The sequence below is a fragment of the Streptomyces sp. NPDC088553 genome, assembly GCF_044752965.1.
In the GTDB taxonomy this organism is placed as follows: domain Bacteria; phylum Actinomycetota; class Actinomycetes; order Streptomycetales; family Streptomycetaceae; genus Streptomyces.
The window spans coordinates 226,121-452,345 of sequence record NZ_JBIVMG010000002.1; the positions used below are offsets into that span (position 1 = coordinate 226,121).

Below are 226,225 nucleotides of genomic sequence, written 5' to 3' on the forward strand. Positions count from 1 at the left end.
TAGCTGGTGTGCTCCTCCCAGACCTGCTCGATCAGGTCCTCGCCACTGACCACCGCGCCCTCGGCCCGCAGCAGGGCCTCCAGGACGGCGAACTCCTTCCGCGAGAGCTGCAGATGGCGGCCGTCCCGGCTGGCCTGGCGGCGGGCGGTGTCCAGGGCGATCCCGGCCCGCTCCAGTACGGGCGGCAGGGCGGGCCGGGCACGCCGGCCGAGCGCCAGGACACGGGCGAGCAGCTCGTCGTAGGCGAAGGGCTTGGCCAGGTAGTCGTCGGCGCCGAGGCCGAGGCCCTCGACCCGGTCCCGGACCGTGCCCGCCGCCGTCAGCATCAGCACCCGGGTCATCAGCCGCTGTTCGACCACGCGGCGGCAGACGTCGTCGCCGTGCATCCCGGGCAGGTCCCGGTCCAGGACGAGCACGTCGTACTCCCCCAGCTGCAGTTTCCGCAGTGCTTCGAGGCCGTCGGCCGCGATGTCCACGGCGAGCGCGTCACGGCGCAGCCCCTCGGCGATCATCTCGGCGAGAAACGCCTCGTCCTCCACCACCAGTACGCGCATGCCTCCTGTGTATCCGAAGGCGACCTTTCGCCGGTGTAAACAAAACCGCTGAGGGAAACGAAACACCCCTTCGCGGCACGCTCCACGCCATGACGATTCGACGGATCATCCGGGCCGCCGCCGCCACCTCGCTGGCCGCCGCCCTCACCCTGCTCGCCACCGCCTGCTCGGGATCGGACTCGGACTCGGCCGGCTCAGGGAGCGGGAAGGACGGCGGGAGTGTGAGCGACGAGGGGGAGAAGGCCGACCAGGCCTTCGAGCACCGCAAGTGCCTGCGCGAGCAGGGTCTCGACGTGCCCGAGCCGAAGCCGGGCGAGCAGGGCGTCGGGCTCACCATCGGCGGTGACGGCATGTCGAAGGAGAAGATGGAGAAGGCGTTCAAGGCCTGCCAGGACAAGGCCGGCGGCGCCGGTTTCGGCAAGGAGCCGACGCAGGCCGACAAGGACAAGGCGCTCGCATACGCGAAGTGCATGCGGCAGAACGGCTTCAACATGCCCGACCCCAAGTTCGACGGCGGCGCCCAGGCGGCCATGCCGATACCGCAGGGCGCGGAGAAGCAGAAGTTCGACAAGGCCGCCAAGGCGTGCGAGAGCGTGGCCCGATGAGCGGCCGCGAGCGGCCGCTGGCCCGGCGCCGGCTGGTGCTCGCCCTCGCGGCGATCGTCGCCGTCGCGGGCGGGGGCGCGGCGGTCACCGCCGTGTCCGCGCCCGACAAGGCGACGGACGGGTCCGGTGGCGCCGCCGACGCGAAGGGTCTCCCGGCCGCGACCGCGCCCGTCACCCGGGGCGATCTCAGCAACAGTTCCCAGCAGGACGGCACCCTCGGCCATCTCGGCGAGCGGAAGATCAACGCGGGGCCCGCCGGGGTCCTGACCTGGATCGCGGCGGCCGGCACGGTCGTCGAGCGGGACGAGCGGCTGTACGAGGTCGAGGGCGGCCCGGTTCGTCTCATGTACGGCGCCGAGCCCATGTACCGGACGCTCAAGACCGGCGACAAGGGCAAGGACGTGCGCCAACTGGAGGAGAACCTCGCCGCCCTCGGGTACGTCGGATTCGACGTCGACGAGGAGTACACGGCGAAGACGGCCGCCGCCGTGAAGCGGTGGCAGAAGTCCCACGACCTGAAGCAGACCGGCACCATCGGCCCGGACCAGATCGCCTTCGCGGGCAGTGCGGTACGGGTGAAGGAGGCGGGCGCCGCGCCCGGCGACCGGATCGGTCCGGGCGCGCCGGTGCTCACCGTGACCGGCTCCGAGCGGGTCGTGCAGTTCAAGATCCCCGTGTCGGAGGCGGAGTCGGCGAAGACCGGGACACGGGTGACGGTCCGGCTGCCGGACGGTACGGAGCTGCCGGGGAAGGTGTCGGCCGTCGGGAAGACCGCGTCGGCGGGCGACGACCCGCAGGACCGGACGCCGAAGATCCCCGTCACGGTCTCCTTCGACCAGCCGGAGAAGGTCAAGGGCATCGACCAGTCCCCGGTGACCGTCGACCTCACCGGCGAGACGCGCCGGGACGTCCTGACCGTGCCCGTGAACGCGCTGCTCGCCCTGCCCGGTGGCGGCTTCGGCGTCCAGGTCGTCGAGAACGGAACGGTCCGGGACCTGGAGGTCGAGCTCGGCATGTTCGGGCAGGGCAGGGTCGAGGTCAGCGGTGAGGGGCTGCGCGAGGGCATGAAGGTCGGGGTGCCGTCCGCATGACGACGACCTCGGACATGAGCACGAGCCCACCCCCGGCGCCCGGTGGGACGCCGACGCCGGTCGTACGCCTCCGCGGAGTCACCAAGGAGTACGCGGGCGCCGTCCGTGCCCTCGACGGCGTCGATCTCACCATCGGGGAAGGGGAGCTGCTCGGCATCGTCGGGCCGTCCGGCTCCGGCAAGTCGACGCTGCTGCACATCGTCGGCACCCTGGACCGGCCGACCGCCGGCACCGTGGAGATCGCCGGGCACGACATCGCCTCCCTGTCGGACCGCAGGCTGTCGGCGCTGCGCGCCCGCCGCATCGGCTTCGTCTTCCAGGCCTTCCATCTGGTGCCGGGCGTGGGCGCGCTGGAGAACGTGGCCGAGGGGCTGCTGTACTCCGGGCTTCCCCGCGCGCGGCGGCGCACGATGGCCGCCGAGGCGCTGGCCCGGGTGGGCCTCGCCGACCGGATGAGGCACCGGCCGCACGAGCTGTCGGGCGGGCAGAAGCAGCGTGTCGCCATCGCGCGCGCGGTGGTCGGCGAACCGGCCCTGCTGCTCGCCGACGAACCGACGGGCGCGCTGGACTCGGCGTCCGGGGAGGCGGTGATGACGCTCCTGCACGAACTCAACGCGGAGGGCGCGACGATCGCGGTGATCACGCACGACACGGAGATCGCGGGGAGGCTGCCCCGGCAGGTGCGCATACGGGACGGGCGGGTGGTGGAGGACACGTCGCTCGCCTCCGGCGGGGCGGAGGTGTCCGACGCACCCGGTCCGTCGGACACGTCCGGTGGCGGAAAGGTCGCGGCCTGATGTCCCGTACGAGGAAACTCACGGCCGCTCGGCTCGGTCCGCGGGACGTCCTGCACGTCGGCTCGGCCGGACTGCGGAGCCGACCCGTACGCGTGGTGCTCTCGGCCCTCGGCATCGCCATCGGGATCGCCACGATGATCGCGGTCGTCGGCATCTCCGCCTCCAGCCAGGCCCAGTTGCTGCGCCGGCTCGACGCGCTCGGTACGAACATGCTCGTCGCCAAGCCGGGCGAGGGGATGTTCAGCGGGCAGGAGGTCAAGCTGCCGAAGGACGCGGTGGGGATGGTCGGCCGGATCGCGGGAGTGGAGGAGGCAGCCGGGACCGGTGACCTCACGAGCTCGGTGCGCCGTTCCGAGAAGATCCCGGAGGCCGAGACCGGCGGGATCGCGGTGAAGGCGGCGACGGAGGGACTCCTCGACGTCCTCAGGGGCGGGCTCGCGTCCGGCACCTGGCTGAACGCCGCCACGGGCCGCTACCCGTCCGTGGTCCTCGGCCACGTCGCCGCCGAGCGGCTCGGGATCACCGAGCCGGGCCGGCAGGTCTGGATCGACGACCGGTACTTCACGGTCATCGGCATCCTCGACCCGCTGCCGCTCGCGCCCGAGATCGAGCGGTCGGCGCTGGTCGGCTGGGCGGGCGCGGAGCGGCTGCTGGGCTTCGACGGGCATCCGACGACGGTGTACGAGCGGTCCACCGACGCGTCCGTGGAGGACGTGCGGCGGTTGCTCGCGCCGACGATCGATCCGCAGAACCCGCAGAACGTGTCGGTCGGCGATCCGTCATCGGCGCTCAAGGCCAAGGCGGCGACGGAGGGGGCGTTCTCCACGCTGCTCCTGGGGCTCGGCGGGATCGCGCTCCTGGTCGGCGGGGTCGGCGTCGCCAACACGATGATCATCTCGGTCCTCGAACGACGCCACGAGATCGGCCTCCGCCGGTCCCTGGGCGCGACGAGGGGTCAGATCAGGATCCAGTTCGTCACGGAGTCCCTGATGCTGTCCGGCCTCGGCGGCCTGGCGGGCGTGGCGCTCGGCGGGGCGGCGACGGGGGTGTACGCGTCGACGGGCGGGCTGCCGTGGGTCGTACCGCTGTGGGCGGTGGGCGGCGGCTTCGCGGCGACGCTCGCGATCGGCACGGTGGCGGGGCTGTACCCGGCGGTCAGGGCGTCACGCCTGTCGCCGACGCTGGCCCTGGCGACGGCGTAGGAACGCCGAGGCGCCGATACGCAGTCCCCTCCGCACCGCCCCCGGCCGCCCGGCTCACCGCCGGGCGGCCGGGGGCGTCGGAACCGCCGGGCGGCCGGGGGCGTCGGAACCGCCGGGCGGCCGCGGCTTCGGAGCGGACGGGGGCAGCGGCGGCGGAACGGGACGAGCGCAAGCGGCGCCAGAACGGACGGTCGGCCGCGGTGTCGGAACGGACGGGCATCGCCTAGCCTGCCCCGCATGCCCGATGACACCCCTCGCGCCCCGCGTGACGACCGACCCGAGGAATCCCGGCGCGTGCGCCTGAGCCGGACGTTCGACGAGGACGCGGAGTTGTACGACCGGGCCAGGCCGGGGTACCCGCCGGATCTGTACGACGACCTCGCGGAGCTCGGCGGCGCCGGCCCCGGCAGCCGCGTACTGGAGATCGGCTGCGGGACCGGCCAGGCCACCGCGCCGCTGGCAGAGCGAGGCTTCCGCATCACTGCCGTCGAAGCGGGACCGGGCATGGCCGCGGTCGCCCGCCGCAACCTGGCCGGGGCCACGGGGGTGGAGGTCGTCACGGCGGACTTCGAGAGCTGGCCGCTGCCGGAGGACCCGTTCGACGTGGTCCTCGCGGCGACCGCCTTCCACTGGATCGACCCGGCGGTGAGGATGACGAAGGCCGCCGAGGCGCTGCGTCCCGGCGGTGCGCTCGCCGTGGTGCGGACCCAGCACGTGAGCGGTGGCACCGAGGAGTTCTTCGTCGAGGTCCAACGCTGCTACGAGCGCTTCGATCCGGACACGACACCGGGATCGCGGCCTCCGGAAGCCGCCGGCGTCGACGGCTCGGACCACGCCCGGGAAGTCGCGCGGAGCGGCGCGTTCGGTCCCCCGGTCTTCCGTCGCTATGAGCGGGACCTCACGTACACCACGGCGGAGTACCTGGAGCTGCTCCAGACGTACTCCGGCCACCGTGCTCTTCCGGACGCTGCCAGGAACGGGCTGCTCGGATGCGTGGGAGGCCTGATCGACGGGTCGTACGACGGCCGGGTGACCAAGCGGTATCTCATCGAGCTGGCGGTCGCGCACCGGCGCTGACGCCGGTCGGCGCACCGCGCGACGAAAACGCGGTGCCGCGGGCGTCGGCCCGCTGTGATACTCGTCCGATGATCAACGTGCCTGCCGCCGCCCTCGACTCGTTGAACGGGCTCGCCTTCGGTGACGCCTTCGGTGACCGGTGGTTCGGCATCCTCCGCCGGGAGGGCCCGGCGGCCCTGGAGGCGCGGACGCCACCCCCGGAGCCACTGTGGCGGTGGAGTGACGACACCGCCCAGGCCCTCGTGCTCGTCCGGGAGCTCGCCGACGGGGGCGGCGTCGTCGACCAGGACCGTCTCGCTCGGGGCCTCGCGGCGGCCTACGCCGATGACACCCACCGTGGGTACGGCGCCTCGATGCATGACGTGCTCCGCCGGATCGGAGCGGGCGAGCCGTGGCGGGAGGTGGTCGCCGGCCAGTTCGGCGGCCAGGGCTCCTGGGGCAACGGCGCCGCCATGCGCGTCGCCCCGCTCGGTGCGTGGCACGCCGCCGATCTCGACGTCGTCGCCGAGCAGGCGGCCCGCCAGAGCACGGTCTCGCACCACCATCCGGAGGCGGTCGCCGGGGCGGTGGCGGTCGCGGTCGCCGCCGCGCTGGCGACGCGCGGCCGGGGCGGACCCGCGCCGGCGCGGCCGGAGTTCCTCCGGGCCGTCGCCGCGCGCCTCCCGGACAGCGACGTCCGCTCGGGTGTGCGCGTCGCGGCCCGGTTGCCGGAGCGCACCTCGGTCCGGCACGCCGCGGAGGTCCTGGGTTCCGGCTACCGGATGTCCGGGCCCGACACCGTTCCGTACGCGCTGTGGTGTGCGGCGGGGCATCTCGACGACCTGCACGAGGGTCTGTGGTTCACGGTCGCCGGGCGCGGCGACATCGACACGACCTGCGCCATCGCGGGCGGGGTGATCGCCGCGCGGACGGGAGTCGCCGCCCTCCCGGCGGCCTGGCACGCGGCCCGTGAACCGCTGCCGCCGATCCTCCCGTGACCACGCGTCCTGATCTGCCGGTGCCGCGTGAGGTGAAGCGCAGGAGGCAGGCGTAGGGGGTCCTTCGGGCCGCGTCAGCGCGCCGTCCCGAATGTCGCGTCGAGTACCAGGTCCAGCAGCCGGGCCGGCTGGTCGGTGTCCGGACTGTGGGCCGTCGACAGGGCGATCCCGGCGACGAGTTGGACCAGGTCCGCCGCCGCGAGGTCCGCGCGGGCGGTGCCCCGGGCCTGGGCCCCGGCCAGTACCGCTGCCGCCGCGTCCAGGATGAGGCGGTGGCAGTCCATGCCCAGCACTTCGGGTTCCTCCACCATCAGGGCACTGCCCATGCCCTGGTTCAGGCGGGCGTGGGCCAGTAGCGCGCGCAGCCACTGCGCCAGGGCCTCGTCGGGCGGTTCCACGGCGCTCAGGACGTCCGCCTGCTCGACGAGCTTCTCGATCCGGTCCCTGAGGACCGCGGCAAGGAGGGCCTGGCGGTTCGGGAAGTGGCGGTAGAGAGTCCCCGGGCCGACGCCCGCGCGTTGGGCGATCTGGTTGAGGGAGGCTCCCGGGCCCGCCTCGGCGAACACCTCCTGCGCCGTGGCGACGAGCCGCTCCCGGTTCAGACGTGCGTCGGTGCGCCGCGGCGGTGGGGCGGAGTTGCTGCCGCCCTGACTCGTCGACATCGTCCTGCCTCTCGATCATCCCCCGTAGCCAAACGGAGACCTTCTCCGTATCGTAGCGCCCGCCAAACGGAGAGCCTCTCCGTTTCGTCTTTCCGAGGAGCATCGATGACAGACGTCGCACGGTCCGCGTTCGGCCGGGTCGGGATCTGGACCATGGCCTACGAGGGACACCCCGCCGGACGGGTACGCGAATCGGCCGCGGAACTGGAGGAGTTGGGGTACGGGGCGATCTGGCACGGCGAGGCGTTCGGCCGCGACACGGTCGGCCAGGCGTGGCTGCTGCTCGCGGCGACCCGCCGGATCACCGTCGCGTCGGGCATCGCCAACATCGCCTACCGGGAGCCGATCTCCCTCGCCGCCGCGGAGCGCACGCTCGGCGAGGCGTTTCCGGGGCGGTACCTGCTCGGCCTGGGCGGGCACCGGGTCGACGAGACCGTTCACCACGTCGACGGGTTCCCCGTACCGACCCGGGGCAAGGCGGTGACCACGATGCGCTCCTACCTGGACGCCCTGGACGCGGCACCCGCCCACGGTCCGGTGCCGGACCCGGCGCCGCGCCGCGTCCTGGCCGCCCTCGGCCCGAGGATGCTGGAGCTCGCCGCCGCACGCACATGGGGTGCGCACCCGTACTTCGTGCCGGTGGAGCACACGGTGCAGGCCCGGCGGATCATGGGACCCGAGGCGTTTCTCGGGGTCGAGCAGGCCGTCGTCCTGGACACGGACGTCGACCGGGCGCGGGAGGTGGCCACGGCCCATGTCGCCATGTACACCGCCGGCGCCCCGCATCAGGCGGCCAGCATGCGCCGGCTCGGCTTCGGCGACGAGGACCTCGTCGGGGGGCCGAGCCGCCGCCTGGTGGACGCGATCGTCGCGTACGGCGACATGGACGCCGTCGTGCGACGCGTACGACAGCACCTCGACGCCGGGGCCGACCACGTCTGTCTGCAGGTGCTGACGGCCGATCCGGCCGCGCTGCCGGAGCGCGAGTGGCGCGAGCTCGCCGCCGCACTGCTGCCCGGACCGCGCCGTGACCCCGCCCCGCCGGCGGGCCCGCGGGTGTGACGATTCCCTGGACGCGCATCATCGCCGACCGGCAGTACACCACGCGCGCGGGCGGTCGTGGTGCACGCCCTCGAGAACGACGACGGCCTCACCTTCGAGCCGGCGTCTCCGCTCTTCCTGGCCGCGGCCGACCGGCTGCGGTTCCAGGACGGCGCGCTCGTCGTCCTGCGGGACGGCAGGGCACGACACGCCCTCGTCGGCCTTCCACGACCCGGTCTTCCGCGAGCCCACGCCCGAGGAGACGCGGACGGTCACGCGCCGGGCGGGCCGCCGCAGGTACTCGTGGCCTTCGAGGCGGAGGCCCACGGCGTGGAGCCGGCCTCCGGCCCGATCGCCGCGGGGGCACGGGACATCGCCGAGGGCACGGTCCCGCGGTACTGACGCGAGGGCGCGGCCCGAGGCCGACGCTCGACTCCCTGCGGGCGACGGTCCGGGCGCCGTGCCGAACGACCGCGCGTCCCGGGGAGTCCCACCTCGTCCGCACCCGGTTCTGCACCGGGTGCGCGGTCGTCACTCGACCGTGCCCCACCATGTCCCGCCCCGTGCGGCATCCGCCGCCGGGTCGCCGGGCGCGCCGTCGCCGAGGGCGAGACGGGAGACGACGCGGTAGCGGTCGCCCCGGTAGAGGGAGCGGACGTACTCGACGGGCCTGGCGTTCGTGTCGGAGGTGATCCGGTCGAAGAGGAGGGCCGGCGACAGGACCGGTACGTCGAGCAGGGCCGCTTCCTCCTCGCTCAGTACGGTCGGCTCGATCGACTGGACGGCGTGGGCCGGCCGGATGCCGCGCCGCTCCCGCAGATGGGCGTAGAATCCGCCCTCCATGTCGGCCGCGGTGAGGCCGGGGACAAGGTCGGCCGGGACGTGGAGGTGTTCCAGGGCGATCGGGGCGCCGTCGACGTGCCGGAGGCGCGTCACGTGGACGAGTTCCGCCGCAGGGGAGATCGCCAGCCTGCGGCCGATGCGGGCGCCGGCCCGTACGGTGCGGAGTGCGAGCACCGTGCTCGTCCAGTCGCCCCGGCTCCGGGGCGCGCCCGCCGCCCGGTGTTCGGCGACCAGTTCCTGGGTGATCTTGTCCGGTGCGACGAACATGCCGCGGCCGTGTTCCCGTACCAGCAGGCCGGTGGCGACGAGTTCGTCGACCGCCGCCCGCAGGGTGGGCCGGGAGACGCCGAGGGTGGCGCAGAGGGTGCGCTCGGAGGGGATGGCATCGCCGGGACGACGGCTCTCGATCACGGACAGCAGATGCCCCCGTACGCGCTCCCGCTTCAGCTCCATGCCGTCCACTCCCCCGTGCGCCGTTCCGCTGCGGGTCAGTATGCATCCCCCTCCGTCGAGGAGGTCACGAGGCCGTCGCGGGTGAAGTCGAGGCGGGAGACGATGCGGTAGCGGTCGCCCCGGTAGACCGAGTGGACGTACTCGACGGGGCGGCCCGCGGTGTCGAGGGTGAGGCGTTCGATCAGCAGGGCGGGCGAGAGGACGGGGACGTCGAGGAGGGCGGCCTCGTCCTCGCTGACGACGGTCGGTTCGATCGACTGGGTGGCCTCCTGGACGTGGACCCGGTGGTGTTCCCGCAGGTGGTCGTAGAGGTCGCCCGCTTCGAGCTCCTCCGGGGTGAGCGCGGCGCCCACCAGGTCGGCCGGGATGTGCAGGTGCTCGATGGCCATGGGTGAGCCGTCGACCAGGCGGAGGCGGGCGACGTAGAGCAGTTCGGCGGCGGGCGAGAGGCGGAGTCTGCGGCCGATGCGGGCGCCGGCCCGTACCGTGGCGGACTCCAGGACGGTGCTGGACCAGCTGCCCGACGCGCGGGGCACGGTGAAGGCCGCGTCGTCCGGGGCGAGCCGCTGGGTGATCTTGGCGGGGGCGACGAACATGCCGCGGCCGTGCTCCCTCACCAGCGCGCCGGTCGCGACGAGTTCGTCGACGGCCGCCCGCAGGGTGGGCCGGGAGACGCCGAGGGTGGCGCAGAGGGTGCGCTCGGAGGGGATCGGGTCGCCGGGGCCGCCCGCCTCGATCAGGCCCAGCAGGTGTTCCCGTACCCGCTCCCTCTTCAGCACCCCGCTGGAGGAGCCGTCGTTCATGCCACCCACCCTCACCCTGACTGGTCAACTGGTAAGTCCGATACTAACCGCAGTGGTTGAGCAGAGGCCCGGTGAACAACCCATGTTTTTCAAGGGATTGACGGCTCCGCTCGGTCGTGCCACCTTCTGGTCACACACCTGACCACTTGACCAATTGGTCAACCATTCATCGAGGTGCCCGTGAAGACTCGTCCCCTCGCCGGCTCCGTCGCCCTCGCGGCGGCCGTCGCCCTCACCGCCACGGCCTGTGGCGGCTCGGGCGACCCGAAGGCCTCCGGCGGACCGGAGAAGGTCACCGTATGGATCATGAAGGACAGCGTCACCGACGCCTTCCTCGACCGCTTCCGCACCGGCTTCGAGGCGGAGCACGGGGACATCGACCTGGACATCCAGATCCAGGAGTGGGACGGCATCGGCGAGAAGGTCACGGCCGCCCTCGCCAGCAAGGACGCCCCGGACGTCATCGAGGTCGGCAACACCCAGATCGCGCAGTACGCGGCGAGCGGCGGCGTCCGCGACCTCAGCGACAGGACGACGGAGCTGAACGGCGCCGACTGGCTGCCGGGGCTCGCCGAGCCGGGGAAGGTAGACGGCAAGCAGTACGGCATCCCCTGGTACGCGGCCAACCGGGTCGTGATCTACCACAAGGACCTGTTCGCCCGCGCGGGCGTCACCACGCCCCCGAAGACACAGGCCGAGTGGCTCGCCGTCACCGCGAAGCTCAACCGCGGCAAGACCCAGGGCATCTACCTGCCCGGCCAGAACTGGTACACCCTGTCAGGCTTCATCTGGGAGGAGGGCGGCGACCTCGCGGTCAAGGACGGGTCCGCGTGGAAGGGCGCACTCGACACCGCCCAGGCGCGCGCCGGCATGGACTTCTACCGGCGGCTCCAGGCCCTCGGCAAGGGCCCCAAGGACTCCGACGAGGCCAAGCCCCCGCAGGCCGAGGTCTTCGCCAAGGGCGAGGTCGCCCAGATCATCGCCGTACCCGGCGGCGCGAAGATCGTCGAGGAGATCAACCCCGCGCTCAAGGGCAAGCTCGGCTTCTTCCCGATCCCCGGCAAGTCCGCGGGGAAGCCCGGCGCGGTCTTCACCGGAGGCTCCGACCTCATCGTGCCGGAGGCGTCGACCCACCCCGAGGCCGCGTACCAGGTGGTGAAGGCGCTCGCCGGCGAGAAGTGGCAGACGGACATGGCCAGGACGATGAGTTACGTGCCCAACCGCACCTCGCTCGCGCGGGTGATCCAGGACGACGAGGGCACAGCCGCCATGGCCGCCGGCGCGGCCCAGGGCCGGGCGACACCGAACTCCCCGCAGTGGGCGGCCGTCGAGGCCACCAACCCGATCAAGCAGTACATGACCGCCGTGCTCACCGGTACCGATCCCGCGCGGGCGGCCGCGAACGCCTCGCAGAGCATCACCAAGACCCTCGGCTCGTGAGCGGCCCCACGGTACAGCTCCCCGGCCGGTCGGACCGAGCGCCCTTCTGGCCCTACCTCCTGGTCGCCCCCACCGTCCTCGGCGGTCTGCTCCTCCTCGGATATCCCTTCGTCCGCAATCTGCTGATCTCCTTCCAGGAGTACGGCCTGGGCGAACTCATCCGCGGCGACGCAGCGTTCGTGGGGCTCCGCAACTACCGGACCGTGCTCGCCGACCCCGAGTTCTGGGAGGTCGTCCGGCGCACCTTCTGGTGGACCCTGGTCAACGTCGTCCTGATCATGGTGATCGGCACGCTGGTCGCCCTGATGATGCAGCGCCTCGGCCGGCGGATGCGGATCCTGGTGACGACGGGTCTGGTCCTCGCCTGGGCCAGCCCGGTCATCGCCACCACGACCGTGTTCCAGTGGCTCTTCGCCTCCCGGCTCGGGGTCGTCAACTGGGTGCTCGTGCGGATCGGGTTCGAGTCCTTCGAGGGGTACTCGTGGCTGGCGGACGGCCCCGCCGCGTTCACCGTCCTGGTCCTGCTGGTCGTCTGGCAGTCGGTGCCCTTCGCCGCGATCACGCTGCACTCGGCGCTGCTGACCGTCCCCGCCGAGCTGTACGAGTCGGCCCGGCTCGACGGGGCGGGGGGCGGCCGGATCTTCCGCTCGATCACGCTTCCCCTGCTGCGCCCGATCTTCGGTCTCGTCCTCTGTCTTGAGGTCATCTGGGTCTTCCGCTGCTTCGCGCAGATCTGGGCGGTGACCAAGGGCGGGCCGGGCGAGGCGACGACCACCCTGCCCGTGTACGCCTACCGGGTGGCCCAGTCGCTGCACCGCTACGACCTCGGGGCGGCCGTGTCCACGCTCACCGTGCTCCTCCTCGTGGCCGTGCTGATCGCCTACTTCCGCCAGATGCTCCGACAGGAGGCCGACCGGTGACACCGCGCGTCCTGCGCCGACTCCCCCTGAACACCGCGGCGGCGCTCGTCTTCGTCCTGGCCGTCTTCCCGGTGTACTGGATGGTCCTCACGGCCTTCCGGCCGACCCGTGACATCCAGTCCGAGACACCGGAGTTCCTGCCCGTCTCCGTCACCCTGGAGCACTTCCGGAACGCCGTGGCCGCCGACGGGTTCTGGATCTTCTGGCGCAACAGCCTGCTCGTGACCGCCGGTTGCGTCGTGCTCGCCCTCGTGGTGGCGCTGGCCGCGGCGTTCGCCGTCGCCCGGATGAACTGGCGTGGCCGGCGGGGCTTCATCCTCATGGTCTTCATCGCCCAAGTGGCTCCCTGGGAAGCACTGTTGATCCCGATGTACGTGATCGCCCGGGACGCCGACCTGCTCGACCGGCTCGCGACCCTCAGCCTCATCTACTTCATGGTCACCCTGCCCTTCACCATCGTGACCCTCCGCTCCTTCCTGGCGGCGGTCCCGGCCGAGCTGGAGGAGGCCGCTCAGGTCGACGGGTGCACCCGCGCCGCCGCGTTCCGCCGGGTGACGCTCCCGCTGCTGGCCCCCGGACTGCTCGCGACCTCGCTCTTCGGGTTCATCACCGCCTGGAACGAGTTCGCCTTCGCCAACATGCTCATCATCAAGAACCAGGACGACCGGACTCTGCCCGTCTGGCTGTCGTCCTTCTCCAATGTCTTCGGCACCGACTGGGGCGCCACCATGGCCGCCTCCACCCTCTTCGCCCTGCCCGTCCTCGTCCTCTTCCTGGTCCTGCAGGGCCGGGTCGCCGCCGGAATGACCGGCGGAGCCGTGAAGGGATAACGCACCGCGATGCCCCAGCCCCGACTCGTCCCCGAACCCACCCACCTCCAGCTCCTGCCCGGCACGTTCACCTTCACCGACTCGACCGCGCTCAAGGTCTCCCCGGGCGCCGAGGGCGCGGCCGCACTGCTGCGCACCCTGCTCGGCCCGGCCACCGGCCTGCCGCTGCCCGCGCGTCCGGACGGCTCGGTCGTCCTGGCGCTCGACCGCGCCCTCACCGGCCTCGGCGAGGAGGGGTACGGCCTCACCATCGGCGCCGAAGGGGTGCTGCTGCGGGCCGCCCGCCCGCAGGGTCTCCTCGCCGGGGTCCAGACCCTCCGCCAGCTGCTGCCCGTCGATGCGCTCCGCGCCGAGCCCGTGGCCGGCGTCGCGTGGTCCGTGACCTGCGCGCAGATCACCGACACCCCCCGCTTCCCCTGGCGCGGCTCCATGCTCGACGTCGCCCGCCGCTTCCGGCCCGTCTCCTATCTCCGGCGGTACGTGGACCTCCTCGCGCTCCACAAGCTCAACGTCCTCCACCTCCATCTCACCGACGACCAGGGCTGGCGCATGCCGGTCGCCGCGCTCCCCCGGCTCACCGAGGTCGGCGGAGTGCCGCACGGCGGTGCCTACACCCGTACCGAACTCACCGGCCTGGTGGCCTACGCGGCGGAGCGCGGCGTCACCGTCGTGCCCGAGATCGAGATGCCCGGGCATGTCCGGGCCGCGCTCGCCGCCTACCCCGAGCTCGGCAACCATCCGGGCCGTACCTATGACGTCTGGGACCGGTGGGGCGTGTGCGACACGATCCTCGGCGTCCACGACGGAGCGCTCGACTTCTGCCGCACCGTCCTGGACGAGGTGATGGACGTCTTCCCCTCCTCGTACGTGCACATCGGCGGCGAGGAGTGCCCCACGACCGAATGGCACGACTCGCCCGCCGCGCGCCGGAGGGCGGCAGAGGAGGGGCTGCCGGGACCCGCGGCCCTGCACGGCTGGTTCATGGAACGGATCGGCCGGCACCTCCTCGACGCGGGGCGGCTGCCGCTGAGCTGGACCGAGAACGGCGCCGACCTCCCGCCGTACTTCACGGTCATGCCCTGGCGCGACGCCGACCACGGTCGTACGGCCGTCCGCCGCGGGCACCGCGTCGTCATGGCGCCCCACCGCACCACCTACCTCGACTACCCCCAGTCGGCCAGCCCGGCCGAGCCGCCGGGCCAGGCCGGCGAGGTCGTCGATCTGCGTACCGTGCACGGCAACGAGCCCGCGCCTGCGGACTGGAGCCCGGAGGAGGCGGCCCGGGTCCTCGGCTCCCAGGTGCAGTTGTGGACCGAGTACGTGCCCACCACCGCCCACGCCGAGTACCTCACGTTCCCGCGGCTCTGCGCGCTCGCCGAGGTCGTCTGGACCGGCCGCCACGACTGGCCGGGCTTCCAGGAGCGCCTCCGCCACCACCGGACACGGCTCGACGCCCTCGGGGTGCCGCGCCGCCTGCCCCCCGCGCCCACGCCCCTCCTCACCCCCGCCCCATGACCCCGTCCATGGACCGGAAGCCCCCCGAAGCACCCCGCGCAAGCGCCCACCCAAGGAGAGGAATCACCATGAACGACCCCACCAGGAACAGGAACCTGCGGATCCGTGCCGCGCTCGCCGTCGCCGCGGTGACCGGGCTCGGTGCCACCGCCCTCACCGCCCTGCCCGCGGCGGCCGCCGGTGAGGCGGTCACCGTCCAGTACCGGCAGAGCTCGACCGGCGGCGACCAGGTCGAACCCTGGCTCAAGGTGGTCAACACCGGCTCGTCGAGCGTTCCGCTGAGCCAGGTCAAGGTGCGCTACTACTTCAAGGCCGACGCGGGAGCCTCGTACACCTACGCCTGCTCCTGGGCGGTGAAGGGCTGCGCGAACCTCACCGGCACCTTCGGCACGCTCGCCAACCCCACCGCGACCGCCGACCGCTACCTGGAGGTCGGCTTCACCGCCGGCGCCGGTTCCCTCGCCCCCGGTGCGGACACCGGCGACATGCAGCTGCGCTTCCACCGGTCCAACTGGCAGTCGCTGAACCAGAGCGACGACTACTCCTTCGGGCCCGCCCAGACGACGTACGCCAACTGGTCCAAGGTCACGGCCACCGTGGGCGGCGTGCCGGTCTGGGGCACCGCCCCGGCGGGCAACGAACCCACACCGACGCCCACCGACCCGACCACTCCCCCGACCACCCCGCCGCCCAACGGGGCCGCGCTCTTCGACGACTTCGACTACACCGGACACACCGACCCGGCGATCGGCGCCCACGGCTGGAGCGTCCGCTCCAACTCCGGCGGCCCCGGGGTGCCGGGCGCCACCTGGGCACCCGAGAACGTCACCTTCGCCAAGGAGGGCACGAACTCGATCATGAACCTGCGGAGTTCGACCGCCGGGACCGGTGAGTCCACCCGCCACACCGAGGTCCTCACGCGGGCCTCGAAGTTCAGGAACGGCACGTACGCGGCGCGGGTGCGCTTCTCCGACGCGCCGGTGTCGGGTCCTGACGGCGACCGCGTCGTGCAGACCTTCTTCACGATCAACGACCTCAAGGCGCCGATGGCCGACGACTACGCCGAGTACGACTTCGAGTACCTGCCCAACGGCGGCTGGGGCGAGCCCGCCAACATCCTCTACACCACGTCGTGGGAGACCTACCGGCCCGACCCCTGGGAGGCCGTCAACCAGCACTCCGAGTCCCGCACGAGTTACGCCGGCTGGCACGACCTCGTGCTGACCATCGACGACAACGCGATCGTCTACTACATCGACGGCCAGGAGTTCGGCCGGCACGACGCCCGGTACCTTCCCGAGCGCCCGATGTCGATCAACTTCAACCAGTGGCTGATCGACCTCGCCGGCCAGACCTCGACGACACCGCGCTCCTACGACCAGAAGGTCGACTACGTCCTGCACGTCAAGGACCAGGTCCTGACCCCGGCGCAGGTGGCCGCGAAGGTCGGTGCCTACCGCACGGCGGGCACGACCTTCCAGGACACGGTGCCGGCCACGTAGCAGACCGTCCCGGTGGGCCGCCGTCCCTCGGGACGGCGGCCCACCGGCAGCGGTCAGGAGGTGCGGCAGGTCGGGTCGTCGACGGCGCTCACGGTGTACGGGGGCCGGCCCGGCGGCTCGTCCAGCTGGCTGTTCACCACGTACAGGCGGCAGCCGTGCCGCGCGAGGGTGGTCGGCAGGTCGAAGGGCTCACCGCCGAGGGACGCGTTCGTCAGGCGGTGGGTCACCGTTCCCGTACGCAGATCCTCGTCGAGGCGGGCGATGTACACGCCGTGCGGGGCACCGTAGTTGAGCACGGCGTAGAGCGTCCGGCCGCGCAGCACCATTCCGTCGGGCCCGAAGGACTCCTCGCCGAGGGAGAGGCGGGTGACGGTCCGGTCGGCGGTGTCGACGCGCCAGACCGCCTCGGTGCCGTTGGAGGCGACCAGGAGGGTGGTGCCCGACTCGTTCGCCACGATGCCGTTCAACAGCCAGTACTGGGCGGGGAACTGCGGGAACGCCTCGCGGATGTCGAGCCATGGTTCGAGGGGGCCGACAGTGCCGCCCCGTATGTCCGCCCGGTAGACGACGGGGTTGGCCCAGTCGGTCACGTACACCGCGTCCTTCGTCACCGTCAGGTCGTTGAGGTCGGGCGCGCCGAGCGGTCCGCCGGCGGCCGTACGGGTGGCGAGCAGGCGTCCGTGCCGGTCGTGGACGGTCAGGGTCGCCCCGCCGACCGAGAGGACACGGCCGCGCCGGTCGATGTGGACGCCCAGGGTGCTGGTGCGGCCCTCCAGTCCCCGCGCCGGGAAGGGCCTCAGGTCCGGGCGGCCGATGTGGCCGCGGTACAGCGCGCCCGTGCCGTCCGAGGACACGTACAGGGTGCCGTCCGGGGTGACCGCGATCCCCTCGGGGAGCACGCCGGGGGCCCGGGAGACGACATAGGTGTCGGGCAGGTCCCGGGCGACGGCGGGACCGGGCGCGCCGGCGAGGGCGGTGAGCAGGAGTGTGGCGACGAGGCAGGCGGTACGGGTGGGGGCGCGGCGCATGGGTGGGACCTCCGGGGGTGGTGGTTCGGCGGGGGCTCGACGAGGTGGGTCGGCGAGGCGCGTCGACGAGTTGGGGTGACGAGGCGGGTGGACGAGGCGGGTGGACGAGGTGGACACGGGGAGCGTGCTCCGTCGTCCTCCGCGACGCATCGCCTTTCACGTCTGGGCGAAAGGGTCCGCCGTCACCTCCGCCGCACGGCCACCGCCGCCTCCGGTGAACGGGACCGCCGTGACCTCTGGGTGAACGGGGCCGCGGGGCCGATAATCGGTCGGCATGATCCGCCTTCACTTCACGGCCGCCGATCTGCGCCGGATCACGCTCGCTCCGGCGGCGAACGCGCTGTCGGAGACCGTTCTCAGCCTCCGTCTGGGCCTGTCTCCGGGCCCGCGCCGCGGCACGCGGGTGCGGCCCGCGGCCCGGCAGTGGCACGCGTCCCTGCCGGGAGGCGCGAACCTCGGGGCGGGTGTGCTCGCCGAGCTGCTCACCGAGGACGGATTCGTCCCCGACTTCCTGCTGCAACCGTCGGCGCACGACTTCACCGAGGCCCTGGAGTCGGTCGCCTCGACGCCGCCGGAACGACTGGCGCTCGATCTCGGCATACCGGAGGTCTCCGGCTGGAACGGCGGCCTCGGCCGCCCCGGCCGGTGGGCCCAGGACCTGGCCCAGGGCGTACCGGCCGCCTCCGCAGCCCTGGTCGACGACACCCGCGACTACTTCCGTACGGCGATCGAGCCGCTCTGGCCACGGATCCGCAGCGACGCCCTGACCGATCGGGCGCTCCGGGCGGAGATGCTGCTGCGCGGGGGTGTCGACGCCCTCCTCACCACGCTGGGCACGACCTGGAACTGGCAGCCGCCGACGTTGCACCTGCCCTCCGCCTCGACGTACGACATCCCGTTGTGCGGGCGCGGCCTGCTCCTCGTTCCGTCGTGGTTCGCGACCGGACCGATGGTGATGTACCGCCCGGAGGCGGCGACCGTGCTCGTCCATCCCCTGTACGACGACGGTGCCGGCGCGGGCCGGGCGGAGGGGTCCGGTGACCGGCCGCCGGAGGCGCTGGCGGCGCTGCTCGGGCGCAATCGGGCGCGGGTGCTCGCGCTGCTGCGGTCCCCCGCCACCACGACGGCGCTCGCCGAGCGCGCGGCCCTCTCGCTCGCGGCCGCCAGCCAGCACGCGGGGGTCCTGCGCGGAGCGGGTCTGATCACCACCGTGCGGACGGGCACGTCGGTGCTCCACAGCCTCACCCCGCTCGGCGCCTCCTTGCTGGCCGGGGTCTGAGCGACGGCGTCGGGCGCGGCCTTGGGGCCCGGGGTCATCGCGGTGACCACCATGGACCGATCGGCGCAGGGCGGACGGTCGCCGCATGCCGGACGGAGCGTCCCGGTGGATCCTGGGGGTATGGGTGGCATGCCCGGGGTGCGGCTGTGGAAGGCCCGGCTCCCGCCCGCCTACGCGGCGGCCGTACGGCGGTCGGTGCGCGTCACGCTCGCCGCCGCCGCCGGTTTCTACCTCTTCCTGTACGGCTTCGACTCGCCCGTCGCCGCCACCTACGCGCTCTTCGCCGCGGTCGCGATGGCGGGTCTGTCGCACATCCCCGGCACCGGGCGGCAGCGTGCGGCGACCCTGCTGCCCGTGGTGCCCGCCTGCTGGGCCCTCATCACGATCGGCACCTACCTGTCCGTACGGACGTGGAGTGCGGTCCTCGGCATGCTGGTCGTCGGATTCGTCCTGGCCTTCATGGCCGTGGGCGGGCCCCGGCCGGCCGGCGCGGCTCCGGGGTTGCAGCTGATGTACATCCTGCCGTCCTTTCCGCCCTACGTCCCCGAGACCCTCGGCGAACGGCTGGTCGGAGCGACCGTCGGCCTGGCGCTGCTGATCCTCGCGGAGGCGTTCCTGCTGCCCGATCGCGTGCCGGGCGTCCCGTACCGCGAGCTGGCCGCCCGGGCGGCCGACCAGGCGGGGCGCTGCGCGGACGCCCTGGCCTGCGCCCCGTACACGCTCGGCGAGACGGCGCTGCGGGCCGCCCGGGAGCTGAGCGGCGGCCTGCGGTCCTCGCGGGTGCCGGAGGCGGAACGGCCCGCCGGCCCGGGTGTCAGGGCCCGGGCCCTGGCGCACACCGGTCTGGCCACCCGCACCCTCCTCGGGCGGCTGACGTCGCTTCCGCCGCCGCCCGGCGGCGCGCCGGAGGCCCGGACGTGGCCCGAGGTGCTGCGCGCGGTGCGGGACGCGTGCCTGGAGACCGCGTCCCTGCTGCGCGGCCGGGACACCTCCGGAGCCGCCCGCTCCCGGCTCCAGGAGGCCCGCCGCGCCCTGGCCGAGGGCGCCGAGCCGGATGCCACGCCCGCCGCGCTGCGCCGCCACGCGGCGGTCCTGGAGGTGGCCGACGCCGCGCTGGCGGTGTCCATCGCGGCGGAGATCGCCATGCGGGGCAGGGCCGCCCCGGCGGCGGCACCGGGGCGCTTCTGGTACGCGCGGATGCGGGCTCCCCAGCTGTGGTGGCGGCGGCTCTCCGGACATGCGGGGCAGCGGTCGGTGTTCTTCCAGAACGCGGTGCGCATCGCGCTGGCGCTCGCGGCGGCACGGACCATCGCCGGCCTCGACACGCTGCCGCACGGATTCTGGATGCTCCTCGCCACGCTCACCCTGACCCGTACGACGGCGCGGGAGACGAGGAGCACGGTGCGGGTGGCGCTCACCGGAACCCTCGTGGGCGCGGTCGTCGTGGCCGCGCTGCTCGCCCTGGTCGGGACGGACACGACGGTGTACGCCGCCGCACTGCCTCCGCTGATGCTGGTCGCCTTCACCCTGGGTCCGGTGAAGGGGGTGGGGTGGGCCCAGGCGATGTTCACGATGGTCGTCGCCCTGGTCTTCGCCCAGCTGGCCCCCGCGACCTGGCAGCTCGCCGAGTTCCGGCTGCTCGACGTGGTCGCGGGCAGCGCGGTCGGCGCCGTGTTCGGGCTGCTCGCCTGGCCCAAGGGGGCCCACGACGAGCTGCGACGGTCGGTGGCGACGATGCTCCGGAGCGCCGCGGAGACCGTGGTGGCCACGACCTCTCAGCTCGCCGCCGGCGGGGCACGTGCCCCCGTGACCACCTCGCCGGGCCACCGGTCGCTGCAGCACGCTCTGATCATGGCGGAATCGGCGTACGCGCAGTACCGGAGCGAACCGAAGGCACTGGACACGCCGAACGACACACAGGACTGGCAGGCCGCCCTGCTGTCCGGCCACCACACCCTGTGGGGTGCGGACCGGCTGCTCGTTCCGCCCGAGCCGGCCGACGTCCCGCCCCTGCCCCACGAGCCGGCCGAGGCGGTCACCCGGATCGGCGACCGGGTGGCCGCGGGGATGCTGCTGGTCTCCGCCCGTCTGGACCCCGTCGGCGACACGCCGGGCACGGCGGTCGCGGCCGGCGCACGGGACTTCGCCGACTTCGCCGCCGAGCCGCCGGGTGCTCCCCGGCCGTACTACGCGGCCGTGGAGTGGCTGGATGCGCTGATGACGGACGTGGAGCGGATCGCGGGCCACCACAAGTGAGCTGTGCCACATGAGAATTGGCTGTTCAGGGCCCGGGCACGGGGTTCTGCAGGGCGACAGCGATGCGTTAGCACCGCGGCAGCGGGACGTGAGCGGCGCACGGGAACCTGGAGGGACCACCGTGGCCGGCACGCCGGCCACGGTGCAGCACCGCAGCAGACCAGTCATCAGCAGACCACGGGGACCTCACCACGCACCGCGCACGAGCGGTCGAGGCGAGTGAGAAAGTGCAGGTAACGGAAGTGCTCACCAAGCGGGTGACGGTGACCGTCCACGCGTCCGATCCACTGAGCCGGGCCGGGCTCATCAGCCATTTAAGGCATCAGCCGACCGTCGACGTCGTCCCTGACCAGGACGAGGTGTGCCGGGACTCCCCGGCGGTCGCGGTGATGCTCGCCGAGCGGATCGACGATCCCACCACGGCCGAACTGCGGCGCCTGTTGCGCGGCAGGGACCAGCGTGTCGTGCTCGTCGCGCGCGAGCTGCGCGAGCCCGATCTGCTGGCCGTCGTCGAGTACGGGGTGCGGGCCATCATCTGGCGTCATCAGGCCACCGAGCAACGGCTGTTGAGCGCCGTGCACAGCGCGGCGCGCGGCGAGGGCGAGCTCCCGCCGGACCTCGTCAGCCGACTGCTGAACCAGGTGGGGCGCCTGCAGCGGGCGACGACGGCGGGCGCGGCCACCGGAGGGGCGGCGCCGCTCTTCGGTATGGCACCGCGCGAGGTGGACGTCCTGAGGCTGCTCGCCGAGGGGCTCGACACCCGGCAGATCAGCGAGAAGCTCGCCTATTCCGAGCGCACCGTCAAGAACATCCTGCACGCGTTGATGACGCGTCTGCAGCTCACCAACCGGGCGCATGCCGTCGCGTACGCGCTCCGCGAAGGCTACATCTGATGCTCCATGAGATCGACGAGGCGCTGCGCCGGCTGCTGACGCCCGCCGTCGAGGGCGATGTCGCCTTCGACGCGCCGACCCGTGACTGGGCGGCCCGCCGCAACGCCCCGACCCTGAACGCCTATCTGTACGACATCCGGGAGGACGTGGCCCGGCGCGAGCGCGGTGCCTACGCCGAGTGGGACGCCCAGGGCGTCGTCACGCGCAAGCGCCGACCGCCGCGCTGGTTCCGGCTGTCGTACCTGGTGACCGCCTGGACCTCCCGGCCCGAGGACGAGCACCGGCTGCTGTCGGGGGCGATGGCGCTGCTGCTCCCGCACGAGGTGCTGCCCGACGAGGCGGTGCCCGAGTCGGTGCGCTCGATCACCACCCAGCTGCCGATCTCCGTCGCGGTGCCGCCCGCAGAGTCGCGCTCGCTCGCCGACATCTGGTCGGCGCTCGGCGGTGAGCTGAAGCCCTCGCTCGACGTCGTGATCACCACGCCGTTCCCGGTCACGCCGGTGTACGAGGTGGCTCCGCCGGTCACCGAGGGGGAGATCGTCGTCCGTGGTGTCGCGGGCGTGCCTGCCGCGTCGAGGCCCCGGATGATACGGCGCCAGGGGGCGACACGGGCGACCCATCAGGCCCGGGCGACCGAGGAGGCCGAGGAGGGCGTGGCGACGTTCGAGGCCTCGGAGGCCCTGGAAGCCCTGGAGGACGGCAGTCGCGGCTGCGGCTCGCAGGACGGGGCCGGCGCATGAGCGACCCCCGGGCCGTCCTCGGTTCCCCGCTGCTCGGGCATCTCGCCGTCCTGCGTACACGGGTCGGCGCACTCGTCGACGTCCGCAGTGCCGGCGACCCCACGGCCGGTGATCCCCTGCGCGGGCTCTACCTGTCCGCGGACGCCGCACGCCGGGTCGCCGCGGGGCCGGTCGGCCACGAGGCACATGAGACGCACGAAGTGCATGAGACCCGCGATGGTCACGAGACACACGAGGGTCGCGAGGTTCACGGGGCTCGCGACGTCGCCCTCCCGATGCCGGACCTCGGCGGGAACGATCGCCTCGGCGCGCTCGCACGGGCCTTCGGTCTGTCCCCGCTCGACGCGCACATCCTGCTCGTGGCGCTCGCGCCCGATGTGGACCGGGGCTTCGAGGTGCTGTACGGGTACCTCAACGACGATGTCGGGCGGCGTCGCGCCACGATGGCGCTCGCCCTCGACCTCGCGGGCACCGGCCCCTTCGACCCCGCCGCACGTGACCGTTTCCATCCGGGCGCGCCGCTGCGCTCCGGCGGCCTGCTCGACGTCGAGGACGAGGACCGGCCGCTGCCGGGCCGCGCCCTGCGCGTACCGGAGCGGGTGGTGGCACACCTGCTGGGCGACGACACCCGGATGGACGCCCAGCTGTCGGGGGTCGGCGTGGAGGTGCTGACGCCGACCGCCGCCGGTGCGGAGTCGGAGGGGGCGGCCACACCGCTCGGCGCACGGATCGCCGCCGCCGGACCGGTCACCGTACATCTGCGGGAGCGCGTGCCGGGGGCCGCCACGGACGCGGTCGTGGCGGCCCTGCTCGCGGCCGGGCGGCCCGTCCTGCGGTACCGGCCGGAGAGCGTCGACGCGGCGGTGGCACGGGCGGTGCTGCGGGAGGCCCGGCTGCGCGGCGCCGCCGTGGTCGTCGAGCCGCTGCCGCGGCAGCCCGGGCCGCTGGTGCGTGCGCTCGCCTCGTCCGGTACGACGGTGGTCCTCGCCGGCTCCGACGCGCCCGACCCCGGTTGGGCGCCGGACGCGGAGCTCCTCGCCCTCGACGCGCCGGGCGGCACGCTCGGCACCACCGACCTGTGGCAGCGTGAACTCGGTTCGCTGGACGCTGACTTCGACCTGGTCGGGGCCACGGGGGCGTACCGTCTCAGCGGCGATCAGATCCGCCGTGCGGCCCGTACGGCGCGGGCGATCGCCGCCTTCGAGGGCACCGCTCCGACGCCGGCGCATGTGCAGCACAGTGCCCGGCTGGTCTCCGCACCGCTGCTCGACAGCCATGCCCGGCGGATCCGGCCGGCGGTCGGTTTCGCCGATCTCGTCCTGCCCGAGGAGCCGTTGGGCCTGCTGCACGAGCTGACCGCGCGGGCCCGTCACAGGGACCGGGTGCTCGGCGAGTGGCGGCTGCGCACGGGTGGCGGACGCGGTCGTGGTGTGGTGGCGCTGTTCGCCGGGGAGTCGGGCACCGGGAAGACGCTCGGCGCCGAGGTGGTGGCGGGCGAACTGGGCCTGGACCTCTATGTGGTGGACCTCTCCTCGGTGGTCGACAAGTACGTCGGCGAGACCGAGAAGAACCTGGAGCGGATCTTCGTCGAGGTGGACCGCACGGACTGCGTGCTGCTCTTCGACGAGGCGGACGCGGTGTTCGGCAAGCGGTCGGAGGTGAAGAGCTCGCACGACCGGTACGCCAACCTGGAGAGCGCGTACCTGCTGCAGCGCCTTGAGGCGTTCGACGGGATCGCGGTGCTCACCACCAACCTCCGGGCCAACATCGACGAGGCGTTCACGCGCCGGCTCGATGTGGTCGTGGACTTTCCGTTCCCCGACCCCGAGCAGCGCGTCTCGCTCTGGCACTCCTGCCTGGCGGGCTCCCCGAAGGCGGCGGACGTGGCCGAGGAGATCGCACGCTGCGCCGAGGAGTTCGAGCTGGCGGGCGGCGCGATCCGGTCGGCCGCGGTGACGGCCGGATACCTGGCCGCGGCCCGTGGCTCGGCGGTGACCGGCGAGGACGTACGGGCGGGGGCGCGGCGCGAGTACCGCAAGGCGGGGCGGCTGGTCCCTGAAGGTCGGGCGCCCTGGGCGCCGTGACGACGCCGGAGCGCGGGAGCGACGACGGAGAGGGGGCCACCCGGCGCGGGTGGCCCCCTCTCCTGTGCCGTCGAGCTCCTGGAGCTCGGCTCGGCTACATGACGCTGCCGCCGACCATCTTGCGGATCGTGTTCCAGTCGACCGTCCCGTTGACGGGCAGACCGACGGCCGCCTGGTACTGGCGTATGTGGTCGGCGACGCTGCTGTTGTACCGGGTGGTCGTCTGCTTCTCCGAGCGCAGGTAGTCGATGCCGGCCTGGGCGTACCAGCGCGCCTTTTCGAGGTCCTTGGTGTCGGACTGACGGTTGTAGGCCCACCAGAACGCCGCCATCAGCTGGGTGGTCTGCATGGTGTCGGCACCGTTCTTCACCGAGTCGGGCGTGATGCGCTGGGCCCACAGGGAGGTGAGGGTCGCCCGACCGAGCTCCCCCTCCCTGTCCGTCTCGAAGATGGCGGCGGAGTTCTTGCCGTTCGTGACCCCGTCGTTCACGACGGCGTGCTGATAGCACGCGAGGGAGGCGCGGGTCCGGGCGTCGATCACGCCGGGGGTCCAACCCGGCTTGAGCGTGCAGGCGTTGCTCGTGCCCAAACTCGCGAGGCGCTCCTGGGCGAATTCGACGACGAGGTCCTTCGGGTAGCCCTGGCGCCACGGCGGCAGGGTGAGCTGCTGCGCCGGCGGCGGCTTCTGGCCCCCGCCACCGTCACCGGGGTCCTGGCCGCCCTCGGTCGGGTCGGCACCGCCGCCCCCACCACCGTCGCCACCGCCGGGTGCGCCGCCCTCGTTCGCCCCGCCGCCGCCCGCGTCGTCACCCGTCCCGTCGCCGCCGCCCGGCGATCCCCCGTCCGTGAGGGGCGGCAGGGGGCCGGGCGGCTTCTCGCCGGGGGTGGGTCCCCCGCTCCCGTCGGACGGGAGCGGCGCGTCGGGGAGCGCGTCGCCGGTGCCCTGCGGTGCGGGCCGGGGCGCGTTGGTCGCCCGGAGGTCCTTTGCCGCGCTGACGACCTTCGGGGAGAAGTTGAACCAGAGCACGACGAACGCGATCACGGCCGTCAGCAGGAGTCCGCCCGCCACGACGAGCCAGTTCCCGAAGACGGGGCGCTGATCGAAGGTGGCGTCGAGGTCGAGGGCGGTGTCGTCGCCGGCCCGTCGGACGGCCACGGTGAAGCGGTGCGACTCCTCGGCTCCGGTCCATCGCACGGCCTGCGGCCGCACCACGAGTTCGCCGAAGGCGGCGCGGCCGGGGGCGATCTGCACGGCGTTCGGGCGTACGTCGAAGGTGAGCCGGTTCGCCTCGTCTCGCGCCACGAGGGACGCGGTGAGCGGGGTGTTGCCGAGGTTGTCCACGGCGATACGGGCCCGTCCGCGGAAGCGGCCGAGCAGGGTGGGCGGCAGCAGTTCGGCGCGCGTCTCGGTGAAGGGCGTGATGGTCAGCCGGCCCTCCACGACGTCGCGGGCACCGGAGTTCTCCCGGGGGTCGACACGGATGCCGTAGGCCAGGGGCCCGGCCTCCACGTCCGAGGAGCGGGGCGGGGCGAAAGAGATCTCGGCGGTCCCCTCGCTGCCCGGGTAGAGCCGGAGCACGTCCGGCTCTATCCGGGACCAGCCCGAGGGTTTGCCGACGAGCGAGAGGCGGTATTCCTCGACGGTGTCGCCGGTGTTCCGCACCCGCAGCCGGGCGCCGGCCCGTGCTCCGGGCTCGACGGTCACCTCGGCCGGGTCCAGAGAGGTCCACATGGTCATGGGCGAACGTTAAGGGCGCGGGTGGGGTGTCCGGCTGCCCGAAAGTCCCTGCTCGGGGGCAGCGTGACGTGCCCCGGCAGCCCGTCGGCCGCGACGGCGCCGCCGCGGCGGCCGGGGCCGGGGCCCGGGCGTACGAACCGGGGGCCGGACGTCGGGTGCCCGATGTCCGCGAGGGCAATCGGCCCTGCCCTCGTGAGCGCCCCTTCTCCCCTGCTCGGGGCGGCGCGGCTCGGCGAGAGTCGGAGGCGTACGACCGCTGTCCACGGCCGAGGGGAGGGCGAGGCGGGATGAGGTCGACGCACCGCAGCACGCCGGACGCGGGCAACCGCACGCCCCACGCTGTGACACCGCAGAGTCACCGCATTCCGCAGAACCACGCTCTCCGAGGAGAACACGCACCATGCCCACGTACCTGTCCCCCGGCGTCTACGTCGAGGAAGTCGCCAGCGGCTCCCGTCCCATCGAGGGCCTCGGAACCTCCGTCGCCGCGTTCGTCGGGCTCGCGCCCGCCGGGCCGCTCAACGAGCCCGTGCTCGTCACCAACTGGTCCCAGTACGTAGCGTCGTTCGGTGACTTCACGGACGGGTACTACCTCGCCCACTCCGTGTACGGGTTCTTCAACAACGGCGGCACCGCCGCGTACGTCGTGCGCGTCGGCGGTGGCGACGCGCAGGGTGCCACCCGCGCCGTCGGATCGGCCGCCGCGTCGGCCGCCGCCGCGCCGCGGCTCGTCGCCGGTGAGGCCGTCGCGCTCGGCGCCTTCAAGGTCGCCGCGATCACGGCCGGCTCCGAGGCCGGCGGGGCGCTCACCGTCGAGGTGCAGGACGTCGAGGGCGAGGCCGAGCGCTTCAAGCTGGTCGTCAAGGACGGTGAGAAGGTCGTCGAGAGCTTCGACGCCTCCGCCAAGAAGAGCGCCCGCAACTATGTGGTCGCGCAGGTCAAGCAGCGTTCCAAGACGATCGTCCTGGAGGAGGCCGTGGCCGGCGGGCAGCTCGCCAGGCCCGACGCGCAGTCCGTGACCCTCGCCCCGCCCGCGCGGACACCGGCTCAGGTCGACGCGGGCGCCGACGTCGCCGCCGCCCTGGAGTCCGGGCAGTTCATCGGCGACTCCGCCGACCGCACCGGCTTCGGCGGCCTGGAGGCGTACGACGAGATCAACATGGTCGCCGTGCCCGATCTGATGGCCGCCTACCAGCAGGGGCTCATCGACCTGGAGCAGGTCAAGGCCGTCCAGATCGGTCTCATCGCGCACTGCGAGCTGATGGGCGACCGGATGGCGATCCTCGACCCGCCGCCGTCGCTGAACGCCCGCGACATCCGCAAGTGGCGCCAGGAGATCGCCGGTTACGACTCCCCGTACGCGGCCCTCTACTACCCGTGGATCAAGGCCTTCGACCCGGCGAGCGGCCAGACCCGGGTGGTGCCGCCGTCGGGTCACATGGCCGGCGTGTGGGCGCGCAACGACGCCGAGCGCGGTGTGCACAAGGCCCCCGCCAACGAGATCGTGCGCGGCGCGGTCGACCTGGAGCTGCAGATCACGCGCGGCGAGCAGGACCTGCTCAACCCGATCGGCGTGAACTGCATCCGCGCCTTCCCGGGCCGCGGCATCCGGGTGTGGGGCGCGCGGACGCTGGCCTCCGACCCGGCGTGGCGCTACCTGAACGTCCGCCGCTACTTCAACTACCTCGAGGAGTCGATCCTCGTCGGGACACAGTGGGTCGTCTTCGAGCCCAACGACCCGTCGCTGTGGGCCCGTATCCGCCGCAACATCTCGGCCTTCCTCGTCAACGAGTGGCGCCAGGGCGCACTGTTCGGCCAGCGCGCCGAGGACGCCTTCTACGTGAAGTGCGACGCGGAGACCAACCCGCCGGAGTCGGTCGACCTCGGCCGTGTGGTCTGCGAGATCGGCATCGCGCCGGTGAAGCCGGCCGAGTTCGTGGTCTTCCGGCTCGCGCAGATCCAGGGCGGCGGGGGCGAGCTGGAGGAGTAGTCCTCCCCTCCTCGCGCCCCGTACCCCTCGTCTCCCCCCTTCCGGCCCGGTCCGTGCGCCTGCCGCGCCCGGATCCGCCCCTCGAACAGGAGTGAACCCCCATGTCCCTCGACACCGGTGACGCCCTCACCACCCACAATTTCGGCCTGCAGATCGACGGCGTCATGGTCGAGACCCTGCAGGAGATCAGCGGCCTCTCGATGGAGCAGGACGTCATCGAGTTCCAGCAGGTCTCCGCGGACGGCAAGCCGATCATCAAGAAGCTCCCCGGCGTGAAGAAGGCCGGCGAGTGCACGGTGACCCGTGGTGCGACCCAGTCCGCCGCGTTCACCGAATGGATCACGTCGTCGATCGCCGGCGACATGGGCGCGGCCCGCAAGGACGCGTCCATCATCTTCCTGGACTACCAGCTCACCGAGGTCAAGCGGTACAACCTGCGCAACGCCTGGTGCACCAAGGTGGAGCTGAGCGCGACGAAGGCCGGCGACGCGGCGGCCCTCACCGAGCAGGTCACCATCACCTTCGAAGAGCTGACGCTCGGCTGATGCGACGCGAGGGATCGGCGGACACCCGGCAGGGCCGCCCACAGGAGCCGCTCCGCACGGAGTTCGAGTTCGAGCTGCCGCGCGGATTCGTCGACGAGGCGGGCACCGTGCACCGCAACGGGGCGATGCGGCTGGCCACGGCCCGGGACGAGCTGCTCCCGCTGCGCGACATCCGGGTCCGCGAGAACCCGGCGTACCTGTCCGTGGTGCTGCTCGGCCGGGTCATCACCCGGCTCGGCACGCTCCCGTCGGTCCACGACGGGACGGTGGAGAACATGTTCGCCTCCGACCTGGCGTTCCTCCAGGACTTCTACCGGCAGATCAACGCGGAGGGCCACACCCGGGCCGCCGTGGCCTGCCCGCACTGCGAGGAGTCCTTCGAGGTCGAGCTGGCCGGGAGCCGCCTGGGGGAATCGTGACGTACGCGGCCGACCGGATCGAGGAGGAGACCGCGTACCTCGCCTTCCACTTCCACTGGGGCATGGACGACATCCTCGATCTGGAACACACGGACCGGCGGAGGTACGTGGCCCAGGTGGCGTCGCTGGTGGAGCGGTCGCAGGCGTAACGGCAGGACAGGGAAGGGAGGGTGGAGGGGACTGTGGGGATGTTCGAGAAGTGGCGGACGGCGCGGACGCGGAACGCGCGGGGCGCGGAGTCCGGTGGAGGCGGGGAGAGCGCGGCGTCCGTCGCGCCGGAGTCCGCGTCCGGGGACGCGTGGCGGGCGTTGCCGCCCGTGCAGCGGGTACTGGCGGCTGGTCCGAGGACCGTCGCGGAGTACGGCTTCTCCGCATCACTCGCGACCCACTGGAACCCCTCCTTCCAGAGCGACCTCGGCCACGGGGCGGTGCCGGACGCACCGGGCGGCGTCATGCTCGACGCGGTGCGGGCGGTCCCCGTGCCCGTGGAGCGCGAGCCGGTGGGGCGCTCCGAGGGGGCGGAGCTGCCGGGGCTGCGGTTGCCGGTGGCGGGAGCGGTGGGATCGGTGGATTCGGGACAGGGGACGGCTTCGGCCGTGCAGCGTGTGCCCGCGACGCCGCCGGTCGGTCGATCTGCGCCGGCGCCTCGTCCCGTACGGGGGGAGGCCGCGGCCGCTCCGATACGGGGTGGCGGCGCGGCGCGCGAGGCCGGGAACGCGGGCGCGGGCTCGGGTGCGCCCACCTCGGCGTCTCCCGCCGTCCAGCGTGCCGGTCTCGCCGCCGGGGCGACGGATGACCGGGTTGCCCCGGCGCCCGCGCCCACGGCCGCTGCGGCCGGTTCCACGCGATCCTCGTCCGAGAGTTCCGCGCGCCCAAGCCCCGTACGACCGACGCCCGTTCGGCGGTCGCCCCTGGTCTCCGCCCGGCCCGTGCAGCCGCCGCGGCAACTGGCTCCGGCCGGTACCGCGCGCCCCGTGGCCACGGCCGGGCCGGGCACGGCGCCGGTCCAACGGGCGGCGGCCCCTGCCCGTACGCCGGAGAACGGGGCGCGTCCCACGGCTGCGCCCGACACCGCCGCACCGGAGCCCTCGGCCACCGGTCGGCCCCAGAACGTCCCGGGTCCCGCTTCCCCCGGCGGGCCCGGGACTCCCGGCCTCGCGCCCGGCACTCCGGTGCAGCGCCGCCCGCCCGTACGCCGCTCGCGGCGCGCACCGGGCGCCGACTGGAACACGACGGCGTCGACGCCGCCGGTGGCTCCGCCGGCCCCCGCCGCCCGACCGGCTCCGGCGGTGCCGGCTGTCCCGGCACCTCAGGCGGTCCCGTCACCTCAGGCGAGCCCTTCGGTACGGCAGGCGTCGGCACCGGCACCCGCCGGCCCCACGCCTCCGGTGCAGAAGGCCAGTTCCGCCCCGTCCACCAGGCCTGTGGCGCAGGGACCCAAGGACGGGCCCACCGCACCGACGCGCCCGGCGGCTCCGGTCACCCCGGTGGCCCGATCCGTCGCGCGCTCCTCCTCCCCCGCGGCCGCCGCGATGCCGCCGACCCCGGCGTCCCCGGCGTCCCCGCCGACCCCGCCGACCCCGCCGACCCCGGCGACCCCGGCGAGTCCCGCACCTCCGGTGGCCCGAACAGTCGCCAGGTCCGCCTCCCCCGCAGGCCGCCCCGTGACTCCGTCGACCCCGGTGGCCCGGACACCCGTCACGTCCGCCCCCGCGCCCGGCGCGGCACCCGCACCCGGCTCGACCTCTCCTGCGCGCCCGTCGACTCCGGCACCCCTCCCCGCGCCCACGGCTCAAGCCGCGCCCGTACGTCCCCCCTCCCCGCGGTCTCAGGCAAGCCCGCCAGCTCCGGAGCCCCTGGTCGCACGGACCCCCGCCCCCACCCCCGTGACGCCGGCCACCCCGCCGACTCCCCCGGCCCGGCCCGGACTCGGCGCTCCCGTGCAGCGCGCCACCGCCGACGCGCCGCCCTCGCGTGCGAACGCCGCGCCGCGGAGGTCTCCGATCGGCGCGCCGATCCCGCGCGCGTCCGCGACACCGTCGACGTCCGCTCCGGCCGAGGCGCCCTCGCCCACCCCCAGCGTCCCCGCCCCGCCCACGCGGGCGGCCACCCCCGTCCCGACGTCGGCCGAGACCGCGCCCGTACAACAGTCGACCGCACACCAGCACCAGCACCAGCACCAGCACCAGGCGTCGGTCGCCCCCACGACATCCGTCGTGCCCGCACCCACCGTGCCGTCGGCCGCCGCCCTGCCTCACCCCGCCGCACCGGCCCCATCGACTCCTCCCCCGGTCCAGCGCGCGACGGCGGCGCCGCGGCCTCAGACCCCCGCCGGCTCCCCCGTTCCCGTGCGGCCGCCCGTCGTCACCGTCACCGACCTCCCCCGCGCCACCGCGCCCACGGTGCAGCGGCGGGCCGTCCGTCCGCTCGCCACAGCCCGGCCGCTCACCCCGAGCCTGCCGAACGCCGCGCGTACCCCCTCCAGTACCCCGGCTCCCCCCTCCGTGCCCGGCCCCCGGCAGCCCGCACCGTTGCCCGTCCCCGCGACGCCTCCCGCCGTTCCCCTCTTCACGCCGACCGCCGCCGCCCCCGCCCCCGCGCCGACCGTTCAGCGCGCTCCCGCCGCTCCGCCGCACAGCGGCACGCTCGCGCCCCAGGGCTCCCCCCGTCCCGTCGTCCCCCTCGCCCGACCGTCCGCCGCGCGGCCGGTCGCCCGGCCGGTGGTCCAGCGCCAGATCGCCGCCACGCCGGCCCCGGCGACGACGCCCGCCCCCGCGCCGGCCATCCCCGTGGTCACCCCCACCCCGCTCCAGCGGACCGCGACCGCCCCGGCTCCCGCCCCCGTCGCGCACGCTCCGCGCGCCGCCACCACGGTCACCCGGACCGCCCCGACCACGCCCTCGCCCACCGTGCAGCGCACCGCAACCCAGGGCCCCGCCGACCCCGAATCACCCGCCCACCTCGATGAGTTGGCGCGTCGTCTCGTCACTCCCCTCTCGCGGCTCCTCCGCGCCGAGCTCCGCGCCGACCGCGAGCGTGTCGGTCGCCTCCGCGACCACGGCCGCTGACCGAGACCCCGCCCTCCCACCAGCCCACCCACCACCCGACCGCGTCGATCCGAGAGACCCGCCACCATGCCCCAGCAGCCGGACCCCGCATCCACCGTCTTCTTCAAGCTCACCATCGACGGCGAGGACCTCGGCGTGTTCAACAGCTGTGACGGTCTCTCCTCCGAGGTCGAGGTGGAGCAGCGCCGGGAGGGAGGCAACAACGGCTTCGTCTGGCAGCTGCCCACCCGTGTCACGTTCTCCACGATCCGGCTCACCCGCCCCCTCACCCCCGAGACCGCGAACGTCGCCGCCTGGATCTCGTCGCTCGCCACCGGGATCACCCGACCGACCGCGCAGATCGCGGCACTGCGCGCCGACGGGTCGATCGTGGCGCAGTGGGGCCTGGTGGAGGTGCTGCCGGTGCGCTGGACGGGTCCGACGCTCGACCCGGCCAGTCCGGCCGTGGCGACGGAGACCCTGGAGATCGCGCACCACGGGTTCACCGACGCGGGAGGCGCCTGAGATGGCCCCGTTCTTCGGCGGGCTGACGGCCAGCGGCCTCTCCCGCGCCGCGCTCGCCATCCACCAGCCGCCGACCGATCTGTCGAGCTCGTACGGCGGGAAGCTCGGCGAGGTGAAGTTCGAGTTCAACCCGGATCAGCTCCAACTGAGCCGCTCCGCCCACTGGTTCACCGAGCAGGCCGTCGCGTACGACCGGGGTGCGCCGCCCAAGTTCACCGGCAGCGAGCCGGCCCAGCTCCAGCTGGAGGTCTTCCTGGACCGCTCGGGCGACCCGTCGTCGAACGACGTGCAGCAGCAGGTGGAGCTGCTGCTCTCCTGCTGCGAGGTGACCCAGCAGAGCATCGCCGCGAAGGCGCCGTCGCCGCCGTGGGTGCGGTTCTCCTGGGGGTCGTTCTCGACGGTGCAGTTCGTCGCGTACGTGACCTCCGTGTCGGCGACGTACACGCTCTTCAGCCCCAGCGGGATTCCGATCCGCGCGACGTGCTCGCTCTCCCTCACCGAGATCTCCAGCGCGACCAAGAAGCAGAACCCGACGTCCGGCGCGCTCTCGGCGCGCCGGGTGCACCGCACGGTCGCCGGTGACTCCCTCGCCTCCCTCGCCTGGCGCGAGTACGGCGACGCGACCCGCTGGCGGGTCATCGCGGAGGCGAACCGCATCGACGACCCGATGCGGCTGCGCCCCGGCACCGAACTGCTGCTCCCGTCCACCACCGAAACGCCGGAGACCGAGGGCGCCTCATGAGCGAGAAGACCTTCACCACCGTCCTCCACGTGCAGCTCGACGGCACGCCGCTGCCGGACCCGCTCGCGGTCCGCCTCACCGAGGGCTGGGTGGACGCGAGCGTCAACGTGCCATCCGCGTTCCAGCTGACGTTCAGCGACAAGGACGGCACCCTCACCACGAAGTTCCCGTTCCTCAAGGTCGGCGCGATGGCCGTGCTGTCCCCGTTCACCGACGGCAGGCTCGGCGAGCCCATGCTCACCGGCGAGGTCACGGCCGTCGAGGTGGACGCGGCGCCCGGTCACGGCCGGTACCTGATCGTGCGCGGTTACGATCCCGGCCACCGTCTGCTGCGCAGCCGGCGCGTCGAGGGCTATCCGAACATGACGGCGTCCGACATCGTCCGGAAGCTCGCCGGGCTCAACCGGATCCCGCTGGGCAAGGTCGACGCGACGCCGACGGTGTACGAGCTGGCCACCCAGCCCAACATCACCGACTGGGACTTCCTCTCCCGGCTCGCGCGCGAGAACGACGTCCGGCTCTCGCTCGACCCGGCGGGCCGGCTCGTCTTCGCCGCGCTGCCCCCGGCCTCCTCGGCCCCGGCCGACACCACGCCGGCGGCGGCCAGCCCGTACGTCCTGGACTTCGGGAGCAACACGCTGCAGAGCCGGGTGTCGGTGACCGCCGCCGGGCAGGTCGGGAAGGTCGACGTGCGGGGCTGGGATCCCCGTACCAAGCAGGCGCTGTCCTCGCCGACGCCCGCCGTCGCGAGCAAGGAGATCGTCTCGGACATCACTCCCGCGCAGCTGTCCGCGCCGTTCGGTCCTGCCGAACTGGCCGCGACGGACACGCCGTTCACCACGCAGTCGGAGGTGACGCAGGCGGCGACGGCGCTCGCCGACGACGTCACCGGGTCGTTCGCGGAGCTCGAGGTCGCCGTCACCGGAAATCCGGCGCTGAAGCCGGGGCAGCCGGTGGCCGTGAAGGGCGCCGGCTTCCCCTTCGAGGGGCGGTACACGGCGACCGGGGTCCGTCATGTCTTCGCGTCGGGACGGCAGTTCGCCACCTGGCTGACCGTGTCCGGGCGGCAGTTCCGTTCGCTGTACGGGACGGCTTCCGGCGGTGGCGAGGCGGCCCCGCCGATGCCGGGTGTCGCGGTCGCGCTGGTCACGAACACCAAGGACCCGCTCTCGCTCGGCCGGGTGAGACTGCGTTTCCCGTGGCTGTCGGCGACGTACGAGAGCGGCTGGTGCCGGGTCGCCCAGCTCGGCGGGCGCGGGGGCGGCGGTCTGATGCTCCCCGAGGTGGACGACGAGGTGCTGTGCGCCTTCGACCGGGGTTCCCTCGAACACCCGTACGTCCTGGCCGGGTTGTACAACGGAGTCGACAAGCACACTCCCGCGACCGACCGGGTGCCGCCCGTCGATCCGACCAGCGGGCGCGTCCAGTGGCGCGCCCTGACCTCCCGTACCGGTCACACCGTGGAGCTGCGCGAGGAGGGCGGCCGGACGCGCGCCTCGCACGGCATCCGGCTGCGCACCGCGAAGGGCGGGCTGAGCGTCGAGCTGAACGAGGCCCGCACCACCCTGACGATCGACAGCGACGGCACGGTCACCATTTCGGGGGCCCGGGGGGTCACGGTCGAGTCGGGGGCCGATCTGACGCTCTCGGCGACGGGGCGGATCACGCTGAACGCGGGGCTCGGCGTGAACATCAAGGCCGGGACGAAGTTCAAGGTGTCGGCGCTGACCCAGGCCGTCGTCAACGCGCCGCTCTTCACCACCTTGAGTCCCCCGATGCTCAACCCCGCTTCGGCGATCGCGCCGTTCTGATGACCGGCCCCGCCACCAGGGCCTGTCCCATGGAATCCAGAGGAGGACCTTCCCTTGAGTGAGCACTTCGTCGGCGCGGGCTGGGCCTTCCCGCTGCGGACCGGCCCGAGCGGCTCCATCGCGCTCGTCCGGCGCGACCGGGAGATCGAGGAGTCCATGCGGCTGGTCCTCGCCACCGCGCCGGGCGAGCGGCCGATGCGGCCCGAATTCGGCTGCGCGGTGCACGAGTTGGTGTTCGCCCCGGTGAACGACTCGACGATGGGCCGGGTCCGGTACGAGGTGATGTCCTCGCTCGACCGCTGGGAGCCGCGCATCGACGTGGAGGAGGTCACGGTCTCCCCCGCCCCCGGGGAGCCGACCACCCTCTTCATCGACATCCGCTACCGGGTGCGCGGCGCCAACAACCCGCGCAACCTCGTCTTCCCCTTCTACGTCATCCCCTCCGAGGACTGAAAGAGCCACCATGGCCCTGCCCGCACCCCATCTCGACGACCGCCGCTTCCAGCAGTTCGTCGACGACGCCAAGCGCTACATCCAGCAGGCGTGCCCCGAGTGGACCGACCACAACGTCTCGGACCCGGGCGTCACCCTGGTCGAGGCGGTCGCGCACATGGCGGACCAGCTCGTCTACCGCCTCAACCGGGTCCCGGAGAAGAACCATCTGGCCTTCCTCGACCTGCTCGGGGTGACGCTGTTCCCGCCCGCGGCCGCCCGCGCCGACATCACCTTCCGGCTCTCGGCGCCGCAGCCGGAGCCGGTGGTGCTGCCCACGGGCACGGAGGTGTCCACCGGGCGTACGGAGACCGAGGAGGCGGTCGTCTTCGCGACGGCCGCCGATCTGACCGTCGTGCCCTGCTCGTTGACGCACGTCCTGCGCCAGGAGGCGGGCGGCGCGCCCGAGGACCGCTCGCAGGACCTCCTCGGCGGTGACGACGTGCCCGCCTTCTCCCCCCTGCCGCGCGTCGGTGACCTGCTGCTTCTCGGCCTCTCGGCGGCGGTGCCGGACTGTGTGCTCGTCCTCGACCTGGACAGCCGGGTGGACGGCGTCGGGGTGGATCCGCGCCGGCCGCCGCTGGTATGGGAGGCCTGGACCGGGGCCGAGGGCTGGGTCACGTGCGAGGTCGACGAGGACAGCACGGGCGGACTCAACCGCCCGGGCGAGGTGGTGCTGCACATGCCGTCCGGGCACGCGGTGTCGCGCCTCGGTGGGCACGAGGCGGGCTGGGTGCGCTGTCGGGTCGTCGAGGCCGCCGCGGGTCTGCCGTCGTACAGCGAGTCACCGACGGTCCGGGCGGCGGAGGCGTTCACCATCGGCGGGACCGTTCGCGCGGCGCACGCCGAGGCGGTGCGGAACGAGCAGCTCGGCGAGTCCGAGGGCGTCCCGGCGCAGCGGCTGCGGCTGGCGCACGCGCCGGTCGTCGACCGGCCTCCGCTGCTGCTCCAGGTCGCCGAGCGGGCCGACGGCGGCGTCGACGAGGAGGACCCCGAGGCCGGCTGGCAGGAGTGGACCGTCGTCCGCGACTTCGCCTCCTCGCGCCCCGGTGACCGGCACGTCACCCTCGACGCGACCACCGGCGAGATCGCCTTCGGGCCGTGCGTGCGCCAACCGGACGGCACGCTGCGGCAGTTCGGTGCCGTTCCGCCGAAGGGGGCGGCGATCCGGGCGGTCCGGTACGGCACCGGCGGCGGCCGGGCGGGGAACGTGGCCCGCTCCACGATCACCGTGCTGCGCAGCTCCATCCCGTACATCGCGCGCGTGGAGAACCGCGAGGCGGCGCGCGGCGGGGTGGACGGGGAGACCGTCGAGGAGGCCAAGTCCCGCGCGCCGATCAGCCTCCGCGCGCAGGAACGGGCCGTCACCGCCCGGGACTACGAGGAGCTGGCGCGCCGTGCGGCGCCCGAGGCGGCGCGGATCTCGTGCCTGGCGGCGGACGCCGCCGAGGCGGGCGACAACGCGGTCCGGGTCCTGGTCGTGCCACAGGCCGTGCCGGACCGGGGCGGCCGGCTGCGGTTCGAGCAGCTCGTGCCGGGCGAGGAGCTGCTGTCCCGGGTGACGGGCTTCCTCGACGAGCGGCGGCCCCTGGGCACGCGGCTGGCCGTCGGGCCGCCGTTCTACCAGGGCGTGACGGTGGTGGCGACGCTGCACTCGTTCCGGGCTGCCGAGGCGGAGCGCGTACGGGCCGAGGCGCTCGACGCGCTGTACGCGTACCTGGACCCGCTGACGGGTGGGGCACACGGCGAGGGATGGCCGTTCGGGCGTCCGCTGCGGGCCGGTGAGGTCTTCGCGGCGCTCCAGCGGGTGCCGGGCGTGGAGCTGGTGGACGAGGTCCTGCTGCATCCGGCCGATCCGCTGACCGGCCGCAGGGGTGACACGACGGACCGGATCGAGCTGGCGCCGTCCGCGCTGCTCTTCCCGTTCGACCATCGTGTCCGTGTGATCGAGGCGCGGTGAGCGGGTCCGCGCGGGGTACGGTTCCGGGCCTGGCGACCCCGTACCCGCTGGGTGCGGCGCTGCCCGCCGTGTACGCGGAGGACGACTTCGGGCAGCGTTTCGTGTCCGGCCTGGACGTCGTCCTCGCTCCGCTCTTCAACGTCCTCGACTCCCTGGAGGCGTACTTCTCGCCGGCGCTCGCCCCCGCCGACTTCGTGGACTACCTCGCGACCTGGGTCGGCGCGGAGCTGGACGGCGACGAGCCGCTGCCACTACGCCGGCACGCGGTCGCCTCCGCCGTGGCGCTGCACCGGGTGCGCGGCACCCGGCAGGGGCTCGCGGCGGCGGTCCGGCTCGCGTTCGGCGTGCCGCCGGAGATCACCGAGAGCGGGGGTGCGAGCTGGTCGTCCGCGCCGCTCGGGCCGTTCCCGGGGGCGCCCGTCGCCGGACTGCACGTGGTGCTCCGGGTCGCCGACCCGTCCGCCGTGGATCCCCACCGGCTGCGCGCGGTCGTGGCCGCGGCCCGTCCCGCGCACCTGCCGTTCACGGTATCGGTGACGAACTCCCCGCCGTCCTCGGCGACCTCTTCCCGTACATCCGAAGGAGCTTGACCCTGATGAGTGACGCGTCCCAGTCCCGCCCCTGCCCGGACTGCGCGAGCCCGGTGCGTGCGGCGGACCAGTCGTTCTGTGACAGCTGCGGGGCGTTCCTGCGCTGGGACAGCCCGGCCGGCGCGGCGAGCGCGGAAGGCTCGTCCTCGGCCGCGCCGTCCGCGTCGGCCGCCGCGTCCGCCCCGTCCGTCGCGCCCGCTTCGGAGTCCGGAGCGACGGTCCGGGAGCAGCCGGAGGCCACACCGTCGGACGACGCGCCGCGAGCCGCCGCGGAGGCTTCGGCCGGCTCCCCCGCCGACGTGGCGGACAGCCGGTCCTCCGTCGGTCCGGAGGAGGTGACCGCCCCGCTGCCCGCCGTGGCCCCCGCCCCGGAGGCACCCGCACCCCCATCCGAGCGGGCCTCCGATCCCGCGCCCGTCCCCGGAGCGGAGGCGGGTCCGGCGTCCGACGGGCCGTCGGACACGCTCGTACGGTCCCTCCTCGTCCCGGTCCCCGGGAACCGTCCCGTGGAACCGGCCGTCGCCGCGCCCGTGCTCCCCGCGCGTCCGGAGGCCGCCCGGCCGACGGTCCGGGCCGCCGAGGCGCCCGCCTCCGTGCAGGGCGGCACGCCGTGCCCTGCCTGCTCGCTCGCCAACACCCCGGGCCGTCACTTCTGCCGCTTCTGCGCGACCCCGATGGTTCCCGAGCAGCTCTCGACGGCCGACGGCCCGTACGCGGGCCGGCGTCCCGGGCTCACCCGCGACCGGAGCCGCTGGATCGTCCGCGCCCTGATCGCGGCAGGGGTGGTCACCGTGGTGGTCGGCGGCATCGTCGGAGGTCCGCCGGCCGTCCGCGCCGTCCAGGACCACTTCGCCAAGCGGGTTCCGGTCCACCCGGTGGCCTGGGCGGCCTCCCACTCCGCGCCGCGGCAGCAGGCGAAGCTGGCGGGCGACGGGTACTCCAACACCTGGTGGGGCACGGGGTACGCGGGCGACTCGGCGGGCCAGTACATGGAGGCCCGGTTCGCCGAGCCGACCGATCTGCTGAGCGTGCTCATCACCCCCGGCAGCTCGAAGAACACCACGCAGGCCGACGGCCAGGCGACCCCGCGCACCTTCGACCTCGTGGTCAAGGACTCCTCCGGCGAGACGCACGTCTCGCAGCACCGCATCGACGACGGCGGCACCCAGCGGGTCGACGTGCGGGTACGGGACGCGCTGACGGTGCAGCTGGTGCTGCGCACGGCGTGGCGGGCCGACCCCACGAAGCAGGTGGCCGTCGCGGAGCTGGAGTTCTTCGGCAGGTCCGTGTCCTGATCCCGTACGAGCGAGAATGGCCGGAAATCGGGCCGGGCCCCCTTCTCAGGAACGGCACGGGGAAGAACGATGATCCCCGGGGTACCTGACTGAAGGAGGGGGCCGTGCGCAGCTACACCGGTGTGCTCATCGGCAATCTGATCCTCGCCGCGTTCGCCGGTCTGGCCGGACCGGTGTTCCTCGTCGTGGCGTACGTCGCCCGGGTCGAGGGCGCCGCATGGTTCTGGGTGGCCGGGGCGGCGGGCGTCGGGGCCGTGGGTACGGCTGCCATCCCCTTCGCGGCCGTCCGGAGCGCCCGGCAGGAGTTTCCCCGGATCACCCGGCGGGACCGTGCGGGGGACACGCGCCCCGCGTACGGGGACGACACCTCGGTGGTGTGGGCGCCTCGCTCCCCCGGGGGCCTGGCGGGCGCGCGCCTGGTACGGGCGGACGTCCGCGAAGCCTCGTTGGTGCGGTACAGCCCCGAAGGAGGTGCCCGGTTCACGACGTACGGGGGTGATCACGACCCGGCGGAGTTCAAGGCGACGGTCGGGCTGAGGCTCTGGGTCCACGACGGGGAGGACACCGGTCGGGGTCCGGCCGGCCAAGGTCCGGGGGGCCGCGAGGTCACCGAGGAGGTCCAGGTGCCGTCCCTCTGTCTCTCGGCGATCACGGCGGGGCGGCTGGCCGTGCTCGTCGATCCCCCGGACGCGCCGACGCAGGGGAAGGTCACGGTCCTCTGGCCGCGCAGCCTCCTCCTCGCGGGGACGAGGACCTGCCGGGTGATCGACCTCGACGGGCGCGTGACCGACGTGACCCGCTGCGCCGATCGGCAGCTGGAGCAGATGCGGATCTCGCGGTCGGTCGGCGGAGTCGTGATGGACGGGGACCTCATCGACCTCCGGCGGCTCGACGCGGCGACCGCGGCCCGGTACACGGCCGCGGCCCGCGATGGCACCGAGCAGCGGGCGCCGGTGACCGAACCCGGCGAGGAGTTCCGTCGTCTTGCGGAGTTCCTCCCGGGCGATGAGGCCTCATTCGGCTCCGTCCCCCGCCGCTGGTCGCGCCGCGGTGGGCACCTGGTGCTCGCCCGGTTCCTGTCGCTGCGCGGCCGGACCACGTTCCAGGACCACGGTCCGGTCCTGGACACGCTGCTCCGGGTCCGTCCGGCGGACGGCTCTCCCGCGTACGACGTGGTCCGGCGCCTCACGGTCCCGATGAACTATCTGGCGGTCCTGCACCACACGAGGGACGTCGTCCTCCGGGTCAGCCCGAACGGCAGGTCCCTGGTGGTCGACTGGGCCCGCACCAATCTTCTCGCCGGAGTCACGACGGCACAGGTCGTCGCACCGGACGGGCTCGGCATCCCGCTGCCGCGACGCTCCGAGGCCCTCTGGCCCCTGATGAACCTGCTCGTCGCCCACGGCGTCTCGAACCCGACGCCGGTCCTCGACCTCCGCGAGCCCCGGATGCACGCCGTGTCGGACGCGGTGATGGAGATGATCCGGGGTGCGGAAGTGAGGGTGGACGAGGCGGAGGAGGTACTCCATGACCGCCTCGGGTAGCGACCACCGCCGGGTGCGGCCGGTCGAGTTCCTCGACGTTCGTCGGATCAGCTTCGTCGAGCACCCGCCGCCCGCTCTGACACCGTGGGAGCAGGGCGAGGTGGACCGGCTGTGGGCGGGCACGAAGGCCCGGAGCCCCACCACGTTCGACGGGCCGCTGGTCGTGAGTCTGGGGATCGATCTCCCCGCGCCCGGTGTGCTGGTGGCGCGCTGGGCGCGGCTCTCGTACCGGTACCGGGCCCTGCGGGTCCTGCGGACCGCCGGTGACGTGCCGGGGTCGGTGTTCGTCACGGTGCTGCTGCCCACCGAGCGGGGGCTCGTCGTCGGCCGCGGGGCTCCCACCACGGCCGCGCCCGGCCGCTGGACGCTCCCGGGCGGCTCGGTCGATCCGCCCGCCGACGGTCGACCGCTCGACGGGGAGGCCCTGCGGCGGGACGCCGCGCGCGAGCTCGCCGAGGAGCTCGGGGTCCGGATCGCCGACGAGGAGTTGCGGTTGTTCGCGGTCACCCGGGGACGCCGGTTCGGCAGCCTCGGCTTCCACTTCCTCGCCCCGCCCGTGACCCGTGCTCTGGTGCTCCGTCGTCATGCCGCGCTCGTCGCCGCGGAGACCGGGCACGGCGCCGGACCCGAGCTGGACGAGGTCGCCTTCGTATCCTCGCCCGCCGAGGCGGAGCGTCTCGGCCCGGGCGCGGACCATCTGCCCCAGGTCCTCGGCCGGTACGGCGACGAGGTCTGAACCCGCGCCCGGCGGCGATGCCACCGGCGTGCCCGGTGCCGGTCCCGGCACCGGGCACGTTCAGGTGCCGTACGGGAAGCGTCAGGTCCGCAGCCACACCGCCGTGTCCGCGGGCAGTCGGCCGTCGGTGTCCAGGGGGCCGCTCGCCAGGAGCAGCTCCTCGTGCGGCGGGAGTCCGGCCGGGGTCGCGGAGAGGTTGACCAGGCAGAGCAGGCCCTCGCCGCGGGCGAAGGCGAGGACGTCCTCCGGCGCGGGCAGCCAGGTCAGGGGGCCGTCGCCGAAGCCGTCGACCGTGCCGCGCAGCCTCAGTGCCTCGCGGTACAGCGCCAGCATCGACTCCCCGTCCGTCTGCTGCCGGTCCACCGCGTAGTCGTCCCAGTCCCGGGGCTGGGGAAGCCACGGTTCGGTGCCGGCGGCGGAGCCGAAGCCGTACCAGGGCGCTCCGGCGGTCCACGGCAGCGGTACGCGGCAGCCGTCGCGGCCGGGGTCGGTGCCGCCGGAGCGGGCGTGCATGGGGTCCTCGATCCGGTCCAGGGGAACCTCCGCCTCGGGCAGCCCCAGCTCCTCGCCCTGGTACACGTACACCGATCCCGGGAGGGCCAGGGTCAACAGGGCCGCCGCCCGGGCCCGTCGGGTGCCGAGGGCGAGGTCTGTGGGCGTGCCGAAGGTCTTCGTGGCGAAGTCGAAGCCGGTGTCGGTTCGCCCGTAGCGGGTGACCGTGCGGGTGACGTCGTGGTTGCAGAGGACCCAGGTGGCGGGGGCGCCGACGGGGGCGTGTTCGGCGAGGGTGTCGTCGATGGTGCGGCGCAGCCGGTCCGCCTCCCAGGGGCAGGAGAGGAAGTTGAAGTTGAACGCGGTGTGGAGTTCGTCGGGGCGGAGGTAGCGGGCGAAGCGTTCGGAGTCGGGGAGCCAGACCTCGCCGACGAAGACGGCGCCGTACTCGTCGGCTATCGCGCGCCACGACCGGTAGATGTCGTGGAGTTCGTCCTGGTCGATGTACGGGTGGGGGTCGACGCCCTCGACGAAGTCGGCGAGGGCCGGGTCCTTGGCGAGCAGTGCGGCGGAGTCGATGCGTACGCCGGCGACTCCTCGTTCGAACCAGAAGCGGAGGACGTCCTCGTGTTCGCGGCGGACGGCCGGGTGGGCCCAGTTGAGGTCGGGCTGTTCGGGGGTGAAGAGGTGGAGGTACCACTCGCCGTCCTCGACCCGGGTCCAGGTCGGTCCGGAGAACTGGGAGGGCCAGGTGTTGGGCGGGATGTCGCCGTTCTCGCCGTGGCCCGGCCGGAAGTGGAAGAGCTCGCGCTCCGGGCTGCCGGGGCCGGCCGCGAGGGCGGCGCGGAACCAGGCGTGCTGGTCGGAGACGTGGTTGGGGACGATGTCGACGATCACCCGGATGCCGAGTTCGCGGGCCTCGGCGATGAGTTTCTCGGCCTCGGCGAGGGTGCCGAAGGCGGGGTCGATGGTGCGGTAGTCGGCGACGTCGTAGCCGCCGTCGACCAGGGGCGAGAGGTACCAGGGCGTGAACCAGACGGCGTCGACGCCGAGTTCGGCGAGGTAGGGCAGTCTCGCCCGGACGCCCGCGAGGTCCCCGGTGCCGTCGCCGTCGCCGTCGGCGAAACTGCGCGGATACACCTGGTAGATGACGGCGTCGCGCCACCAGTCGTCGGTGCGATGCGAGTGAGGGGCTGCCACGTGACGGTCCTTTCGGGCAGGTCGGGGTTCTTCGCCGCCGGCCCGGTTGCTGCGGGGCATGGATGGCGGGCCGGCGACGAAGGCATGGGGTGGTGCGGAGGCCGCGGGGCGCGGACGGCCGGGCCGGAGGGGTGGCGCCGGTGGTCTCGGTGGCGCCGGTGGCCTCCGTGACGCGGAGGGCCGGTCAGCCCTTGAGGCCGCCCGCCGTGAGGCCGCTCATGATGTTGCGCTGGAAGACCAGGAAGATGAGGAGGGTCGGCACGGACGCGATGGTGAGCGCGGCGATCAGGACGTTGACCGGGACGCCGTTGGAGAGGGAGTAGATGCCGACGTTGAGGGTCTGGCCGGCCGGGTCGGGCAGGGTGAGCATCGGCCAGAGGAAGTCCTTCCAGACCCCCACGACGGCGAAGATCGAGACGACGCCGAGGATCGGCCGTGAGATGGGCAGCACGATCGACCACAGGATCCGCGTCGGGGACGCTCCGTCGATGGAGGCGGCGTCCAGGAGTTCCTTGGGGATCGAGTCGAAGAAGCGCTTGAGCAGGAAGATGTTGAACGCGTTGGTCACCGAGGGCAGCCAGATCACCCAGGGCGAGTTGAGCAGGTTGCGCTCGAAGATCGGCAGGTCCAGGACGGTCAGGTACTGGGGGACCACGAGGACGGTCGCCGGAATCATCAGCGTCGCGAGCATCATGCCGAGCACGGCCTTGCCGAAGACCGGCCGGAGCTTGGAGAGGGAGTAGGCGGCGGCCACGTCGAGGACGAGCTGGAAGGCCAGCGCGCCCAACGCGTAGTAGAGGGTGTTGAAGAGCAGCGTCGAGAGGTCCATGACCTCCCAGGCACGTGAGTAGTTCTCCGGCGCGAAGGTCTCCGGCACCAGGGTCGGCGGTGTCTGGATGACCTCCTGGGTGTCCTTGAAGCCGCTGGACACCATCCAGTAGAGGGGGCCGAGGAAGGCCAGGGTGAAGCCGCCGACGACGACGGCGAAGACCACCCAGTAGAGGGCCTTGCCCCGGGGGCGGGCGAGCTGCGCCGGCGAGATGAGTGTGCGTGTGGACATGCTGGTCTCCCCGGTCCTACTCGTCCTCGGCGCGGCTGAGCTTCACGTACGCCGCCGAGAATCCGGCGAGGAGTACGAGGAGGAGCAGGCCGAGCGCCGCCGCGGCACCGTAGTTGTTGAAGTTGAAGGCGTATTGGTAGATGAGGTAGACGACGGTGGTGGTCGATCCCTCGGGGCCGGCGCCGCCGGTGAGCAGGAACGGTTCGACGAAGACCTGCATGGTGGCGATGACCTGCATGAGCAGCATCAGGGAGAGGATCAGGCGCGTCTGCGGGATGGTGACGTGCCAGATCTTGCGGAACAGCCCGGCGCCGTCGAGCTCGGCCGCCTCGTACAGCTCGCCGGGGATGCTCTGGAGCGCGGCGAGGTAGATCAGGGCCGCGCCGCCCATGTTCATCCAGGTGGAGGCGATGACCACGGAGAGCATGGAGAGGTCGGGGTCCTGGAGCCATTGCTGCTCGGGGAGGTGGAGGAAGCGGAGGAGCTCGTTGAGGAGGCCGTAGCCGGGGTCGTACAGGTACTTGAAGAGGAGCACCGAGGCGACCGGCGGGAGCATCACGGGCAGGTAGACGAGCAGTCGCAGATAGCCCTGGCCGTGGTGGAACTCGTTGATGACGAGGGCGACGACGAAGGGGACCGCGAAGCCGAAGACGAGCGCGAGCACGGTGAACAGGAGCGTGTTGCGCCAGGCCTGCCAGAAGGCGGGGTCGTTGACGACGGTGACGAGGTTGTCGAAGCCGACCCAGGTCGACTGTCCGCTCTCCGTCTTCTGGAAGGCCAGGAGGAACTCCCTGACCATCGGGTACCAGGAGAAGAAGGCGAAGCAGAGCACGGCGCCGATGAGGAAGCCGTGGGCGGTGAGGTTGCGCCGCAGGCTCTTCGCGAAGCGGGCACGGCCACCGGGGGGTACGGGTCCCGCCGCGGCCGGCGGGGAGTGGCGGGCGCTGCCCGTCGTGCTCGGGGTCAGGCTGGGGGCCGACATCGTCGCTCCTTGGTACTGGTCTGCCGGGATGGTCCTGGGAGGGGTGGAGGGCCCGCGGGGGCGGGCGGTCGGTCCGCCCCCGTCGGTGCCCGTCACTGGGTGGCGAGGACCTGGTTGACCTGTGCCTCGGCGGTGGCGAGGAGCTTGTCGATGTCGGCGTCCTTGTTGGTGAGGAGGCCGGACATCACGTTGTCGAGGACCTTGTAGACCTCCTGTGCCTTCGGCGGCTCGGCCTTGCCGGCGACGGGGTTGTCCATGAAGGACTTGAAGTTCTGGACCGGCATGGTGGCGTGGGTGACGCGTGCGGCGTCGTCCTTGGTCTTGGAGTCGTTCAGCCAGAAGTTGGGCTGCGGGACGCCGACGGGGAGGGCGTCCTGCTTGGTGCGTGCCCAGTCGAACTGGCCCTTGCCCACGGTGAGGTTCTTGAAGTTGAGCCAGGCGACGGCGGCCTTGATCTTGTCGCCGGAGATGCCTTGCTTGATCATGTAGTTGTTGCCGCCGGCCAGGGTGTTCTTCTCACCGGGGATGGGGCCCATGCCGAAGTTCTCGTACTTGGCGCCGAGTTGCTGGACCATGTACGCGATGTCGTCGGGGGCGGCGAGGAACATGCCGAGCTTGTCGGTGGCTATCTGCTTCTGGAGGTCGCCCCACTGGAGCAGCTGGGTCTTGCCCATGCTGTCGTCCTCCCAGCGCATGGCGTGGAGGTTCTTCGCGACCTGCTTGCCGAGCTCGTTGTTGAAGGCGGCCTTCTTTCCGCTCGCGTCGACGACCTCGCCGCCGATGCTGTACATCTGGGCGGTGAAGTGCCAGCCGCCGGTGTTGCCGGCGCTGTACTCGCCGAAGCCGGCGATGCCGTTGCCGAGTCCGGCGATCTTCTTGGCGGCGGCGCGGACCTCTTCCCAGGTGCGCGGCGGGGCGTCGGGGTCCAGGCCCGCCTGGGTGAAGAGCTTGCGGTTGACGAGCAGGCCCATCGTGTAGTTGCTGGTGGGCAGGCCGTACAGCTTGCCGTCCTGCTTGAGGGAGCCGAGGACGTTCGGGTCGATGTCCTTGAGGAGCGGGACGCTCTTGTCGTTGACGTACGCGGTGATGTCCGCGGCGCCGTTCTCGGAGAGCACCTGCGGCAGGTCGGTGAAGTAGGTGTAGAACACGTCCGGCTGGGACTTGGCCTTGAGCATCGCGGTGAACCGCGGCGGCTCCAGACACTGGCCGGGGGTGGAGCGGCCCTCGATGGTGACGTTGGGGTACGTCTTGTTGAACTCGGCGACGTCCTCCTTCCACTCCTTGAGCTCGGCCGCCTTCGCCGCGGGGGGCATGCAGTCGATCGTGAGCGTGACCTTGGTCTTCGGGTCCAGCGGGGCGGTGGGGTCGGAGGACCCACCGCCCTCGGAACCGCCGCTGCCGTTGTTGTTGCTGCTGCTCGTGCCGCAGGCGGCGAGCGCGGTCAGCGTGAGCGCGGAGACGAGGGTGACCGCGCTGGCGCGGCGCGTACGGCGGAACCGGGCACTTCTCATGGGTGGTCCCCTTCGGGCCTGAACGTGGAGGTCGCCCCACCGCCTGTGCGTTGTGGGGCGCCGCACACTCAACCACCATCAACAAGTGAACGCAAGATATCGCGCTGATTTCGTAATTGCCTGACAGTCAGGGCCTGATGAGCACGGCGACCCCCCAGGAAACCGACAGTTCGGGGGCGGGACACCGGGGCCGGTGGACCGGCCCCGGTGGCACGGGCGACAGAACGCACGCAAGACCGATACAAGTGGCTGCAAGCCACCTGCACCGGTCTCGCGAGGGGAGCGGCGGGGTGTACCGCCGGCCGGACTACGGGTTGACGTTGATCTTGAAGGTGGAGGTGGTGTTACGGATGTCCACCGCGTTGCCGCTCAGCCGCAGCCCGTTGAAGGTCACCTCCCCCACGGCGGGCCCCTGCCCCGACTCGGGCAGCTCGTTGGCCCACAGGCCGAACCCGGACTTGGCGTCGAAGGCGTCACCGCTCTTGCGCGCGCCCGTGATCGAGACGTCCGTGAACACGGTGTCCTTGATGGGGAACTGTGGCTGACCGCCCACGTAGTTCGTCTGGAACATCACCCCGCTGTACGTGGGGTCGACGATGTCCACATGGTTCACCCTGATGCCCTGGAAGACCTTGGAGGCGGAGAACACCCAGATGCCGGGGAAGGTCTGGGAGCCCCAGAAGTGGCCGCCCGCCCGGACGATGGAGATGTTCTCGAAGGTCGTGGGGTCGGTCCCGAAGCCGTTCATCGGATAGCCGAAGTCCAGGGACGAGATGGTGATGCCCGCGTAGACGAGCGTGTCGGCGATGTGGATGTTGCGGAAGGTGTTGTTGTAGCCGCCGTAGACGGCCACGCCCGCCGCTCGCCAGGTCAGGGTGGTGGTGAGGTTCTCGTACACGTTGTTCTTCATGTCGGCGCCGCCGGCGTCGATCGCGGAGAACAGGGCGAAGCTGTCGTCACCGGTCGCCCGCGCGTCGTTGTTGACGACGTGGTTGTCCGTCGAGCCGTTGGTCATGTTGATGCCGTCGGCGAACAGGTTGCGGATCCGCGAGTTCTTGATGGTGATCCGGTCGGTGTTGGCGCCCCAGTAGAGGCACACCATGTGCTCGTTCCAGATGTCGTCGATGACGATGTCGGTGACGTTCGCGAAGTCGAAGACCTTGCCCGGCCCGTCGATGCGCGAGGTGTAGTTGCCGAAATAGGCGAAGCCCTTGAACAGCGAGCCCTTGGCCGCCGCCTCGGCGCGGAAGCCGACGTCGGTGTTGTCCTGGGCCGACGGCGCGTGGAAGGTCGTGAACCACGGTCCGGCGCCGACCACCTTGACCGGCTTCCCGTACACCTGGAACTTGCTCGCCGTCTGGTAGTCGCCCGGCGGCAGGTAGACACCCACGAGGGTGCCGGTGGTGTCCATCCGGACCTTGTCCAGGGCGTTCTGCACGTCCTGGTGCCCGAATCCGGCCGGCACGGTGTACGTGGCCGGGTCCGGGTTCCCGACCGGGGCGACCTGCTCCAGGTTCACGAAGTCGATCGCGTACGTGGAGGTGTTCGCGGCGTCCTTCTGGAGCCGGATCCTGCTGCCCGCCGGGACGGTCTCGCCGAGGAGGAGGTGCGCCTCGTCGTAGATGTGGCGCGGTGCGCCCGAACCCGGGGAGTTGCCGGGTCCGGCCTCGGCGCCGTACAGCCAGGCGTACTTCGACGTCAGCGGGAGCGACTTCTTGAACGCCCCGTCGACGTACACGTTGATGGTGGAGTCGATGCCGCCGCCGCCCGGGGAGTCCGGGATCGAGAAGCGGGTCACCAGGGTGTTGGTCGAGCGCCGGGTGGTGAACTCGACGTACTCCCCCGTCGCGTCCAGGCTGACGGCCTTGCGGCCGGAGGCCTCGCCCGCGATGTCGCCGATGGTGCGGTTCGGCCCGGCGACGGTGGCTCCGCCGCCGACGGCGCCGTCCTCCGCCTCGTACATGTCGTACGGCATGTCGGCGCCGCGTCCGACGAAGAGGGGCTGGGTGGAGGTGTTGTTGGCGCGCTTGACCGGGAGTTCGTCGGCGTCGTCGGCGACGACCGTCTTCACGGTGTAGGAGCCGTCGGCCGCCGTCCACGGGCCGAGGTTCACCTCGGCGCCCGCACCGGCCGCGAGGGCTCCGTTGTGGGTGCCCGTCAGGGTCTTGACGGTGGCGCCCGTCGAGTCCGTCAGGGTGAGGGTCACGCCGTGGGCGCCGGCGGCGCTCGCCGCGATGCCCTGGTTCCTCAGGGCCACCTTGAAGGTGACCGTGTCGCCGGCCGTCGGGCTGGACGGCGACGTCGTCACCGAGGCGGCGACGAGGTCGGAGCTGGACACCGGCGCGACCACCAGGGCGGTGGGGCGGGTGTAGGTGTTGTTGGACTCGTTCTGCTCGATGACGGCGTTCGCCTCGTCGGCGACGGCGCTGAGCTGGTAACTGCCGGCGTCGCGGGCGCCGATGGAGGCGCTGACCGTGGTCTGGGCCCCGGCCGCCAGGGCTCCGACCTGTGCGGTGGCGACCTTGGTGCCGCCGAGGCGCAGCGCGACGGTGCCGGCCGGTGCGGCGGCCGGGCCGCTGTTGCGGACCGTGGCGCTGACGGTGATCGGGTCCGACTCGACGGGCGAGGCGGGTGTGGTGGTGAGGCCGGTGACCTCCAGGTCGGGGTTGGGCGCGGGGACGCCGATGACCTGGAACTCGGCGAGCTGGCCCGCCGCGGAGCCGGTGTTGGCGGTGAACCTCAGCTGGACGTCGGCGACGCGGGCGGAGACGGGGAGGGTGACGGTGTTGCCGCTCGCCGGGTCGAAGGTGTAGCTCTTCGCGGCGGCGACGCCGCTGAAGCCGGTGGCGCTCTGTTCGCGGCCGAGGACCTCGATGGTCTGGCTGCGGGTCGACCAGGCCGCGTCCGGGTTGAGCTTGAGGACGAGGCTGTTGACGTCGGCGTTGGAGCCGAGCTTGACGGTCAGGGTGTTCGGGTAGCTGCCGCCCGCGCCTTCCCAGTAGGTGCTGACGTTGTTGTCGTTGGCGTTGGCCGCGACGAAGGTGTGCACGACGGAGGAGGCGTTGATCTCCTTGCCGACGGCGAGGTTGGAGCCGCCGCTGCCGGTGCCGGTGCGGGTGACGGCGTTGCTGTCGGTCGACTGGTTGCCCGCCGCGTCCTTCGCGCGGACGCGGTAGGTGACGGTCGCGGAGGCCGGCCGGGTGTCGGTGTAGGTGGTGACGTTCCCGGCGACGCTGCCCCGGAGGACGTTGTCGGCGTAGACGTCGTAGCCGGTGACGCCGGTGTTGTCCGAGGAGGCGTTCCAGGTCAGCTTGATCTGGCCGGCGGTGGGCTCGGTGAACGCGAGGTTCGCGGGCGCCGTCGGGGCCTGGGTGTCTCCGGTGTCGCCGGTGCGGGTGACGGCGTTGCTGTCGGCGGACTGGTTGCCCGCCGCGTCCTTGGCGCGGACGCGGTAGGTGACCGTCTGGTTCGCCGGCCGGGTGTCGGTGAAGGTGGTGACGTTCCCGGCGACGCCGGCCAGCAGGGTGCCGTTGGCGTAGATGTCGTAGCCGGTGACGCCGGTGTCGTCGGTGGCGGCGTTCCAGGTGAGCCGGATCTGCTCGGTGGCCGGCTGGGTGAGGGCGAGGTGCGCGGGCGCGGACGGTGCCTGGGTGTCGCCCGAGGTCGGCCCGTAGATCTCCAGCTCGGAGAGCTGGGCGGCGGGCTGGACGGTGTTCGCCGTGACGAGGACCCGCACGTACCGCGTGGTGGTGGCGTCGAAGGTGATCGTCGCGGCCCGTCCCCCGGCGGCGTCGAAGGTGTACGCCTGGGAGGCGGTCAGATCGGTGAAGGCGGTGCCGTTCGCACTGCCCTGGATCTTCAGGGTCTGGCTGCGTGCGCCCCAGCCGTCGGGCAGCCGGAGGACGACCCGGTCGACGCGGACGGACGAGCCGAGGTCGGCCTGGATCCACTGCGGGAGGGCGTTGTTGGCGCTCTCCCAGTAGGTGGCCCGGTTGCCGTCGTTGGCGTTGCCCGCCGTGTACACCTCGGTGTGGCTGCTCGCGGTGAGGGTGCGGCCGGCCGCCAGGTCGGCCGAGGAGCCTTCGGCCGCGTGGACCTCCAGTTCGGAGAGCTGCGCGGCCTGCCAGCCGGTGTTGGCGGTGATGTCGACCCGTACGAACCGGGCCTGGGTGGCCGGGAAGGAGACCGTCACGGTGTTGGCCACGCCCGGGGCGAAGGTGTAGGAGGCGGAGTTCTTGAGGGTGGCGAAGCTCGTGCCGTCGGCGCTGCCCTGGACGGACAGCGTCTGGTTGCGGCTCTCCCAGCCGGCGGGCAGCTTCAGGACCACCTCGTCCACGCGGGTGGTGGCGCCGAGGTCGACCTGGACCCACTGGGGCAGGGTGCTGCCGGCGCTCTGCCAGTACGTTCCCTGGTTGCCGTCGGTGATGTTCGCGGCGCCGTACTCGGCGTGGGATCCGGACGCCGCGGCGGCGTCGCCCAGGGCGATGTTGGGGCCGCCCGCCGCCCGAGCGGACATGAGGGGTCCTCCCAGGGCCAGGAGGCTGGTCGCGATCACGGCGCTCAGGCCCCGTGATCTCCAGTGGTGGAAACTCATCCGTCCTCGCTCTCGATTCGTGGGCACGGGGTCAGCCGGTCCGGTTGACGACGAACTGGGATCCGGGCTCGACGAGGACGTCGCCCTCGGCCGAGTTGGTGATGGTGACGCCGGTCAGCGTCGCGCTGCCGCGGGCGCCGCTCATCGCGAGGATCCCGGAGCCGTTGACCGAGTTGTCGATGCGGACGTTGGTGATCTTCACGTCCGGCATCTCGCCGCCACCCGTCTTGAACTGGATGCCGTCGTAGGTCGAGTCGAGGATCTCGGTGTCCCGGATGGTGACGCCGGGGATGGGCTGGCCCTGGGCGAAGAGGGTGATGGCGCCGAACTCCTGGTCCTCGTTCCAGAACGCGCCGCCGGTGCGGTGCAGGGCGTTGTTGGAGATGAGGGTCTGGCCGGAGAAGGGCAGCGGGTCGTGGTCGGTCGCGAGCATGATCCCGGGGTAGTTCATGGTGTCCGAGACGATGTTGTTCTCGATGGTGTTGCCGTAACCGCCGTAGACCGCGATGCCGTTGGCGCGCCAGGGCAGCTGGATGGTGTTGTTGCGGAAGTGGTTGTCATGGCCGACGTCGACCGCGGTGTCCTTGACGTACTTGCTGGCCCAGACGGCCAGGGCGTCGTCGCCGGTGTTGCGGAAGGACGAGTTGAAGACGGTCGAGTTGCGGGTGCCGTTGGCGAAGTTGATGCCGTCGGCGTAGGTGTTGCGGATCCGCATGCCGGTGAACTCAAGACCGTCTCCGGGGCCCCACAGTTCGGGGATGTTGGAGTAGTCGCGGCCGGCCCAGACGCCGACGTTGGCGTGCTCGATCCAGACGTTGCTGATCTTGGTGTCCTTGCCGAAGCGCCCGTTGAGGCCGACGCCGCCCTCGGCGTTGCCGTCACCGCCGCGGATCGCTCCGGAGCCGAAGATGGCGATGTCGGAGATCTGGGTGTTGTGGTCGATGTCGAAGCCGAAGTTGCCCTCGTGCGGGTGGTTGATGCCGCCGGCCTCGTGCGGCGGGGTGAGGGTGTAGAGCTGGGAGTGCCACATGCCCGCGCCGCGGATGGTGACGTCGCGGATGCCGACCTGGTTGAACTGACCGCGGTTGAGCGGGTCGTCGGTGAGGATCTTCTGCTCCTGGCGCCACTGGCCGGCCGGGATCCAGACGCAGGGGATCTGGCCGTTCTGGTCGGCGGTCACCGCGCGCTGGAGGGCGTCGGTGTCGTCGATGCCGTCGTTGGGGACGGCGCCGTACTCGGTGATGGAGACGCAGTTCGCCGGCTTGGCGGCCGGGGGCGCGACCTGCTCCAGGTCGATCAGGTCGATGATGTAGAAGGACGCCGAGTCCCCGGCGTCGCGCTGGAGGCGGAACTTCGTGCCCACCGGGTACGACTGGGCGAGCAGGGCGTGGGACTCGTCGAAGAGGCGCCGGGCGTCGCCGCCGGGACGGTTGGTGAGTCCCTCGGGGTCGTCGGTGCTGCCGTAGAGCCAGCTGTGCTTGGACGACAGGGTCAGCTTGCGGACGAAGACGCCGTCGGCGTAGAGGCTGATCGTGGCGTCGGCGCCGCCGCCCGCGGCGGCGTCGGGCACGGAGTTGCGGACGACGAGGGAGTTGGCCGGATTGGTGGAGGTGAACTCGACGAACTCACCGGTGGTGGTGAGCCGGACCGACTTGCGGCCGGAGGACTCGGTGGCGAAGTTGGTGTGCCCGAAGGTCCGCTTCTGGTCGGCGGTCAGCAGGGTGCCCTGGTAGCGGGCGTTCTCCGCCTCGTACTCGGTGTACGGAACGGCGGCGCCACGGCCCACGACGAGGGAGCGCGAGAAGACGTTGTTGGTCTCGTCGGTCTCGGTGAGGGTGCCCGTGGCGTCGGCGGTCGCGGTGAGCGTGGCACCGCCGGTGGTGGCGGTCCAGCTGCCGGAGATCGGCACGTTGACCGTCTGGCCCGCGGCGATGGTGCCCGTGGTGCCGTTGAGGGTGGTGGTGCCCGCGGTCAGCCGGGTGACCGTGCCGGCGGCGGTGGTGGTGCCGCGGTTCTGGACAGCGACGGTGAAGGTGACGGCGGAGCCTACGGCGGGGCTGGTCGGGTTGGTCGTGATCGCGGTGACCCGCAGGTCGGGGCCGGGGCTCTGGCCGACGACCAGCTTCGTGACGGCGGTCCGGCTGTTGTTGCCGTTGTCCTGCTCGGGGACGGTGTCGGTCGGGTCGACCACCGCCGAGACGGTGTACGAGCCCATGGGCCGCTTGCCCACGGTGACCGGGACGGTCGCCGATGCGCCGGCGGCGAGCGCGCCGACCGGGGCGGAACCGGCAACGGCACCTTCGACACTGACCTCGACCGTCGTGGCGGCCGCCGCCGCGGTGCCGGCGTTGCGCACGGTGGCGTGGACGGTCACGGCGTCCGTCTCGGAGGGGGTGGACGGAGACCAGGTCAGATCGGTGACGGTGAGGTCGGGGCCGGGCGCCGCCGCGCCCACGACCTGGAACTCCGCGACCTGGGCGCCGGGGGCGCCGGTGTTGGAGAAGAAGCTCAGCCGCAGGTCGGCGTAGCGGCCGGTGACCGGGATGGTGACGGTGTTCTGCCCGGTGGAGGGGCTGAACGCGTAGTCGGCGCGTGCCTTGAGCGAGGTGAAGCCGGAGGCGGCCTGGGCCCGCCCGAGGACCTGGATGGCCTGGGTGCGCGGGCCCCAGACCTGAGCCGGGTTGAGCTTGACGACCACGGCCGTGACATCGGCGTCGGCGCCGAGCCTCACCGTCAGGTCGGCCGGGAATCCGGCGGACTCCCAGTAGGTGGTGGTGCTGTCGTCGTTGGCGTTGGCCGCGACGTAGGTCTGGGTCGTGGAGCTCGCCTCGATGGGCTTGTTGCGCGCGAGGTTGGTGCCGGTGGGCGGCGGGTCGACCGGGCCGGCGCTCTCTCCGTAGACCTCGACCTCGGAGAGCTGGGCCGCGTTCCAGCCGGTGTTGGCCGTCACCTGGACGCGGATGTACCGGGTGGTCGTGGAGGTGATGCCGACGGTGACGGCGTTCGATGCGGCGGGGTCGAACGCCCGTGACTGGGGCGCGGCGAGGGTGGTGAAGGTGCCGCCGTCGGTGCTGCCGAGCACGGCGACGGTCTGGGAGCGGGCCTCCCAGGTGGTGGGGAGCTTCAGGACGACGCTGTCGACGCGGGTTCCGGCGCCGAGGTCGACCTGCACCCACTGCGGGAACGATCCCGCGGGGCCTTCCCAGTAGGACTGCTGGCCGCCGTCGGTGACGTTTCCGGCCGGGTAGGCGCCGTGGGCGCCCGATGCCGTGGTCGTTCTGCCGAGGGCGAGGTTGGTCGCGGCCGCCGCGTGGGCGGTGACCGGCAGGAGTCCGACGGCGATCAGTCCGGCTATCAGGACACCGATCGTCAGCCGCCAGCTCAGGATTTTGCCTCTCATATGGGCCTCTCCGTCTGCTGGGCCACCGGCTCAGAACCGGCACAGGGCCTCTCGCCAGGAACCCAGCGGAACTCTGACAATGAATGACGGCGAGATACAGACTTATTGAGCATTTTCGTTAATCTTTTGCGCCGCCGGGGTGTCAGGTTTCTAGCAGGTCACCGCTTTGTCAACAGCCGTGACAGAAACGGCGGTTGGGCCACCGCATCCGCGCAGGTCAACGAAGAACGGCTCCGGCGCCGGGGAGGCGAAGGCCTCCCCGGCGCCGGAGCCGGAGAACGGTGAGCGGAGGGGTCAGACGGCCGGCGGCGGCGCCGTCGAGCCGCGCACCACGAGTTCGGGCTCGAAGAGGAGCTCGCCGGGGTCCGTCTGCGTGCCCTGGATCTGGGCGCAGAGCAGCTCGACGGCGGCGCGCCCCATGGCCTCGATGGGCTGGCGCACGGTGGAGAGCGGCGGCTCGGTGCAGTTCATGAAGGCGGAGTCGTCGAAGCCGACGACGGAGACCTGTGAGGGGACCGAGAGGCCGCGGCGGCGGGCGGCCCTGATGGCGCCGAGGGCGAGCGGGTCGCTGGCGCACACGATGCCGGTGACGCCCCGCTCCAGGAGGCGGGTGGCGGCGGCCTGCCCGCCTTCGAGCGAGAAGATCGACCGTACGACGTACTCGTCGGGCAGCTCTCCGCCGGCCGCCTCGGCCACGGCCCGGGCCGCTTCGAGCTTGCGGCGCGAGGGGACGTGGTCGCTGGGGCCGAGGACGAGGCCGATCCTCTCGTGCCCGAGGGAGGCCAGGTGGCGCCAGGCCTGCTCGACGGCGACGGCGTCGTCGCAGGAGACGCAGGGGAAGTTGAGCCCCTTGATGGAGGCGTTGATCAGGACCACCGGGATGTTGCGCTCGGCGAGCTGGTGGTAGTGGTCGTGCGGGGCGTCGGCCTGCGCGAACAGGCCTCCGGCGAAGACGACTCCGGACACCTGCTGCTGGAGCAGGAGGTCGACGTAGTCCGCCTCGGAGACGCCGCCCTTGGTCTGGGTGCACAGGACCGGGGTCAGCCCCTGCTGCGCGAGCGCGCCGCCGATCACCTCCGCGAACGCGGGGAAGATGGGGTTCTGCAGCTCCGGCAGCACGAGGCCGACCAGGCGCGCGCGCTCGCCCCGCAGCTGGGTGGGCCGCTCGTATCCGAGCACGTCGAGCGCGGTGAGGACGGACTGCCGTGTCGCCTCGGAGACACCGGGCTTTCCGTTGAGGACACGGCTGACCGTCGCCTCGCTGACTCCCACCTTCTTGGCCACTTGAGCAAGTCGTCGCGTCATGAACGCAAGAGTATCGCAAACTTCGCAAGCGAGTTGCGTCATTGCCAAGCCCTTGCAGGGAGCGAACGCAACCCAAGTGAGCGGACAACGCTTGAAGGGTTGACGGGCAGAAGGGCGCCTCATAACTTCAGGCCTTGATAAAAGGCTTGCTGCTGTTGCCCGTTGGGCGCGAGACGGCGAAAGGGTTGTCAGGTGCATAACACACGTATGCGTGTACGCACGTTCCTCCGGCGGGGAGTGGACAGACGAGAGCGACGAGCGGCCGCCGGGCTCCGCACCCGTCGGCTCCGGCCGCTCGCCGCGCTGACCGCCGGCGCCCTCGTCGCCGGCGGCCTGATCCTCACCGGGCCCGGCACCGCCCAGGCCGCGGGCGAGCGGGTCGACGTCTGGCTCACCACGACCTCCGACTCCGGCGGCCGTACCGTCACGCGCGGTCTCGCCCCGCAGACACCCCTCGCGTTCGGCCCGGCCGGCGGCTCCGCGAACCACACGATCACCGTCGACGAGAACACCACGTACCAGCAGTTCGAGGGCGGGGGCGCGTCGATCACCGACACCACCGCCCATCTGCTGCGCGGTGGCGCCGTCAGCGCAGCCACCCGTGACGACGTGATGCGCAAGCTGTTCTCGCCGACCGAGGGCATCGGTCTGTCCTTCGTCCGCAACCCCATCGGCGCCTCGGACCTCTCACGGCCCGGGAACGTCTCCCTCGACGACACCTGCTGCGACCTCAACGACTTCGGCTCCAACGGCTACGACACCAACGTCCGGCTGCTGACCGCGCAGGCCAAGCAGCTCAACCCGGCCCTCCGGGTCAAGGGCGTGCCGTGGAGCGCGCCGGGCTGGATGAAGGACAACGGCCGGATGGACCAGATGGGCTGGCTGAAGGCGGAGTACTACCCGCTGTACGCCCAGTACCTGGTGAAGTACGTGCAGAGCTACCAGGCCGCCGGGGTGAAGGTCGACTACCTCTCCGTGCAGAACGAGCCGAACTGCTGTCAGGCCGGCAACCCGACCGCCATGAACTACCCGGGCATGAGCTGGAACCCGGCCGGCCTCGTCGAGTTCACCAAGAACCACGTCTACCCCGCCTTCCGGGCCGCGGGCATCACCACCAAGGTCCTCGTCCACGACTGGAACTACGGCGACTACGCCGGCTTCGGCGCCGGGATCCTGAACGACGCGGGCGTGCGCAACGACCCGCTGTTCGGCGGCATCGCCTGGCACGGCTATTTCGGCGACCCGGCCGTGGGCACCCAGGTCCACAACCAGTTCCCCTCGGTGAAGCAGTTCAGCACCGAGCACTCGGGCGGCACCTGGATCGGGAACCAGCACAACGAGGACATGAGCGACATCGTCAACTACGCCCGCAACTGGAGCGGCAGCCTGGTCAAGTGGAGCCTGGGGCTCAACCAGAACATGGGCCCGCACAACGGCGGCTGCGGCACCTGCACCGGTCTCATCACCGTGCAGGAGGGTGGCGCCCGGGCCGGACAGGTCGACTACACGGTCGAGTACTACACGACGGGCCACCTGACCAAGTTCGTGAAGCCCGGCGCGTACCGCATCGACTCCACCGCGAACAGCACGGTCCAGAACGTGGCCTGGCGCAACTCCGACGGCTCCAAGGCACTGATCGCCCACAACGGCGGCACCTCCGCCCAGTCCGTCCGGGTCGACTGGGGCAACCAGTCCTTCACGTACACGCTGCCCGCCCGCACCACCGCGACCTTCACCTGGTCGGGGACGACCGGCGGCGGGACCGGCACCGGCACGCTGACCGGTCTGGCCGGCAAGTGTCTGGACGTGGCCGGCGGCGCCACCGCCGACGGCACCCCCGTCCAGCTGTACGGCTGCAACGGCACCGAGGCGCAGCGCTGGACGCTCGCCGCCGACGGCAGCGTCCGGGCCCTCGGCAAATGCCTCGACGTCACCGGCGGTTCGACGGCCGACGGCGCCCAGGTCCAGTTGTACAACTGCAACGGCACCGCGGCGCAGCGCTGGACGTACAACGCCACCACGCACGACGTGGTCAACACCGGCGCGAACAAGTGCCTCGACATCACCGGCAACTCCTCCGCCGACGGGACCCGGGCGCAGATCTGGACCTGCACCGGCGGGGCCAACCAGAAGTGGACCCACAACGCGGCCTGATCCGCCGTCTCCCGCTCCCTCCGTCCTCCTCCCCCGCACAGGGGCCCCAGACAGGCCCTTCAAGGAGCCCGCATGCCACCCGCACGTCCCCGCAGAACGGTGAGCGCGGCCGTCGTCGCCGCGACGGCCGTCCTCACCGGTCTGCTCACCGGCGGCCTGCCGAGTGCCGCCGCCCAGGAACCCGCACCCCGGGCCGTCGACCGGTTCGAGGGTGAGGTCCCCTTCGCGTCACCGCCCGCCGAGGGCCTGTTCACCTGGGGCAACGCCACCGAGTCGCACCCGAGGCTCGAACTGAGGGAGCGCGCCGACGCCCCCGAGGGCGGCAAGGTCCTCGAAGGCCGCTACGACATCAGCGGCTGGGGCGGCTTCACCCACGACTTCGCCTTCGATCAGCCGGCGCACGACTGGACGGCGTACAAGGGCATCCGGTTCTGGTGGTACGGCCAGAACACGGCGCCGCTGCCGCCCGGCTCGGGCAAGCGGATCGCCCTGGAGATCAAGGACGGCGGCGCGAACGGCGAGGCGTCCGAGCTCTGGACGACCTCCTTCACCGACGACTGGGAGGGCTGGCACCTCGTCGAGGTCCCGTTCTCGGAGTTCCAGTACCGGACCGACTACCAGCCCGTCGGCGGCATCGACCAGGTCCTCGGCCTCGACCGGATGTGGGGGTACGCGGTCACGCTCCCGACCGGCGGGCCGGGGGCGTTCGCCCTGGACGGCGTCGAGCTGTACGGCACGGCCGAGCCCGCCCTGACCACCAAGGTGGTCACGAAGTCCGTCGTGCACCCCGTCGACGAGGGCGGCACCGCCCGGGTCGACGTCTCGGTGGCCACCACCGGCTCCGGGCCGATCGGTGAGCCCGTCACCGTGACCTACGCGACGGAGGATGGCGGCACCGGGCCGGGAGGGGCCGAGCCGGGGAAGGACTACCGGCCGATCACGGGCAGTGTCGTGTTCCCCGCGGGGACGCCCTCCGGTACGACCCGCTCGATCACCGTGCAGACCCTGAAGGACGGTTCGGCCGAGTCCGCCGAGACGATTCCGCTGCGGCTCACGGTCGACGGCGCCAAGGCACCCGCCGAGACCCCGCTGGTCGTGGTGAACGCCCACGGCCTGCCGTACCTCGACGCCAGGCTGCCGGTACGCAAGCGGGTCGCCGATCTGCTCTCCCGGATGTCCCTGGCGGAGAAGGCCGGCCAGATGACGCAGGCCGAGCGCAACGCGCTGCGGGCCCAGGGCGACATCGCCGGATACGCGCTCGGGTCCCTGCTCTCCGGCGGCGGCTCGGTCCCCACCCCCAACACGCCCGCGGCCTGGGCGGCGATGGTCGACGCGTACCAGCTGCGCGCGCAGGCGACGCGCTTCCAGATCCCGCTGATCTACGGCGTGGACGCGGTGCACGGGCACAACAACGTCATCGGCGCCACGATCATGCCGCACAACATCGGCATCGGCGCCGGCCGTGACCCGGAGCTCGCCGCGCGGACCGGCGCCGTCACGGCCAAGGAGGTGCGGGCGACCGGCGTTCCCTGGGACTTCGCCCCGTGCCTCTGCGTGACCCGCGACGAGCGCTGGGGCCGTTCCTACGAGGCCTTCGGCGAGGACCCGGCGCTGGTCACCGCGATGGAGACCGTCATCAACGGCATGCAGGGCGCGCGGAACGGCAAGGACCTCGACCGCAACGACAAGGTCCTCACCAGCGCCAAGCACTTCGTCGGCGACGGCGGCACCGCCTTCGGCTCCTCGACCACCGGTTCGTACACGATCGACCAGGGCGTCACCAAGGCCAGCCGGGCGGAGCTGGAGGCCGTGCACCTGGCCCCGTTCGCGGAGGCGGTGAAGCGCGGCACGGGCACGGTCATGCCCTCGTACTCCTCGCTCGACATCCTCGGGGACGAGCAGGGTCCGGTGAAGATGCACGCCAACGCCGAGATGATCAACGGCGTCCTCAAGGACCGCATGGGCTTCGAGGGCTTCGTCATCAGCGACTGGCAGGCCATCGACCAGATCCCCGGCGACTACCCCAGCGATGTCCGCACCTCGGTCAACGCCGGTCTCGACATGATCATGGTGCCGACGAACTACCAGGAGTTCACCCGGACCCTCACCACCGAGGTCGAGTCCGGCCGGATCCCCACCGCCCGGATCGACGACGCGGTGGCCCGCGTCCTGACCCAGAAGTTCCGCCTCGGTCTCTTCGAGAAGCCGTACGCGGACACCACGAACCTGCCGTCGATCGGCTCGGCCGAACACCGCGCGGTGGCGCGGGAGGCCGTGGCGAAGTCGCAGGTCCTCCTGAAGAACGAGGGCTCCGTCCTGCCGCTGAAGCCCGCCCAGAAGGTGTACGTGGCCGGGTCGAACGCCGACGACCTCGGCAACCAGGCCGGTGGCTGGACCATCAGCTGGCAGGGCTCGTCAGGCCGCACCACGACCGGTACGACGATCCTCGAAGGGCTGCGGAAGGCCGCGCCGGAGGCCGCGATCGGCTGGTCGAAGGACGCGTCCGCGCCGACCGACGGCTACGACGTCGGTGTGGTGGTGGTCGGCGAGACCCCGTACGCGGAGGGGTTCGGCGACGTGGGCAACGGCAACGACCTCGAACTGACGGCCGCCGACAAGGCCGCGGTCGACAAGGTCTGCGCGGCGATGCCGTGCGCGGTCCTGGTCGTGTCGGGACGGCCGCAGCTCATCGGCGACCGGCTGCCGGGCATCGACGCCCTGGTCGCGTCCTGGCTGCCGGGCACGGAGGGCGACGGAGTCGCCGACGTCCTCTACGGCAAGCGGCCGTTCACCGGGCAGCTCCCGGTGACCTGGCCGAAGTCGGAGGCCCAACTGCCGCTCAACGTGGGTGACAGCGGCTACGACCCGCAGTACCCGTACGGCTGGGGACTGACCACCCTCACCCCGGCACCGTCCGGCGGGGAGCCCGCGCTGCGGGCGCTCCGGGTCGCCGCCAAGGCGCTCCAGGCGGTCGGCCGGGGCGACTCCGCCGAGGGGCGGAAGCTCGTCGCGGTGGCGCGGCAGATCGTCCAGAAGAGGATCGGGCAGCACATCACCGAGGCCACGGCCGAGCCGTTCGCCGACGCGGACCATCTGCTGCTCACGGGTGATCTCGCGGGCGCGGTCGGCAAGCTGACGGAGGCGTACCGGGCCGCGGGCTGACGGAGAGCGCAGGAGCGGGCCCGGCCCCCGGGGGGAGACACGCCCCCCGGGGGCCGGGCTTGTCGTGATCACCTTCCCGAGCTATCTTGCATTGCATGGTTCCTGGTAACGCAATGAACGAGGCGGGCGACAGGGTCCCCAGCCAGCTCCGCAAGGGGGTGCTGGAGTACTGCGTCCTCGCGCTGCTCAGGGACGAGCCGAAGTACGGCGTCGAGCTCGTCGCCGAGCTCTCCGCGGTCAGCGTCATGACCACCAGCCAGGGCACGATCTACCCCCTGCTGTCGCGACTGCGCCGCGAAGGGCTCGTCGACACCGAGCTGCGCGACTCCCCCAGCGGACCGCCGCGCCGCTACTACACGCTCACGGGCGTCGGCCGGGCCTCCCTCGCCGAGTTCGCCCAGGCGTGGCCGCTGTTCAGGGACGCCGTCGATCACTTCCTCACCGACCCACAGGGGGATTCCGCATGAACGCCACCGACCAGCACCCGCTCGTCGCCGCCTACCTCGACGCCGTCGCACGCGAGACGGCCGAGCTGCCCGCCGAGCGCCGGGCCGAGCTCCTCGCGGACCTCCGCGAGCACATCGAGGTCAGCGGCGCGGAGGGCGACGACCAGGTCCGCGCCGTCCTCGCCGGTCTCGGCGAGCCCCGTACCGTCGCCGCCTCCGCCCTCGCCGAGGAGTCCCCCGCCGAACCGGCGGCCGCGGCCAGGCCCGGCCGCACCAAGCTGACCGCCATCCTGCTCGGCGTCTCCGGAGTGCTGCTCCTGCTCAACCCGTACGCCGGGGTGATCGCCCTGATCGTCGCCCTGGTGCTGTTGTGGGGCGCGCCCCAGTGGGAGAACCGTCAGAAGCTCATCGGAACCGCCACCGGCGCGGCCGTGCCCGTCGTGGTCCTCCTGGGCGCGTTGCTCGGCGACGCCTCCCGGATCGGGCCGATGGAGATCCTGCTGATCCTCGTGTTCTCCCTGGGCGTCCCCACGCTGGGCGCCATCCTGCTGATGCGGGCCGTGCGCCGCTGACGCCGGGAGCGAAAGCGGCTCCGGGACGGACCCTCACCGAAGGGCCCGCCCGGAGCCGGTCGTCCGTGCGGAGCCGGTCGTCAGGCGGCGGGCCCGGGAATCTGCAGGGCCTTCGCGTTACGGTCCCAGCCGGACCACAGGTCGCTGTCGACGCAGTAGCCGCACCCCGGGCCGAAGAACATCCCGCGCGCGTTCTCGTCGCCGAGCAGCCAGTAGCGCAGCCAGGCGGTCGTCGGGGCGCGGAAGTCACCGCCGTCACCGATGGAGCTGAGGTGCCCGGCGCCGCGGACCTCCCCGTACACGGCCGGGGCGTGGTCCGTGTCCCGGTACAGGGCCTTCACCAGGGTCGGCCACACCGTCAGGTCGCGCTGGCCTGCGAGATAGAAGACGGGCTCGTCCATGAGGTCCGGGTCGGTCAGCGGACCCGGCTGGATCGGGATGGCGGTGTCGACCCGCGGGTCGACGGCCGCGTTGACGGCGGCGGCGCCGCCCTGCGAGTGACCCGCCGAGGCGATGTGGTCGAGGTCCACCTTGCCGTGGAACGCGCTGGAGCTGTCGGCGTTCCGGTGCTCCAGGACGTCGATCCCCGCGCGCATGCTGAGCGCGAAGTTGGACGTGGGGGTGTTGGCGGCGGCGACGATGAAGCCCTGGCTCGCCCAGTGGCGCAACAGCGAGCTGTAGACGCCGGGCACGGCGCCCGTACCGTTGCCCCAGATGACGACCGGGTGGCGCTCGCCCGACCGCCCCATGTTCCGGGGGTAGTAGAAGGTGTGCACCGCCTCGATGTCGACGGCCACCTCGTACGGCCCCGTCCGGCCCCAGTCGGTTCCGACGGACGGAATGGTGCCCGCGGTCCCCGCGTCGGCGGCCGCGCCGGCCGTGCCCGGCGCGGTGCACACGGCCATCACGGCGGCGAGCAGAAGACCGCCGAACACGCGACTCTTTCTCCCTGGCATGTGAACTCCTTTACGGATCCGGCACGTTGCGCGTCCTCGCAAGCGTGACCAGGCCATGATCGAGCTCACCGGGGCGGGTGTCTGTCCGCAGGAGCCCAGACCTCGCGCCGCCCCCTTGGGCATCTGCCCAGAACGCACGCCGCCCCCGCCGAATCCGTGGTTCGGCGAGGGCGAGGTGCGGTGGCGGTGCCAGGTGGTGGCGTCCGGGTCAGCGGGCCAGCAGCTGGAGCGTGTCGATCACGCGGTTCGAGAAGCCCCACTCGTTGTCGTACCAGGCGACGACCTTGATGTGGCGGCCCTCGACGCGGGTGAGCTCCGAGTCGAAGATCGACGAGGCCGGGTTGCCGGTGATGTCGGAGGAGACAAGCGCGTCCTCCGAGTACTCCAGGACACCGGCGAGCGGACCGGCCGCGGCGGCGCGGTACGCCTCGAGGACGTCCTCACGGGTCACGTCGCGGGCGACGGTCGTGTTGAGCTCGACGATCGAGCCGACCGGGACCGGAACGCGGATCGAGTCGCCCGACAGCTTGCCGTCCAGGTTCGGCAGCACGTGGCCGATCGCCTTGGCGGCACCCGTCGAGGTCGGAACGATGTTGACGCCGGCGGCGCGGGCACGACGCGGGTCGCGGTGCGGGCCGTCCTGCAGGTTCTGCTCCTGCGTGTAGGCGTGAACCGTCGTCATGAAGCCGTGCTCGATGCCGGCCAGGTCGTCGAGGACCTTCGCGAGCGGCGCGAGCGCGTTCGTGGTGCACGAGGCGTTCGAGACGATCGTGTGCAGCTCGGCGTCGTACGCGTCGGTGTTCACGCCGTACGCGAGGGTGACGTCGGCACCGTCGGCGGGCGCGCTGACGAGGACGCGCTTGGCACCGGCGTCGATGTGGGCGCGGGCGGCCTTGGCGTTGGTGAACCGGCCGGTCGCCTCGAGGACGATCTCGACGCCGAGCTCGGCCCAGGGAAGCTGCGCCGGCTCGCGCTCGGCGAGGACCTTGATGCGGCGGCCGTCGACGACGAGGGTGTCGCCGTCGACGCTCACGGGACGGCCGAGGCGGCCCGAGGTCGAGTCGAAGGCGAGCAGTCGCGCGAGGGCCTTCGGCTCCGTCAGGTCGTTGACGGCCACGACCTCGAGGTCGGTGTCGCGCTCGAGCAGTGCGCGGAGCACGTTGCGTCCGATGCGGCCGAATCCGTTGATGGCGATGCGAGTCATGAATGGTGTCCCTTCAACTTCTGCGTCGCCACCAGGTTCGCTCGCCGGGAACGGTCCTGACAGAGGCGAGATCGCCACGGTCCGCAAGGATCGCGCCAAGACCATCACGAGGAGCTACTCGCCCTTGGTGAAGGTGCGCCGGTAGTCGCTCGGCGTGGTGCCGAGGATGCGCTGGAAGTGCAGGCGCAGATTCGCCCCGGTGCCGAGGCCGACGTCGGCGGCGATCTGCTCGACGCTCCGCTCCGAGCGCTCCAGGAGTTCCCGCGCGAGGTCGACGCGGGCGCGCATCACCCACTGCATGGGCGTGTACCCGGTGTCCTCGACGAAGCGCCGGGAGAAGGTGCGCGCCGAGACCGCCGCGTGGTGGGCGAGGACGTCGAGGGTGAGCGGCTCGCCGAGCCGGTGCAGGGCCCATTCACGGGTGGCGGCGAACCGTTCGCCGAGCGGTTCCGGCAGGCTGCGCGGCACGTACTGGGCCTGGCCGCCGCTGCGGTAGGGGGCGGCGACCAGGCGGCGGGCGGCGTGGTTCGCGGCGGCCACGCCGAGGTCGCCGCGCAGGATGTGCAGGCACAGGTCGATGCCGGAGGCCGCGCCGGCGGAGGTGAGCACGCTTCCCTCGTCGACGAAGAGGACGTTCTCGTCGACGTGGACCAGCGGGCGTTTCGCGGCCAGGGCCTGGGTGTAGTGCCAGTGGGTGGTGGCCCGTTTGCCGTCGAGCAGTCCGGTCGCGGCGAGCGCGAAGGCGCCCGTGGAGATGGCGGCGAGGCGGGCGCCCCGGTCGTGGGCCGCGATCAGCGCGTCGACCACACCGCGCGGCGGGTCCTCGCGGTCGGGGAAGCGGTAGCCGGGGACGAAGACGATGTCGGCCCAGGCGAGCGCGTCGAGGCCGTGGGCGACGGCGTACGAGAGGCCGTCGCCCCCGGCGACCAGACCGGGTTCCGCGCCGCACACCCTCACCTCGTACGGCATGCTCGCGCGGGTCGTGAAGACCTGCGCGGGGATGCCGACGTCGAGCGGCTTCGCCCCTTCGAGTACGAGGACGGCGACGCGATGGAGGCGGGGAATGGGCGGCACGGGTACAGCCTAGGCGGGCGGCCGACGGCGCCGGCCGATGGCTCCGCAGGTCAGCGCGTCACCGGCCTGACGGAGTCAGCGGGGCACTGCCCGGGCGAGGTCAGTGGGTCAGCGCTTCGCCGACCTGACGGAGTCAGCCGTTCAGCGCGTCACCGTCCACTTCTGGTTCGCGCCGCCGCCGCACGACCAGATCTGCAGCCTGGTGCCGTTGGCGGAGCTGTTGCCGGTGGCGTCCAGGCACTTGCCGGATCCGAGGTTGACGATGTCCCGGGCGGCGTTGGCGGTCCACTGCTGGGCGCCGCTGCCGTTGCAGTCCCACAGCTGGACGGGGGTGCCGTCGGCCGTACCGGCGGAGGTCACGTCGAGGCACTTGCCCAGCGCCCGGATCGTGCCGTCGGCCCCCACGGTCCACTGCTGGGCCCCGGTGCCGTTGCAGTCGTAGAGCTGCACGGGGGTGCCGTTGGCGCTGTTCGCTCCGGCCACGTCGACACACTTGCCGCCGATGCCGGTGATCGGTCCCCCGGTGGCCGGGCTGTCGGCGGTGGTGACGCGGACGTGGTCGACGACGAGCTGCTGCGGGAAGGTGGTCGAGCCGTCCGGGTCGCCGGGCCAGTAGCCGCCGACCGCGAGGTTGAGGATGAGGAAGAACGGCTTGTCGAAGACCCAGGCACGGCCGCCGAGGTCGGCGGGCGTACGGGTCTGGTAGACCGTCCCGTCGACCGACCAGGTGATCCGGCCGGGTGACCAGTCGACGGCGAAGGTGTGGAAGGCGTCGGCGAAGGCCTGGCCGCCGGGCAGGGTGTAGCCGGCGCCGATGCCGCCGGAGCCGGAGTAGCCGGGGCCGTGCAGGGTGCCGTGCACGGTGGACGGCTCGAAACCGACGTTCTCCATGATGTCGATCTCGCCGGAGGCGGGCCAGCCGACCTGGCCGAGGTCGTTGCCGAGCATCCAGAACGCGGGCCACATGCCCTGACCGCGCGGCACCTTCATCCGGGCCTCGACGTGGCCGTACTGCGCGGTGAACTTCCCCGCGGTGTTGAGCCGTGCCGAGGTGTACTCGCACCGGCCGTACCAGCACTGGTAGTTGCCGGGGTTCTCCTTGCGGGCCGTGATCACGAGGTGGCCCTGGCCGTCGAGGGCGGCGTTGCGGTTGCCGGCCGTGTAGTACTGCCGCTCGTGGTTGTTGACGTTGTCGCCGGTCTCGATCTGCCACCGCGAGCCGTCCACGGGGAGCCCCGCGGCGCCGTCGAAGGTGTCGGAGAAGGTGACGGCGGCGGCCTCGGCCGCCGGCTGGAGGGCGGCGTTCCGGAGGGCTGCGGTCGCTTCGGCGGGGCCGGTGGGCTGGGTGAGACCGGTGGGACCGAGCGCCGCGGTGGCCAGGGCCAGGGCGATCGCTGTCACGGCGGTGAACAGCGGCCGCCGTGCTGAGCGGGCGGAGGGCATGACTCTCACTTCCGTCGGGTGTGGGGGAACGGCAAGCTCTTGCCATGCTCATGACACGGCAAGAGCCTTGGGCGCCTCCATGATTTAAGAAGTGAAGTAAGGGGGCGTCAAGAGGTGCGGACTCCCCCGCGCGCACCGTTCAGTTGGGGTTGCCGGCGTGGGTGAGAGTCTCCCAGGCGACGAAGAGGTTGTCGGTGCCCGCCGGACGCCTGGACTCGGTGAGGTTCTGGGTGTTCGTCATCCCGTACCCCATGCGGTGATGGAGCGCGTTGAAGCCCACCTCGGTGACCGGCCCCAGGTGGTCCTTGAGCGTGCCGCCGCAGAGCCAGCTCGGGACCGCCGCGCCGAGCTCGTACTTGGCCTGGAGACCGAGCGCGTGCCGCAGCCGGTCGGCGACCTCGGGGTAGAGGTCCTGGCCCTGGATGCGGCTCGTCTCGGCGATGTGCGAGATGGCGGACAGGCCGTAGCCGGTGTGGGTGAGGTCGCGGCAGGTCTCCTGGGTGAGGCCGTCGACGAAGGTCGTCTGCCCCTGCCAGTACCGGACGATCTCGTCGCGCGTGTCGAGGCCGCTGCCCGGCGCCGCCTTCGGCAGGGCACCGTCGCTCGCGAGGTAGATGTACGCGGGGACGCGGCCGCGGAACTTGGTCACGGCCTTGTCGTACGCGGCGCGGTCCTCCAGGAAGACGGCGATGCCGAGGGCCGCCTCGGTCATGCTGAGCTCCCAGTTGCCGTTGGAGTGGGAGCCGTTGGCGACCTCGGGGAGGTAGACGTTGCGCAGCATGGTCTTGAACCGGTCGACGCGGGCCTGGGGCCAGCCGGTGTAGGTGTAGCGGATGATCTCGGCGGCCCGCGGCCAGGAGGATCCGGCCCAGCCGGTCTGCAGGGGCGCGTTGGAGTTGGTGTGGTCGGTGATCACCCCGGACCAGGCGTCCATGATCTCGATGGCCTTCTGGGCGTACCGGCTGTCCCGCGTGACGTACCAGGCGAGGGAGAGCGTGTACGCGGCGATGGCGTCCTCGCGCTCGTCGGTGCAGCCGTTGTTCGGGTTCGAGTACGAGCCGCACTCGACGACGGAGCGGGGCTTCGGGACCCGGGACAGCGAGGCGTACCTGCTCGCCATCATCTGGTCGTAGGCACTCTTCCAGGGCTGCGCCCCGGCGTTGACCCGTTCGCGGGTGAAGTCGAGTTGGCCGCGCGAGACCAGGACGCCGGGGTGCGTGAACGTGGTGGGGGCGGCTTCGGCGCGGCCTCCCCCGGGTCCCGCGACGAGGGTGGCGAGGAGTGCGGCGGCCAGCAGGGGGACGGTGAGCAGCACCTTCCTTCCCTTGCGCTTCGCATGGGAAGCATCGCGCCATTTGACCATGGGGTTGCTCCTTCTTCAGATATGTGAACGCTCGATGACTGTCGAGGGTGGAACCTAAAGGTCTGAACCAAAGGCGTCAAGGTGGCGTGATGGGTGCCCGGTGCACACTTTCATCGGGTCAGGCGGCCGATGAAGGTGGCCCGCGAAGCCCCTTCTGTTCACATCCATGAACTATCGATGATCGGTCAACCCGGGCCCGACCTGACGGACGCGTCCGGCGGGCGGTCCACCACGCCGTACGATTCCCCTCGTTGTCACTTACATCGTCCGAAGGAGATCTCCCATGGCCCAGGTCACGCTGAAGGGCAGCCCTGTACAGGTCAACGGCACCCTGCCGACCCCGGGAAGCCAGGCTCCTGACTTCACGCTCGTCGCCGAGGGCCTGGCGGACAAGTCGCTGAAGGACTACGCCGGTCAGCGCAAGGTTCTCAACATCTTCCCGAGCGTCGACACGCCGACCTGCGCGTCCTCGGTCCGCGCGTTCAACGAGAAGGCCGGCGCGCTGGAGAACACGGTGGTGCTCTGCATCTCCGCCGACCTCCCCTTCGCGCAGGCCCGCTTCTGCGGCGCCGAGGGCCTGGAGAACGTCAAGAGCCTCTCGACGCTCCGCGGCCGCGAGTTCCACACCAACTACGGCGTGGAGATCGCGGACGGCCCGCTGGCCGGCCTGACCGCCCGCGCGGTCGTCGTCCTCGACGAGAACGACACCGTCCTGCACGCGCAGCTCGTCGGCGAGATCGCCGAGGAGCCCAGCTACGAGGACGCGCTCGCCGCGCTCAAGTAGGACGCCGCGGCCTCACGGCGACGCACGAGAGCCCCTCCACCGCCACGGTGGAGGGGCTCCTCGCGTTCTGCGGTCAGGCGCAGGCGGGGCAGAGCCCGCGGTACGTCACGTCGGCCTTCGAGACCGTGAAGCCGAACCGCTCCGCGGGCGGGAGGACCGCCAGCGGGTCCCCCGTCGGGTGGACGTCGCGGATGGTGCCGCAGTTCGAGCAGACCAGGTGCTGGTGCGCGTGGTGCGCGTTCGGGTCGTACCGCTTCGCCCGGCCGTCCGTGGAGAGCTCCACGACCTCACCGAGGGCCACCAGCTCACCCAGGGTGTTGTAGACGGTCGCCCGCGCGATCTCCGGAAGGCGTGCCACGGCGCGCGCGTGCACCTCGTCGGCCGTGAGGTGGACGTGCTCGCCGGCCAGGACCTCCGCGACGACACGCCGCTGGGACGTCATGCGCCAGCCACGCGCACGCAGGCGCTCCAGCAGGTCACTCATTCGGCTCACCCCTTCGGATCATTGGCGTGGTTCTTGACTTGGACTCTGTCCATCGTAGGATCGGTTCCGGCAATAGCCAAGGCACGCCACGGCTCCGGTCGGGCACACGACACCCCACGGGTGCCCGCCCCGGCTGAGCACCACGATCCGCCCCGTCCGGAAGGATTTGCATGTCCGAGAACCACGACGCAATCGTCACCGACCCCGCCTCCGAGGGCACGGGTGGTTGCCCGGTCGCGCACGGCCGTGCCGCGCACCCGACCCAGGGTGGCGGCAACCGCCAGTGGTGGCCGGAGCGGCTCAACCTGAAGATCCTCGCCACGAACCCCGTCGTGGGGAACCCTCTCGGTGCGGATTTCGACTACGCCGAGGCCTTCAACGCCCTCGACCTCGCGGCCGTCAAGCGGGACATCGCCGAGGTGCTCACCACCTCGCAGGACTGGTGGCCGGCCGACTTCGGCAACTACGGCCCGCTCATGATCCGCATGGCCTGGCACAGCGCGGGCACGTACCGCATCAGCGACGGCCGCGGTGGCGCCGGCGCCGGTCAGCAGCGCTTCGCGCCGCTGAACAGCTGGCCGGACAACGGCAACCTGGACAAGGCCCGCCGTCTGCTGTGGCCGGTGAAGAAGAAGTACGGCCAGAACATCTCCTGGGCCGACCTCATGATCCTCACCGGCAACGTCGCCCTCGAGACCATGGGCTTCAAGACCTTCGGCTTCGCCGGCGGCCGCGCCGACGTCTGGGAGGCCGACGAGGACGTCTACTGGGGCCCCGAGACCACCTGGCTCGGCGACGAGCGCTACACCGGTGACCGCGAGCTGGAGAACCCGCTCGGCGCGGTCCAGATGGGCCTCATCTACGTCAACCCCGAGGGCCCCAACGGCAACCCGGACCCGGTCGCCGCCGCCCGCGACATCCGTGAGACGTTCCGCCGCATGGCGATGAACGACGAGGAGACCGTCGCCCTCATCGCCGGTGGCCACACCTTCGGCAAGACCCACGGCGCCGGCCCCGCGGACAACGTCGGCGACGACCCCGAGGCCGCGCCGCTGGAGGCGCAGGGCTTCGGCTGGGCGAACTCGTACGGCACCGGCAAGGGCGCCGACGCGATCACCAGTGGTCTGGAGGTCACCTGGACCACCACGCCCGCGCAGTGGAGCAACGACTTCTTCAAGCACCTCTTCGAGTACGAGTACGAGCTCACCCAGAGCCCGGCCGGTGCGCACCAGTGGGTGGCGAAGGACGCCGAGGCGATCATCCCCGACGCCCACGACGCGTCGAAGAAGCACCTCCCGACCATGCTCACCACCGACCTCTCGCTGCGCTTCGACCCGGCATACGAGCAGATCTCGCGCCGCTTCTACGAGAACCCGGAGCAGTTCGCGGACGCCTTCGCCCGCGCCTGGTACAAGCTGACGCACCGTGACATGGGTCCGGCCGTCCGCTACCTCGGCCCGGAGGTCCCCTCCGAGGTCCTCCTGTGGCAGGACCCGCTGCCGGCGCACGAGGGCGAGACGCTCGACGCCGCGGACATCGCCTCCCTCAAGGAGCAGATCCTCGGTTCCGGCCTCACGGTCTCCCAGCTGGTCTCCGCCGCCTGGGCCGCGGCCTCCTCCTTCCGCGGCAGTGACAAGCGGGGCGGCGCCAACGGCGGCCGCATCCGCCTGGAGCCGCAGCGCAACTGGGAGGTCAACAACCCGGACGAACTCGCCCAGGTGCTGCGCGCGCTCGAGGGCGTCAAGGCCTCCTTCGACGCCGCGGGCGCCAAGAAGGTCTCGATCGCCGACCTGGTCGTGCTCGCGGGCTCCGCGGCCGTCGAGAAGGCGGCCAAGGACGGCGGCTTCGACATCGAGGTGCCGTTCACCCCGGGCCGCGTGGACGCCGCGCAGGACCAGACGGACGTGGAGTCCTTCGCCGCCCTTGAGCCGCAGGCCGACGGCTTCCGCAACTACCTCGGCAAGGGCAACCGCCTTCCGGCCGAGTACCTGCTGGTCGACCGCGCGAACCTGCTGACCCTGAGCGCGCCGGAGCTGACGGTCCTCGTCGGCGGCCTCCGCGTCCTGGGCGCGAACCACCAGGGCTCCGCGCACGGTGTCCTCACCACGACCCCGGGCTCCCTGACGAACGACTTCTTCGTCAACCTGCTCGACATGGGGACGACCTGGACGGCGACGTCCGAGGACGCGACCACGTACGAGGGCCGCGACTCCGTCACCGGCGAGGTCAAGTGGACGGGCACCCGCGCCGACCTGGTCTTCGGCTCGAACTCCGAGCTGCGCGCGCTGGCCGAGGTCTACGCGAGCGACGACGCGAAGGAGAAGTTCGTCAGCGACTTCGTCGCCGCGTGGACCAAGGTCATGGACCTGGACCGGTTCGACCTCGTCTGATCGCCGGCCGGTAACGGCGGTGAACGGCTGAACCCGGTGTGATCCCCAGGGGCCCGGCCGGTCGACTCCCTCGACCGGCCGGGCCCCTGCGCGTCCCTGGCGTCATCCTCTCCAGAGGACGCGCGCCGTACGGGCGAGCACGCGGGGCGCGGTGAGCGCCTTCGGGTGGCGGCGCATGTGGACGACGTCCATGTACGCCTGGTTCACCTCCGTGTCCCTGACGGACGCGGTCGTGATGCGGTCCCCGGCCCAGCGCAGGAGGCGGTAGCCGCGGGGGTACGGGCCGGTGACGTGCGGCTGGGCCAGGTCGGCGGTCGTGGAGAGCTGCCAGGCGGCGTCGACGACCACGCCGGCGCGGCGGAAGTAGTCCCGGGCGGGGGTGTGCGGGGAGGCACCGGACCGCAGATGGACGGCGAGGGACGAGGCCTGCAGGGCGGCGAGGGTGAGCCCTTGGCCGTAGACGGGGTTCACGGTCGCCATGGCGTCCCCGATGGCGACGAGCCCGCCGGGGAACCGGGTGAGGTCGGTGAAGCGGTGCCGCCTGCTCTCCCGGAAGTGGAAGGGTTCGACGTCCCCGAGCATCTCGCACCGCTCGGCCACCTCGCGCACCGGAGCGACGCACCGCTTCATCCGGGCGAGGAACTCCGCCCGGTCGCGCCCGGGGCGGTGCTCGGCATAGCCCGCGAGGACCACGGACCAGGCGCCGTCCTCGACGGCGGCCAGGGCGCCGGGTTCGCAGAGGGTCGGCAGGTACGCGCTGGCGGGGCCCGGTGTGGCGTGGGCGATCACCGTGTCCGGGAGTTCGTTCCCGCGGGCGAAGCGCGCCGTGGCGTAGCCGAGGTCGACCCGCATCCGGTCCACCGGTGGGGCGTCCCAGCCCAGTTCCGTGAGCCAATGGCCGAGTCGGCTGGAGCGTCCCATGGCGTCCACGACGAGGTCGGCCGAAAGCTCGTACGTGGAGGCCGGGCCGCCGTTCGCGGTCCGGGCCGTCTCCAGGCGTACGCCGACGACGCGGCTTCCTCTGAGGAGCAGCCCCTTCGCGGTGGCGTGCTCCCGGGTGACGTCGGAGAGGGCCGCGACGCGGCGCCGTACGTGTGCCTCGACGAAGGGCCGGGTCGCACCGAGCATCCGGCTGTCGGCGACGGGGGCCTTCTTCGCTCCGTCGACGTAGAACTGGACGGCGTCGCCCTCGCCGAGGCGGGCGCCGCCGCGCAGCATCTCCGTGGTGATGCCGGGGAAGAGGCGCTCGATATGGGTGTGGCCCATGGCGAGCAGGGCGTGGAGCTGTCGCCGGTGCGGGGCCCCGTGACCGGCGCCGTCCCCGTCCAGGAGGTCGGGTTCGACGACCACGACCTGCTCGGCGAAGTCGCTCAGGACCCGGGCCGCGAGCAGCCCGGCGAAGCTTCCTCCCAGGACGACGGCACGCTTCATGTTCTCCCCCTCGAAGATCACTGCAACGGCCGGGACACTACCGTGCCGGTCCGCCGGGCCGTCGGGACGTGCGCGGACGTGAGGGTTCCACAACCCGTGACCCGTGTCAGGAACCGTTCTCGGACGTTGGCACTCATGATCCATGGGTACGGGGCCGGGCCTCGCGGTCGGGTGCTCCCGTGCCCTGCGGCGCACGTCCGCCGTGCCCCGTACTGAACGATTCGGAAGAAGTAGAGGAATCACCGTGCCCCTGTCGTCGCATCGACGCCTGGCCGTGAGTGCCACCCTGATCGCCGCGCTCGCCGCGGGCGTCGCCCCCGCCACGAGCGCGTTCGCCGCTCCCGGCGCGCCCGTCGTGCCCGCCGCCGCCACGACTCCCGCGGTCCCCGCGCCCGACATGGACGGCGTGGTCGCCGCCCTGAACTCGGCCATGGCCAACGGGGCCCCGGGCGCGATGGCCCGGTTCGTCGGTCCCGACGGGGTCCGCAGCCGGACCGTCGGCGTCCAGGACCGCGTCTCGGGCGCGCCCATGGACGTCCACTCACGGTTCCGGATCGGCAGCGTCAGCAAGACGTTCTCCACCGTCGTCCTGCTCCAGCTGGTGGAGGAGGGCAAGCTCCAGCTCGACACGTCGGTCAACACCTACCTGCCCGGTCTGCTGCCCGACGACCGCATCACGGTCCGTCATCTGCTGACCCACCGCAGCGGACTCGCCGACTACACGAACGCGATGTTCGAGCACACGGTGCCGGGCTTCGAGGCCGTGCGGAACCGGGTGTTCAGCTACCAGGAACTCGTCGACCTCTCGCTGAGCGAGCCACGGACCACGCAGCCCGGCGTCTCGTACCAGTACTCGAACGCCAACTTCGTGGTGGTCGGCATGCTGATCGAGACGCTCACGGGCCGGCCCGTGGCCGACGCGTACGAGCGCCGCATCTTCAAGCCGCTGAAGCTCAGCAAGACCTCGTACGTGCACCCCGACACCCGGATCAAGGGCGCCCACGTGCGCGGCTATCTGCACCCGGACGAGGAGGGCGGCGCGCTGGTGGACTCCACGGAGCAGACGGTCTCCTGGGCGCAGTCCGCCGGGGCCGTCATCTCCAGCCCCGCCGACCTGAACACCTTCACCAGCGCGCTCATGCGCGGCCGTCTGCTGTCCCCGGCGATGCTGGAGGCCATGACGACGGTCACGCCCACCGACGCCACCAACACCCGGTTCTACGGGCTCGGTCTGCGCCGCTACAACCTGTCGTGCGGTACGCAGGTGTACGGGCACACGGGCACGGTGCAGGGCTTCTACACGTACACCTTCTCGACCCGCGACGGACGCCGCAGCCTCTCGGCGATGGCGAACACCTCGAACCACGGTGCCGCCAACACGGCGCTCGGCGGGACGCTGGAGGCGGCGTTCTGCGGCAAGAAGCCGGCGCCCGCCCCGTCCTCGCGTGCCGCCGCCTCGCCCACGGCCCGTGACCTCACGTCACTGCCGGCGGAGCGGGACCTGCCCGAGCGCCACTGAGGCGGCCGTGACCGGGGCCGTCAGGCCTCGTACTCGGTGAGGTCGATCGCGTAGACCCGCAGGGGAACGTCGAACTCCGGATGGGTCGTCTCGCGCTCCTCGGTCATGCCGAGCTTGCCGATGACGTTCTCGGAGGCCTGGTTGCTGATGTGGGTGATGGCGACGACCCGGTCGAGCCCGCGGTCCTGGAGTGCGAACTCCAGGACCGCGTGGGCGGCCTCGGAGGCGTATCCCTGGCCCCAGAACTGCCTGCCCAGACGCCAGCCGATCTCCACGTCCGGCATCACCTCCGGGAGGAACTCCGGCAGGGACAGGCCGGCGAAGCCGATCAGCTCGCCCGAGGCGATGAGCTCGACGGCGAAGATCCCGAAGCCCTCCTCGTCCCATTCCTCCTCGTACCGCTCGATGTCCTCGGCGGTCCGCTCCAGGTCCCGGACCGACCCGTCCCCGATCCAGCGCATCACCTCGGGATCGGTGTTGATCTCGGCCAGCGGGACAAGGTCGTCGTCGCTCCAGCGCCGGAGGATGAGACGGGGGGTACGAATTTCGGTCATGCCCCCATCCTGACGCACGGAACGCGCACCCCACGCCACCGGCCCACCCGGTCGCTCAGGGCCGGGGGTGCTTCGGGGCGGGGGCGGTGGATGTCCCGGGCTACGAGGCTTCCGCGGTGGGGGTGAGGTCGGTGGGGTCCGTGTTGGCGCCGCAGAGGACGACGCAGACCTTCTCGCCCGGGGCCGGGCGGTAGCCGTACGTCGTGTCGTCCTGCCGGCCGGGGGCCGTGAGCGCGGCCAGGGCTGTGGCGGCCGCGTGTTCGACGGCGAGGCGGCGGTCGTCCCACAGCGCCCGGCGCGCACGGATGATCTCGGTGTCCGGGACGAGGACGGTACGGACTCCGTCGTGCCGGGCGGCCGTCAGGGCGGTGGCGGAGGCTCGGCGGGCGCCGAGCGAGTCGGCGGCGACGGAGTCGACGGTCACGTCGACGGGGTGTCCGGCCCGGAGCGCGGCGTCGAGGGCGCGGCAGTTCTCGGGCTCGACGGCGACGGTGCGGATGCCGTGCTGCCGGGCCGCGGTGGCGACGCCGGAGAAGAGGCCGCCCCCGCCGACCGCGACGACGACCGTGTCGAGGTCCGGGATCCGGTCGTGGATCTCGTCGAGCAGGGTGCCGGCCCCGGCGGCGATCAGCGGGTGGTCGTACGCGTGGGAGGCGAGCGCCCCGGTCTCGGCCACGAACGCCTCGCAGGCCGCGAGCGCTTCGGCGTACTCCGTGCCGACGAGCCGGACGTCGGCGCCATAGCCGGCGAGCCTGTCGGCCTTCACCTTCGGGGCGGTGGTCGGCAGGAAGACGGTGGCCCGAACGCCCTGCCGCAGCGCGGCCCAGGCGCAGGCGAGCCCGGCGTTGCCACCGGAGGCGATCGTGACTCCGGCGGTGGGAAGGGTGCCGTCCTCCCGGTGGGCGAGCAGGAAGTTCTGTGCTCCGCGTGCCTTGAAGGAGCCGGTGTGCTGCAGGTGTTCAAGGGCGAAGTGGAGCGTGTACGGCTCGGCACCGGGCTCCGCCTCGGCCACCGTGACGGGGCGGACCTGTCCGGCGATCCGATCGGCGGCGGTCTTGATGTCGGCGTACGTGAGGGGGGAGTGCACGGGGGCTCCTGGTGCGGGTGGGAGGACCGAGAGGCTGTCTTGTCGTCGATCCTCTCAGGAGTCCGGACCCCCGTCGGTGGGGCCGGGGCAGGCATGGCACCGCCCCGGAGGCGCCGGCTGCCTCCGGGGCGGTGTCCTGTCAGGGACTACGGGACGATCTTCAGGAGCCGGTTCGGGGAGCCGCTGCCCGGGCTGGTCACCTTGCCGGTCGTGGCGCCGTTGACGAGGGCGGTGGACACCTGGGCCGGGGTCGCGGAGGGGTGCCCGGCGAGGTAGATCGCGGCGGCGCCGGCGACGTGCGGGGTGGCCATCGAGGTGCCCGAGATCGTGCTGGTGGCGGTGTCGCTCGTGTTCCACCCGGCGGTGATCGACACCCCGGGGGCGAAGAGGTCCAGGACCGAACCGTAGTTGGACCAGCTGGCCTTGGCGTCGGTGTTGCTCGTGGCGCCGACCGTGATCGCCGCGGGGACCCGGGCGGGCGACGAGGACGAGGCGTTGACGCCGGAGTTGCCGGCGGCGACCGCGTAGGTGACGCCGTCGGCGATGGAGTTCTTCACCGCGTTGTCGAGGGCCGTGGACGCGCCGCCGCCCAGGGAGAGGTTGGCGACGGCCGGGGCACCGGCGGTGTGGTGGGCGGTGACCCAGTCGATGCCCGCGATGACGCCGGCCGTGGTGCCGGAGCCGTTGTTGTCGAGGACGCGGACGGCCACGATCTTCGCCGACTTGGCCACGCCGTAGGTGGTTCCGGCGATCGTCGTGGCGACATGGGTGCCGTGGCCGTTGCCGTCCTGGGCGACGGTGTCGCCGTCGACGGCGTCGTACCCGTTCACCGCGCGCCCGGCGAGCTCGGAGTGGCTGATCCGGACACCGGTGTCGATCACGTACGCCGTGACGCCGCCGCCGGCGGAGTCGGGGTAGGTGTACGTGCCGGACAGCGGCAGGTTCGCCTGGTCGATGCGGTCCAGGCCCCAGGGGGCGTTGGTCTGCGTCGCGTCGGCGCGGACGATCTGGTTCTGCTCGACGGAGGCGACGGCCGGGTCGGCGGCGAGCCGGCGGGCCTCCGTCGCGTCGAGGGTCGCGGTGTAGCCGTTGACGGCCGAGCCGAAGGTCTTGCGGACGGTGCCGCCGTAGCCGGAGATCAGGCTACGGCCCTTGGCGGAGGCGGCCTTGAAGCCCGCGCCCTGCTTGAGGGTGACGATGTAGCTGCCGGGTATCGCGTCGGCCGAACCCGCCGCGAGGACGGTGCCCTCCGCGGGGGCGGCGTGGGCCGGGACGGCGGCGAAGGTGCCGAGCAGGGCGGCGACGGTCGCGGCGGAGGCCGTCACGGCCAGGCGGGTCCGGGTGTTCTGCGGGAGTGCCATTACGAGGGATTCCTCCTCATGGGCGTCGCGCCCGGTGGGGTGGGACTGCGCGACTGTGGGGGGCGCACGTGGGGCCACGTGCACGGTCGGGACCGATGTGTCCGGTCCCGGCGTGATCAGCAGCCTGGCCGCTCTACGGGCGTAGCTCAAGGAAGTTGGAGCCTTGTCATGCATCTGCCATACGCCTGCAATCGAACCCCCGCCGAACCCCTCTGAAGTGGCCTGATCAGGCTCTTCCGTGGCCGGGACGCGAGGTCGGGGCCTCCGTCAGGACGCGACCGAGGACCGTGGCGCATCCGTCCGGGTTGTCCAGCATCAGGTTGTGCCCCGCCCCGGGGATCTCGATCACCGGGACCCCGAACCCGGCGGCCTTCTCCGCGTCGGGGTCCGGCAGGCTCAACTCCCCCACCAGATAGGTCCGGGGAATCCCGAGCCCGGCGAGGAGGTCACCCGGGGCGGGCGTGCTGCCCTCGACCAGGGCGACCGCGCTGCGGTGCACGGCCCGCGGGTCGGCGAGGCGCAGCCGGGCCGCGTAGTCGGCGCGGTCGGCGCCCGCCACCATCCGGGCGAACCCCTCCGCCACGAACGCGTCCTCGTCCTGGGCGGCCACCGGAGAACTGAACGCTCCCCCGCCCCCGTACAGGTTCGGCTCCGCCACCACGAGTCTCGCCACGAGCTCCGGGCGCGCGGCCGCCAGATGGATCGTCACCGCACCGCCCATGGAGTGCCCGACGAGGTGCACGCCCGTGAGCCCGAGGTGGTCGAGGAGCGCGGCGACCGCCTCCGCCTGGGACTCCATGCGGTAGTCGAAGTCCGCCGGCCGGTCGCTCAGCCCGTACCCGAGCAGATCCACGAGCAGCGCCCGGCCGCCGCCGAGCGCGGGGTGGGCCGCGATGTGGGCGAAGTCCGAGGCCGAGGTGCACCCGAGGCCGTGGACGAACACGCGCACGGGCCCTTCCCCCGCGCCGGGCAGGTCGATCCATCGGATGTACGCCCGCTGCCTCGCCAGGAACAATTCCCGCATGCCGTGTGCTCTCCCCTGTGTCGCGCCTGTCCGTCACGTCGGGAGCCAGCCTAGGATCCGGCACTGACAACGCCGGTACGGGCGGGCGGCGACGCCGGACCGAACGAAAGGGATGCCATGCCACTCGAAGGTGAATACGAGCCCAGCCCGACGACGTGGGTGCGCGATCAGGTCGAGCTGTACGAGTCGTCCGGCGGCACCAAGGGCACCACCCTGCGGGGCATGCCGGTCATCCTGGTCACGAACCGCGGTGTGAAGAGCGGGAAGCTCCGCAAGACCCCGCTCATGCGGGTCGAGCACGAGGGGGCGTACGCGCTCGTCGCGTCGAACGGCGGTGCCGTCAAGCACCCCGTCTGGTACCACAATCTCGTCGCCTCGCCCCTCGTCGAGGTGCGCGACGGCACCCAGGCGTGGGACATGGAGGCCCGTCTGGTCACCGGCGAGGAGCGCGCGGCCTGGTGGGAGCGGGCGGTCGCGGCCTTCCCCAACTACGCCGACTACCAGCTGAAGGCCGAGCGGGAGATTCCCGTCTTCGTGGTCGAGCGGGTCGGCTAGGGCCCGTCAGGAGAGGCGTTCCGGGCGGCACGTGCGACCGCCCGGGGCGCGTCCGTCGCCCGGGGCGCCCCTGCCGCCTCGGGCTACACCGTGATCCCGGGCGCACCCTCCGCCCCAGGCGCGTCCGCCGCCTCGGGCTCCTCCCGTGACGCTCGCGAACGTGACCTCGTCAGCCCCACCCCCACCAGCACGACCACCATCCCCGCCACCACCCGTACCGTCAGCGGTTCGCCGAGGACCAGCGCGCCCAGGGTCACGGACACCACCGGAAGCAGATAGCCGACCGTGGCGGCGGCGGTCGGGCCCTCCTCCGCGATCATCCGGTAGTTCAGGTGGAAGGTGAGCCCGGTGGCGAAGACACCGAGGACGACGACCGCCAGGACGCCCGCCCAGGTCACGGTCGCCGTTCCGCCTGCCGCGAGCGCGGGCGTGCTCAGGCCGGTCGCGGTGAGGAGTTGCGCGGCGGAGAGCGCCAGCGGCGCGGTGCCCCGGCCGGTGAGGTGACGGGCCATGTAGGCGAAGGCCACGGCATAGCTCGCGGAGGCGCCGAGGAGAGCGAGGGCGCCCCAGCTCATCAGGCCGGAGCCGTGGCTCCAGGGCGCGAAGATCAGCAGCACTCCGGCGAAGCCGAGGGCGAGCCCGGTCAGCCGGGTGGCGCGCAGCGGGCGTTCGGTCCCCAGGGCCAGGCCGATGAGGAGGGACCAGAGCGGGGTCGTCGCGTTCAGCACGCCCGCCACTCCGCTGTCCACGGTCTGCTCTCCGACCGAGAAGAGCAGGAACGGCAGCGCGTTGCAGAAGAAGGCGGCGACGACGAGCCGCCCCCATGTGGCCCGGTCCCGCGGGAGCCGCTGCCCGGCGCCGTACGCGAGCGCGAGGAGCACCGCCGCGCCGAGCACGCACCGGACGAAGGTGATCCACCCCGGGGTGAGGCCCTCGTTGAGAGAGATCTTGATCCAGAGGAAGCCCGAGCCCCAGAGCAGGGCCAGCACGCCCATGCGTATCGCCGATGTCATGCCCTCACCGTCCCGCGCTCGATCCGACAGGACAAGCGATGAATCATGTATCCAGCGTTAAGCTGTGCTACATGCTGGATGTGAGACGCATGCAGGTGCTCCGAGCCGTCGTCACCAGCGGCTCCGTCACCGCCGCCGCCGCGAACCTCGGCTACACCCCGTCCGCCGTGAGTCAGCAGATCGGTGTCCTGGAGAAGGAGGCGGGCATCGCCCTGCTCGAACGGTTCGGCCGGGGCGTGCGACCGACCGCCGCCGGGCGGCTGCTCACCGAGCACGCCGCGGTCATCGGCCGGCAGGTCGCCGAGGCCGAGACCGCTCTCGCCGATCTGCGGGCGGGCCGCACCGGGCGGATCTCGGTCCGCTACTTCGCCACCGCGGGCGCGGAGCTCGTGGCCCCCGCCCTGGCCCGGTTCCGAACCGAACACCCGGGCGTACGCGTCGATCTGAGGATCGCCGACGGCGCGCCGCCCGACGAGGAGGCGGACCTCACCCTTGTCGTACGACCCCGGGGCGGCGGCCCGGACGCGGCCGGCGACGGCCTCCGGCTGGTCCATCTGCTCGACGACCCCTACCGCGCCGTGCTGCCCAAGGGGCATCCGCTCGCGGACCGCCGTACCGCCGTCGACCTGGCCGAGCTCGCCGGCGAACCGTGGGTGGGCAGCGAGCGGCCCGGCCCCTGTCTGGACGCGGTCCTCGACGCCTGCGCGGCTGCCGGGTTCGCCCCGGACATCGCGGTGGAGTGCGAGGAGTACGCCACCGCGCAGGGTTTCGTCGCGGCCGGACTCGGCGTCAGCCTGGTCCCGCTGATGGGCCTGGGCAGCCGCCATCCGAACGTGGTCGTCCGTCGGGTCCGCGCGCCGGAGCCGGTCCGTTCGATCCACGCGGCGGTGCGGAAGTCCTCGCTGTCCCTCCCCGCCGTACGCGGCCTCCTCGCGGCGCTCCAGGAGGCGTGAGCGGGCGCGAGGAGGCCAGGGCCTGCCTGGCGGACGGGCCCTGGTGGCGTCACCGGCTCAGGCGGGTGAGAGGACCGTCAGGAGGTGGGCGACCTCGCGGGCCACGGCCGTGCGCGCCGGGGTCAGGTAGTGCCGGGGGTCCACCGCTGTGGGGTGCTCGGTCAGATGGGTGCGGACGGCCTGGGTGAAGGCCTTGTTCAGATGGGTGGAGACGTTCACCTTGGTCATGCCCGCCGCGACGGCGGCGGTGAGGTCCGCGTCCGACACCCCCGAGGAGCCGTGCAGGACGAGCGGTGTGTCGACGGCGGCACGCAGGCGCGAGATGAGGGCGAGGTCCAGGACCGCGTCGCGGGTCAGCATCTGGTGGGAGCTGCCGACCGCGACCGCGAGGGCGTCGACTCCGGTGGCCGCGACGAAGGCCCGGGCCTCGTCGGGGTCGGTCCGTACGCCCGGGGTGTGGGCGCCGCCCTTGCCGCCGACCTCGCCGAGTTCGGCCTCGACCCAGACGCCGTGCTGGTGGCAGTACTCCACGACCTCGCGGGTCGAGGCCACGTTCTCGGCGTAGGGGAGCTTGGAGGCGTCGAACATGACCGAGCCCAGGCCGAGTCCGACGGCCTCGCGGACGAGGTCGGGGTTCTCGGCGTGGTCGAGGTGGACGGCGACGGGGGTCTTGGCGGCGCGGGCGATGGCGAGGGACGCGAGGGCGACCGGCTCCAGGGCGCCGTGGTAGCGGACGGTGTTCTCGCTGATCTGCAGGACGACGGGGCGGTCGGCGCTCTCGGCGCCGGCAACGATGGCCTGGGCGTGTTCGAGCTGGAGGACGTTGAACGCCCCCACACCGGTGCCCGCCGCGCGGGCGCGGCGGACGATCTCATCGGTCGGCGTCAACGGCATGGTGGTCCTTCTCCGGGGGTGTGAACGGGTGCGGGGCGGGGCGACACAGGGGGCGGGGCGGAGCCACGGCGACGGAGGTCCCGGCGGGGCCGGTCCCAGAGGTGGTCAGGCCTGGACGTCGGTGAGCACGACCGAGCGGGTCAGGTTCCGCGGCGTGTCCGGGTTCAGGCCCTGGGCCTCCGCGACGGCCACCGCGAGCCGCTGGGCCCGGATCAGTTCGGCGAGCGGGTCGAGGTCGCTCTCGGCGAGGGTGCCGCCGACCTTGCGCACCTCGTCCGCGAGTCCGGCCGGCAGCGCGCCGAAGCCCCAGGTGACCCGGCCGGGACCGGTGATGCTGATGGGGCCGTGGCGGTACTCCATCGCCGGGTACGCCTCCGTCCACGCGCCCGCGGCCTCGCGCATCTTCAGACCGGCCTCCAGGGCGAGACCGTAGGTCCAGCCCATGCCGAGGAACGTGAACTGCTCGGCCGCGCGGACGTCCTCGCCGAGCGGGGAGACGAGCGCCAGTTCGGCGTCCCGCGCGGCCTCCTCGACGGTGGCCACCCCCTCGGGCAGGGCGTCCTCGGCCTCCAGGTGCGCACGGAGGAGGGCGAGCGCCGTGGTCGCGAAGCGGGTCTGGACCACCGACTCCTCGTCGGCGAAGTCCAGGACGGCGACCTCGTCGGCGAGGTCCATGACCGGAGTCGTGGGATCGGCCGTGATCGCGCCCGTGGGGATCGTGCCGCGCAGCCGGGACAGCACGCCGAGGACCTCACTGGTGGTGCCGGAGCGGGTGATGGCGACGACCCGGTCGTAGCCGCGCCCGTAGGGGAACTCGGAGGCGGCGAAGGCGTCGGTCTCCCCGTGGCCGCCGGACTCGCGCAGCTCGGCGTAGGCCAGGGCCATGAACCAGGAGGTGCCGCAGCCGATCACCGCGACCCGCTCGCCCCGTCGGGGCAGCGCGGAGGTGTGCTGGGGCAGCGTGCGGGCAGCCTGACGCCAGGTCGTCGGCTGGGACGCGATCTCCACGGCGGTACGGGTGGTGCTCATGCCGGTCTCCTTGCAAGAAGAGTGCACTGAAATGATGAAAGATGCTTGAAGTCCATGCCATTCAAGCAGAAACATGCATGCTCTTTCCAGGTCCCGCGCCCACCGACAGATAGAATCGGACGCGCGCACGAGCCCGAGGGAGGGACCCATGTCCAAGCACGAGCGGTGGAACACGCTCCTTGAACTACTCGCCGCCTCGGGGAAGCTGGAGGTCGAGGAGGCGGCGACCGCACTGGACGTGTCGGCCGCCACGATCCGCCGCGACCTCGACGAGCTCGCCGAGCAACAGTTGTTGATACGGACCCGGGGCGGCGCGGTCGCGCACGGCGTCTCGTACGAGCTGCCGCTGCGCTACAAGTCGACGCGGCACGCCGCGGAGAAGCGGCGGATCGCGGAGGCGGCCGCCGACCTGATCGCCCCCGGCGAGGTCGTCGGACTCAACGGCGGTACGACCACGACGGAGGTGGCGCGCGCCCTCGCCCTGCGGTTCGCGAGCGGCCGGGCCGACACCGCGGGGACGGCCGGGACGGCGGGAACGGCGAACTCCGGACCCGCCCTGACCGTGGTCACCAACGCGCTCAACATCGCCGGTGAGCTCGCCGTGCGCCCGCAGATCAAGATCGTCACCACCGGCGGCGTCGCACGCCCCCAGACGTATGAACTGGTGGGCCCCCTGACGGTCGGGGTGCTCAACGAGGTCGTGCTCGACGTGGTGGTGCTCGGGGTCGACGGGGTCGACGCCGGGCTGGGGGTGATGGCGCACCAGGAGGACGAGGCGAGCATCAGCCGACTCTTCGCGGAGCGGGCGAGCCGGGTCGTCGTGGTGACCGACTCCTCGAAGATGGGCCGCCGGGCCTTCGCGCGGATCTGTGGTCTGGACCGGATCGATCTGCTCGTGACCGACACGGGCATCGACGCGGAGGCGGTCGCCCAGCTCACCGAGGCCGGGGTGAAGGTCCTCGCCGTCTGAACCTTCGGACGCCATTGGTATGCAGTTGGACCAATCCACAGCCCTATATCCCTTGGATCCAGGGCGCCCCGGGCTGTTAATCCACTAATTACCGCACGGCTGTATACCTTTAAGCTCCCCTCCCTCATCATGTCTCCGACGTGCCGCCGGGGCACACCGTGACAGGAGAGGCGGAGCATGATTCCCATCAGCCGCAGAGGATTCGTCGGCATCGGCGCGGGGCTCGTGGCGGGCGCGGCGCTGCCGACGGCCCGGGCCTCCGCCGCCGCCAGGGGGGCCACCGGCACCCTCACCGACGTCCGGCACGTGGTGATCCTCATGCAGGAGAACCGCAGCTTCGACCACTACTTCGGCACCCTGCGCGGTGTACGGGGCTTCGGCGACCGCGCCGCGGGCAACATCCCCGGCGGCTGGGGCACGTTCAACCAGCCCAACTGGGGCGGCCGCCAGTACCCCTGGAAGCTCAGCGACACCCCGCCCGCCGGCGGTGTGGACGGCGAGACCCTCGCCCAGTGCAACGGCGACCTGCCGCACAGCTGGACCTCGCAGCACGCCGCCTGGAACAAGGGCCGCCTCGACAACTGGGTCACCGGCGTGGGCAACACCCGGACGCTCGGCCACCTCGACCGCGAGGACATCCCCTTCCACCACGCGCTCGCCGACCACTACACGATCTGCGACGCGTACTTCTGCTCGGCGCTGAGCGCCACCGGCCCCAACCGCACCTTCCTGTGGAGCGGGAAGATCGACGGCTCCAGCAAGGACGGCGGCGACGAGTCGGGACTCACCTGGGAGACGTACGCCGAGGCACTCCAGCGGGCCGGGGTGAGCTGGAAGGTCTACCAGAACGCCCAGGACAACTACGGCGACAACGGTCTCGCGTACTTCAAGAAGTTCACCGACGCTCGGCCCGGAGACCCGCTGTACGACCGCGGCATGGGCTCGGTCCCCAAGGTGACCGGCTCGACCCCGGACGACATCGCCGCCGCGATCCGCGCCGACGTCGTCGCGGGCACCCTGCCCCAGGTGTCGTGGGTGGTCGCGAGCGAGGCGTTCTCGGAGCACCCCTACGCACCGCCCGGGGACGGCGCGCACTTCGTCGACCTCGTCTACCGCGCGCTCGCCGCCGACGCCGATGTGTTCGACTCGACGGTGCTGTTCCTCAACTACGACGAGAACGACGGCTTCTTCGACCACGTGCCGCCGCCGGTCGCTCCCCCGGGCACCCCGGGCGAGTACCTCGACGGCGTACCGATCGGCCTGGGCTTCCGGGTCCCCATGATTGTCATGTCCCCGTGGACCCGGGGCGGCTGGGTCAGCTCGGAGGTCTTCGACCACACCTCGGTGCTGCGCTTCATGGAGACCTGGACGACCGCCCTCGGCACCCCGGCCACCTGCCCCAACATCAGTGCCTGGCGACGGAAGGTGACGGGCGATCTGACCGGCGTCTTCGACTTCGCCCATCCGGTGTACGGCGTACCGGCCGGCCTTCCCTCCACGGCTAAGGTCATCGGCCAGGCGACCTGCGGTCCGCTGCCGAACCCGGCGCCCCAGAACAACGCCCAGCCCGCACAGGAGCCCGGCACCCGGCCGGCCCGCGCCCTGCCGTACCAGGTGAACGGCAATCTCGACCGCTTCGAGTTCGGGGCCGCGGGCAAGATCCTCGCCTGGTTCTCGATGACGAACCAGGGCACCGAGGCCAAGCGGGCGGCCCACTTCTCGATCCACCCGCACCAGCACCGCGACACGGCCGCCTGGCAGTACACCGTCGACCCGGGCGGCACGGCCACCGACTACTTCAACATCGGCCTGGGATCGGGGTCCGGCAAGTACGACATCTCGATGATGGGCCCCAACCGCTTCCTGCGCCGGTTCATCGGGGACGCCTCCAAGGCCGGCAAGGCCATCGAGGTGACCTCCCGGTTCGCGACCGAGGCGGGGACGGGCCGGACGGCCCTGTGGTTCAAGCTGAGCAACACCTCGGCCGGACCGGTGACCTTCACGATCCGCTCGAACGCCTACCGCACCGACGGCCCCTGGACCTACACGGTCCCGGCCAACTCCACACGGGAGGACTTCTTCAACGCGGTCGCCTACAACAACGGCTGGTACGACTTCACCGTTCTGGCCGACATCGACGGGACCTGGTCGCGCCGGTACACCGGTCACATCGAGACCGGAGCTCCGAGCATCACCGGCTGATCCCGCCCCCGGATGCGGGGCGGCGGCCGCTTCGGCGCCGCCCCGCACCTGCGGACAGGCCATCAGGCATGGGGCGTCAGGGCCGTCAGCGTCCGGCGTGCGCCGCGCGGTGGATCGTCGCGTCGAGAAGGGCCACCGCCTCGGCGGCCGTACGGCCCGGGGCACGGTTCCACGGCCCGATCAGCTCGTGCCACCCCCGCGACCGGAGCTCGGCCATGATCCAGGCTGCCGCCTCGTTCATCGTGGCCGCGCTGCCGAAGCCGAGACGGTGCGCGGCGAGGAGGGCACCGCAGACACACCGGGCCCCGCGGCGGTCTCGCAGCTTGTACGGGGCGTTCTGCCAGCCCCACTCCGTCAGCACGAGGCGCGCGTAGCCGAGGTGGACCGAGGGGCGCAGCTCTGGCCGGCCGACACGGCGCCAGGCGTGCAGCCGGTCGGGCAGGACGGCCCCGATCCGGCCGGGGAGCCGATGCTCGGCGGGAGGGGACGGCGGCAGCGCTGCGAGCGCGTCGGCGACGAGCCGCTCCACCGGCACGGTGAGCAGGTCACGCCAGCTCTCCACGGCGGGCGCGGACACCGGCGGCTCGGTCCAGTCCGTGACGATCCGCTGCCAGGTGGCGCTCTCGTAGAGGGCGGCGGCCTCACGGTCGAGGGTCTCGGGGGTGAGCAGGGAGGCGGAGGGCGACATCCGGGCGGCTCCTCGGTCGGGGTGACTCCATCTTTCACGAGGAATGTCGGTTTTGCGACTTATGCCCTTGAGTGCCCACGCGGCCGAACGGGGCCTTATCGCCCACTACCCCATTAACAGAATTAACGTGCATATTCGGACATTGAGCACCTGGTGATGCGACTCACTTTCCAGAAGACTCCCCGGTGATCGGAATCCGCGCAGGCCGTGCGGGACAAGGAAGTTCGATGCGCGGGAGTCGCCCTCGATCTTGAATTCCATGAATTCGGTGATCCTTTCACCGACCCCTGGACCCAGATCCTCTTGTTCTCGGTCGCATTACTGGCCTACGGTCACCTCCATTCGAGCGGATCGCCGAATCCTGCCACCGTTCGAAATACCTCCCTTTCACCCGACGGCAGGAGCGGGGGACCCACGAATACGCCGGCCCGGATTCCGGAACGGCTCGGGGTGAAGCCGCGTGCGCGCGGCCGGACATCTCCAGTCCGAACCCGACAGCTCACCCCGAAGGCGCCGGAGAGGAATCCCGTCATGCCTGCTCACGGTAAGCACCGCCGCCCCCGCCGCCGCCCCGTCTCGCGTGGACTCGCGCTCGTCGGCACGGGCGGAGCCGCTCTCGCCCTCCCGCTCATCGCCCCGGCTGTGGCCGGCGCCGCGCCTGTCTCCGGAGCTCCGGAAACCGCCGCCAAAACCATCACCGCCCCCGCCGCCCCGGTCGCCACGAAGGCCGCCGCGAAGGCTCCCGCCGCTCCCGCCGCCGCGCGCACCTACACGGTCGTCAGTGGCGACTCGCTTTCTCTGATCGCCCAGAAGAAGGGAATTCAGGGCGGCTGGAAGGGTCTTTACCGCGCCAACAAGAGCGTCGTGGGTGACAATCCGTCACTTATTCACCCGGGCCTCGAACTGACGCTTCGTCCGGGTTCCGTGAAGGTCGCCGCTCCCGCGAAGGCCGCGGCTCCCACGAAGGCGAAGAAGACCGCCACGACCGAACGGGCGAGCCGCTCCGAGCGCCGGAGCGCCACCCCGGCCGTCGCCACCACCGGTGCCTCGGCCGCCGCTCCCGCGGCCGCCGCCGCTCCGGTCCAGGCCGTGCCCGTCGCCGCCACCCAGTACGCGAACAACCTCGACGGCTGGATCCGCGAGTCGCTGGACATCATGGCCCAGCGCGGCATCCCCGGCTCGTACGAGGGGATCCACCGCAACATCATGCGGGAGTCCTCCGGCAACCCCCAGGCCATCAACCTCTGGGACTCGAACGCCGTGGCCGGCACGCCCTCCAAGGGGCTGCTCCAGGTCATCGAGCCGACCTTCCTGGCCTATCACGTGCCCGGCACGTCGATGGACCTGTTCGACCCGGTCGCCAACATCACCGCCGCCTGCAACTACGCGGCCGACCGCTACGGCTCCATCGACAACGTCAACGGCGCCTACTGATCCCGGAAGTGCCCGGTGAACCAGGAGGTGGCGAGCTCCGCCACCTCCTCCAGGGCACCCGGCTCCTCGAAGAGGTGCGTGGCGCCCTCCACGACCTCCAGCCGGCTCTCGCAGCGCAGCAGCGACTCGGCCCGCCGGTTGAGGTCCAGGACCAGCGCGTCCCTGCCTCCGACCACGAGCAGCGTCGGGGCCTTCACCCGCGCCAGGTGGTCGGCCGCGAGGTCCGGCCGGCCACCGCGTGAGACGACGGCGGCCACGGAGGACTCGGGGTCGCCCGCCGCCCACAGCCCGGCGGCCGCTCCCGTACTGGCCCCGAAGTAGCCCAGCGGGAGACCGTCGCTCTCCGGCCGCCCGGCGAGCCACTCCGTGGCGCGGGCGAGCCTGCCGGCGAGCAGCGGGGTGTCGAAGACATGCGCCCGGTCGACCGCCTCGGCCTCGGTGAGCAGGTCGAACAGCAGCGTTCCGAGTCCCGCCCGGTTGAGCGCCCCCGCCACCGCCCGATTGCGGGGACTGTGGCGGCTGCTCCCGCTGCCGTGGGCGAACAGGACGATGCCGGTCGCGCCCTCGGGCACCGCGAGTCGTCCGGCGAGCGTGACACCGTCGGCGACGGGGATCCGTACGTCCGCGTCCTGGACGACCGGTCCGTGCGCGGCGCGGATCCGGTCGAGACAGGCGATGACCTCCGCGTCCGGGGTCTGCGTGAAGTCCTGGTAGAACTGTCCGATCGCGTAGAAGATCTCCGGCGCGTGCACGCTCACCGTCTCGTCGGCCTCACCCCCGAGCCGGGCCGTCCATCCGCGGGGCGCCACCGGCACCGCGAGGATGATCCGGGCGGCGCCCCGGGCCCGTACCACCCGGCAGGCCGCCAGCGCCGTGGCGCCCGTGGCGAGACCGTCGTCCACGACCAGGACCGTTCGGCCTCCCAGGGGAACGGAAGGCCTGCTGCCCCGATAGCGGCGGGCCCGCAGATCGAGCTCGGCGTGCTCGCGCTCCTCGACCGCGGCCAGTTCACGCGCCCCGACCCCGGCCTCGTGGAGCACCCGCTCGTTCACCACCCGTACGCCACCCTCGCCGAGCGCGCCCATCGCCAGCTCCGGCTGCTGGGGCACCCCCAGCTTCCGCACCAGACAGATGTCGAGCGGGGCATCGAGGGCGTCGGCCACCTCTGCCGCCACCGGCACCCCACCCCGCGGCAGACCGAGCACCACGACGTCATGGCCCTTGAGGTGGTCGAGCCGGGCGGCCAGCTGCCGACCGGCGTCGGTGCGATCACTGAAGAACATGGCCCGCCGTCCTTCCGCCTGCACGGCTCCGGGCTCGGGAAGGAACGCCGTGCTCCGTCCCCTGCCCGTCCCTCCAGGGTAAGACGCCCCTTCCCCGGCGGGCGGGTGAGCCGGCCGTCAGCGGGACTGGAGGGCGTCGAGGGCCACCGCCTGGGCTATCGCGAGCCGCCGGTCGAGCTCCGGGTCCGCTATGTCGAGCACGTACCGGTCGCGGAGACCGAAGAGCTTCTCCACGGACATCACCGAGCGGCCCGACTCGGTGAAGTCGAAGTGGTAGGGCACGACGAAGGGAAGCAGGTCGGCGTAGGGGAGGAACTCCCAGGCACGCCGCAGCAGCGCGAGGCCCTCGCTCCGCTCCTGCCCGGTCGTCTCCCCCTCGGCGCCCTCTCGGCTCAGGTGCCAGGTGCTGCGCAGCAGGGAGGCGCCGAAGTTCTTCCGGAAGCTGCCCAGCCGGGTTCCGGACGCTCCGTGGACGTCGTAGGTCGCGCCGAGGTCGACGACCTGGCGGGCCTTGAAGGTGAAGAGGACCTGGCGCCGGGACTCGTCGGTGTAGAAGGTGACGTGCTCCTTGAAGGCCAATCTCTTCTGATGGGCGAAGGCGACGAGTTCGCCCTCCTCGCCGTCCGCTCCCGCGGTGTGCACGAGGTAGCGGTTGGCCATGGGCGTCACCTTCTGCCGGACGAGGAAGCGGTGCTGCGTCTGCGCGAGGCCCATCGAACGTGCTCCTGCTGGTCGTGGGCGGGTCGGTGCGGGACCCGCCCCGTGAGGTCGTGAGCACGATGATCCGGTGTCGAGGGGCCGCACCGCTGTCCTCGAAAGTCGTCGCCCTCTTCGACGTTCGGATGAGATTCCTCGACGCCGACGCCGACGCCGACGCCCATGCCGGTACCGACGCCCATGCCGATGCCGATGCCGAAGTCGACGCCGAGCCGGCGACGGCGGCCGCGCCGTCAGCCCGGCCGTTCCACGGCCTCCCCGCGCACCACCGCGACCGGGCACTCCGCATGCTGGAGGAAGAGCGGCGTGAGATCCGCCGGTCCCGTCGCCGGCGTCCACGCGTGCACCACGCGCAGCTCCGCGCCGCGGGCGGCCGCCTCCGCGCAGGCGAAGTCCACAGCGGCGCGGGAGTCCACGGAGCCGTCGACCGCCGGCAGAACGGGCCCGCTCACGGCCGCGTACGCCGAGGACGGGGGCACGCGGCGTGCGCCGCGAGATGGACGGCGCGACCGAGCCGAGCAGCAGCCCGGTGAAGGCACCCATGCCCCGGCTGCCGACGACCACGAGCGCGGCCGACCGCGAGCGGGTGGCCAGGACGGTGAGCGGTTCGCCGACCACGATCTCCCGGCGACATCGATGTCAGGGGCGGTCGTACGGCCCCGGGCCACGGCCGTGTCGACGATGTCCTGGGCTGCTGACGGAGGCCTCCGTCAGGCGGGCCGTACGGGGAAGGGCCGAGGGGCACCTTGAGCGGCGGCCAGATGAAGGCGTGGACGACGCTCAGACCGGTACCGCGCAGCCTGGCCTCGCGCGCCGGGGCCTCCACGGCCCGCAGCGCGGAGTCGGAGCCGCCGACCCCGACCAGTACCCGTTCCCTGTCCTGGCCCCGGCCGCCCCGGCCGCCCTGGCCGCCGTCACCCGGGCTCCGGGCCACGGCCGGGGTTCGGGCACCCTGCGTGCCCTGACTCTCATCCCGAACGTGACCCTCACCCTCACCCTGAACCTGACCGTGAAGGTTCTCGCCGCGACCGTCCCTGCGGCCACCCCGCGGCCGTCCCCGCCGCCGTCCCCGCCCCGCTCGCGCCCCGCTCCGCCATCCCTCTCCCGCCCTTCCGCTCCTCCGGCCGGTGCGCGCAGCGCACGCGCCCTTCACGGGTCGGGTGCCCGGCGGCCGGGGGGTGTCACCCGGGACCGAAGTCCCCGGTGACGCCCCGGAAGGTTCCGTCAGGCGGCGAGAAAGGCCTCGATGGCCTCGGCGAGCGCCTGCGGGGTCTCCTCGGGCGCGTAGTGGCCGGCGTCCTTGAGGACCTCCAGACGCGCGTTGGGGTACCAGCGCAGCCAGGTCGCCTCCATCGCCTCGGCGCCGAGCGCCGGGTCGTGGGCGCCGACGACGAGCAGCACGGGGGCCGGGTTGTCGCGGACGCGCTCGTGGAAGTCCGTGCGCGACCAGGAGTCCAGGTAGGCCCGGAAGGCCGTGGCCGAGGAGCGTTGCACGGAGCGCTCGACGAGGGTGCTCAGCCAGGCGTCGTCGTACCGGCCGCCGGTGGTGTTGTCGATGATCGCGCGCCGGTTGGCCGCCTTCTCGGCGGCGCCGGCGAAGAGGTCCCAGGTCTCGCCGTCCATGGGGAAGCCGGCCGCGGAGACGGGCGAGATGCCGATGATCGAACGGACGCGGTCGGGGGCGTCGAGGAGCATCAGCTGCGCGGCCTTGCCGCCCATCGAGTGCCCGACGACGGAGAAGGAGTCCCAGCCGAGGTCGTCCGCGACCGCGAACGCGTCGGCCGCGACCTCCTCCATCGTGTACGCGCCCGCGTGGTCGAGCGCCTCGCCGTAGCCGCGGCAGTCGACGAAGGCGTAGGAGCCCGAGGCGTCGTTCAGATGGGCCCGCAGCGGGGCGAAACTGGTGCGGTCGCCGAACCAGTTGTGGAGCACGAGGGCCCGCCTCGGACCCTCGCCCTGCACCTCGTACGGAAGAACCCGGCCCGTCATCCTGCCCCCTGGTCATGAGGTGGTGTAGCGCGCCCTGCGGCGCCGGTCGACGACCGAGTGTGACGGCGCGGACGCGTGTGGTCAACACCCCTCCTGTCCGGACCCGGCAGGGAAGGGGTCCGGGATGCGGTGCCTTTCCGGTGAGGCGCATCCTGGCTGTGTGACCTCGCACGGCACGACCGCCCCCGGCCCGGCGGGCAGTAGCGGGCGTCCGTCCGGGAAAGGAGCTGCCGACGGGCCCCTTTCCGGCGCTCTGACCTGGACGCTCGCCGAGGCGGCGCTGCGGGCGGTCGACGAGGTCGGAGGCTACGCCGGCGGGGTGTACCTGCGCTCCGGAACACCCGGACTGTTGCGGATGGCGGCCCTGGTGGGGCTGCCGGGTCCCTTGTTCCGCCCATGGTTCCGCATGCACACGAACCGGCCCTTCCCGATCGCCGAGGTCCATCGCTCCGGACAGGCCGTCCACCTCCATGACGTCGAGGAGGCGATGCGGCGGTTTCCGCAGCTGGTGGCCAGCCTGCCGTTCCCCTTCGCCTCGCTGTACACGCCGGTCGTCGCCGGTCGGGAACGGTACGGCGTCCTCGTGGCGCTGCGGGCGCCGACGCCCGGGGTCCCGGTGGACACCCGCGACCGGAACCGGATGATGCGGGGCGGTCTGCAGCTCGGCGAGGCCCTCGCCGAGCTGGCCCGCCAGGGGACGACCCTCGAATGGCCCGGCGACCCGGTGTGCGTACAGCTCTCCACCTCGGGCGCGCCGCCGGTCCGCTTCGGTTCGTTCGACTGGGACCTCGACACCGGCATGGTCACGCTGGACGCCGGCCTCCTGGCGATCCTCGGCGCCGACGTGCCCTCGCCGTGCCCGATCGACGTCCTCACCTCGCTCCTGGAGCCGGAGGACGGGTACGCGCTGTGGGCGGCGGCCCGGCAGGCGACGGGGCCGGACGGGCGACCCGTGGTGCGCCGGATCCGGCTGAAGGGCCCGGACGGAGGCCTGCACCTGCTCGAGCTCTCCACGCGGGCGCGTAAGACCTCACCGGGCGCGGCGACGAGCACGGGTGCGGGAGGAGCGGGCGCGGTTGCAGGGGGAGAAGCGGCGCCCCGTCTCGGCATCGGCGGCGTCAGCACCGGTCTGCGGCTGACCTGCACCCTCGTCGACCTCGGTACGGGTCTGATCGGCTCCGACGCCACGGACCGGCTTCCGCGGGCGATCCTGGCGATCGACCGCCTCGGACGCGTCACCTACGTCAACGAGCGCACCGAGCGGCTGCTCGGCCGTCCCCGCGCGGCCCTGGCGGGAAGGCCCCTGTGGGAGGCCTTGCCCTGGTTCGGTCTCCCGTTCCACGAGGAGCAGCTCCGCGCCGCGATGCTCTCCGGTGACCCGGTGCGTTTCCTGGCCCGCCCCGAGCGGAGTCAGTGGCTTTCGGTCTCCCTCCACCCCGGGCGGGACGGCGTGACCATGGTCCTGGTCCCGGAGAACGATCCGGGCCGGCCCACCCGGGACCACCCCAAGGCCACGGGGCCGACGGCCGACACCTTGTCCCTGCCCGACGACCAGGTCTCGGCCCTGTACCGGCCGGTGGCCCTGGCGATCGCGCTGTCCGAGGCGGTGACGGCCCGCCAGGTGTCGGCGGTCGTGACGGAGGAGCTGCTTCCGGCGTTCGGCGGGCGTCAGCTGGCCATTTACCTGCTGAGCGACCGCCGGCTGTACCTGGCCTGGGAGACGGGGTTCCCGCCGGGCTTCCTCGAACCCTTCGACGGCGTGGCCCTGGACGCTCACGTGCCCGGTGTGGAGACGCTCACGACGGGCAGGCCGCTGTTCTTCGAGTCGATGAAGCAGCTGGGCCGCAGGTATCCGGATCTGCCCCTGGACGCGCACTCGGGGGCGCGGGCGTTCCTGCCCCTGATCGCCTCCGGCCGGCCGGTCGGCTCCTGCATCCTCGGCTTCGACCGGCCGCGCGGGTTCAGTTCGGAGGAGCGCACCGTCCTCACGGCGCTCGCGGGCCTCATCGCGCAGGCCCTGGAGCGGGCCCAGCGGTACGACACGGAGTCGGCGGTCGCGCGCGGCCTCCAGGACGCGCTGCTCCCCCACCGGCTTCCGGTCCGCGAGGGCGTGGAGACGGTGGGCCGCTATCTGCCGGGCACGCAGGGCATGGACGTCGGCGGGGACTGGTACGACGTCATCGAGACGGGGCGGGGACGCCTCGCGCTCGTCATCGGTGACGTCCAGGGGCACGGGGTGGCGGCCGCCGCCACGATGGGGCAGCTGCGCAGCGCCGTACGGGCCTTCGCGCTGGCCGGTCATCGGCCGCAGGACGTGATGCGGGGGACCAACCGGCTCCTCATCGACCTGGATCCCGGGCAGTTCGCGAGCTGTTGTTACGTACTCCTCGATCCGAAGTCGGGGCAGCTGCGGGCGGTTCGGGCCGGGCATCCGCCGCCGTTGCTCATGCATCCGGACGGGGTGACGGAGCGGGTCGAGCTGGCGGGCGGGATGGTGCTGGGGATCGACGTCCGTGCCTCGTATCCGGTGACGCGGCTGCAGCTGGACCCGGGTGGGGTGCTCGCGCTGTTCACGGACGGGCTCGTGGAGAAGCCCGGCCAGGACATCGACGACGGGATCGAGCAGTTGCGCCGGGCGCTCGCGGCGACCACGTCGATGCCGCTCGCGGAAGCGGCCGACCGGGTGATCCGGGACGCCCGGCAGGTCACGTCCCGACCGGACGACATCGCGCTGCTGCTCGCGGCGCGCCGGCCGGAACACGACTGACGGTCACCCGGTCGGGCCCGTGGCGCTGGTCGGTCGCCGTGGGCACGGGGAGGCTGGGGGTGCCGTGCCGATCAGGCCGGACGAGCCAGGGCGTGAGCCCGAGGAGGACACGTGCAGCAGGACAAGCAGCCCGAGTACGGCCCGGTGGTCTTCCGTGACCGCTCGGCCGGGTACGCCTTTCTGACCCGGTCCACCGCGACCAGCGACCGGACCATCGAGTGGGACGACGGCAACACGTACCCCGTGATCGACGTCGAGATCTCCTCCGAGAGCCACCCCTTCTACACGGGCACCGCGCGGACGGTGGACTCCGAGGGCCGGATCGCCAAGTTCGAGCGGCGCTTCGGCGAGGAGAGCTGAGAACTCCGTGAAACTGGCCAGAAGATGGCCAGTTCGCCTTCCAGGATGAGGTCACGAAGACGGCGGAGCGCTCGCGCTCCGCCGGTGACTCCCTGGAGGGGAAGAACTGTGATCCTGGTGACCGGAGCGACCGGAAACGTCGGACGACCGCTGGTGGAGCTGCTGGCCGCGGCCGGTGAGCGCGTGACGGCGGTGAGCCGTCGGCCGGCCGGCGGGCTGCCCGCGGGGGCGACTCACCGGCAGGGGGACCTGGCCGATGTGGACGGTCTCAAGGGGCTGTTCGAGGGCGCGGAGGCGGTGTACCTGCTCGTCGCGGGTCTCGGGGACGAGCTGGATCCGCGCGAGATCGTCGCGGCGGCGGTGGCCGCCGGGGTGCGGCGGATCGTGTTCCAGTCCTCGCAGCTGGTGGGGACGCGGACCGATTCGGTGTCGCACGACGTCCTGCGTGGATTCGAGGCGGCGGTACGGGAGTCGGGGCTGGCCTGGACCGTGCTGCGGCCGGGTGGTTTCGCCTCGAACGCCTTCCTCTGGGCCGAGCAGGTCCGTTCCGCGCGTACGGTGGCGGCTCCGTTCGCCGATGTGGCGCTGCCGGTGGTGGACCCGCTGGACATCGCCGGCGTCGCGGCGGAGGCGCTGCGCGACCCGGCGGCACACGCGGGTCGGACGTACGTCCTGACGGGGCCGGTGGCGGTGTCGCCTCGGGAGCAGGTGCGGGCCCTGGCCGGCGTGGTGGGCGACCCGGTCGCGTTCGTGGCGCTGAGCGCGAGCGAGGCCCGGTCCCAGCTGGTGCGGTTCCTGCCGGAGGACGCCGTCGACGGGATGCTGTCGGTGATGGGCGAGCCCAGCGCGGAGGAGCAGCGGGTGAGTCCCGACGTGGAGCGGGTCCTCGGCCGGGCGCCGCGACCGTTCGCGGCGTGGGCGGAGCGCAACGCGCCCGCCTTCACCTGAGGGACGGCGGCGCGGGGCGGGATACCTCGGCGAGGGCGGGGACGCGCGTCGCTCGGACGGCGTGCCCCGCCCCGGCCGGGTGGGGCGAGCGAGGGCGCGCGGCGCCCTCGGCTCAGCTCGGAAAGGCGATCAGGCCTTCACGATGCCGGACTCGGCGACCTTGATGACCGCGGAGGTGGCGCCGGAACGGGAGCCGAGGCCCTCGATCTTCTTGACCAGGTCCTGGCCCTCGACGACCTCGCCGAAGACGACGTGCTTGCCGTCGAGCCAGTCGGTGACGATCGTGGTGATGAAGAACTGCGAGCCGTTGCTGTTCGGGCCGGCGTTGGCCATCGAGAGCAGGAACGGGCGGTCGTGCTTCAGCTTGAAGTTCTCGTCGGCGAACTTCTCGCCGTAGATGCTCTTGCCGCCGGTGCCGTTGCCACGGGTGAAGTCGCCGCCCTGCAGCATGAACTGCGGGATGACGCGGTGGAACGGGGAGCCGGCGTAACCGAAGCCGTGCTCGCCGGTGGCGAGCTCGCGGAAGTTCTGCGCGGTCTTCGGGACGTCCTGGTCGAACAGCTGGAACACGATCCGGCCCGCGGGCTCGTCGTTGATGGTGATGTCGAAGTAAACGTTGTCGCTCATGGGGACATCCTGTCATTAGTCACGCACGGCGCGCGCACGGGCCGCCTCCTCCCGGGTCACGGCGTGCCGGTGCCCCGCGGCCCGTCGGGGGCGCGGGGCACCGGTCGTCGCGGGTGGCACGGGTCAGAGCAGCCCGCCCGCGCCGGGGGCGGGCAGGGTGCTCTGGGCGCCCTGGACGGTGTCGAGGACGGTGTCGACGCCCTGGTCCTCCTGGAGGAGGCCGGTCGCACCGCCCAGGGGGTTCTCGGCGGCGTTGGCCTGCGGCGGAGGCGTGACGAGGGCCGTGACGACGCCTGCGGCGAGGGAGGCGATGGCGAGCATGCTGCGCTTCTTCATGCCCTGGTCAACTGCTGAGCGGCCGAGGAGTTACGGGCTACGCCGGATCCGGACGAACAGCCCACCCACCGGCCACCACGGCCCCAGGCGCACGCCCCTCGTACGCGCACACACACGCGCCCAGAAAGGCGAATAAATACCCCATATCAGGTGGAACCATAGCGTGTGGGTGGATGTCTCTCTCAGTGACACCACTGTCCCCGGAGCAACAGAAATGGGGGACGTCATGCATCACCGTCACACCCTCGCGGCCGTCGCCGCGGGAATCCTGCTGACCGCCGGCATCGGCGCCACGATCCCGGCCGGCGCCACGAACGCCCCGTCCCCGAGCTCGTCGACGCAGGCCACGGCCCTGGTCGTCAACGCCCGCTGGGGCGGCCACGCGACCTTCGACCGGCTCGTGATCGACGTACGGGGTGCCATGCCCCCGGTCACCGTGCGTCAGGTCGGCGCGCTGTACTACGACGGCTCGGGCGGGCGGGTCCCGCTGGCGGGCAAGCAGTTCCTGGAGATCCGCCTCTCCCCCGCGGCCGCCCACGACGACGCCGGAAGGTCCGTCTACCAGGGACCCCGGCTGCTGAAGATCCATCTGCCCGCGCTCAAGGGGGTCGCCCTGACCGGCGACTTCGAGGGTGTGGTCACCATCGGAGCCGCCTTCGACACCAAACCCGCCTACAAGACCTTCCGGCTGCACTCGCCGGAGCGCCTCGTGGTCGACATCGCCCACCCGGTGGGCTGCCGGGCCTGAGGGGTCCGGCCGGAGGCGGGGCCGTTCGGAGGGCCGGCCCCGCCTCCGTACTCCTCCCTCGCACGCCTACGGCCGGTCCCCTTCGGAGCCGGTCTCCAGGTAGAACGGGATGCCCGTCCTGCGGGCCCGGTCGGTGGCCGCGAGGCGGGAGAACTCGCGCGGCTCCATCTCCCGCTCCCACTCGTCGAGCGTGCGCAGGCGGTACTCGCTGTGCTCCCCGGGGTCGAGGACGACACCGGCGATCTGCTCGTCCGTCAGCTCACCGCCGTCGAAGACGAAGCCGATGTGGTTGGCCGGCCAGTCCTCGCCCCGGTCGGTCACGAAGTGGGTGCCGAGCAGCCGCGGTTCGCCGGCGAAGGTGATCCCGGTCTCCTCGTGGCACTCGCGTACGGCCGTCTCCCAGGGGGTCTCCCCCGGGTCCATGTTCCCGCCGGGCCACTGCCACAGCTCGGTGTCGTAGCTGGCGCGCAGCTGGAAGGGGCGGCCTCGGGTGTCGGTGAAGTAGAGGCAGGCGTATGCCGTCGCTCTCGGCAGGGTCGCGACGTACTCGACGGGCGGCAGCCAGATGTTCGCCATGGGCGGCTCTCTTTCGACGGGCCGATGGGATCACCCTCATCCAAGCGGTCCGGGGGACGGCGCCAGGCCGCTCGGGGGTGGATCACCGGATCGTGTGATCAATTTCCCGCCGGTCCGGGCCGTGCTTTGTCAGGTCGCCACCGTCGGAGCTCTGTCAGGTCGCCACCCGTCGGACCTCCGGCGTCAGGAGGCCGGGCGGCGTTCATCGGACCAGGGGTGCACGACCAGGGGTGACAGGGCGGGCGCTCGGGCCGGTCGGAGTGGTCGGGCCGATCGGGCGGGGGGTCAGGCGCCGGTCGGGGGGTCGCGGCGCAGGCGCCGGTCGAGCAGGCGCTCGTGGACCAGGCGGCCGACGAGGGCGCTTCCGTACACGACGAAGCCGACGCCGACGAGCCATGACTGGAGGACGAGGACGGTGCCGAACTGGCCGTACGTGACCGCGTTCGAGGCGATGAGCGGGGAGAAGACGAGCTGGGAGAAGATCCGCAGCCCGAGCAGGCCGAGCGCGGTCAGGACGGCTCCCGGGGCGAGGGCGCGCCAGCGGATGCGTCCGCAGAGCAGGAACTGCTGCGACCACCAGAAGAAGAGGAACGTGCCGACGAGGTCGCCCAGGGCGACGAGAGCGGTGACCATCGCCGGGGACTCGGCCGGTGCGGGGGTGGCGACGAACAGGAGCAGACAGGCGACGAGGACGGCCAGCCAGACGACGTGCCGCCACATGGTGTGCCAGCGGGCCGTGGGGAGGTCCCAGGCCCGCTCGTACCCGGTCTGGACGGCGGATCCGAAGGTGACGCCGAAGGCCGCGAGGGCGGCGAGGCCGAAGGCGGTGGTGCGTTGCAGGGCCTGCCCCGGCTGCCCGAAGAGCCGCTCGACCTCCTCCTCGGAGACCTCGGAGACGCCGAGGCCCTGGACGAGCCAGCGGGCGAAGCCCTGACCGCTGGCGAGATCGGCCGCGGCGATGACGATGAGGAGCGGCACGAGGGTGAGCAGGCTGAGCGCCGCGAAGCCCATGGCGCGGTGCATGAGTTCCATGGCGCGGCCGCGGTTCCAGGCGAGCCCGACGGGTGAGACGAGGGCGCGGGTGTGGAGTCGCCGCAACCAGTGGCCATGTTCATGACCGTGCTCGCGGTCGTGTTCTCGGCCGTGCTCGGGGCCGTCTTCGGCGGGGGCACCGTCGTACGGCGGACCGGGTGTGGAGGGCATGCCTCGTGAGGTACCCGGCTGGGCGGTGGGACATCGCAGGGGTGCGGCCGAACGGGTGCCGGGGCGGGAGGATTCGGTGGATCCAGGGGCTCGCCCGACGGACGGCCCGGCCGGGTGTCAGGGGGTGAGCGGGCGGGCGCCGGGGCCGGGGCGGACGGTGACGTCTCGGGCGGCCAGGGTGGCCCGTTCCTCGCCCTCGCACTGGACGACGACGCGGACGGGGGATCCGCAGTCGGTGTGCCGGATGTCGAGGACCGGCCCCTCCGGCTCCGCCGCGTGGGTGTCACCCCACTGCTTGAGCGCCAGGAGTACGGGCCAGAGGTCGACGCCCTTGCGGGTGAGCCGGTACTCGTACCGGGTCCGGGAACCGGGTTCCCGGTACGGCTCCGCCCGCAGCACTCCGGCCGCGACCAGCTTGCGGAGCCGGTCGGCGAGGACGGCCTCGGAGAGCCCGAGGTGCCGGCGGAACTCGTCGTAGCGGCGGACGCCGTTGAAGGCGTCGCGCAGGATCAGCAGGGTCCACTTCTCGCCCACGAGGTCCAGGGCGCGGCGGACCGGGCAGTTCTCCGTGTCCGTCTCCAGCCACTTCATCGTCACACTGTAGCCACCTGACTGTGTCGTTGACAGTCAGCTTTCAGGACAGCTAGCTTCGCAGTACAGAGCCAGCTGGGAATCAGCCGGCCACGTCGGGCGGAGAGTGGTCATGGGGCGGTCGCGCACGGTCGAGTGGGAGGACGCCGGAGCCACCGCACGGGCCGCCGGGACGATGGCGGGCCTCGACTTCCTGCGGGAGATGGTGGCGGGACGCCTGCCGGGGCCCCCGATCGCGGCGCTCCTCGGCTTCGGCCTCGAGGAGGTCGAGGACGGACGCGCGGTGTTCACCTTCGAGCCGGGTGAGGAGCACTACAACCCGATCGGCAGCGTGCACGGCGGGGTCTACGCGACCCTGCTCGACTCGGCCGCCGGCTGCGCGGTCCACTCGACGCTCCCGCTGGGCACGGCGTACACCTCGCTCGACCTGTCGACCCGCTTCCTCCGGCCGATCACGGTCGACACGGGCAAGGTGCGGGCGATCGGCACGGTGATCTCACGCGGGCGCAGGACCGCGCTCGCGGAGGCGGGCCTGTACGACGCGGAGGACCGGCTGCTCGCCCACGCGACCAGCACGTGCATGCTCTTCCCGGTCCCGGCGGGGGGGTTCGGGGAGCACGCGCGCGTAGAGCCGTCCGGGCGGAGGCTCTGACGGGACCGGTATCGGTTCGGGGCGGGTCCCGCACCCCGGTGCTGTCAGCGGTGTCCGGGGACGGGGCGGGTGCGGGTGCAGCCGTCCGGGGCGACGTCGGGCACGCCGTTGGCCTGGAGGGCGGCGCTCACCAGGGTGGCGAGCAGGTCGATGTCCGACCCCATGTCCAGACGGACCGTCACCCACCCCGATCCGGCGCGGAGACGGACCGCGCTCGACCCCAGGAGGGCCGGGCGCAGCTTCGCGACCATGGCGCGGGTGAGGTGGACGTCGGCCTCGTGCTCGCCGTGGAAATGCACGATCTCCTGCGTCGCCGTGCCCAGTCCGAGCGCGGCGCCGCAATGGGCGCTGCCGGGGGTCAGCGAGGGCCAGCTCATCAGACGTTCACTGGCATGCCTGGCCGTGTTCATACGAGGAGCGTGCCGGGCCCCGGGGCCGCGCACAAGCGTCCGGCCGGAAGAATCCCGCTCAGGGCTCAAACATGCTGGAGACGGGGGTGGTGTGACCGTGTGTCACGGCGTTCCGTGGGGCGGATGTGACCGTGGGTCACTGGGATGTCCGCGCGCGGATGCGGGCGGCGAGGACGGCCACGTCGTCCTCCGCGCCGTGCGCGCCGAGGCGGCGGAGCACCTCGTCGACGACCTGGTCGGGGCCGGAGTCCGGGGAAAGCCGGAGGGCGGCGAGCCGGCCGAGGGAGTCGTCGATGTCCTCGCCGCGGCGTTCGACGAGTCCGTCGGTGAAGAGCAGCAGGGTGTCGCCGGGGCGGAGCGGTCGCGTGGTCGGTTCGTAGCCTCCGACGCCGGTGCCGAGGGGCGGGCCGACGGGGAGGTCGACGAGCTCGGCCGAACCGTCGGCGCCGAACACCGCGGGCGGGAGGTGCCCGGCGCTCGCGAAGGTCGCGGTGCCGCGGGCCGGGTCGACCCGGACGAGCAGGACGGTGGCGGGGCGGCGGGCGTCGTCCTCCGCGACCACCGAGTCGAGGTGGCGCAGTACCCGGTGCGGGGGCAGGTCGGTCGCGGCGACCTCGCGGAGTGCGCTGCGGTAGGCGTTCATGTCGACGGCCGCGTCGAGGCCGTGCCCCATGACGTCGCCGACGACGAGCAGGCTGCGGCCGAAGTGGAGCCGTACGGTCTCGAACCAGTCCCCGCCGACGAGGGCGCGGGGCCCGGCGGGCAGGTAGCCGCCTGCGATCTCCAGATTGGGGTGCGGCCGTCCGGGCTCGGCGACGAGGGCGCGCTGGAGGTGGAGCGCGGCGTCCTCGGCGGCCACCAGACGACGGGCGTGCCCGAGATGCCGGGCCGCGAGGCGGGCGGCGTACCGGGCCAGCGCGACCTCGTCATCGGAGAAGGGCGTGCCGCCGGTACGGGTCAGGGTGACCGTCCCGAGCGGCTCCTCGTCGTGGACGGCGAGGGGGAGGGCGAGCCGGTGGGTGGCGGGTCCACCGGGGGCGGCGGTGTCGCCCGGCGGGGCGGGAACGCGGGCGGCGGATCCGCTCGGGGCGGGAGCGGCGGACTCCGCGGGGAGACCCGGTCCGCCGGCGGGGGCCGCGTCGCCTTGCGCGGCACCCCCGGGAGCCGCGGGACCGGCGGGCGCCCCGAGGCCGACGGCCGGGCCATCCGGGACGGCGGGCGCGGCGAGGCCGGTCGGGCCACCCGGGACGGCGGACACCCCGAGACCGGTCGGGCCACCCGGCGCGGTGGCCCCGGGGGCCGCCTCGGCCCGGCCCCAGAGCCCCGGCGGGCCCGCCGGCTCCGGCGGTGCCGCGTGGGCCGCGCGCCACGGTGGGGCGCCCGGTTCCGTCAGGAGGTCGACCGCGGTGGCCGCGTGCAGGTGTCGGGCGGCGAAGGCGGCGAGTTCGCGGCAGGTGCTCGTCTCGTCGAGCGTCGTGCCGATCTCGCCGACCGCCTGTTCCATGGCCCGCACCCTGGTCAGGGGGAGGGCCTGTTCCCGCTCCGCTTCCCGTTCCGCCACGACACCTCCACGGCCGCGCGGTCCCCGGGTGGCGTACCCGGTCCCCCCATTGCACCAGCGGGTGGCGCCCCGCGCGCGGCACGGACCTTGCGCGGGGCGGTTGTGCGGCGGTGCCTGATCTGATCAAGTACAGCAGAGGCTACTGGCCAGTACGAGATTCCGCTCCCCGGGGGGACAGCCAATGACGACCGGTTTCTTCAGTTCCGTCGACGACGTCGCCGATCGGCTCGCCGCGACCGGCTATCTCGCCTCGCCCGCCGTCGCCACGACCGTCTTCCTCGCCGACCGCCTCGGCAAGCCGCTCCTCGTCGAGGGCCCGGCCGGCGTCGGCAAGACGGAGCTCGCCAAGGCGGTCACCGAGGTCACGGGCGCGCGTCTGGTCCGGCTCCAGTGCTACGAGGGCGTCGACGAGTCCCGCGCGCTGTACGAGTGGAACCACGCCAAGCAGCTCCTGCGGATCACGGCCGGGCGGGGCGAGTCCTGGGACGAGACGCGGACGGACATCTTCGGCGAGGAGTTCCTGCTCCCCCGACCGCTGCTCACCGCGATCCGCTCCGAGCGGCCGACCGTGCTCCTCATCGACGAGACGGACAAGGCCGACGTCGAGGTGGAGGGCCTGCTGCTCGAAGTCCTCAGCGACTTCCAGATCACCGTTCCCGAACTCGGGACGATCAAGGCGACCCGGCGCCCCTTCACCGTGCTCACCTCCAACGCGAGCCGTGAGCTCTCCGAGGCCCTGCGCCGCCGCTGCCTCTTCCTGCACATCGGTTTCCCCGAGGAGGAGCTGGAGCGCAGGATCGTCACCCTCAAGGTCCCCGGCCTCGACGACGCCCTCGCCGCGTCCGTGGTGCGGGTCGTGGGGGCGCTGCGGGCGATGGACCTGCGGAAGGTGCCGTCCGTGTCGGAGACGATCGACTGGGCCCGTACGCTGCTCGCGCTCGGCGCCGACCGGCTGGACGAGCACGTCGTACGGGAGACCCTGGGCGTCCTCCTCAAGCACCAGGACGACATCGTGAGGGCCGCCGCCAAGCTCGACCTGGACGCGGTGTGAGCGGGCCCGCCGGCGGCATGGACGCCGCGTCCCCGCCGACGACGGCCGCCACCCGCCTCACCGGTCTCGTCGGGGCCCTGCGCGCGCACGGATTCGGGATCGGGACCGGCGAGACGGTCGACGCCGGGCAGGCCCTCGAAGCCGTCGGCTTCACCGACCGGGAGCGGGTGCGCGAGGCGCTCGCCGCGACCCTGCTCCACGGCGAGCCGCAGCGCCCGGTGTTCGACCGCGTCTTCGACCTGTACTTTCCCCTCGGCCACACCCGGGCCGCGGAGGCGGACGGGACCGCCCCGGCCGGTCCGCCCGATCTCGCGGCCCTGCGCGACCGGCTCGCCGAGGCCCTCAGCACCGCTGACGGCGCCGCCCTCGACCGGCTCGCCGCCGAGGCGGTGGGCGGTTTCGGCGGCTTCGGCTCCGGCCCCGAGTCGGACGGCTGGTCTTCGTACCAGACGCTGTCCCGGCTGCGCCCCGAGACGCTGCTCGCCCGCGTGCGGGAGCGGCTCCGGGCGGCGCCCGGGACGGAGGAGCCCGAATTCACCGAGCGGCTGCTCGACGACGAGATCCGGCGCCGCATCGAGGCCTTCCGCGAGCGGGTGCGGACCGAGGCCCGGCGGCGCGTGGCCGAGCGACAGGGCCGCGACCGGGTCGCGCGCCGCGCGGTCGGGGGCACGGCGGACACCGTCGACTTCCTGCTCGCCGGGCGGGCGCAGCTGGACGAGTTGCGGCGTACGGTGCGGCCGCTGGCGCGGAAGCTGGCCACCCGGCTCGCGGCCCGTCGGCGCCGGGCGTCGCGCGGAGAGATCGATCTGCGGCGGACGCTGCGCCGCTCGCTGTCGACAGGCGGCGTGCCGGTGCGGCCGGTGCTGCGCCGGCGCCCTCCCCGGCGGCCGGAGCTGGTCCTGCTGTGCGATGTGTCCGGGTCGGTGGCCGGTTTCGCGCAGTTCACGATGTTGCTGGTGCAGGCCCTGCACGACCAGTTCAGCCGGGTACGGGTCTTCGCCTTCGTCAACCGGGTCGACGAGGTGACGGGGCTGATCGCCCGGGGTTCCGCGGATCCGGCCGGGCTCGGCGACCGCATCCTCGCGGAGGCGGAGCTGACCGGGTGGCACGGGCAGAGCGACTACGGGACGGCCCTGGGCGAGTTCGCCGACCGGTACGCCGAGGCCCTCGGCCCGCGCACCGTGGTCTTCGTCCTCGGGGACGCCCGCACCAACGGCTCCGATCCGAACCTCGCGGCGCTGAAACGCATCGCGGACCGGGCCCGCCGGGTCCACTGGCTCAACCCGGAGCAGCCCGCGCTGTGGGGAACGGGCGACTCGGTGGCCCCGGCCTACGCCGTTCTCGTCGAGATGCGCCCGTGCCGCAACGCCCGCCAGCTGGGGGCTCTGATCGGGCGCCTGCTGCCTGTGTGACCGCGCGTCTCACCACGGCGGTGAACGGGCCGGAGCCCTCCCCCGCGTGGCACCATCGGTCCATGGCCACCGGATCCGACCGTCCCGAGACGGAATTCCCCCGCGCCATCGGCGCGCCCGCCACCCGTGCGCTCGCCGCAGCCGGCTACACCCGGTTCGACCAGCTCGACGGGGTTCCCGCCGCCGAACTCGCCGCCCTGCACGGTGTGGGCCCGAAGGCGCTTCGCTTGCTCGCCGGGGCACTCGCGGAGCGCGGCCTGTCGCTCCGGTGAGCGCCCCTCGCGCCCACCGGGACCTCGGCTGTACGGCGGAAGGGGCCGCGAACTAGCGTGACCCCCATGGAACTCTTGGGAGAGATCACCGCCGACCGTCCGCTGCTCGTCCTCGCCGTCAAGGAGGAGGCGCAGTTCCTGGACACGGACCTGCCGGTGCTGCTGACCGGCATGGGCAAGGTGAACGCGGCGACCGCGCTCGCGCTCGCCCTCGGCCGCGGCCCGCGTCCGTCCGGGATCGTGAACCTGGGCACGGCGGGGGCGCTGCGTCCCGGCATGACGGGGACGCATGTGATCGGCACCGTGGTGCAGCACGACTTCGACGGCCGGCTGCTCGCCACGCTGACGGGCGAGTCGTACGGCGCGCCGCTGACGCTCCCGGACGGCGCTGACACGGTCCTGGCTACCGGGGACACGTTCATCTCGGACGAGACCGCCCGCGCCCGGCTCGCGGAGCAGGCCGCTCTCGTCGACATGGAGGGGTACGCCCTCGCGCACGTCGCCGCGACCGCCGGGGTGCCGCTGCGGATCGTGAAGCACGTCAGCGACGAGGCCGGGGAGGGTGCCGCTCGCACCTGGCGCGAGTCGGTCGCCGACTGCGCGCGGGTTCTCGCCGACTGGGCGGCGGCGAACACCCCGTACCGCGCCTGAGGGTGACGCCCCCGTGACGACCCCGGCGGCCGTCGCGTGACGGCCGCCGGGCTCCTGGTGGGTCAGCGGTGCTGGAAGTGGACCTCCGGGTTCGCCGGCGACGGGCCGTCGAGCAGCGGGCGCGGGAGTCCGCGCAGGTGCTGGTCGAAGAAGGCGGCGACGTACGTCCGGGTGACGGCGACGGCGCGGTCGGTGGGCAGCTCGGGCTGCGGCAGGCCGAAGTGGCGCGAGATCACGGGGCCGTCGGAGAAGGTGAAGTGCTCGGAGCCGGCCACGGTGACCCAGCGCTTCCATCCGTCGAGGCCGTTCCACGTCCGGTCCCAGGTGGTGTCCGTCCCCCCGGGCAGATGCATGGCGTCGTGGGTCCCGAGCATCATGAACGGGCGGCCCCGCAGACCCTCCGCCGGCAGTTCCTCCCAGAAGGACCCGTCCATGTTGATCCCGGCGTCGATGCGCCGATCGGCCACCATCGCGGAGGCCGCGCTCGCCCCGCCGATGGAGTGGCCCGCCATGCCGATCCGCCGGGTGTCTATCACGTCGGCGTGCTTCCACACGGGCCGGGGCGCGGTGAGCCGGTCCAGGACGTAGCGCATGTCGGCGGCGCGGGTCGAGGTGACGACGCTGCCGTGCACGCCCCCCTCGTCGAGGGCCGTGCAGGCGACGCAGGTGAGGGTGCGTCCGCCGGGGAGGCTGATCCCGTAGGACTCGTAGGCGTGGTCGACGGAGGCGACGACGTAGCCGCGGGAGGCGAGGTCCTCGGCGAGATGGGTGAGGGTCCAGCGGGAGACGCTGAAGCCCGGTGAGAGCAGTACCAGGGGGCGTCGGCCCGGGGCGGGCCGCGCGTCGGTCCTGCTGTGGGTGCGCGTACGGGCGAGGACGTCGCCGGAGACTCCGGGCCCTAGCTGCTCGGCGAGCAGGCGTGCCTCCTCCCCGGTGGCGTACGGGGCGGGGCGGCCGCCGCCGGCGCCCGCGGCCGGGTAGTGGAGGGTGACCATGAGCGCGCGTCCGTCGGCGGTGGGAACCCACGGGTCGGTGCGGGTCCGGTCGACCAGCGGGAGGACGGTGCTTCCGACGGCGTACGGACCGGTGGGCGCGGGCAGCGTGGCGGTCCTCGCCTGCTGTGCGGCCGACGGCGACGGGGTGTCGGGAGTGGCCGCGGTGGCCACACCGGCGGGTAAGGCGACGGAGCAGGCGAGGAGGGCGGCGACAGCCGCCCTGGTGATTCGGATCATGAGGACACGCTAGGAGCACCCGTCGCCGTACCGCGTCCCGCTGCGGGCCCATGTGCCGTCCGACCAGAGAGGTACGCGCTCCGGTTCGGGTGAAGTGACCCCGGTCCCGGGGCGCTTGCCGGCGCCACGCGCGAACTCCCGCGCCGGCCACGTCCGTACGCCTACCCAACCCCCGGAACGGCCTTGACAGCGCGGAAGGCGGCCTGCCTAAGCTGAAGCGCTCCCTTCCTGAACCCGGACGGGATCTCGGCCCGGACCTGCGGGGAGGCGGATGTGCGCGGAGCCAGCGCTGAGCCGCACGCCCTCCGTCCCGGCCTCCGGGTGGGGGCGTGGCTCGTCTGCCGGCGGCACGTCGACTTCTGCCGTACCTCCTCGGCCATCTGTCCTTCCCCTCGCGGCTGACCCCACTCCCGTGGGTCCGCGCGTCCGCTGACATCCCGCCGCCCCGGCCCCGCGCCGTCGCGCCTCCGTGCGCCCGTGGGTCCCGGCGCGTGCCCCTGTCTTCCGGAAGGACTTCCCATGCCCCGCCCCGCCCTGCGCCTGGCCGTCGAGATCGACGGTGACGGCGCCCATCCGGCCGCGTGGCGCCGTGCCGCGCACTCCCCCGGCGAGCTGCTGACCCCGCGTCGGCTCGCCCGGGTCGCGGCCGTCGCCGAGAACGCCGGGTTCACCCTGGTCACCCTGGACGACTCGATTCTGCCGCCGGGTTCCGCCGCCGGTCCCGCGGGCCGGATCGGCGCGGTCGAACGGGCCGCGTTCGTGGCCGCGTCGACGAGCGTTCTCGGGGTGGCCCCGGTGCTCGCGACCACCTACGCCGAGCCGTTCCACGTGTCCTCGCAGCTCGCCTCGCTCGACCATGTCTCGGCCGGCCGGGCCGGCTGGGTGGTGGGGGTCGAGTCGGACCCCGCCGCCGCCCGTGCCTGGGGACGGCCGCCGGTCGAGGGGCCCGACGCGACGGCGCGCGAGGCCCGCGACGGACTCCGGGTCGTACGGGATCTGTGGGACTCGTGGGAGGACGACGCGGTGATCCGGTCGGTGGCCACCAGCCGCTATCTCGACCGGTCGCGGCTCCATGCCATCGACTTCACGGGTGAGACGTACTCCGTGAAGGGGCCGTCGATCGTGCCGCGCCCGCCGCAGGGACGGCCCGTGGTCCTCGCGCGCGCGGGGATCGTTCCGGCCGAGCTGACCGATGTGGCCCTGGTCGGCGGTGGCGGCATCGCCGACGTCGTGGCGGCCACGGAGGGCAGCGCGTCACCGCGCGCCTTCGCCGAGATCGAGGTGGCCCTCGACACTCCGCACGAGACGGCGGGGGAACGGATCACCGACCTGGAGCGGTTCGCCCCGTGGACCGCCCGGCCGGACCGGCTGCGGTACACCGGCCCCGCCGCCGGTCTGGTCGCCCTCCTCACCGAGTTGCACGGGCGGGTCGACGGGGTGCGGCTGCATCCGCTCGTGCTCGACGAGGACCTCGCCGTGCTCTCCCGGCTCGTCCTGCCCGAGCTGTTCGTCCGGCGGATCGCGGCCCGGCCGCTGCCCGGCACCACCCTGCGTGCCTCCCTGGGCCTTCCCCGGCCCCTCAGCCGCTTCACGACGACCGGCAGTGCCGCCGCAACGCCCGTACGGGAGGAGATCCGATGACCCGCACCGATCCCGCCGACGTCCCCCGCCCGGACGCGCGGCTGCACTTCGGGGTGTTCTTCCAGGGCGTCAACCACTGGACGATCTGGTCGGACCCTTCGAGCGGCTCCCAGATCGATCCGGCCTCCTTCCTCCGGGTGGCGCGGACCGCCGAGCGCGGGCTCTTCGACGCCTTCTTCCTCGGGGACGGTCTGCGGCTGCGCGAGTCGGAGGGCGGGATCCACGAGCTGGACGTCGCCGGCCGCCCGGACTCGATCACCCAGCTGGCGGCGCTCGCCGCCGCGACGGAGCGGATCGGGCTCGTCTCCACGTCCAACACCACGTTCAACGAGCCGGGCGATCTCGCCCGGCGCCTCGCCGGTCTCGACCTGCTGTCGGGCGGCCGGGCCGGCTGGAACGTGGTGACCACGCACAACGCCTGGACCGGGGAGAACTTCCGGCGCGGCGGTTTCCTCGACCACGCCGACCGCTACCGGCGCGCCGAGGAGTTCCTGACGGTGGCACGAGCCGTGTGGGACGGCTGGGCGGAGGGTGCGGTGGCCGGGTCCGTCGAGGCCCGTTGCTGGTCGGTGCCGGACGCGGTGGGACGCGTACGGTCGAAGGGCGCGCACTTCGACGTCGACCTGGTTCCGACGCTGCCGCGCAGCGCGCAGGGTCATCCGGTGATCTTCCAGGCGGGCGATTCCGGCGAGGGCCGGGACTTCGCGGCCCGTCAGGCGGATGTGGTGTTCTCGGCCCACGGCACGGACTTCGACGACGCGCTCGCCTTCGCCGAGGACATCCGGCGCCGGCTGCGGGCGGCGGGCCGGGCCGAGGACGCGCTGCGGATCCTGCCGGGTACGGAGATCGTCATCGGGGCCACCGAGAAGGAGGCGGAGGAGAAGGCGCGCTGGGTCCGCCTCGAACAGGTCACCCCCGCCGTGGCCCTCGGCATCGCGAGCCGGCTGTGGGGCTTCGACCTGTCGGGGCGGGACGCCGACGGGCCGCTGCCCGCCGAGGACCCGGTGGTCGCCGCGTACGACGGGAAGTTCGGCACCCGCCAGCTGGGCGAGACCCTGGACACGGTGGCCGAGTGGCGCGCGAAGGCCGAGGCCAACGGCTGGACGCTGCGCGAGACGGTCATCGAGCTCGGCCCGCAGCGCGGCCATGTGGGAACCCCGGCCGGGCTCGCCGAGAAGTTCGCCCGGTTCGTCCGGCACGGGGCCCTCGACGGCTTCAACGTCTCGCCGTACCTGGTGCCGGACGGTCTCGACGACATCGTGGAGCTGCTCGTGCCCGAGCTCCAGGAACGGGGCGTGTACCGGTCGGCGTACACGGGGACGACGCTCCGGGAGCATCTGGGGCTCGCCCCGGTGGTGTGACGCCCGGACCGGATCCGGTGGTGTGCCGCCCGCGACGGACGGGCACGCGCGCGTGCAGCCGCGTGCCCGTCCGTCGTACGACTCGGTCGGGAGCCGACCGGGTCAGCCGAGCGGCAGTTCCAGGCGGGACGGTTCGCCCTCAGGGGAGCCGATGACGGTCTGCGTCCAGGTGACGGAGGCGTCCCCGTACAGCGGGTCCTTGCTGTCGACGACCAGCATCAGCCGGTTCCCCGAGGGGATGTCGTACGCGGCCGCCTGCAGCCTCCACGTGACGGTGGTGTCCTGTTCGGGCGTCAGGCCGTACACGTTGAGCGGCTCATGGCTGATGATCCGGGCCGTACCGTCCTCGGCGACGTCCAGGAGGTGGGCGTAGACGCTCGCCGAGGTGGCCGTGGAGCGGACGGTGAGGCGCAGCCGCGGGATGCCCCGGACGCGGCGGCCGACGCCCTCCTCCCCGTCGGGCGAGACGAGCGGTTCGGTCGTCCACGCGACCGCGTGGCGGCGGTCGATCTTGTGGGTGTCGTAGATCTTGGGGTTGCCCTGCCACTCCGCCTGACCGGTCTTCATGATCGCGTCCATGGCGGTGGCCTCGGTGTCCACGCCCGCGAGGAACGCACGCCGCCAGCCGGTCTGCTCCGTCCCGGGCTCGCCGGAGGGGACGAGCCGGCCGTCGGTGCCGCCCGCGCCGTCGCCGGTGAGGCCGAACACCTCGGTGGTGTCGGTGACCTCGCTCCAGCCGGGGCTGGTCTCGCGGCGGGCGGGCACGACGATCCGGTTCTCGCCGGTGGGTTCGCCGGTCTCCGGGTCCAGGACGGGTTCCGTCACGTACGAGAACATCACCTGGTTGCAGACCTGCGGCCACTCCTCGACGCCGTTGCGCTCGCCCCTGAGGTGGTGGTCGAGCCAGGCGTACGCCTCCGCCATGGGGAGGTTGACCTCGCCCCGGACGGCGGGCGGGCCGATGAGCGCGGGGCCCTCGGGCGCGGCGTGGTCGCCGATCCACAGGTTGAGCCGCTTGGGCACGTCCAGGCCGTCGAAGGTCTTCAGGGTCTGGTTGACGGCGAAGAGGCTCTCGTGCCAGGTGTTGGAGAAGAAGGTCGGCGTGCCCTTCTCGTTGGTCAGGCGGAGGTACGACTCGGGGGCGCGCTTGAGGCCCCACTCGACGACGGCGTCCAGGTTCCGGTCGGCCTGGAAGTCGGCGAGGATCTCCCGGTTGGCCTCGTCGAACTTGGTCTCGACGGGTCCGCCGGTGAGGGCGAGGAGGGCCTTCACGGCCGCGAGGTGGCGGGTGTTGTGGTCGTAGAGGCTGGTCGCGAGGTTGCCCCAGGTGCTGAGGGCGACGACGGCGGCGACCCGGTCGTCGTGGGCGGCGACGAGCTGGCTGATGCCGGAGCCGTACGACTCGCCCATGAAGCCGATGACGCCCGGGGCGAAGCGGTCGACGGCGAAGTCGATGACCGCGGAGCCGTCGGCCCAGTCGTGGGGGCCCGCGACGTCGACGAAACCGCTGGAGGTGGAGGGCAGTCCGGGGATGCCGAGTCCGCGCGGGGTGTAGGCGAGGACGTGGTAGCCCTTGCGGGCGAGGACGAGGTACGACCAGAGGAACAGCGGCCAGCCGAAGGGGGTCCATCCGGCGGGCACGATCACGAGCGGGTGCGGGCCCGGGCCGAGCTGGCGGAGGCTGAACGCGGAGAGCCGGACGTTCTCCGCCGCTCCCTCGCTCTCGGCGGCCCCTTCGATGCGGTGGTACGCGGGCAGCGCCAGGCCGCGCACCTCCTCGACGATCGCGGCGAGTTCGGCGGGCAGCAGTGCCGTGGCGGTGTCGGCGCCCTCGGTCGTGTCACTCAGGAGCGCGTTGGCGAGGGTCTGGCCGAGGCGGACGGCGCCGGGGTCCACCGTTCCGTCGGCGGCCCAGAGGCCGCGTGCGGTGATCCGGGAGGTCTCGGCCGCGGTCAGGGCCGCCGTGACGTCCGGGAAGCCGGGAAAGTTTTCGGACGAGCCGGTGGTGAAGGGGTTCTCCTTGGGCACGTGCACCCGTTCCTCTCGACTGGACTGGTGACTGTCCGCGATGCGGACGCTGGCAAGCCTCACCTATGCGGGGCGGAGCGGCCAGAGCGCACGAACGGCGCACGCGTCACGCAACCGGTCGGGAACGACACAAGCCGCCCCGAACTCGATGTTTGGGGACGACGCGGGCGGGCCGGGTTCAGCGGGACACGGGCGGAACCACCACGAGCAGGGCGGCGACGTCGTCGTCGAGGCCGCCGGCGCCGTAGTCGGTGAGGTCCTTGTGGAGGAGGGCCGGCACCTCCTCGGCCGGTTCCCGCACCCAGCCGCGCAGGCGCAGTTCCAGCGGATAGAAGGTGCCGGTCCGGTCGCGGGTCTCGCTGACGCCGTCGGTGTAGAGGAGCATCCGGTCCCCCGGCCCGAACGGCACCTCCTCGATGCGGTGGTGGGAGTCGGCGAGGCCCGCGAGGTTCACGGGCAGCGAGGGGTCGGCGAACCGCACGGGCTCGACCTCGCCGCCGCGCTGGAGCAGCGGGGCGGGGTGGCCGCAGCTGAGGAGCCGTGCGATGTCCTCGCCGTCGGGGAGTTCGACGAGGACGACTGTGGCGAAGCGTTCGGCGGCGTCGGAGTCCGGGTCCCAGGCGCCGTAGCGGGCGAGGCCCTCGTCGAGCCGGTCGGCGAGCACGGCCAGGTCGGCGGCGTCGTTGACGGCGGCGCGGAAGGAGCCGAGGAGCACGGAGGCCGTCTCGACGGCGCCGAGACCCTTGCCCTGGACGTCCCCGAGCATGATGCGTACGGCGCCGGGGACCCGTACGGCCTCGTAGAAGTCGCCGCCGATCCTGGCCTTGGCCGCGGCCGCCACGTACAGCAGATGCAGGTCGAAGCGGCCGAGGTGGGTGGGGAGCGGACGCAGCACGACCCGCTGGACGACCTCGGCGACGGCGGTGAGTTCGCGCATGTCCCGCTCGTAGCGGGTGCGGACCCGGCTGACCCAGGCAGCGGCGGCGGTGACGCCGGTGATCACGATCAGGTTCGAGACGAGTTCGGGCGCCGCGGCGAACTCGCCCCTGATGAGGCCGAGGACCAGCCGGGCCACGACGGCGAGCAGCCCGATGACGATCGTCCAGGGCACGCTCCAGGTGACGGCGGCGAGCGCGGGAGCGGCGACGAGGAGCCGGTCGAAGCGGTCCCGGTCCGGGGTCAGCAGATCGGCGACGAACGCCAGCGCCAGGACCAGGAAGGGGAGCGCGCGGCCGAGGTTGAACTGGGTGCGCGTCGGGGCTTCGGGGCGAGCCCGCTGACCTGCTGGCATTTCATGATCGTACGCAGGATCGGGGTTGGGGCCGGGGTGACGGCGGCTCCGGGCGTGTCCGCCGCCGGTCGGCGGCGCGGGGCAGGGCGAGCGCCGCGGGGAGCGCGAGTGCGGCGATCAGGACGAGGGCCGGGAGCACGACCCCCCGGGCCGGTACGAAGCCGCCGTCCGGGACGAGGGCGAGCAGCAGGGTCGCGGTGGCGACGCCGAGCGCGGGTCCGACGTTCATCGCGGTCTGCTGGAGGCCGCCCGCGACTCCGGCGTGGGCCTCGGGGGCGCGGTGCACGACGACCGAGGTCGCGGTGACCATCAGGGTGACGAACCCGGCGCCCAGCAGTGCGGCGCTCACGCCGACGGGGACGGCGCCGGCCGTCGCGTCGAGCCGGGAGAGGAGCAGCACCCCGAGGGTGAGCAGGGCGGCGCCGGCGGTCGCCGTGCTCCGGGGACCGAAGCGGCGCTGGAGGGGCGGGCAGAGGGGCGCGCCGAGCACCATGAGGACGGCGAGCGGGAGGACGCGCAGGGCGCAGTCGAGGGGGTCGAGGCCCTGGACGTCCTGGAGGAAGTACGTCGCCACGAAGAGCGAGCCGAAGAGGGCGGCCGAGGCGGCGAGCAGGACGGCGAGGCCGGCGACGACGGGCACGCTCCGGAGCAGCTCCGGAGGCAGCAGGGGGCGTGCGGCGCGGCGCTCGTGCCGGGCGAGGACGAGTCCGGTGACGACGGCCCCGGCGACGGCGAGCAGGCCGGTGGGGGCGCCGCCGGGACGGGCGGCCTCGACGAGCCCGTGGACGAACAGCCCCAGCGTGACGGCGAGGAGCAGGGCACCTGCGGGGTCGAGTGCGGAAAGGCCGGTGGCGGCGGTCTGCCGCGGGGCAGGGGGTGTCTCGTACTCCGGGCTCGGCTCGTGCGACGGGCTCGGTTCACTCGGGCGTTCCCGGGTGGCGAGCGCGAGCAGGCCGATGGCGAGGGTCGGGGGGACGCCGAGGAGGAAGACCGAGCGCCAGCCGTACGCGGAGACCAGCGCGCCGCCGACGAGCGGGCCGGCCGCGGCCGCGAGGCCGATGGCGGCGGTGCGCACGGCGATGGGGGTGCCGAGCCGATCCGGCGGGTAGGCGGTCCGGAGCATGCCGAGCGTGGCGGGCTGGAGGAGCGCACCGCACACCCCCTGGAGGACCCGGAGCACGATCACGGTGCCGATGCCGGGGGCCAGGGCGATTCCGGTGGAGGCGGCGGCGAAGCCGAGGGCGCCGATGGCGAAGACCCGGCGGTGGCCGTAGCGGTCGCCGAGCCGTCCGGCGAAGACCAGGAGGCTCGCGACGGCGACGAGGTATCCGGTGCTGGTCCACTGGACCTGGCCGACGTCCGCGTCAAGATCGCGCTGGAGGGCGGGTTGGGCGACGCTGAGGACGGTGCCGTCGAGGGCGACGACGGCGGCGCCGACGACGCTGCACGCCAGGACAGGGGCACGGCGCGGGCTCATGAGGCCTGCCCCGCGGGACCGAGGTGCGCGTCGAGGGCGGCCGCGAGGAACGGGGCGGGGTCGTCACCGCCGGTCGCGAGCCGGAGGCTGCCCCAGTGCCAGAGCTGGGCGATGCCGTGGAGATTGGCCCAGAGCGCGCCGGCGAGGACGGCGGGGTCGGCGGCGGGGCGGACGCGGGCGACGAGTTCGGTGACCCGGGCGAACAGCGGCAGGCTCGTCTCCCGCAGCCCGAGGCTGCCGCTCTCCAGCAGGTCGTGCCGGAACATCAGCTCGTACATGCCGCGTCGGCTGCCGGCGTAGTCGAGGTAGACGCGGGCGAGGAGCGCGATGCGTTGGCGCGGCGCGGCGGTCTCCCGGTCCTCGGCGGCGACGCGGGCGGTCAGCTCGGTGAAGCCCTGGCGGGCGATGGCCGAGAGGAGTTCGAGGTGGGTCGGGAAGTAGCGGCGGGGGGCGCCGTGGGAGACGCCGGCGCGGCGGGCGATCTCACGCAGCGAGAGGGCCTGGACGCCTTCGGCGTTCACGAGCTCGACGCCGACGCGGACGAGCCGCTCCCGCAGCCCGCCGTCGCTCCGGTCGTCGGCCTCGCTCCCGGGCGTCTGGTGGTGTTCGGCCTGGTGATCTTCGGATTCCTCATGCATAGACACTGTCTACCAAGATCGAGTAGACGCTGTCTACTCACTCTCGCGCCCCGGTCCGCTACACTGAGGGACAGCGAAGGGGAGTAGCCCTGCAAATCGGTCGTCGACATACTGGAACCCTCGGGTTCCCGGTGACCGGGTCCGCGTTCGACGCGGGCGGGCGAGACCTTCGGCCAGGCATCAACCGCGTCCGCGCTTCCGTGGGCGTGGTCCGTCATGCCGGGCCGAGTGGTCCTCCCGTCGCCCACCGAGGTGCCGTGCCGAGTCCACAGGCCCGGACCGAGCAGAGAGCCCCGGTATGCACCTCGACCCCTTGGCGATCCTCACCGCCTTCGGGCTGATCTTCCTCGCCGAGCTTCCCGACAAGACGATGTTCGCGTCCCTCGCCATGGGCACGCGGATGCGTCCTCTCTACGTATGGATCGGCACCTCGACCGCCTTCCTCGCGCACGTCGCCATCGCGGTCGGCGCAGGCAGCCTGCTCGGGCTGCTCCCGGGCTGGTCCGTGAAGCTCGTCTCCGCCCTGCTGTTCGGTTTCGGCGCGTTCATGCTGCTGCGCGGCGGGGGCGACGACGACGAGGCCGACGAGGGTGGCAAGACCGTCACCGGCTTCCTGCCCGTCTTCTCGACGGCCTTCATGGCCGTCTTCATCAGCGAGTGGGGCGACCTCACCCAGATCACCACCGCCAACCTGGCCGCCACGAACGGCACCTGGTCGACGGCGATCGGCTCCCTCGCCGCCCTGATGAGCGTCTCCGCGCTCGCCCTGGTCGCGGGCCGTTTCATCGCGAAGCGCGTTCCGCTCAAGACCGTGCAGCGCATCGGCGGCATCTGCATGGCGGGCCTCGCGATCTGGTCCCTGACCGAGGTCTTCACCGGCTGAGACCGGGCATCCGATCGCGCGGCGAACGCACGGCGAACGCCCCCACCCCCGCAGGGTGGGGGCGTTCGCCGTTCCCGTTCCCGTTCCCGTTCCCGTTCCCGTTCCCGTCCCCGCGCCCGCGCCCGCGCCCGCGCCCGCGCCCGGAGCGTGCCCCGACCCTTGATGAAGAAGTGAATCACTGCTTCACTTCTTCCATGCCCTACCGACGCACCCCCGCCGTCCAGGCCCGGCTCGACGCCCAGCGCGCCGCCGTCGTCGACGCGGCCCGGGCACTGCTCTCCGAGCAGGGATACGCGGGATGCACGGTGGCAGCCGTCGCCGCCCGCGCCGGAATCGCCACAGGCAGCGTGTACCGCCACTTCCCCGGCAAGACGGAGCTCTCCGTGGAGCTCTTCCGGACCGTGGTGAGCCGGGAGGTCGCGGCCGTCTCCGAGGCGGCCGGACATCCCGGACACCGTTCGGCCGCCGAGCGGGTGGTCGCCGTCATCGAGACCTTCGCCCTGCGGGCCCTCAAGTCGCCGCGCCTCGCCTACGCGCTGCTCGCCGAGCCCGTCGACCCGGCCGTGGACGCCGAGCGGCTGGTCTTCCGGCGCGCGTTCCGCGACGTGTTCGCCGCGCGCGTCGAAGAGGGCGTGCGCTCGGGCGAGCTGCCGCCCCAGGACCCGGTCCTGACGGCCTCGGCACTGGTCGGGGCGGGCGCCGAGGCGCTCGTCGGCCCGCTGGCGGAGGGGTCCGTCGGGCCCGGCACCGTACCCGCACTCGTCACCTTCACCCTGCGAGCACTGGGAGTCCCCGATGCCGACCACGCATGAGGTCACCAACCAGGTACCGCCCCTGACCGGTTACGACGTCTCCGCCGACCCCGCGCTCCTGGAGGCGCTGCGCCGGGAGGGCGCGGGCTGGGCCGAGGCCGAGGTCCGCGAGCTCGGCGCACGGGCCGGCGGCGAACAGGCCCAGGAATGGGGGCGGCTCGCCGAGCGCCACTCCCCCGTGCTGCACACCCACGACCGGTACGGCCACCGGATCGACGAGGTCGAGTTCCACCCGCACTGGCACGACCTGATGGACGTGGCCGTCCGGCACGGGCTGCACGGCGCGCCCTGGCGGGACGAGCGGCCGGGCGCGCACGTCGCCCGCGCGGCGAAGGTGTTCGTGTGGGGGCAGGCCGACGCGGGACACCTGTGCCCGGTCTCCATGACGTACGCGGCGGTGCCGGCGCTGCGCGCCCAGCCGGAGCTGGCCGAGGTGTACGAGCCGCTGCTGGCCTCCTCGTCGTACGACTTCGGCCTCCGCGTGCCGACGGAGAAGCGCGGGATCATCGCCGGGATGTCGATGACCGAGAAGCAGGGCGGCTCGGACGTCCGGGCGAACACGACCCGGGCCGTGCCGACGGGCGAGCCGGGCCAGTACGCGCTGACCGGCCACAAGTGGTTCACCTCGGCGCCGATGTCCGACGTCTTCCTCACCCTCGCGCAGGCACCGGGCGGCCTCTCCTGCTTCCTGGTGCCGCGCGTCCTGCCGGACGGCAGCCGCAACGCGATCCGCCTCCAACGGCTCAAGGACAAGCTGGGCAACCGCTCCAACGCCTCCTCCGAGATCGAGTACGAGGGCGCCCTCGGCCGGCTCGTCGGCGAGGAGGGGCGCGGGGTGGCCACCATCATCCGGATGGTGAACATGACGCGGCTCGACTGCGCCATCAGCTCGGCCTCCGGGATGCGCCTCGGGCTCGTCCAGGCGGTGCACCACGCCACGCACCGCGAGGCGTTCGGGGCGCGGCTCGTCGACCAGCCGCTGATGCGGAACGTCCTGGCCGACCTCGCGGTGGAGGCGGAGGCCGCCACGCTCGCCGCCCTGCGCCTGGCCGGCGCGGTCGACCGGGCCACGCGCGGCGACGCGGAGGAGGAGCAGCTGCGGCGGCTCGGGCTCGCCGTCACCAAGTACTGGGTGTGCAAGCGGGCGCCCGCCCACGCGGCGGAGGCCCTCGAATGCCTGGGCGGCAACGGCTACGTGGAGGACTCGGGCCTCCCCAGGCTCTACCGGGAGTCACCGCTGCCGTCGATCTGGGAGGGTTCGGGGAACGTCGCCGCACTCGACGTGCTGCGGGCGATGGCCCGTCAGCCGCAGGCGGTGGAGGCGTTCTTCGCGGAGGTCGACCTGGGCGCGGGTGCCGACCGGCGTCTGGACGCGGCCGTCGCGGGCCTCCGCAAGGACCTGGCGGGGCTCGGCGACCCGGACGCGGCGGCGTACGGGGCGAGGCGGCTCGTCGAGCGCCTGGCCCTGGTGCTGCAGGGCTCGCTGCTCGTACGGCACGGGGATCCGGCGGTGGCGGACGCGTTCTGCGCGTCGCGGCTCGACGGGGACCGCGGCCTCGCGTTCGGCACGCTGCCCGCGGGGGTGGACACGGCGGCGATCATCGCGCGGAGCGGTCCCGACGCGGTGAGCGAGGGCTAGGAGCACCGGGGAGGCTTCGCCGGCCGGGCCTCCCGGTCCGGGCGGTGAAGCCCTCCCCGCGACGGGTGGTTGGGCCGGAGAAAACCTCTGGTCCCGCCGCTCGGTCCTCGTTACGATCATCGTGATGACGACCTACTCCGCTATCAGATCGGGGGTCCCGTCCGCGCAAGGTGAGTGCTGATGCTCACTCGTTCCGCGAACGGCGACACCCGCCTTTCCCTCTGGCTGCGCGTGCGCGAGTTCGCCGTGCCGCCCTCCATGATCGAGACCGCCGACCGGCGGCGCACCGCCGGTGACTGGGCCGGCGCCTGTGCCGCCGCGAACGTCGACGTCGATGTCGACCTCCGCTCCGCCGCCCGTGCGTACGGGCGGGAACTCACCGCCCTGGTCCGGGCGGATCTCCGGCAACTCGCTCCCGACCTGCTGCGCTGGCACATGCCGCGGATCGCTCCCGACGGATTACTGCGCCCGGGGCTCACCGTCCCGCTGGCACGCTACGAGGTCCCGGGAGCCGTCGCGCGGGACGACGTGGGCGCCGACGACGTGGGGGACATCGCCTCCCACGCGCTGTACCTCGTGGTGCGGACCACGCCCGCGTGGGCGGACGCCGGACAGCGGATGAGCCTCGCCCTGTGGGACGGATCCCGTTCCGCGGGCGAGCGCCGCCATCCGCATCCGCGCCCGAGTAGGCGGTACCGGCTGGATCTCCATCGCCATCTCTGGGACGCGCGGCGCAGCGACGAACTGCGGGTCCGTTCCGGGGCGGACAAGGAGCCGTCCGTCGATCCGCCGTCGGATACGCCCGCTGACCCGTCGTCGCCGAACGAGGAGGCAGCCGGCCACGCCGTCGACCGCTGGGCGGCTGAGGCCGGGATCCTGCTCCGGGCCGAGGGGCGGGACTCCGGGCGCGTCCGTGTACGGCTCGGGGGCCGCCGACAGGTGGTTCTCGACGTGCCGGCGGGCGGCGGCCCGGCATCGGTCGCCCCGGTGATGCCTCCGGCGGCGGTGCGGGCGCTGCCCACACTGCCCGACGCGGCGACCTGGGTGCTGCCCGATCTGGAATTGCTGCGCGCCGGCCTCATCGAGGCCGGCCGGCTGCATCCGCTGGTCGCCTCCGCGCTCGTACCCGACCACCGGCCCGCCGGTCCCGCCCCGTTCGCGGATCCGCCCGGGCAGCCACGTCCGGTGGACTGCCGGGGAGCCCGGCACCGGATCGGCCTGTCCGACGGCGTCCTCGTCCCGCTCGACCACCCCCCCGCCGAGATCCGGCGGGAGGAGCTCCTGGTCGCGCTGGGCGGTCCTCCTCTCCCCTGCCTCCAGGTGATCGACGACGCCCACCGCCGTCCGGACTGCCTCACGGGTGTCCGCGAACGACTGGATCACGGCGACACCGCCGGCGCGCTGGCCGTCGTCGAGGGCCTGCTCGGCCCCGGCGCCGCGCTGCGCAACGGCGCGCTGCGGGACGCCCTGGAGTCGGCCGCCCGGCGGCGGATCGCGTACGGGCTCTACCGAGCCGGCCTCCACGGCCCGGGACCGGGACGTGTGCTGCCCGGGACGGACCGCCCTCGGAGCCATCGCGCCCGCCCTCGCCACAGCCGCACCCGCTGATCGAAGCGGTACCGGCCCGCCCCACCGGCATCCCCTCATGTCGCCGGTACCGGCGGTCACGCCCGTACCGGCGCACCCACGACGAACCCACAGGTGATCATCCATGCCCTTGAGCACCCCTTCCCCCGCCCAGCTCGACGTCGCCGACGAACTCCTCGCCCTGCTGCGCGACTCCACGACAGAGCCGCGCCCCGACGACCAGCTGGAGGCCCTGACCCTCGCCGTCGCCGCCGACCTGCCCGTACTCCTCTGGGGTGAGCCGGGGATCGGCAAGACGGCCGCGCTGACCCAGCTAGCCAAGTCGCTGGACCTCCCGCTGACGACGGTGATCGCCAGCGTGCACGAGCCGTCCGACTTCTCCGGACTGCCCGTGATCGGGGACGATCCCGCCGAGCAGGGCGTCCCGATGGCCCCGCCGGACTGGGCGGTACGGCTCGTGAAGGCCGGCCGCGGCCTGCTGTTCCTCGACGAACTGTCCACCGCCCCACCGTCGGTGCAGGCGGCTCTGCTCCGTCTCGTCCTGGAACGGCGGGTCGGTGCCCTGCGGCTGCCGTCCGGGGTGCGGATCGTGGCCGCCGCCAACCCGCGGGCCTCGGCCGCCGACGGCTGGGAGCTGAGTCCGCCCCTGGCCAACCGTTTCGTACACCTCCAGTGGACCCACGACCACGATGTCGTCGTCCGCGGCCTCGGCGGCACCTGGCCTCGGGCGACCCTGCCCCGGCTCGACCCGGAGCGCCTGCCGCACGCCGTGGACTACGCGCGGCGCGCGGTGTGCGGACTCCTCGCCACCCGCCCCACGCTCGTCCACCGGCTGCCCAGCGGGGAGACCCGGCGGGGTGGCGCCTGGCCCTCGCCCCGCAGCTGGGAGATGAGCCTGCGCCTCATCGCGTTCGCGACCGCCGCCGGGTCCTCCCGCGAGGTGATCTCGCTGCTCGTCAGGGGCACCGTCGGGGACGGTCCGGGGCTCGAACTCCTGGCGAGTCTGGACCGGATGGACCTCCCGGACCCCGAGACGCTGCTCGCCGACCCGTACGGCGCCGAGCTGCCGGAGCGGGGTGATCTGCGCCAGGCAGCACTCGACGGAGTCGTGGCCGCGGTCGGGGCGCGCCCCGAGAAGGCCCGTTGGGAGGCCGCCTGGGCCCTGCTCGCCCGGGCGGCGGAGACCGGCGCGCCGGATCTCGTCGTCGTACCGGCGACCACGCTCGCCTCGCTCCGCCGTACGGAGTGGGACGTGCCGCCCACCATCGAACGGCTCGCGGGGGCGGTCTCGATGTCCCGGCGCGCGGACGAGGCGGCGGCCCTGGTCGCGAGCGGCGCGCGGCGCGCGAACGGCGCGGCCTCTGCCGCGGGCGCACGATGAGCGCGGGCGTGGGTGCGGGCAAAGGCGCCGATGCCCGCGCGGGCGCGGACGCAAGCGCCGGCGCGGGCCCGTGCGCCGGCGCCGGACCGTCGCTCGATCTCGACAAGCTCTTCGCCGCCCGGCTGTTGGCCGTCCGGGCCCGGCCCTATCTGGCGACCGCGTTGTTCGCCCTGCACGTCGTCGAGTCCCGGCAGGTGCCGACGATGGCGGTGGACCGGCACTGGCGCTGCTACGTCTCGCCGGCCTTCGTCAACCGGACGCCGGTCGAGGAACTGGCCGGTGTGTGGGTCCACGAGGTGTCGCACTTCCTGCGCGACCACCACGGGCGTGGTGACCGGGTCGCCCGGGACCGTGGGCTCACCGGCCCGGGCGCCAGGCTGCTGACGAACATCGCGGCGGACTGCGAGATCAACGACGACGTGTTCGGGGACGGCCTGGTCATGCCCGAGGACGCGGTCACTCCGGGCTCCCTCGGGCTCACCTCCGGCGAGTTGATGGAGGACTATCTGCGCCAGATCGGCCTCGGCTCCGGCATGCAGCACCTCGCCTGGCTGGACTGCGGCAGCGGTGCCGACGGTCTGGAACGGGAGTGGGATCTGGGGTCCGACGGCGCGGACGGCCTCAGCGAGCAGCAGCAGGACGCCGTCAGGTTCCGGGTGGCGCAGGCCGTCAAGGGCCGCCCGGGGAGCGCGCCGAGGGGGTGGAAGCGGTGGGCGGAGGAGGTCTTCCACCCGCCGCAGCCGTGGCGGGACCTGTTGGGGGCGGCGGTCCGTTCGGCGGCCTCCGCCTCCGGCGCGGGTGAGGACTACTCGTACGGCCGGCCGTCGCGGCGCTCGGCGGGGCTGCCGGGCGCCGTCCTGCCGAGTCTTCGGCGCCGGCCGCCCCGGGTCACGGTGATCGTGGACACGTCGGGGTCGGTGAGCGACGCCGAGCTGGGGGGCGCGCTCCTGGAGGTGGCCGCGATCTCCCGGGCTGTGGGCGGGCGTCGTGACCTGGTGAGCGTGATGTCGTGCGACGCGGCGGCCCGCACCGTGCATCCGTTGTGCCGTGCCGAGGGCATCCCGTTGGTGGGCGGCGGCGGTACGGATCTTCGTGCGGGCTTCTCCCGGGCGCTGCGGACGGCGCCCCGGCCCGACGTCATCGTGGTCCTGACGGACGGCCAGACCCCGTGGCCTTCCGAGCGGCCGCCGTGCCGGACGGTGGTGGGGCTGTTCCCCCGTGACGGGTCGCGCGGCGGTTCGTGGATCGAGAGCGATCCCGACTACCGGCCGGACACCCCGCCGGACTGGGCGCGCGTGGTGACGATCGGCTAGGCGGACGGTCCGGCGATCAGCTCGACGAACGGCCCGGCGATCAGCTCGGCGATCGTGAGGGTGCGGCGGGTGCCCGCCGGGACCGTGCCGGGTGCCGCCCGGGATGGCAGCCTGGTGGAGCACGTACCCCATGGCCACGGCCGATCGTCATCGGCCGGAACGACAGGGAGTCACGTTGGGCGGCGAGGCGATCCACGACGAACTGGACAGACGGGCGGCCGAGGTGGCGGACCAGGTGGTGGCCTGGCGCCGCCACCTGCACCGGTATCCCGAGCTGTCCAACCGTGAGGTGAACACGGCCCGCCTGGTGGCGGACCACCTGCGCTCCCTCGGCCTGGACGAGGTCCGCACCGGTATCGCCGGGCACGGGGTCGTGGGCGTGCTGCGCGGCGGGACCGCGGGCGAGCGGGTCGTGGCGCTGCGGGCGGACATGGACGCGCTGCCGGTCCAGGACCTGTGCGGGGCGGACTTCGCCTCCGAGGCGGTCGACACCGCCTACCCGGGCGGCCCGTTCCCCGTCTCGCACGCCTGTGGGCACGACTGCCACACGGCGGCGCTGCTCGGCGCGGCCACGGTGCTCGCGGGCGTGCGCGACCGGTTGCCGGGCACCGTGCTCCTCGTCTTCCAGCCCGCCGAGGAGGGCCCGCCGGTCACCGAGGAGGGCGGGGCGCGGGCGATGGTCGAGGCGGGCGCGTTCGCCGATCCGGTGCCGACGATGGCGTTCGGGCTGCATGTGACTCCGCATCCGAAGGGGTACGTCGGTTACCGGGTCGGCAATCAGTACGGTGCCTCGGCCCTCGTCCGTATCGTCGTCACCGGGAAGCAGACCCACGGCTCCACGCCCTGGGAGGGCATCGATCCGATGCCGGCGGTGGGGGCGGTCCTGACGGGCATCGGCCAGCTGTACCGGCAGGTGTCGGCGTTCGACCCGGTCACGGTGTCCATCGGGCACATCGAGGACGTCGGCCGATTCAACATCGTCGGGCAGACGGTGACGCTGTGGGGCACGGTCCGGTGTGCCGTGGAGTCCGACATGGCACGGGTCGAGCAGCGCCTCACGACGCTCGCGGAGCACTCGGCGGCGGCGTTCGGGGCGACGGCGACGGTGGAGTACCTGCAGCCCGTGCCGCCCGTGCACAACAGCGGGCCGTGGGTGGCGGCGGGCCTTCCGACCTTCCGCCGTGTGGTGGGCGAGGAGCGGCTGGTGGAGACGGGCGGGACGCTCGGGTACGACGACGTCTCCGAGTTCGTCAGCCGATTCGGCGGCCTGTACGTGATGCTCGGTGTCCAGGACGCCACCCTGGACGCGTCCGGGCGACCGGTGCCGGTGCCCGGCAGGAGGGGTCTGGTGACCAACCACAACCCGCACTTCTACGCGGACGACGACACGCTCGTCACCGGCGTCCGGCTGCACGCGCACGTGGCGTACGACCATCTGACGGGCGCGCTCGTCCCCCGCGACGGCGGCTGAACGGCCGGGTCATGCCTCCCGTACGGCCCCGACCGCCGCCACGAACGCCCTGATCAGGGCGGACTCGGCGGCGGTGGGCCAGACCAGGCCGTACTCGAGGGGCGGGGCGTCCCGCAGGGGGACGTAGGCGATGCCGGGCCGGGGGTGGTAGCGGGCGCCCCGGGCCGCGCCCGGGGTGCCGCCACGGCCCGCCGTCACATGGGAGAGGACCTCCTGCCAGGTGGCCGCGACCGGGCCCCGGGGGATGGCGGCCCCGGACGGGGTCTGCCGGGGGTAGTGGTGGTCGAGCCAATGGCGCGGGTGGGCGCCCGCGATGGTGATCAGAGGCAGCTCGGCGAGGTCCTCAAGACCGAGGGACGGTCGTCCGGCCAGCGGGTGGGCGGCGGGCAGCAGCAGGACGCGGTCGTCGCGGACGACGACGGGGCCGGTGGTCAGCTCCGGCTCGCGCACGGGGAAGGCGGCGATCTGGATGTCGAGCTCGCCGTCCTGGACGGGCCGGACTCCGCCGTCGAGGGGGACCTCGCGGACGGTGATCTCGCAGCCGGGATGGCGGCCGATGAGGGCGTCGGCGGCTGCCGTGAGGATTTCTGCGTCCCAGGGGGTGCCGAAGCCGGCCCGCAGTCTCCCGTGGACGCCGCGTCCGGCCTCGGTGGCCCGCGCCAGGGCCGTACGGATCTGCTCACAGGCCGGCAGGAGGTCCTCGTACAGACGCAGACCGACCGGGGTGAGGACGACGCTGCGGCTGGTGCGGGCGAAGAGCGGGGTGCCGACGCGGCGCTCCAGCTTCTTCACGGTCTGGCTGACGCGGCCGGTGGAGACGCCGAGACGCTCGCCGGTGCGCCCGAAGTGGAGCTCCTCGGCGAGCGTGAGGAACGTTTCCAGTTCGTACCGTTCGAGCACCGGACCTCCTGTACGACCGCTGTGATCGTTGAGTGTGGCTCAACGCCGGTTTCATGATGACAGCTTGTTCCGCCCGGGCGGGGGCGGGGAGCCTGGAGGCGTCCCCCTCCCCCGTACGGAAGAGACTTCGTGGAGCCTCGCGCCACCGCCCCGACCCCCTCCACCGCGCCCGGGCGGCCGGTGAGGGTGAACGTCCCCCTCTTCGCCGTCGCCGGCGCCGTCACCGTCGCCAACATCTACTTCCCGCAGCCGCTCCTCGCCGCTGTCGCACGGGGCCTCGACGTGTCGGAGCGGACGGCGGGACTCGTCGCCTCGGCCGCGCAGATCGGGTACGCGCTCGGCATCCTGCTGCTCGTGCCGCTGGCCGACACCGCGCGGCTCCGACGCCTGACCTCGGTGCTGCTCGCCCTCACCACCGCCGCGCTGCTCGTCGCGGCGGCGGCACCCGGTGTGGTCACGCTGACGCTCGCGACGCTCGCGCTGTCCACGACGACGGTGCTCCCACAGATCCTCACCCCGGTGGCGGCCGTGCTCGCGGGCCCCGGGCGGCAGGGCCGGACCGTGGGGCTCATGGGTCTCGGGCTCACGCTGGGCTCGACCCTGTCGCGTACGGTCTCGGGCGCCGTCACCGACGCGAGCGGCAGCTGGCGGGCGGCCTACCTCGTGGCCGCCGCGGCGACGGCGGCCCTGCTGTGCGTCCTGCCGCGCCGGCTGCCCGAGCGGCTGGGCGCGCGCGGCCGCACCTCGTACGCCGGGCTCCTCGCCGGGCTGCCCGGGCTCCTGGCGGCCCATCGCGCGCTGCGGGTCTCGGCGCTCCTCGGGGCCTGTGTCTTCGCCGCGTTCAGCGTCTTCTGGGCGGTGCTCGCCTTCCACCTGGCGGCGTCGCCGCTGGGGTACGGGCCGGGCGCGGCCGGGCTCTTCGGGGTGCTGACGCTGCCCGCCGCGCTGCTCTCGGCGACGGCGGGGCCGCTCACCGACCGGTACGGGGCCCCTCTCGTCAGCGCCGGGGGCCTGGGGCTCGCGGCGCTCGGGCTCGGTGTGGCCGGCCTGGTCCCGCACTCCCCCGCGGGCCTGGTCGTCGCGGCGAATCTGCTGGTGGTGGGGGTCAGCTCCTGCCAGGTGGCCAACCAGGCGAGGATCTTCGGGATCGGCCGGGAGGTGGCCGCGCGGGTCAACACGGTCTTCATGCTGTCCACCTTCGGAGGCGGGGCCCTCGGCTCCCTCGCCGGGACCTGGCTGTACGCGGAGCACGGCTGGTCCGCGGCGCTGCTCGCCGCCGGGGTGTGCGTCGCCGCCGGCGGGATCGTGGTGGCGCGTTCCGGACAGACGGTCCCGAGTTGCGTCCCGGACGTCACACGGGAGGCTGGGGGTATCCGCCCGCGCATCCCGCAGGGAGAGTCATGAAGCTGGACCTCACCGCCCTGGCCGACGAGCACATGGCCGCGGCCCGCACCGCGCCGCACGGGCGCAGCGCCCACCTGATCATGCACGACGGGGTACTCCGGCAGTCCGTGATCGCCCTGACGGCGGGCACGTCCCTGGACGAGCACAACGCGCCGCCGGCGGCCAGCCTCCAGGTGCTGCGGGGCCGGGTGAACCTGACGATGGCGGGCCGCACGGAGGAACTCTCGACGGGCACGCTGCGGATGCTCAGGGAGCGGCACGGGATCACCGCCCTGGACGACGCGGTGGTGCTCCTGACGGCGGTGAACGACTGACGACGCGGGCCTCCTCGGCTCACCCGATCGCGTCGAGGTCCTCGGCGTAGTGCTCGATGGCCCGCCGGTACTGCCGTACGGACGGGTCCTCGCTGGTGGCGGCGAGCAGACGGAGCAGCAGCCGGGTCGACTCGTGGTGCCGGCCGGTGTTGTAGAGGGCCATCGCGAGGAAGGTCCGCAGGGAGCCGTCCTCCGGGAACTCCTCGACGGCGCCGGTCAGGAGGGCGACGGAATCCTCGTGGCGGCCGAGGACGCGGTAGGTGCTGCCGAGACCGAGGAGCGCCCCGCGCCGGTCCTCGGGGGTGAGCCCGGTGCCCGTGGCCCCGCCCGCGAGGGCGCGCTCGTAGTACGGCACGGCCTCCTTCTCCAGACCGAGGACGTCGTGCGCCCAGGCCGTCTGGTACGCGATCTCCGCGTCCTCCGGGTGCCGTGCGGCGAGGGCGACGAGCCGCTCGCGGGCCTCTTCCCGGTGGCCCTGCCCCCGCAGTGCGACCGCCTCGGCCAGCCGGCCGTCCCTGTCCTCGTGGTGTGTCATGACCTCATCCTCGCAGCTCGCGTCGGGCGGCCCCACGGCGGCTGCCAGGTGACGGGCCGCCATACCGGAGTGGCCGGATTGTGGCGTCCTCGCCCATGGAGGAGGGCTGCCGACCGCCCATAACCTCCCGGCCGACCCTCCGTCAGGAACGAGCCGCCCGGGAGATCCCATGCGTTCACCCCGTCCCACCCGTCGCCGCGGGCCACACCGCTTCGCGGCGCTGCTGCTGTGCGTCGCCGCGACCCTGTTTCCCACCGCGGCCCCCGCCGGGGCCGCCGCTCCCCCGCCGGTGCCCGGCACGCTCCAGGGCTACGACATCGGCTCCGTGTTCAGCGCCGGGGTGTCGTCCGGCGGGTACATGGCGACCCAGCTGCACGTCGCGTACTCGGGTACGTTCGTGGGCTCGGCGGCGTTCGCGTCGGGGCCGTACGACTGCGCGCGCGGCCAGCTCGCCACGGCGCTCAACGCCTGCATGGACACCACACAGAACCTTCAGCTCGCCGCCCTGGAACAGGCCACGCGCGACCGGTCGGCGCAGGGCCAGGTCGACCCGGTGGCGAATCTGGCCGGTGACCCGGTGTACGTGTTCAGCGGCTCCGGCGACACCACGGTGAAGCGGCCGGTGGCGGACGCTCTCGCCGACTACTACGGTCGTTTCGGCGCCCGGGTCCGGTACGACCGGTCGACGGCGGCGGGGCACGCCTGGATCACTCCGCTCGGCCCCAACTCCTGCACGGTGACGCAGACCCCGTTCCTCAACAACTGCGGGATCGACGCCGAGGGGGCGCTGCTCGGGCATCTCCTCGGCTCGGTCGTGGCGCCCGGTTCCGGCACCGGCGGCTCGCTGATCCGCTTCGACCAGAACGCGTACGCGCCGGGCGGCTCGGCGGCGGCCCTGTCGATGGGCGCGGAGGGGTTCGCGTACGTCCCTGCCTCGTGTGCGCAGGGGGCCCGCTGCAAGCTGCTCGTGGCGCTGCACGGCTGCAAGCAGGGGTACGCGTACCAGGGCTTCGGAACCCGGTTCGTGGAGAACGCGTATCTGAACGAGTACGCCGACACCAACGACATGATCGTGCTGTATCCGCAGGCGGCACCGACCGCGACCCTGGAGAACCCGAACGGCTGCTGGAACTGGTGGGGCTACCTCGGCGACGCGGCCTACGCCCGGCACGGCGGAAAGCAGATCGAGGCGATCATGGGCATGGTGCGGGCGCTGCGCGGCACCGGCACGCCCCCGCCCACGGGCGACCGGACGGTCCTGTCGAGCACGGACGCCGAGGACGGGTACGTGAAGGCGGCGGCGGACGGTTCGGGCGCGGCGGCCGGCACCCTGGAGGACGTGTACGGGCTCGCGCTGGGGCGGGGTACGGACGGCAAGGTGAACCGGTCGGTGGTCTCCTTCGACACCTCCCGGATCCCGGCCGGCAAGGAGGTCACCCGGGCCTGGCTGACCGTCACCAGGTCCAGCGGCTCCGGTGACCCCTGGGCGTCGCCCTCCGGCAACCGGCTGCAGGTGGACCTGCGCACGGGGTGCTTCGGCGGCTGCGCGGTCGAGCCGGCGGACTGGTCGGCGGCGGCGACGGTGCCGGGCGCGGCGCGCGTCGACGCGTTCACGTCGGGGAGCGCGGTGTCGACGGACCTTTCGGCCGAGGCGCTCGCGGCGCTGAACCGGGGCGGGGTCACGCAGTTCAGGCTCGGGTTCTCGTCGGCGCCGACCGGGACCGCGTATCTCTTCGTGAACCAGGCGACGCCGGTGACCCTGACGGTCGAGTACCGCGAGGGCTGACGGTCGAGTACCGCCAGGACTCACTCTGGTGGACACGGCGGGCGGCGGGCGGGTGTGCGGGGCGAGGTGCTGCTAGTTTCTCCCGAATGCGCCTGTTGTCCCGCTTCGACGTGCGTGCTTTCGGCCGCAGGGCGGCCGCCCTGTGGCCGCGGCGGCGTGGCCGGGACGCCCTCACCGTGCCGGAGGCGGAGGACGCCGGCCGGGAGCGGTTGAGGGATCTCGCCTCGCTCCTCTGCGAGCTCGGCGCCGAGCTGCTGCGGGCCGGGGAGCAGACGGCCGAGGTGGAGAGCGCGCTGCACGACGTGGCCGCGCGCTACGGGATGCGGGTGCGGTCCTTCGTGGTCCCCACCGGTCTCTTCGTCCGGGTCGGCGGCGGCCCCGACGGCCGGGGCGGCGAGCTGGACTTCGCCCCTGTCGAAGGGCCCGCCCTGCGGCTCGACCAGGTGGAGGCGCTGCAGTCCCTGGTGAAGCGGATGCGCGCCGAGGCCATGCCGTTCGAGGACGTGTCACAGGCGCTCCGGGAACTCAGGGAGCGCCCGGAGCCGTTCAGTCCGGCGGCCGCCGTGCTCGGTTACGTCCTGCTCACCGTGGGCCTGGGCGCGATGCGGCACGCGACCGTCCCGGCCGTGATCGGCTACACGGCGCTCGGCGCGGGGGTCGGTCTGCTGCGGCTCTTCGGGGACCGGCTCCCCGCTGCCCGTACCGCGCTGCCGGTGGTCGCGGCGATCCTCGTCACGGCGGCCTCGCTGCGCTGGGCGGGCCCGCTGCTGCACGAGGCGCCGACCGTGCTGTACATCCCGCCGCTGATCGCCTTCCTGCCCGGCGCCGCGCTGACGCTGGGCGCCATCGAACTGGCCACCGGAGCCGCCCTGTCGGGCATCGCCCGGCTGGCCGGGGCCCTGAACGTGCTGCTGCTCCTGGCCCTCGGCATCCTGGTCGGCACCGAACTCGTCAAGCCCCACCCGTCGTCCGGGCCGGCGGCCGAACCGCTCGGCACCTGGGCGCCCTGGGTCGGCGTGCTGCTGCTCGGCTTCGGGTTCCTGCTGTACTTCTCCGCCCCGCCACGGGTCACCCCCTGGCTGCTCGGCGCCCTGGTCGCCGAGCGGTTCGTGCAGTCGGTGGCCTCCGAGTTCGCCGGGGTGACCTTCGGCGCCTTCGCGGCCGGCATGCTGCTGCCCCTGATGGCGCGCTGGATCTCGCGCCACTCGCACACTCCGGACCAGGTGATCTTCCTGCCGTGCTTCTGGCTGCTCGTGCCCGGCGCCGTCGGACTCACGAGCGTCTCGGAGATCATCGTGGAGGGGGACACCGGGGGCGGCCTGGACAGCCTGGTGAACACGGTGATCACCGTGGCCGCGATCGCCCTGGGCGTCCTGGTCGGTGCGGGGCTGCGGCGGCGTCCGAGGCTGAGCGTCGGCGAGCCCTCCCCGGCGACGGTTCCCACCGCGCCGGAGACGTCGACCGGGGCGGACGGGCCGACGCCGGGGCGCTGAACCTCCGGTGCCGGGCCGGCGAGCGGTCACAGTGCCGGGCGGAGGGCGGCCCCGGCGCTTCCGGAGCGGTGGGCCGCGGCGCCGGAGGCGAAGGCGCTGCCCCGGAGCCACTCGGGCCAACTGAGGTTCCAGTCGCCGAAGCCGTTGTCGAAGGGGGTCATGGGTTCGCCGTACCCGTTGACCACGCGGACGAGATCGCCCTCGCGCACGGTGGAGAACAGCCAGGCGGCGTCCTCGGTGCTCATGCCGGTGCAACCGTGGCTGACGTTCTCGCTGCCCTGCGCGTCGAGCGACCAGGGCGCGGCGTGCAGGTACTCGCCGCTCCAGGTCACCCGGGTGGCCCAGCGGACCTTCAGGTCGAAGTAGTCGCCGCTGCCACGGGTGATGCCGATGGAGTCGCCGCGCATCCGGACGAGCGGCTCCTTGCCGAGGACGACCTTGGTGCCGCCCCGGGTGCGGTAGCCGGCCTTGCCGGTGGTGACCGGGAAGGTGCGGATCGGCTCGCCGTCGCGGAACACGGTCGTCGTGAGGGCGGCGACGTCGGTGACGGCTTCGAGCCTGGCCCCGGTGGTGAAGGTGACGGGCTGTGAGCGGCCCCCGTACAGGCCGCCGATGACCCTGGCCCCGTCCAGGCCGCTGCGCACCCGGACCGTGGTGTGGGCGGGCCAGTACGCGCGCGGCCGGTAGTGGAGGGTGTCGGAGTCGACCCAGTACCAGGCGCCCTCGACATGGGGTTCGGCCCGCACGAGGAGGGCGCGTTCGACGACGCGGCGGGCCTGGGGTTCGTCCGCCGGTACGGGGTGGCTGAGTTCGGCGGTGACCGGCTGGCCCACGCCGTACGTGCCGCCGTCGTCGGGGCCGAAGGTGACGGTGAGCCGTTCCCCGGCGGGGGCGGCCGTCGTACGGAAGTCCAGGCGGGCCACGTGACGGTCGGCGCCTTGGGTCCCGGCCCGCTCGACGACGAGGCGGGCCGCGTACCGGGCGCCCGCGGGGAGTGGCACGGCGCTGGTCCAGCGGGTGCCGTCGCCGCTCGGCGCCCCCGCGACGCGACGGCCGCGCTGATCGGTGACGGTGACGTCGGCGAGTACGCCGGGGGTGCGCAGCGCGAGTTCCACGGGTCCGGAGACCTGGTCTCCGAGGGTGAACGCCTCCCCTGTCAGGACCCGTCCGCCCCGGAGCTCGACGGTGTGGCGGGGTGCGGAGCAGAGACCGCCGGCGGCGGCACAGCCGTCCACCGTGACGAGGGCGGTGGGTTCCGGGACCGCGAAGGAACGCGTGTCGGGGTCGGTGGGCGACTGGGCCGCCGTACTGACGAGAACGGCTCCGACCGCCAGGGAGAGCGCTCCCCACCCCCGTACGTATCTGCGTGACGACACGTCCGACACACCCTCCCCTTTCCGACGACGACCAGGAGGCCGGCAGACGATGCCGACCTAAGCATCAAATCGGATGAAAGGAGAAACAGATGATCAAGGGGGCGGGTGTGGCGCCGGAGTGGCGGCTGAGACGACTCGAATGGATCAGCGGGGCGATGCCGACCGGCTCAGGGAGGGCGGTTGCCGACCGGCTCAGGGAGGGCAGTTGCCGACCGGTTCAAGAGGGTCGCCGACCGGCTCGGGGAGGCGGTCGGCGACAGGCTCAGCGGGGCGGTTCCGGGAGTTCCTCGCCCGTCTCCAGAAGGGACTTGAGACTGGAGATCAGCGCGGGCCAGCCCTCGCCGATCATCCCCTTCATCAGACCGTCGGGGTCCAGGTCGTCATGGGTGACCGTGAGCTTGACCGTGTCGCCCGAGGGCTCGATCAGGAAGGTCACCGTGGACCGGGGCTCCCGGGCGAGCCGCTCGTACACGTCCTGGTCGAGCCGCACGGCCCGCGCCCAGTCCGGTGTGAAGGTGTGCCAGGTGTACGACAGGAGGCGGCCGGGCTCGGCCTCCAGGACGACCTGCTCGGGGTCGACGGTCCGGCGGCCGTCCTCGTCCCAGACCATGGGGGCGCCGGGGGTCCACTCGCTCTCGAAGGCCACACCCCAGTACCGCCGGGTGAACGCCGGGTCCGTGAGCGCCTTCCACAGCTCGTCGGGGGTGGTCCGGATATAGGTGGTGTAGACAAACGTGTGGCTGTCCATCGCGCTGCCCCTCGGATCTGCCGTCCCCTCCCTCCAGCCTAGGCAGGCGCCGGACGGACGTGCCAGCGTAGGACCCCCGTCCGGCCTGGGGATCGCCGGTTGAATAGGTGCGGAGGAAACTATTCAACGTGCTGCTAGCGTGTCGGGATGTCCCTCAAGCACGCCGTCCTCGCAGCTCTCCTGGAGGGCGAGGCCTCCGGATACGACCTTGCCAAGATCTTCGACGTGTCCGTCGCCAACTTCTGGGCCGCCACCCCGCAGCAGCTCTACCGCGAGCTGGACAAGCTCGCCGAGGCCGGCCTGATCACGGCGCGCGTGGTGGAGCAGGAACGGCGTCCCAACAAGCGGATGTTCAGCCTCACGGAGCCGGGCATGCGGGATCTGGCCTCCTACACGGCCACGCCGCCGCGCCCCAGCGCCGTACGGGACGAGCTGCTGGTCCAGGTCCAGGCCTGCGACGAGGGCGACACGGCGGCGGTGCGCGGGTTCGTGGCCCAGCGGATGGAGACGTCGCGGGCCAAGCTGGCGCGCTACGACCGGCTGCGGGAATGGATGCTGGCCGGACGGGACGAGGAGACGTACCTCGACGAAGCGGAGCGGGTCGGCCCGTACCTCACGCTGATGCGCGGCCGGTTCTTCGAGGAGGAGAACCTGCGCTGGGGCGAGCGCGCCCTCACCGTGCTCGACCGGCGCGCCACGGCCCGGGGCGGGGCGGCGGCGACTACGGCTGCTACTGCTACTACGGCGCAGCAAGCCTGACCGGGCTTGACCGGCCACCCGAAAGGGTGACGGCGGGTCCTACCGTGCGGTAACGTCACCGGCCGGCCACCGGACGCGCCGGTGGCGGAGCACGTACGGATCGGGGACGGGCCTCTATGAACGTCGGTGACCTCGTCGAGGATTTCAGCCTGCCGGACGAGACGGGGGCCGCGCGTTCTCTGAGCGGTCTGCTGGCCGAAGGGCCGGTCGTCCTCTTCTTCTACCCGGCGGCACTCACCCCCGGCTGCACCGCCGAGGCCTGCCACTTCCGGGATCTCGCGGCCGAGTTCCGCGCCGTCGGCGCGCTGCCCGTCGGCATCAGCACGGACCCGGTGGAGCGACAGCAGGAGTTCGCCGAACGGCACTCCCTCGGCTATCCCCTGCTGTCGGACCCGGACGGTGCCGTGCGCGACCGGTTCGGCGTGAAGCGCGGGTTCTCGCTCGCGCCGACGAAGCGGGTGACGTTCGTGATCGGCCAGGACCGGCGGGTGCGGGAGGTCGTACGCAGCGAACTGCGCATGAGCGCCCACGCCGACCGCGCGCTCGCGGCCCTGCGCGGCGCCTGAGCCGACCCCGAGTTGCCTCAGGCGCCGAGGAGTGCGGCCGTGGCGGCCGCGAACTCCTCGGGGGTGAGCAGCCCTTGCCGGGCGAGTTCGCCGAGCCGGACGAGCTGATCGGTCACCGGCGCCGGTGGGGTGGCGGCCGTGTCCCCGCGGCGCAGATCCGCCTGGGCCGTCACCGCCGACAGCGTCAGCCGCTCTCCCGGGAAAGCGAGCACGACACATTCCACCGGCCCCGTTGCGCTCCGTTCCTCGTGCGGTACGCGGCATCCATCCGAACACGGTCGCCGGGGGCCCGCACGTGGAGCGGCCACGACATGCGGAGGCGGCCGGGCTGGGTGAAACTCGCTCCATGCCCGGCCTCCCCGGCCGGTGCGGGAACGGAGTGCGCCGGTATGGACGACTACCCTCTCCTCGACCTCTTCTGGACCATGCTGTGGTTCTTCCTCTGGATCATGTGGCTGTTCCTGCTGTTCAAGGTGATCAGCGACATCTTCCGGGACCACTCCCTGAACGGCTGGGCGAAGGCCGGTTGGCTGATCTTCTGCATCCTGCTCCCGTACCTGGGCGTGCTGGTCTACGTCATCGCCCGGGGCAAGGGCATGGGCGAGCGTGACGTCAAACGGGCCAAGGAGAGCGAGGCCGCGTTGCAGGACTACATCCGCAAGACCGCCGGCCCCCAGGAAGGCGGTGGCGGTGCCGCCCACGAGCTGGCCCGGCTGGCCGAGCTGAAGGACAAGGGCGCGATCACGCCCGAGGAGTTCGAGAAGGCGAAGGCCAAGATCCTGGCCTGAGGCCCAGGAGGAGCATGAGAAGAGAGCGCACGCGGACGTGCGGAAAAGGGCGCGGGCGGCACCGGCCGCCGGGCTCGCCGGATCCCTGCTGAAGGAGGTCCTGGCAGAGCCCGGCAGGCTTCCGGAGTCGCTCGCGTCCTTCGCTCTGCGCCATCTGGGCCCGGGGGCCGGCCCGAGCGTCGCCCGCCTCCGTGAGGCCCACCCCGAGGCCGACGCGGCCGCGCTGCGCGCCCTGGTCGCGACCCGTGGGCGACGGGCGGTGACGGCGGAGGGCGCGTTCGTCGGTGGGCCCTTCCTGCTGCTCATCCCCCTGGCCTTCTGCGGTGCGCTCCTCACCCAGGTGCGCACGGTGCTGGAGATCGCCGCCGTCGAGGGGCGCGACTCCACCGACCCTGAGCGCGGCGCCGAACTCCTCGTTCTGCAAGGGGTGTACGAGGACACCGAGACCGCGCGTGCAGCGCTCGATCCGGGCGGAACCCGGCCCGGGAGCGGAGGCGGCCGGGGGCGCCTGGCAGCGTTCCGGGACCTGATCGCGAGGATGGCGCGGCTCCTCGGTCTCGTCACGCCGGACGACGGCGCCGGCCGCTGGGTCCGCGTCGGCAGATGGGCGCTCCTCGGCGCCGTGTTCCTGGTCGGTCTGGTGGCGCCGCTGGTCTGGCTCCCGTACATGGCCGTCGGGTACCACCGGGGCACCACGTTCCTGACCGACCGCGCCACCGTCTTCTACGTCGGCTCCCCCGACCCTCGCTCCTCGCGGGGTGTCCGGCTCGACCCCCTCATGGCACGTGCGGGGCTGAAGGCCGTCGGTTCCGTTCTGCTGCCGACCGTCGCCCTCTTCCTGGTGATCGTCACGGACATCCGTATCGCGGGCGGACGGTGGCCGGTCGTGGGGATCGTCCTCACCGCCAGCTGCCTGGCCTCGGGCGGCTGGTGGCTGTGGCGGCACTACCGACGACGCTCCTCACACGCACACCGGAACCCCTAATACGTATGCCGGGCGGCTCCGGAGCCCGGACGGGCCGCGCCGAGCCCCTCCCCGACCGGTGAGGGGCGGGGAGGGGCACGGGCGGCCGTGCCACGGCGCGGGGAGGGCGCGTGGAGTCGGTCAGCAGCCCATCGACCAGGTGTGGGAGTCACCCCGGTCGTTGGCCGCTCCGTTGTAGCCGACCTCCTGGCCCGGGGCGAGACAGATGGTCATGCTGCCGCCCTGCCAGGCGCTCTCGTAGACCTTGACGTGGTCCTTGATGCCGGGTCCGGAGATGCCGTGGTTGGCCCAGGAGGAGTCGGTGTCGGAGATCCAGCTCTCCCACCAGCCGTCGTCCCCGCTCCAGTTGGCGCGCTGGCCACCGAAGTTGGAGTCCTGCCAGACGCAGAACTCACCGCTGGGGCATTCGGCCGCGCCGGCGGAGGTCGCGAGGGCGAGACCGGCGGTGGCGGCGAACAGGGCCGCGGCGGTGGTGACGAGAAGTCGCTTCACGAGTGGGTGGTGCCTTTCTGCGGGTGGGTGGGCGCGGGCAGTTCGACTGCCTGCCGCAGTGCGCGGTCGCGCAGCTGCCGGTAGGTGGTGAGCTCGTCCCGGCGCAGCGCGCGCACCGTGACCAGCTCGGCGGCCTCAAGCCGCGCGCGGACCTCGTCGAGTCCGCTCTCGCGGGAGCAGCGACCGGCGACGGCCGGATCGGGACGGTCGGGGCGGGGGCCGCCCGGTGGTGTCACGCATCGGGTCCACCGGGCGAGTGCCGCTTGATGGGCGGGGTCGGCGCGCATCCGGGCCTGGGCCTCGGCGCGGAGGTTGTCGACGACGACCTGGGCCCGGAACCAGCGGCGCTGGTCGCCGTAGAGCCGCTGCCGGGCGCCTGCGACGCAGCCGTCCTCGTGGGCGGTGACGGTGGCGCCCGTGGCGAGGGTGACGGAGAGCTCTCGGGGACCGGCGCCGAACAGCGCCGCCTGGAGCTTCCGCTCCTCGCCCGGGGCCCGGGGCCTGGACGTCAGCGAGATTCCCCGGCCGCTCAGACAGTCCCCGACGAGCCGGTGCTCGGCGGCCTTGAGGAGCGCGTCCTGGGCCGTCTTGCCGGAGGGAACGCCCGGGTGCGTGGGGATTCCGGGCCCGACGGCGGTGCAGCCGGACAACAGGAGCGCGGCGGCCGCGGTCAGGAGCGCGCGGCGGGTGCGCGGGGTCGTGTGGAGCATGGGTCCCCCTTCGATCGTCCCTGGTCGGAGCGGCCGGCGAGTGATCGACTCGACGCTCGGGATGATCACTGCCCGAGGGCGGAGCCACCATGCGAGGGCTCACTCGAACGGGTCGAACGCGCCGGGGTGCGCGCCGCTCACGCGCCGCTGCCGTGCCGTGCGGAAGGGTGGCCGGGAACGACAGAGCCCCGGTTGGACGGGGGATTCCAACCGGGGCCGATCTGCCGTGACGCGAAGAGCGGTCACCTCAGGGGGGGACCTTGGGGACCGGGCCCCTTCGACGTCACATAGGTATGAACGGTGAACCTTTCCCGAATGTTCCGAGCGTTCCCCTGTGGGCGGTGTGAGTCACCTCACCCGGTTTCGGGTGGTCTCGTCAGTCCTTCTCGGGGCGGTAGACGGCGCCCGGCTCGGCCTTGCCCGGGGCGAGCAGTTCGGGCACGGTCACGAAGGTGAAGCCCCGCCGCTTGAGCTCGTCGATGATGGAGGGAACGGCGGGGACGGTGCCGTCGTAGATGTCGTGGAGCAGGATGATGCCGTCGCCGTGCGCCTGCTCGAGCACGCGCTGCCGTATGAGGGCGGAGTCGGTGGTGGAGTAGTCCTTGGCCGTGATGCTCCACAGGATCTGGGCGAGCCCGAGTTCCCGGCTGACGTCGGACACGGCTCCGTCGGTGCGGCCCTGCGGCGGGCGCATGAGGGTGGGCCTCCGGCCGGTGATCTTCTCGACGGCGTCCTGGGTGCGGGACAGCTCGTCGCGGACCTCCGACTCGTCGAGATCGGTGAGGATCCGATGGGTCCAGGTGTGGTTGGCGACCTCGTGACCCTCGTCGGCTATTCGCTTGACCACCTGCGGGTAGCGGTCGACGTGCTTGCTGCCGAGCAGGAAGAAGGTCGCGGGAACCTGCTTCTCCTTGAGGATGTCGAGGAGCCGGGGGGTGTCCTTGCCGGGCCCGGCGTCGAAGGTCAGCGCGATGCACTTCGCCTTGTCGCAGTCGACGCGACGGGCGGCGGTGCCCGCCTTGTCGTCCGTTCCACCCTCTCCCCTGGCGTCCTGCGGAGTGATGGTGTCGACCCCGCAGCCGCTGAGCGTCAACATCAACGCCGCCGCCGCGATCAGGACAGTGGCCTTGCCCCCGCGTCGGCCCAGCCTGGATCGGAACATGGTGAAACCCGCTTTCCCCGGTGATGTCTTCGGTACGGCCGGAAACCGCCTGGTCAGGGCGGCACTCACGGCAGACGGAAGACTCTACACACGGTGTATACCGGGGAAGGCAGGGGGGTCCTTCAAGCACGCGGGCATGCGCGAACCCCGGACGGCGCCCGTCCGCTCCGTCCGGGGAGTTCGCGCCTCAGCGCCTCAGCGCCTCAGGCTCAGCGGGACGCGAGCAGCAGTCGGGCCTCGGTCTCCTGGTCACCGGAGACGGACTGCTGGGACTGGATGTCGAAGCCGGTGGCGAGCACCTTCTCGACCTCGTTGACGGCGTGGTAGCCACCGCTGAGCGTGGCGCCGACCGGGGAGGTCAGAGGGGTGGGACGCACCTCCTGGTGGCGCCCGCCGGCCGTGTCGAAGGTGGCCGTCCAGACGGTGGGCGAAAGCGCGGCGGCCGCCTGGGGGCCCGGGGCGGACACGTCCTCCAGCTCGTAGACGGCGTCGAGGACGTCGAAGACGGCCTGCGCGTCCTCCCGGCTGCAGCCACTGAGCTGCACGGTCACGTCGGTGTCGATGTGCAAGTCGTACACGTCGCTCATCTCCTCGCGGCCCGCCGGCCGCTCGTGGCGCCTCGCGCTCGTCGTGCCGGCACTCGTCGTGCCACGTCTCCAGCATCCCTCGCGGGGCGCCGTCCCGCGAGGGCCGCCGGCCTCCGCTCAGGAACGGCCGATGATGTCCTCGACGGTGTCGGCCTCGGAGGCCCGCTTGTCGGGGCGGTGCCGCAGGACCCGTGCGAAGCGGAGGGTGACACCGCCCGGGTAGCGCGTCGAGGTCTGGAGTCCGTCGTAGGCGATCTCGACGACGAGTTCGGGCCGTACCCGCACGGTGAATCCATCGTCCTCCACGGCGAGTTCACCGAGCCGCTCGGTCTGCCAGCGGAGCATGCGGTCGGAAAGTCCTTTGAAGGTCTTTCCGAGCATGACGAAGCCGCCGTCCGCCGTGCGCGCGCCGAGGTGCAGGTTGGAGAGCAGCCCCGTCCTGCGCCCATGCCCCCGCTCGACGGCGAGGACGACCAGGTCGACGGTGTGGACGGGCTTCACCTTCAGCCAGGTGCGTCCCCTGCGGCCGGCCACGTACGGCGCGTCCAGCGCCTTGACCAGCACGCCTTCGTGCCCCCTGGACAGCGTGTCGGTGAAGAACCGCTCGGCTGCCTCCACCTGCGCGGGATCGGCCGGATCGGCCACGACGAGACGGCGGACCCGCTGGGTTTCGGGGAGCAGCCGGGCGAGGACCGCGTGCCGGTCGCGGCCCGGCCGGTCGATCAGTCCCTCGCCGTCGGCCGCGAGGACGTCGAAGAAGACCGCGGTGAGGGGAAGAGTCGCGTGCGCACCGGCGACGTCGGTGCGGGACCCGACCCGGGAGGCGATGGACTGGAACGCCACGGGGCGTCCGGTGCCGGGGTCGAGCGCGATCACCTCCCCGTCCAGGATGAAGCCGTCGGCCGGTACGGCGCGTGCGGTCGCGACCACTTCGGGAAGCCGGTCGGTGATGTCGTCGAGCGAGCGGGTGTGGACCCGGACGTCGTCACCGCGCCGGTGGACCTGGACACGGATGCCGTCGAGCTTCTCCTCGACGACACAGGGCCCGAGAGCACCGATCGCCTCGGTGACGGAGGGCGCGGTGTGCGCGAGCATCGGCTGCACGGGATTGCCGACCCGGAGGGTGAACCGGTCGAGCGCGGTGGCGCCTCCGGCGAGCACCGCCTGCGCGACCGGGGGCAGCGAGCCTTCGAGCATCACGGCACGCCGCAGCTCGGCGGCCGGCACGGTGGCGGCCTGGGCGACGCCTTCCAGTGCGATGGCGTCAAGAGCCCCCTGGCGCACCTCCCCGGTGAGCAGCCGCAACAGGAGCTGCTGTTCGTCGTCGGTCGCCGCGGCGAACAGGGCGTGGACCAGCCGGGTCCGCTCGGCGCGGGAGCCGGCTCCGGAGACCGCCGCCAGCTCCGTCATCGCCTCGTCGACACGTCCGAGAGTGAGGACCGGCCGTTCGGCGGGCGGGACCGCGGGTGGGACCACCTCCTTGAGAACGCTCCAGCCGACCCCGATCCGCCCCTGCGGGAGCCGGCCGGAGAGGTACGCGATGACGAGGGGGCTCTCCTCGGGATCGGCCTCCGCGAACAGCTCGGCGAGGAGCTGGATCTTGCGTGAGCGCGCCGGCACGGCGGCGATCTCCCGGGACACCTCCGCAACACGGGCGAGCAGCATGAGCCCATCCTCCCCACCCCGCGCCCGCGCCGCACGCCACGCGCCGCGCGCGTCGCCGTCAGGGCCAGGACACCGGGCGCTTTCGTCCGCCGGCCCGCCTGCCGTCGGCCGCCCGCCTGCGCCGCAGCCGGTCGAGGAGCCTGGCACGGGCGGCCGGACGACTCGGCGGACGCTCCATCCCAGTCGGCCGCCCCGCCGGAGCAGGAGCCTGAGCCGGAACCGAAGCCGAAACCGCAGCCACTGGCACGGCCGACGGCAGGGGCGGTACGGCCGATTCGGATGGCAAGGGCGGTACGGCCGGCGCGGGCGGCAGGGGTAGTACCGGCGGTGGGGGCAGTACGGGCGGCGGGGGCAGCACGCGCGCCACGGTCGGAGCCGGCTGCCGAAGCACCCCCACGGGCACCCCGGCACCCGGCCGTCCTCCCGCCGCACCCCAACGGCCCGGACCACCCGGATACGGCGCGGGCTGCTCCGTCCGGGCCTCGTCGAGCGCCAGGGCCAGGCTCATCCGGTGCCAGAGGATCTCGTCCGGGTCGTCGGCCCTTGTGAGCCGCTCGGCGATGTCGCGGGCCGCCGCCCGCACCGGCATTCCAGGTGGCGCCGGCGGGCGCAGCCGGTCGAGGTGGGCACGCTCGTACGGGTCGTCCACGACCTCGGCCACCTGGACCGGGTCGAGCATCGAGGCCATGGCGGCGGCCTGTGCCCATGGGTCGTCCGTGGCACGGAGAAGCGCGCCGAGCCGCCGTGCCCGCCAGTTCCTGGGTCGCAGGTCCTCGTGCGCGGCCAGTCGTTCGCGGAGCTCCATGGGCAGTCGCCCGGTGAGCAGCGCCGGACACGTGAGGCCGAATTCTGCGACCTCTTCCGCGAGATACGTCCACACGACCGCCCGATAGCGGTTCAGGGAGAACCGCACGGGACTGACGTGGCCCGTCCGGGCCAGCCTGATGAAGCGCTCCGGGGTGATCCCCAGGAGCGCCGCGGCCTCCGCCGTACCGACCGCGCGCACCCGTTCACGCAGGCCGGCGGGAAAGTCGGGCGCGGCCCTGAGCCGGTCGACCTCGCACCGTTCGACCCGCCGTCGTCCACCCTCCCCCGCCGGCACCGTCCTCACCAGGCCGAGCTGGACCGCGAGCCGGAACTCTTCGCCCCTCAGGTCCAGTTCCTGCGCGGCCCGCCCCGGTGCCACCGTCACCGTGCGCGTCCCCTCGTCCACCGTCATCGCGTGGCCCTCCCCCGTACGTCCGTGTTCTCTGCGTGTCGTGGATCTCTCCGACCCACCACCGCGAACGTAACGCAGAGTGACGAACCTCGCACGGCCTGTGGACAACCGCCTGTGGACAACCGCACGGACGACCGCACGGACGGCCGCATGGACGGCCGCATGGACGGCCGCATGTATGGCCGCATGTATGGCCGCATGGGCAACGCCCTCAGGACGGCGGCCGTGGCATCAGATCAGGCCGCCCTCCGGGCGCCCGGGCTGCCGGGCCGCCACGCCGAGGTGCTCGCCGACGCGGTTGACCAGCAGCGTCATCTCGTACGCCACCTGGCCGACATCCGCTTCCGCCGCGCTCAGGACGCAGAGGCAGCTGCCCTCGCCCGCCGCGGTCACGAAGAGCAGCGCCTCGTCGAACTCCACCATCGTCTGGCGCGCCCGGCCCGCCCTGAAGTGCCGGCCCGAGCCCCGGGCCAGGCTGTGCAGGCCCGAGGAGACGGCCGCGAGGTGTTCGGCGTCCTCACGTGCGAGTCCGCTGCTCGCGCCCGTCACCAGTCCGTCGTTCGACAGCACGAGCGCGTGCCGTATGAATCCGACTCGCTGGGTCAGGTCGTCGAGCAGCCAGTCCAGTCCCTTGTCCAATGCCATCAGTGGTCCTCCCCCTGGGTGGTGCGTCCCGACGACCCGGTTGTCCCGTGGTCCCCGTGCCGCGGTGGTCCGCCGTATCGCCGCAAGCCTTACGCACTGTCGTGAACAGGGCAAGCACTGCATCACGCCCGCGCGTGCCGCAGGATGGGGGCATGACGAGGATGACCGATGATCAGTGGCGGACCTTCGTGTCCGAGGGAACCCGTACGGGCAAGCTGGCGACCGTGCGCGACGACGGCAGTCCGCACGTCGTACCGGTCTGGTTCCTCCTGGACGGGGACGAGTTCGTCTTCACCACGGGCAAGGACACGGTGAAGGGCCGCAACCTCGCGCGCGACGGACGGGTCTCCCTGTGCGTCGACGACGACACTCCGCCGTTCGCCTTCGTCTCGCTCAGCGGTCGCGCCGAACTCAGCGAGGACCGGGCGGAGTTGCGCCACTGGGCCGGCCGCATCGGCGCCCGGTACATGGGCGAGGACCGGGCGGACGAGTTCGGCGAGCGCAATGCGGTCCCGGGCGAACTCCTCGTCCGGGTACGCGTCCAGAACGTGATCGCCCAGGCCGGCGTGGCCGACTGACGGCCCGGGTCGCGGTACGGCGGCTCAGCCGACCGTGTCGAGGAGCCGGGCGGTGTGCATCCGCCCGGCGTACTCGACGAGCCGGATGAGTACTTCCTTCCCGGAGTCGCGGTCGCGCGCGTCGCACAGTACGACGGGCGTCCCCCGGTCCAGGTCGAGTGCGCGGGAGACATCGGCCGCGCCATAGGTACGCGCGCCCGTGAAGCAGTTGACGGCGACCACGAACGGGATCTTGCGGTGCTCGAAGTAGTCGACGGCCGGGAAGCAGTCCTCGAGTCGCCGGGTGTCGGCGAGGACGACCGCCCCGAGGGCGCCCTGTGACAGCTCGTCCCACAGGAACCAGAACCTGTCCTGGCCGGGCGTCCCGAAGAGGTACAGGGAGAGCCCGGAGCGGATGGTGATGCGGCCGAAGTCCATGGCGACGGTGGTGGTCGTCTTCTGGTCGACTCCCCCGGTGTCGTCGACCGACTCCCCGGCCCGGCTGAGCTGTTCCTCGGTGCGGAGCGGCCGGATCTCGCTGACCGCGCCGACGAGGGTGGTCTTTCCCACGCCGAACCCACCGGCGACCAGGATCTTCAGGGCGAGGGCGGTGGTGTCCGTGCCGCCGTCCCCGCCGTCTTCCGCGCCGGTGCTCTCAGAGCGCTCGTAGGCCATCGATTACTTCCCTCAGGATTCTTTCGTCGGGGAGCTGTGCGGGCGGTACGGGCCGGCTGACGCGTACGAAGCCCGATTCGAGGAGGTCGCCGAGGAGGACCCGGACGACGCCGACGGGCAGGTCGGCGTCGGCGGAGAGCTCCGCGACCGACTGGGTCTCGGCCCGGCACAGGGCGAGCAGGGACCGGTGCTCGGGGCCGAGGAGGGACTCCTCCGCCGGTCCGGGCGGATCGTCGTCGACGACGACGAGGGCGATGAGGTCGAACCGTACGTTGCTGGGACCGGGTTTCGTCCGGCCTCCGGTCATCGCGTACGGGCGCACGAGCGGTCCGGCGTCGGCGTCGTACCACTGACTGCCCGGCACGGACGGGCCGCCGCCGGTGCTGTCCTCGTTCATGGGCCTTCTCCGGGTCAGCCGGCGGCCGGCGGGGTCACCGTGAGCCGCGGCGGGGTGTGCAGGTGCTCGCCGACGCGTTTGACGAGGCGGGCCATCTCGTACGCGATGAGGCCGATGTCGGCGCTCACCGAGGCGAGGACGGCGAGGCAGGAGCCGTCGCCCGCCGCGGCGACGAAGAGGAAGCCGTCGTCCATCTCGACCATGGTCTGGCGGACGCCTCCCGTGTGGAACTGGCGGCCCGCCCCCTTGGCAAGGCTGTTGAAGCCGGAGGCGATGGCGGCCAGGTGTTCCGCGTCCTCGCGGCTGAGACCGTTGGAGGCCCCGACGGCGAGTCCGTCGTTGGAGAGCACCACGGTGTGGCGGACCTCCCGGACCCGCATGACGAGGTCGTCGAGGAGCCAGTCGAGCTCGCCGGACCGGTGGTGGGAGATCCTCTCGTGGTCGATCATGGCTGGTCTCCTTCGGGGCGGGGGTCGTCGAGGGGGGTCGTGCCGTGGCCGGGTTCGTGACCGGTGCCGGTGCCGAGGGGGCGTCTGCTGCCCGGGGCCGCGCCGCCGCCCCGCTGCCAGCCGTCGCGGTAGGCCGCCATGCGGTCGCGTACCGCTTCCGGGGTGCGGGCGTCCGTGCCCGGCTCGGCCGGTACGAACACCGGTGCCGAGGCGGGGGCTTCGCGCAGCTGCGGGACCAGGCTCGCCTGGCGTACCCGACGCGGCAGCTCGCCCTCCGCGTCGTCGCCGTGTCCGGCGTGACGAGCGGCACCCGCGGCACCTGCGGGCGTGCCGGGCTGCTGTTGCCGCGTCACCTGCGGTACGGAGGGCCCGCGGCGGCGTAGTTCGGTGACCCCGGCAGGCGGCGGACCGGGCTCCGCGGGCGCTGCGGACGTTGCGGGCGCCCCCAGCGCGGGCACGGCGGTCGGACGCGGCAGGGACTGCGGGCGCGGTGACGCGGGCGCCTGCGGCGGGACCGGCGGCCGGGAGCCGCTCGTCCCCCCGGGCAGGATCCCGGGCCGGGTGCCGCCCGGTGACTGCGGGGCGGTCCCGCGGGGTGCCTGAACGGGGCCGGTGGGGGCGCCTCCCCCGAGGGCGGGGGCGGGCGGAGCGGCCTGCGCCGGCGGACGGGAGACCTGGGGACGGCCGAAGCGACGGGCCTCGGCGCGCTGCGCCTCCTCGCGTTCCCGTGCGGCGCGCGCGTCGTCCGGCCGCCGGTCGGGGCCGAGGCGGTGGGCGCCGAGTCCGTCGGCGCCGAACCGGTCGCCCGTCGCCCGGTCTTCGCCGCTCTGCCGGTGGTCCGCGACCGGTTCTCCCCGGTCGGGGGCTGCCGTACGGGGATCGCGTGCCTGCGGGGTTCCGGCGTGGGGTGTGTCGGTTCCGTGGCCGGTCGCCCCCATGCCTCGGCCGGGGGGCAGGGCGCCCTGGAGGAGATCGGTCGGGAGCAGCACGACGGCCGTGGTGCCGCCGTACGGGGAGGTCCGCAGCTGGACCTTGATGTCGTGGCGGGAGGAGAGCCTGCTGACCACGAAGAGACCGAGCCGGTCGCTGTCGAAGAGGTCGAGGGCCTCGGACTGGGCGATGCGGGCGTTCGCCTCGGCGAGGGTCTCCTTGCCCATGCCGAGTCCCCGGTCCTCGATCTCCAGGGCGTACCCGTTGCCGACGGGCTCGCCGCTGACCCGGACCTTGGTGTGGGGCGGGGAGAACTGGGCCGCGTTCTCGATGAGTTCGGCCAGGAGGTGGGTGAGGTCGGCGACGGCGCCACCGACGACGGCTGTTTCGGGGAGCCTGCGCACCTCCACGCGCGCGTAGTCCTCGATCTCGGAGACGGCGGCGCGGACGACGTTGGTGAGGGGAACGGGCATGCGCCAGGCGCGGCCGGGGGCGGCGCCGGAGAGGATGATGAGGCTCTCGGCGTGACGGCGCATCCGGGTGGTGAGGTGGTCGAGCCGGAACAGGTCGCCGAGTTCGTTGGGGTCGTCGGCGCGCCGCTCCATGCTGTCCAGGAGGTTGAGCTGGCGGTGGACGAGGACCTGGCTGCGCCGGGCGAGGTTGACGAAGACTCCGGAGATGCCGCTGGCGAGCTCGGCGCGTTCGACGGCGGCGGAGAGTGCCGCGCGGTGGACGGTGGTGAGGGCCTCGCCGACCTGGCCGATCTCGTCCTGGGAGACGGGACCGGGCGGGGTCTCGGCCCGGACGTCGATCTCCTCCCCGGCGCGGAGCCGGCGCATGGCGTCGGGGAGTTTGCCTCGGGCGATGCCGAGGGCGGTGTTGCGGAGGCTGACGAGTTCGACGACCAGGCCGCGGCCGATGCGGACGGAGATGACGAGGGAGGCGGCGACGGCCGCGAGGCCGAGGATCACCGCCGCGCCGCCCGCGGTGAGGACACCGCCGGCGAAGGGGTCGGAGCGGTCGGCCGCGGCGGTGCGGGCGTCGGCCTCGATCGCGGTGAGTCCGCTCCGTACGGCCGCGAGGGTGTCGTCCCAGTCGGCGCTGGGGACCGCCTGGGCGGCGGTGCGGCCGGGGCTCTCGGCGCGGATGCGGTCCTCGGCGCGAGTGAGCCGTGCGTGGTCTCCGCCGGCGGCGAGCCGGTCCCACGCGGCGCGTTCGGCGGCGGGCAGGTCGGCGGTGGCGGAGGCGGTGAGGGTGCGCCGGGTCTCGACGGCGCCGGAGAAGGCGCGGAGCCCCTCCTCCGAGAACCGGCCGGTGAGGTGGGCGGCGGTGAGCAGCGCGTCCTCGCGGGACAGCATCTCGCCGGCCCGGCCGAATTCCAGGAGTACGCGCGCGTCGGAGCCCTGCTGGGTGTCCTGGATGCCGGTGAGGGCACCGCCGACGGCGAACGCGGCGGAGACCGCCGCGCTGTACTCCTCGTACACCTGGTGCCCGTCGGCGCGTCCGCCGGTGGCGGCGGTACGGAGCCGGGCGAGGCCGGTGACCTTGCCGACGAACGCGGTGACCCGCTCGCCGACGTCGCCCGGGAGGTCGCCCGTGTCACCGACGGTGTGCGTGTCGTCCAGGCGGAGGCGGTCCACGGCCTCGTCCGTACGGTGTATCCGGTCCTTGAGTTCGGCGGCCCGGGTGGCGCCGGGGGCCGCGACCTGCCGTACGGCGGCGCGCCGTTCGGCCTGGAGGGCGGCGAGGGCGGCCGTCACGGGCTCGCGGATCTCGGCGTCGACGCGCTGGAGCTGGCGGAGCCGGGCGACGTCCTGCGCCGTGGTGACGGTGGCGAAACCCCACAGCGCGAGGAGCGACACGACCGGGACCATCAGGAGCGAGACGATCTTGGCGCGGACGGTGCGGGGCCGCAGGCCGCGACGCGGGGCGGGGAGTCCGATCGACGCGGCGGGGTGGGGCGCGGACGGGCCGTGGGCGGCGGAGCGGTCTCCGGTGGCCGTGCGACCGGTGGTGGCCGTGCGACCCGCGCCGGTCACGTGTCCCGCGGCAGTCGCGTGTCCGGCGGAGTGCGGGTGTCCGGTGCCGGGGAAGGCCTCGGGAGTGGGCTCGCCCGGCTCGTCGGCGGGCGGCCCGGCGTGTGCGCGCCGCCCGCGCGCGGCCGCCGACGGCGGCGCCGACGCCTTGGCGTCGTTGGTCCTGCGGGGAGTTCGCATGGCCTCCTCGTTCCGGCTGCGACGGTCTCTGGTGCGTGACGTACGGGGTTCGGTTCAGCTCGCGGGTGTACGGGCGGATTCAGCGGTCCGGAAGCCGGGAGGCGCGACGTCCACCGCGCGCTCGTCGGTGAGGCGACCGGCGGAGGCGTACGCCGCACGTTCCTTGGCCGTCGGCGAGAGGGCGACGAAGGCCGAGGTGATGAAGAGGTACGAGCCGAGGCCGACGGCGAGCGGGAAGATGAACTGCATGACCGTGGCTCCGGGGAGGGTGGCGGTCGAGGGGGCCACGTCCACCCCCACCGCGAACATGCCGGTGTAGTGCATGCTGCTGACGGCCGCGCCCATCACGAGCGAGGCGACGGCCACGGCGGCGGGTGAGTGGATGTTGAGGGCCGCCCACAGGGCCGCGGTGGCGGCGACGACGGCGATGAGCACGGAGAGGCCGACGAGCAGGGGGTCGAAGCGGACCTCGCCGTGGAGCCGGAGGGCGGCCATGCCCATGTAGTGCATGCTCGCCACGCCGACACCCGTGGTGAGTCCGCCGATCAGGAGCGAGCGGACCCGGTCGCGTCCGTAGCCGACGGCGAACACCCCGACACCGACGACGGCCATCGCCACGACGAGGCTGAGGATGGTGAGCGGAACGTTGTAGCGGATGTCGGTGCCGGTCACGCCGAAGCCCAGCATCGCCACGAAGTGCATCGTCCAGATGCCGGTGCCGATCGCGGAGGCCGCCGTGAGCAGCCAGTTGCGCCGCGAGCGGCCGGTCGCGTCGAGGGCGCGTACGGTGCAGCGCAGCCCGAGGGCGGCGCCGACGCAGGCCATCGCGTACGACAGTGCAGGTGTCAGCCAGCCGAAGGTGGCGTGGTCCAGGTGTCCCATGGCTCCCGGACGCTAGTGCGCATCGGGGGGCGCACCAGGGGCGCATTTCGAAAGCTGATGGAATATGACAGAGAGATGATCCCGAACGATCGCACCGGGCTCGAACGTGTACACAGACGGTGCACACAAAATGTTCACACACGACGGTCACTCCTCCGGGTACGGAATCATGAGCGCATGAGCGATGACCCCACAGACGTCCGAGAGTTCTTCGGCGCTCGCGCCGCCGGCTGGGACAGCCGGTTCCCCGACGACGGACCCGCGTACGCGGCCGCCGTGCAGGAGCTCGGCCTGCGCCCGGGCGACGCGGTGCTCGACGCCGGCTGCGGGACCGGGCGCGCCCTCACGCCGCTCCGCGCCGCCGTGGGCCCGTCCGGGACCGTGCTCGGCGCCGACCTCACCCCCGAGATGCTCGAACGGGCCGTCGCCGCCGGGCGCGGCGGCACGGCCGGGACGGCGACGCTGCTGCTCACCGACGTCGGACGCCTGCCGGTACGCGACGGCGCGCTCGACGCGGTCTTCGGGGCGGGACTCGTCTCGCACCTCGCCGAGCCCGTCGCAGGTCTGCGTGAACTCGCCCGCGTCGTACGGCCCGGCGGCCGACTCGCGCTCTTCCACCCGATCGGGCGGGCGGCCCTCGCGGCCCGCCACGGCCGGCAGATCACCCCGGACGACCTGCGCGCCGAACCCCGGCTGCGCCCCGTGCTCGCCGAGGCGGGCTGGCGGCTCGTCAGCTACGTCGACGAGGACGCGCGCTACCTGGCCATGGCCGTACGGGAGGGCTGAGGCGCGGATCGTCGCGCTTGGCACCGCCGTGCGGAGCAGGATGTCCAGGTGGCCGGGGCGTCCGGGTGTGCGAGACGTGCGGGGCCTTCGACCGCCCGTTCCCGTGGTCCGTGGCCCCGTCCTTGATCCGGCCGGATCCCTCACCGGGATGTGGCAGAGTCGGGGCGGGGTCGGCGGTGTGACTGAGGGGGCTGTGAGTGGCGCGGGTGGTCGACGATCGGTTCGAGCTGGTGGAGCGCCTCGGCGGGGGCGGTATGGGCACCGTGTGGCGCGCGCGGGACCTGGCGCTCCACCGTGAGGTGGCTCTCAAGGAAGTCCGCCCGCCCGACCCCGCGCTGGCCGAGTACGACCCCGAGGCCGCCCGGGAGCTCCGTATCAGGGTGCTGCGTGAGGCCCGGGCACTCGCGCGCGTGGCCCACCCCCAGGTGGTGACCATCCATCACATCGTGGACGGGGGCGAGGGCACGTACCCCTGGCTCGTCATGGAGTTGGTCCCGGGCGGTTCCCTCCAGGACCGCCTCGACCGCGGTGATCTCGCCGTCGGCGAGGCGGCGACGCTGGGGCGCGGGATCCTCGCGGGGCTGCGGGCGGCCCACGCGGCGGGCATCCAGCACCGGGACATCAAGCCGCCCAACGTCCTGCTGCGGCCCGACGGACAGCCCGTCCTGACCGACTTCGGCATCGCGGCCATCCACGGGGCCACCGCCCTCACCGCCGCCGGGTCCATCATCGGCACGCCCGACTACATGGCGCCCGAACGCGTCAGCGGCGAGGAGGGCGGCCCGGCCGCCGACCTCTGGTCGCTGGCCATGACGCTGTACGTCGCGGTCGAAGGCCACCATCCGCTGCGCCGCGCGAACACCCTCGCCACGCTCGCGGCCGTCCTCGGCGAGGAGGTGCCACCGCCCCGCCGGGCCGGGCCGCTGACACGGGTTCTGACGAGCGTGCTGGTACGGGATCCGGCGGCGCGCCCCGACGGCGAGGCGCTGGACCGGATGCTCGCCGGAGTGGAGGCGGAAACCAGGGCCGACGCTCACGCTCGACCTCGAACTCGACATCAGCCTCAGCCACAGCCACAACCCCCGTCTCGACCTCAGCCTCAGGATCAGGATCAGATCCCTCATGCGGCTGTGGTCGACGGACGCCCCTCCGTCGACGTCGATGCCGGCGCGGACACCGCCACCGCCTTCCCCCTCGCACCCCCGGTACCGACCGGGCCGCCCACCGCACACAAGCGGCGCGGTGGGATGTACACGGCGGTGGCAGGGGCGGCCGTCGTCCTCAGCGGCGTGCTCGTCTGGAATCTCCTCCCGCTCGGCGGCGAGAAGGACGACGGAGCCGGCGACCGCGTCGAGGGCAAGCCGAGCGGCCAGGGGTCCTCCGCGCCGTCGGCACCCTCCACCCCCTCAACGGGCGCGTCCGGGGCGACCCCGACCGGCGGCGGCCCCAAGATCACCATCGGCATCAAGTTCGATCAGCCCGGACTCGGCTTCAAGAACCCGGACGGCACGTACGCGGGTCTCGACGTGGACGTGGCGACCTATGTCGCCCGCGTGCTCGGGCACGACCCCGCCGACATCGTGTGGAAGGAGGCCCGGAGCTCCACGCGCGAGTCGCTCCTCACCCGTGGCGATGTCGACCTCGTCGTGGCCACGTACACGATCAACTCCGTACGGGACAAGAAGGTCGACTTCGTCGGCCCCTACTTCATGGCCCATCAGGACGTCCTGCTCCCCGCGGACAACACCACGATCAAGCGCCGGACGGATCTCAACGGCCGGAAGGTCTGCACGGCCACGGGTTCCAGCACCGCGCTCCTGATCCGGACGCTGCTCGCCCCCCAGGCGCAGGTGGTGACGCACGACAGTTACGCCCGCTGCATCGACGACCTCGAATCGGGCGCCGTCGACGCCGTCACCACCGACAACGCGCTGCTCGCCGGTTACGCCGCGCACGACACGTACAGGGGCCGGTTCAAGCTCGCCGGTTTCAGTGTCAGCGACGAGCCCTACGGCATCGGAGTCCCGGAGGGCGGCGACGCGAAGGGGACCATCCGGGGGGCGCTCCAAAAGATGATCGACGACGGCTCCTGGAAGAAGGCCGTCGAGAGGAACCTCCCGCTCCTGAAGGATGCCACGCCGCCTGTCCAGCAGTGATCCGCCGGCGGCGAGGCGTTTCAGCCGATCCCAACGCACCCTTCTTTCCCGGCACTTCACTGACTACCGTGGATGTGCCGGGCAGTCGTGCCCGGGAAAGGCGGTGCGGCGTGGCACGGGTATCCGAAAGACTGCGCAGGCTCCTTCCGTCCGCCCGGCGGGCGGCCGAGGCCGCCCCGCCGGCGCCACCGCGCCCCCGGCAGGGGCACAACCTCTTCGAGGCGGCCGCCGAGTACGTGGCCGCGTGCGCCGAGGACGATCCGGCGCGGGCCGAGGAGGCGGCCAGCAGGGTCTCCCCCGGCATGCTGTCGTTCGGGGTCAACGAACTGGCCTGCCGGGCCCTCCTCACCCTCGCCCGGGAACGGAACGAGTCGCCGAGGACCGTGGCCCGCTCGCTGCTGGGCCTGCGGGAGGACCCGGCGCGGCGGCCGGCGGCCGGCGCGTAGGACCCGCGGTGCGGGGCGGGCCCGGGTGCGGGAGACGCGGCGGCGCCGTGGCCCGCCGCCCGGCCCGCGCCCGTACGGCGATGCAGGTCACGGCGCCGGGCTATGGACAGGGCTCCCTACTCACTGGTTAAGGTGCGCCGACAACCAGATGGGGAGGCATGCGTGGCTGGGACGGACCCGATCGCCGAGGCCGAGGCCGACGGCGCTGCCGACGCGCTGTTCGTGCTGACCGCGGCACTGCTGACGCCCGCGCGTTTCCCGAGCGTGCTCGGCGACGACTACCCGGCGGCCTGCGCGGCGCTCGGGCTCCAGCCGTACGCCGAGGGGTACGGGCTCGTGTTCGGCCAGGACGGGCTCGGCGCGCGGTGGACGGTCGTCGTCGACGACGTGTCGCTCGTCGCGGTGGCCATCTCCTCCTGGGACTGCGGCATGGCCTACGACCTCTCCCCCGACGAACACTCGGTGGTCGCCGGGCTGCCGGGCTGGCCGCTCGCGGTGGCGACCCGCGCGCCCGGCGTACCCGCCCCGCACGACCCGGAGCCCGAGGAGGGCGACCCGGCGCCGCTGGTCCCGCCGTCCGGCGACGCGTGGGGGCCTGCCCAGCGGCGCCTCGGCGCGGACGAGGTGGCACTCCAGTGGAACGCCTGGCGGAGCCAGGTGACGGACGACGCGCCGGCCGGCGCGGGGGCGGCGGTCCCGTCCGACACGCCGGTCCGGTCCGACATGCCGGTCCGGTCCGAAACCGCGGCATCGTCGCCCGCCACCGCGGCGTCGTCGTCCGTGCCCGCCGCCTCGCCCAAGGTGCCGGCCGAGGCCACGCCCAGGCCCACGACGTGGTTCGACAGGCCCTCCTCCATGAAGGCGAGGCCGCCCATGAAGGCAGCGCCGTCCGCGGAGGCGGCGCCGTCCATCGACGCGGCGGCATCGGGCGAGGCCGCGCCGTCCACCGACGCGGCGCCGGCCGCGGACGCAGTCGCCGCCGATCCGTACGCCGGTGTCCGCCGGGCTCTCGACGAGCTCCGCGGCTACCTCGAGGAGCCGCCGCCGGTCGGGCGGGTGCGGTCCTCCGGCTCCGGTACGGACGGGGGCGTGCGGACGCTGCGCGCGGACGGCCCCGGCTGGTCGCTGGTGGCGCGTCCGGACGACATGGCCTTCGTCCTGCTCGACGAGCTGCCGGGCGAGGTCCTGCCGGTGGCACGCGGTCCTCGGCTGCCCGCGCTCCTCGAAGGGCTCGACGCGATGGCCGTCCGGCCCGTCTGATCGACCCGACCGACTCCGAACGACTCCGATCGGCCCGATCTGCCCCCGGTCGTCTTCTGCTCGCTTGCCGCTGGACAGGAGGCCCGCCGAGGGCGTCATGCCGGTCCACACGGCCCGGCAGCCCGAGGTGTGGTCCGGGGACATGGCCCGGTGGTGTGGGTGCGTCGCACGATGTGGCGCCGCATCCCATTCCCTCGCCCCCCCCGGAGGCCTCCATGCGCCTGTTCCCAGGCGTCCCGCTGCTCGCCGCGCTCCTGACCGCCGTCACCGTCCTGGCTCCCGCGGGTCCCGCCGGGGCGGAGGAGCGGGCAGCGGCGGGCACCACGGCGCACTGCGCGCGCCAGGACCGGCTCCACGTTCCCGGCGCCGAGCACCAGCAGGCCGCCTGCCTGGCGGATCTCACGACTGCCGGGCTCGCGGGCACGCCGTACACCGACACGGCGGACCAGGCCGGGCTCGCCGCCCTGGGGACCCGTAACCCGTCGGGCGTGCCCGGCGTCCAGATCGACGGCTACTTCCCCGACGACTCGCGGCTCAACGCCACCCACGGCTGGGCGCACGACGCGCAGTTCGTCATCCGGCTGCCCGACCGCTGGAACGGTGGCCTCGTCGTCACCGGCGCGCCCGGCACCCGGCGCCAGTACTCGACGGACGCGCTCATCTCCGACCACGTCCTCGCCCGGGGTTTCGCCTACGCGGCCACCGACAAGGGCAACACGGGACCGGACTTCTTCACCGACGGGCGCGGTCCCGGCGACGCGGTCGCCGAGTGGAACCGCCGGGTGACCGAGCTGACGCGGGCCGCGAAGAAGGCCGTCCGGCAGCGTTACGGCACTGCCCCGGAGCGCACGTACATGACGGGCATCTCCAACGGCGGCTATCTGACGCGCTGGCAGCTGGAGAACCGCCCCGAGCTGTACGACGGCGGGGTCGACTGGGAGGGCGTGCTGTGGACCTCGCGCGGCCCCAACCTCCTGACGAGCCTGCCGGTGACGGTGGCCCGGTCGCTGGGGCAGGCCTCCGACGAGGATCTGATCGGGGCCGGCTTCGCACCCGGGTCGCGCTTCCTGTGGCCGTACCACGAGAAGGCGTACTGGGGGCTGACCCAGAAGATCTTCCGGGCCGAGTTCGACCCCTCGTACGACCCCGCCTGCCCCGGTTCCACCGCCGGCGGCACCCTGGAGCAGATCTTCGCGCCCTGCGCCTCGGACGCCTCGTACGACTACGCCTCCCGGCCCGCCTCCGTGCACCGCGCGGTGGCGAGGGTCGCGCTCACGGGTCGCATCGGCAAGCCGCTCATCACCCTCCACGGCGACCTCGACACGCTGCTGCCCCTCTCCACCGACTCCGACGTGTACGCGCGGATGATCGACGCGCGGGGCCGGGGCGGGCTGCACCGGTTCTACACGGTGCAGGACGGGACGCACACCGACGGCCTGTACGACACGTATCCGGACCGGCTGCGTCCGATCCTGCCGTGCTACCGCTCCGCGTTCGACGCGCTGACGAACTGGGTCGAGGAGGGTACGGCTCCGCCGGCGGACCGAACGATCACCCGGCCCGCGAGTGGTGACGTGGTCAACTCCTGCGCCTTGGCGGGGTGAGCCGCGGGATCAGCTCCCGCCCCCTCGGTGTGAGAGAGGCCCCGAGGCTCAGACCCTCTCCAGCGGGCGGTGCGGGCCCTCCGGCAGCTCGGCGCGGATCGGGTCTCCGGGGCGCACCTCGCCGCCGGTCAGGACGATCCCCATGATCCCGGCCTTGCGTACGATCTCGCCGTTCTCGTCACGGCCGAGCACCTGCTTGAGCAGTCCGTGCTGGAATTTGTCGATCTGAGCGCACGGGTTGCGGAGTCCGGTGATCTCGACGACCGCCTCCGTGCCGAGGTGCAGGCGGGTGCCCGTGGGCAGGCCGAGGAGGTCGATCCCCCGGGTGGTGACGTTCTCGCCGAGGTCGCCGGGAGCGACCTCGAAGCCGGCTCCGGCGACGTCGTCGAAGAGTTCCGCGTGGATGAGGTGGACCTGACGCAGGTTCGGCTGGGTCGGGTCCTGGGCGACGCGCGACCGGTGCTTGACCGTCACGCCCGCGTGGACGTCGCCCTCCACGCCGAGCCCGGCGAGGAGGGTGATGCCCTCGCGGTTGGGCTTGGTGAATGTGTACGTGCCGTTGCTGCTGACCGTGGTGACCGTACCGTCGCTCATGGCGAGGAGCTCCCCTTCTCCGCTTTCCGGCGGCCGAAACACCGACCATCGGACCGATGGTCACATCGCATGCGACCCTCCGCGACCCTACTCGGCCCACTCCGACCGCAGCGGCGCGCCCACGTCGTGCAGGTGACCGAGGGCCTGGCGGTACGAGTCCACGAAACCGGTCTCCGTGTACGGGACGCCCAGCGCGGCGCAGTGGGCCCGGACGGCGGGCTGGGCGAGACGCAGGTTGGGGCGCGGCATGCTCGGGAAGAGGTGGTGCTCGACCTGGTAGTTGAGACCGCCGAGGAACCAGTCGGTCAGGGCGCCGCCCCGGATGTTGCGCGAGGTGAGCACCTGGCGCCGCAGGTGACCCCAGCTGTCGCCGTCCGCGTGCTCGTCGGGCCGCTCCATGCCCTTGTGGTTGGGGGCGAAGGCCATGCCCAGGTGCACACCGAGCAGCATCTGGTGGACGAGGGCGAAGACGAGGGCCTGCACCGGGGTGAGCAGGGTGAGCAGCAGGGTCGCGTAGCCGGCGAAGTGGGCGAGGAGCAGTGCGCCTTCGACGAGCCGCTCACGGCGGGAACGGCAGGGCCCGTCCTTGGCGAGCAGGGCCTGGACCCCGTACACCTTGAGCGCGATGCCCTCCAGGGTCGTCAACGGAAAGAACAGCCACGCCTGGTGACGGGTGAGGAAACCGCGCAGTCCCGTGCGGCCGGCCGTCTGGTGCTCGGCGAAGACGAGGATGTCGGCGGCGACGTCCGGGTCCTTGTCGAGGTGGTTGGGGTGGGCGTGGTGGCGGTTGTGCTTGTCGTTCCACCACTCGCGGCTCATGCCGAGGAGGAGGTTGGCGTGGACGAGCTGGAGGATCCGGCTGACCTTGCGGTTCGCGGTGATCTGGGCGTGGCCCGCGTCGTGGCCGACGAACGCGGCCCGGGCGGAGAGGAGCGCGAGGGGGACGGCGAGGAGGAGTGCCCACCAGGAGGGGCCGATCAGGGCGAGCCCGGCCACGACGGCGGCGATGCCGAGGAGGTTGACGGCGATTCCGCGGGCGTACCACCCGGGGCGGTGTTCGAGGAGACCCTGTGACCTGACCGTCCGCAGAAGCGGGGTGAACTCGCTGCCGCCCCTGGCACGGGCGGGCGCCGCGACGGGCGCGGCGGCGGGCGCGGCGGCGGGCGCGGCGGCGGCCGGGGGCAGGACGGTGGCCTGGGACATGACGGGCTCCGGTTTCTGTCGACATCGGTATCGGTGACGGTCGTTGGGCACCTACCGAGAACCTACGGATCCGTGATCGTCCGGGGCCATGGCGTCACCACCCGTCCCCGGCCGGGGGTGCGCCGGGGGCCGGGGGTGGGGCGAGCCCCACCCCCGGGAGACTGTGGCGTGGATCACGCGAGGCGAGCCCCTCGTCGAGCCGGTGCGGTGAGGTACCCTCGGCCGCTCGGACTTCAGGTAGTCAAATTTGAGGAATGCGTTGTCGCTGTCGCACGGACCCGATGATTCCGCCCGCGAACCCGCTCATGTACCCCCTTCGGTATCCACCCAGGAGCCATCCCGGCACGACGCCCCTCGGGACACCTGCGGGGACGCCTTCCGCGAACTCACCCGCCACCCCGCCGTCTTCCTCCCCGCGGACCCGCCCCGCGCGGGCCGGATCGCCTTCTGGTCCACGGACGGGGACGCGCCGCCGAGCCCCGACGCCCTCGTGGCCGGCACCTGGCCGGGCACAGGGACCGGCACCGACTCTGACTCCGACGCTCCTCGTGCCAGTGGCACCGGCAGCACGGCCGTCGACATCACGGTCGTCGACGGAGAGAGCCTCCTGGCGGTGACCGTCCCCGCACGTGTCCTCTCCGTACGGGACGCCCTGCCGCTGCTCGCCCGCGCCCGCTTCTCCGACACCGCGTCGCCCGCGAGCGCCTTCTGGGGTGCCGCCACGCTCCTCGCCGTCGATCTGGTCTCCCGCGGCCTGCTGCTGCCCGGCCTCTCCCCCGGCGACGTCGACGCGTGGCGGGCCGGTCCGCTCGGGCCCGGCGAACTCGACGCCCTGCGGACGCTCGCCGCCTCGATGCCTCCCGAGGCCCACGCCGTCCCGCTCTCGTCGGACGAGCCGCTGTTCCTGCCCGAACCCGAGGCGCTGCTGCGCGCGTTCGCCGACGCCGTCGCGGACACCTTCCCCCGCACCCCGGCCGCCCCGCTCGCCGCCGGTGGCCCCGCCTTCGCCGCCGACGCGCCGCAGCCGATTCCCGAGCAGCGGGCGTGGGCCGCCGATGTGGCGGCGGTGCACGACGCGGGCGTCCGGCTGTCACTCCGGCTCGAACTGCCGGGCTTCACCGCCGAGTCGGAGAAGGCGCCCGACTTCCGGGCGGTCCTGCAGCTGCACGGCGTCGCCGACCCGACCCTCGTCGCGGACGCGGCGGAGGTGTGGGCGGGCTCCGGCCGGACGGCGGCCGCGTTCGGCCCCCGGGCCCGTATGGACGCGCTGCTCGCTCTCCGACGCGCCGCACGGGCCTGGCCCCCACTGGCCCCGCTTCTGACGGCGGCGGTGCCCGACACCGTCGAACTCGCCGACGAGGAGGTCGCGGAGCTGCTCGGTACGGCGAGCCAGGCCCTGGCGGCCGCGGGCGTCCAGGTGCACTGGCCGCGCGAACTCGCGGACCGGCTGACTGCGAGTGCGGTGATCGGACCGGTGGACGGACCGGCGGGAGTACCGGCGGGCGGGGAACTGACGGAAGGACGGAGCACCGCCGAAGGATCCGGGTCCGGCGCCGAAGGGTTCGGGTCCGGCGAAGCGGCGGAGGAGGCACGTTCCTCCTCGACCCTCCCCTCCTTCCTCTCCGCCGACGCCCTGCTCGGCTTCAACTGGCGCTTCGCCGTCGGCGATCAGGAGCTGACCCGCGCAGAGCTCGACCGGCTCGCCGAGGCGGGCCGGCCCCTGGTCCGTCTGCGTGACCGCTGGGTGCTGGTCGACCCGGCCGAGGTGCGCCGGGCCCGGTCGCAGCAGGACCGCCCGGTGACTCCGGTGGACGCGCTCTCCGCCGTCCTCACCGGCACCACGGAGGTCGACGGCCGACCCGTGGAGGTGGCGGCGACCGGCTGGCTGGAACGGCTGCGGGAGCGGCTCGCCGACCCCGAGGGCGGCCACCCGCAGATCTCCCAGCCCCCGGCGCTCGCCGCGACCCTGCGCGACTACCAGCTGCGCGGGCTCGACTGGCTGCACCGGATGACCTCGCTCGGCCTCGGTGGCTGTCTCGCCGACGACATGGGTCTCGGCAAGACGATCACGGTCATCGCGCTGCATCTGCACCGCCAGTCCGACCCGGCGTCCGCCGGACCCACCCTCGTCGTCTGTCCGACCTCACTCATGGGGAACTGGCAGCGCGAGATCGAGAAGTTCGCGCCGGGCACGCCGGTCAGCCGCTTCCACGGCGCGACCCGTGACCTGGAGGACCTCGCCGACGGCGGCTTCGTCCTCACCACGTACGGCACCATGCGGCTCGACGCGGCGCGGCTCGCCGAGCGGAGCTGGGGACTCGTCGTCGCGGACGAGGCCCAGCACGTCAAGAACCCGTACTCGGCGACGGCCAGGCAGCTGCGGACCATCGGGGCACGCGCGCGCGTGGCGCTGTCCGGCACGCCGGTGGAGAACAACCTCTCCGAGCTGTGGGCGATCCTCGACTGGACCACGCCGGGCCTGCTCGGCACCCTCGGCGCCTTCAGGACCCGGTTCGCGGCCGCCGTGGAGGGCGGCCGGGACCCGGCCGCGGCCGCGCGACTCGGGGCGCTGGTCCGCCCGTTCCTGCTGCGCCGCCGCAAGTCGGACCCCGGCATCGCGCCCGAGCTGCCGCCGAAGACGGAGACCGACCGGGCCGTCTCCTTGACGCCGGAACAGGCCGGTCTCTACGAGGCGGTGGTACGCGAGACCCTGTCGGCCATCGCCGGGGCCGACGGCATGGCGCGGCGCGGCCTGGTCGTCAAGCTGCTGACCGGGCTCAAGCAGATCTGCAACCACCCCGCCCAGTACCTCAAGGAGGAGCGGCCGAGGATCGAGGGCCGCTCGGGCAAACTGGAGCTGCTCGACGAGCTCCTCGACACGATCCTCGCCGAGGGCGCGTGCACCCTTGTCTTCACCCAGTACGTGGGAATGGCCAGGCTCCTGGAGGCCCACCTCGCGGCGCGCGGGGTGCGGACGCAGTTCCTGCACGGAGGCACGCCGGTCGCGGAGCGCGAGGCGATGGTCGCCCGCTTCCAGAGCGGCGAGGTCCCCGTCTTCCTGCTCTCCCTCAAGGCCGCCGGGACGGGTCTCAATCTCACCCGCGCCGAACACGTCGTGCACTACGACCGCTGGTGGAACCCGGCCGTGGAGGCCCAGGCCACCGACCGCGCGTACCGCATCGGGCAGGACCGCCCGGTGCAGGTGCACCGGCTGATCGCCGAGGGGACGATCGAGGACCGGATCGCGACCATGCTCGACCGCAAGCGGGAGCTGGCGGACACCGTCCTCGGGACCGGCGGGGACACCCCGCCGGAGCTGACCGAACTGACCGACGCCGAGCTGGCGGAGCTCGTACGACTGCGGGGGGACGCACGATGAGCGGGTACGGACACGAGGGCGACGAGCGGACGTTCGCCGCGCTGCCTCCCGCGCGGGGTGCGGCCTTCGCCAGGACCTGGTGGGGCCTGGCCTGGCTGAAGGCCCTGGAGGACACCGCGCTCGACGGCCAGCAGCTCAAGGCGGGACGGCGGCACGCGCGCGCGGGAGCGGTGGGCGCCGTGTCGGTACGGCCCGGCCGCATCACGGCGGTGGTGAAGGACCGTGACGGCACGGCGTACCGCAGCGACGTCCTGGTGCGGGAGTTCTCGGAGGAGGAGTGGGAGCGGCTGCTGGACCTCGCCGTCGACAGCGCGGGGCACATCGCCGCGCTGCTCGACCGCGAGATGCCGCCGCACCTGGTCGAGGACGCGGCGGTGGCCGGGCTCGATCTGCTGCCGGGGATCGGGGATCTCGACCCGGAGTGCGGTTGCGAGGCATGGGACCACTGCCCGCACACGTCGGCGCTCTGCTACCAGGTGGCCCGCCTGCTCGACGAGGATCCCTTCGTCCTGCTCCTCATGCGGGGCCGCGGCGAGCGCACGCTCCTGGACCAGCTGCAGGCGCGCAGCGCCGCGCGTGCCGCGCACGGCGGGCGGGGAGCCGACGACACACCGGGCGCGGACGCAGCCGAGGGCGCCGGAGGGATGCCGGGCGTGTCGGCCGAGGAGGCCTACGCGGCGGGGTTCCTCGTGCCGCCGCTCCCCGCGCCTCCGGTCGCTCAGGACGCGCCGGGACGGTCGCCGTCCCTGGACACGGAGACGGAACCGGAGCCCGGGGTGGACCCGACCGCCCTGGAGTTCCTCGCGTCGGACGCGGCGGACCGCGCACACCGGATGCTGGTGGAGGCGCTCGCCGACGGGGCGTCGGCCGGCGGGGCGGCCGGCCGGGCGTCGGTCCATGGCGGATCCCCGGCGTCGGCGACTTCGGCGGCTTCGCTGACGGTCGCTCAGGACGCGGTGCGGCTCGGCTGGGAGTCCCCCGTGCCCTGGATCACGGCACGGCTCGCCTCCGGTTCGGGCCGGACGCGGGCGGAGATGGACCTCGCCACGCGCGCGTGGGGATTCGGCGGCGCCGCCGCCCTCGCCGTACTGGAGGAGGAGTGGACGCCGGACGGCGAGGCCCTCGCCTGGGCGGGGACCCGGCTCACGGAGGCCTGGGAGGACGACGAGCGCCCGGTCCTGCGACGGTCCGGTGGCGCGCGGTGGACGGTGGTGGGCGGGGAGGCGCAGCTGCGGCTCGGCGAGGACGGTCGCTGGTGGCCGTACCTGAAGTCGGGTGCCCGCTGGTCTCCCGCCGGACCGGCGGACCGAGATCCGGCGACGGCTCTGGCCACGGCCTTCGCCGCCGGTCCTACTGGAGCCGGCGGCTGAGGGTGCCGTCACCGGTGGAGGCGGCGGCCAGGCTGCAGGCGACGGCGTCCGAGCCGAGGAGGTAGCTCGTCCGGTACGGGTACTGGACGAAGGTGGTCCAGCGCGTGCCGAGCGGCTGCCGTGCCGCCTTGCGGCGCAGCGGTTCTCGGCAGAGCAGGGTGGCCGCCTCTCGGATCGCCGTGTCCGTGGCGTGGAGACCGGTCAGCCGGAGCCGGGCGATGAGTTCGGCATGGTGCGGCGTGTCGCAGGAGCGGCGGAGTGCGGTCCCCGGCGCGCCGCGGTCGATGTCGAAGCAGTCGCCGACGCGCAGCGCCTCGAAGGAGACGGGGCGGGGCGAGCCGGCGCCACCCGTCGCGGGGCGGGTCTGCCGGGGTGTGGCGGTGGTGGCGCCGGTCCGGGAGGGCGTCGCGGACGCGTCCTTCTCGGGGTCGGTGGTCCGGTGCGAGGAGGTGCCACGGGTCGGCGTGGCGTCCGAGGTCACGGCGGCTGACGGCGTGTCGGCGGTGGGGGTGCCGACCGCCCCGGTGTCGCCTGTGCGCGTGTCGGCCGCTCCTCCGCCACCCGGCGGGGTGACCTCGGCGCGGCCGTCGCCGGACATGACGGGCGACGGCGCGCCGACCTGGTCGCCCTCCGTCCGCTCGGCCGTGGACAGGCTCTGCTCGATCCCGCCCCGCGAGGTGACGAACGCGGTCGCCACGAGCCCGGCGACGAGCAGCGGGACGAGCGGCACGCCGAACCGGCGGGCGCCCCGGGCGGCCGGCCCGGGCCGGGGCGCGCCGAGCCGGGCGATGCGGGGCGACCAGCCGGAGTCCGAACCGGAACCGGAAGCGGAACCAGGTCGGGCGGGTGCGTCGGAGCGGGTCACCGGGCTCGTACCGGACGCGTGAAGCGGCCCGGCCTCACCGAGCGAGTCGGACGCGCCGGACGGACCGTACGAGTCGGACACATCGTCCGCATTATCAACATCGGGCGAATCCGAGGGGACGGACAGGTCGGCACGGCAGGAGCGATCGGCACCGCCGGAGCCGTCGGCACCGCCGGAGCCGTCGGACGTGTCGAGCGAGTCAGGCGCACCGGGCGGGGCGGACTCACCGAACGAGTCGGGCTCACCAGGCGAATCGGGTTCGCCCGGGCGGCGGTCCGGCGACGGGGTGGCGGTGGACGGGTGGGGCACAAGGTCAAGGTTCGCCGGTCGGCGGCTCCGGGGCCACCTTTTTAGGGGTGCGGGGAGCGGCCTGTACAGAAACGTGACCATCGCCAGCCGCGATCCCGCCCGCTCTCCCTCCCGCCGCCCCGTCATGAACCGGTCCTACAGGCCGAGCTGGCGCTCCGCGCCCTCGACGGTCTGCGCGAGGAGCACGGCGATGGTCATGGGTCCGACGCCGCCCGGGACGGGGGTGATGAGGGAGGCGCGTTCGGCGGCCGAGGCGAAGTCGACGTCGCCGACGTTGCCCGGGTTGTAGCCCGCGTCGATGACGACGGCGCCGGGCTTGATGTCGGCGCCCTTGATGAAGTTCGGCTTGCCGACGGCGGCCACGAGGATGTCGGCCTCGCGGACGACGGAGGAGAGGTCCTCGGTGCGGGAGTGGCAGTAGGTGACGGTGGCGTCGCGGCCGAGGAGGAGGAGTCCGGCCGGCTTGCCGAGGATCGCGCTGCGGCCGACGACGACGGCGCGCTTGCCGCGGGGCTCCACGTCGTAGGCGTCCAGGAGGCGCATGATGCCGCCGGGCGTGCAGGAGACGAAGCCGGGCAGGCCGAAGCCCATGGCGGCGAAGGAGGCCATGGTGACGCCGTCGACGTCCTTCTCCGGGGCGATGGCCTCGAAGGCGGCGCGCTCGTCGATGTGCGGGCCGACGGGGTGCTGGAGGAGGATGCCGTGGACCTCGGGGTCCTCGGAGAGGGCCGTGATCGCGGCGACGAGTTCCTCGGTCGTCGTGGTGGCGGGCAGCTCGACGTGCTTGGAGCGGATTCCGGCCTTCGCGCAGCGGTTCTGCTTCATCTTCACGTACGTGACCGAGGCCGGGTCCGCACCGACCAGGACGGTCGCGAGACACGGCGTGACACCGGTGCGCCGGGTGATCTCGGCGGCGCGGGCGGCAGTCTCCTCGACCGTACGGCGGGCGAGGGCCGTGCCGTCCATGAGGGTGGCGGTGCTGGTGGACATGGCAACTCCTGGGCGTCGTCTCTGACAGGTGATTCGCCCAGGCGCACGGCATCGGTACGGTCGCGCCGGTCGAGCACGCCCCCGCCGGGCCGCTCCCCGGTGGTGATCCACCTCAAGCGCCAGTCACGGCCCGAGCCCTACTGTACGTGAGCGGCCGGGGGCCGGTCCCGGACAGGGTGCGCGGGACGGGGCACCCAGACGTCTGTCGACCGCGTCCCTGTGTTCGGGCGTGCACGCCACAGCGCCGCACCGGTCGTCCGACCGGTGCGGCGCTCGTGCCGTTCAGCCCTCGGCGGGGCCGCCCGTGGGCGGGAGGTGCTGCGGGAACGAGGCCAGCAGCTCCGTGGTGCAGGAGGCGGCCTCGTGTCGAAGACGGTGTCCCTCGGCCCCACCTCCACCAGCTCTCCGTTGTTCAGGACCGCGATCCGGTCGCAGAAGTGGCGTACCACCGCGAGGTCGTGGGAGAGGAACAGCAGCGAGAGGCCGAGTTCCTCGCGCAGGTCCATCAGCAGGTTCAGGACCTGCGCGCCCCGTGACGGCAGCCTCCGCACCCGGTTGGCCAGACCATGCGGCTGGTGAGTCCCGGCCGTGCGGAACCGGGCGCTTGAAGCCGCACGTCCCCCCGTACATGCTGACCGTCCTGGGGATACTCTTTGCCGTCGCGCCCGCCGTGGTCTGGACGGCGATCGCCCGTACCCGCCCTGTCGGCTTCGCGATCGGTGGCATGTTGCTCGCCGGAGGCAGTCTGCTGATCGGCGTCCAGCAGGGCTGGATCCATGCCCCCCGGCCCGACGCCCATCTCGTGTTCACGATCCTTTCGCCTCTGCTCATCGTCTGCGGTGCGGGACTGGAAGGCCGGCACGAGAACTCCCCTCCCCCGGAATGGATGGCCCGCCGCAACGGAGCGATCGGCTTCCTGGGAATGCAGTTCGCCCTCACCCTCGTGGCCGGCCTCCTGTACGCGCTGATGATCAGCGAAGGCTCGGACGCGCCGCCGTCCAAGGCTCTCCCCTCGATGCCGCCAGGCATCAGCATGATCAACGAAGGCACCAGCTGCGGTTCCGGCGGCTGCTGGCGCGTTGCGACGGTCACCAGCGAAGACGGCTTGTCCCGGCCGGAGATCATCCGCGAACTGGGTCTGCAGCAGGAGAGGTGCCGCTCCAGCGGCTGGCTGCTCGACTGGCGTGACCTGTGCGTCGGGGCCAGGGACAACGGCGAGAACGTCACCATCTACGCCGGCTGGGGATATTGAGAGATCGCTTCCGCCCGGTCACGGTGGTCTTCAACGAGGATCTGTGACAAGCCGCGCGGGGAGGGATCTGCTCAACGTGCGCCAGGAGCAACGGCTTTCATTGCTGACGACCGGCCCCACGCGGTCGGGGCAGGCGCACTGACCACAGCCCGGTGTCCTTGACGACCGCAACGCGGAGCGAGGGCGCGGCGTCGAAGCTCCTGCCCCGGTCGGGGCCGCCGAGTTCGTCCACGTAGGAGGCCTGTGCGGCGGCCGGAGCGGCACTGCCTCCGGCCCCGGATGTTGAGGCGGACGGCCCGGGGGTCGCCAGGCCGCCGCCGCGCGACTGCGGCCACGGCCACCGTCCGGTGGCGTAGGTGCCGCCGATCCCGACACCGGCCAGAAGCGCCAGGGACGCCACGACGGCCACGGCCAGCACACGGTGCCGCCGCCGACCCACGGCGTCGGCCCCGGCGGGGCGCGGTCACGGTCGGCAGGTCGTGCACACCAGGTGCGGCGATGTCCCCCAACCGGGCGTCCAGCTCTCCCAGTTCGGCTTCGCGTCGGGCGATGTCACGGGTGACGTGTGCGGGCCACGGGACGTCCGCCGCTCCCCCGCCGTCGGCGTCCGCGGGATCTTCGTCCGCGAGAAGGCGGGCCAGCTCGGCCGTGTCCGGACGGCTCGACGCGTCCGGCGCCAGACACGGCGTGAGCACCTAGCGCAGCCCGTGCGGAAGCCCCCTCAGGTCGGCCTCGGCCCGGGCATTGCGGAACAGGACGGCGGCAAGGGGGCCGTCGCCGAACGGGCCGCCTCCCGTCGCCGCGTAACAGAGCAGCGAGGCGAGGCAGAAGACGTCCGAGGCGGCGAGGACGTGCTCGACGCCCGCCACGTGCTCAAGCGACATGAACCCCGGCGGCCCGACGATCGGACGGTCAGGCGAACGCCTGCGCGTGGTCCGCCGCCCAGGTCTCGAAGGTCCGTGCGGGTCGTCCCAGGATCGTGGGCACCGCTGAGTCCACCCGTGCCTTCGCACCGGCCTGCTGGCGTCCGGCGCTGCGCAGCAGTGCTTCGGTGATCGCCTCGGGATAGCGTTCCAGCAGTGCGGAACGGGCCCGCTCCGGCCCGAGCTCCTCGAAGCGCAGTGGTCGCCCCAGCACCTTCGAGAGCACGGCGGTCTGTTCGATCGCGCTGACCGCCTCCGGACCGGAAAGCGCGTGCACGCGGCCTTCCTGCCCGTCCTGTGTCAGAGCGTGCACCGCTACCTCGGCGACGTCGCGCGGGTCCACGCAGGCGTTGGCCGACTCCCCGTAGAGCGCGCGCACGACGCCCTCGGAGCGGACGGCCGGTGCCCACGACAGCGTGTTGGACATGAAGGACCGGGGGCGCAGCAAGGTCCACTCCAGCCCCGATTCCCGCACGGCCCGCTCGTTCTCGCGCTGCCAGCGGGTGATGAGGTCGTCCGCCTCCGGATCCTGCACGGCGGCCGCGGAGAGTTTGACCAGATGCCGTACGCCGCAGGCCCGGGCCACGTCGATGAACCGCGCGTCGTCCTCCTCCGCCACCCGGTTGGTGACCAGGAAGGCGGCGTGGACTCCCGTCAGCGCCCGGTGGAGGCTTTCGGGGTCGGTGAAGCCGCCACGGACCACGGTGACGTCGGGCCCTTGGGCGGTGACGAGTTCGGGCCGCCTCGTGAGGATGCGCAGCGGGCGGTCGGGGGCCAGCAGGCGGGCGACCTCCCGCCCCACCGTGCCGGTTGCTCCGGTGACAAGGATCATGTCTGCGTTACCGTCCGTCAGAGATGGGAAGGGCCGAGGAGAACTCGGCGAGGAACACCGCGCCGTCGTCCTGGCTCCCCGTGATGGTGATGCCGGTCGTTCCGGCGCGCGATGTGGGCAGGGCGTGGGCCCGTATCCAGCAGGGGGTACCGAACTCCGCGTAGCGCTGGAAGCTTATGCGTCCCGAGGAGGGGACGAACGGCTGGGACGGCGTCGCCAGTTCGGCCGCCTGCCTGGCTGCTTCCAGGAGCAGCATCCCGGGCACGTGGTCCTTCTCGCCCTGGAACAGGACCGGGTGCCCGGTGTCGACCCGCAGCTGCCATACCTGGTCCTGCGGGGTGGTCGAGAGCAGAACGTCCTCCGGGCGTGACCGGCCGACGAGCGAGGCCGTCACCGGAGGTGTCCGCGGGACCTCGAATCCCGGGACGGCACGGTCGCCCCGCATGCGCCGGTAGGCCTCCGGGCCGACGATCCGCCCCACGATGACGCCCGTGGACACGACCGACCCCGCGCGGTGCACGACCATGTCGACCCTGATCTGGGACACGTGCCCACGGGCCCGCTTCACCTCGGAGCAGACCACCTGCACCTCCACCTCTCCGGGCCCGTCGTCGATGGCGAGCAGGTCCATGCGGCAGGTGAACCGCAGCTCCGACAGGAGGAAGTGGTGCCCTATGGGAACGCCGTACCCCGCGTGCAGCACGAGCAGGGTGGCCTGGCGCATGGTCTCGGTGACGAGCAGCGGATCGTAGCGGTGCCCGTGCACTGGTATGAAGTAAGGGTGTCCGCCGGACCAGTGGGCGACGACCGAGTAGTGGTCGTCCTGCGTCCGCGTCCAGCTGACCGGGAAGGCGTCGGCCTCCCTGGCGCGATGCAGCTGAGCCAGCGAAGCGGGAAACGGCCCGCTGGGCGACCAGAGGCTGCCCTCATCGATCGTCGTCGTGTTCATGAAATCCCCCGTGGTTTCCAGCGGCGGCGGCAGTCGAGCCGCGCCCCGACACAAGATCCAATCAGAGAGATGATCCTACGTCGATCACGTGATGGCTCAACGAAGAGACCAGGTCACAGGCGCGAGGGCAGCGGCGTGGCGAGGCAGGGTCGGGCGATCCGAACACGGCGGAAGACCCGTGGAGGCCGCCCGGTCGAGCACCGATTCCGCCGCGCCCCGACCGGGGCTCGATCCGCAGGCAGGCCGCCGCCCGCCGCCGCCTACCGGGGCTCGCCGAACCACAGGCGCAGCGCGTCGGTGAGGTCGCCCGCGTCCGGTGCCCAGGCGATATGGCCGTCAGGACGCACCAGCACCGCGTCGCACGGGAGGGCGGCATCCGGTGAGGCGGCGACGATGTTCAGCACATGGGCCCAGCCCCGGGCCGACTCGCCGTACGCCGCAGCCTGCTCGCCGGACAGGAGAAGCAGGGACCGACTGTCGGGCAGCAGCCCCGTGACGTCCTGCGGCTCCCCGCCGTCCCGCACCACGACGTTCTCCAGGAACCGCCCCTCCCACCGGGAGGAGAAGCCCGAGCGAGCCGGGTACACCGTCTCCTGCGCGCTGATCAGGTCGCCCATGTGCCGACGGGCCTGCTCCAGCGTCAGCAGCTCGGCGACCATCGCGCGGAGCGGGTCGAATTCGGGGGCGGGACGCATCAGCGTCAGCTGGACGCGCGTGTTGTCGATGACCCGCTGCGCGGCCGGCCTGCGCTCGTCGTCGTACGTGTCGAGCAGCCCCTTGCCCGCCGTTCCGCGCACGGCGTGGGCGAGCTTCCAGCCCAGGTTGAGCGCGTCGACCAGTCCGGTGCTCAACCCCTGCCCCCCGATCGGGAAGTGCACGTGGGCGGCGTCCCCGGCCAGGAACACGCGGTCCTTGCGGTAGTGGCGCACCAGCCGGGTGAAGTCGCTGAACCGCGTCACATAGAGCGCATCCCCCATCGGGATGTCGTATCCGGCGATCCGGGATGCCTCGTCCTGCAGTTCCTGCACAGTCGCCCGTGTCTGCCGGTGGGGATGGGGCCCGTCGCAGTCGAGCGTGCGGAGGAGGGTGTGTCCGTCGGGAACGGGCTTCGCGACGACCCAGCCCCGCTCGGTACGGCACCAGCCCCGCGGCGCTCTGTCGGGCTCGATCAGCCGGACCAGGCCCATCATCGCCGAGACCGTCGCGGGGTGGGTGTCCTCGGTGAAGCCGGCCTCCCGGCGTACGGTGCTGCGCGCGCCGTCGGCCCCCACCAGGAACGCGGCGCTGTACGTGTGCTCGCCCCCGGGTCCTTCGGCCACCACGTCGACCCCGTCGGGCCCCTGGCTCAGCGCGGTCACCCGGTGGTCGCGCAGCACGGTCACTCCGCGTTCCCGGGCCCGTTCCTCGAACTCCCGCTCCAGATCGGCCTGTGCGCGCTTGAGGACGGGCTCCGGCTCGGCCGCGGGAACCGTGATCGTCAGCCCGGGCATTCCGGCGAAGTGGAACTGCTCAGTCACTGGGGCATCCGAGAGGCGCGGCAGCCCGAGGTAGCCCCGCCGGGTCAGCGCCTGCACGGCCCTGGCGTGGACGGTACCGGCCTTGGGCTGACCGGATGTCGCGCTCTTCTCCTCCAGCACCACGACATCGATCCCGTACGCCCCCAGCTCGGCAGCGATCAGCATGCCGACCGGCCCGCCTCCGACGACGACTATCTCGGTGTGCGTAGTGGTACGCATGGCAGGTTCGCTCCTCCGCCTGTCGATGTGTGCGGCGGTTGCGGGCCGTTCCTCGTGGTTCGGGCCGATCCGCCGGGCCTTCTCCGGGAGTCCCGTTCAGCCGTCATGATCGAATCTAGTGCAACAGTACGACTGCGTGTGGTGGTCACGTCCATACGTCCCCCGGGGGCGGGACGGGCGGCCGGCTCGGTGAACTCCGAGGCCTGCCTGACGCGGACCTTCCGCGGCAGTCCCTGAACGGCGACGCAGGGCGCGGGCGCCTCGGCCGCTGGGGTGGACGGCCTGCGCGTCGGGGCTTCGCTCGGCATCGTGCGCGCCTTGGAGGGAGATCCTGGGGCGGTGATCCGTTCCGGCCGGCCCGCTCCGCGCTGCTTGCATGTACTTGTGCTGCTTCTCGGTCTTCTTCTGCCTGCGATGAGTGGGACTGCCGCTGCTGAGAGCGCTCCGACGGACTGCCGAGCCGACCAGCTCAAGAAGGCCAAGGTCACGGCACTGGCCGAGTTCAAACACCGCGGCAACACCTTCAGCATGGTGACGAGCACCATGGACATCGACGTGCCCGCCCCGTGGGCTCACGCCTCCGATCTGCTCCTGGACGCTCATGCACCGGCCTACCGCTTCGCGCTGGCGTGCCTGGTGGGCAAGCCCGTAGGGGATGGGAACGACTTCCGCGATGGGGAGTACCGGTTCAAGCCGGTGACCGTGAAGGCCGACGGTCAGTGGGTCAAGGTTCACTACGAGGCTGCCACGTGGGTCCAGACCTGGGCCCTCGACGCTGTCGGCCCCTGGACACTGGAGGCCTCGAAGGACAGTTGGAACATCGCGTTGCGGCCTCCCCCTGCCCTGGAGAACGCCGACTGGGACAGCGTGCAGGTCGACCTGGGCGGACGGGGTGCCCTGACCGCCGCCCCCCGGCCGGCTTTCGGCGAAGGCGGAGCGAAACTGAGCTGGCGGCACAAAGAGCCGGACCAGAATCCCACGGTCACCTTCCGTCCGCCCACGGTGCAGCACTGGGACTTCATCACGACGTCGCTGGAGGAAACCTGGCAGGTATGGGAGACGTGGGGAGGTTACAGCGCCTCGGCAGCGTTCTGGTACGTCGCCTCGGGCGCGTTGCTGCTCGTCGCGGGCAGACGACTGAGGCGCAGTCTGACCGGCAGAACGACGCGGGAGGAGTCGAAAGCGCTGACCTTTCTGCGGTGGTGGGCGCTCCTCTTGATGTTCCTGGGCTTGATCATCCACCTCGGGGACAACCTCTACCGGCTGCTCCACCGAATGGTGGGCTGGAATCACAGCTACGAACAGACGGTCGGGGTGTTCACCCTGGCGTTCCTCGGGCTTGCACTGTGTCTGCTCGGCAGTCGGTCGAAGCGCCTCCTCGTGAGCGTGGGCGTACTCGTCCTGGGTGTACTGGGCTGGTACGTGGTGTCAGAGGTGTACGACTTCACCTTCCTCCCCACAGCGGACCGATACCTGTCAGCTCCGGGCTGGACCGTGGCAGCGGTGGCCTGCGCTGCCCTGACGGCAGTGTGCTGGACCGGAGTGATCGCCGTGGGACAGCGGACCCTGCTGATCAGAGAGACGCGGATCCCGCCACGCGTGATGGTCGCCGCCGGCATTGTGGCAGCGACCGCGACCGTTCTGTGGGCCTATCTCGCCTTTGACCGCACCTGGGAGCGGATCAGTTGGCTCGCCGACCCGCATTCGCCTGTTTTCCAGGAGTTCTGGGTCGAATCGCTCGACACATGGTGGTTGCAATTCCCGGCAAGGGCCGTGGAACCGCTGCTGATCCTCTTCAGGATCTTGGCGCCGTTGGCCGTACTGGGCGTCTTGCGCGTCTGCCGGGTCGAGCAGCACGAGCAGGGGGCGTTCACACCTGCGCCGGCGGAGAAGTTTCTGCTCGTGGCCCTCTTCGCCATCACCTTCGCACCCGACACGTACTACTTCGGCTTCTCCGCCTACGCTCTCACCCTGCTGCTGTGCCTGTGCACGGCCTGGGGAGTTCTCGCCCTGGGCTCATCTGTCTCCGTTCTGGAGCAGCCTTTCGCCGACAACGCGCCGCTGGGAAGGACGGTCTCGCTGACCGACAGGGCCGACGTGCTGCGCTTGGCGCGCCGATTCCGGGAACTGCAGGCACGCCTGGGTCAACTCAGCACGTCGAACCAGGCGGATCGTTACGCGGAGCGGGAGTCGATCGAGGCCGAGATCGACAGACTGGACCAGGCATTGCCGGCAGGGGTCAGACCCGCCGATCTCCCCTTCGCCTGCGGCCCGATGTCCACGTGGTGGGGAAATGCCCGCAGAGGGGCCGTCAACGCCTGTCTGATCGGGTTGCCCGCGACAGGCCTGATGTACTGGATCACCCTGGTAAAGGGTGACTCCTGGATTGTGTATGCACAGGATGCGGCGGGGTTCGTCTGGATCGCGGTCGTGATTCTCTTCTGGCAGGTCTCCTGGATCGTCGGGGGATTCTTCCTCGGGGCGCTGTGGCGTGATCTGCCGGGCCGTCACGGACCGACCAAGGCACTTTTCGTGGCGCTCGCGTTCGCCATCCCTGCTGCAGCCGACTTTCTCATCGCCCAAGTCGTCGGCGGGAGCCTGCCTGAGGTGATCGGCCAGATCGCGGCATTCGGCTCGGTGATGACGTGCACCGGCCTGATGATGGACCTGCAGACCTTCCAGAACGAGCGCCGCTACTGGCCGACCAATGCAAGTCTCGTCGCTTACGTCTACCAGATGCGCTTCGCCTCGTTGGCGTTCTTCCTGGCACAGCTGCTCGCGCTTGTCACCCTCTGGAAGACCTTCGCGGAAGTGAGCACATCGGCGCCCGGCCGGTAGGTCACCCGACAAGTGGCCTCACAACGGCTCACACAATGAGCCAAGTGGTCAGTGGCTGACCGAGCGGGAGCCAGGTCGACGGCCATGTGATAAGTGTTCGACTGAAGCCTGGGGGCGAATCTCTGTGTGTTCAGGACTACTCGTTGCAGTCCGGCCCGACGAGGCGTGCCCCTACTGCCAGGACCATAAGCACTGCGGTGCAACCGCCTAGCAGCATGACCGCGGACGGAGAGGTGCGGTCCAGGATGACTCCCCCTACGAGTGCACCGATCGAGATCGTTGCCTGAAAGGAAGCCGTGAACAAGACCGATGCCGCTTCCGGAGCGTGCGGTGCCGCCTTGGAGAACCAGGTCTGCGACGCGACTGGTACGGCGCCATACGCGATGCCCCATACGATCAGCAGCATCACTGCGCCGGTCTCCCAGCGGCCCAACGCTGGAAGCAGGAGAGTCACCGTGGCGATCAGGGCGGCCGCGAGCCCGAAGACGCTCCGCGGATACCGGGCCACCCAGGCGCCGCCCAGGAAGTTGCCGAGGATGCCGGCGGCACCATAGAGCAGCAAGAATGCAGTGATCAGACCACCGCTGGCGTGGGTGACCTGTTCCAAGAATGGTGTCACGTAGGTGTAGGTGCCGAAGTGAGCCAGCACAACAAGGAATGTCAGCAGGAGTGCGAAGCGAGTGGTGACGCTGCGGAGCATGCCGCCCAGGACGCCCAGCCGTGTGGCCCGTACCGGAGGAAGCGGTGGGACGAACAAGAGCAGCATGGTCAGTACACCGATTGTCAGAGCTCCCATGACGGTGAAGGCCGTTCGCCATCCAGCAAGGTCTCCGATGAGGGTGCCCGCCGGCACGCCGAGGACGGATCCCAGCGGGACGGCGGAGAAGATCACAGCAGTTGCCCTGCCGACCGAGGCCGGCGGCACCAGTCGTTCCGCCAACCCGGCTCCGATCGACCAGAAGCCGCCGATCGTGATCCCGACCATGATCCGGGAGGTCAGTACGAGCCAGTAGTCGGGTGCCGCGGCGGCAAGAAAGTTCGCCAGTGCCAGCAAGAGCATGAAGACGCACAGCATCAGTCGGCGGTCGAAGCGTGCCGTGGCCACGGTGACCAGCGGAGCGGCGATCGCCGCCAGAAAGCCCGGCATGGTCATCACCAGTCCAGCCATCCCGTCCGAGACGGTGAAACTGGATCCGATCGAGGTCAGCAGACCGATCGGCAGGATCTCTGTGGTGACGATGGCGAAGATCCCCAGCATCACCGAGACCACAGCCAGCCACCCCATCAGCGGGGACCGAGGGGGTAAGAGTTTGCCGTTGACTGAAGCTGTGGTGGTTGCCGGCATGGCGTTCCGTCCTGTGTAAGGCAGCGCGTTTCGTGATCAGTTCAGCAGGTCTCATCGAGAGGTGGCTGGCAGATCTGCGACTGCACCCTTGCCCTTCACGGGTGATGTCGCATTCCGGCTATCAACGGTCAACGCAGTGAGGTGCCTTGGCCCAAGCTGTGGTGCCCGCAGGGCGGGCTGAGCATTCTGATCACATGGGGGCTTCACCGTGGATCGTGTCGGATGAGCTGTGGGAGCGGATCGAACCGCTGCTTCCTTGCAAGCAACGGCGGTTCCGGTATCCGGGGCGCAAGCCCGTGCCGGACCGGAAGGTTCTCTGCGGCATCGTGTACGTGCTGCACACCGGCATGCAGTGGGAGTACCTGCCCACCGAGATGGGCTTCGGGTCGGGCATGACCTGTTGGAGACGACTACGAGACTGGACTCAGGCCGGAGTCTGGCAACGACTGCATGAGGCACTCCTTGCCGAACTCAATGCCGCATCGCGGCTCGACCGGTCGCGCTGCGTAGTCGACTCCAGTCACGTGCGAGCGTTGAAAGGGGGGATCCACACAGGTCCGTCGCCGGTCGACCGGGGCCGGGCCGGCTCCAAACACCATCTGATCACCGACGGGCGCGGCACTCCGCTCGCGGTCATCCTCACCGGAGGCAACCGCAACGACGTTACCCAACTGCTGCCGCTGCTCGACGCCATCCGGCCAGTCCGCGGCCGGGTCGGCGAGTTGAAGCAGGCCGAGGTGGGCGTCGGCGCGTATCTCGTAGCGGGTGCGGAGTCGTTCGAACTGGTGGAGCCAGGCGAAGGTCCGTTCCACAACCCAGCGGGTCTTGCCCAGGCCGGAGCCATGTGGGACGCCTCGGCGGGCGATCTTGGGTGTGATGCCGCGGGCCCGCAGGATGCGCCGGTACTTGTCGTAGTCGTAGCCACGGTCGGCGAACAGTCGACCCGGCCGGTGCCGGGGGCTCCCGCGGACTCCGCGGATGCGGGGGATCGCGTCCAGCAGGGGTGTCAGCTGGGTGACGTCATGCCTGTTTCCGCCTGTCAGGGTGACGGCGAGGGGCGTGCCTGCCGGTCGGTGATCTGGTGGTGCTTGCTGCCCGGCCGTGCGCGATCGACCGGCGTAGGTCCAATGTGATCCCCCCTTTCAATGCCCGGACGTGCGAGGCGTCGATCGCGGCGTCGTCCATGCCGAGCAGGCCGGTCTTGCGCAGTTCAGCCAGGAGGACCTCGTGCAGACGGGGCCAGACGCCGGCTTCGGTCCAGTCCCGCAGCCGCAGCCAGGCCGTCACCCGATCCGGCACCCACAACACTCTGCCGCCACCAGAACCGATCGCCAACCCCCTACACCGAACTCATTCTGAAGCGATCAGTCCATCGGCGGCGAGCGGATCATCAGGCGGTCATGCGGCGGTGCCGGGTGGCGCACTCATCGATCACGCCACCCGGCACGACAGTTGCAGGGACGCGGCCCGTGTGGGTTCAGCCGATGACGAACTGTTCGAGACCCGTGTCCGACAGCGACTCTTCAGAGTCCAGACGGGCCGCCTCGGCAACCAGCCAGTCGTACTCCTCCCGCAGCACCGGGATGCGGTGGTACGCCACGCTCCGCGCGAGGTGGTCCAGGGCGAGCTCTGCCTCGTCATTGTCGATGAGTTCGAGAACCGACTGCAGCGCCTCGGCCGGTCTCGGGTTCTCCGCCGTCCGGCTGGCGATCGCCGCGACGGTGGCGCGCAGGAGGGCATCGGGGGGCTCGATGGGCTGGCTCATACCCCGAGTGTGCCCCGCACTCATTCTGAAACGATCAGTAAGGATCGGCCGCCCACCGCCGGACGCGAAGGGGCAGCTGCCGGGACCCCGCGCCCGGAGTGGCCGCGACCTGTGACGTGGGGTCAGTCCTCGGCGCGGCTCCTCCCCCGGACGGCCTCCCGGTCGCGTGCCGAGGCCACGTGTCCGGCAGCTGCCACCACGGCCTCGATGAGCGGTTCCGTGCGGTTCTCCCTCAGCCAGGCGAGACCCGCCGTTGACGGGGGCAGGTCCGTGACCTCGACGTAGCGGATGCCGGGGCGCGGGAAGAGGTCGCGCGCGGCGGCCGGCAGGAAACACATGCCCTTGCCCTGGGCCACGAGGTGCAGAAGGCCCTCAAGGTCCGAGGCGACGGGTCCGTAGCGGACCGGGGTGCCGTCGGGTCGCGGGTCGGCCGCCCAGAAGTCCCACCAGAGCCGTGGCACCTGCGGCGGGACGTCGATCACCGGGTGGCGGGCCAGCTCGGCGAGGGTGATCCGGTCGCGGTCCACCAGCGGGTCACTCGCGGGGAGACAGGCCAACCGCGGTTCCGTGGCGAGGTGTTGCACCTCGACGCCGGGCGGGACCGGTGGACGGAGGAAGGCCACATCGACGTCATGGCGGAACAGGGCGTCGAAGTGGTCGGCGAAGTGGAGGCTGCGCAGGTCGACCTCGACCAGCGGATGCCGTTCGTTGAGCAGACGCAGCACGGCCTGGGTGTAGGGCATCGCCGCCTCCGCGCCGATGGTACCGACGACGAGCCGTCCGGAGAGGCGGCGCGCCTGGGTCGAGGCGCTGCGGCTCAGCCGGTCCATCGCCGCCACGACCCCGCGCGCGTCCGCCAGCAGCACCCGGCCCTGCGGGGTGAGCTGCACGGCGCGGCTCGAACGGTCGAACAGCTTGACCCCGAGACGTCTTTCCAGGTCTCTGATCTGCTGGCTCAGCGCCGACTGCGTCATGAACAGCCGGGCGGCGGCGCGGGAGAAGTGGAGTTCCTCCGCGAGGGCGACGAACAGCCGGAGCTGATGGGCGCTCGGCGTCTTCGGGTCGGGGCCCGTCGGCGCGGCGCCTCCAGCGGCCGCTTCGCCAGTAACCATGATGAATCCCTTATCGATCGTCTTCCATGTCGCATGGCCACAAGCGATGACACGGACGGAGTGGGGGTGGAAGGCTCGGCTCTCAAGCGACGTCCCGTGCATCCTCATCGGTTCCACAGGGCCGTCCCGACCATTGCTTTCTCGACAACGGGGGCCGAAACATGTCTGTGAGACGAGCGGTGGCGATGCTCGCCGCCCTCCTGGCCGTGCTGTTCGGCGCAGGCGCCGTTCAGGCGTCGTCGCCGCAGGCCGGCATGACCACCCGCGCGGTGCTGAGCGCGCCGCCCACGGCCGAGGCCGCGCCCCTCGCGGCCCAGGCGTCGTGCACCGCGCGCAACGTCAGTCACTACGACGCGTACACGAGGCGCACCTGGACGCGTGACTGGGTGTGCGGCAACCGGGCCGGCGCCCCGCTGCGCGGCTGCGGCAGCTTCATCCCCGCGTGCCCGGTGATCGGCTGGATCGACACCTCGACGAGCTGGTTCGTGTGCTGGGCCAGCGGCCCCCCGCACAGCGGCGGCAACAACATCTGGTACTACACCATGGGTGACCGCATCGCTCCCGGTCACGAGGGCAATCACGGGTGGGGCTTCATCCCCGCCGTCGACGTGTGGACGTCGACCGATCCCTGGCCCGGCATGACGGAGTGCAACATCCCGTAGGCCACCGGGAGCCGCCCGCCCGGCCCGCTCCCGCGGAGCCCCTCGCACGTCGCCGGGAGCTCCGCGCCGCGGTCCCGCCGCCCCGTGCCGACAGCCGGGCAGCCCGCTCTCCTACCAGCGAGGACCCCTCAGGCCATGCTCCGCATCGTAAGGAACTCCCACACCACCGCTCGCCGTACGCCTCGGCGCCTGCTCGCCGCGACCGCGGCTTTCCTCTCCCTCTCCTTCGCCGGCGCGGCGCTCCCGCACTCCGTCGCGGCCGCCACGGAACCGTCGGGTGACGCCCTGTCGGTCACGGCCGCGAGCCCCCAGGTGCCCGCGGGGGTCACGGCGGGCGTGGCGGTGTTCGACCGGCAGACCGGGACGTTCACCGAACAGCTCGCCCCGGCCGCGACGTTCCGGTCCGCGTCGGTCGTCAAGCTCCTGATCGCCCTCGACTTCCTGTGGAACCGCAGCCCCGACACGATCCCCTCCGCCGACCGCACCCGGCTGGACGCCATGCTCCGCAGCAGTCAGGACGCCGCCGCCAGCCACTACTGGTCGACGTACGGCGGCCCGGCGATCGTCGAGCGCATGGTCACGCGGCTCGGGCTCGCCGACACCGCTCCCCCGCCGGCGGGTTACGAGGGGTACTGGGGCTACACGGCCATGTCGGCCCGCGACACCGTGAAGACGTACCGGTACATCCTGGAGTCCGCTCCCGCGCCGGTACGTGACTTCGTCATGCAGCGTCTGCGCCAGTCGACCCGGTGCGCGTCGGACTCCTTCGACCAGCACTTCGGCATCGCCGCCGCGTTCGACCGCCCGTGGGCCGTGAAGCAGGGCTGGTCGGGGAGGTACGCGCAGGGGACCTGCGGCTCCGCGAGCGCGGCTGCGGCTCGTGGCGACGACACTCCGGCCTCCGCGCCCGCCGGCGCGGGTGACGCGAGCGTCGACCTGAGCCGACCGGCGCTGCACACGACCGGCACCGTCGGGGCCGGTGACCGTTCGATCGTGGCCGTCCTCACGCTGCACCCGGACGGCACGTCGTACGGAAAGGCGTACACCGACCTCGGCCGGCTGACCCGTTCCCTGAACGTTCCCGGCGGAACTGCGCCGAAGGGGAAGTGGTACGGGACGTGGGGTCAGGACGTCGCCGTCCGGACGGAACCGGTCGTCGGGGACAACCTGGTGACCCGGCTCCCGGCCGGCGTGGAGGTGCTGGTGGGCTGCCAGAAGAAGGGGCAGCTCGTCTCCGTCCCGCCGTACACCAACGACTGGTGGGCGTATCTGCCGCAGTACGGGGGCTACGTCACCAACATCTACATCAGCCATCCGGACAACCAGTTGCCGGACGTACCGCTGTGCACGAGTCAGAAGTGAACCCGGGGATTCCCGGAGAAGGAGTGACGATGTCGCGTACCTGGCGTTCCACCCTCGGTGTGGCCGGTGCCTTCCTGTGGGTGCTGGTGTCCGTCTTCGCGGCGGGCCCGGCCCAGGCAGCTGCCTCGGACGGGCCTCGCGAGGGCGGCGGCCACACCATGGTCATGCCGCCGGCGCCCCGGGGCGAGGGGCCGTCCTCACGTGCCGTGGCGGCCGTATCGCCGACGGTCTCGCCCTGGGCGGACTACGTGCACACGACGTCGGGCAGCCCTGTCACGTGCGCGTCGGGGAATCTCTGCACCGGGGTCTGGGACCCGGTGGTGGGCAAGTACAAGGTCTTCTTCCTCTACCGGTGCCAGCAGTACTCCCTGTCCCACTGGAACGGCGTGGGCCAGGTGGTGAACAACCAGGTCGGCGCCGCCGCGTTCTTCTACGGCCAGAACGGCCAGGTGCTGGACGTCGTCCTGCCGGAGCCCACGCCCTTCACGTACGACTGGACGCCCGTGTGGTCCATCCGTAACTGCTGAGCGGCGCGCGTCGACACCGTCCGGGAACCGGGCGGCTCCGCCCGGTGGTCGTGGTCGCCTTCGGCGGCCTCGGTCACCGGGCGGCCTGCGTGACCCCCCGGGACGGACCGGCTCGGGCCAGCGGCGGGGCGGTCCGGCCGCGGCCCGCGCGCACGGCGTGCATGGAGGAGTTCGAACGGAAGGGGCGGGCGATCCCGCCTTCTTCCGGTCCTGCCTCGCCCGGCGGACCGATTCGGCATCCCGAGGCAGGAGCTCACGAGCGTGTTCGCGAGTGTTGCAGCGAGGTGCCCCTTCCCACGGCCCACGACGTGCCATTGGGCCCTCGCCGTCCAGGTCCTCGCCGTCCAGGTCCTCGCTGTCCTAGGGCGAGGCGAGCGGGTTGGCCAGCGACCGGGTGTTCTCCTCGAAGATAGCCTCGGCCTGGTGGCAGGAGATCGGGGCCCGGCCGGCCTCGGGGCACTCGTCCAACGTCGGCCTCCCGGCGGGGCCCCGCGGTCGATGAAGAACAGCAGGCCGCGGTACGCCGGGCGATGAGACGGGGCAGGAGCTGGACCGTGCCGGACTGCCAGTGAATCCATTCGGTCGCCCGGCCCTTGGCTGTGATCCTGGCCCGCTTGTCCTGCGGATACAGGTCTTCCACGCCACGTCGAGGCACAGCACCTCGTCGGCCCGTGCGGCGAACTCGTAGACCAGATCGTCGATCGCGGCGACGGGGAAGACGGGGGCTTCCCGCCCCGGTGGGGGGGTCCGGTCGGCGTGCCGGTTCGCCGGCGAGCATCCACCGAATGCGGTTCTGCTGTGCGGACTTGAGAGGAGGGGACTGTCAGTGCCCGACGCCGGACCGGCCCGGCCCCCGCATGCTCACCTGGGTCATGCCCCCAGATCCTCCGTCAGGGGCAGGCACTCGGCGAGCAGGTCGACGACGTCGCGCCACGCTCGTTGCGCGTGCTGTGGGTGGTAGCCGACGCCGGGGACCGTGGGGTGGTCGACCGGGGGGTGGTGAAAGGCGTGAAAGGCGCCGCCGTAGACCGTGAGGCGCCAGTCGACGCCCGCGGCCTGCATCTCAGCGGTGAACGCGTTCCGTTGCGCGGGCGGCATGATCGGGTCTTCCGACCCGACCCCGGCCCATACCGGGCAGCGAATGCGCGCCGCCTCGCCCGGTCGGCCCGTGGTGGTTGCGTTGACCGTCCCGATCGCGCGCAGGTCGACGCCGTCGCGCCCGAGTTCCAGCGCGATGGCGCCCCCGGTGCCGTAGCCAACCGCGGCTATACGGTCGGGGTCGGTCCGCGGTTCGGTGCGCAACACGTCGAGCGCCGCATGGCCGACGCCCCGCATACGGTCGGGATCGGCGAGCAGCGGCAGGCAACGGGCCAGCATCTCCTCGGGGTCGCCCAAGTAGCGCCCGCCGTGGAGGTCGAAGGCCAGCGCCACATATCCCAGTTCGGCGAGAGCATCGGCCCGCCGGCGCTCGACGTCACTCAGCCCCATGCCCTCTGGGCCGATCAGCACCGCGGGCCGGCGGCCGACACCGGCCGGGAGCGCGAGGTGCCCGATCATCGTCAAGCCGTCGGCCGGATACTCGACCATACGCGTCGCAATCGTCGTCATGAGACTGGACTGTAGTGATCGTCGAGCCCGGTTCGGCTGGTGTTCCGCCGCTGGCAGAACAACGCGGGTATCCCACCGAAGTGCGACGAGGACTCACGAGAACCGGCTGGTTCAGCTCACGGCTCAGGCGGCCTGACCGAGGCCGACGGCGATCAGGTCCTGCTCGCGCAGGGGGTGCATTCGATGGTTGAGGGCCACAGAGCACAGGGGGCCGTAGTCAGCGATGCCAGAACGCGTCGGCGGGTCATCCGTGGCAACAACCCTGTCGATGTCGACGATCGTAGGGCTGCCCTCGGTCCCCATGAACCCTTCGTCCTCGTAGAGGTCCTCCAGGCTTCGGTACCGGGCAGCATTGCCGTACTCCTTGCGGGAACACCCTGGTCTGCAATGTCGCCAAGGCCGCGACATCGCCGTCGTACCCAGTGACGTAGTCCCGCCCCCTGGCACCCATCGAGCCACCCCTTCAGCGGCGTTGTCCGTCCCCGCCGCTATCGTTCGCGCGTTCACGATCACCGGGCCGTTCGTGGAGATCGGCTGGCAGCCGGCAGTGTGGGAGACGGCCCGGATCCTGGTGCGGGCGGGACGGACGGAGAAAGGGTTGGCGCAGGTCCGACGGGGAGAGACCGAGCCGCTGTCGGCCGAGGACCGCCGGAGTCTCGCGGATCTTCTGACGAGCGCGGGTTCTGGAGCGGCCGGCCGGCTGGAGGAGGCGATCCAGACGCTCCGCAGATCGGTCGTTGGGTCCGTGACACGATCATGGTGGGCTCCAGCCAGGTCCTCGCCGAGCTGCTTGCGAGGCACGGACGTATGGAAGAACTACGCGAGCAGGCCACGGGCACGTTCGGGCGTCTGCCAAATGGACTCCTGGAGTCCCTCGTCCACACGCTGGTCGAGGCGGGACAGGCGGACGCGGCCCTGCGGATCGTGGAGGAGCTGGACGTGGCCGAGGCGCTGGATGCCGAGAGCGACTGGGCCCCCGGCAATCGGGGCTGGTTGCTCAGCCAGGCCGACCGGTGCGAGGAGGCACTGGCGTACGCGGCGACTCGGCCGCCGGAGGAGCAGCCGCCCACGGACTTGATCGTCGCCGGGGTCCTGGAGCGTTTCGGGCGCGTCGACGAGGCGATCGAGCTGCTGCGCACGTGGGAGGGGTGCTCGCCCGTGGCAGGCGGTAGAGGTCCTCGCCCGGCACGGGAGGGGCGCCGAAGGGGTGGCGGGGATGCCGTCGTTCACGGATGAGCGGGGGCGCGCCGTCGGCGCTTCGGGTGGTGACCCCGGGCTCCTGACAGGGGGCTGACAGGGAGCTGACAGTGGAAATGATCTTGCATCTGAAGCCGTTGCACCTCAGTCTTGCCTGTCATGGCGCAAATCGGTGAGGTCCTGGCAACGTTCTGGGCTGATGGCGCTCCACCGCACTGTTCACCGTCGCCGTCCAGTGGCAAGGCATCAGCCGGCGGCTGGGCCCGTTATGTCGCCGATGTCAGCCGCCGTGTCCCGGAGAAACAATGAAGATACCTGTCACCATTCACCAAGCACGTCTCGGATCGACAGAGTTCAAGGTCATCCGACCCGCCCGACCCCTGATCCACGCCGTGCTCATCGACCACGATCGGCACCTGGACGCCTATCTCGATCAGGACGCCGCACAGCGAATCGGCGGGCTATGGAGGATCGCTGCTTCTTCGCCGCGCTCGCTGGTCCACATTCCGATTCGGGGAAATCGTGGCCCCTCCCACAAGCTGCCAGAAAACGGCTCACGGCAGCTTGATCTGGTGCTGCTGCACCACTCACTCCAGTTCGCACCCTCGCGCTGGAAGGAAATTCGAGGACGGCTCGGCCCGGGCCGTCCCCAGACCGTGACGCTGCCTGGCGCAGGGCACACCGACGAATCCGTGATTGATCACGAGACGCGCCATTACAAGGAGAACCGGGATCTGTTCCACCAGCATCTCCACGCCGAGACCCTGTTCATGACTGGCAGCGCGAAGGTTTTCAGGGACACCGCCCGACACTTCTTCGACGTCGCCCACAACGGCCCCGGATACGTCCCCGTCCATCCGAGCTACCCGCAGTTCTGCACCGAGCTCCACTCCAACGACGGCATTCTCGGCAACGCGCGAGAGATCCACATCGAGTACTGCGACCAGTGGGACTCATGACGCCCACCGACGAGTTCTGCCTCGTCGGTCGCCATGGCTGAGGCCGAACTCTACGCACCGGTTCGCGGCAGCACGTTCCAGGGCGGGCTGAGGCGGCCGATGCTCGGGGCGAACACGACGTGGCCGAAGGTCTCGTCGACCATCGTCGACCGGAAGCTCCTAGTCACCGTGGTCGCCTTGGAGCACGAGGCGACGTTCCTTCTCGCGCTTGGAGTAGGTGGCTGCGCGGATCGCCTCGTCGCTCTCCAGGCCTGATCCCAGCGCGCCGCCCACCGTGGCGACCGAAGCGACGAACCAGGACAACGTCAGGTACTCCGTGGCGTGCAGCGGGGTTTGTGTCATGGAAACGAACACCCGGTCGTTGAGGATGAACAGCGCCCACACCAAGTTGATGACCATCAAGCCCACGTAGCAGGCGAGCACCCCGATACCCACGGTCAGGACCGTCGAGGTGTTGTAGAGCCGGGCCCTCTGCCTCGCGTCCGGCGCTGCCTCTGCTGATCGATGCCACAGCTCGCCGTCCACGATCAGCCAGCCGATCATGAGTCCGACGGACCCGACCATGGCGATCACGAGGCGCGGAGCGCTCAGGGCCCCAGCGAGGCTCCAGGTGGTGGAGTCCAGGGTGGCGATGGCCCCCGTGGCGAGTGCGGCCGCCAGGGCTTTCGACAAGCCCGGTACCAATCGCCAAGGCCGGTTGGCACGGACCATACCGACGAGCACCCGCAGATAGCCCCGCGGCCCGCTGACGACGTACCGAAGATCGGCAGTCTCCTCCTCACCCACCCGGCCCGGATGGAAGGGCGTGAGACGACCGGCGAAAGGCCCCAGCAGCGGCTGACTCTGCGGAAGCCCCTCCCGCCCCGTGGCCGGCGGACCCGCCAAGCCGAGCACGGCTTCCTCCACGGCCCGCCGAGCCCTCGTCTGCAGCCGCAGGCCCCCCAGGGAAGGGAGAGACAGCAGTGCCAAGCCGTGTTCGTGACTCAGATCCACCACGATCTTGCGCCCGTGCGAGTGCAGCGGAAGGTCGGTGAGGGCCACGACGATGTCCCAGTTCTCCTTGCTTCCGCGTTCCATGATCCGGCGCATCAAGGTGGGCGGGTCCTCGGTCCCTGAGGTGAACGGTTCACTGACCACCTTGACGTCGAACCGTCGGCCCGGGCCCGCCTTTTCCGCGAGCCGATCAGGAAGTATCCGGGCCATACGCTGCGCGATGTCCGTGGGCGCCTCCGGATCCGCCAGGAGAGCCACGACCGTAACGTCCTGCGACGACACCCGCACGACCGGACCATCCTCCTCGGCTGCCCCACCGCGACTGCAAGGGTTCACAGGATGCCCCGGCGTCGGGCCGAAGCCGCGGTGACACGCTGCTCCTGGGGGTCACCTTCATTGACTGCCCGACGACCTCGACGGAGTCGTCGTCGCCCGCGTCCACGAGCCGGTGCCGCATGAACACGGGGCCGCGGCTTCGACCGCCGCGTCATGGCTGCTCCGTGTTCGCGGCGTCCGTACGGTCTCCAGGCTGCGGCCTTGCCTGAGCGGGGAGAGGAAGGGGCCGGGCCGGTGTGTCGAAGGAGTAGGCGTCGGCGTCGAAATGGCGCAGGCGGCGTACCAGCCGTCCGGTGGACCACGGCCAGGCGAACGTGTTGTGCCCGGTGGAGGTGAAGTAGTAGCTGGTGCAGCCGCCTGTGTTGTAGACCGTGGTCGCGAGCGCCTCCTGGACGGAGGTCTGGTGCGCGGCCTGTGCGGCCGGTCGGACGTTCAGGGCACGATGGCCGCCTTGGTCGAGGTGGGCCAGGGCGGCGGTGAGGTAGGTCAGTTGCGCTTCCAGGACGGTGATCGCGGAGGTGGAGCCGCCGAGCAGGTTGGGCCCGAGCAGCAGGAAGAGGTTGGGGAAGCCGCTCACGGTGGTGCCCAGGTACGCCTGCGGTTCACCGTCCCAGGCCTCGTCGAGTGTCTGGCCGTTCGCGCCGTGGAGGTTCTTGGCCAGCGGCAGTTCGCCGACGCGGAAGCCGGTGGCTTCGATGAGCACGTCGGTGGGGACAGCGGTGCCGTCGGCGCCGACGACCTCGTTGCCGCGTACCGCGCTCACGGCGGTGGGATGCACGTGCACGTGCGGCTGGGACAGGGCCCGGTAGAAGGAGCTGGAGGTCAGGAGGCGCTTGCAGCCCAACCGGTAATCCGGGGTCAGGTGCCGGCGCAGCTGCCGGTCGCGGACCGCCAGGCGCAGGTGCACGCGGGCGCCCGCCTCGAGGAGGCGAGCGGCCTGCGGATGGCGGAAGGCGTAGCCGAAGCCCTCCTGCAGGGCGTACTGGCCGGCGCGCAGGGCGCCGCGCGCTCCGGGCAAGCGGTCCATGAGCCGGTTGAGCGCCGTGGGGAGTGGCAGATCGGGCTTGGGCAGCACCCACTGGGCGGTGCGCTGGAAGAGGTTCACGGTCGCGGCCCGTCCTTCGATGGCCGGGACGATCTGGACGGCGGAGGCGCCGGTGCCCACCACGGTCACCCGTCGGCCGGTCAGATCGACGTCGTGATCCCACTGGGCGGTGTGGAACACGGGACCGTCGAAGTCCTCGATGCCGGGGGCGGCCAGGCGGCGCGGGAGGTGCCACGGGCCGGTGGCCAGGACCAGTACCGCCGCGCTGTACGGTCCGTCGCTGGTCTCCAGCAGCCAGCGGCCGGCTGCCCTGTCCCACCGTGCCGCAAGCACCCGCACACCGCAGCGCACCACGTCGCCGAGCCGGTAGCGCTCGGCCGTGGCCCGCAGATAGGCGAGGATCTCCTGTTGTCCGGCGAAGACTCTGCTCCAGGCGGCATTCGGGGTGAAGGAGTAGCTGTAGAGCGTGGACGGCACATCGCAGGCGCAGCCCGGGTAGGTGTTCTCCCTCCAGGTACCGCCGACGCGTGTCTCCTTCTCCAGAACGAGGACGTCGTCGAACCCGGCCTCGCGAAGCCGAACGGCGGCGCCGATCCCGGAGAATCCCGCTCCGACGACCACGGCTCGCACGTCCCTGAGAGTCCGCGCACTCTGCGCCGGGATCACAGCAGCGCTCCGGCCGGGCGGTCGGCACGCAAGCCGCCATGCGCACACAGCTCTCGCAAGGACGTTCGGCGGGCGGAACCCGGCCGCTGGGTCTGGGACGTAGCAGTGTGGGACAGCGAGGCCATCGGCGACAGGACGCGCCTGAGTAATGTGATCACCTACCGCCAACGATCACGACGCCGCGGCGTCACCCCACCCGACGGCGGTGCCACTGTCTGTACCGCCAGGCTGCGTGCTCCTCACCACATGAGTGTCCAAGCCCCGCTGCGTCTGCCCCGGTTGAGTCTCCCGTAGGGGGAGACGAAAGGCTGGGGCATGCACAGCGACACGTGATATTCCATCGGGGAGTTGTCCCGTCGGGCCGGACTGACGGTGAAGACGATCCGGTACTAATCCGACCGGGGCATCGTCCCGCCGTCCGACCGGAGCCCGGCGGGCTACCGGTCTGATCCGTCGTCCTCCGCCGCCGCGGCCGCCCGCACCCTTCGCTCCTCGCGAGCGGAGCCGACGTCCCGTTCCAGGGGTGTACGGCTCACGGCTGTCGCGAGGTCCTCCAGGGCCTGTTTCTGTAGTTCCGCCTCGCGCCGTAGCGCCGGGCTGCTGCCGTCCCCGGGGGCTGGGCCCTCCCACGCGTGGAGTGCCTCCTCCACGCGCTCCCACTCCGGGTTCCTGTGCTCGCGCACGTCGACCGCCGCCTGCGCGGTGTCCGCCTCCAGTGCCTCGGCGAATCGCTTCGCCTCTGGTACGGGACGGTTACCGGCCCGCGGGACGTGGCTCTCCATGAGCATCGCCGCCCGGCCGAACCCCTGGAGCGCCTCCTGCGCCTCCTGCGCCTCGCGCGACGTCAGACCCGTCGGGCGTACCGGTTCTTGCCTCGCCTGGTCGTATGTCTCGTGCCAGGCGGCACGTGCCTCCCTGCTCGCCAGGAGGGCCCTGCGCATGTCGGCGTGATGCTCGCGAGTCGGTTCGGCGTAGCTGCGGAGCACCGCGGCCGTGTACCGGCCGTCGGCGGCGAGCCAGTCCGCGAGCCGGCCCGTGAGCCGGGGTGTCTCCCATGCGGGGAAGACCACGTACGCCAGCATCGCCAGGGCCCCGCCGAGCAGGGTGAGCACCACCCGCTCCGGGACCGTCTGCTCCCATGCCTGGCCGCCCATGCCGAGCAGGAAGACGACGTACGCGGCGGTGAAGCACTGGGAGTAGGCGTAGCCGGTACGGATCAGGGTGTACGCCAGGCCCGCCGAGAACACCGCCAGCGCGCCGAACACGTAGGCGTCGGGGCCGAGGGCCCGCACCACCGCGGTGGCGAGCCCGACCCCCGCCAGGGTCCCGGCGAGACGGGCCACCGCGCGCGCGTACGTCCGATGGAAGTCCGGCCGCATCACCATCACCGAGGCGATGGGCGCCCAGTAGCCGTGCCCCACCGGCAGCCGGGCGGCGATCAGGTAGCCGAGCGTGGCCACCGCCGCCAGGCGGACGGCGTGCCGGAACACGGGCGAGTCTTGGCGTAGCTCCCGGCGGACGGCCCGGAGTACGACAGGGACCAGCCGGAACAATGTCGGGCGCACCAGGATCGGTGCGCCCGCGGGGCCGGGTGGCGCGGGCGTCTTCCCGCGCGCGTCGCCGATCCCGGCGATCTCCAACGCCTCGCCGAGCAGTTCCACGAGCCGCTCGGCGGCCTGCCGCGCGGGGCCCTCCAGCACCTCGTGCTCCTCGTCGACGTGCAGGACGTCTGTGCTTCCGGGCGGCACCTCGGCGGGAGTGCCGCGGCGGATCGCACGGGCCGCCGCGTCGAGGACCTCTGCGGCCGCGTCGAGCAGCTCCCGCGCGCGGTCCCGCCCTGGTCCCTCCGCCGGCGCGCCGACGTCCGGGTCGGCGAGTGCGGCGACGACCGGCAGAATGCGCTCGGCGAGTCCCCGGGGGCCGTGGAGAGCGGAGGGGCGGGTGCGGGCTTGTGATGGCGTGACCGCGGCCGCGTCCCGGGCCGTCATCAACGGCTCCGGGTCGAACGGGGCGGTCGGGTCGTGCCGGAGCCGGCGTGCGTAGTCCGCCACGGCGGCCAGGGCGTCGGCGAGCGCGTCCCGATGCGCCCCCCAGCGGCGGATCGGGAACAGCAGGATCAGCACAGCCTGCACCACGCCCCCGAGCGCGATGACCCCGGCGTGTTCCAGAGCTCGTCCTACGCTCGTGGGCAGGGTGATGGTCACCAGCATGCTGCCGACCATCGTCGCCGCGACGATCCCGGCGGTGGATCCGACGGCCCACGCCATCCCCGCGACGAAGGCCCATGCGGCCAGCAGCGGGAGGAACGTCACGAGGCGCCCCGCCGCCAGATAGCCGACGAAGGTGCTGAGGGCCAGACCGGCGCCCGCGCCGAGCGCGATCACCTTGCGTGGACGCCAGGTGCGCTGGAAAGTGGCCGCGCCCGCGGAATAGGCACCGAGGGCGGCGGACGCGGCGTACGCCGGGGAGGCCAGCCACAGCGCCGGCCCGATGATGATCGCCACCCCGACAGCTGTGCGCAACGCGAGCAGGGGCTCCAGTCGCGTCTCCTCGATGGTGAGCCCGGATCGCACGACTTCCCGGAGGGCCCGCAGCCACGTCACGGGCATGACCCTAGCCGGACCCCCTACCGGGTCGCGCCAGCCGCGCCGCCGTCTCCTGCCCTCGGATCCCTCTCCGCTTGAGGCTGTTCCCGGGTCCGTTCCCGGGTCCGTTTCCGGGTCCGTTTCCGGGATCCGGCTGGTGTTCCTGGGAGCCGGTGACGACCCGGTTTCCCTTCCCTTCCCGGTGCTCGTGCACGAGCCGGATCGCCATGGCACCCTCACCGGTCGCCGAGGCCACCCGTTTCACCGAGCCGCTTCGTACGTCGCCGGCGGCGAAGACCCCGGGAAGGGTGGTCTCCAGCAGCATCGGATCGCGGCCCAGCGAGGCCCACACACTCGCGTCGGCCAGCGCCTGGGCGTCGGCGCCGGTGACGACGAAGCCCTTCTCGTCCAGGGCCAGCACGCCCCTGAGCCATTCCGTGTGCGGCCGGGCCCCGATGAAGACGAACAGCGCCGCGGCCCGCAGCTCGCGGCGCGCACCGCTCGTGTTGTCCTCCACTGTCAGGGACTCCAGCTTCTCCTCCCCACCCACGCCCCGTACTTCGGTGTGGAGCAGCACCTCGATCTTGGGGTGCTGCTCCACCTGGTCCACCAGGTAGCGCGACATGTCCGCATGGAGATCACCGCCCCGGACGAGGAGGTGGACCCTGGACGCGTGGTTGGCGAGGAACAGCGCCGCCTGCCCGGCGGAGTTCCCGCCGCCGACCACGGCGACCGGATCCGCCTGGCAGAGACTGGCCTCGTGGACCGTCGCCGCGTAGTAGACGCTGACGCCTTCCAGGCGGTCGAGGCCGGGCACTTCGAGCCTCCGGTACCACACGCCCGAGGCGAGCACCACGGCGCCCGCGCGGGCCCGGGACCCGTCTGTGAAGGTGACGGCGTACTCATCGTCCTGCGGGGTCAGCCCGTCGACCTGCGCCGGGACCATGAGGCGGGCACCGAACTTGTGGGCCTGGAGCACGGCGCGTTCGATGAGCTCGCCCCCGGAGATGCCCGACGGGAAACCGAGGTAGTTCTCGATGCGTGACGAGGTGGCGGCCTGGCCTCCGGTGGCGACCGCGTCGACGGTCACCGTGGTGAGGCCGTCGGAAGCGCCGTACACGGAGGCGGCGAGGCCCGCCGGGCCCGCACCGACGACCAGCACGTCGCACCGTCCGGCATCGGACGAGGGGGCGGGGGCCGGCAGCCCGATGATCCGGGCGAGTTCGGCGTTGCTCGGATTGCGCAGCACCCTGTCGCCCTTCCAGAGGACCACCGGTGTCTCCTCGGGACGGATGCCGAACCGGCGCAGGAGGGCCTCCGCTTCCTTGTCCTTCTCCAGATCCACCCAGCGGTGGGGCAGCCGGTTGCGTGCGGCGAACTCCCGCAGCCGCAGTGTGTCCGGTGAATAGCACGATCCCAGGATCCGGAAGCCGGCGCCGATGCCGATGAGCAGGTACCTGCGGCCCAGGTAGGCGCGGAGGATCAGGTCGCCGAGGACGGGGTCGCGGCCGACCAGAGTGCGTTGCCGTTCCACCGGTACGGCCAGGATCTCGCCCGCCTGGCGCATCACAGCGGTGTCGAACGCTGCCTGGCCCTCCAGCAGCCCGAGTTCCCCTAGGAACCTGCCGGGTCCGTGCACGGCCACCGTCCGCTCGTCGGGCCCGCCCTGGTCGTGGAGGATCTCGACGGTCCCGCTGAGGATCGCGAGGAACTCGCGGATCGGCCGGCCCTCGCGGTACAGCACCTCGCCCTCGGCGGTCCTGCGGCGTTCACCGTGCCGGGTCAGTTCCTCGAGCTGCTCCGGCGTGAGACGTGGGAACGCCCCGTACCGGTCAGGTGTCTCACGGACCGCACCATGCTCGTGCTCGGCCGCGCTCATCAGACCAGGGCCTCGTGAACGAAGCACCAGCGCCAGTCCTCTCCCGGCTCGAAGGACCGCACGATGGGGTGACCGACGCTCCCCGCGTGCCGTCGGGCGTGCTTGAGGGGAGAGGAGTCGCAGCAGCCGACGTGCCCGCAGGTGAGACAGAGGCGCAGGTGTACCCAGGGGGAATGCTCCCTGAGGCACTCCTCGCAGCCTTCGGGGGTACGCGGGATCACCGCGCGCACCATCGTCAGGTGGGGGTCGGGAATCGTGGCCATGAGGGTTCTCCTTCCGTGAAAGAGGCCTGATCGGCCGGGGCCCGAGGTGGTCCTCCTCAGTACCGCCGAGCCTGGGGCGCTGAGCGAGCGCGGCGACCGGGCGATGTCGGGATCGCGTATTCGGTGGGCTCCCGGGCCACCGCACCGTCGTGTTCATCCACCTGGAGTGGTTCACCCAGCCGCGGTGGTTCACCACCCGCAGTGGTACACCGTCCGCAGCGGTTCACCCTCCCGCAGTGGTTCGCCGGCCCTCCATCGCCTGCTCGACCCACGAGCGCAGGACGTGTGCGGGTGCCGCGCCGGCCTGCCGGGCGATCGTCTCGCCCTTGTTCAGGACGAGGAGGGTCGGCACAGCCTGCACTTCGAAGCGCCGGCTGAGCCGCGGGTTCCTGTCGACGTCGACCTTGACGAGCTTGATGCGTCCGGCCAGGTCGCGGGCCACCTGTTCGAGGGCGGGGCTGACCATGCGGCAGGGGCCGCACCACGTGGCCCAGAGGTCGACGACGACGGGCACGGTGGCCCGCTCGACGACCTCGGCGAAGTCGTCGTCGCCCGCGTCCACGAGCCAGGGCAGGGGTTGCTTGCAGTTGCCGCAGGTGGGTCGTCCTTCGGCGGCCACGGGGATCCGGTTGACGCGCTCGCAGTTCGGGCAGGTCACCGTCGTCGTCCTGGTGGTGTTCACGCCGCCCTCGCCTCCCGGTCCTCCTGCTGCTGGTCGTAGGTGACCACCAGCTCTCCGTGCTGGGCGTCGACGCGCACCGTGGCGCCGTCCTGGACGTCGCCGCGCAGCAGGGCGCGCCCGACCAGCGTCTCGACCTCGTGGGAGATGTAGCGGCGCAGCGGCCGCGCCCCGTACACCGGGTCGTAGCCCTGGTGGGCGATCAGCTCCCTGGCGGGGTCGGTGAGTTCGACGGTGATGCGGCGCTCGGCGAGCCGGTTCCGCAGCTCGTCGAACTGCAGCTCCACGATCCGCTCGATCTGCCGCTCACCGAGCGGCTTGAACAGCACGATGTCGTCGACGCGGTTGAGGAACTCCGGGCGGAAGTGGCCGCGCAGCTCACCCATCACCAGGGCGCGGGCGTCGGGCTTGATCTCCCCCTCGGCGGTGGCGCCGTCGAGGAGGTGCTCGGAGCCGATGTTGGACGTCATGATGATCACGGTGTTGCGGAAGTCGACGGTGCGGCCCTGGGCATCGGTGATGCGGCCGTCGTCGAGGACCTGCAGCAGGGTGTTGAAGACATCGGTGTGCGCCTTCTCGACCTCGTCGAACAGCACGACCGAGTACGGCTTGCGGCGCACGGCCTCGGTGAGCTGACCGCCTTCCTCGTAGCCGACGTATCCGGGAGGTGCGCCCACCAGCCGGCTGACGGTGTGCCGCTCCTGGTACTCACTCATGTCGAGACGGACCATGTTCTCCTCGGAGTCGAACAGGGCCCGGGCGAGGGTCTTGGCCAGCTCGGTCTTTCCGACGCCGGTGGGGCCGAGGAAGATGAACGATCCGATGGGGCGGCGGGGGTCGCGGATGCCGGAGCGGGCGCGGATGATCGCGTCGGCGACGAGCCTGACGGCCTCGTCCTGACCGATGACGCGCTCGCGCAGGATCTCGTCGAGGCGCAGCAGCTTCTCGCGTTCGCCCTCCTGGAGGCGGGCGACGGGGACGCCGGTCCAAGCGGCGACGATCTCCGCGATCTCCTCCTCGGTGACGACCTCGCGCAGGAGCCGGTTCTGCCCTTGCTTGGCGGCCAGTTGCTCCTCCTCGGCGGCGAGCCGGCGCTCCAGGTCCTGGAGGCGGCCGTAACGGAGTTCGGCGGCGCGGTTGAGGTCGTAGGCGCGTTCGGCCTCCTCCGCCTCGTGGCGGACCTGCTCCAGTTCCTGGCGCAGCTCCTGCACGCGCCGGATCGCCTGCCTCTCGGCCTCCCACTGGGCGTGCTTGGAGTCGGCCTCGGCGCGCAGGTCGGCCAGTTCCCTGCGCAGCTCTTCCAGTCGGGCCGCGCTGGCGGCATCGGTCTCCTTGGAGAGGGCGGCGTCCTCGATCTCCAGGCGGGTGACGCGGCGGGTGATCTCGTCGAGTTCGGCGGGCATGGAGTCGATCTCGGTGCGCAGCCGCGCGCACGCCTCGTCCACCAGGTCGATGGCCTTGTCCGGCAGGAACCGGTCGGTGATGTAGCGGTGGCTGAGGGTGGCCGCGGAGACCAGCGCGGTGTCCTGGATCTTCACGCCGTGGAAGACCTCCAGACGTTCGCGCAGTCCGCGCAGGATGGAGATGGTGTCCTCCACGCTCGGTTCGTCGACCAGCACCTGCTGGAAGCGACGTTCGAGGGCGGCGTCCTTCTCGATGTACTTGCGGTACTCGTCGAGGGTGGTCGCGCCGATCATGTGCAGTTCTCCGCGCGCGAGCATCGGCTTGAGCATGTTGCCCGCGTCCATGGCTCCTTCGGCGGCGCCCGCGCCCACGACGGTGTGCAGTTCGTCGACGAAGAGCAGGATGCCCCCCTGCGCCGCCTTGACCTCGCTGAGTACGGCCTTGAGGCGTTCCTCGAACTCACCGCGGTACTTGGCCCCGGCGACCAGGGAACCCATGTCCAGAGCGAACACGATCTTGTCGCGGAGTCCTTCGGGCACGTCGCCGCGGACGATGCGCTGGGCGAGACCCTCGACGATGGCGGTCTTGCCGACGCCCGGGTCGCCGATGAGGACCGGGTTGTTCTTGGACTTGCGGCTGAGGATCTGGGTGACACGACGGATCTCGGCGTCCCGGCCGATGACCGGGTCGAGCCTGCCGGCCCTGGCCTCCACGACCAGGTCGCGGCCGTACTTCTCCAGAGCCTCGTAGGCGACCTCAGGGTTGGCGGAGGTGACGCGCTGGTTGCCGCGGACCTGGGTGAGCGCGCCCAGGAACGAGTCCCTGGTGATGCCGGCCTCCTTGAGCAGACGCCCGGCCGAGGTCGAGGAGCCCTCCTCGGCCAGGGCGAGCAGGAGGTGCTCCACGGACACGTACTCGTCCTTGAGGCGTTTGGCCTCCCGTTCGGCGGCGTCGAGCAGACGGGCGAGGCGCTGGGTGACGAAGACCTGGCCGGGTGCCGCCCCGGGGCCGGTGACCTTCGGACGGCGGGAGAGTTCCTCGCGCACGGCTGCGCGCAGTTCCTCCGGCTCGGTGCCGGCCTGCTGCAGCAACCGCGGGATCAGACCGTCCTCCTGATCGAGAAGGGCGAGCAGCAGGTGTTCCCCGTCGACCTCGGTGTGCCCCATGCCGACGGCCGCGGTCTGGGCCTCCTGGAGGGCTTCCTGGGACTTCTGGGTGAGACGGTTCATGTCCATGGGGGTGTTTCACTCCTCGTGCCGCGGCCGCGCAGGGCGGCTTCGAGCAGGCTGATGCGGTCGAGCAGGTCCAGCACCAGGCCGATGGATGCGTAGTTGAGGCAGAGTCCGGAGCGCAGCCGCTGGATGCGGGCGAGGACCGTCGGGGCCGTGGGGTCGAACACCAGGTGTCCCGCGGCGTCGCGGTCGGCGTCGACCAGGCCGAGGGCGACGAAGCGGCGGACCAGATCGGGGTGGAGGCCCGAGCGACGGGCCACCGCGTGCAGGGAGAGCCTGGGGGCGGGCACGAGCGCATACCGGACAGACGTCGAGGCGGTGATGTCGGCGCCCGTTCGTACCGGACGGTCGCTCATGCCGGCCCGGCCGGTGCCTGCCGCTCCCGAGGGTCGGTCGTTCATCGCGTCCTCCTGGGGTCGAACGAGGAAGTGGCGGCGAGTTCCTCGAACAGTTCGCGCTCCCGGTCGCCCAGGGTGGGCGGCACCATGACGCGGAGTTCGGCGTACAGGTCGCCGTCGGCGCCGCGCGGGTTGGGCATGCCCTCGCCGCGCAGCCGCAGTCGCCGGCCGCTGGACGAGCCCGCCGGCACTGTGACCTTGGCCGTGCCACCGCCAGGGGTGGGCACCGGCACGGTCGCGCCCAGGGCCGCCTCCCAGGGAGTGACCGGTACCTGGACGTGGACGTCGCGGCCGTCCAGCCGGAACTGTGGGTGGGGCTGGATACGCACCCGCAGGTACAGGTCTCCGCCGGGGGCGTCACCACTTCCCTGGCCGCCCTCCCCCGCCAGCCGGATCCGCTGCCCGTCGGTGACGCCCGGCGGCACCTTGACCTCGTACCGCCGCGGCTGACCGGTGGGACCGGCGAGCGTGACGGTGCGACGGCCGCCCTTGTACGCCTCCTCCACGGTGAGCGGCAGCTCGGCCTCCTGGTCGGCTCCCGGTACGCCGCCGCGGGCGGCGCCTGCTCCGAAGAGCGAGCCGAACAGGTCCTCGAAGTCGACACCGTCCGTTGCGAAGTCGTCGCCGAAGCCGGTGGCGTACCGGACGCGGGGGCCTCCCGCGCCCGCGGTCCTCCGGCCGCGGAAGCCGCCGCCCGCGCCGGCCGCGACGCGTTCGTCGAAGTCCTCGGGGATCTTGCGGAAGTCCTCGCCGAAGCGGTCGTAACGGGCCCGGGTCTTCGGGTCCGACAGGACGCTGTACGCCTCGTTGAGGTCCTTGAACAGTTCCTCCGCCCCCGGGTCCTTGTTGACGTCGGGGTGGTATTTGCGGGCGAGCTTGCGATACGCCTGCTGGATCTCGTCCTGGCTCGCGGTTCTCGAGACGCCCAGCACCTCGTAGAAGTCCTGTGCCATCACCGGTCACTCCCGCTTCGCGACAGTCACGGCGGCGGGCCTGAGCTGCCGTTCTCCGTCCCCGTAGCCCGGGCGCAGCACGTCGACGACCGTGCCCGGCGCGGCGTCGGGGTCCTGGACGACGCCGATCACCTCGTGGCGGGCCGGGTCGAACACGACGCCGGTCTCCGCGTGCCGCGGGTAGCCGAGCAGTTCGAGGACGTTCACCGCCTGGTCGCGGACCGCCTGGACGCCCTCCACGATGGCACCGGGATCGGCGCCGGCATGGGTCAGGGCGAGTTCGAGGTTGTCCAGGACGGGCAGGAAGGCGGCGGCCGTGCGGGACCGCTCGGCCGTCCGATCCCGCTCCAGTTCCCTGGCGTGGCGCTTGCGGAGGTTGTCGAGGTCGGCGAGGGCGCGCCGCCAGCGGTCCTCCAGTTCCTTGAGCTCGGCCTCGTACGCGTCCTGGGACGGTGTGGGGCCTCCGCCCGCCTCGGCGGGGCCGGGTCGCTCGTCCGGGGCAGGCCCACGCCCCGTCGGGGAGCCCGAGCCCGGCGGTTCCCCGGGGGACGGGCGTACGGCGTCGTCCCAGGCCGGATCGGTGTGGTCGGGCACGGCCGGGTCGGGTTCCTTCGGGTGGATGGGCATGGCGGTTCCTCAGTCCTTGTCGAACTCGGCGTCGATGACGTCGTCGTCACCGCTACTGCCGCTCGGGGGACCGTCGGCGGTGGGGTCCTGCCCGGGGCCGCCCGTGTCGGCGGCGCCCTGGTGGGCCGCAAGCCCGGCGAGCAACTGCTGGAGTTCGGAGGTCAGGGGCCGCACGCGCTCGACGCCCGCTTCTTCCTTGACCGCCGCCCGGGCATCGGACACGAGCATCTCGGCGCGTGCCTTCTCGTGCGCGGGGGCCGTGTCGCCCAGTTCCGCGAGGCGCTTCTCGACCTGGTAGGCGACGGCGTCGAGCTCGTTGCGGGCGTCGACGGCCTCGCGGAGTGCCTGGTCCTGGCCCTGGTTGCGCTCGGCCTCCTGGACCATGCGTTCGACCTCGCTGCGGTCGAGGTTGGAGCTCTCGCTGATCGTGATGCCCTGTTCCTTGCCGGTGTCCTGGTCACGGGCCGTGACGTTGAGGATCCCGTTGGCGTCGATGTCGAAGGTGACCTCGATCTGTGGTTCGCCCCGCGGCGCCGGCCGGATGTCGGTGAGCTGGAACCGCCCCAGCACCCGGTTGTCGGCGGCGAGCTCGCGCTCGCCCTGGAGGACGACGATGTCGACGGCGGGCTGGTTGTCCTCGGCGGTGGAGAAGGTCTCGGAGCGGCGCACCGGGATGGTGGTGTTCCGCTCGATGATCTTCGTCATCACGCCGCCGCGTGTCTCGACACCCAGAGACAGGGGGGTGACGTCGAGCAACAGGACGTCCTTGACCTCGCCCTTGAGCACCCCGGCCTGGATCGCGGCGCCCAAGGCCACGACCTCGTCGGGGTTGACGCTCATGTTGGGTTCCTTGCCGCCGGTCAGCCGGCGTACGAGGGACTGGACGGCGGGGATGCGCGTGGAGCCGCCGACGAGGATGACCTCGTCGATGTCGCTCTCGCCGACCTTGGCGTCGGTCATGGCCTGCTGGACCGGCCCGAGGCACCGCTCCACCAGGTCGCTGGTGATCTGCTCGAAGGTGGACCGCATGATCGAGTCGGTGAGGTGCTTGGGGCCGGAGGCGTCGGCGGTGATGAACGGCAGGCTGACCTGCGTCTGTGTCACCGAACTCAGCTCGGTCTTGGCCTTCTCCGCCGCCTCGAACAGTCGTTGCAGCGCCTGCGGGTCCTGGCGCAGGTCGATGCCGTTCTCCTTCTGGAAGTCGTCCGCGAGGTGATCCACCAGGCGCCGGTCGAAGTCGTCGCCGCCCAGGTGGCTGTCACCGGCGGTGGAGCGCACCTCCACCACGCCGTCGCCGACGTCGAGGATGCTCACGTCGAAGGTCCCGCCGCCCAGGTCGAAGACGAGGACGGTCTCGTGCTGCTGCTTGTCCATGCCGTAGGCGAGGGCCGCGGCTGTCGGCTCGTTGATGATCCGCAGCACCTCCAGTCCGGCGATCCGGCCGGCGTCCTTGGTGGCGGTGCGCTGCGCGTCGTTGAAGTAGGCGGGCACCGTGATGACCGCCTCCGTGACCCGTTCCCCGAGCTGCTTGGAGGCGTCCTCGGTGAGTTTGCGCAGCACCTGGGCGCTGATCTCCTCGGGCGCGTACAACTTGTCGCGCACCTTGAAGCGGGCCGCCCCGCCGTCGCCCTCGACGACGTCGTACGCGACCGCCCTGGCCTCCTCGGAGATCTCATCGAAGTGCCGGCCGATGAACCGCTTGGCCGAGTAGATGGTCCCCTTGGGGTTGAGAATCGCCTGGCGCCGGGCCATCTGGCCCACCAGACGCTCGCCGGTGTCGGTGAAGGCCACTACAGACGGTGTCGTGCGGTTGCCCTCGCTGTTGGGCACCACGGACGGTTCGCCGCCCTCCCACACGGCGATCACCGAGTTCGTGGTACCGAGGTCGATACCCACTGCCTTGGCCATGAGAAATCTCCTTCCGGTGCGGCGGTCCCGCGCCGACTCTCCGGATCACGTTCATTCAGGTACGAGGGGAATCTCCGCCGGTGGTACTCAGCGCGCCGATCAGCCGTACAGCCTCGTCGGCGCACCTTCGAGACCCTCCCCAGGGTCACGAGCCGGATGGCTTCGCGCCTGCCCCTGACGAGTCAGGAATGCGCGGGTCTGGTCACCCCGCGAGTACGAGAGAGAAACTTCTTGACATATCGAATGAGTCGCCCCTGAGTGGGTAAAAATATGGGGATCGTCTCCCCAGGGCTCCGGGATGAACGGAGTGATCCCATGGCCGGCCGCCGGGCGTGCGACGTGCACGGCCGCTACTCCGACCGGGAGGGCAGCCTTCCGCCGGGTAGTGCCGAGCGACAGCCCGCTGCCCCTGCCCCTGCCCCTGCCCCTGCCCCCCACGAGATGATGGAGCTCTCCCGCGCCCTGTTCGAGGCTCCGAGCGAAGGCGAGATCCTGCGCCTGGCCATGCACCGCGTAACCGCCGCCGGGCCGTACAGTGCCGAAGCCGGATACCTCGAGGTGGACGGCGACCTGGTCCCCAGTCCGAGGAACGACCACACCCATGCTGCGTCCGTGGACCGGAGGGTTCGGGAACTGGAGGGGCAGGACGGGCCTGTGACCGTCCCCGACCGGCCCTGGGGCTGGGCCCTGGGGCTACGCGGGACGGAGCGACTTCACGGGTACCTCGTGGTGACCTCCGGAACTCGGCCCACGGGGGCCCAGCGGTCCCTGCTCGCCACGCTCGTCTGGCACACCGCCGCTGCCCTGTCCGTCGCCTTCGCGCAGCGCCGCCGACGCGAGGACGCGCTGGAGCTCCACCGGGTCAGGGAGGAACGCGCCACTCTTCAGCGGCAGCTGATCTCCGTGGCGGCTGAGCTGGTGAACCAGCGGGCCGTTCACGCGCTCATGGCCGCCATCGCCGCCTCGGGCGGCGGTGAGGAGGCCGTCACCCGCGCCCTGCACGAGCTCACCGGACTTCCGGCGCTGGTCGAAGACCGCTTCGGACGGCTGAAAGCCTGGTCGGGTCCCGGCCGACCCGACCCCTACCCGGAACCGGACCCCGTGCGCCAGAACAACATGCTGCACGCCGTCGCACGGAAGGCCGGGCCCGTACGGAGGAAGGACCGGCTGATCGCGCTGATCCGCCCCCATGGCGAGATCCTGGGCGTGCTGGGACTGGTCGACCCCCTGGGTGAGGCCGACGAGCACACCGTGTTCGCACTGGAACACGCCGCCGCGTCGCTCGCCCTGCAGCTGGCGCACCTGCGCAATCTGGCCGAAGTGGAGCTGAGGCTGCACCGCGAGCTGGTCGACGACCTCCTGGCGGGGACGGACTCCGCGAGCGCCTACGCCCGGTCCGAGGCAGTCGGCCACGACCTGCACCGCAGCCACTACGTCGTCGTCGTGGAGTGGTCGAACCGGACCGCAGACGACTCCTTCGCCCGGACCGTGGGGCGGGCGGCCTCTGCCGTCGGCATGAACTCGCTGCTGACCCGACGCTCCGACCACGTGGTCCTGGTCGCTGACGACAGGCCGCACGCTCGCGCGCTGCACCAGGCGCTCGCCCGGGAGACCGGAACACAGTCCGGGACCATCGGGGTGAGCGCCCCCTCCGACTCCGTGCCCGACATCCCCCACCGCTACCAGGAGGCACAGCGCGCCCTCGAAGCGCGCCTCAATTCCCGCGAGCGATACGGCACGACCTTCTTCGACGAGCTCGGCCTGTACCGCATCCTGGGACCAGGTGCCGATCGCCAGGAACTGGAGACATTCGTCCACGAATGGCTCGGGCAGCTCATCGACTACGACTCCCGGCATCACGCAACCATGGTGGAGACCCTCTCCCGGTACTTCGACTGCGGCGGCAACTACGACGAGGCCGCCGCGTCCCTCGCGATCCACCGCAGTACGCTGCGCTACAGGCTGCAGCGCATCCGTGAGATCAGCGGCAACGACCTCACGGACGTCGAGGACCGGCTCAACCTCCAGGTCGCGACCCGAGTGTGGAAGATCATGCTCGGGAGATCGAGCTGATCCCCCACAACGGCTGTGCGGCTCAGGCGTGGGCCAGGAGCGCCCGGGTCTCAAGGTCGATCTGCTGGGCCTCTCCCGTAGGAACGACCACGACGGGAACACGTGCGTCCGGCGCGCTGACGATCTCAGGCCGTTCGGCGACCAGCGGTCGCAGACCGCCCGTGAGGCCGAAGACAGACAGCCGGGCGCACACCTCCTCACGTACCTCGGGCTGATCCTCACCGATCTCACCCGTGAATACGAGAGCGTCCAGACGGCTCAAAGACGCGGCCATCTCGGCGATACCGCGACGGCAGTGGTGGGTGAAGACGTCAAGGGCGAGTGCGGCTCGCTCGTCGCCCGCCGCCCGGCTGCGGACCAGGTCGCGCGTGTCGCCGGAAGTGCCGGAGAGGGCAAGCAGACCGGACCTGTGGTTCAGGGCGTCCTCGATCTCGTCCACAGACACGTTCTTCCGTTTCAGCAACCAGGTCAGGGCGCCAGGGTCGACGCTGCCGCTGCGACGACTCATCACCAGACCCTCCAAGGGCGTGAACCCCATCGTCGTGTCGACACTGCGCCCCTCGCGCACCGCGCAGGCGGAGCAGCCGCCGCCAAGGTGCACCATCACCAGCTGCAGCTGCTCCGGGCGGCGGCCGAGGAGTTCAGCGGTGCGGGCCAGCGCCCAGGCGTAGGACAGGCCGTGGAAGCCGTAGCGGCGCAGTCCATACGCCTCGCGCCAGCCGGCGGGTACGGCGTACTCCCGTGCGGCAGCCGGTAGGCCGGAGTGGAACGCGGTGTCGAAGCAGACCACGTGCGGAACTCCGGGCAGGAGGTCCCGGGCCGCGTCCAGAACGGTCAAGGCCTGCGGAACGTGCAAGGGCGCGAGTTCCGCCACCCGGTCCAGGCGGGCACGCACCTCGTCGTCGAGCAGGGCGTGGCCGCGCAGCTCCGAGCCGCCGTGGACGATGCGGTGGCCCACAGCCGCGGGAGCCGGCCCTTCCCTGAGCAATTGCCGCAGCGAACCGAATGCGCTCTCGCCGGGAGGAGATTCGCTGTGGTGTTCGCCCAGAACCTCACCGCCGTCCCCGAAGACCGTCAGACGCAGACTCGATGACCCCGCGTCCGTCACCAGTACCGGGCTGGTTCGTGTGCGCACACACAGATCCTCTCCCTCGTTCCGCATGACGTGGGGAAGGAGACTTCCTGACCTCCGCGAAGGCTCTCCGCGCCCGGCACTGGGTACCCGATCCGACCGCCCAGGAAACGAAACGGTCTGCTGAACGAGTCTCGACCTCACCGGCGCCGATGCGTACGAAGACGGCTCGTCGCCCGTACCGCGTCCCTGATCAGGTCGGCGACCCTCGTGGGCTCGGACAGGGCAACGGCGTGGGAGGCGTCCGGAAGTTCGACGACGACGGCTCCGGCCCGTGCGGCGCCGAAGTGCTGGGCCTCGGGGCTGATCGTGCGGTCCGCCCCGGCCACCAGAGCCCAGGACGGCTTGGTCCGCCACGCCGCCGCGGACGCGGTCTCGGTGAAGGCGGCCGTGGCAAGCGGGCGTTGGGCCGCGGCCAGGGCACCTGCGACGTCCTCGGGCACGTCCGCCGCGAAGACGGAGGGAAAGGCCGCCTCCTCGATGGTGACCTCGACCGCCGAGTCGCCGTCGAGGACCGGGTACGTCCACTCCTTCAGGTGGCCCGTCAGCGGGGACGCGGGGAAGCTTCCTCGAAGCTGGTCGAGGCTCTCGCCCTCGTGGGGCACGTAGGCGGCCACGTAGACGAGTGCGACGACGTTCTCCGCGGTGCCGGCCACGGTGATCAGCGCACCGCCGTAGGCATGGCCGACGAGTACGGCCGGGCCGTCGACCTGTGCGAGGACGGAGGTGAGGTAGGCGGCGTCCGACGTCAGGCCCCGCAGCGGGTTCGACGGAGCGATCACCGGGATTCCGCTGCTCCGGAGTTCCGAGATGACGCCTATCCAGCCTGTCGCGTCGGCGAAGGCACCGTGCACGAGGACGACGGTGGGGTTGGTCATGCGATTTCTCTTCTCGGTGTCGGGCCACGGGTGGGGCGTCGTCACGACGGTCAGGTCGCGGCCCGGAATTCGGCAAGAGGTCCGTGCGGTGGTTGCTCACGGTAGAACCGTGGAACCGGCTCCTCTTGTACGTGCGCGCAGCCGCGCTGTCATGACAGCGCACACGCGCCTCAGCGCCTCACGCGTCCTGGGCGCCGGCGGTCGTCGTCGCGAAGGCCGAGGTCGCCAGCGCCTGCCATTCGGTGGGGCTCATGCCGTAGGCCCCGCGGAACGTCCGGCTGAAGTGTGAGGGGCTGCTGAAGCCCCAGCGGTGGGCCACCGCGGCCATGGTGATCCTCCGGTTGGAGCGGCTCAGTTCGAGCCGGCAGAACTCGAGCCTGCGTTCCCGCACCCATTGGCTCACCGTGCTGCCGTCGTTCTGGAAGAGCTTCTGCAGGTACCGGACGGAGATGTGGTGGGCCCGTGCGATCCCCTCCGGTGAGAGGTCCGGGTCCATCAGATGTTCCTCGATGTAGCCGTGGATACGGGACAGCATCTCGTTGACGGTCCCGGACGGGTCGTCGGTCTCGTCCGTCGTGTCCGCTTCGAGGAGCTCCATGACCAGGACGGAGAGGAGGTGTACGGCCGTCCGGGCCCGCCGGTCCCCGATCGTGGACCGGCGGAACTCCTCCTTGGCGGCGAGCGCGGTCAGGAAGTCGGACGCCAGCGCCCCGATCCCCTCCCCGCCGCGTACGGGTACGCCGAGCACCCGGTTCAGTTCCGACTCCGTGACGCCCAGATAGCAGCGGGGCACCCGGAAGAAGATCATCTGGCAGTCCTCGCCGAACCGCAGCAGATGCCGTCGGGCCGGGTCGCAGAAGACCAGGTCGTTCGGCTCCAACAGGGTCCTGGCGCGCTCGTGGACGACGGTGACGGGCCCACGGACGTGGACGCCGAGGTAGACGTGGGTCCGGTCGTTCGTCTCCGGCATCTCGGAAAGCATCTGGACCAGCCACCCCGGGCGGGAGGAGGGCGGGGTCGGATCGGGCGCTTGCCGGGGCACCCGTTCGGGCGCACGTGACATCAGTGTGAGGGGCATGGGCATTCCTAGCCGTAGGTGCGTGCGGGCGGAGGGCGGATCTCACGCCCCTTTCGAAGGCTCCTCGGCGAGGAACTTCTCCACCACGGCGTTGAAGGCCGGCGGGTTCTCCAGGAAGGGGAAGTGCGAGCTCGCCACGTCGGAGGCGAAGACGTGCAGGCGTGCGCCGGGAATCCGCTCGGCGACGAAGCGCTGCGAATCGGGGTGCACATGGCTTCCCTCACAGCCGATCACCAGGGTCGGCACATCGATCCGGGGAAGCACGTCGCGCCAGTCCTGCGCGCAGTGGTCGAACAGCAGCGGTACGCCCGCGTAGGCGGGTGTCGACCGGATCTCCTCGCCGACGAAGGCCAGCACCTCGGGGTCGGCCTCGCCGGAGAACATGCCGCGCACGAAGTCGGCGCGGACCGTGTCGCCCTCCGGGCCCGCGAGAGCCGCACCCAGGTACAACAGCCCCGACACATCGAAGATGGCACCCGAGTCCCGCTGTTCCCCCTCTGTCATCCAGGGCACGGCGGCGACCGCCGCGGGCTGGTCGACGGCGACGAAGCGCCGGATCCGTCCGGTCCCGTACTGGTCGATGAAGCTCCACCACACCGAGACACCCATGGACCAGCCCAGTGCGTCGAAACGGTCGAGACCGAGATGGTCGACGAGTTCGAGCACATCGCGGGAGAGCCGGGCGACGCGGTAGCCGTGACGCGGCTTGCCGGACCTCCCGTGGCCGCGGAGGTCGACGGTGACGACGCGACGGCCGGGCGCCAGCCCCTCGACCTGGTGGCGGAACATCGCCTGCGTCTGCCCCCAGCCGTGCAGCATCACCAGCGGGACGCCCTCGCCGCCGGTGTCCTGGTACGCAAGCCGTACGCCGTCCGTCGTGATCAGTTCCTTCATGACCTCTCCCCTGGTCAGAGGCGGTACATCGCTCCCGCCCGTCACGAACATCATCGAATGGGGCCCGCCGCCCGCACCACCGCGCGCTGTAGGAATCGGGCCGTGAATCCTCCTCGCTTTGTCGAAGCGAGTCCGTGGTCAGACGGCCCCGTCGCCGCCCGGGGCGAGGAGTTCCTCGATCCTGAGGCCGAGGTGCAGAGTGAGCCGGTGGGCGCCGTCGTCGAGGTCCAGTCCGGTGATCTCCTGGATCTGGCGCAGGCGGTAGTAGAGCGAGGTGCGGTGGATTCCCAGCGCGTCCGCGGTACGGGGGATCGATCCCGCGTGTTCGAGGAAGCAGCGCAGGGTGTCCCGCAGGCGGTCGCCGCCATGGGTGTCGCCCAGCGTACGGAGCGGCTTGGGGACCAGGGACGCGTTCAGGGCGTGCTCGGGGAGCTGGAACAGCACCGCGAGCTCCCCGAGCAGCTCCCAGTCACCGGCGCTCTTCAGAGTGGGCAGTCGGCGTGCCGCGCGTGCCGCCACGAGCGCCTGCTCGTATGACGTCCATGCGTCGTTCAGGCTGGGGTGCCGGCCTCCGACGCCGATCACGGGGTCCGCCGACGGGCCCAGGAAGGTGTGGAGTTCGTCGAGGATGCGGGCGGACTGTGCGGTGACCTCGTCCTGGCCGGGTGGGCGGTCGCGCAGCTGGAGCAGTGTCGCCCGCTCCTTGCCGATCGCGATGAGGCCCTGGGCCGAACGCGTCTGCCGGAACCCCTCCAGCGCCCCCCACAGGGCCGCCTCGGACTGCCGCACCAGCTCGGTCGCGCAGCTCAGCTGGACGATGGTGACCAGGACGTGTTCGGCTGCTCCGAGCAGTCCGAGTTCCCGGCCTCGCCGGCTTGCGGTGGTACGGGCGGCGACGTCGGTGCCGACCAGTTCGAGGACGAGGTCCCGCTCATCCGCCTTCCGGGTGTCGGTGGCGATGCGCTCTCCGTGCATCTGGGCTGCCATGGCGTCCGCGGCCCGGGCGATGGCACGCGTCTCGTGCTCCGCGAGCGTCTTCTCGGGCACGACCACCAGGAGCAGTCCGAGGAGATGCCCGCGCTCACGCAGGGGCACGACATAGCGGGGCAGCAGTCCGAGATCGTCACGGCCCTCGATGAATCCGGCTCGGGACCACCGGGTCACGCCCTGGTCGAGGACGTAGCGGATGCTCGCGTTGTCGGCGCGGCCCTGCAACAGGGTGCCGATGCGGACCGGGTCCTCGTCGCCGAAGTGGCGGCTCGTACAGACCATGCGGACCAGCGGGTCGTCGACGGCGACGGACCGGCCGAGCCGCTCCGCGAGCTCGTCGACAAGCGCCTGGAGCTCGGGGCTGCCGGGGCGGGCTCGCTGGAGCCTTACGGTCATGCGCTGTTCCTCTCTCGACCAACGGTTCCCCGCGGACTTCTCCATTCCGCGGCTCTTGATCATTCTGAGGAAGCGACGACGTCGGCACATCGCGCGAATCGTCCATTGCCATGACACCCGCAGGGGATACGAAGCGACTACGCTCCGCTGTCGCGGTGCTTCACCAGCCGGGTCAGCTCCACGCGCGAGGTGATGTCCAGCTTGGTGAAGGCCCGGCGCAGGTGCGAACCCACCGTGTGCGGCGAGAGGGAGAGGTGCTCGGCCACCTGCTGGTTGGTCAGCCCTTGTGCCACGAGCCGTACCACCCGTATCTCCGCGGCCGTCAGCTCGGGCCACGCCCCGGAGAGTCCGGCCATCGATGGCCGGCGGCGGACACCAGCGGCCCGCAGGCGCCGGCGGACGCGGGCGACGTCCCGCTCGGCGCCCGCCCGCGCGTAGAGCGCGAGGGCCGTGTCGAGGTACGGCACCGCCTCGGACGTGCGGGTGGCCGCGAGCTTGCGTCCGGCGTCCTCCAGTGCCGACGCCCGGGCCAGCGGCCGAGGGCAGTCCTCGTACAGCCGGACGGCGCGTACGAGAGGGGCGAGGTCGTTGTCGAGGAGCCCCCGGGCGTGCGCGGCGGTGGCGGCCAGGAACGTGAGGTGGGGGTTGAGCGCGGCCAGTCGCTCGGCCAGGGCCACTGCCTGCGCGGCCCGTGCGTGTGCGCCGGCACGCAGAGCCAGGCGGACGAGGACCGGGGCGTCCGCGGGGTCGACCAGGCCGGCGTAGGCCGGCCGGTCCGCTGCGGGCGACGTCATCACCTCGTCGAGTTCGGCCATGGCACGATCGGGCCGGCCTTCGAAGTCGGCCATCAGCGCCAGCATCCAGGAGCCGAAGTGCCGGACGACGGGTGCGCCGTCGCTCCGCATGCGCCTCGCCTCCGCCGCGTACGCTCGTGCGGTCTGCCGGTCGTTGGTGTGGAGGGCGACGCGCATCATCACGTACCGGAGCGTGACGTCGGCGAGGTTGCCCGGGCCGAGGTCGTCGGTCGTCACGGACGCGGCTTCGGCGTCGGCCCGGGCGTCCGTCAGTCGTCCGGCCTCCAGAAGGATGCGGGACCGGGTCATGAGCCACATACCGGTGGCCGCCGTCCGGCCCTGCTCCCTGGTGATCCGGATGCCGTCCTCCGCGGCGGCGAGCGCCTCCGCGGAGCGTCCGGTGGTGTGCGAGAGGAGAGCGTGCCACAAGGCCTCCGGAACCCACAGCGAGGTGCTGACGCCCAGGGCGTCGGCCAGCGCGACGGACCGCTCGGCCTGCCGGAACGCCTCGGTCAGGTCCATGCGGTGGAAGCTCGCGGCCGAGCGGACCGTCGTCAGCGTGGCCTCGGCGGAGCGGTCCCCCGCTGCCGCCGCGGTCTCCCACGCCTCCGCGGCGACCCGCTCGGCCGCCGAGTGTTCGCCCGACATCGACAGGCCGACGGCGAGCATGGCGAGCAGTCGCCCCCTCACGTCCACGGGGATCCCGTGCAGCGCCGACCCGGCGCGGGCCTGGCGGACCGCCTCGGAGAAGTCGAACGGTACGGCGAGGCGTGCCAGGGCGAGGCGTATGCGCGCCTCGTCCTCCGGTCCGAGAGCGCCGGTCGCCAGGGCGGAGGTTCCCAGCTCACGCGCTTGGGCGGCCCGGCCCGTCTGCCAGAGCAGCGGAATCGTCTCGGCGATGATCCGCGGCCGCTCCGGAGCGGCCGCCGTGGTGAGTTCCAGGGCCTTGAGGCTGCGTTCCGCGGCGGGTCCGGGAGCGGTGGCCGCGAGTTCCGCCGCGGCGGTGCGCAGCCGGTCGGCCTCCGCCGCGTCCGCCGCCGCTCTCCCGGTCGACGGCCCGGGACGCTCGACGGGGGAGGCCGCGCTGCCCGGCGGCAGTTCTGCGGCGTGACCACGCAGGGCATGACGCAGGGGCAACGGGAGGCCGGCTTCCACCGCTTCGCGGATCAGTTCGTGGCGGAAGGCGAGGTGATCGCCGCTTTCGATGAGCAGATCGGCGTCGAGGGATTCCCGTACCGCTGTGATGAGCGCCGCCGAGGGCCTGCCGAGCAGTTCGGCCAGCAGCGCGACGGTGACCGGGCCGCCCAGGGCGGCCGCCGTCTGCACCAGCTCCCGTGCCTCGTCGGACAGCTGGTCGAGGCGGCGCACGACTGAGGGGAGTTCCCGTGGGGCGGGGGGACCGGCCGGCAGCGTGGCCGTGCCGTTCTCGATCGTCACCACCTCCCGCAGCGAGCCGAGCAGTGCGACCAGCAGCTGCGGGACTCCCTCGGCACGGCGGACGACGCGGAGGACGTCCGGGTCGGGGGCGGCACCGAGGACGTCCTCGGTGATCCGTGTGGTGGCCCGGTCGTCCAGCGCTCCCAGTGCCAGCTCGTGTGCGCCTGCCTGCCGGATCCTGTCCAGGGTCGTGCGCACTCCCGAGGGCACGCCACCGCCGCGCACGGCGACCAGCCACAGGATGGCGTGCGAGGAGAGTCCGGCCGCGAGGGTGTTGAAGGTGAGAAGGGTCAGGTCGTCACACCACTGGAGGTCGTCGAGGACGACGAGCAGGGGTCCGTTCCGAGCCGTCTCCCGCAGGCGGTCCCCCAGTTCCTGAAGCAGCCAGAAGCGCTGGCCGGGTGTCGTGGCGAGGTCCCTGAGGCGGACGGCACCCGACAGCGGTTCCTCGCCGGAGAGCAGACCGTCGAGGAGCGGGCCGAGCGGCACGAACTGTTCGTCGGGGTCCGCCGCTCCCTCGAACACCCTCGTCCCGCGCCGCCTCGCGGCTGCCGCGGCCTCGGCGAGGATCCTGGACCTGCCGATGCCGACGGGGCCTTCGACGCGGATGATCCCGCCTTCGCCCCGGTCGAGCGCGTCGAGCCGCGCCTCGATGAACGCCAGTTCGGCGTCCCTGCCGCGGAGGGGCGTCCGTACACCCTCGAGTTCCTCGGGCACGGTCCTTGTCGTCACTCGGTTCACGCTCATACGGCGGAACAGTATGAACCATATGAACCACCCCGCCGTCGCCCGGCCCGGGGTGCCCGGACCGGGTGCCCGTCTCAGTCGAAGCGCAGGTCGGCGAGTTGCCGTTCGAGGACGGTGACGTCGTCCTCGGGCTCTTCACCGACCGGGCGCGCCGCCATGAGCGCGGCGAGCTCGACGCCCGCCCGGCGGGCGCGGCCGGGCAGGCCGTCGGTGTACTCGTCTCCCCCCGAGCCCCAGTCCTCGGAGGCCGCGAAGACGGCGGTGGGGACGACCACGGCACGGAGATGGGCGAAGAGCGGGCGGGCGGCGTGCTCGAGGACCAGGGAGTGCCGGGCGGTACCGCCCGTCGCCGCGATCAGGACCGGCTTCCCGGAGAGGGCGTCCGGATCGATCACGTCGAAGAAGGACTTGAAGAGACCGCTGTAGGAGGCCGCGAACACGGGAGTCACCACGATCAGGCCGTCAGCCGCCGTCACCGCGTCGATCGCGGCGCCCAGTCGCGGCGGCGGAAAGCCGGTCACGAGGTGGTTGGCGATGTCGCCGGCCAGTTCCCGCAGCTCCACGACCTCGGTCGACGCCACGTGCCCCCGGGCGGAGAGTTCGTCGCGGGCCGCCTCGGCCAGCCGGTCCGCGAGCAGGCGGGTGGAGGAGGGGGTGCTCAGCCCCGCGGAGACGACGATCAGCCTCATGCGGCGGACACCTCCCGGACGGCTCGGAGCGACGCGTGCGTGGGGGCCTCCGGCACGCCGGCCGGACGTCCCTTCGCGAACTCCCTCCGCAGGACGGGCACGACCTCTTCGCCGAGGATGTCCAGCTGTTCGAGGACGGTCTTCAGAGGCAGGCCCGCGTGGTCCATCAGGAACAGCTGGCGCTGGTAGTCGCCGACGCTCTCCCGGAACGACAGGGTCCGCTCGATGACCTGCTGGGGAGAGCCCACGGTCAGCGGGGTCTGCTCGGTGAAGTCCTCCAGCGACGGGCCGTGGCCGTACACGGGAGCGTTGTCGAAGTAGGGGCGGAACTCCCTGACGGCGTCCTGGGAGTTCTTGCGCATGAAGACCTGTCCGCCCAGGCCGACGACGGCGTCCTCCGGCCGCCCGTGGCCGTGGTGCGCGAACCGGCGCCGGTAGAGCTGCACCATGCGCCTCGTGTGGTCGGCCGGCCAGAAGATGTTGTTGTGGAAGAAGCCGTCGCCGTAGAAGGCGGCCTGCTCCGCGATCTCGGGGGACCTGATGGAGCCGTGCCAGACGAAGGGCGGGACGCCGTCCAGGGGCCGGGGTGTCGAGGTGAAGGCCTGGAGCGGTGTACGGAACGTGCCCTCCCAGTCCACGACGTCCTCGCGCCACAGCCGGCGCAGCAGCGCGTAGTTCTCCTTGGCGAGGTTGATGCCCTGGCGGATGTCCTGGCCGAACCACGGGTAGACCGGACCGGTGTTGCCGCGGCCCAGCATGAGGTCGACCCGGCCGTCGGCCAGGTGCTGGAGCATCGCGTAGTCCTCGGCGATCTTCACCGGGTCGTTGGTGGTGATCAGCGTCGTGGACGTGGACAGGATCAGCTTCTCGGTGCGGGCGGCGATGTGGCCGAGCATGGTCGTCGGCGACGACGGAACGAACGGCGGATTGTGGTGCTCGCCCGTCGCGAAGACGTCCAGGCCGACTTCCTCGGCCTTGAGGGCGATGGCGACCATCGCCTTGATGCGCTCGTGTTCCGACGGAGTACGGCCGTCGGTGGGGTCGGGGGTCACGTCCCCGACGGTGAAGATGCCGAACTGCATGGGGTTTCTGCTCTCCTGGGCTCGTCCGGTTCCCGCGCAGGGGAACCGTGGCCGGGTGACGCCGGGGGCTCCGGCGTCACCCGGCGGGTCAACGGTGCGGCGTCACTTCGCCAGGAAGGCGAGGAGGGCGGTGTTGACCTCCTCGGCGTGGGTCCACAGCAGACCGTGCGGGGCGCCCTCGATCTCGACGTAGTCGGCCGACGGGAGCGCCTTGTGGAACGGGCGCGCCGTGCCCTCGGCCGGCAGGATGCGGTCGGCGGTGCCGTGCAGGATCAGGGCCGGCACGTCGACGGCGGGTATGTCGGCGCGGAAGTCGGTGTACCACGTCGCCGGCGCGGCGGACGCGGCGAAGGAGCCGCCGCGGGCCGCGGTGTTCCAGCTGTTGCGGACGGCCTCCTCGCTGATGCGGGTGCCCAGGTTCTCGTCGAGGTTGTAGAAGTCGTTGAAGAAGGCCGTGTAGTAGGCGTAGCGGTCGGCCTTGACGGCGGCGACGACGCCGTCGAAGAACTCCTTCGGGGCGACGCCGTCCGGGTTGTCGTCGCTCTTGAGCAGGCAGGGCTCGAGCGAGGCCAGGAAGGCGACCTTGGCGACCCGGCCGGAGCCGTACGTGGACACGTAGCGGGCGACCTCGCCGGTGCCCATGGAGAAACCGACCAGGACGGCGTCCTTCAGGTCGAGGGTCTCCATCACGGTGTTCAGGTCGGCGGCGAAGGTGTCGTAGTCGTAGCCGACGGTCGGCTGCGAGGACTGCCCGAAGCCGCGGCGGTCGTACGTGATCACGCGGTAGCCGGCGTCGAGCAGCGCGGCGCTCTGGCGTTCCCAGGAGTGGCCGTCGAGCGGGAACCCGTGGATGAGGACGACGGGCTGCCCGGCGCCCTGGTCCTCGAAGTACAGCTCGACGGGGTTGGTGTTCTCCTGGCCCACGGTGATGTACGGCATGGGGATGCTTCCTCGTTTCGGTTCGGCTGGTCCGCGCGTCGAAGCGGCGCGGCATGCCCGTCACGCTAGGACCGGTCCCGCACCTCCTGTTGCCGTACGACGCACCACACCTTGCACGGGGGCGCAGAGGTCGCTCAGCCGCCGGTGGCTGTTCCGGTGTCGCCCTCCGCAAGCACGATCCGGGCCAGGTGGACCCGCGAACGCACCGAGAGCTTCCGGAAGATCGACGCCAGATGGGTGTTGACCGTGTGCGGGGAGACGACGAGGGCCTCCGCGGCCGACCGGTTGGTGTGGCCCGCGGCGATCAGCCGGGCAACCTTGCGTTCCGAGGCCGTGAGCGCGTCCCAGCCCTGGCCGGGGCGCGGCCGGAGGCTTCCGGCGCGCCGGCCGGAACGGCTGGTGGCCCGTTCCAGATCGGCCCGGACCCGGTCGGCCTCGGCATCGGCCCCCGCCTGGGCGTAGATGTCGTGGGCTCTGGTCAGAGCGGTTGTCGCGGCGGGGTCGCCTGCGGTGAGGAGCGCCCGCCCCAGGTCGGCGGACGCGGCGGCGAGGGGCAGCGGCCGGGGGCCGGTGAGAAGGATGCGGACCGACCGCTCCAGGAGTCCTGGGTCGGCTTTCGCCACGGCGGACGCGTGGGCGGCCGCCCCCTGGGCGGTCGGCACGCCGGGGTTGCGGGTGGCGTGTTCGACAGCCTGGGCCGCGAGGTCCTCGGCCAGGTTCCGGTCCCCGCCGCGCAGGGCGATCCGCACGGCCTGGACGACATGGGGGCGCAGCAGCCGCCACCGGAGGAAGGGATGGTCCCGCTGCACGGATCGGAGCAGTTCGGCCGCTGCCGCGTGGTCGCCGTCGGCGTCGGCGACCACGGCCTCGAAGTACTGGTGCGTGGCGTGGTTGCCCGTGTTCGGCCGCTCGGCGACGGTCGCCCGCACGACGTCCAGATGCTCCCGCGCGGCCTCGCGGTCGCCGCGCAGCAACGCGAGGAGGCCGCGGTTGACGCGGATGTTGACCAGGTTGCCGGGCAGGTGGAGGTCCGCTTCGAGCCGTTCGGCGGTGACGAGATCGGCGTCCGCGTCGTCGATTCGGCCGAGCCCCATGTTCAGGGTTCCCTGGGCCCAGCTCAGCATGGCGGGGCGCAGGGGAGCGTCGCCCGCCGTCCGGAGCAGTCGCCGTACGGTGTCGAAGTCGTCCATGTGGATCCGGGCGACGGCCTCCTCGGGCAGGAAGGCCGTGTCGAACACGCTCAGCGCCGTGTGGTGTTCGACGGCGGTGGCGCAGTCGCCGGCGTTGAGTGCGATCTCGCCGAGGCCCCACAGCGCGAGGACACGGGCCTCCCGGTCACCGGACCGCTCCGCCTCGGCGAGCGCTTGTTCGCCGGTCTCGCGAGCGGCCCCGAGGTCGCGCCCGCGGGATTGGGCGAGAGCCTGCCGGGCGGTGAGCCGGGCGCGGATCGTCGGGTCGGTGACGGCTGCCAGTGCCGCCGTCGAGCGCCGGGTCAGCTCATGGACGTCGTCGAGGTGCCACAGCGTGTCGCCGAGGACGGACTGCAGACGGGCGAAGACGTCCAGGGGCGGCTGGCGGGCGAGCAGTGCGTCGCCGGTGTCCCGTGCCTGGGTGTACCGGCCCGCGCGGGTCAGCGCGACGATGGCCCGTTCGCCCACGTCGAACACCATGGGCGCGTGGGGCGGTACGAGTTCCAGTGCGCGGACGGCCAGGTCGGCGGCGAGATCGGGCATCACGGCGATCACGTCCGTGGCTGCCGTGCCGAGCAGCCCGATCGCCTCCTGGTCGCCGGGTTCGGCGCTCTTCAGCAGATGCGGGACAGCGTCGGTGGAGCTCCGGCCCACCGCGACGAGCCGGCTCGCGGCCTCACGGTGGAGCGCCCGGCGTACGGAAGGGGCGAGATCGGCGTACACCGCCTGGCGGAGCAGGTCGTGCCGGAACAGGAGGCGTTCGCCGTCGTCGTGGAGGAGGGCGGCGGCGATCGCCTCGTCCACTTCGGCGCTGAGTCCGGAGGCGGGCCGGCCGCACAGGGCGGCGGCGTCCGCGAGCGAGAACGTGCGGCCGAGGACCGAGCCGATCCGCAGGAAGTGGAGGGTGTCCGCCCGTAGGTCGGCCAGCCGGTCGCGTACGCCGAGGACCAGCCGCTCCGGCGGCTGCGGCGCGTCCGCGCCCGACGCCGCGATGCCCGCGAGCATCTCGGCCGCGAGGAAGGGGTTGCCTCCCGCCCCGTCGAGGAGTTCCGCGACCTGCGTCGGTGCGTCCCCGCCGAGAACGTCTTGTGCCAGCTCGGCCAGGGCCGTGTCGGACAGAGGCCGGAGGGGGAGGGTCGTCGTCCGTGGCCCCTGTCCGTAGGGTTCCGGGTCGTTCCTGCTCGTGAGCAGCCAGAGGACCGGGGAGCTGAGCAGCCGTGCCGGCATGACACCCAGGGCGAACCGGCTCAACGGGTCGGCCCATTGGACGTCGTCGACCGCGATCAGCACGGGCGTGCCCGCCGAGCGTTCCTCGATCAGCTGGGCCAGTCGTTCGACGAGCCAGATGCGCTGGCCGTGATGGCCCGCGAGGTCTGCGAAGTCCGTGCTGGTCAGCAGCGGCGGGTCACCGTGCAGGAGGCCGGAGGCCAGTGAGGCGAGCGGTGCCAGCTCGTGCAGTTCCTCGGCGCGTCCGTGGCTGACGACGAACCCGTGAGCCCGCGCGATCGAGACGGCCTCCTGCAGCAGTGCGGTCTTCCCGATCCCGGGCTCGCCCAGGAGCAGCGCGATCGCTCCTCCGTCGCCGTCGCGCACCGCCTCGACCAGGGCCCGCAGCCGCTCCAGCTCGGCTTCGCGGCCCCGCAGCCCGGGCCGGCTCAGCGCCGCGCTCCCGGGCACCGCCCCACCTGTCCCCTCGGGCCGGTCAGGGCTCATCCCTTGACCGATCCGGCGAGCAGTCCCCGTGCGAAGTGCCGCCGGAGGGAGAAGAAGACGAGCAGCGGGACGAATGCCGCGACGAAGGCTCCTGCGGTGAGCCGCTGCCACTCGTTGCCGTACGTCCCGGCCAGGCTCGCCAGTCTGACCGTCATCGGCGCGGTCTCGGCCGTCCCGCCCGACAGCGTCAGTGCCACGAGGAGGTCGTTCCACACCCAGATGAACTGGATGACGGCGAAGGAGACGAGGACCGGGCGGGCCAGGGGCAGCACGATCCGGAGCAGCAGCGCCCCGTGCGACGCGCCGTCGACGCGGGCGGCCTCGATCAGGTCCCGGGGCAGCTCCGCCAGGAAGTTGTGCAGGAGGAACACCGCGAACGGCAGCGCGAAGACCGTGTGGGCGAACCAGACCTGGCCGAAACGCGCGGGACCGGTGAGGTTCCACGCGGGCAGGAACAGCCAGCCCTGGGAGAACAGCTTCAGGAGGGGGACGAGCGCCATCTGGAGCGGCACGACCTGGAGCGCGAAGATGCCGACGACGAGCGTGTCCCGCCCTCTGAAGTCGATCCACGCCAGGGCGTAGGCCGCGAAGAACGCCAGCACGAGCGGGAACAGCACCGAGGGAAGGGTGATGACGACGGAGTTGACGAAGTACTCCGCGAGCCGCCCCGACCCGTTCCCGCCGCCGGACAGCACCTCGCCGTAGTTGTGGAGCGTGAGGCGCGGCGTACCGAACGCGGTCCACCAGCCCGTCGTCCTGATCCCCTGCTCGGGGCGGAACGAGGAGAGCAGCAGACCGAGGGTCGGCGTCGTCCAGAGGACCGCGATGACCACGGCGATCGATGTGGCGGCGCGAGACGCCAGTCGCTCCCGGACGCCGTTCACCCCGCCCTCCGCTGTGCCCGGACCTGGTGGGCGACGAAGGGCGTGACGAGGACGAGGAGGAGCACCGCGAGTGCGGCGCCGCGCCCTGTCTCGCCGTATCGGAAGGCCTGGTCGTACATCTCCTGGGCGATGACGCCCGTGTCGAACTGCCCACCGGTCATGGTCTCGACGATGTCGAAGGCCTTGATGGTGCCGATCGCCTGGGCGAGGACCACGACGAGCAGCGTGGGCCTGACCGACGGCAGGGTGATCCGCCAGAAGATCTGCCGGGGGGACGCGCCGTCGAGCTGGGCCGCCTCGGTCAGTTCTCCGGGAACGGCCCTGATCGCGCCGGTCAGCAGGACGGCCGCGAAGCCCGCCTGTGTCCACACCATCGCCATGATGAGGAACAGGACGTTCCAGGGAGGGTCCACGAGCCATTGCCGCGGTTCGCCGCCGAAGACGACGACGAGCTGGTTCAGCAGCCCGATCTGCCCGGCGTCCGCGGGACGGTAGGCGTAGACGAACTTCCAGACGACACCCGCGCCGACGAAGGAGATCGCCGTCGGCGTCAGGACGAGGGACAGCGCGAAGGTTCTGAACCGCGACCGTGCGACGGCCGCCGCGTAGAGCAGACCGACCGAGGTCGCCGTCAGCGGCACGAGCACGACCCACGTCAGGGTGTTGCGCAGCGCGACCAGCGACGTGGGGTCGGTGAACATCCACACGTAGTTGTCGAAGCCGACCCAGGTGTCTCCCCTGCTGTCGGTGAACGACAGCATCGCGGTGCGCAGGCCGGGCAGCAGGAGACCGACCGTGAGCAGCAGCAGCGCGGGGGCCAGCAGGATCAGGGCCGCGGCCCTCCTCCGTACCGGCCCCCGGTGCAGCGCCAGCAGGGTCAGGGAGACCACCGCCGCGAAGGCGGCGACGCCCTGGAGCAGGTACAGCAGCTTGGGCTGCTGGGCGACGACGTCGAACGACATCAGTGGCTCGGCCAGGAGCGTTCGATGGAGTCGGCGACCTGCCGGGTGCTCGCGCCACCGGTCCAGTCGACGGCTCCCTTCCAGAACGTCCCGGCGCCGACCGACGCCGGCATCAGGTCCGAACCGTCGAACCTGAACTCTGTCCTGGGGTCCTGGAGCAACTGGATCGAGAGCCTGTCGACGGGGGTCGCGGCGTTCGCCGGACGCACGCCCTTGTTCGCCGAGACGAACGGGCCCTTCCTCATGCGCGCGTTCGCGAAGTCCGCGGAGGCCAGATACTCCTGGAACGCCCGTACCTCGGGACGGTCGGCGAACGCCGCCGTGAACACTCCACCGCCCAGTACGGGGCGGTTGGCCGGTTCGACCCCCGGCAGGAGGAACGCGTAGACGTCCTCGTCCGGTCCGATCTCGGTGCCCTTCGGCCACATGTCGGCATAGAACGAGGCCTGGCGGTGCATCGCACAGTCGCCGGAGAGAACCGGTGTGCCGGCCTCCTGGAAGGAGATCGACGCCATCGAACGGGCCGGACCGAAACCGCCGTTGGCGTACCGGTCGCTCTTGAGGATGGACCCCACGGTGTCCATGGCCTTGATCACCCGCGGGTCGTTGAACGGGATCTTGTGGGCGACCCACCGGTCGTAGACGTCCGTGCCCTGCTGACGCAGCAGGACGTCCTCGATCCAGTCCGTCACCGGCCAGCCGGTCGCCTCGGCGGACTCGATGCCCGCGCACCACGGCTTGACTCCCGACGCCGCGACCTTCTCCGTCACGGCCATCAGCTCGGACCACGTGCGGGGAACGCTCAGTCCCCTGTCCCGGAAGAACCTCGGCGAGTACCAGACGAACGACTTCACGTTCGCGACCAGTGGCGTGCCGTAGAGGGTGCCGTTCACGGTCGCGTAGCTGTTCCAGTCCGCCGACCAGCCCTCCTTCGCGAGGGCCACGACCCCGGCGCTCGCGGGCTTGAGCTTCCCCGCCCGCGCGAAGCGTTCCAGGAGGCCGGGCTGAGGGAAGAACGCCACGTCAGGCGCGCTCCCGCCGTCGACCCGGAGCTGGATCCGGGCTTCGAACTCCCCGTCCCCCTCGTACTGGACGTCGATTCCCGTGCAGTCCGCGAAGTCCGCCCAGGTCTCTTCGAACAGGTCGGCCTCCCGGTCCCGGTTCTCGGCGTAGACGGTGACCTGGGTGCCGGGGTGCTTGCCGTACCTGGCGTACGGCCCACAGTCCACGGCGGTGTGCGACTGCGAACCACTGTCCTGCGGAACACCGCAGGCGGTGGCGAGGGCGGCGAGGGTGATGACGGCGAGCGCGAGCCTCGCGCCGAACCTCATGGGTGTAGCTCCTCCGATCGCCCGCCGAAGGATCCTCGGGGGCGATCAGAAGCTACCAGCGCGCGAACATTATCGACTAATCGTTCGATCCTGAACGATCGAGTCAGTGAGCGGTGGACCCGGCCGCGTCCCGGATCAGCTCCGCCACGGCCTTGGGCTGGGCAAGCATGACCAGGTGGGAGGAGTCGACCTCCACGATGGTCATGCCGGCGCGCTCGTAGCCGTAGCGCTCCACGTCGGGGTTGATCGTGCGGTCGGAGGAGGCGACCAGGCCCCACGAGGGCTTGGTCTTCCACGCCGCGACGGGCGCCGCCTCCGAGAAGGCACGTGCGGCCAGGGGGCGCTGGGAGACGGCGAGCACCGCGGCGAGGTCAGGGTCGACGTCCGCCGCGAAGAGGGCGGGGAACTTCTCGATCTCCACCGAGACGTCGGTGCCGGTCTCGGTGGAGCCGGCCACCGGGAACGGGGTGTAGACGAGCGCGTCGGCGAGACCGGAGTCGGGGAAGCGGCCCTGCAGCTCGCCCAGGCTCTCGCCCTCCTCCAGCGCGTATCCCGCGAGGTACACCAGTGCGCGGACGTTGTCCTCCGCGCCGGCGAGGGTGATGACGGCACCGCCGTAGGAGTGCCCGACGAGGATCACGGGGCCTTCGACGGCGCGGATCACCGAGGCGATGTACGCGGCGTCGTCGACGAGGCCGCGGTTGGGCACCGCCGGGGCCACCACTTCCATGCCGGCGGCGGTCAGCTCGGGGATGACGCGGGCGAAGCTGGAGGCGTCGGCGAAGGCGCCGTGGACCAGGACGACGCTGGGGCGGGCGTGTCGGGGCATGGGGGAACTCCTCGGTACGTGACGGGTGATGGGGCTGGTGATGCGGGAGATGGATGTGTGGTGCTTCACAGGCCGAAGCGGGCGCGCCTCGACTCGGGCACCAGGTCGGTGTACTCGGGGTGCTTGCCGATCCAGCCCCGGACGAAGGGGCAGTACGGCAGGACGCGCAGCCCACGGTTCCGGGCGTCGTCGAGCGCTCCCTGGGCAAGGAGTCCGCCCAGGCCCTGGCCGGCGAAACGGCTGTCGATCTCGGTGTGGATGAAGGCGATCTCGCCCTCCGAGAGGTGGTACTCGGCGAAGCCCGCGGTCTCGGTGCCGTCGTCGCCGGCGAGGATCTCGTACCGGGACTTCTGGGGCCGGTCGGTCACCTGCGGTTCCATGGGTGCTCCTGTGCGGTCGTGGTGTGACGGTGTGCGGTCGTGGTGTGACGGTGTGCCGGTGCGGGTGCGGGTGCGGGTGCGGGTGCGGGTGCGGGTGCGGGTGCGGTCAGAGCGTGCGGCGTACGCCCGCCTGGCGTTCCAGGTTGCGGAGCTGGACGGACAGGTCGCCTTCCACCGCGAGGTGGGCGGGGCCGCTGCGGCCGATGGGCAGGACCTGCTCGCTGCGCATGTCCTCCAGCATCAGGGCGAACGCCGTGTACATCGCGACGAGCGCCACCACGAGGCCGAGCGCACCGGACGTACGCGTCAGCCACTCGGCGCCGGTGATGCCCCCGAGGCCGGTGGTCGCCCAGCGGGGCAGGGAGACCGCGAGGACGAGCCAGAGCGCGCGCTTGGGCCGGGTCACGGCGGTCATCAGGGCCCCGAAGCAGAGGAGCGCCAGGTTGAACACGCCGAGGACCTGGAGGCCGTCGGGCGCGCCGCTGAGCATGACGAGCGAGTAGGGCAGCCAGCTGCCGGCGAACACCGCCATCAACGTCGCCGCGATCACATCACGGGCGCCGAAGGCCAGGACGCTCACCAGGAGTTGGAGGACGAAGGCCGGCAGCACCGTGAAGGCGACGGCGGCGCGGGCCGCCTCGTCGAAGAGCCCGAGCTGGAGGCAGCCCGTCATCACGGAGGCGATGGCTATCGTGAAGAAGCCGAGCGGCATGGGTGAGGCGATGGGGCGCAGGTTGATCCGTGTCATCGACCGGAGGTCCGGCTCGAAACGGCGTTCCGGGGCGTCCAGCGAGGCCGCCGGGGTGTCGCCGCCGTCGGCGGCGGGGGATGCTGCGGACATCGGGTGGATCTCTCTCTCAGTGCGCGAAGCAGGGGTCGACGAAGGACGGCGTCGTGTCGGGGACGGAGCCGCGGGCGACGCGCCAGCGGCGGTGCCGCTCGGACTCGGCGACGGCGTCGGCCACGGCCGACGCCTGGCGGGCGCCGCTCTGGTAGCCGCCGAAGTGGGCCACGGGGCTCCACTCCGGGGTGACCGACGGCATGGCCTCGTCGAGACCCTCGTACTCGGCGGAGGCGTAGACGATGCGGCCGCCGACGACGGTGAGGACGGACTCGATGTCGGGAATGACGTCCTCGGGCACAGCGAAGAAGTCGTCGGAGAGGATCGTGAGGTCGCCGTACCAGCCCTCTCGAAGGGTGCCCTTGACGTCCTGCTCGCCGGTGAGCCGCGCTCCGCCCCGGGTGTAGAGCCCGAGGGCGGTCTCCCGGTCGATCAGGTTCCCGGCCGGGTAGAGGGCCGTGCCGCCTACGGTGCGCCCGGTGACCAGCCAGTGGAGCGCGACCCACGGGTTGTACGAGGAGACGCGGGTGGCGTCCGTGCCGGCGGCCACCGTGAGGCCCCGGTCGAGCATGGCGCGGACCGGCGGGGTGTGGGCGGCGGCCTCGGCTCCGTACCGGTCGCGGAAGGCGGTGCCCTGGAAGGACATGCGGTTCTGCACGGACACGGCGCCGCCGAGGGCCGCGATCCGGTCCAGGCTGTCGGCCGAGACCGTCTCGGCGTGGTCGAAGAGCCAGCGGTTGCCGCCGGGGAAGAGGCCTTCGGCCGCGAGCTTCTCGAAGACGGCCAGGTCGCGGCGGATCGTCTCGTCGTAGGTCGCGTGGAGGCGGAAGCCCCAGCCGTTCTCAAGGAGAAGCCGGACGGCCCTCTCGAACTCGGCCTCGTAGCCGGCGGCGAGTTCGGGCCGAGGTTCGGAGAAGTTCTCGAAGTCGGCGGCGGCCCATGTCAGGTTCTCTCCCGCGCCGTTGAGCCGGAGCCACTCGTCCCCGTCCCCGGGCTTGACCATCTCGGTCCAGCGCTTCAGGTCGGCGAGCTCCTGACCGGCCGTCTGCGGAAAGAGGTGGTAGGCGATCCGGAGGGTCAGGTCCCCCGACCGGGCGAGGTCGACGACCGTGGCGTAGTTGTCGGGGAAGTTCTGGAACCCGCCGGCGGCGTCGACCGCGGACGTCAGTCCGAAGCGGTTCAGCTCGCGCAGGAAGTGGCGCGTCGACGCCCGCTTGTCGGCCTCGTCCAGGGGCGGCGCCTTGGCCAGGGTCGAGTACAGGATCAGGGCGCTCGGGGCGGCGAGGAGGACACCGGTGGGTTCACCGTCCCGGCCGCGTACGATCTGCCCACCGCGCGGGTCGGGGGTCTCCCGGGTGAATCCGGCGGCCTTGACGGCGGCCCGGTTCATCAGCGCCGACTGGTACAGGTGAAGGACGAACACCGGGGTGTCGGGGGCGGCGGCGTTCAGCTCGGCGACGGTCGGCATCCTGCGCTCGGCGAACTGCTCGGCGGTCCAGCCGCCCACCACCCGGATCCACTGCCCCTTCGGGGTGCGGCCGGCCTGCTCACGCAGCATCGCGAGGGCGTGGCGGAGGCTTCGTACGCCGTCCCAGCGCAACTCCAGTACGTAGTTCAGGCCGCCCCGGATGACATGCAGGTGCGAGTCGTTGAGGCCGGGGACCACCCGGCGGCCGAGGGCGTCGACGACCTTCGTTCCCGGCCCCACGAGGTGGGCGAGATCGTGGTCGTCGCCGAGGGCCGCGATCCGGCCGTCGCGGATCGCGACGGCGCGTGCCTCGGGCCGGTCGGGGTCACCGGTGAAGACCTTGGCGTTGCGGACGAGGAGGTCGGCGTGCTCGTGCTCCCGACGCGGGGCGGGAACGAGGCCCGACACCGGCATGCTGGTCGACGGCCCGGTCATGCGAGGGCCTTGCGCAGGGTGTCGGTGGCGAGACCGATGGCGAGTTCCGCGGCCTGCGTCTCGCGCAGTGCGTTCAGCATGACGAAGTCGTGGATGGTCCCCTGCACGCGCAGGGCGGTGACGGGGACGCCGGCGTCGCGGAGCTTCGCCGCGTACGCCTCGCCCTCGTCGCGCAGGACGTCGGCCTCGGCGGTGATGACCAGGGCCGGCGGCAGGCCGGTCAGCTGCTCGGTGGAGGCGCGCAGCGGGGAGGCGGTGATCTGGGCGCGCTCGGCCTCGTCGGTCGTGTACTGGTCCCAGAACCACTTCATGGCGTCGCGGCGCAGGAAGTAGCCCTCGCCGAACCGGTGGTACGAGTCGGTGTCGAAGCTCGCGTCCGTGACCGGGTAGAAGAGGACCTGCTGGACGACAGTGACGTCGCCGCGCTGCTTGGCCATGAGGGTGAGGGCGGCGGTCATGTTCCCGCCCACGGAGTCGCCCGCGACGGCGATCCGGGCGCCGTCGAGGTCCTTGTGGTGCCCGTCGCGTGCCACCCACTGGGCGACGCTGTAGTTCTGCTCGATGGCGACGGGGTAGCGCGCCTCGGGCGAGAGGTCGTACTCGGGGAACACCACGGCCGCCCGGGTGCCGACGGCGAGTTCGCGGACGAGCCGGTCGTGGGTGTGAGCGTTGCCGAAGACCCAGCCCGCTCCGTGGATGTAGAGGATGACGGGAAGCGGGCCGGTGGCGCCGCGGGGGCGGACGATCCGGGCCCGGACGTCGCCGGTCGGGCCGCCGTGAACGGTGATCCACTCCTCGTCGACCTCGGGCAGGGGGACGCCCTCACCGCTCTGGACACCGTCCACGGCCTTACGGCCTTCGGCTACGGGGATCTGGTAGAGGTACGGCGGCTGCGCGGTGGCGTCGGCGAAGGCCTGGGCGGCGGGTTCGAGGATCGGACGGTTCTTCATGAGGGGTTCTCCTTCTGGGGACGTACGAGAGGGCGCAGGTGGGGGGCTCAGCGGGTCGCCCGTACGGCGTCGAGGATCACGTCGGTGACCACGGCCGGACGGGAGACGGCCACGGCGTGCGACGCGTCCACTTCCGTGATGTGCGAACCGGCGCGCCGGGCCATCCACCGTTCGGCGGCCGGCGGGATGTTCTTGTCGGCGGTGGCGATCAGCGCCCAGGACAGGATCGTCTTCCAGGCCGCTTCCCCGGCCTTCTCCTCCAGCGCGGCGGTGGCGACCGGGCGCTGGGTCGCGGCCATGACGGCCGCGTCGGCGGTGCAGACGTCGGCGGCGAACTGCCGGTGGAACGTGGCCTGGTCGATGACGAGTTCGGTGCCGGTGCCACCGCCGGGCAGCGGGTACGACCGGGGATTCACCGCGTCACCGAGGGTCGAGCCGGGGAACTTGGCGGCGAGTTCGGCCGCGCTCTCGCCCTTGTCCGGGGTGAACGCGGCGATGTAGACGAGGGCTCTCACCCGGCTGTCGCCCAGCGCGGCGCCACTGATGACGGCGCCGCCGTAGGAGTGGCCTACCAGGACGACGGGCCCCTCGACGGCGGCCAGCACGCCGCGCAGGTAGGCGGTGTCCGCGGCGAGACCGCGCAGCGGGTTGGCGGGCGCCAGGACGGGGTAGCCGGCGCGCTGCAGCCGCCTGATCGTGCCGCTCCAGCTGGAGGCGTCGGCGAACGCCCCATGGACCAGGACGATCGTGGGCTTGGGTCCGTGCCGGTCGGCGCCGGCGGCCGGGCCGCTCGCGGGTGCGGCGGGTGCGGCGGGTGCGGCGCCCATCAGGGCTGCCAGCGTGGCCGGCAGCGCGAGGGCGAGGGTGCGCCTCTTGGGATGCATGGGGTTTCCTTGTCGGGTCGTGAGGCATTCGGGTGCGCTCGGACGGGCGGGCGCGTGCCGGTCGGGCGAAAGGGTGCGCCGATGGGGCCCAGCGGATGCGGCGAGTGGTCGGGGCGAGCGGGTGCGGCGGTCGGGGCGGACTCGCCTCAGAGGCCGTACGCCTCCAGGAGGCGGAGCCAGACCTCGCTCACCGTCGGGAAGGCGGGCACGGCGTGCCACAGGCGCTCCAGGGGGACCTCGCCCACGATGGCCACGGTGGCGGTGTGGATGAGTTCGGTCGCCAGGGGACCGGTGAGCGTGCAGCCGACGACGACTCCCCGGGTCTCGTCGACGACGAGCTTGGCGAGGCCGCGGTAGTCGTCCGCGTGGAGCGCGGCACCGGCGACGTCGTCGATGCGGTACTCGACCACGCGTACCGCGAGACCCGCTTCGCGTGCCGCGCGTTCGGTGAGACCGACGCTCGCGACCTCGGGACGGGTGAACACGGCCTGCGGGACGGCGATGTGGTCGGCCTCCGCGCTCCATGGCTGCCGGCCTCCGGTGAGGGCCGGGCGCCCCGCGGCTCGCTCGGCGATCGCCGCAGCGCAGGCGCGGGCCTGGTACTTGGCCATGTGGGTCAGCGGCGCACGGTGGTTCACGTCGCCGACGGCGTAGAGCCACGCGCCCTCGACCGCGGTGACCCGACAGGTGTCGTCGACCGGGAGCCAGTCGCCTGCCGGCAGTCCGACGGAGTCCAGTCCGAGGTCCGCCGTGCGCGGGCGCCGGCCGACGGCGACCAGTACCTCGTCGCAGACGAGAGCGGTGCCGTCGTCGGTGTCCACGGTCACCGCGCGGGTGGCCTCGTCACGGGCGACCCGGACGGCCGACACCCCGAAGCGGATCGTGACGCCCAGATCGCTCAGCCCCCGGGTGACCTCTTCGCCGGCACACGGCTCCCAGCCGGTCAGCAGGGCCTGGTCGCGGACCAGCAGAGTGACGGAGGAGCCGAGCGAGCGCCAGGCGGTGGCCATCTCGCAGGCCACCACTCCCCCGCCGATGACGACGAGTCGGTCCGGCACCGCGTCGGCCGTGGTGGCTTGCCGGCTGGTCCAGACACCGATCCGGTCGAGCCCTTCGACCGGCGGAAGGGCGGGCTGCGTGCCGGTGCAGACCACGACCGCGTGCCGGGCCCGCAGGGTACGGACCGAGCCGTCGGCCCCGGTCACCTCCACCCGGCGCTCACCGGCGAGCCGGCCGTGCCCCCGTACGAGCGCGATGCCCGCACCGTCGAGCCAGTCGGCCTGGCCGGTGTCGTCACCGCGCCCGGTGAAACGGTCACGCCGGGCCAGGACGCGCGCCGGGTCGAGTGCCGCCGTGACCGCCTGCCGGGCCCCGTCGACCGACCGGGCCGCCGCTCGGGCGGCGCCGGGTCGCAGCAGGGCCTTGCTCGGCACGCAGGCACGGTAGGAGCACTCGCCGCCGACCGCCTCGGCCTCGACGACGACGGCGGTCAGCCCCGACCGGACGGTCCGGTCGGCCGCCACCTCGCCGGCCGGACCGCCGCCGACCACGACGACGTCGTACGTGTCCTCCATCAGCCGCGCACCAGAGGCGTGTCCACGAGGTGCTCGGCCAGGAACCACACCTGCGCCTCGCCGGTGCGGATCACATCGGAGACGAGCAGGTCGGTGCTGCCCTCGTCGCCCTCCTCGGAGAGCCGGGCGGCGGCGTCCCGGGCGTCGATCAGGATCCGCTCATGCGCGTCGAGGAGCCGCGACAGCATGACGGG

Annotated in this window: 193 protein-coding genes, 4 pseudogenes and 2 riboswitches (2 of these 199 cut by a window edge); of the genes and pseudogenes, 88 read left to right on the forward strand and 109 right to left on the reverse strand. The window is 72.3% G+C overall.

Annotation, left to right across the window (positions count from 1 at the left end; all coding sequences use genetic code 11):
- Positions 1–554, reverse strand: the 5' portion of a protein-coding gene (locus ACIP8Z_RS06230; protein ID WP_266972756.1) for a response regulator transcription factor. The gene continues 106 nt to the left of window position 1, outside the view; only the first 554 of its 660 coding nucleotides appear in the window; its start codon is at positions 552–554; the stop codon falls past the left edge of the window.
- 89 nt (positions 555–643) lie between these two features.
- On the opposite strand from ACIP8Z_RS06230, the gene ACIP8Z_RS06235 reads away from it, so the two are divergent.
- From ACIP8Z_RS06235 to ACIP8Z_RS06260, 6 genes are all read left to right on the forward strand, one after another.
- Positions 644–1,159, forward strand: coding sequence for a hypothetical protein (locus tag ACIP8Z_RS06235; protein WP_402079396.1), 516 nt, complete (start codon positions 644–646; stop codon positions 1,157–1,159).
- On the forward strand, positions 1,156–2,250 hold the full coding sequence (locus tag ACIP8Z_RS06240; RefSeq protein WP_402079398.1) for a peptidoglycan-binding protein: 1,095 nt from the start codon (positions 1,156–1,158) through the stop codon (positions 2,248–2,250). The genes ACIP8Z_RS06235 and ACIP8Z_RS06240 overlap by 4 nt, the downstream gene beginning before the upstream one ends.
- The gene (locus tag ACIP8Z_RS06245; RefSeq protein WP_402079400.1) at positions 2,247–3,047 is read left to right on the forward strand and encodes an ABC transporter ATP-binding protein; all 801 of its coding nucleotides are present in this window, start codon (positions 2,247–2,249) and stop codon (positions 3,045–3,047) included. Before ACIP8Z_RS06240 ends, ACIP8Z_RS06245 begins: the two co-directional genes overlap by 4 nt.
- Positions 3,047–4,249: an ABC transporter permease gene (locus ACIP8Z_RS06250; protein ID WP_402079403.1), complete on the forward strand. Its 1,203-nt coding sequence runs from the start codon at positions 3,047–3,049 to the stop codon at positions 4,247–4,249. Before ACIP8Z_RS06245 ends, ACIP8Z_RS06250 begins: the two co-directional genes overlap by 1 nt.
- 237 nt (positions 4,250–4,486) lie before the next feature.
- Positions 4,487–5,326 carry a class I SAM-dependent methyltransferase gene (locus tag ACIP8Z_RS06255; protein WP_402079406.1) on the forward strand — a complete coding sequence of 280 codons (840 nt, stop codon included), beginning with the start codon at positions 4,487–4,489 and terminating at the stop codon, positions 5,324–5,326.
- Positions 5,327–5,394: 68 nt separating this feature from the next.
- Complete coding sequence (locus ACIP8Z_RS06260; protein WP_402079409.1) at positions 5,395–6,303, forward strand: ADP-ribosylglycohydrolase family protein; 909 nt, start codon at positions 5,395–5,397, stop codon at positions 6,301–6,303.
- A 74-nt stretch (positions 6,304–6,377) separates the two neighbouring features.
- On the opposite strand, the gene ACIP8Z_RS06265 is transcribed toward ACIP8Z_RS06260, so the two are convergent.
- Entirely contained in the window at positions 6,378–6,965 is a 588-nt protein-coding gene (locus ACIP8Z_RS06265) for a TetR/AcrR family transcriptional regulator (protein ID WP_402079412.1), read from the reverse strand.
- A 105-nt stretch (positions 6,966–7,070) separates the two neighbouring features.
- On the opposite strand from ACIP8Z_RS06265, the gene ACIP8Z_RS06270 reads away from it, so the two are divergent.
- Positions 7,071–8,027, forward strand: a complete 957-nt coding sequence (locus ACIP8Z_RS06270) for a TIGR03620 family F420-dependent LLM class oxidoreductase (RefSeq protein WP_402079414.1) — start codon at positions 7,071–7,073, stop codon at positions 8,025–8,027.
- A gap of 60 nt (positions 8,028–8,087) precedes the next feature.
- Positions 8,088–8,408: a hypothetical protein gene (locus ACIP8Z_RS06275; protein ID WP_402079417.1), complete on the forward strand. Its 321-nt coding sequence runs from the start codon at positions 8,088–8,090 to the stop codon at positions 8,406–8,408.
- A 129-nt stretch (positions 8,409–8,537) separates the two neighbouring features.
- On the opposite strand, the gene ACIP8Z_RS06280 is transcribed toward ACIP8Z_RS06275, so the two are convergent.
- Together ACIP8Z_RS06280 and ACIP8Z_RS06285 are read right to left on the reverse strand one after the other, a co-directional pair.
- Positions 8,538–9,302 (reverse strand): GntR family transcriptional regulator, encoded by a 765-nt coding sequence (locus ACIP8Z_RS06280; protein WP_402079420.1) that lies wholly within the window; start codon positions 9,300–9,302, stop codon positions 8,538–8,540.
- 35 nt (positions 9,303–9,337) lie between these two features.
- A complete protein-coding gene (locus tag ACIP8Z_RS06285; protein ID WP_389040246.1) occupies positions 9,338–10,105 on the reverse strand; it encodes a GntR family transcriptional regulator in 768 nt (255 codons plus the stop codon).
- 180 nt (positions 10,106–10,285) lie between these two features.
- Here ACIP8Z_RS06285 and ACIP8Z_RS06290 point away from each other — a divergent pair, with 180 nt between their 5' ends.
- The 5 genes from ACIP8Z_RS06290 (at position 10,286) to ACIP8Z_RS06310 (ending at position 16,312) form a co-directional block, all read left to right on the forward strand.
- Positions 10,286–11,545, forward strand: coding sequence for an extracellular solute-binding protein (locus ACIP8Z_RS06290; RefSeq protein ID WP_402079423.1), 1,260 nt, complete (start codon positions 10,286–10,288; stop codon positions 11,543–11,545).
- Positions 11,542–12,465 (forward strand): carbohydrate ABC transporter permease, encoded by a 924-nt coding sequence (locus tag ACIP8Z_RS06295; protein ID WP_402079425.1) that lies wholly within the window; start codon positions 11,542–11,544, stop codon positions 12,463–12,465. The genes ACIP8Z_RS06290 and ACIP8Z_RS06295 overlap by 4 nt, the downstream gene beginning before the upstream one ends.
- The gene (locus ACIP8Z_RS06300; protein ID WP_402079428.1) at positions 12,462–13,295 is read left to right on the forward strand and encodes a carbohydrate ABC transporter permease; all 834 of its coding nucleotides are present in this window, start codon (positions 12,462–12,464) and stop codon (positions 13,293–13,295) included. Before ACIP8Z_RS06295 ends, ACIP8Z_RS06300 begins: the two co-directional genes overlap by 4 nt.
- 9 nt (positions 13,296–13,304) lie before the next feature.
- Positions 13,305–14,810 carry a beta-N-acetylhexosaminidase gene (locus ACIP8Z_RS06305; protein WP_402079431.1) on the forward strand — a complete coding sequence of 502 codons (1,506 nt, stop codon included), beginning with the start codon at positions 13,305–13,307 and terminating at the stop codon, positions 14,808–14,810.
- Between the two features lie 68 nt (positions 14,811–14,878).
- On the forward strand, positions 14,879–16,312 hold the full coding sequence (locus ACIP8Z_RS06310) for a cellulose binding domain-containing protein (protein ID WP_402079434.1): 1,434 nt from the start codon (positions 14,879–14,881) through the stop codon (positions 16,310–16,312).
- Positions 16,313–16,365: 53 nt separating this feature from the next.
- On the opposite strand, the gene ACIP8Z_RS06315 is transcribed toward ACIP8Z_RS06310, so the two are convergent.
- Positions 16,366–17,340 (reverse strand): hypothetical protein, encoded by a 975-nt coding sequence (locus ACIP8Z_RS06315; protein WP_402079436.1) that lies wholly within the window; start codon positions 17,338–17,340, stop codon positions 16,366–16,368.
- 274 nt (positions 17,341–17,614) lie between these two features.
- Here ACIP8Z_RS06315 and ACIP8Z_RS06320 point away from each other — a divergent pair, with 274 nt between their 5' ends.
- The 5 genes from ACIP8Z_RS06320 to ACIP8Z_RS06340 all read left to right on the forward strand — a co-directional run bounded on the left by ACIP8Z_RS06320 (position 17,615) and on the right by ACIP8Z_RS06340 (position 24,592).
- Complete coding sequence (locus ACIP8Z_RS06320; RefSeq protein WP_402079438.1) at positions 17,615–18,619, forward strand: helix-turn-helix domain-containing protein; 1,005 nt, start codon at positions 17,615–17,617, stop codon at positions 18,617–18,619.
- Between the two features lie 120 nt (positions 18,620–18,739).
- Entirely contained in the window at positions 18,740–20,875 is a 2,136-nt protein-coding gene (locus ACIP8Z_RS06325; RefSeq protein ID WP_402079440.1) for an FUSC family protein, read from the forward strand.
- A 227-nt stretch (positions 20,876–21,102) separates the two neighbouring features.
- The gene (locus ACIP8Z_RS06330; RefSeq protein ID WP_402079442.1) at positions 21,103–21,768 is read left to right on the forward strand and encodes a LuxR C-terminal-related transcriptional regulator; all 666 of its coding nucleotides are present in this window, start codon (positions 21,103–21,105) and stop codon (positions 21,766–21,768) included.
- Positions 21,768–22,508 carry a DUF4255 domain-containing protein gene (locus ACIP8Z_RS06335; RefSeq protein WP_402079444.1) on the forward strand — a complete coding sequence of 247 codons (741 nt, stop codon included), beginning with the start codon at positions 21,768–21,770 and terminating at the stop codon, positions 22,506–22,508. Before ACIP8Z_RS06330 ends, ACIP8Z_RS06335 begins: the two co-directional genes overlap by 1 nt.
- Positions 22,505–24,592, forward strand: coding sequence for an ATP-binding protein (locus tag ACIP8Z_RS06340; protein WP_402079446.1), 2,088 nt, complete (start codon positions 22,505–22,507; stop codon positions 24,590–24,592). The genes ACIP8Z_RS06335 and ACIP8Z_RS06340 overlap by 4 nt, the downstream gene beginning before the upstream one ends.
- Positions 24,593–24,686: 94 nt before the next feature.
- Here ACIP8Z_RS06340 and ACIP8Z_RS06345 read toward each other — a convergent pair whose 3' ends face one another.
- The gene (locus ACIP8Z_RS06345) at positions 24,687–26,330 is read right to left on the reverse strand and encodes a hydrolase (RefSeq protein ID WP_402079449.1); all 1,644 of its coding nucleotides are present in this window, start codon (positions 26,328–26,330) and stop codon (positions 24,687–24,689) included.
- Positions 26,331–26,730: 400 nt separating this feature from the next.
- On the opposite strand from ACIP8Z_RS06345, the gene ACIP8Z_RS06350 reads away from it, so the two are divergent.
- The 4 genes from ACIP8Z_RS06350 to ACIP8Z_RS06365 all read left to right on the forward strand — a co-directional run bounded on the left by ACIP8Z_RS06350 (position 26,731) and on the right by ACIP8Z_RS06365 (position 29,433).
- The gene (locus ACIP8Z_RS06350; protein WP_402079451.1) at positions 26,731–28,320 is read left to right on the forward strand and encodes a phage tail sheath subtilisin-like domain-containing protein; all 1,590 of its coding nucleotides are present in this window, start codon (positions 26,731–26,733) and stop codon (positions 28,318–28,320) included.
- 101 nt (positions 28,321–28,421) lie between these two features.
- A complete protein-coding gene (locus tag ACIP8Z_RS06355; RefSeq protein ID WP_055604137.1) occupies positions 28,422–28,865 on the forward strand; it encodes a phage tail protein in 444 nt (147 codons plus the stop codon).
- A complete protein-coding gene (locus ACIP8Z_RS06360) occupies positions 28,865–29,284 on the forward strand; it encodes a hypothetical protein (protein WP_319317408.1) in 420 nt (139 codons plus the stop codon). Before ACIP8Z_RS06355 ends, ACIP8Z_RS06360 begins: the two co-directional genes overlap by 1 nt.
- Entirely contained in the window at positions 29,281–29,433 is a 153-nt protein-coding gene (locus tag ACIP8Z_RS06365) for a DUF6760 family protein (RefSeq protein WP_402079453.1), read from the forward strand. Before ACIP8Z_RS06360 ends, ACIP8Z_RS06365 begins: the two co-directional genes overlap by 4 nt.
- Positions 29,434–30,611: 1,178 nt before the next feature.
- Here ACIP8Z_RS06365 and ACIP8Z_RS06370 read toward each other — a convergent pair.
- Positions 30,612–30,986: a hypothetical protein gene (locus ACIP8Z_RS06370; protein ID WP_402079456.1), complete on the reverse strand. Its 375-nt coding sequence runs from the start codon at positions 30,984–30,986 to the stop codon at positions 30,612–30,614.
- A 184-nt stretch (positions 30,987–31,170) separates the two neighbouring features.
- Here ACIP8Z_RS06370 and ACIP8Z_RS06375 point away from each other — a divergent pair, with 184 nt between their 5' ends.
- From ACIP8Z_RS06375 to ACIP8Z_RS06420, 10 genes are all read left to right on the forward strand, one after another.
- Positions 31,171–32,352, forward strand: a complete 1,182-nt coding sequence (locus ACIP8Z_RS06375; protein ID WP_402079458.1) for a hypothetical protein — start codon at positions 31,171–31,173, stop codon at positions 32,350–32,352.
- Between the two features lie 66 nt (positions 32,353–32,418).
- A complete protein-coding gene (locus tag ACIP8Z_RS06380) occupies positions 32,419–32,856 on the forward strand; it encodes a phage tail protein (RefSeq protein ID WP_030317091.1) in 438 nt (145 codons plus the stop codon).
- Position 32,857: 1 nt separating this feature from the next.
- A complete protein-coding gene (locus ACIP8Z_RS06385) occupies positions 32,858–33,598 on the forward strand; it encodes a LysM peptidoglycan-binding domain-containing protein (RefSeq protein WP_319317396.1) in 741 nt (246 codons plus the stop codon).
- A complete protein-coding gene (locus tag ACIP8Z_RS06390) occupies positions 33,595–35,409 on the forward strand; it encodes a VgrG-related protein (RefSeq protein WP_402079461.1) in 1,815 nt (604 codons plus the stop codon). Before ACIP8Z_RS06385 ends, ACIP8Z_RS06390 begins: the two co-directional genes overlap by 4 nt.
- Positions 35,410–35,463: 54 nt before the next feature.
- Positions 35,464–35,862 (forward strand): GPW/gp25 family protein, encoded by a 399-nt coding sequence (locus ACIP8Z_RS06395; protein ID WP_030317086.1) that lies wholly within the window; start codon positions 35,464–35,466, stop codon positions 35,860–35,862.
- Between the two features lie 10 nt (positions 35,863–35,872).
- Complete coding sequence (locus tag ACIP8Z_RS06400; RefSeq protein WP_402079464.1) at positions 35,873–37,861, forward strand: putative baseplate assembly protein; 1,989 nt, start codon at positions 35,873–35,875, stop codon at positions 37,859–37,861.
- The gene (locus ACIP8Z_RS06405) at positions 37,858–38,451 is read left to right on the forward strand and encodes a phage tail protein (RefSeq protein WP_402079466.1); all 594 of its coding nucleotides are present in this window, start codon (positions 37,858–37,860) and stop codon (positions 38,449–38,451) included. Before ACIP8Z_RS06400 ends, ACIP8Z_RS06405 begins: the two co-directional genes overlap by 4 nt.
- A gap of 5 nt (positions 38,452–38,456) precedes the next feature.
- On the forward strand, positions 38,457–39,746 hold the full coding sequence (locus ACIP8Z_RS06410; protein WP_402079469.1) for an NADase-type glycan-binding domain-containing protein: 1,290 nt from the start codon (positions 38,457–38,459) through the stop codon (positions 39,744–39,746).
- 104 nt (positions 39,747–39,850) lie between these two features.
- On the forward strand, positions 39,851–41,290 hold the full coding sequence (locus ACIP8Z_RS06415; protein WP_402079471.1) for a hypothetical protein: 1,440 nt from the start codon (positions 39,851–39,853) through the stop codon (positions 41,288–41,290).
- On the forward strand, positions 41,274–42,026 hold the full coding sequence (locus tag ACIP8Z_RS06420; RefSeq protein ID WP_402079474.1) for an NUDIX domain-containing protein: 753 nt from the start codon (positions 41,274–41,276) through the stop codon (positions 42,024–42,026). Before ACIP8Z_RS06415 ends, ACIP8Z_RS06420 begins: the two co-directional genes overlap by 17 nt.
- Before the next feature lie 81 nt (positions 42,027–42,107).
- Here ACIP8Z_RS06420 and ACIP8Z_RS06425 read toward each other — a convergent pair whose 3' ends face one another.
- The 7 genes from ACIP8Z_RS06425 to ACIP8Z_RS06455 all read right to left on the reverse strand — a co-directional run bounded on the left by ACIP8Z_RS06425 (position 42,108) and on the right by ACIP8Z_RS06455 (position 56,570).
- A complete protein-coding gene (locus tag ACIP8Z_RS06425; RefSeq protein WP_402079477.1) occupies positions 42,108–43,718 on the reverse strand; it encodes a glycoside hydrolase family 13 protein in 1,611 nt (536 codons plus the stop codon).
- Positions 43,719–43,902: 184 nt separating this feature from the next.
- A complete protein-coding gene (locus ACIP8Z_RS06430; protein WP_402079479.1) occupies positions 43,903–44,778 on the reverse strand; it encodes a carbohydrate ABC transporter permease in 876 nt (291 codons plus the stop codon).
- 16 nt (positions 44,779–44,794) lie between these two features.
- A complete protein-coding gene (locus ACIP8Z_RS06435) occupies positions 44,795–45,760 on the reverse strand; it encodes a carbohydrate ABC transporter permease (RefSeq protein WP_383856427.1) in 966 nt (321 codons plus the stop codon).
- Between the two features lie 92 nt (positions 45,761–45,852).
- Positions 45,853–47,271: an extracellular solute-binding protein gene (locus tag ACIP8Z_RS06440; protein WP_402079481.1), complete on the reverse strand. Its 1,419-nt coding sequence runs from the start codon at positions 47,269–47,271 to the stop codon at positions 45,853–45,855.
- Positions 47,272–47,578: 307 nt separating this feature from the next.
- Positions 47,579–51,865, reverse strand: coding sequence for a discoidin domain-containing protein (locus ACIP8Z_RS06445; protein WP_402079483.1), 4,287 nt, complete (start codon positions 51,863–51,865; stop codon positions 47,579–47,581).
- 31 nt (positions 51,866–51,896) lie between these two features.
- Positions 51,897–55,265 (reverse strand): CARDB domain-containing protein, encoded by a 3,369-nt coding sequence (locus ACIP8Z_RS06450; protein ID WP_402079485.1) that lies wholly within the window; start codon positions 55,263–55,265, stop codon positions 51,897–51,899.
- A 294-nt stretch (positions 55,266–55,559) separates the two neighbouring features.
- Positions 55,560–56,570 carry a LacI family DNA-binding transcriptional regulator gene (locus ACIP8Z_RS06455; RefSeq protein WP_319317356.1) on the reverse strand — a complete coding sequence of 337 codons (1,011 nt, stop codon included), beginning with the start codon at positions 56,568–56,570 and terminating at the stop codon, positions 55,560–55,562.
- Between the two features lie 207 nt (positions 56,571–56,777).
- Between ACIP8Z_RS06455 and ACIP8Z_RS06460 the strand changes: the two genes are divergently transcribed.
- The 4 genes from ACIP8Z_RS06460 to ACIP8Z_RS06475 all read left to right on the forward strand — a co-directional run bounded on the left by ACIP8Z_RS06460 (position 56,778) and on the right by ACIP8Z_RS06475 (position 62,904).
- A complete protein-coding gene (locus ACIP8Z_RS06460; RefSeq protein ID WP_402079488.1) occupies positions 56,778–58,724 on the forward strand; it encodes a lectin in 1,947 nt (648 codons plus the stop codon).
- 72 nt (positions 58,725–58,796) lie between these two features.
- A complete protein-coding gene (locus tag ACIP8Z_RS06465) occupies positions 58,797–61,886 on the forward strand; it encodes a glycoside hydrolase family 3 protein (RefSeq protein WP_402079491.1) in 3,090 nt (1,029 codons plus the stop codon).
- A gap of 95 nt (positions 61,887–61,981) precedes the next feature.
- A complete protein-coding gene (locus ACIP8Z_RS06470) occupies positions 61,982–62,353 on the forward strand; it encodes a PadR family transcriptional regulator (RefSeq protein ID WP_318210237.1) in 372 nt (123 codons plus the stop codon).
- Entirely contained in the window at positions 62,350–62,904 is a 555-nt protein-coding gene (locus ACIP8Z_RS06475) for an HAAS signaling domain-containing protein (protein WP_402079495.1), read from the forward strand. The genes ACIP8Z_RS06470 and ACIP8Z_RS06475 overlap by 4 nt, the downstream gene beginning before the upstream one ends.
- 80 nt (positions 62,905–62,984) lie before the next feature.
- On the opposite strand, the gene ACIP8Z_RS06480 is transcribed toward ACIP8Z_RS06475, so the two are convergent.
- The 5 genes from ACIP8Z_RS06480 to ACIP8Z_RS06500 form a co-directional block, all read right to left on the reverse strand.
- A complete protein-coding gene (locus ACIP8Z_RS06480; RefSeq protein ID WP_402079497.1) occupies positions 62,985–63,860 on the reverse strand; it encodes an acetylxylan esterase in 876 nt (291 codons plus the stop codon).
- Between the two features lie 208 nt (positions 63,861–64,068).
- The gene (gene gap, locus ACIP8Z_RS06485) at positions 64,069–65,064 is read right to left on the reverse strand and encodes a type I glyceraldehyde-3-phosphate dehydrogenase (protein ID WP_319317338.1); all 996 of its coding nucleotides are present in this window, start codon (positions 65,062–65,064) and stop codon (positions 64,069–64,071) included.
- Between the two features lie 114 nt (positions 65,065–65,178).
- Entirely contained in the window at positions 65,179–66,138 is a 960-nt protein-coding gene (locus tag ACIP8Z_RS06490; RefSeq protein ID WP_402079500.1) for a GlxA family transcriptional regulator, read from the reverse strand.
- Between the two features lie 141 nt (positions 66,139–66,279).
- Positions 66,280–67,581, reverse strand: a complete 1,302-nt coding sequence (locus ACIP8Z_RS06495; RefSeq protein ID WP_402079502.1) for a ricin-type beta-trefoil lectin domain protein — start codon at positions 67,579–67,581, stop codon at positions 66,280–66,282.
- Positions 67,582–67,720: 139 nt separating this feature from the next.
- Complete coding sequence (locus ACIP8Z_RS06500) at positions 67,721–68,944, reverse strand: alginate lyase family protein (RefSeq protein ID WP_402079504.1); 1,224 nt, start codon at positions 68,942–68,944, stop codon at positions 67,721–67,723.
- 283 nt (positions 68,945–69,227) lie between these two features.
- Here ACIP8Z_RS06500 and tpx point away from each other — a divergent pair, with 283 nt between their 5' ends.
- Positions 69,228–69,728, forward strand: a complete 501-nt coding sequence (tpx, locus tag ACIP8Z_RS06505; RefSeq protein ID WP_402079507.1) for a thiol peroxidase — start codon at positions 69,228–69,230, stop codon at positions 69,726–69,728.
- Between the two features lie 73 nt (positions 69,729–69,801).
- Here the strand turns inward: tpx and ACIP8Z_RS06510 are convergent, their stop codons facing one another.
- Positions 69,802–70,212, reverse strand: a complete 411-nt coding sequence (locus ACIP8Z_RS06510; RefSeq protein ID WP_402079510.1) for a Fur family transcriptional regulator — start codon at positions 70,210–70,212, stop codon at positions 69,802–69,804.
- Positions 70,213–70,382: 170 nt separating this feature from the next.
- Between ACIP8Z_RS06510 and katG the strand changes: the two genes are divergently transcribed.
- Entirely contained in the window at positions 70,383–72,602 is a 2,220-nt protein-coding gene (katG, locus tag ACIP8Z_RS06515) for a catalase/peroxidase HPI (protein WP_402079513.1), read from the forward strand.
- A gap of 102 nt (positions 72,603–72,704) precedes the next feature.
- Here katG and ACIP8Z_RS06520 read toward each other — a convergent pair whose 3' ends face one another.
- Positions 72,705–74,033, reverse strand: a complete 1,329-nt coding sequence (locus tag ACIP8Z_RS06520) for an FAD-dependent oxidoreductase (protein ID WP_402079515.1) — start codon at positions 74,031–74,033, stop codon at positions 72,705–72,707.
- A gap of 244 nt (positions 74,034–74,277) precedes the next feature.
- On the opposite strand from ACIP8Z_RS06520, the gene ACIP8Z_RS06525 reads away from it, so the two are divergent.
- Positions 74,278–75,552 (forward strand): serine hydrolase domain-containing protein, encoded by a 1,275-nt coding sequence (locus tag ACIP8Z_RS06525; RefSeq protein WP_402079518.1) that lies wholly within the window; start codon positions 74,278–74,280, stop codon positions 75,550–75,552.
- Between the two features lie 20 nt (positions 75,553–75,572).
- Here ACIP8Z_RS06525 and ACIP8Z_RS06530 read toward each other — a convergent pair whose 3' ends face one another.
- From ACIP8Z_RS06530 to ACIP8Z_RS06545, 4 genes are all read right to left on the reverse strand, one after another.
- Positions 75,573–76,106 (reverse strand): GNAT family N-acetyltransferase, encoded by a 534-nt coding sequence (locus tag ACIP8Z_RS06530; protein ID WP_402079520.1) that lies wholly within the window; start codon positions 76,104–76,106, stop codon positions 75,573–75,575.
- A 100-nt stretch (positions 76,107–76,206) separates the two neighbouring features.
- The gene (locus ACIP8Z_RS06535; RefSeq protein WP_402079523.1) at positions 76,207–77,193 is read right to left on the reverse strand and encodes a threonine/serine dehydratase; all 987 of its coding nucleotides are present in this window, start codon (positions 77,191–77,193) and stop codon (positions 76,207–76,209) included.
- A 146-nt stretch (positions 77,194–77,339) separates the two neighbouring features.
- Positions 77,340–78,554: a S8 family peptidase gene (locus tag ACIP8Z_RS06540; RefSeq protein WP_402079525.1), complete on the reverse strand. Its 1,215-nt coding sequence runs from the start codon at positions 78,552–78,554 to the stop codon at positions 77,340–77,342.
- Between the two features lie 226 nt (positions 78,555–78,780).
- Positions 78,781–79,578: an alpha/beta fold hydrolase gene (locus ACIP8Z_RS06545; protein ID WP_402079528.1), complete on the reverse strand. Its 798-nt coding sequence runs from the start codon at positions 79,576–79,578 to the stop codon at positions 78,781–78,783.
- A gap of 117 nt (positions 79,579–79,695) precedes the next feature.
- Between ACIP8Z_RS06545 and ACIP8Z_RS06550 the strand changes: the two genes are divergently transcribed.
- Complete coding sequence (locus ACIP8Z_RS06550) at positions 79,696–80,133, forward strand: nitroreductase family deazaflavin-dependent oxidoreductase (RefSeq protein WP_402079531.1); 438 nt, start codon at positions 79,696–79,698, stop codon at positions 80,131–80,133.
- 83 nt (positions 80,134–80,216) lie between these two features.
- Here ACIP8Z_RS06550 and ACIP8Z_RS06555 read toward each other — a convergent pair whose 3' ends face one another.
- Positions 80,217–81,146, reverse strand: coding sequence for a DMT family transporter (locus ACIP8Z_RS06555; RefSeq protein ID WP_402079534.1), 930 nt, complete (start codon positions 81,144–81,146; stop codon positions 80,217–80,219).
- Between the two features lie 71 nt (positions 81,147–81,217).
- Between ACIP8Z_RS06555 and ACIP8Z_RS06560 the strand changes: the two genes are divergently transcribed.
- Positions 81,218–82,099, forward strand: a complete 882-nt coding sequence (locus ACIP8Z_RS06560) for a LysR family transcriptional regulator (protein WP_402079536.1) — start codon at positions 81,218–81,220, stop codon at positions 82,097–82,099.
- Between the two features lie 57 nt (positions 82,100–82,156).
- On the opposite strand, the gene ACIP8Z_RS06565 is transcribed toward ACIP8Z_RS06560, so the two are convergent.
- Both ACIP8Z_RS06565 and ACIP8Z_RS06570 read right to left on the reverse strand, forming a co-directional pair.
- Positions 82,157–82,993 (reverse strand): ketose-bisphosphate aldolase, encoded by an 837-nt coding sequence (locus ACIP8Z_RS06565; protein WP_402079539.1) that lies wholly within the window; start codon positions 82,991–82,993, stop codon positions 82,157–82,159.
- 105 nt (positions 82,994–83,098) lie between these two features.
- The gene (locus tag ACIP8Z_RS06570) at positions 83,099–84,022 is read right to left on the reverse strand and encodes an SIS domain-containing protein (protein WP_402079542.1); all 924 of its coding nucleotides are present in this window, start codon (positions 84,020–84,022) and stop codon (positions 83,099–83,101) included.
- A 148-nt stretch (positions 84,023–84,170) separates the two neighbouring features.
- Between ACIP8Z_RS06570 and ACIP8Z_RS06575 the strand changes: the two genes are divergently transcribed.
- Positions 84,171–84,992, forward strand: a complete 822-nt coding sequence (locus tag ACIP8Z_RS06575) for a DeoR/GlpR family DNA-binding transcription regulator (RefSeq protein ID WP_402079545.1) — start codon at positions 84,171–84,173, stop codon at positions 84,990–84,992.
- A gap of 177 nt (positions 84,993–85,169) precedes the next feature.
- Entirely contained in the window at positions 85,170–87,194 is a 2,025-nt protein-coding gene (locus ACIP8Z_RS06580) for a phosphocholine-specific phospholipase C (RefSeq protein WP_402079548.1), read from the forward strand.
- 85 nt (positions 87,195–87,279) lie between these two features.
- On the opposite strand, the gene ACIP8Z_RS06585 is transcribed toward ACIP8Z_RS06580, so the two are convergent.
- On the reverse strand, positions 87,280–87,882 hold the full coding sequence (locus ACIP8Z_RS06585; RefSeq protein WP_402079550.1) for a hypothetical protein: 603 nt from the start codon (positions 87,880–87,882) through the stop codon (positions 87,280–87,282).
- A gap of 342 nt (positions 87,883–88,224) precedes the next feature.
- Positions 88,225–88,408: riboswitch (cyclic di-AMP (ydaO/yuaA leader) on the forward strand.
- A 5-nt stretch (positions 88,409–88,413) separates the two neighbouring features.
- Here ACIP8Z_RS06585 and ACIP8Z_RS06590 point away from each other — a divergent pair.
- Positions 88,414–89,316, forward strand: a complete 903-nt coding sequence (locus ACIP8Z_RS06590) for a transglycosylase SLT domain-containing protein (RefSeq protein WP_402079552.1) — start codon at positions 88,414–88,416, stop codon at positions 89,314–89,316.
- Here the strand turns inward: ACIP8Z_RS06590 and ACIP8Z_RS06595 are convergent.
- From ACIP8Z_RS06595 to ACIP8Z_RS06615, 5 genes and pseudogenes are all read right to left on the reverse strand, one after another.
- Positions 89,310–90,599: a phosphoribosyltransferase family protein gene (locus tag ACIP8Z_RS06595; protein ID WP_402079554.1), complete on the reverse strand. Its 1,290-nt coding sequence runs from the start codon at positions 90,597–90,599 to the stop codon at positions 89,310–89,312. The two genes, ACIP8Z_RS06590 and ACIP8Z_RS06595, sit on opposite strands and share 7 nt — an antisense overlap.
- A gap of 117 nt (positions 90,600–90,716) precedes the next feature.
- Positions 90,717–91,313, reverse strand: coding sequence for a hypothetical protein (locus ACIP8Z_RS06600; protein WP_402080800.1), 597 nt, complete (start codon positions 91,311–91,313; stop codon positions 90,717–90,719).
- 236 nt (positions 91,314–91,549) lie between these two features.
- Positions 91,550–91,768: a universal stress protein gene (locus ACIP8Z_RS06605; RefSeq protein WP_402079557.1), complete on the reverse strand. Its 219-nt coding sequence runs from the start codon at positions 91,766–91,768 to the stop codon at positions 91,550–91,552.
- A gap of 67 nt (positions 91,769–91,835) precedes the next feature.
- A pseudogene (locus ACIP8Z_RS06610) lies at positions 91,836–91,934 on the reverse strand (universal stress protein); the annotation flags it as partial.
- Positions 91,935–92,540: 606 nt separating this feature from the next.
- Complete coding sequence (locus ACIP8Z_RS06615; RefSeq protein WP_402079560.1) at positions 92,541–93,305, reverse strand: alpha/beta fold hydrolase; 765 nt, start codon at positions 93,303–93,305, stop codon at positions 92,541–92,543.
- Between the two features lie 160 nt (positions 93,306–93,465).
- Between ACIP8Z_RS06615 and ACIP8Z_RS06620 the strand changes: the two genes are divergently transcribed.
- From ACIP8Z_RS06620 to ACIP8Z_RS06630, 3 genes are all read left to right on the forward strand, one after another.
- Positions 93,466–96,072: a SpoIIE family protein phosphatase gene (locus ACIP8Z_RS06620; protein WP_402079562.1), complete on the forward strand. Its 2,607-nt coding sequence runs from the start codon at positions 93,466–93,468 to the stop codon at positions 96,070–96,072.
- Positions 96,073–96,183: 111 nt separating this feature from the next.
- Complete coding sequence (locus tag ACIP8Z_RS06625; protein ID WP_030317014.1) at positions 96,184–96,432, forward strand: type B 50S ribosomal protein L31; 249 nt, start codon at positions 96,184–96,186, stop codon at positions 96,430–96,432.
- A 108-nt stretch (positions 96,433–96,540) separates the two neighbouring features.
- Positions 96,541–97,380 carry an SDR family oxidoreductase gene (locus ACIP8Z_RS06630; RefSeq protein WP_402079564.1) on the forward strand — a complete coding sequence of 280 codons (840 nt, stop codon included), beginning with the start codon at positions 96,541–96,543 and terminating at the stop codon, positions 97,378–97,380.
- A gap of 129 nt (positions 97,381–97,509) precedes the next feature.
- Here the strand turns inward: ACIP8Z_RS06630 and ACIP8Z_RS06635 are convergent, their stop codons facing one another.
- On the reverse strand, positions 97,510–98,007 hold the full coding sequence (locus tag ACIP8Z_RS06635) for a peptidylprolyl isomerase (protein WP_319317258.1): 498 nt from the start codon (positions 98,005–98,007) through the stop codon (positions 97,510–97,512).
- Between the two features lie 123 nt (positions 98,008–98,130).
- A complete protein-coding gene (locus ACIP8Z_RS06640) occupies positions 98,131–98,343 on the reverse strand; it encodes a hypothetical protein (protein ID WP_355970260.1) in 213 nt (70 codons plus the stop codon).
- Between the two features lie 226 nt (positions 98,344–98,569).
- On the opposite strand from ACIP8Z_RS06640, the gene ACIP8Z_RS06645 reads away from it, so the two are divergent.
- Complete coding sequence (locus tag ACIP8Z_RS06645) at positions 98,570–99,091, forward strand: hypothetical protein (RefSeq protein ID WP_402079567.1); 522 nt, start codon at positions 98,570–98,572, stop codon at positions 99,089–99,091.
- 66 nt (positions 99,092–99,157) lie between these two features.
- Here the strand turns inward: ACIP8Z_RS06645 and ACIP8Z_RS06650 are convergent, their stop codons facing one another.
- From ACIP8Z_RS06650 to ACIP8Z_RS06660, 3 genes are all read right to left on the reverse strand, one after another.
- Positions 99,158–99,667 (reverse strand): NUDIX domain-containing protein, encoded by a 510-nt coding sequence (locus tag ACIP8Z_RS06650; RefSeq protein ID WP_402079569.1) that lies wholly within the window; start codon positions 99,665–99,667, stop codon positions 99,158–99,160.
- A 285-nt stretch (positions 99,668–99,952) separates the two neighbouring features.
- Positions 99,953–100,870 (reverse strand): YhjD/YihY/BrkB family envelope integrity protein, encoded by a 918-nt coding sequence (locus tag ACIP8Z_RS06655; RefSeq protein WP_402079572.1) that lies wholly within the window; start codon positions 100,868–100,870, stop codon positions 99,953–99,955.
- A gap of 117 nt (positions 100,871–100,987) precedes the next feature.
- Positions 100,988–101,461, reverse strand: coding sequence for a winged helix-turn-helix transcriptional regulator (locus ACIP8Z_RS06660; RefSeq protein ID WP_402079575.1), 474 nt, complete (start codon positions 101,459–101,461; stop codon positions 100,988–100,990).
- A gap of 112 nt (positions 101,462–101,573) precedes the next feature.
- Between ACIP8Z_RS06660 and ACIP8Z_RS06665 the strand changes: the two genes are divergently transcribed.
- On the forward strand, positions 101,574–102,113 hold the full coding sequence (locus tag ACIP8Z_RS06665) for a PaaI family thioesterase (RefSeq protein ID WP_402079578.1): 540 nt from the start codon (positions 101,574–101,576) through the stop codon (positions 102,111–102,113).
- Between the two features lie 44 nt (positions 102,114–102,157).
- Here the strand turns inward: ACIP8Z_RS06665 and ACIP8Z_RS06670 are convergent, their stop codons facing one another.
- The gene (locus ACIP8Z_RS06670; RefSeq protein WP_402079581.1) at positions 102,158–102,523 is read right to left on the reverse strand and encodes a luciferase family protein; all 366 of its coding nucleotides are present in this window, start codon (positions 102,521–102,523) and stop codon (positions 102,158–102,160) included.
- 136 nt (positions 102,524–102,659) lie between these two features.
- On the reverse strand, positions 102,660–104,084 hold the full coding sequence (locus ACIP8Z_RS06675) for a PP2C family protein-serine/threonine phosphatase (protein ID WP_402079584.1): 1,425 nt from the start codon (positions 104,082–104,084) through the stop codon (positions 102,660–102,662).
- A gap of 181 nt (positions 104,085–104,265) precedes the next feature.
- On the opposite strand from ACIP8Z_RS06675, the gene ACIP8Z_RS06680 reads away from it, so the two are divergent.
- The 4 genes from ACIP8Z_RS06680 to ACIP8Z_RS06695 all read left to right on the forward strand — a co-directional run bounded on the left by ACIP8Z_RS06680 (position 104,266) and on the right by ACIP8Z_RS06695 (position 107,470).
- Positions 104,266–105,135, forward strand: a complete 870-nt coding sequence (locus ACIP8Z_RS06680; RefSeq protein WP_402079586.1) for an AAA family ATPase — start codon at positions 104,266–104,268, stop codon at positions 105,133–105,135.
- Between the two features lie 17 nt (positions 105,136–105,152).
- A complete protein-coding gene (locus ACIP8Z_RS06685) occupies positions 105,153–106,547 on the forward strand; it encodes a VWA domain-containing protein (RefSeq protein WP_402080802.1) in 1,395 nt (464 codons plus the stop codon).
- 62 nt (positions 106,548–106,609) lie between these two features.
- Positions 106,610–106,819, forward strand: a complete 210-nt coding sequence (locus ACIP8Z_RS06690; RefSeq protein WP_402079589.1) for a DNA-binding protein — start codon at positions 106,610–106,612, stop codon at positions 106,817–106,819.
- A gap of 66 nt (positions 106,820–106,885) precedes the next feature.
- Positions 106,886–107,470, forward strand: a complete 585-nt coding sequence (locus ACIP8Z_RS06695) for a nucleosidase (RefSeq protein WP_402079592.1) — start codon at positions 106,886–106,888, stop codon at positions 107,468–107,470.
- A 62-nt stretch (positions 107,471–107,532) separates the two neighbouring features.
- On the opposite strand, the gene ACIP8Z_RS06700 is transcribed toward ACIP8Z_RS06695, so the two are convergent.
- On the reverse strand, positions 107,533–108,702 hold the full coding sequence (locus tag ACIP8Z_RS06700; protein WP_402079595.1) for an alpha/beta hydrolase family protein: 1,170 nt from the start codon (positions 108,700–108,702) through the stop codon (positions 107,533–107,535).
- Positions 108,703–109,221: 519 nt separating this feature from the next.
- Here ACIP8Z_RS06700 and ACIP8Z_RS06705 point away from each other — a divergent pair.
- Complete coding sequence (locus ACIP8Z_RS06705) at positions 109,222–110,343, forward strand: LLM class flavin-dependent oxidoreductase (protein WP_402079597.1); 1,122 nt, start codon at positions 109,222–109,224, stop codon at positions 110,341–110,343.
- Positions 110,340–111,704, forward strand: coding sequence for an NtaA/DmoA family FMN-dependent monooxygenase (locus ACIP8Z_RS06710; protein WP_402079600.1), 1,365 nt, complete (start codon positions 110,340–110,342; stop codon positions 111,702–111,704). Before ACIP8Z_RS06705 ends, ACIP8Z_RS06710 begins: the two co-directional genes overlap by 4 nt.
- A 102-nt stretch (positions 111,705–111,806) precedes the next feature.
- Here the strand turns inward: ACIP8Z_RS06710 and ACIP8Z_RS06715 are convergent, their stop codons facing one another.
- From ACIP8Z_RS06715 to ACIP8Z_RS06730, 4 genes are all read right to left on the reverse strand, one after another.
- Entirely contained in the window at positions 111,807–113,732 is a 1,926-nt protein-coding gene (locus ACIP8Z_RS06715) for a CocE/NonD family hydrolase (protein WP_402079603.1), read from the reverse strand.
- A gap of 178 nt (positions 113,733–113,910) precedes the next feature.
- A complete protein-coding gene (locus ACIP8Z_RS06720) occupies positions 113,911–115,023 on the reverse strand; it encodes a PP2C family protein-serine/threonine phosphatase (RefSeq protein WP_402079606.1) in 1,113 nt (370 codons plus the stop codon).
- Position 115,024: 1 nt separating this feature from the next.
- On the reverse strand, positions 115,025–116,500 hold the full coding sequence (locus tag ACIP8Z_RS06725) for an MFS transporter (RefSeq protein WP_402079608.1): 1,476 nt from the start codon (positions 116,498–116,500) through the stop codon (positions 115,025–115,027).
- Positions 116,497–117,138 carry a TetR/AcrR family transcriptional regulator gene (locus tag ACIP8Z_RS06730; protein ID WP_402079611.1) on the reverse strand — a complete coding sequence of 214 codons (642 nt, stop codon included), beginning with the start codon at positions 117,136–117,138 and terminating at the stop codon, positions 116,497–116,499. Before ACIP8Z_RS06730 ends, ACIP8Z_RS06725 begins: the two co-directional genes overlap by 4 nt.
- 298 nt (positions 117,139–117,436) lie before the next feature.
- Here ACIP8Z_RS06730 and ACIP8Z_RS06735 point away from each other — a divergent pair, with 298 nt between their 5' ends.
- The 7 genes from ACIP8Z_RS06735 (at position 117,437) to ACIP8Z_RS06765 (ending at position 126,224) form a co-directional block, all read left to right on the forward strand.
- A complete protein-coding gene (locus ACIP8Z_RS06735; protein ID WP_015038477.1) occupies positions 117,437–118,021 on the forward strand; it encodes a TMEM165/GDT1 family protein in 585 nt (194 codons plus the stop codon).
- Between the two features lie 194 nt (positions 118,022–118,215).
- Positions 118,216–118,833: a TetR/AcrR family transcriptional regulator gene (locus ACIP8Z_RS06740; RefSeq protein WP_319317203.1), complete on the forward strand. Its 618-nt coding sequence runs from the start codon at positions 118,216–118,218 to the stop codon at positions 118,831–118,833.
- Positions 118,817–120,472, forward strand: coding sequence for an acyl-CoA dehydrogenase family protein (locus tag ACIP8Z_RS06745; RefSeq protein WP_402079615.1), 1,656 nt, complete (start codon positions 118,817–118,819; stop codon positions 120,470–120,472). Before ACIP8Z_RS06740 ends, ACIP8Z_RS06745 begins: the two co-directional genes overlap by 17 nt.
- Before the next feature lie 180 nt (positions 120,473–120,652).
- Positions 120,653–122,080, forward strand: coding sequence for a hypothetical protein (locus ACIP8Z_RS06750; RefSeq protein ID WP_402079618.1), 1,428 nt, complete (start codon positions 120,653–120,655; stop codon positions 122,078–122,080).
- Between the two features lie 103 nt (positions 122,081–122,183).
- Positions 122,184–123,440: an AAA family ATPase gene (locus ACIP8Z_RS06755; RefSeq protein WP_402079620.1), complete on the forward strand. Its 1,257-nt coding sequence runs from the start codon at positions 122,184–122,186 to the stop codon at positions 123,438–123,440.
- Between the two features lie 8 nt (positions 123,441–123,448).
- Complete coding sequence (locus ACIP8Z_RS06760) at positions 123,449–124,753, forward strand: VWA-like domain-containing protein (protein WP_402079623.1); 1,305 nt, start codon at positions 123,449–123,451, stop codon at positions 124,751–124,753.
- A 130-nt stretch (positions 124,754–124,883) separates the two neighbouring features.
- On the forward strand, positions 124,884–126,224 hold the full coding sequence (locus ACIP8Z_RS06765; RefSeq protein WP_402079626.1) for a M20 family metallopeptidase: 1,341 nt from the start codon (positions 124,884–124,886) through the stop codon (positions 126,222–126,224).
- A gap of 9 nt (positions 126,225–126,233) precedes the next feature.
- Here ACIP8Z_RS06765 and ACIP8Z_RS06770 read toward each other — a convergent pair whose 3' ends face one another.
- Positions 126,234–127,124: a LysR family transcriptional regulator gene (locus tag ACIP8Z_RS06770; RefSeq protein WP_402079629.1), complete on the reverse strand. Its 891-nt coding sequence runs from the start codon at positions 127,122–127,124 to the stop codon at positions 126,234–126,236.
- Positions 127,125–127,253: 129 nt separating this feature from the next.
- Here ACIP8Z_RS06770 and ACIP8Z_RS06775 point away from each other — a divergent pair, with 129 nt between their 5' ends.
- Both ACIP8Z_RS06775 and ACIP8Z_RS06780 read left to right on the forward strand, forming a co-directional pair.
- On the forward strand, positions 127,254–128,528 hold the full coding sequence (locus ACIP8Z_RS06775; RefSeq protein WP_402079632.1) for an MFS transporter: 1,275 nt from the start codon (positions 127,254–127,256) through the stop codon (positions 128,526–128,528).
- Positions 128,525–128,842, forward strand: coding sequence for a cupin (locus ACIP8Z_RS06780; protein ID WP_402079634.1), 318 nt, complete (start codon positions 128,525–128,527; stop codon positions 128,840–128,842). Before ACIP8Z_RS06775 ends, ACIP8Z_RS06780 begins: the two co-directional genes overlap by 4 nt.
- 19 nt (positions 128,843–128,861) lie before the next feature.
- Here the strand turns inward: ACIP8Z_RS06780 and ACIP8Z_RS06785 are convergent, their stop codons facing one another.
- Positions 128,862–129,377, reverse strand: a complete 516-nt coding sequence (locus ACIP8Z_RS06785) for a tetratricopeptide repeat protein (RefSeq protein WP_402079637.1) — start codon at positions 129,375–129,377, stop codon at positions 128,862–128,864.
- Between the two features lie 169 nt (positions 129,378–129,546).
- Between ACIP8Z_RS06785 and ACIP8Z_RS06790 the strand changes: the two genes are divergently transcribed.
- Positions 129,547–131,163 (forward strand): PHB depolymerase family esterase, encoded by a 1,617-nt coding sequence (locus ACIP8Z_RS06790; RefSeq protein WP_402079639.1) that lies wholly within the window; start codon positions 129,547–129,549, stop codon positions 131,161–131,163.
- An 86-nt stretch (positions 131,164–131,249) separates the two neighbouring features.
- Positions 131,250–132,656 carry a threonine/serine exporter ThrE family protein gene (locus ACIP8Z_RS06795; RefSeq protein WP_402079642.1) on the forward strand — a complete coding sequence of 469 codons (1,407 nt, stop codon included), beginning with the start codon at positions 131,250–131,252 and terminating at the stop codon, positions 132,654–132,656.
- Positions 132,657–132,682: 26 nt separating this feature from the next.
- On the opposite strand, the gene ACIP8Z_RS06800 is transcribed toward ACIP8Z_RS06795, so the two are convergent.
- Complete coding sequence (locus ACIP8Z_RS06800; RefSeq protein WP_402079645.1) at positions 132,683–134,032, reverse strand: Ig-like domain-containing protein; 1,350 nt, start codon at positions 134,030–134,032, stop codon at positions 132,683–132,685.
- Positions 134,033–134,294: 262 nt separating this feature from the next.
- Positions 134,295–134,780, reverse strand: a complete 486-nt coding sequence (locus tag ACIP8Z_RS06805; protein WP_402079647.1) for an SRPBCC family protein — start codon at positions 134,778–134,780, stop codon at positions 134,295–134,297.
- 147 nt (positions 134,781–134,927) lie between these two features.
- Between ACIP8Z_RS06805 and ACIP8Z_RS06810 the strand changes: the two genes are divergently transcribed.
- On the forward strand, positions 134,928–135,539 hold the full coding sequence (locus ACIP8Z_RS06810) for a PadR family transcriptional regulator (RefSeq protein ID WP_402079650.1): 612 nt from the start codon (positions 134,928–134,930) through the stop codon (positions 135,537–135,539).
- Between the two features lie 116 nt (positions 135,540–135,655).
- Positions 135,656–136,105, forward strand: coding sequence for a peroxiredoxin (locus ACIP8Z_RS06815; RefSeq protein WP_030316940.1), 450 nt, complete (start codon positions 135,656–135,658; stop codon positions 136,103–136,105).
- 17 nt (positions 136,106–136,122) lie between these two features.
- Here ACIP8Z_RS06815 and ACIP8Z_RS06820 read toward each other — a convergent pair whose 3' ends face one another.
- Complete coding sequence (locus ACIP8Z_RS06820) at positions 136,123–136,317, reverse strand: hypothetical protein (protein WP_402079653.1); 195 nt, start codon at positions 136,315–136,317, stop codon at positions 136,123–136,125.
- 177 nt (positions 136,318–136,494) lie between these two features.
- Here ACIP8Z_RS06820 and ACIP8Z_RS06825 point away from each other — a divergent pair, with 177 nt between their 5' ends.
- Together ACIP8Z_RS06825 and ACIP8Z_RS06830 are read left to right on the forward strand one after the other, a co-directional pair.
- Positions 136,495–136,893, forward strand: coding sequence for an SHOCT domain-containing protein (locus tag ACIP8Z_RS06825; RefSeq protein WP_402079656.1), 399 nt, complete (start codon positions 136,495–136,497; stop codon positions 136,891–136,893).
- Positions 136,894–136,930: 37 nt separating this feature from the next.
- On the forward strand, positions 136,931–137,878 hold the full coding sequence (locus tag ACIP8Z_RS06830; RefSeq protein ID WP_402079659.1) for a hypothetical protein: 948 nt from the start codon (positions 136,931–136,933) through the stop codon (positions 137,876–137,878).
- Positions 137,879–137,998: 120 nt separating this feature from the next.
- Here the strand turns inward: ACIP8Z_RS06830 and ACIP8Z_RS06835 are convergent, their stop codons facing one another.
- From ACIP8Z_RS06835 to ACIP8Z_RS06865, 7 genes are all read right to left on the reverse strand, one after another.
- Complete coding sequence (locus ACIP8Z_RS06835) at positions 137,999–138,370, reverse strand: peptidase inhibitor family I36 protein (protein WP_266972555.1); 372 nt, start codon at positions 138,368–138,370, stop codon at positions 137,999–138,001.
- Entirely contained in the window at positions 138,367–139,080 is a 714-nt protein-coding gene (locus ACIP8Z_RS06840; RefSeq protein ID WP_402079662.1) for a hypothetical protein, read from the reverse strand. The genes ACIP8Z_RS06835 and ACIP8Z_RS06840 overlap by 4 nt, the downstream gene beginning before the upstream one ends.
- A 376-nt stretch (positions 139,081–139,456) precedes the next feature.
- Positions 139,457–140,242: a polysaccharide deacetylase family protein gene (locus ACIP8Z_RS06845; protein WP_402079665.1), complete on the reverse strand. Its 786-nt coding sequence runs from the start codon at positions 140,240–140,242 to the stop codon at positions 139,457–139,459.
- A 209-nt stretch (positions 140,243–140,451) separates the two neighbouring features.
- The gene (locus ACIP8Z_RS06850; RefSeq protein WP_402079667.1) at positions 140,452–140,829 is read right to left on the reverse strand and encodes a hypothetical protein; all 378 of its coding nucleotides are present in this window, start codon (positions 140,827–140,829) and stop codon (positions 140,452–140,454) included.
- A 117-nt stretch (positions 140,830–140,946) separates the two neighbouring features.
- The gene (locus tag ACIP8Z_RS06855; protein ID WP_402079670.1) at positions 140,947–142,494 is read right to left on the reverse strand and encodes an ATP-dependent DNA ligase; all 1,548 of its coding nucleotides are present in this window, start codon (positions 142,492–142,494) and stop codon (positions 140,947–140,949) included.
- Positions 142,495–142,552: 58 nt separating this feature from the next.
- Complete coding sequence (locus ACIP8Z_RS06860) at positions 142,553–143,713, reverse strand: DUF6397 family protein (RefSeq protein ID WP_402079673.1); 1,161 nt, start codon at positions 143,711–143,713, stop codon at positions 142,553–142,555.
- Positions 143,714–143,944: 231 nt separating this feature from the next.
- Positions 143,945–144,358 (reverse strand): roadblock/LC7 domain-containing protein, encoded by a 414-nt coding sequence (locus ACIP8Z_RS06865; protein WP_073905463.1) that lies wholly within the window; start codon positions 144,356–144,358, stop codon positions 143,945–143,947.
- 152 nt (positions 144,359–144,510) lie between these two features.
- Between ACIP8Z_RS06865 and ACIP8Z_RS06870 the strand changes: the two genes are divergently transcribed.
- Positions 144,511–144,936 carry a PPOX class F420-dependent oxidoreductase gene (locus tag ACIP8Z_RS06870; protein ID WP_402079675.1) on the forward strand — a complete coding sequence of 142 codons (426 nt, stop codon included), beginning with the start codon at positions 144,511–144,513 and terminating at the stop codon, positions 144,934–144,936.
- A 24-nt stretch (positions 144,937–144,960) separates the two neighbouring features.
- Here ACIP8Z_RS06870 and ACIP8Z_RS06875 read toward each other — a convergent pair whose 3' ends face one another.
- From ACIP8Z_RS06875 to ACIP8Z_RS06895, 5 genes are read right to left on the reverse strand one after another with little or no spacing between them, the layout of a single operon-like run.
- Complete coding sequence (locus tag ACIP8Z_RS06875; protein WP_402079677.1) at positions 144,961–145,590, reverse strand: GTP-binding protein; 630 nt, start codon at positions 145,588–145,590, stop codon at positions 144,961–144,963.
- On the reverse strand, positions 145,571–145,987 hold the full coding sequence (locus ACIP8Z_RS06880) for a DUF742 domain-containing protein (RefSeq protein WP_030316908.1): 417 nt from the start codon (positions 145,985–145,987) through the stop codon (positions 145,571–145,573). The genes ACIP8Z_RS06875 and ACIP8Z_RS06880 overlap by 20 nt, the downstream gene beginning before the upstream one ends.
- A gap of 14 nt (positions 145,988–146,001) precedes the next feature.
- Entirely contained in the window at positions 146,002–146,436 is a 435-nt protein-coding gene (locus tag ACIP8Z_RS06885; RefSeq protein ID WP_319317136.1) for a roadblock/LC7 domain-containing protein, read from the reverse strand.
- Positions 146,433–149,582 (reverse strand): nitrate- and nitrite sensing domain-containing protein, encoded by a 3,150-nt coding sequence (locus tag ACIP8Z_RS06890; RefSeq protein WP_402079680.1) that lies wholly within the window; start codon positions 149,580–149,582, stop codon positions 146,433–146,435. The genes ACIP8Z_RS06885 and ACIP8Z_RS06890 overlap by 4 nt, the downstream gene beginning before the upstream one ends.
- 54 nt (positions 149,583–149,636) lie before the next feature.
- Positions 149,637–150,464, reverse strand: a complete 828-nt coding sequence (locus ACIP8Z_RS06895) for an MHYT domain-containing protein (protein ID WP_402079682.1) — start codon at positions 150,462–150,464, stop codon at positions 149,637–149,639.
- A 177-nt stretch (positions 150,465–150,641) separates the two neighbouring features.
- On the opposite strand from ACIP8Z_RS06895, the gene ACIP8Z_RS06900 reads away from it, so the two are divergent.
- The 5 genes from ACIP8Z_RS06900 (at position 150,642) to ACIP8Z_RS06920 (ending at position 156,716) form a co-directional block, all read left to right on the forward strand.
- A complete protein-coding gene (locus tag ACIP8Z_RS06900; RefSeq protein WP_402079685.1) occupies positions 150,642–151,250 on the forward strand; it encodes a class I SAM-dependent methyltransferase in 609 nt (202 codons plus the stop codon).
- Between the two features lie 206 nt (positions 151,251–151,456).
- Entirely contained in the window at positions 151,457–153,406 is a 1,950-nt protein-coding gene (locus ACIP8Z_RS06905) for a bifunctional serine/threonine-protein kinase/glutamate ABC transporter substrate-binding protein (protein WP_402079688.1), read from the forward strand.
- A 110-nt stretch (positions 153,407–153,516) separates the two neighbouring features.
- Positions 153,517–153,852: a hypothetical protein gene (locus ACIP8Z_RS06910; protein WP_319317125.1), complete on the forward strand. Its 336-nt coding sequence runs from the start codon at positions 153,517–153,519 to the stop codon at positions 153,850–153,852.
- Positions 153,853–154,014: 162 nt separating this feature from the next.
- Entirely contained in the window at positions 154,015–155,112 is a 1,098-nt protein-coding gene (locus tag ACIP8Z_RS06915; protein WP_402079691.1) for a hypothetical protein, read from the forward strand.
- Between the two features lie 215 nt (positions 155,113–155,327).
- Entirely contained in the window at positions 155,328–156,716 is a 1,389-nt protein-coding gene (locus ACIP8Z_RS06920; protein WP_402079694.1) for a tannase/feruloyl esterase family alpha/beta hydrolase, read from the forward strand.
- Between the two features lie 48 nt (positions 156,717–156,764).
- Here the strand turns inward: ACIP8Z_RS06920 and ACIP8Z_RS06925 are convergent, their stop codons facing one another.
- Together ACIP8Z_RS06925 and ACIP8Z_RS06930 are read right to left on the reverse strand one after the other, a co-directional pair.
- A complete protein-coding gene (locus ACIP8Z_RS06925) occupies positions 156,765–157,310 on the reverse strand; it encodes an MOSC domain-containing protein (protein ID WP_402079696.1) in 546 nt (181 codons plus the stop codon).
- Between the two features lie 87 nt (positions 157,311–157,397).
- Positions 157,398–158,513 (reverse strand): fatty acid desaturase family protein, encoded by a 1,116-nt coding sequence (locus ACIP8Z_RS06930; RefSeq protein ID WP_402079699.1) that lies wholly within the window; start codon positions 158,511–158,513, stop codon positions 157,398–157,400.
- 259 nt (positions 158,514–158,772) lie between these two features.
- Here ACIP8Z_RS06930 and ACIP8Z_RS06935 point away from each other — a divergent pair, with 259 nt between their 5' ends.
- Together ACIP8Z_RS06935 and ACIP8Z_RS06940 are read left to right on the forward strand one after the other, a co-directional pair.
- Positions 158,773–161,892, forward strand: a complete 3,120-nt coding sequence (locus ACIP8Z_RS06935; RefSeq protein ID WP_402079702.1) for a DEAD/DEAH box helicase — start codon at positions 158,773–158,775, stop codon at positions 161,890–161,892.
- Positions 161,889–163,262, forward strand: a complete 1,374-nt coding sequence (locus ACIP8Z_RS06940) for an SWF or SNF family helicase (RefSeq protein WP_402079705.1) — start codon at positions 161,889–161,891, stop codon at positions 163,260–163,262. Before ACIP8Z_RS06935 ends, ACIP8Z_RS06940 begins: the two co-directional genes overlap by 4 nt.
- On the opposite strand, the gene ACIP8Z_RS06945 is transcribed toward ACIP8Z_RS06940, so the two are convergent.
- Both ACIP8Z_RS06945 and ACIP8Z_RS06950 read right to left on the reverse strand, forming a co-directional pair.
- Entirely contained in the window at positions 163,243–164,208 is a 966-nt protein-coding gene (locus ACIP8Z_RS06945; RefSeq protein WP_402079708.1) for a hypothetical protein, read from the reverse strand. The two genes, ACIP8Z_RS06940 and ACIP8Z_RS06945, sit on opposite strands and share 20 nt — an antisense overlap.
- A gap of 363 nt (positions 164,209–164,571) precedes the next feature.
- Positions 164,572–165,426 carry a bifunctional 5,10-methylenetetrahydrofolate dehydrogenase/5,10-methenyltetrahydrofolate cyclohydrolase gene (locus ACIP8Z_RS06950; RefSeq protein WP_319317101.1) on the reverse strand — a complete coding sequence of 285 codons (855 nt, stop codon included), beginning with the start codon at positions 165,424–165,426 and terminating at the stop codon, positions 164,572–164,574.
- Between the two features lie 28 nt (positions 165,427–165,454).
- Positions 165,455–165,563: riboswitch (ZMP/ZTP riboswitch) on the reverse strand.
- Positions 165,564–166,054: 491 nt separating this feature from the next.
- Between ACIP8Z_RS06950 and ACIP8Z_RS06955 the strand changes: the two genes are divergently transcribed.
- Entirely contained in the window at positions 166,055–166,678 is a 624-nt protein-coding gene (locus ACIP8Z_RS06955; protein ID WP_402079711.1) for a hypothetical protein, read from the forward strand.
- Between the two features lie 695 nt (positions 166,679–167,373).
- On the opposite strand, the gene ACIP8Z_RS06960 is transcribed toward ACIP8Z_RS06955, so the two are convergent.
- The 4 genes from ACIP8Z_RS06960 to ACIP8Z_RS06975 form a co-directional block, all read right to left on the reverse strand.
- The gene (locus tag ACIP8Z_RS06960) at positions 167,374–167,562 is read right to left on the reverse strand and encodes a hypothetical protein (protein ID WP_402079714.1); all 189 of its coding nucleotides are present in this window, start codon (positions 167,560–167,562) and stop codon (positions 167,374–167,376) included.
- Positions 167,563–167,590: 28 nt separating this feature from the next.
- Positions 167,591–168,433: an NAD(P)H-binding protein gene (locus ACIP8Z_RS06965; protein ID WP_402079716.1), complete on the reverse strand. Its 843-nt coding sequence runs from the start codon at positions 168,431–168,433 to the stop codon at positions 167,591–167,593.
- 7 nt (positions 168,434–168,440) lie between these two features.
- A complete protein-coding gene (locus ACIP8Z_RS06970; RefSeq protein ID WP_402079719.1) occupies positions 168,441–169,382 on the reverse strand; it encodes a ScbA/BarX family gamma-butyrolactone biosynthesis protein in 942 nt (313 codons plus the stop codon).
- A 260-nt stretch (positions 169,383–169,642) separates the two neighbouring features.
- Entirely contained in the window at positions 169,643–171,118 is a 1,476-nt protein-coding gene (locus ACIP8Z_RS06975) for an FAD-dependent monooxygenase (RefSeq protein WP_402079722.1), read from the reverse strand.
- Positions 171,119–171,391: 273 nt separating this feature from the next.
- Here ACIP8Z_RS06975 and ACIP8Z_RS06980 point away from each other — a divergent pair, with 273 nt between their 5' ends.
- Entirely contained in the window at positions 171,392–173,956 is a 2,565-nt protein-coding gene (locus ACIP8Z_RS06980; RefSeq protein WP_402079725.1) for a DUF6185 family protein, read from the forward strand.
- A 136-nt stretch (positions 173,957–174,092) separates the two neighbouring features.
- Here ACIP8Z_RS06980 and ACIP8Z_RS06985 read toward each other — a convergent pair whose 3' ends face one another.
- Entirely contained in the window at positions 174,093–175,301 is a 1,209-nt protein-coding gene (locus ACIP8Z_RS06985) for an MFS transporter (RefSeq protein WP_402079727.1), read from the reverse strand.
- A 194-nt stretch (positions 175,302–175,495) separates the two neighbouring features.
- On the opposite strand from ACIP8Z_RS06985, the pseudogene ACIP8Z_RS06990 reads away from it, so the two are divergent.
- Positions 175,496–176,020, forward strand: a pseudogene (locus ACIP8Z_RS06990) (IS5 family transposase); the annotation flags it as partial.
- Here the strand turns inward: ACIP8Z_RS06990 and ACIP8Z_RS06995 are convergent.
- The 3 genes and pseudogenes from ACIP8Z_RS06995 to ACIP8Z_RS07005 form a co-directional block, all read right to left on the reverse strand.
- A pseudogene (locus ACIP8Z_RS06995) lies at positions 176,018–176,588 on the reverse strand (IS5 family transposase); the annotation flags it as partial. The pseudogenes ACIP8Z_RS06990 and ACIP8Z_RS06995 sit on opposite strands and share 3 nt — an antisense overlap.
- Positions 176,589–176,778: 190 nt before the next feature.
- A complete protein-coding gene (locus tag ACIP8Z_RS07000) occupies positions 176,779–177,066 on the reverse strand; it encodes a hypothetical protein (RefSeq protein ID WP_402079730.1) in 288 nt (95 codons plus the stop codon).
- A gap of 122 nt (positions 177,067–177,188) precedes the next feature.
- On the reverse strand, positions 177,189–178,178 hold the full coding sequence (locus tag ACIP8Z_RS07005; protein ID WP_402079732.1) for a LysR family transcriptional regulator: 990 nt from the start codon (positions 178,176–178,178) through the stop codon (positions 177,189–177,191).
- 161 nt (positions 178,179–178,339) lie between these two features.
- Between ACIP8Z_RS07005 and ACIP8Z_RS07010 the strand changes: the two genes are divergently transcribed.
- From ACIP8Z_RS07010 to ACIP8Z_RS07020, 3 genes are all read left to right on the forward strand, one after another.
- Entirely contained in the window at positions 178,340–178,840 is a 501-nt protein-coding gene (locus ACIP8Z_RS07010; protein WP_402079734.1) for a hypothetical protein, read from the forward strand.
- A gap of 135 nt (positions 178,841–178,975) precedes the next feature.
- On the forward strand, positions 178,976–180,202 hold the full coding sequence (locus ACIP8Z_RS07015) for a hypothetical protein (RefSeq protein WP_402079736.1): 1,227 nt from the start codon (positions 178,976–178,978) through the stop codon (positions 180,200–180,202).
- A 29-nt stretch (positions 180,203–180,231) separates the two neighbouring features.
- A complete protein-coding gene (locus ACIP8Z_RS07020) occupies positions 180,232–180,729 on the forward strand; it encodes a hypothetical protein (RefSeq protein ID WP_402079739.1) in 498 nt (165 codons plus the stop codon).
- A gap of 870 nt (positions 180,730–181,599) precedes the next feature.
- Here the strand turns inward: ACIP8Z_RS07020 and ACIP8Z_RS07025 are convergent.
- Together ACIP8Z_RS07025 and ACIP8Z_RS07030 are read right to left on the reverse strand one after the other, a co-directional pair.
- Positions 181,600–182,337: a dienelactone hydrolase family protein gene (locus ACIP8Z_RS07025; protein WP_402079741.1), complete on the reverse strand. Its 738-nt coding sequence runs from the start codon at positions 182,335–182,337 to the stop codon at positions 181,600–181,602.
- 123 nt (positions 182,338–182,460) lie between these two features.
- Positions 182,461–182,640 carry a hypothetical protein gene (locus tag ACIP8Z_RS07030; protein ID WP_402079744.1) on the reverse strand — a complete coding sequence of 60 codons (180 nt, stop codon included), beginning with the start codon at positions 182,638–182,640 and terminating at the stop codon, positions 182,461–182,463.
- Between the two features lie 504 nt (positions 182,641–183,144).
- On the opposite strand from ACIP8Z_RS07030, the gene ACIP8Z_RS07035 reads away from it, so the two are divergent.
- Entirely contained in the window at positions 183,145–183,573 is a 429-nt protein-coding gene (locus tag ACIP8Z_RS07035; protein WP_402079747.1) for a hypothetical protein, read from the forward strand.
- 266 nt (positions 183,574–183,839) lie between these two features.
- Positions 183,840–184,493: a hypothetical protein gene (locus ACIP8Z_RS07040; RefSeq protein WP_402079750.1), complete on the forward strand. Its 654-nt coding sequence runs from the start codon at positions 183,840–183,842 to the stop codon at positions 184,491–184,493.
- A gap of 159 nt (positions 184,494–184,652) precedes the next feature.
- Here the strand turns inward: ACIP8Z_RS07040 and ACIP8Z_RS07045 are convergent, their stop codons facing one another.
- Together ACIP8Z_RS07045 and ACIP8Z_RS07050 are read right to left on the reverse strand one after the other, a co-directional pair.
- A complete protein-coding gene (locus ACIP8Z_RS07045) occupies positions 184,653–185,744 on the reverse strand; it encodes a hypothetical protein (RefSeq protein ID WP_402079753.1) in 1,092 nt (363 codons plus the stop codon).
- A 229-nt stretch (positions 185,745–185,973) separates the two neighbouring features.
- Positions 185,974–187,497, reverse strand: a complete 1,524-nt coding sequence (locus tag ACIP8Z_RS07050) for a flavin-containing monooxygenase (protein WP_402079756.1) — start codon at positions 187,495–187,497, stop codon at positions 185,974–185,976.
- A 369-nt stretch (positions 187,498–187,866) separates the two neighbouring features.
- On the opposite strand from ACIP8Z_RS07050, the pseudogene ACIP8Z_RS07055 reads away from it, so the two are divergent.
- Positions 187,867–188,022 (forward strand): annotated as a pseudogene (locus ACIP8Z_RS07055) (MerR family DNA-binding transcriptional regulator); the annotation flags it as partial.
- On the opposite strand, the gene ACIP8Z_RS07060 reads toward ACIP8Z_RS07055, so the two are convergent.
- The 9 genes from ACIP8Z_RS07060 to dnaK form a co-directional block, all read right to left on the reverse strand.
- Positions 187,971–190,136: an FUSC family protein gene (locus tag ACIP8Z_RS07060; protein ID WP_402079759.1), complete on the reverse strand. Its 2,166-nt coding sequence runs from the start codon at positions 190,134–190,136 to the stop codon at positions 187,971–187,973. The pseudogene ACIP8Z_RS07055 and the gene ACIP8Z_RS07060 overlap by 52 nt on opposite strands.
- A gap of 10 nt (positions 190,137–190,146) precedes the next feature.
- The gene (locus ACIP8Z_RS07065; RefSeq protein ID WP_402079761.1) at positions 190,147–191,997 is read right to left on the reverse strand and encodes an FAD-dependent oxidoreductase; all 1,851 of its coding nucleotides are present in this window, start codon (positions 191,995–191,997) and stop codon (positions 190,147–190,149) included.
- Positions 191,997–192,260, reverse strand: a complete 264-nt coding sequence (locus ACIP8Z_RS07070) for a UBP-type zinc finger domain-containing protein (protein WP_319317048.1) — start codon at positions 192,258–192,260, stop codon at positions 191,997–191,999. The genes ACIP8Z_RS07065 and ACIP8Z_RS07070 overlap by 1 nt, the downstream gene beginning before the upstream one ends.
- A 223-nt stretch (positions 192,261–192,483) precedes the next feature.
- A complete protein-coding gene (gene trxA / locus ACIP8Z_RS07075; RefSeq protein WP_319317046.1) occupies positions 192,484–192,942 on the reverse strand; it encodes a thioredoxin in 459 nt (152 codons plus the stop codon).
- Positions 192,939–195,578, reverse strand: a complete 2,640-nt coding sequence (gene clpB, locus ACIP8Z_RS07080) for an ATP-dependent chaperone ClpB (RefSeq protein ID WP_402079765.1) — start codon at positions 195,576–195,578, stop codon at positions 192,939–192,941. Before clpB ends, trxA begins: the two co-directional genes overlap by 4 nt.
- Entirely contained in the window at positions 195,569–195,976 is a 408-nt protein-coding gene (locus ACIP8Z_RS07085; protein WP_402079768.1) for a chaperone modulator CbpM, read from the reverse strand. Before ACIP8Z_RS07085 ends, clpB begins: the two co-directional genes overlap by 10 nt.
- Positions 195,973–196,926, reverse strand: a complete 954-nt coding sequence (locus ACIP8Z_RS07090; protein ID WP_402079771.1) for a DnaJ C-terminal domain-containing protein — start codon at positions 196,924–196,926, stop codon at positions 195,973–195,975. The genes ACIP8Z_RS07085 and ACIP8Z_RS07090 overlap by 4 nt, the downstream gene beginning before the upstream one ends.
- Before the next feature lie 6 nt (positions 196,927–196,932).
- Positions 196,933–197,553, reverse strand: a complete 621-nt coding sequence (grpE, locus tag ACIP8Z_RS07095) for a nucleotide exchange factor GrpE (protein WP_402079774.1) — start codon at positions 197,551–197,553, stop codon at positions 196,933–196,935.
- A gap of 9 nt (positions 197,554–197,562) precedes the next feature.
- Complete coding sequence (gene dnaK / locus ACIP8Z_RS07100; protein WP_319317034.1) at positions 197,563–199,461, reverse strand: molecular chaperone DnaK; 1,899 nt, start codon at positions 199,459–199,461, stop codon at positions 197,563–197,565.
- 315 nt (positions 199,462–199,776) lie between these two features.
- Here dnaK and ACIP8Z_RS07105 point away from each other — a divergent pair, with 315 nt between their 5' ends.
- Complete coding sequence (locus ACIP8Z_RS07105) at positions 199,777–201,534, forward strand: PucR family transcriptional regulator (protein ID WP_402079777.1); 1,758 nt, start codon at positions 199,777–199,779, stop codon at positions 201,532–201,534.
- Between the two features lie 22 nt (positions 201,535–201,556).
- Here ACIP8Z_RS07105 and ACIP8Z_RS07110 read toward each other — a convergent pair whose 3' ends face one another.
- From ACIP8Z_RS07110 to ACIP8Z_RS07210, 21 genes are all read right to left on the reverse strand, one after another.
- Positions 201,557–202,492 (reverse strand): acetate/propionate family kinase, encoded by a 936-nt coding sequence (locus tag ACIP8Z_RS07110; RefSeq protein ID WP_402079779.1) that lies wholly within the window; start codon positions 202,490–202,492, stop codon positions 201,557–201,559.
- Positions 202,493–202,806: 314 nt separating this feature from the next.
- Entirely contained in the window at positions 202,807–203,544 is a 738-nt protein-coding gene (locus tag ACIP8Z_RS07115; RefSeq protein ID WP_402079782.1) for an alpha/beta fold hydrolase, read from the reverse strand.
- A gap of 178 nt (positions 203,545–203,722) precedes the next feature.
- On the reverse strand, positions 203,723–204,514 hold the full coding sequence (locus ACIP8Z_RS07120; RefSeq protein ID WP_402079784.1) for a helix-turn-helix domain-containing protein: 792 nt from the start codon (positions 204,512–204,514) through the stop codon (positions 203,723–203,725).
- Between the two features lie 150 nt (positions 204,515–204,664).
- The gene (locus tag ACIP8Z_RS07125) at positions 204,665–205,516 is read right to left on the reverse strand and encodes an alpha/beta fold hydrolase (protein WP_402079786.1); all 852 of its coding nucleotides are present in this window, start codon (positions 205,514–205,516) and stop codon (positions 204,665–204,667) included.
- 138 nt (positions 205,517–205,654) lie between these two features.
- Positions 205,655–206,902 carry a PucR family transcriptional regulator gene (locus tag ACIP8Z_RS07130; protein WP_402079789.1) on the reverse strand — a complete coding sequence of 416 codons (1,248 nt, stop codon included), beginning with the start codon at positions 206,900–206,902 and terminating at the stop codon, positions 205,655–205,657.
- A 137-nt stretch (positions 206,903–207,039) separates the two neighbouring features.
- Positions 207,040–209,880: an AAA family ATPase gene (locus ACIP8Z_RS07135; protein ID WP_402079791.1), complete on the reverse strand. Its 2,841-nt coding sequence runs from the start codon at positions 209,878–209,880 to the stop codon at positions 207,040–207,042.
- Positions 209,881–209,954: 74 nt separating this feature from the next.
- Positions 209,955–210,569 carry an FMN reductase gene (locus ACIP8Z_RS07140; protein ID WP_402079794.1) on the reverse strand — a complete coding sequence of 205 codons (615 nt, stop codon included), beginning with the start codon at positions 210,567–210,569 and terminating at the stop codon, positions 209,955–209,957.
- The gene (locus ACIP8Z_RS07145; protein ID WP_402079796.1) at positions 210,566–211,651 is read right to left on the reverse strand and encodes an LLM class flavin-dependent oxidoreductase; all 1,086 of its coding nucleotides are present in this window, start codon (positions 211,649–211,651) and stop codon (positions 210,566–210,568) included. Before ACIP8Z_RS07145 ends, ACIP8Z_RS07140 begins: the two co-directional genes overlap by 4 nt.
- A gap of 102 nt (positions 211,652–211,753) precedes the next feature.
- The gene (locus tag ACIP8Z_RS07150; RefSeq protein ID WP_402079798.1) at positions 211,754–212,590 is read right to left on the reverse strand and encodes an alpha/beta fold hydrolase; all 837 of its coding nucleotides are present in this window, start codon (positions 212,588–212,590) and stop codon (positions 211,754–211,756) included.
- Between the two features lie 134 nt (positions 212,591–212,724).
- Positions 212,725–215,493, reverse strand: a complete 2,769-nt coding sequence (locus ACIP8Z_RS07155; protein ID WP_402079801.1) for an AAA family ATPase — start codon at positions 215,491–215,493, stop codon at positions 212,725–212,727.
- Positions 215,490–216,377: a carbohydrate ABC transporter permease gene (locus ACIP8Z_RS07160; RefSeq protein ID WP_402079803.1), complete on the reverse strand. Its 888-nt coding sequence runs from the start codon at positions 216,375–216,377 to the stop codon at positions 215,490–215,492. The genes ACIP8Z_RS07155 and ACIP8Z_RS07160 overlap by 4 nt, the downstream gene beginning before the upstream one ends.
- Positions 216,374–217,339, reverse strand: coding sequence for a carbohydrate ABC transporter permease (locus ACIP8Z_RS07165; protein WP_402079805.1), 966 nt, complete (start codon positions 217,337–217,339; stop codon positions 216,374–216,376). Before ACIP8Z_RS07165 ends, ACIP8Z_RS07160 begins: the two co-directional genes overlap by 4 nt.
- Entirely contained in the window at positions 217,339–218,670 is a 1,332-nt protein-coding gene (locus tag ACIP8Z_RS07170) for an ABC transporter substrate-binding protein (RefSeq protein WP_402079807.1), read from the reverse strand. Before ACIP8Z_RS07170 ends, ACIP8Z_RS07165 begins: the two co-directional genes overlap by 1 nt.
- A 103-nt stretch (positions 218,671–218,773) precedes the next feature.
- On the reverse strand, positions 218,774–219,499 hold the full coding sequence (locus ACIP8Z_RS07175; RefSeq protein ID WP_402079809.1) for an alpha/beta fold hydrolase: 726 nt from the start codon (positions 219,497–219,499) through the stop codon (positions 218,774–218,776).
- 65 nt (positions 219,500–219,564) lie between these two features.
- Positions 219,565–219,879: a GNAT family N-acetyltransferase gene (locus tag ACIP8Z_RS07180; RefSeq protein WP_402079811.1), complete on the reverse strand. Its 315-nt coding sequence runs from the start codon at positions 219,877–219,879 to the stop codon at positions 219,565–219,567.
- A 106-nt stretch (positions 219,880–219,985) separates the two neighbouring features.
- The gene (locus ACIP8Z_RS07185) at positions 219,986–220,720 is read right to left on the reverse strand and encodes a GPR1/FUN34/YaaH family transporter (protein WP_402079813.1); all 735 of its coding nucleotides are present in this window, start codon (positions 220,718–220,720) and stop codon (positions 219,986–219,988) included.
- 16 nt (positions 220,721–220,736) lie between these two features.
- A complete protein-coding gene (locus ACIP8Z_RS07190) occupies positions 220,737–222,623 on the reverse strand; it encodes an amidohydrolase (RefSeq protein WP_402079816.1) in 1,887 nt (628 codons plus the stop codon).
- Positions 222,620–223,573, reverse strand: coding sequence for an alpha/beta hydrolase (locus tag ACIP8Z_RS07195; RefSeq protein WP_402079818.1), 954 nt, complete (start codon positions 223,571–223,573; stop codon positions 222,620–222,622). Before ACIP8Z_RS07195 ends, ACIP8Z_RS07190 begins: the two co-directional genes overlap by 4 nt.
- Positions 223,574–223,620: 47 nt before the next feature.
- The gene (locus ACIP8Z_RS07200) at positions 223,621–224,457 is read right to left on the reverse strand and encodes an alpha/beta fold hydrolase (RefSeq protein ID WP_402079820.1); all 837 of its coding nucleotides are present in this window, start codon (positions 224,455–224,457) and stop codon (positions 223,621–223,623) included.
- A 146-nt stretch (positions 224,458–224,603) separates the two neighbouring features.
- Entirely contained in the window at positions 224,604–226,031 is a 1,428-nt protein-coding gene (locus tag ACIP8Z_RS07205) for a dihydrolipoyl dehydrogenase family protein (protein WP_402079822.1), read from the reverse strand.
- Positions 226,031–226,225: the 3' portion of a Dps family protein gene (locus ACIP8Z_RS07210; protein WP_402079824.1), read on the reverse strand. 384 nt of this gene lie beyond the right edge of the window; only the last 195 of its 579 coding nucleotides appear in the window; its start codon lies beyond the right edge, outside the window; its stop codon occupies positions 226,031–226,033. The genes ACIP8Z_RS07205 and ACIP8Z_RS07210 overlap by 1 nt, the downstream gene beginning before the upstream one ends.

What these genes read in the sequence shown, in the direction of transcription:
- ACIP8Z_RS06560 (WP_402079536.1), top strand. Translation starts at nt 81,218, where the DNA reads ATGCTGGATGTGAGACGCATGCAGGTGCTCCGAGCCGTCGTCACCAGC.
- ACIP8Z_RS06545 (WP_402079528.1), bottom strand. Translation starts at nt 79,578, where the DNA reads ATGCGGGAATTGTTCCTGGCGAGGCAGCGGGCGTACATCCGATGGATC.
- ACIP8Z_RS07090 (WP_402079771.1), bottom strand. Translation starts at nt 196,926, where the DNA reads ATGGCACAGGACTTCTACGAGGTGCTGGGCGTCTCGAGAACCGCGAGC.
- ACIP8Z_RS06925 (WP_402079696.1), bottom strand. Translation starts at nt 157,310, where the DNA reads ATGAGCGACGGTACGGTCACCACGGTCAGCAGCAACGGCACGTACACA.
- ACIP8Z_RS06285 (WP_389040246.1), bottom strand. Translation starts at nt 10,105, where the DNA reads ATGAACGACGGCTCCTCCAGCGGGGTGCTGAAGAGGGAGCGGGTACGG.
- ACIP8Z_RS06845 (WP_402079665.1), bottom strand. Translation starts at nt 140,242, where the DNA reads ATGTTCCGATCCAGGCTGGGCCGACGCGGGGGCAAGGCCACTGTCCTG.
- ACIP8Z_RS06570 (WP_402079542.1), bottom strand. Translation starts at nt 84,022, where the DNA reads ATGAGCACCACCCGTACCGCCGTGGAGATCGCGTCCCAGCCGACGACC.
- ACIP8Z_RS06565 (WP_402079539.1), bottom strand. Translation starts at nt 82,993, where the DNA reads ATGCCGTTGACGCCGACCGATGAGATCGTCCGCCGCGCCCGCGCGGCG.
- ACIP8Z_RS06280 (WP_402079420.1), bottom strand. Translation starts at nt 9,302, where the DNA reads ATGGAGCTGAAGCGGGAGCGCGTACGGGGGCATCTGCTGTCCGTGATC.
- ACIP8Z_RS06615 (WP_402079560.1), bottom strand. Translation starts at nt 93,305, where the DNA reads ATGACGGGCCGGGTTCTTCCGTACGAGGTGCAGGGCGAGGGTCCGAGG.
- ACIP8Z_RS06970 (WP_402079719.1), bottom strand. Translation starts at nt 169,382, where the DNA reads ATGAACACGACGACGATCGATGAGGGCAGCCTCTGGTCGCCCAGCGGG.
- ACIP8Z_RS06555 (WP_402079534.1), bottom strand. Translation starts at nt 81,146, where the DNA reads ATGACATCGGCGATACGCATGGGCGTGCTGGCCCTGCTCTGGGGCTCG.
- ACIP8Z_RS07115 (WP_402079782.1), bottom strand. Translation starts at nt 203,544, where the DNA reads ATGACCAACCCCACCGTCGTCCTCGTGCACGGTGCCTTCGCCGACGCG.
- ACIP8Z_RS07175 (WP_402079809.1), bottom strand. Translation starts at nt 219,499, where the DNA reads ATGCCCCGACACGCCCGCCCCAGCGTCGTCCTGGTCCACGGCGCCTTC.
- ACIP8Z_RS07010 (WP_402079734.1), top strand. Translation starts at nt 178,340, where the DNA reads ATGTCTGTGAGACGAGCGGTGGCGATGCTCGCCGCCCTCCTGGCCGTG.
- ACIP8Z_RS07070 (WP_319317048.1), bottom strand. Translation starts at nt 192,260, where the DNA reads ATGGCCACGATTCCCGACCCCCACCTGACGATGGTGCGCGCGGTGATC.
- ACIP8Z_RS06805 (WP_402079647.1), bottom strand. Translation starts at nt 134,780, where the DNA reads ATGGACAGCCACACGTTTGTCTACACCACCTATATCCGGACCACCCCC.
- ACIP8Z_RS06930 (WP_402079699.1), bottom strand. Translation starts at nt 158,513, where the DNA reads ATGTCCCAGGCCACCGTCCTGCCCCCGGCCGCCGCCGCGCCCGCCGCC.
- ACIP8Z_RS06985 (WP_402079727.1), bottom strand. Translation starts at nt 175,301, where the DNA reads ATGCCGGCAACCACCACAGCTTCAGTCAACGGCAAACTCTTACCCCCT.
- ACIP8Z_RS06385 (WP_319317396.1), top strand. Translation starts at nt 32,858, where the DNA reads ATGGCCCCGTTCTTCGGCGGGCTGACGGCCAGCGGCCTCTCCCGCGCC.
- ACIP8Z_RS06500 (WP_402079504.1), bottom strand. Translation starts at nt 68,944, where the DNA reads ATGGTCAAATGGCGCGATGCTTCCCATGCGAAGCGCAAGGGAAGGAAG.
- grpE (WP_402079774.1), bottom strand. Translation starts at nt 197,553, where the DNA reads ATGCCCATCCACCCGAAGGAACCCGACCCGGCCGTGCCCGACCACACC.
- ACIP8Z_RS07135 (WP_402079791.1), bottom strand. Translation starts at nt 209,880, where the DNA reads ATGAGCGTGAACCGAGTGACGACAAGGACCGTGCCCGAGGAACTCGAG.
- ACIP8Z_RS07105 (WP_402079777.1), top strand. Translation starts at nt 199,777, where the DNA reads ATGGCCGGCCGCCGGGCGTGCGACGTGCACGGCCGCTACTCCGACCGG.
- ACIP8Z_RS06855 (WP_402079670.1), bottom strand. Translation starts at nt 142,494, where the DNA reads ATGCTGCTCGCCCGTGTTGCGGAGGTGTCCCGGGAGATCGCCGCCGTG.
- ACIP8Z_RS06240 (WP_402079398.1), top strand. Translation starts at nt 1,156, where the DNA reads ATGAGCGGCCGCGAGCGGCCGCTGGCCCGGCGCCGGCTGGTGCTCGCC.
- ACIP8Z_RS06325 (WP_402079440.1), top strand. Translation starts at nt 18,740, where the DNA reads ATGGGTGGCATGCCCGGGGTGCGGCTGTGGAAGGCCCGGCTCCCGCCC.
- ACIP8Z_RS07140 (WP_402079794.1), bottom strand. Translation starts at nt 210,569, where the DNA reads ATGAGGCTGATCGTCGTCTCCGCGGGGCTGAGCACCCCCTCCTCCACC.
- ACIP8Z_RS06865 (WP_073905463.1), bottom strand. Translation starts at nt 144,358, where the DNA reads ATGGCATTGGACAAGGGACTGGACTGGCTGCTCGACGACCTGACCCAG.
- ACIP8Z_RS06270 (WP_402079414.1), top strand. Translation starts at nt 7,071, where the DNA reads ATGACAGACGTCGCACGGTCCGCGTTCGGCCGGGTCGGGATCTGGACC.
- ACIP8Z_RS06895 (WP_402079682.1), bottom strand. Translation starts at nt 150,464, where the DNA reads ATGGGACACCTGGACCACGCCACCTTCGGCTGGCTGACACCTGCACTG.
- ACIP8Z_RS06345 (WP_402079449.1), bottom strand. Translation starts at nt 26,330, where the DNA reads ATGACCATGTGGACCTCTCTGGACCCGGCCGAGGTGACCGTCGAGCCC.
- ACIP8Z_RS06265 (WP_402079412.1), bottom strand. Translation starts at nt 6,965, where the DNA reads ATGTCGACGAGTCAGGGCGGCAGCAACTCCGCCCCACCGCCGCGGCGC.
- ACIP8Z_RS06580 (WP_402079548.1), top strand. Translation starts at nt 85,170, where the DNA reads ATGATTCCCATCAGCCGCAGAGGATTCGTCGGCATCGGCGCGGGGCTC.
- ACIP8Z_RS06795 (WP_402079642.1), top strand. Translation starts at nt 131,250, where the DNA reads ATGCGCCTGTTGTCCCGCTTCGACGTGCGTGCTTTCGGCCGCAGGGCG.
- clpB (WP_402079765.1), bottom strand. Translation starts at nt 195,578, where the DNA reads ATGGACATGAACCGTCTCACCCAGAAGTCCCAGGAAGCCCTCCAGGAG.
- ACIP8Z_RS06750 (WP_402079618.1), top strand. Translation starts at nt 120,653, where the DNA reads ATGCTCACTCGTTCCGCGAACGGCGACACCCGCCTTTCCCTCTGGCTG.
- ACIP8Z_RS06600 (WP_402080800.1), bottom strand. Translation starts at nt 91,313, where the DNA reads ATGGGCCTCGCGCAGACGCAGCACCGCTTCCTCGTCCGGCAGAAGGTG.
- ACIP8Z_RS07195 (WP_402079818.1), bottom strand. Translation starts at nt 223,573, where the DNA reads ATGAAGAACCGTCCGATCCTCGAACCCGCCGCCCAGGCCTTCGCCGAC.
- ACIP8Z_RS07205 (WP_402079822.1), bottom strand. Translation starts at nt 226,031, where the DNA reads ATGGAGGACACGTACGACGTCGTCGTGGTCGGCGGCGGTCCGGCCGGC.
- ACIP8Z_RS06785 (WP_402079637.1), bottom strand. Translation starts at nt 129,377, where the DNA reads ATGACACACCACGAGGACAGGGACGGCCGGCTGGCCGAGGCGGTCGCA.
- ACIP8Z_RS06480 (WP_402079497.1), bottom strand. Translation starts at nt 63,860, where the DNA reads ATGCCAGGGAGAAAGAGTCGCGTGTTCGGCGGTCTTCTGCTCGCCGCC.
- ACIP8Z_RS06420 (WP_402079474.1), top strand. Translation starts at nt 41,274, where the DNA reads ATGACCGCCTCGGGTAGCGACCACCGCCGGGTGCGGCCGGTCGAGTTC.
- ACIP8Z_RS06745 (WP_402079615.1), top strand. Translation starts at nt 118,817, where the DNA reads ATGCCGACCACGCATGAGGTCACCAACCAGGTACCGCCCCTGACCGGT.
- ACIP8Z_RS06320 (WP_402079438.1), top strand. Translation starts at nt 17,615, where the DNA reads ATGATCCGCCTTCACTTCACGGCCGCCGATCTGCGCCGGATCACGCTC.
- ACIP8Z_RS06435 (WP_383856427.1), bottom strand. Translation starts at nt 45,760, where the DNA reads ATGTCGGCCCCCAGCCTGACCCCGAGCACGACGGGCAGCGCCCGCCAC.
- ACIP8Z_RS07185 (WP_402079813.1), bottom strand. Translation starts at nt 220,720, where the DNA reads ATGTCCGCAGCATCCCCCGCCGCCGACGGCGGCGACACCCCGGCGGCC.
- ACIP8Z_RS06390 (WP_402079461.1), top strand. Translation starts at nt 33,595, where the DNA reads ATGAGCGAGAAGACCTTCACCACCGTCCTCCACGTGCAGCTCGACGGC.
- ACIP8Z_RS06880 (WP_030316908.1), bottom strand. Translation starts at nt 145,987, where the DNA reads ATGAACGAGGACAGCACCGGCGGCGGCCCGTCCGTGCCGGGCAGTCAG.
- ACIP8Z_RS07155 (WP_402079801.1), bottom strand. Translation starts at nt 215,493, where the DNA reads ATGAGCCCTGACCGGCCCGAGGGGACAGGTGGGGCGGTGCCCGGGAGC.
- ACIP8Z_RS07145 (WP_402079796.1), bottom strand. Translation starts at nt 211,651, where the DNA reads ATGCAGTTCGGCATCTTCACCGTCGGGGACGTGACCCCCGACCCCACC.
- ACIP8Z_RS06520 (WP_402079515.1), bottom strand. Translation starts at nt 74,033, where the DNA reads ATGAAGCGTGCCGTCGTCCTGGGAGGAAGCTTCGCCGGGCTGCTCGCG.
- ACIP8Z_RS06720 (WP_402079606.1), bottom strand. Translation starts at nt 115,023, where the DNA reads ATGCCAGCAGGTCAGCGGGCTCGCCCCGAAGCCCCGACGCGCACCCAG.
- ACIP8Z_RS07020 (WP_402079739.1), top strand. Translation starts at nt 180,232, where the DNA reads ATGTCGCGTACCTGGCGTTCCACCCTCGGTGTGGCCGGTGCCTTCCTG.
- ACIP8Z_RS06430 (WP_402079479.1), bottom strand. Translation starts at nt 44,778, where the DNA reads ATGTCCACACGCACACTCATCTCGCCGGCGCAGCTCGCCCGCCCCCGG.
- ACIP8Z_RS06475 (WP_402079495.1), top strand. Translation starts at nt 62,350, where the DNA reads ATGAACGCCACCGACCAGCACCCGCTCGTCGCCGCCTACCTCGACGCC.
- ACIP8Z_RS06470 (WP_318210237.1), top strand. Translation starts at nt 61,982, where the DNA reads ATGGTTCCTGGTAACGCAATGAACGAGGCGGGCGACAGGGTCCCCAGC.
- ACIP8Z_RS06445 (WP_402079483.1), bottom strand. Translation starts at nt 51,865, where the DNA reads ATGAGTTTCCACCACTGGAGATCACGGGGCCTGAGCGCCGTGATCGCG.
- ACIP8Z_RS06815 (WP_030316940.1), top strand. Translation starts at nt 135,656, where the DNA reads ATGAACGTCGGTGACCTCGTCGAGGATTTCAGCCTGCCGGACGAGACG.
- ACIP8Z_RS07125 (WP_402079786.1), bottom strand. Translation starts at nt 205,516, where the DNA reads ATGAAGGAACTGATCACGACGGACGGCGTACGGCTTGCGTACCAGGAC.
- ACIP8Z_RS06780 (WP_402079634.1), top strand. Translation starts at nt 128,525, where the DNA reads ATGAAGCTGGACCTCACCGCCCTGGCCGACGAGCACATGGCCGCGGCC.
- ACIP8Z_RS06585 (WP_402079550.1), bottom strand. Translation starts at nt 87,882, where the DNA reads ATGTCGCCCTCCGCCTCCCTGCTCACCCCCGAGACCCTCGACCGTGAG.
- ACIP8Z_RS06455 (WP_319317356.1), bottom strand. Translation starts at nt 56,570, where the DNA reads ATGACGCGACGACTTGCTCAAGTGGCCAAGAAGGTGGGAGTCAGCGAG.
- ACIP8Z_RS06260 (WP_402079409.1), top strand. Translation starts at nt 5,395, where the DNA reads ATGATCAACGTGCCTGCCGCCGCCCTCGACTCGTTGAACGGGCTCGCC.
- ACIP8Z_RS06840 (WP_402079662.1), bottom strand. Translation starts at nt 139,080, where the DNA reads ATGCTCCACACGACCCCGCGCACCCGCCGCGCGCTCCTGACCGCGGCC.
- katG (WP_402079513.1), top strand. Translation starts at nt 70,383, where the DNA reads ATGTCCGAGAACCACGACGCAATCGTCACCGACCCCGCCTCCGAGGGC.
- ACIP8Z_RS06725 (WP_402079608.1), bottom strand. Translation starts at nt 116,500, where the DNA reads ATGAGCCCGCGCCGTGCCCCTGTCCTGGCGTGCAGCGTCGTCGGCGCC.
- ACIP8Z_RS06410 (WP_402079469.1), top strand. Translation starts at nt 38,457, where the DNA reads ATGAGTGACGCGTCCCAGTCCCGCCCCTGCCCGGACTGCGCGAGCCCG.
- ACIP8Z_RS06885 (WP_319317136.1), bottom strand. Translation starts at nt 146,436, where the DNA reads ATGATCGACCACGAGAGGATCTCCCACCACCGGTCCGGCGAGCTCGAC.
- ACIP8Z_RS06685 (WP_402080802.1), top strand. Translation starts at nt 105,153, where the DNA reads ATGGACGCCGCGTCCCCGCCGACGACGGCCGCCACCCGCCTCACCGGT.
- ACIP8Z_RS07085 (WP_402079768.1), bottom strand. Translation starts at nt 195,976, where the DNA reads ATGAACGACCGACCCTCGGGAGCGGCAGGCACCGGCCGGGCCGGCATG.
- ACIP8Z_RS07120 (WP_402079784.1), bottom strand. Translation starts at nt 204,514, where the DNA reads ATGCCGGAGACGAACGACCGGACCCACGTCTACCTCGGCGTCCACGTC.
- ACIP8Z_RS06860 (WP_402079673.1), bottom strand. Translation starts at nt 143,713, where the DNA reads ATGACGGTGGACGAGGGGACGCGCACGGTGACGGTGGCACCGGGGCGG.
- ACIP8Z_RS07190 (WP_402079816.1), bottom strand. Translation starts at nt 222,623, where the DNA reads ATGACCGGGCCGTCGACCAGCATGCCGGTGTCGGGCCTCGTTCCCGCC.
- ACIP8Z_RS06735 (WP_015038477.1), top strand. Translation starts at nt 117,437, where the DNA reads ATGCACCTCGACCCCTTGGCGATCCTCACCGCCTTCGGGCTGATCTTC.
- ACIP8Z_RS06920 (WP_402079694.1), top strand. Translation starts at nt 155,328, where the DNA reads ATGCGCCTGTTCCCAGGCGTCCCGCTGCTCGCCGCGCTCCTGACCGCC.
- ACIP8Z_RS07170 (WP_402079807.1), bottom strand. Translation starts at nt 218,670, where the DNA reads ATGAGGTTCGGCGCGAGGCTCGCGCTCGCCGTCATCACCCTCGCCGCC.
- ACIP8Z_RS06450 (WP_402079485.1), bottom strand. Translation starts at nt 55,265, where the DNA reads ATGAGAGGCAAAATCCTGAGCTGGCGGCTGACGATCGGTGTCCTGATA.
- ACIP8Z_RS07200 (WP_402079820.1), bottom strand. Translation starts at nt 224,457, where the DNA reads ATGCATCCCAAGAGGCGCACCCTCGCCCTCGCGCTGCCGGCCACGCTG.
- ACIP8Z_RS06355 (WP_055604137.1), top strand. Translation starts at nt 28,422, where the DNA reads ATGTCCCTCGACACCGGTGACGCCCTCACCACCCACAATTTCGGCCTG.
- ACIP8Z_RS06975 (WP_402079722.1), bottom strand. Translation starts at nt 171,118, where the DNA reads ATGCGTACCACTACGCACACCGAGATAGTCGTCGTCGGAGGCGGGCCG.
- ACIP8Z_RS06940 (WP_402079705.1), top strand. Translation starts at nt 161,889, where the DNA reads ATGAGCGGGTACGGACACGAGGGCGACGAGCGGACGTTCGCCGCGCTG.
- ACIP8Z_RS06315 (WP_402079436.1), bottom strand. Translation starts at nt 17,340, where the DNA reads ATGCGCCGCGCCCCCACCCGTACCGCCTGCCTCGTCGCCACACTCCTG.
- ACIP8Z_RS06965 (WP_402079716.1), bottom strand. Translation starts at nt 168,433, where the DNA reads ATGATCCTTGTCACCGGAGCAACCGGCACGGTGGGGCGGGAGGTCGCC.
- ACIP8Z_RS06810 (WP_402079650.1), top strand. Translation starts at nt 134,928, where the DNA reads ATGTCCCTCAAGCACGCCGTCCTCGCAGCTCTCCTGGAGGGCGAGGCC.
- ACIP8Z_RS06955 (WP_402079711.1), top strand. Translation starts at nt 166,055, where the DNA reads ATGCTGACCGTCCTGGGGATACTCTTTGCCGTCGCGCCCGCCGTGGTC.
- ACIP8Z_RS06650 (WP_402079569.1), bottom strand. Translation starts at nt 99,667, where the DNA reads ATGGCGAACATCTGGCTGCCGCCCGTCGAGTACGTCGCGACCCTGCCG.
- ACIP8Z_RS06400 (WP_402079464.1), top strand. Translation starts at nt 35,873, where the DNA reads ATGGCCCTGCCCGCACCCCATCTCGACGACCGCCGCTTCCAGCAGTTC.
- ACIP8Z_RS06870 (WP_402079675.1), top strand. Translation starts at nt 144,511, where the DNA reads ATGACGAGGATGACCGATGATCAGTGGCGGACCTTCGTGTCCGAGGGA.
- ACIP8Z_RS06380 (WP_030317091.1), top strand. Translation starts at nt 32,419, where the DNA reads ATGCCCCAGCAGCCGGACCCCGCATCCACCGTCTTCTTCAAGCTCACC.
- ACIP8Z_RS06730 (WP_402079611.1), bottom strand. Translation starts at nt 117,138, where the DNA reads ATGCATGAGGAATCCGAAGATCACCAGGCCGAACACCACCAGACGCCC.
- ACIP8Z_RS06465 (WP_402079491.1), top strand. Translation starts at nt 58,797, where the DNA reads ATGCCACCCGCACGTCCCCGCAGAACGGTGAGCGCGGCCGTCGTCGCC.
- ACIP8Z_RS06690 (WP_402079589.1), top strand. Translation starts at nt 106,610, where the DNA reads ATGGCCACCGGATCCGACCGTCCCGAGACGGAATTCCCCCGCGCCATC.
- gap (WP_319317338.1), bottom strand. Translation starts at nt 65,064, where the DNA reads ATGACTCGCATCGCCATCAACGGATTCGGCCGCATCGGACGCAACGTG.
- ACIP8Z_RS06705 (WP_402079597.1), top strand. Translation starts at nt 109,222, where the DNA reads ATGCCCCGCCCCGCCCTGCGCCTGGCCGTCGAGATCGACGGTGACGGC.
- ACIP8Z_RS06875 (WP_402079677.1), bottom strand. Translation starts at nt 145,590, where the DNA reads ATGGCCTACGAGCGCTCTGAGAGCACCGGCGCGGAAGACGGCGGGGAC.
- ACIP8Z_RS07000 (WP_402079730.1), bottom strand. Translation starts at nt 177,066, where the DNA reads ATGAGCCAGCCCATCGAGCCCCCCGATGCCCTCCTGCGCGCCACCGTC.
- ACIP8Z_RS06360 (WP_319317408.1), top strand. Translation starts at nt 28,865, where the DNA reads ATGCGACGCGAGGGATCGGCGGACACCCGGCAGGGCCGCCCACAGGAG.
- ACIP8Z_RS07165 (WP_402079805.1), bottom strand. Translation starts at nt 217,339, where the DNA reads ATGTCGTTCGACGTCGTCGCCCAGCAGCCCAAGCTGCTGTACCTGCTC.
- ACIP8Z_RS06655 (WP_402079572.1), bottom strand. Translation starts at nt 100,870, where the DNA reads ATGCCCTCCACACCCGGTCCGCCGTACGACGGTGCCCCCGCCGAAGAC.
- ACIP8Z_RS06590 (WP_402079552.1), top strand. Translation starts at nt 88,414, where the DNA reads ATGCCTGCTCACGGTAAGCACCGCCGCCCCCGCCGCCGCCCCGTCTCG.
- ACIP8Z_RS06670 (WP_402079581.1), bottom strand. Translation starts at nt 102,523, where the DNA reads ATGAACACGGCCAGGCATGCCAGTGAACGTCTGATGAGCTGGCCCTCG.
- ACIP8Z_RS06680 (WP_402079586.1), top strand. Translation starts at nt 104,266, where the DNA reads ATGACGACCGGTTTCTTCAGTTCCGTCGACGACGTCGCCGATCGGCTC.
- ACIP8Z_RS07030 (WP_402079744.1), bottom strand. Translation starts at nt 182,640, where the DNA reads ATGGGGACCGAGGGCAGCCCTACGATCGTCGACATCGACAGGGTTGTT.
- ACIP8Z_RS06850 (WP_402079667.1), bottom strand. Translation starts at nt 140,829, where the DNA reads ATGAGCGACGTGTACGACTTGCACATCGACACCGACGTGACCGTGCAG.
- ACIP8Z_RS07040 (WP_402079750.1), top strand. Translation starts at nt 183,840, where the DNA reads ATGAAGATACCTGTCACCATTCACCAAGCACGTCTCGGATCGACAGAG.
- ACIP8Z_RS06460 (WP_402079488.1), top strand. Translation starts at nt 56,778, where the DNA reads ATGCGTGTACGCACGTTCCTCCGGCGGGGAGTGGACAGACGAGAGCGA.
- ACIP8Z_RS06255 (WP_402079406.1), top strand. Translation starts at nt 4,487, where the DNA reads ATGCCCGATGACACCCCTCGCGCCCCGCGTGACGACCGACCCGAGGAA.
- ACIP8Z_RS06635 (WP_319317258.1), bottom strand. Translation starts at nt 98,007, where the DNA reads ATGAGCGACAACGTTTACTTCGACATCACCATCAACGACGAGCCCGCG.
- ACIP8Z_RS06765 (WP_402079626.1), top strand. Translation starts at nt 124,884, where the DNA reads ATGGCCACGGCCGATCGTCATCGGCCGGAACGACAGGGAGTCACGTTG.
- ACIP8Z_RS07150 (WP_402079798.1), bottom strand. Translation starts at nt 212,590, where the DNA reads ATGCCGTACATCACCGTGGGCCAGGAGAACACCAACCCCGTCGAGCTG.
- ACIP8Z_RS06695 (WP_402079592.1), top strand. Translation starts at nt 106,886, where the DNA reads ATGGAACTCTTGGGAGAGATCACCGCCGACCGTCCGCTGCTCGTCCTC.
- ACIP8Z_RS06305 (WP_402079431.1), top strand. Translation starts at nt 13,305, where the DNA reads ATGCCCCAGCCCCGACTCGTCCCCGAACCCACCCACCTCCAGCTCCTG.
- ACIP8Z_RS06950 (WP_319317101.1), bottom strand. Translation starts at nt 165,426, where the DNA reads ATGTCCACCAGCACCGCCACCCTCATGGACGGCACGGCCCTCGCCCGC.
- dnaK (WP_319317034.1), bottom strand. Translation starts at nt 199,461, where the DNA reads ATGGCCAAGGCAGTGGGTATCGACCTCGGTACCACGAACTCGGTGATC.
- ACIP8Z_RS06235 (WP_402079396.1), top strand. Translation starts at nt 644, where the DNA reads ATGACGATTCGACGGATCATCCGGGCCGCCGCCGCCACCTCGCTGGCC.
- ACIP8Z_RS06755 (WP_402079620.1), top strand. Translation starts at nt 122,184, where the DNA reads ATGCCCTTGAGCACCCCTTCCCCCGCCCAGCTCGACGTCGCCGACGAA.
- ACIP8Z_RS06700 (WP_402079595.1), bottom strand. Translation starts at nt 108,702, where the DNA reads ATGATCCGAATCACCAGGGCGGCTGTCGCCGCCCTCCTCGCCTGCTCC.
- ACIP8Z_RS06575 (WP_402079545.1), top strand. Translation starts at nt 84,171, where the DNA reads ATGTCCAAGCACGAGCGGTGGAACACGCTCCTTGAACTACTCGCCGCC.
- ACIP8Z_RS06960 (WP_402079714.1), bottom strand. Translation starts at nt 167,562, where the DNA reads ATGTCGCTTGAGCACGTGGCGGGCGTCGAGCACGTCCTCGCCGCCTCG.
- ACIP8Z_RS06890 (WP_402079680.1), bottom strand. Translation starts at nt 149,582, where the DNA reads ATGCGAACTCCCCGCAGGACCAACGACGCCAAGGCGTCGGCGCCGCCG.
- ACIP8Z_RS07130 (WP_402079789.1), bottom strand. Translation starts at nt 206,902, where the DNA reads ATGACCGTAAGGCTCCAGCGAGCCCGCCCCGGCAGCCCCGAGCTCCAG.
- ACIP8Z_RS06510 (WP_402079510.1), bottom strand. Translation starts at nt 70,212, where the DNA reads ATGAGTGACCTGCTGGAGCGCCTGCGTGCGCGTGGCTGGCGCATGACG.
- ACIP8Z_RS06660 (WP_402079575.1), bottom strand. Translation starts at nt 101,461, where the DNA reads ATGAAGTGGCTGGAGACGGACACGGAGAACTGCCCGGTCCGCCGCGCC.
- ACIP8Z_RS06335 (WP_402079444.1), top strand. Translation starts at nt 21,768, where the DNA reads ATGCTCCATGAGATCGACGAGGCGCTGCGCCGGCTGCTGACGCCCGCC.
- ACIP8Z_RS06900 (WP_402079685.1), top strand. Translation starts at nt 150,642, where the DNA reads ATGAGCGATGACCCCACAGACGTCCGAGAGTTCTTCGGCGCTCGCGCC.
- ACIP8Z_RS06595 (WP_402079554.1), bottom strand. Translation starts at nt 90,599, where the DNA reads ATGTTCTTCAGTGATCGCACCGACGCCGGTCGGCAGCTGGCCGCCCGG.
- ACIP8Z_RS07025 (WP_402079741.1), bottom strand. Translation starts at nt 182,337, where the DNA reads ATGACGACGATTGCGACGCGTATGGTCGAGTATCCGGCCGACGGCTTG.
- ACIP8Z_RS06645 (WP_402079567.1), top strand. Translation starts at nt 98,570, where the DNA reads ATGCATCACCGTCACACCCTCGCGGCCGTCGCCGCGGGAATCCTGCTG.
- ACIP8Z_RS07180 (WP_402079811.1), bottom strand. Translation starts at nt 219,879, where the DNA reads ATGGAACCGCAGGTGACCGACCGGCCCCAGAAGTCCCGGTACGAGATC.
- tpx (WP_402079507.1), top strand. Translation starts at nt 69,228, where the DNA reads ATGGCCCAGGTCACGCTGAAGGGCAGCCCTGTACAGGTCAACGGCACC.
- ACIP8Z_RS06440 (WP_402079481.1), bottom strand. Translation starts at nt 47,271, where the DNA reads ATGAGAAGTGCCCGGTTCCGCCGTACGCGCCGCGCCAGCGCGGTCACC.
- ACIP8Z_RS06495 (WP_402079502.1), bottom strand. Translation starts at nt 67,581, where the DNA reads ATGCCCTCCGCCCGCTCAGCACGGCGGCCGCTGTTCACCGCCGTGACA.
- ACIP8Z_RS07005 (WP_402079732.1), bottom strand. Translation starts at nt 178,178, where the DNA reads ATGGTTACTGGCGAAGCGGCCGCTGGAGGCGCCGCGCCGACGGGCCCC.
- ACIP8Z_RS06245 (WP_402079400.1), top strand. Translation starts at nt 2,247, where the DNA reads ATGACGACGACCTCGGACATGAGCACGAGCCCACCCCCGGCGCCCGGT.
- ACIP8Z_RS07015 (WP_402079736.1), top strand. Translation starts at nt 178,976, where the DNA reads ATGCTCCGCATCGTAAGGAACTCCCACACCACCGCTCGCCGTACGCCT.
- ACIP8Z_RS07035 (WP_402079747.1), top strand. Translation starts at nt 183,145, where the DNA reads ATGGAAGAACTACGCGAGCAGGCCACGGGCACGTTCGGGCGTCTGCCA.
- ACIP8Z_RS06540 (WP_402079525.1), bottom strand. Translation starts at nt 78,554, where the DNA reads ATGGCACTCCCGCAGAACACCCGGACCCGCCTGGCCGTGACGGCCTCC.
- ACIP8Z_RS06550 (WP_402079531.1), top strand. Translation starts at nt 79,696, where the DNA reads ATGCCACTCGAAGGTGAATACGAGCCCAGCCCGACGACGTGGGTGCGC.
- ACIP8Z_RS06790 (WP_402079639.1), top strand. Translation starts at nt 129,547, where the DNA reads ATGCGTTCACCCCGTCCCACCCGTCGCCGCGGGCCACACCGCTTCGCG.
- ACIP8Z_RS06530 (WP_402079520.1), bottom strand. Translation starts at nt 76,106, where the DNA reads ATGACCGAAATTCGTACCCCCCGTCTCATCCTCCGGCGCTGGAGCGAC.
- ACIP8Z_RS06710 (WP_402079600.1), top strand. Translation starts at nt 110,340, where the DNA reads ATGACCCGCACCGATCCCGCCGACGTCCCCCGCCCGGACGCGCGGCTG.
- ACIP8Z_RS06350 (WP_402079451.1), top strand. Translation starts at nt 26,731, where the DNA reads ATGCCCACGTACCTGTCCCCCGGCGTCTACGTCGAGGAAGTCGCCAGC.
- ACIP8Z_RS07065 (WP_402079761.1), bottom strand. Translation starts at nt 191,997, where the DNA reads ATGAGCGCGGCCGAGCACGAGCATGGTGCGGTCCGTGAGACACCTGAC.
- ACIP8Z_RS06640 (WP_355970260.1), bottom strand. Translation starts at nt 98,343, where the DNA reads ATGAAGAAGCGCAGCATGCTCGCCATCGCCTCCCTCGCCGCAGGCGTC.
- ACIP8Z_RS06665 (WP_402079578.1), top strand. Translation starts at nt 101,574, where the DNA reads ATGGGGCGGTCGCGCACGGTCGAGTGGGAGGACGCCGGAGCCACCGCA.
- ACIP8Z_RS06740 (WP_319317203.1), top strand. Translation starts at nt 118,216, where the DNA reads ATGCCCTACCGACGCACCCCCGCCGTCCAGGCCCGGCTCGACGCCCAG.
- ACIP8Z_RS06310 (WP_402079434.1), top strand. Translation starts at nt 14,879, where the DNA reads ATGAACGACCCCACCAGGAACAGGAACCTGCGGATCCGTGCCGCGCTC.
- ACIP8Z_RS06825 (WP_402079656.1), top strand. Translation starts at nt 136,495, where the DNA reads ATGGACGACTACCCTCTCCTCGACCTCTTCTGGACCATGCTGTGGTTC.
- ACIP8Z_RS06250 (WP_402079403.1), top strand. Translation starts at nt 3,047, where the DNA reads ATGTCCCGTACGAGGAAACTCACGGCCGCTCGGCTCGGTCCGCGGGAC.
- ACIP8Z_RS06340 (WP_402079446.1), top strand. Translation starts at nt 22,505, where the DNA reads ATGAGCGACCCCCGGGCCGTCCTCGGTTCCCCGCTGCTCGGGCATCTC.